The sequence below is a fragment of the Fibrobacter sp. UWB12 genome (genome assembly GCF_900142485.1).
In the GTDB taxonomy this organism is placed as follows: domain Bacteria; phylum Fibrobacterota; class Fibrobacteria; order Fibrobacterales; family Fibrobacteraceae; genus Fibrobacter.
Map to the genome: position 1 here is coordinate 115,343 of NZ_FRAZ01000004.1, position 230,686 is coordinate 346,028.

The window sequence follows — 230,686 nt, forward strand, 5'->3', positions numbered from 1 at the left end:
AGCCGCTGACGCCAGAGGCGTCAACTCCGAGCTGGGGCCCCGCCCGCATGCGGTGCGGGTAGCATTACTCAAAGAATTCCCAAATTTGTAATTAAAATTACTTAACAAAACGGAACTCCTTTGTAGCTTTTTGAGCTACTGGGAAGCCACGTAACTGCGCCGGGGAGAACTTCCACTGGCGAATAGCTTTGAGCGCTTCGACATCAAAGCCATAACCTGCCGGATCCTGCGTAAGCACCTGAGCCTGAGCCACGTCACCGTTTACATCAATCACAATAAATACTTTCACGTACCCCGAGACGCCCATTTTCTTTGCGCGTTCCGGGAACTTCGGCTGGATTTCACGCAACACTTGCGCCTGTTCATCCACTTCACCAGCCTCATAAATTACGTTTTCCATCGAGCCAGCATCTACGGCAACGCCATCGCCAGCAGCACCGCGAGCAAGTGACAAATCCATCTGGAAATTCTGGCTGCGAGAAACGCCCATGTGCGCCGAAACCTTGAACGGATTCGGATTCGTTACCGTACGGATAACCTTCTGCTTGACTTCTTGCTTCTTTTCGCTCACCAAAACTTCAACTTCGGTTACCGTTTCCAAAGGCTTTTCCGTCTTGACTCCCTTGTCAAAGAACAGCACGTTGATTACCGGAATAGCAAGGAAGAACACCGCGCCCACGACAAACGAGAGCACGAACGCCACCGGGAATCGGAAATATTTCGCACAAAAGTCAAGCATGAGAGCGAGAGCTACTCCTCCTTATTCGCGGAGATGGAGACTTTTCTCACCTTCGCCAAATTACATTCATCGAGGATGTCAACAACAACTCCGTTGGGGGCATCGCGGTCGCTCACAATAATCACCGGGCGGTCCGGCGCTTCGGCCATCATCTGGCGGAGCACGGTCTGGAGCGTCGACAGGTTCACCTGGGTTTCGTTGATGTGGATGGTCCCCTGGCGGGTCACGCCAATCAAAATGCTTTCCTTGGCGAGTTCCTTTGCGGTACTTGCCTTCGGCTTCGTCACATCCACGCCCGTTTCGCGGGTAAACGTAGAAGTCACGATAAAGAAGATCAAAAGGATGAACACCATGTCGAGCATCGGCGACACATCAATGCCACCACCGCTTCTCGAACGTTTGCGTATAAAACTCATTCAACCTCCTTGGCAAAGCAGCGTTCTTCGTACTTGAGCGCTTCGCCCCAGGCATAATCACCAATAGAATCTACTCGGCTTTCGAGATAGTTGTAAACAAGCATCAGCGGGAATGCCACCAGAAGCCCAGCCTGCGTCGTGAGGAGAGCTTCGGAGATGCCATCCGCGAGCAAAACCGGGTTACCAAAACCGAACTTTTGAATCGTTTCGAACGTATGCACCATGCCAGATACAGTTCCCAAAAGTCCAAGCAAGGGAGCTATCGAAGCACAAGTTGCAATAGTCTTGAGCGATTTCGAAAGGCTTACATCCAAATTATGGCGCGTTGCAAGCATGGCATTACGCACGGCAACCGGCCCATCTTTGCGGTACTCACGCACGTTTTCGACAAGCGCAAGGAAATACCCAAAGCGACGCTTTTTTAATCGGGCAAAAGCAGCCTCCTCGCCCACAGCATCTAAATCCTTGAAGAACGCCGAAGCCGAACGCCCTTTAAGCATCAAATAATAGCCGTAACGTTCAAACATCAAAAACCAACCAAGCCACCCGATGAGGAACAACGGGAGCAACACCCAGCCGCCGCGCAGCAGGATGCTCATGGTCGCTTCGATGACGGAATATTCGTCCATTACTTTTCCTTAATCCAAATGGCGTTAAGAACAGCAAGGCCAGTCTTTTCCATACGGGTACGGACAGAATCGGCAATGTTCACGAGAAGCGTGTGCAAAAGCTGCAGCGGAATAGCCACAATAAGGCCAGCTTCCGTCGTCACGAGAGCAATGGAAATACCGCCTGCCAAAAGCTTCGGGTCGCTCGTGCCATGCATGGTAATCACGTTAAAGAGTTCGATCATACCCATAACGGTACCCAAGAGACCAAGGAGCGGAGCCGTTGCCGCAAACACGGAAATCCAGCTGAGACCCATTTCGAGTTTTGGCACTTCGCCTGCGAACAAGACTTCGAGGGACTTTTCTGCACTTGCGCGGTCCTTGAAATTCTTGCCGAGTACAGAACGCAACACCTTGCCCACTTCGCCGCGAGTCTTCACGGATTCAGCCGTAGCAAGTTTCACATCGCCAACAGCAAGCGCCTTTGTTGCAGCTCGAGCGCTACGACCACCAAAGCCAAGCACAATGAGCCACACTAAACGCACGAGGAATATGATAATACCGAGAATAAAGAGCGTTGCAATCGGGTACATCAAGATACCGCCATTATGGAAGAATTCTGCAAAGTCTTCTTTCCACGTTGTTTCCTGATGGTTTGCAAGTTCGCTCGAAAGTTCTGTACTGAGGAGCACATCGACCGGCACCATCACGAATGCGGAATCGTTTGCACCGGCGAAAGCCTTAGCCACATCCTTGCGCATTTCGGGCGTGAGATTTTCTTGCCAGCTATAAATGCGCTTCTTTTCACCTGCGACCGGGAGCATCAAAGCCGACGGGTGGAATCCGTTCACGTCGGTAACTTTAGCCATCTGCATGGCAAAGAGACCTCCCAAACGCATACGGTCGCCTTCGGCAACAGAACTACCGAACATGAGGTCAGCTTTTTCAACACGAGCTTCGCGAGTGAACTTCATTTCTTTCTTCGCGACATCAAGCATCGCCTGCGCAATGCGGAGCGGATTATCCCTGTACAGGGACATTTCCTTTTTGACCTTGTTCTGCGCTTCGACACGTTCAGCCATCTTGAACGGCACGCCCTGTTCCTGGAACTTGGCAAGCATTTCCAAGCGTTCCGGGCCCGGAGCAAGCGTGAGGTATTCAGCACGAGCCTTTTCGGCCTGCAACTTGACCTGAGCCAAGTCTTCGCGAGCCACGCGCACATCTTCGAGCAAGCGAGTGCGTTCAGACATCAAGGCGTCCACGCGTTCCTTGCCGAGCTGATACTTTTCATTAAACAGTTCACGTTCCTTGTTGAACGTTTCGCGGTCCTTCCAGCGGGCAGCCACAGCCATATCACGCTTGCGGCGTGCTTCTTCGAGGTCAGCCTTTGCGCTATTGAGTTCGGCACGCTTCTTGACGGCATCGACAGTCACGTTCTGCTGAGCGTAAGAAGCCGGTGCGAGAATGGCAAATGCTGCGATTAGCAAAGGCAACAAGAAAAACGTCCTGGATCCTTCGACTTCGCTCAGGATGACACAACCATTCTCTCGTCTCTCGTCTCTCGTCTTTCGTCTAAAAAGCATTAGTTAGCCTCCTTCGGGAAAGAGACCGGTATAGTTACAAGTCTTGGAGCTGTTTTGCCTTCGGCAACCTTCATCACGTCCTTGAGAATTGTACGCATCGTGAGGTCTTCGGAAACGTTCTTCCATGCGTAGCCGGAGCCGTTTCTGGTAAGGAACAAGACATCATTACCATCGTTACCAACGAAAATCGAAGCGACTGCACCGTAACGCAAATACGTTCCCGCCACGTTGCGAGTATCCACCTGCAAAAAGCCCTTCCAAACTTCGGTGGTGTAACCCAGGCGGATGCGGTCGTAGAAAACCTCCATCGTACGGTTCAAAGCATCGTCCGTTTCGATAAGTCCCTTATGAAGCAAACTTGCAATTTCTTGAATGCTCTTGACCGCTTCGTCCGTGCGGTACGGAAAATCCGATTCAAAGAACGGTACAAGAGAATCGATAACGGTAGCAAGCGAGTCTGCGTACTTCGTCTTGCGGCCCTCAAAATAGCGAATCGAGCCATTTGTTTTGGCGCGTGCATTCGAAATTTTCTTGAGTTCGACCTTGAGCGAATCGATTTCTGCCTTTAGAGATTTATTCTGCGCCGAGAGGTTCTGCACTTTTTTGCGACCGACTTCGACGAATTCGGCATGACGCTTTTTTTCGGCATCGTGCATTGATTTTTCGCGGGCCGTTTCGGCTTCAACAGCCTTAATTTGGCGGCGAACGCTTTCGACCGTTTCTTGGGCCTGGGCAATTACGCCTGTAAGTCCAAGACACAACAATACTTTAGGAAGGAATGAAAAATTCATGTGCAATAAGATACAAAGAAGTGCGCCAAAAATTCACGCACTGATTCAATTTTTATGTAAAAACGGCGCAAAAAACGCATTTTTTCGCGTTTTTGCGTTATTCTGCGAGGAGTTTTGCCATATCAGCAGGGTACGCGTGGCTTTCGAATGTACGGGGTTCGTTCCAATACGGGAGTTGGAGTTCGACCTTATACGCAAAAAGCATTTGGTTATGGGCTCCAAGCACCTTGATATCGTCATCTGTGAGTTCACCACCCTGCGCAAGTTTCTGGTAATACTCGCCATCACGATAGTACAAGCGGTCACCCACAATCGGGTAACCCATCTCAGCAAGATGAGCACGAATCTGGTGCTTACGTCCCGTGATGAGTTCCGCCTCGACTAGCGAAAGTTCCGGGGCAATTTCGGGGCAATTTAAATGGCGCACGAGCTTAAAGCGCGTAAAACATTCCTTACCATCTGCACGGTGATGCATGCGCAAGCGAATCGGGTCTTCCGGGTCTTCGCGCAACGGAATTTTGCACTCGAATTCACCTTCGGGGAACTTACCTCGCACCACGGCAAGATAGAACTTGCGGAGCAAAATGCGGTCGAGATTTTTTTGGAAACGCGCAGCCGTTTCACCATATCTTGCAAACAAGATAAGTCCACCGGTATCACGGTCCAATCGGTGCATCGGCGTTGCCGTTTCAGAATCAAATTCACGACGGATAATTGCTGCAAACGTGTTGTAGAAAATGCGGCCCGTATGGTGCACAGGAACACCCGCAGGCTTTGCAACTAGAATAAATTCATCATCTTCAAAGACGGTCTCGAAATCCGTCGGAACTTCGGGCTCGCTATAATTTTCAACGTGGTACACGACCTTGTCGCCGCGATGCGCAATCGTTTCCACGTTCGCCACCACCCCGTTAATCGTCACAAGACCACGCGTCAAACGGTCAATCCAATCTTCGCGGCTGTGGTACGTAAAGCGGTCACTGAGGGAATCGAGCAAAAGGCGACCTTCGTATTCCGGGCGCACTTCGCTCTCGAAGAACATATCAGAAGGAGCTTTGCCCATTTTATTCCCTGTACAAATCGTGCTTGATAATGTAATCGTAAACCGAGGGTTCCAGTCCTTGCGGACAAACGCTACGATTCAGCAAAAGTTCCCTACGAATAGCGGTACTCGAATAAACGCCGTTAAAACCTTGTTCCGGACCAAGCCAATAAAGCGGAGCATAGCCTTTACGATTATGTTGTTCCATATCCGGTTGCGGATAGCCATTGCGAGCAAACACAATCAGTTCAATATCGCGAAGCAGTAAATGTCCGTTGTAGTTCGTTCCGTAAAAATTCAAGGGATCGCGCCAATGCGGAATACCTTCGTAGGTATCGGCACCGGTCAGCAAGCGGAAATTGATATCCGGGAATTTTTCCCTGAGACTCATCAAAAAAACGTAAGAACCACGGTAATCGCCTTGCTGAATTTCCAAGTCCGAAAGCACCAAGCGCTTATCGCCCGAAAAAGCAAGTTCAAGCATAGCAAAGCGGTCTTCGGGGCTTGCATTCAGCTTCTTGTCCCAACGATCGGGACTCGGCATAAACCAAACTTCATCACAAAATCCACGATCCAGACAAGTTCTAGCCACACGCATGTGATCTTTATGGACCGGATCAAAAGCACCACCTAAAACAGCAACATTCTTCATCAATCAACTCATTAAAACTTTTACAAACTAATAAACAAAGACTGCAAAGCCTATATTCATTTGCATGCGTCCGCCCGAAACATCTCTATCAACAAACGGGTCATAATGCTTTCGAACCCAGTGATAACCGAAATCTAGCGTCAGCAAAGTACGTGAGAAAACAAACCAGAATGTGCCAAAACCTACGCTCCATTCATTCCATGCAATATCGCCATTTGCACTCAACGCACTCACGCGAGAATAAGAGCCCGTCAAGTAAAACTCGCTAAAAAGATGGGTGCCCAAATCAACGCTAAAGCTCGACGTTTCAACTTCATTCTTCTTATCGTCATCCTGTTCTTCGTAACTCGAAAAGCCATAACCCAAGCGCAAGAATGCTATTCCCGGAATCCACGCACCAATCATCGGTCGGACACTGCAAAGGCCAACATCGCTACCATTGCCAACACCAGCCCCAGAGCCAATGCCAAAGGAACCGCCAACAATCAACGGAAGGCGCATACCCATTCCAGCACCCCCTGCAGACGATTGACCAAGCGGATTAAACACGCCCGAAGAAGTAGCCCCGCCCTGAGCAAAAGACGATGTAGCAGTGGCAAGAGCAAACGCAATGACAACCATTACGCGCATAAACATTTTCGAGAAAACAGCGTTCATTTTTTTCATCTTAGAGTACCAATATTACAGCGAAAGCAAAGCCCATAACAGCATTAAACAACGCATCAAATTTCAGGACGAGATAGCCCTTTTTGGATAGGCATCCATCACGCAAAACTTGAATTAAAAACTTATCCGAGACAAACAACGTCAAAAGCAATTTAACAACAACCAACGCTACAATCCAAAAGACAATATCCGAGAAATAAACGAGAACAACATAGCCGATGGACAACAAGCAAGAAGATAAAATATTGGTTAAACGCAAAACGGAATCCGAAGCCGAATTTTCTTTCGCTATATTCAGGAATTCACCGATTTTATCGCTCACCGTCTTGAAGCTGGCGGAAAACTCAGAAATGTTATACCCCATCAATACAATCGATGCGATAAGGGCTATTTTAACTACAACGTCAGACATGAATTACTTTCCTGAATTTAAAATTCGCACATAACTAGCATACCGAGCTTCGGACAATTTACCCGATTCAACAGCAGCACGTACCGCGCATCCCGGTTCCTTGAGATGTTTGCAGTTACTAAACTTGCAAGTAAAATGGTCGTCGTCAAAAAAGCCCGGGAAAATTTTGGCAAGCGTTTCCGGTTCCAAGTCCATGAGGCCAATGCTTCGGATACCCGGCGTGTCGATAACATAGCCGCCACCGGGGAAATCGAACAGGCTTGAAGAAGTCGTCGTATGCCTTCCCTTGCCATCACGTTCACGGACATCTCCCGTACGCAGTTCGGCATGCGGAACAAGCTCATTGATAAGCGTCGACTTGCCGACCCCGCTCATACCACTAAAGACCGATGACTTTCCGACCAGTTCGTTGCGCAAGACCTCGAGGCCTTCACCACTTTTAACACTCACGGGAATCACCTTGTCGACTATTTTCAAGAAATCGCGGATATCGCTTGAGAGGTCAGCTTCGCCATTCGGGAGCAAGTCCATCTTGGTGAGCACAAGAACAAACGGCAGATCATTCAAGTTCGCGGCAAGCAAAAAACGGTCCATGAAGCCGTAATTGAAGTCCGGCTGCGTCACGCTAGCCACAATGACAACCTGGTCGATATTTGCGGCAAGCGTCTGCTGCTTGTAAAAGCTATCGCGCGGGCCCGGGCGCTTGAGTTCGCTCTTTCGCGGAAGTACGCGGACAACACAATACTTTTGTGAACCAACACCATCGCCCTCGTCATCGCCGTCATTCACAAGACCAAGCAAAACACGGTCCCCAACAGCTGGGAATTCCCCGAGCGTCTTGGAGGTTGTAGCGCGATACATGGCAGTAACAGTGGTATTCGGAATTTGGGATTCAGAATTAGGAAGGTTGTCATGCCCGCCTTGAGCGGGCACCTCCTTCTCGTCTAAGCGCACTTCACAGGTACGGCGATGCACTTCGAGCACAAGGCCTTCTACACAATTTTCTTCACCAATATTTTCGACCGGATTCTTGATGCGCTTGATTTTCGCCTTTTTAAATTCGCGGCTAAAGCGCTCCTTTATAGGCCGTTCATCCACCACACCCGATTCTAATTCTCGCATCACGTCAATACGGCGACTTCTGTGTTCTCGCCTCGACGTACGAACACTCTTCAACGGAGCATCTTCATTTTCGACAGAATCAAAATCGTTATTTCGCATTTTTAGTCAATTTAGAAAGTTTTTCGTCTTCGAGCTCTCTAGATTCTTCCAGTTCCTCTTCAGTTACCGGACGTCCGCGCCTAATAGATTCCATCAAAAAATGAATTGCTTTCAACCGGCCATTGCACTTTTCAATGCAATTATCGTAAAAACCCTTCGTTTTCCAGTCACTTTCGGGAATATGTTCAGCGGCATACAGAAAATGTTCAACACAAATAGAAAGCTGGTCCGCTTCCTTTCTTAGATCTTCCAGATTACTTTTGGTGAAAAAAGCCATGATATAAAGATAGTATTTTAGTGAATATCAGGAATTTTTGATTGATATATTGCTCTAAGTTCTATTTTCTGCGCTCAAATTGCATTTTTTTGTAAACTTTTGAAACTTTTATATATATTAAAAAACATGAAATCGACACTATACACGCTTTTCAAGATGGTACGTCCAGCAAATATCGTGATTGCAATAATCACGCTATTAATCGGCTATGGGTTACTAGAGCACTACCCACCCATTTACGTTCTGCTTTTGCAGATTCTCGGGTTTGCATCTGCACTCGGGTTTGCAAACATCCATAACGATATTATCGACAAGAAAAGCGACAAGCTGAACCGTCCAGAACGTCCGCTCGTGACTGGCAAGGTCACCATCAAATCCGCCAAAAAGGCGTGGATAGCTCTTGCAATACTCGCAATTCTCTGCGGACTTGGCGATACTATTATACAATGCGTGAAGTTCATGAACGTCGTCAAAGACTGGGAACATGCAGCGGCATTTGGCATAGAAGGTGCTATCATCCTGACATTCCCTTTGTGGTTTTTCGTTCTTCTTATCGCACTGCTCACGGCATATAACCGCAGAATAAAGCACACCCCGCTCGTCAAGAACATAACAGTCGCATTTCTCTGCACAACTCCTTTGCTATATGCGGTGCAGCACTACTTTAACTTTGCAAATTACGAAAGCCCCGTAAATGAAACGTGGGCAATCATCCCAGCCATTCCACTTACATTTTTGATTACAACCGCTCGTGAAATTTACAAGGACCTCCAAGACGAAACAGGTGACCTTAAGGTCGGTATCAAGACATTCCCGCTTATCGCAGGTGCAAAGGCCGCACGAGTCCTCGCCGGTATAATTATTGGCATTACCTGGTTATTGCTCCCCGTCCCTGTATTCTTCATGGAAGAAGCCTATAACAATAATTATCCGCCGCTGTTCCTTATCATTACAGGAATAACACTCACTCCCTGCTTTATCTACACTCTTATCAAAGCATGGCGACATAAATACCATCTAGCACAGAACGTCTTAAAAGTTGCAATGGTCATAGGTTTACTTGCACTATTCATCAGCAAGTATGCCGCCAACTAAAAATGAAAAGAGCCGCTTTCAAAAGCGGCTTTTTATATGGCATCGTATTTTATACGATTAAGTTTTATTAAGCGTTTTCAAAGGTCCAGCGGATGTGTTCGTCCAAGAAGTCATGGGCATCAAACACAAGTCCAAAGGTGTCCTTGATTTTTTGAACATCATAGAGCATCGGTTCATCGCCCCAGCCCATGTCGGTTTCCACGATTTTAGAAGTGCAATCAGGCTTAAGAGCAATCATCTTTTCAGCAATTTCTTTCCAGCTGATCCATTCGGAACCGAGACCGAGGAAGATTTCTTCATTGAGGTCCGATTCAAGCAACTTCATATAAATCTGAGCCTGCTGGGAAGCATGAATAAACTGCGTTCCGTCATTCTTGATAATATGAATATCGCGGTTTTCCTTGACGGCGTAAGCCATTTCAAAGAAGCGGCGGTCCGGCTGCGAGCATCCATCGGGGAATGCCGGATTGCCAAACGTATAACCCGGACGGATGATATTGCGCTTCATCTTGACTTCAGGAAACTGGCTCCCGTAACCATGGCTAAAACCAAGCACGTAGGCTTCGCCAGCAGCTTTGGTCGCACCATACAAATCGATAGGCATGCTGCTAGTCGTCTCTCGCATTTCGGAACGGACACGGCCCATAGCAGAGGTGCTGCTCGTCATGATAAACTTTTCGCATCCTGCACGAGCGGACATTTCCAAAAGAGCAACAGTTGCACGGGTATCGTTCATGAGCATGGCGCTCGGGGTATCACCCCAGCCAAGAGCTACATGAATACAAGCGTCACAGCCAATCAGGCCCTCACCCATTTTTTCGAAATCTGTCAAAGCTGCTTCGACAAAAGAAACATTCGGATTCGACCTTAAGGTTGGCACCTTGTTCGGATGGCGTGTAGCAACGACTACTTCATGCCCTTTTTCCAAAAGAGCCTTAACTACATAATGGCCAATAAACCCAGTTCCACCCGTTACAAAAACTCTCATACGACTTCCTTTTTGACACCTATCTTTTTTAATATAGATTATGTCGGTTCAATCCGGCAAGATTTATAGGCGTATATTTATTGTTTTTAGAGCTTTTTCACGTAAAAACAGACTTATTTAGTTTTTCCCCAGTTTCTTAAAAATTTTGATACGGCACATTCAAGCAACAACACATTCTAATAACTAGTAACTATCAACTAATTTACTAGATTAAATCGCAAAGATTTTTAGTGAGGTTTTTATGTCCCGTTTACGCGTTTTGGTTTTGATGGGCGGTCCATCTACAGAACATGATGTTTCAGTCGTCAGCGGCACCGGCGTCGTGCGTGCCATGGATCCGGAAAAGTATAACATACACCCGGTGCTCATAGACAAAGACGGCACCTGGCACTGGTCTTCCCGCGAACTTTCTCCGTACCAAAAAGCAAACTTCTCTGCAAACTATTTCTATAGCCTCGAAGGCTCGGCCGCAAACAAGAAAAAGTCTCCGGCCCTTTCGGAACTTCCGTCTGCCGACATCGCATTCCTTGCCCTCCACGGCAAATGGGGCGAAGACGGACACATCCAGGCATTGCTTGAAAACTGGAACATCCCGTACACGGGCTGCGGCCTTTTGGCATCGGCTCTTGCCATGGACAAAATCAAGTCCAAAGAAATTTATCGAGCAAACAACATCCCGACACCGCCCTACCGCGTCATCTGGAAGCACGACTTCACCGGTGACACGCTCGTGAGCGTTGCCGACGAACTTGGATTCCCGCTCGTCATCAAAGACCCGCTGGGAGGTTCTTCCATCGGCATTGGCATAGCAAAGGATCTTGACGAAGCCGGCAAGATTGCCCAGGACTTGTTCAAGGACTCCAACCGTTTGCTCTGCGAAAAGTTCATCGCCGGTGGCGAAGCCAGCTGCGGTTACATCGAAGGCGAAAAGCCCTTGCCGCCAACTGAAATGCGTATGACCACTCGCGAATACTTCGACTACGAAGCCAAGTACAATGGCGAATGTAAGGAAGTGACGCCGGCCGAATTCGCACCGGAACTCACCGCTCGCATCCAGGAACTTGTAAAGAACGCTCACTACGCTTTGGGTGGCGCAGGCTACAGCCGTACGGACGTCCGCATTACAAAGGATGGCGAACTTTTCGCCATCGAAACGAACACCCTCCCAGGCATGACGCCAACGTCTCTACTGCCGCAACAGGCCGCATGCAATGGCATCACATACAGCCAGCTAATCGACCTCATCATCGACAAGAGCTTGGAGATCAAGCGCTAACTAACGGCTATTGACCAATGACTAACTACGACTTAATAGTAGATACATCCCGCAAGGGAATTTCGATGGCGCTGTATGCAGGCTCGATTTACGAAGAAATCGTAGACCCGGCTGGCAAAGGCGAAGTCTTGAGTGCAAGCCTCGATTCTCTGCTTGCGAAAGTCGGCGCTACGCTCGATGACGTGAAGCGGGTCATGGTGACAGTTGGACCTGGTTCGTTCAGCGGACTGCGCACGGGCGTCGCATTCTGCCAAGGGCTTTGCTTTAGCGGCAAACGCAATTTGTACGGCGTGACGACATTGCAGGCTCTCGCCTGCTTTGCTGGCGTCCCCGGTGAATCTGTTGCAGTCGTAATTCGCGCACGCAATGGGTTCTGGTACTTGCGATTGAACAACGAAGAAAGCTTTATCGAAACCGAAGAAGTCATAGCACGACTCAAGGGGAGCTCTGTTAAGACAGCCGTTGTCGATGCCGCTGCACTTGCAGACGAAGCGCTTTCGACTGTTTTTGCAGAACAAGGTATTTCAACAACACTCGATACAGGCAAGCCACTTAGCATGTGGTCTCCGCTTTTTGAAACGGTAAAGCCTTCACTTATTCAAGAAGCCAACTACATCCAGCCCTCGTACTTCGAGAAGTTGAAGGTGTAATCGCCATGCAACTGCGCGAAATGACCGAAAATGATTTGCCTCCAGTTCTCGAATTGCAACGGGAACTGGCATTTCAGGACTGGAATGAAAAGCAATTTCTGTCGGAAATCCGCGCAAGTTATGCGTACTGCGTTGTTTGCGAGGATGATGGCGGCAGTCCAAATGGCGACACAAGCCGCGCACTCTTAGGTTATGCCATATTCCATTTGCTCGGTTCCGATTCCGAACTGTTGAGTATTGCCACCCGCACTTCAGAACAGCGCAAGGGCATCGGCAGCCAACTTTTGAAAGCCGGTTTAAATAAACTAACCGAAAGCGAAGACCAATGTTTTTTGGAAGTCCGCAAAGGGAACGTCAAGGCCCGCGCCTTTTACGAAAAGCATGGTTTTAAGCAATACAACGTCCGCAAAAATTACTATTCCGATGGCGAAGATGCTATTTTGTATGTTTTCAAGAACGCGCCCACAGCATAACAGGCAAGACAATCTAAGCAGGTAATTACTTTGTCAAATATTCTAAAGTCCGATAAAAACGATCGTAAGAAAAAAAATTTCAGCGTAGGAATTGCGCTGCTTGTTTTGCTTGCCATAGCCATCATCATCTATATTACCTTTGAAAAAAGCGGTCATTGGCTTGTTCAAGACGATAATTTCGAGCACGTTAAATGGGTTACCATACTCGACGGGCAAACAGCGGACTTAGAACGCAACGATTTTGCAGCAGAACTCGTAAGAGAAGGCAAAGCGGATTCCGTGCTGATTCTTGGCCGTCGAATTTACCGCGATCGTAGCAATGCAGAATTTTACGCCGAAGATTTCATGAAACTCGGTGACTTCGACAAAAACGCAGTTTTTCTCGTTCCACACAACGACCCCTCCACCATCAGCGAAGCCTATTCACTCATTCCTTGGTTAAAAAAGCACAACGCAGACACGGTTCTTCTTATCACTGATGCTGCATCGACATACCGCGTCAAAAGGATTTTCCAAAAGCTATCTGGAAACAGCCCTGTTTACTTGACCAAAGATATCAAGCACGTCACATATAACCCTTCTTGCTGGTACAGCAATAGAGAATCACGCAAAAACTGGCTCCGCAGTTGGGCCGCTTTATTCGCATCGTATTTCGATTTATTCAATACCGATACGCTCGAAGCTGTTGATTCGTCTTATTACAAGCCTATCAAATCTTACGCCGAATACAAGCGCGAAATCAGCTCGAATGTCAACTTGCAAAAGCTCCTACCGAAAATTGAAGACAAGATAAAAGCGGAATCGGAAAAAGAAGCGGCCAAAGATTCTATAAAGGCGTCTGAAAAAGTTCAAGTCAAAGAAACTAAAGAATCGCCGAAAGAGCAGTCCAAAACGCAAACGAAGGACCAACCGAAAGAAAAAGCCAAAGAAAAGGCTTCCGAAAAGAAGGCTGACGTTAAGAAACGAAAATAACGAAACACTATTACGTCATTCTGATGGCGAAGCCCCAACCTCTTTGGCTCGGTTATATCCATGCAAGCATGGCTGCAACGCTCGCCTTCTGAGGTTGTTTTCGCTTCGCTCAGGATGACGGAGATGCAGAGCATTTCACTAAAGCAACAATTAAGCACTCAGCAATAACAGTGCAGCAGTCAAAGGCGCGCTCCAGTTAATTGCAACTTCGTTACTTGCAAACGAGCACTGTTCATCTGCATAGGACATTCCCGGAGCATCCCCAAGATAATGAGGATTGCGGTGAGCATCCTGACGGTCCACGTTGATTCCCCCGACAACAAGTCCAGGCACTGGTTTCACAACACCATCGGAATGGCTAATGCGATGATGCGGGAATTTCGGAGAATTCCATGAAGAACCCGTTACAAAACTCACGTCCACGGGATTCCTGCCATAGATAAACTCAATTTGTTCCATTGCAGCCTTGCAATATTTCGGTTCTTTAAACCATTCATACGCCAAATACAAAGTAAGCGCATGGTTTGCAATATCACCATTACTGCCCCAAATAAACTTGCGGATCGATAAGCTATACGGGTCTTCATTTTGCAACTTGAGGATTTCTTCAGCCGTGTACATAAAAGCCTTTCGAGCTTTTTCAGTCCACTTGCAATCCATTGTGGCAAGCGCAAACCAAGCCAAGTTCTGCGTCGAGCGCCATTGCAAACCATATGTCGGCAAAAACGCTTCCATATCCGCAGGGAGTTGCTTTTCAATCCGTTCAATCAATTCCGCGGCAACACCGCCAACAATTTTATCTGCATTTTCTGCAACAAGTGCGCGGTAAAGCATTGCACGCGCCCAGAAAAAGTCATCGCCTAAATCCGGGTCCCCATATCCGCCACTGCCTTCCGTATTATGCGGCCAATCGACTTCGGGATTTTGTTCAGCCCACAAATAAGCACGGACGCTAGCCTTTAAACACTCAGCCGCAAAGTCAGCATCGACATCCGTATATAAGCAATACGCTTGCGCCAAGGCGCCCACAAAGTTCAATGTAGACGAAGTCGACTTTCCAAGAATGTAACGCTTTTGCGAAGCATCCGATTCCGCCGGAGTTACAAAGCCATCCCAACGGTAAGGAGTCACCTTGAAGAAAACGCCGCCATCATCATCTTGCATGCGCAAGAAAAATTCAAGTTCAAAACGGATTTCATCGAGTAGGCTCACCGGCTGTTCAAAGGATTCTTTAAAAGCGGCACCGCCCACAAATTCCGATGTCTTTCGCAGTTCACAAGCGAGCATCAACGTTGCAACACTCACGCCACCATTCACAATATACTTGCCATAATCGCCGGCATCATACCAGCCCCCATGAGCATTCCAAACCCCGGAACGATTCATGGTCGGGTGAAATTCCAACGCAGAGTCCAAATGCGCCGCAGGGCGAGCCCACGCCCCAGCAAATTTTGCAGGCAATTCCACGCCGCTCCGCTGATAATAGAACGACTTGATATTCGCACGAGTCTCGCGAGCAAGCCATTCTCCAGAAATCTGAAATTCATGCGAAGTTACATTCAAGCCTTCAAGAACAATTCGATACAGCCCCAAAGCCGTTACCGAAGAGAAGTCCCCTTTGTAAAGGAACTCGCCCGTATAATCGCAACGGCCCAATTTTTCGGCAACGCCCTCAAATACGCAATTTGACGAGGTGTTCAAAATTTTGAACTTGACCGACGCCAAAGAAACATCCTCCGAAAAGGCAATCAGGAAAGTCTTGGAAGATGAAGGGGCGTAACCCGGTTCACAATAATGTAATTTCGCATTCATACCCTAAGAATAACTTTTTTAGTCTAGGATATTTAAAAAAAAGCCTCTTTATTGTTTATTACAGTAAACAACAGACGGTAACATATAGCAAGATGCCAAAAAATACAATTTTGCTATTTTATTTTATGTTGAAAAATTAACCTGGCTTTGAACGCCAAGGGGATTACAACTATGAAATTGAAAAAGCCCGTCAAAATCACCCTCATCGTATTGGGATCACTCGTCGTACTCTACTTCGTTGCGCTCCTCGTGGCCCCCAAAATCGCCCGCAGCTACATCGAAGAACATTCCAAGGAGATGATTGGTCGAAGCATCACCATCAAGGACATCAGCCTGAACCCGTTCACGTACGTTCTCGATGTCGATACGCTCGCCATCCTGGAAGCTGACGACAAGACCAAATTCGTCGCATTCGACAAGTTCAGCATGAACATCAACCCGCTGAAGCTCATCACGAGAACATTGGATATCAGCGACATCTACATGAAAGCCCTCTACGTTCGCACCACGCAGCACGGAGAGCGCTTCAACTTCAGCGACATTCTTGAATTCTTGGCGCAAAAAGACAGCATCTACTACGCCGAACATCCTGAAGAAAAGAAAGCCCAAGATAACGAAAGCAAGAGCGCTGCAGAAATCGCAGCCGGCCTTCCGGTCAAACTCAGCCTTAGGAACATCGTCTTTGAAAAGGGTAACATCATTTACCAAGACATCAAAGTCGGTTCCAAATTCCATCTCAAGGATTTCTCCATCAACATTCCGGCAATCTACCTCGAAGACAATGCTACAGGTGTTGATGTAAGTCTCAAGTTTGCAGATGGTGGTGACCTGAGCGTTAAAGTCGATGCCAACATGGCCACGTACGATTTCAATATTTATTTGAACCTGCATAGATTCGCACTCGCCTGCATCAAGCCGTACCTGAACGATTCCATCACGTACAAGGACTTCTCGGGCTTTCTCTCGGCAAATATCACCATCAGCGGCAACATCAACAGCATACTTTCTTCCAACGTCAAGGGCAAAGTCATACTCGACAAAATTGACCTCACCGAAAAGAGCGGAAGCAAGATGGGTGCAGAAAACGTTACAGTCGGAATTGGCAAGGCAAACCTGACCGACAACGAATACCTCATCGACTCCGTCATTGTGGATGGCGCATTTGCACATATCGATTTGTACAAGGACGGCAAGACAAACTTTGACGTGCTCCTCACCCCGATGAACAAGGGTGCCGCAAAGGTAACGGATTCTACCGCAACTACCGATTCGACAGTCACAGCAGAAGCAGCTCCAAAGGCTGAACCTAAACCCGAACCGAAAGCTGAACCTAAGGCTGAACCCGTTGCAGACACAACAAGCAAAGCCACAAGCGACACAACAAGTGTAGCCAAAGCTGCAGACCAGAAGCCCGCCAAGGCAAAGAAGCTCAAGGCAAAAATCAACAAGCTTCTCGTTAAGAATACTTATATCACGATTACAGACCACACGATTATTCGTCCGTTCAACTACAAGGTGAGTGCAATTACGGTAACAGGCCAGAACATCAATTACGACACGCCTTGCAACGTGAATGTCGCCGCATCGTTCCCGGAAGGCGGAAGCCTCTCGCTCAAGTACCACGGTGCCCTCAGCAACCTCAACACAATGGACATCTACATCAGTGTCAAGAACCTTGTGCTCAAGCATTTCTCGAACTACTCGTTGCACTACACCGCCTACCCCATCAAGGCCGGTACACTTGCATTCGCTAGCGAAAACAAGATCGTGGAACGCAACCTCGATAGCAAGAACACCATCGACATTTATAACATCACCGTAGGGAACAAGGTCGACGACATCGACCCGGAATACACCGTCCCGATGAAAATCGGTCTCTACATTTTGAAGGACAAGGACGACAAGATTCAATTCGACGTACCGGTTAAAGGTAACCTCGATGACCCGGAATTCTCTTACGGAAAGATTATTTGGAAGACCGTTGTAAACCTGCTCGTGAAGGTCGCCGTGTCGCCGTTTAGACTCGTTGGAAACCTCGCTATGGCAGGCGCCAGCGCCCTCGGCTTTGACCTCGGCAAGAACGATGAAGTGCTGATTGATGCCAACACCGAAACATTCACTAGCGAACAGTACGCCAAGGCCATCAAGATGACAGAAATGATCCAAAAAGACCCGAACCTCATGCTGACATTCACGCAGTACTACAACCCGAGAAAGACAGCCAAGGAATACAAGGTCAAGCAGCTCAAAATTGATTTCTACAAACAAAAGAACAACAAGACCGAATTGAACGAGCTCGACTACAGAGCCATCGAAGAAATCAAGGATAAGGACAAGGAATTCCAAGCCTACGTCAAGGAACATTCTGCCGAAATCGACAAGAACTACATGATGAAGGTACTCCCGCAAATGGCATCAAAACGCAACGCCGACTTGCTCAAGGTTTTGCGTGCACAGCCAGGCATCACCAAGAAGAACCTCAAAGTCATCACGGCCCCGAGAGATGCGCTCCGCAACTACAAGGACAAGCCGATGTACAAGGTCACTGTAGACGTGCAATAGCGCCGGAGGCACAGTTACTAGTTACGGAGTTAATAGTTACTAGAGAAAAAGGGCATCGCTAAGCGATGTCCTTTTTTTAATTGCAAAATGAGCGAGCCGCGTAATCCAGCGCGATGCTCTTTCAAAAATTATTCGTGAATTACAGTACCCGCAACTTTCTGGTTCGCAACCTTCACACCATCCCAAAGAATGGCATTGCTGACTTCAGAATTTTCGATGACGCAATTATCCCCAACCGACACATCAGGACCGACCTTGGAATTCTTGATAACTACGTTCTTGCCGATGTGGCACGGTTCGATAATTTCAGACCCTTCGAACTGCGGAATCTTTTCTGCACTACGCTTAAGAATGTGCGCATTCGTAGAAAGCAAGGTTTCAACAAGGCCACAATCCAGCCACTTTTGAACCGGAGCGGTACGGAACTTGCAGCCGCCCTCAATCATGCGTTCAAGCGCATCCGTCAACTGGAATTCGCCCTTGGTGCGGATATCATTCTGCATGAGGTATCCCAAAGCTTCCTTGAGCGCCTTGACATCCTTGATGTAATAAATTCCAACTATAGCTTCGTCCGAAACGAATTCCTGCGGCTTTTCCACAAGGCGTTCAATAAGCCCGTCTCCATTCGTTACGGCGACTCCAAAACGCTTAGGATCTTCGACCTTGAACGTATAGAGAATATTTTCCGTCGCCTTTTCGAGAATAGACAAGTCAGCCTCGAAAAGCGTATCACCAAGAATAATCAAAAGAGGTTCATCGTCATTCACATACGGAAGCGCAAGGCTGATAGCTTCACCCAAGCCCTGAGGATTGGATTGAATCACCGTACGAACAGCACCCCATGAGGTTTTCTGCTTCAAAAATTCATCAACAACCGGAGCTTTATATCCCGTTATAAAAATCGTTTCGGATGGCTTTAAAAAAAGAGTATCATCGACAATCCAATCCAAGATTGTCTTACCAGCTACAGGAAGCAAGCACTTTGGAAGATTTTCCGTATATGGGCGAAGGCGAACGCCATTGCCAGCAACAGGAAGAACAATTTTCATTCAAAAAACCTTTTTTTTCTAGTGTATTCAAACACCCTTACTTAAAAGCAAAAGATAAAAAAAACGTAAAAAAAAAACACGATTCACATCATTTTAGACAAACAATCAGCCGTTTTTATTACAAAATTCGTTCTATGGCAAAAACACAGCTTCCAGTTTCATTTTTAAACATCCATATCTTGTAAAACCAATCCCGTTTCAAAAATAGACACTTCAATGAGAATCTCACCCACGAATACCCCTAATATATATGATTTGGATTTTGGCACGGAAATTGCTTTAAAAGGGTCGAAACAAAAATATGGTCCAATTTGGAACAACTCCAACATTAAAGTGGACCAAGCCATTTAACTGGGCATTGCCCAAAAGAGGATAAAAAAGATGATCAAGCCTTTAGCAGATCGAATCGTTGTCAAGCCGGCTGAAGCCGAACAGAAGACCTCCTCCGGTCTCTTCATTCCGGATAATGCAAAGGAAAAGCCGATGCAGGGTAAGGTCGTGGCCGTAGGTCCGGGTCGCAAGAACGACAAGGGCGAAGTCGTTGCCATGGAAGTCAAGGTTGGCGACGTGGTGCTTTATGGCAAGTACAGTGGTACTGAAGTCACCGTCGACGGAGAAAACTTCCTCATCGTTAAGGAATCCGACGTTATCGCTACTCTGTAGTAGCTAGTCAATGGTCAATAGTCGCTAGTTTCAGTTAGGCGGCAAAGCCGCGATTACAAGGTCCGATGACCAATGACTAATGACCAACAACCAAAGAATTTTAAAAAGGAATAACAAAAATGGCAAAGCAATTGAAGTTTGATGTAGCAGCTCGCGAATCCCTCATGAAGGGCGTTGACAAGCTCGCCAATGCAGTTAAGGTTACTCTCGGTCCTAAGGGCCGTAACGTCATGATCGCACGTTCCTTCGGTGCTCCGAACGTCACTAAGGACGGTGTTTCTGTCGCTAAGGAAGTCGAACTCGAAGACGCATACGAAAATCTCGGCGCACAGATGGCCAAGGAAGTTGCCAACAAGACTTCTGACGCTGCAGGTGACGGTACCACGACTGCAACCGTTCTTGCTCAGGCAATCACTCGTGAAGGCTTGAAGAACGTCGCTGCAGGAGCAAACCCGATGGACATCAAGCGCGGTATGGACGCTGCTGTCGAAGCTGTGATCAAGGAAGTCGGCAAGATGGCCGTCAAGATCAACGGCAAGGAACACATCGCCCAGGTTGCAACGATTTCTGCTAACAACGACCCGGAAATTGGCGAACTCCTCGCCAACGCAATGGAAAAGGTCGGCAACGATGGCGTCATCACCATCGAAGAATCCAAGACTGCTGAAACCGTCCTCGACGTTGTCGAAGGTATGCAGTTCGACCGTGGCTACCTCTCTCCGTACTTCGTCACGAACACGGACAGCATGGAAGTCGCTCTCGAAAATCCGTACATTCTCCTGTACGACAAGAAGATTTCTACCATGAAGGATTTGCTCCCGATGCTCGAACACGTTGCAAAGCAGGGCAAGTCTCTCCTCATCATCGCCGAAGACGTCGATGGCGAAGCTCTCGCAACGCTCGTTGTGAACAAGATGCGCGGCACCTTGAAGGTTGCTGCCGTTAAGGCTCCGGGCTTTGGCGACCGTCGTAAGGCCATGCTCGAAGATATCGCAATCCTCACTGGCGGTATGCTCGTCTCCGAAGACACGGGTGCTAAGCTCGAAGATGCTCCGGTTACCGTTCTCGGTAAGGCAAAGTCCATCACCATCACGAAGGACAACACCACGATCGTCGAAGGTGCTGGCGACGCCGCTTCTATCAAGGGCCGTATCGCTCAGATCAAAAAGCAGATCGAAGCTACCACGAGCGACTATGACCGTGAAAAGCTCCAGGAACGCTTGGCAAAGCTCGCCGGTGGCGTTGCTGTGATCAAGGTCGGTGCTGCTACCGAAGTTGAAATGAAGGAAAAGAAGGACCGCGTCGACGACGCTATGCACGCAACTCGTGCTGCTGTCGAAGAAGGTATCGTTCCGGGTGGTGGCGTTGCTCTCATCCGCGCTGAAAAGGCTATCGACGCTCTCACGTTCGACAATGCCGACCAGAAGACTGGTGCTGCAATCATCCGCCGCGCTATCGAAGAACCGCTCCGCCAGATCGTCCAGAACGCTGGCCTCGAAGGCTCTGTCGTGGTGAACAAGGTCAAGGAAGGCAAGGACGGCTTTGGCTATAACGCTAAGACCGACACTTACGAAGACCTCATCAAGGCTGGCGTCATTGACCCGGCTAAGGTGACCCGCACGGCTCTCAAGAACGCCTCCTCCATCGCTTCGATGATCCTTACGACTGACTGCGTGATTACCGAAAAGAAGGAACCGAAGGCTCCGGCAGCTCCGGCTATGGATCCGTCCATGGGCATGGGTGGCATGATGTAATCCGCTAGAATTTCATATTCTAACTCCACTAAAATCCCGACTCTAACGAGCTCGGGATTTTTTGTGTAGATTGACGCCATCGATTCCCTCCCCTCTCGTCTTTCCGAACGAAGTGAGGAATCCAGTCATTTCTCGTTTCGCAATACAAGACTTTACTGGGTCCTTCACTTTGGTTCAGGACGATACAAAAAAGGAGCCGCACAGGCTCCTTCAAATCTTGACTAGTAACTAGCAACTAATAACTAGTAACTCAATTAGAACATCTTTCTTGTATTGCGCTTGGGCTGCGGCTCAGGTTCCTTCTTGCCCTTCTTTTTCTTGGGCTGCGGAGCTTCGTAGCGGTTGTTTTCGACAACACCCTTGTTGCTGAACAAAGTAGCGTTATCAGCAGACTTTGTCTGAGAACTGAAGTGGTTACCATCGCAACGTTCCGTCGGACCATACCCCGCCGTATAAAGGCAGTAAGACTTTTCAGAGCAGAACTCGCCCGCAACAAGACCCGTATGGTTACAAATGCCACGGCTAATCACGCCAGGCGGGACCGGGAATGGGAGCTTCGGCAAATCCTTGTGTAACCTAGCCATCGTAGCCATCCAAATCGGGAGAGCGTCTTCGGTACCCGTATGACCGGCACCCATGGTCCCCGGAGTATCGGACCCCACCCAGACACCCATCGTGTACTGTTTGGTAAAGCCGATGTACCAAGTATCCGTGTAGTCGTTGGTCGTACCGGTCTTACCTCCGCTCGGATGGCGGAAACCAGAAGCCCAGACACGGCCAGCCGTACCACGAACGTTCACGTCCTTAAGCATATCGACCATCAAGTAAGCCGATGCCGGGCGCAACACTTCGTGTTCAACCTTTGAATTCTTTTCGAGAATTTCACCATTGCGGTCCACGATAGATTCAATCATGTACGGTTCAATGCGATTACCGCCGTTCGGGAACACCGTGTAAGCAGAAGTCATTTCCATGAGCGTTGCACCCACAGAACCGAGAGCCAAGCTCGGGACAGCCTGCAACGGAGCACGCTTGATGCCGAACTTGCGGGCATAGTTCACCACGTTGCTGAGACCATACTTCATGCCGGTCAAAATGGCAGGCAAGTTCTTGGACTTGTAGAGAGCGCGGCGGAGCGTCATCATGCCTTCGAAGTCATGTTCGAAGTTACCCGGGCGCCAAACCTTGTTCGGGTTCTTGTCATCCGGATCCGGGATTGTCACCGGCTGGTCATTCACGGAGTCGCACGGGCTTGCGCCATTGTCCATGGCGGTCGAGTAAACAATCGGCTTGAACGAAGAACCCGGCTGGCGCAAAGACTGCACAGCGCGGTTCCACTTGGACTTGTTAAAGTCACTTCCGCCCACCATGGCTCGAATTGCACCAGTCTCGTTTTCAATGATAATAGCAGCAACTTCTGCATGATGATAACGGATACTGTCCGGGAAGCGGGTAAACTGACCACGTCTATTCTTCACCGTATCCGCAGAAAGGTATTCCTTCTTGAAGAGGGTATAGACACTATCGAAATGAGCGACAACGCTATCTTCGGGCATGCCATACTTCTTAGTAAGTTGGAGCCTGCGGGTAGCGCGGTACTTGATACGGCGACGGACCCTTTCAACCTGAGCATAGGCTACGCTATCGAGGAATGCCTGGATATCCGGATCAATCGTACTGTAGACGGACACACCATCAGCATAGAGCGAGTTTTCGCCGTACTTCTTCTCCATATACTTGCGTATTTCTTCGAAGAAATAAAGACCATTCCCGGTAACTTCTTCCTTCTTGGCAAGTTCAATCGGAGTACTCACATACTTGTGGTATTCATCGCGAGTGATATAGCCTGCATCGTACATGGCGAAAAGAACAGTGTTACGACGACGGAGAGAATTCTTTGGATGACGGTCCGGACGGTACGTTTCAGGGCGCTGCAACATACCGGCGAGCACAGCATATTCCGGGATAGAAAGACTATCAAGCGGCTTGCCGAAGTAGTATTTGCCTGCAGCCTGAAAACCGTAATTACCGCCTGCGAGGTAAACTTCGTTCATGTAGAACTCGAGAATTTCTTCCTTCGTGTAGGTCTGTTCAATTCGAATAGCCGTCATCATTTCCTTGATCTTACGGGAAAGGGAACGTTCCGGCGTGAGGAACAGAAGCTTGGTGAGCTGCTGCGTCAAGGTCGATGCACCGCGAAGTTTATTGCCAGACACGGCACTTTCGATAATTGCCGAAGGAATCGCCCAAACGTTCATGCCCCAATGCTTATAGAAAGCGCGGTCTTCGGTCGCCATCACGGCTTGGATTGCCTTTTGCGGAATCGAATCAATTGAAGTCCATTCACGGCGTTCCACGAAATATTCGTGAGCAATTTGACCATCCTTATCATAGATATTCGTCACAAGGCGCGGATTGATCTGTTCCAACTGCGAGAGCGACGGCAGTTCCGGCGAGTAATGGATATAGACGATAAGAGCTGCAATGAAGGCCAAAATAATTGGGCACATCAGAATAAAGAACCAGCGGAAAACCTTGTTTGCGAACGCAATTTTCAATACGTTCCAAATTTTCTGCCAAGCGATGGAACCATACTTCTTGATGGCCGAGCCTAAAATTTTCATGAAAGCTTTGAACTTATTCATTTTCATCAACACTAAAAAAGTTTGGGGACAAAAATAGCTAAAGAACGAAATCTATTCAATTATAGGGGATCGCAATTAGGGGTTAAATAGGGGGTATAAGCAATTGCGAATGGTCAAAACGAGAATGCAAACGGTCAAAATAGGAATGCGCGAAACTTTTTTCAAAAAAATTCATTTTTTTTGCCCTTTACCCTTGACATTATTTTTGATTAATCTATATTTGTGCCCGTCAACGAGAGAAGACAACAAAACGCGGATGTAGCCCAACTGGATAGAGCGTTTGGCTACGAACCAAAAGGCTCCAGGTTCGAGTCCTGGCACCCGCAGAAGAAAAGGTCAGTCGCAAGACTGGCCTTTTCTGTTTTTGTTTTTACGAGAAACAGGAGCCTGCGTGAGCCATAAGCGACCGGTATCAACCGGTCGTGTTGGCGAGAGGACGAGCCATGACTTTTTTATCGCGATGTGGGCTCGTCCGGTCTTCATACCGCTCCAGGTTCGAGTCCTGGCACCCGCAGAAGAAAAGGTCAGTCGCAAGACTGGCCTTTTCTGCTTTTTGTACGCCGCAGGAAAACACGCTGAGAACGCGAAGAATGCGCCGGGAATGCTAGGGGGAATGCAAGAACTGCACCTATTACAATGTCATTCCGGCCGGAGCCCGTCCTGAGCGAAAGTCGAAGGATGCCGGAATCACCTGTTTTTGTATGTTCTTTTCATAAATGATTGTAAACGCCAAGTTCTCTCAAGAAGGTGACCCCGGAATAAAAGCTACCAAGGCGAATGCTGCGAAAATGCTTGCATTTTCATAGCTGAGCCGAAGTGCTTTGTACCTGTACAAATCCGGGGAGACAGTAAGCAGGCCAAGGTGACAGCGTCAGAATGACGTAATGGGTACACCCCTCAGAATGACGCAATAGAAAACGCTACAAGTTTTTGGGATGGAAGCTTTTGCGGTGAGCAGGAGTAAAGCCTTGACGGCGGATGGCGTCGAGGTGAGCTTTGGTGCCGTAACCGGCGTGTTTGTCAAAACCGTACCCCGGATAAAGTTCTTCTAATTTATCCATATAGCGGTCACGGAATACTTTGGCAAGAATCGAGGCAGCCGATATGCTTGCAATGCGGCCATCACCTTTGACGATGGGCATCTGGTTGTCTTGCGGCATTTTGTCGATTTTAAGATTGCCATCGACGGCGATTAAGATTTTAGGACAAGATGGCGACCCCGGAATAAATCCGGGGTGACAAGTCTGCGCAGCTTCAGCAAAAGAGCCTTTGACTTCGACAGGGATTTCAGGAGCAGATTCGTTCAAACCCGGAAATCCAAGAGCTTGCAAAGCACGGCGCATTGCCAAAAAGTCCGCTTCGAGAATGTTGATTTCGTCAATTTCTTCGACACTCGCGCTAGCAATCGCATAGCATGCACAAGCATCCTTTACCGCATCAAACATCGCTTCGCGTTTTGGGCGAGAAAGTTTCTTGGAATCGTTCAAAGTCAAAAGCGCATCGGGCGACTTGAGCACAGCGGCACAAGCAACAACAGGACCAGCAAGCGGTCCACGCCCCACTTCGTCAATGCCCACGACAATCGCGGAATTTTCCGACGCACATCCAGAACTCGCGCCATTCGCACCCGCAGAAAACAAATCCAAATCACCGCCAAAAGCGAGTGGATTAGCAGCGAACTTGCGCAGCGCCACCTCCCCTTCTACCGGGGATTCAATGTTTTCTAAAAATGCGGGCAGTTTGAATTTCATAGACCAAGCGAGGCCGCGTATTCTTTAATAGTCTTCCAATACAAGGCATGTTCTTGCACGAGGACGCGAGCGGCAAGCGTGTCAGGCGTATCGTCCGGCATCACAGGAACTTTAGTCTGCGCCAAGATGCGACCGCGATCGATTTCTTCACTTACGAGATGCACCGTCGGGCCAGATTCCGTTTCATGAGCGGCAAGCACAGCTTCGTGAACGTGATGTCCAAAGAAGCCCTTACCGCCAAATTTCGGCAACAGAGACGGGTGAATATTCAAAATGCGGTCCGGCATACGCTGGAGCATGCAAAGCGGGAGCGCCTTCATGTACCCCGCCAAAATCAAAAGGTCCACATCGTACTTGTCGAGAACTTCAAGCATAGCAGCTTCGTACGCAGCCTGATCGGGATGAGTCTTACCCGAAATATGATGCACCGGGATTCCGAATTCTTCGGCATGATGCACAGCACCACAACCCGCGTTGTTCGTAATCAAAAACTTGCACTGGGCTTCGAGGTCACCCTCGCCAATGCGATCAATAATCGCTTTGAAGTTGCTTCCACCGCCGGAAGCCATGACGCCAATTTTAAACATGCGCCCAAATATAGATTATTCACTCTCTATGGTCTATTCCAGGTGGAGTGCGGAGGTAATAAATAAGGCACGGCACCACAATGCATACAATCCAAACAAAGAAATTGACGTAGACGAACCACGATTCAAAGGTCACGTGAGCAGGGATTACGTATGCTTTCAACAGGGAAAACACCACAACGAGGAAAACACCGGGAAACAAGTGAGCAATCAACTTAGTCATACCCTAAAAATAAATCAATCAGAAGCAATTAATGTAAATAGTTTGAAAAAATGACGCATTTCTAATTACTATCTTTCCCCCCGTATAAACCTTTAAAATATCGGACCTCATTATGAGCATTAAAGAATATCTTGCCGGTGCAAAAATGTCCGGCTCCGTCCAAAAGCTGATGACCCCGGGTCTCGCTGTGGAATTCATTCAGCCGTGGTACACCCCGCTTTCAACAACTCCTTCCACCACGGGTATTGCCGTGGGCGGTATCGGTTCTACGTTTACCGCAACGCCTGCAGGCACGACTCCCGTGATGAACGTGATGCCGGGCGTCCAGGTTCGCACCGAAAAGGCTTCTGACCTCCGCTTCAACAACTTCTTCTTCAAGGAAGCAGTCCTCAGCGCAAAGGCTGCGCTCGTGATTGGCAACTTCGCCGCATTCGGCATTTACAACAACAACTTCCCGCTCCTCGACGAGAGCGGCGCACGCGTTTTCGGCGACGCCGACATGAAGGACCAGAAGAAGGCCGAAGCCAAGCTCAACAAGGTTCTAGCCGACAAGACTTTCTTCGAAACGAACAAGGCCGCTTTTGAACGCTGGCACATCCAGTTTAGCGACCGCACCCAGGCTTTGATCGCTGCAGGTAAGGACACAGCCGCCATCAACCGCGCCGTACTCATCGACTTCTTCGACGGCATGGTTGGCGAAAAGGCCGCCCGCGAAGGCGCCCTCACCGCCGCTTGGACAAACGACAGCGAATTCCTCGGCCAGCCGGGTTATGACGCCGCCAAGATGAAGTACACCGCCCTCTATCCGGTCAGCGAAACCGTTTACGAAGGCAAGGGTGTCGCCATCACCAAGACGCAGTCCAGCTACGTGACTCCGGGCGACGAACGCCTCTCCAGCCTCCCGGTGAACGCTACCGTCTTTACGCTCGAAAACAACACCAAGGAAACCCGCGAAGTGACGATCGTCCAGATTCAGGACAGCATCACGGGCTACATGGCAAAGAAGGACCGCCAAGGAGTTCAAGACTCCAGCTTTGTTCTCGTTCCGGTCGCACGTTTTCCGAAGGGTGTGCAGTTCGACAAGGAACTCGAAGATGGCCGCTCCGTTCGCGGTATCGAATTTTATAACGAAAAGGCTCTCGCCGAAAGCGACTTCAACGGTTGCATGGGCGTGAGCGTGGCTTGGAACAAGAAGGACAACCTCAATGTTTCCGTGAAGCCGATGTTCTACCAGGACGACGCCAAGTCCGTCTTGAAGGCAGCACTCCAGAGCGGTCGCGTTGCAAACTCCTGGGTCAAGAACGTCTACAGCGGACGTGAAACGATTGCCGGCGCCATCGCCGTTACCGCAGTCCTCAAGCCGAAGCAGAAGGTCAGTTTCCAGTTCAACATGGTGCTCGATTTCCCGGAAATCAAGCTGAACAAGCTCACCTCCGCCAAGAAGTACACCGCATTCTACCCGGAAGCATACGGCCGTGTGGTCGCCCTCCTTACGGAAGCTCTCGCCGCCGACAAGACTTTTGACGATCGCCTCAAGGCATTTGAAAACCTTGTTCCGAAGAAGCCGGTTGCAAAGCTCTACAAGACCGCCGCCAAGCAGGCTGAATTCAAGAGCCTCGCCATCAACACGCTCAGCTTCCTCGCCGAAGCCACCGTGTGGGACAAGGAAGACCGTTTCCTCGTCCGCGAATGCGCCGACTATCCGTTCTTCAACTCTCTCGACGTTTACTTCTACGGCAGCTTTAGCTTGCTCGCCCTCATGCCGCGCCTCGATGGCGTTGTGATGAAGCGCTTTGGCGATGCCATTCTCGCCGTGAACAACAACCGTCGCCGTCACCACGAATTTGTGAACCTCCCCTACGCCGACCTCCCGGATCCGAAGCTCGAAGGCCCGCGCGCTGTGCGTGGCGCTGTGATTCACGACCTCGGTAGCCCCTTCGACGCCGAACCGGATGCCTACGACTGGCACAATGTTAAGGAATGGAAGGACCTCGCTCCGAAATACGTACTCATGGTCTACCGTCACTACCACAAGACGAAGGACATGCAGTGCCTCGCCGATTGCAAGGAAGCCGTTTACGCCGCCATGGAATACCTCGAAAAGATGGTGAACCCGGGCGAAAACTTCCCGCTCACGCACGGTACGGACGACACGTTCGACAACCTCTGCAGCTACGGCATCTCCGTTTACTGCGGTTCCCTCTGGATTGCAGGCCTCCGCGCTGCCGCAAAGATTGCAGAGCTCCTCGGCGATAACGATCAGGCCGCCAAGTGGAACGAAAAGTCCGAAGCAGCCAACAAGGAATTCACGGAATCTCTGTGGGACGAAAACGAAGGCTACTTCCGCTTCTTCGTGACCCCGATGGAAATGAAGGACTTGAATGTCGAAAAGTACGCCGAACTCCGCGAAGCCGTGAAGGTATCGCTCGAACTCCCGGAAGATCCGAACGCAGGCGTGAAGGCCATCAACGAATGGCTCTGCGCAGGCGAAATCCCGGACGGCGAAGACCTCTCCAAGAACGAACTCCGCGGCCTCAAGAAGGCTTGGATTACGGCTCAGTGCAAGGAAGCCTTCACCAAGAGCTGGGAAGCAAAGATTGCAAACGACTGCGACGACGTGTTCGCCGATACGATGCTTGCCGATACCTACCTCCGCTTGCTCGACCTCGAACCGATTACCGACAGCGTGAAGGCCAAGTCTAACTTGCTCAGAATTTTCAATACGAACTATAAGGCCAACAGCCCGCTCATCGGTGCCGCAAACCTTGTCCGTAAAGACGGTTCTCCGCTCGACGAATTCAACTTCCAGGCTCACGACGTTTGGATTGGCATTCAGTACAGCATCATGACCGCCATGATGTTCCACGGTTTGGAAAAGGAAGCCTCCGTGCTCGCCGATTCCATGATCGGAAACCTCTATGACGAAGCACGCGTTCCGTTTGCTGCACCGGAAGGATTCAACGGTTCTTGCCGCCTCCACCCGGAAGCTCTCGTTGCAAAGTTCGGGCTCAGCGCAACTGCCGCCGACAAGATGCACAAGGAACTCCTGAAGAAGGGCGCTCTCCTCGCCGATTCCCGCATCAGCCCGAAGCTCCCGCGCAATCTCGCCGCCTTCACAAAGGCTTTCGGCGCCATTGCCAAGAGCAACAAGGTCGATGTGAACGAGCTCTTCACGCTGCTCCACAGCACGGCACTCAAGTACACCGCTGGTAAGTACTTCCGTCCGGGCATGGTGTTCGCTCTGCTTTACTAAGAAGACCGCTCGGCTCTATCGCAATATAGAACCTCCGTCTTCGCCTCGCTCTCGCAACAACGCCCGGTTAATACCGGGCGTTTTTTTGCTCACAACAAGTAAGGAAAACGTCTAGGCTTCGGTCTACAAATTGCACGCGAACAAGACCTTGGTCTTTGACCAACGATTGTTCGCTTAGCAATTTGCCAAAACAAATTTGCGCAGGTCAAATGGCCTGCGCTTTTTTCATATTACATTATAAACGGCTATGGAGGAAACTCGTAATAATCGATCTAATTTTACTTAAGCCATTTTTCACAAGCGCTCGTTCTTCTTTAAATACACAAACCACGCCTGTATAAATTAAAACACCCACAAAAATATACACGAAACTCAAAAAATAGCTTTCGTTCTTAGGTAAAAAGTAAATTATAAGACTCATTACGATTGAAGAAAAAAATGCTGGAAAAACATTAAAAAGCATCTTTTGAGGACTGATTTTTATAAAGAAAAGCATTAGAAGCATATTAACTAAAATGAGTTCAAATCGAACTAATGAACGGGCCATGCACAACACATCAAAATCATGGTGAACAAAGACCAAAACAACGGGCAATAAAACAGCAATATGTAAACACTGCGCAAAAACCGATAATTTGGGTTTTCCTTTTGCTCGATATACTTCACTACTATAATGAGATAAAATAATAGTTATAGAGCTCATCAACCCCCAAAGTCCAACAAAAAGAATTGCATCGTGCCATTGATTTCCTAAAAGAACTTTAACCACCAAATCCTTAAAAAGAAAAATTCCAAAACCTAAAGGGATTACCAATAACCCCACAATTTTTTGGAATGAAAAAAAGACTTTCTTGAATTCCTCATCATCATTTTGTAAACGAGATAAAGACGAATATAAAATCGGAGTTGTTGCGGATGTAATTAATCCCATTATTTGACCGACTGTCGTCATAGAGGTCCTATACACCCCCAAAAAATGTTGATTCAAAACAGAGCCAACAATAAAAATATCGATATATCCAGTCAACCAAATACTTACAGATTCAAACATGGACCACATGCTAAAAGAAAACATTTCCTTTAAGCAAGTCATATTAAAATACAATTTGGGTTTCCATGGTGATTTTATTGTCAAAATCAAAGCATTAGAGAAACTCTGAGCAATCATTCCAATAATTAAAGCCCAATAGCTACGAGTAAAAAACGCTAATGGTATAGTTATAACTAAAGGAATCAATGTTCCAACAAAGCGGACAATAAATAAAGTTTTAAAATCAAAATGTCTTTTAAATATCGCCGACTGTATACTGAAAAAGGACGATATAGGAATACAAATACAAGAAACAATAACAACTAATTCTTTTCCTGGGCATCCCACTAATAAAGAAATTTTCTTTGAAAAAAGACAAATTAATCCCCATATCACAAGAGACAATAAAAGATTGCAAACAAAAGCAACAGAAACAGCCTTGTATTTTTCTTCATCTGAAGGAAATTCATGTTGAATCAAATATTTATGAAAACCAGCATCAGAGAATATTTCGGCAAAAGAAATTATCATTGTTGCTGTTACAAGAATGCCAAAAGCTTCAGGCGTCAACAATCGAGCAAGAACAACAGTTGATATAGGAACGACTAATTTCGAAACAATTTCAGCAATTGTAGACCATTTAACAGCCGTTATCATTTGTTTTTTTAAATCTTGAGCCATAATTATTTTTTCAATAAGCCTTCTATCCAAAGCTCTCGATGAGCTTCACATTCAATGAAATTTCGAAGTGCGAGCAACTCGTCTTTACTATACGCACTTGTCAATTTTTTTACAATCCTACCATGTGTTAGGCGATTCAATATTCTACATATTATTCTATGTCTAAAACCAGAGCAAACAATCAAATAATTTTGCAACATGGATGGAGCGAATTTTGCAAATTCTTTTAGAATAAAACCGTCTTCTTTTATTTGTTCGCTACGAATTTTGAACGCATCAATAATTTTCTCAGCATCATCACCAGTAGCAAGGCGAACACCATTTTCAAATTTAACTAAAGGCAAATAATTTATAGAAAAATCATCTTCTATCTTTATTAAAAGACTGTGTTCTGCAAATGGGTTGACACAATCATCGAATAAAAAATTTCCTTGTCCATACACGATTGTGCCTTCAGCATACTTTTCTTCACAACCTATACAGTGACTATGCTGGCAAACAACCAAATCGGCACCTTTTTCAACAAACTTACGACAGACCTTCTGCAACATCGGCGATGGATATTGATAATACTCTTTTCCGCCATGATAAAGGACAACTACAAAATCACATTCAGCCTTTAAAGCAACAACATGGTCAAAAGACTCTAATGCATCAAATGGATTGCCCCCAGCATTATTTTCACTTGCAATAGAAAACTCATGTTCCGCACAAGCATAAAAGCCGATGCGTTTCCCTTTTATATTTTTTACAAAAGGCTTTCGAGCTTGTTCTAAATTTTCGCCGGCACCTAAATATGAGATTTCATTCTTTTTCAGCAAGTCAATCGTCGAAGTAAGCCCAGTTTCGCCTTGATCCATTATGTGATTATTCGCCAAGGTAAAAAGATCAACGCCTAGCTTTTTAATTCCCAATATAGTAGAACAATCTGCTCGTAAAGCAGGGCCACACTTGTCTATTGGAGCAACATCATTCGTCAACGGAGTTTCAAGATTAAAAACGCGATAATCAGTATCTTTAAAAATTTGGATAAGATCACTTCCAACAAGATACTCTATATTTTCTTTTTCAAAATAAGAACTATTTCTTTCCGTAGGAACAATGTCAGCGCCAATAATAATAGACATTATTAAACCTTTTCTATTTATCGATTTTGATATTTAACAATTTCCTGATCAATAATTGCACCATTTTCAAAAATCATGGAATCTTTCAAAACCTTACCAATATTTCCACTCATTAATTCCTCAATATAAGGATAAATAATCTTGGAATTATTATACGAAAAAGTTTTGTAGAATAACGATGGAGTGTGGTCAACGGCATAATGAACTACTCCATCTACAACATACGTAGGTTTCTCAATTGTAGTCGGCACACTTGTTTCAATTCCGCCATGTCTATCACAACTTACGTCAATAATCATGGATCCACGTTTCATCCGATTAAGATCGTTTTTCGAAACAACGTGATCCTTGCGATTTACATCCCAAAGAATACAGTTCACAACGACATCATAATTGCCGATTTCATCACGCAACAATTGTTCAGTCTTACGTCCATATTGCATAACATGAGCACCAAGCATATTCAAAACGCGAACTGCACCTCTTGCGGTATTACCATTACCAATAACAGCAACCTTCAAACCGAAAGGTAAGCGACCATAGCATTGGAACGCATGAATAACAGCGGATTCTCCAGCAAGTTCATTATTGAACCAAAAAGTATGCCGTCCATTTTCAAACATGTGTTCCCAAGCAAAAGCAGTTAATCCCGAAGCAATAATTTTATCAGTAATATCACGATTTTGTGTTGCATGGACCCAACCAAATATCGTTTGCCCTTTATTTAGTTTTTCAAGATAATCGGCGTCACCAATTTTAGGGTCACAAATAATATCAGCCTTAAGAACTTCTTCATGTGATACGATCTGACAACCTATAGACTTAAAATCAGAATCAGTCAATCCAAGAACATCACCAAAACCAGATTCAATATAAATCAACTCAGGATGAGCCATTTTTTTCAAATCTTCGGGAACTATGGCACGGCGTTTTTCGTTTTCCTTGTGGCTAATCGGGAAACCAACAGTTTTCATTTTCTATCTCCTTGTAATTTTACTTAAATCTATCTTCTGACCGAAATACACATCTGTTTCTGGCAAAAGGTTTGCGTCAAATCCGCTGTCGGGATAAAAAGTCATCTCACCAAAATAAATTTTTCCATCACATTCAAATAAATCAACACGAACAAACGGAATATCTTTAGATAGTTTTGCTGCAATCTCGAACATTTCATCCATACAGGGGGGTTTTGGTATGGTAAAATCATCAGGTGCATTTTTTCCGCGGACATTTAACCGTTTTAAATTCCAATCTTTATCGAAAAAGTAAAATTTAACATCATTCAGATGACGATCAAGGCAAACCATCACACAATCAACGACCCCATTGAAACAAGAGAATTTATAATCAACAAAAGCACCATTGCGATCTTCCATATATTGTTCAGCAATGATGCGAGGATGTACATTTTTATAGGGCCATTCTCGACCACTATAGAAAAAATTCCGTTTTAACGCCTTGGTGAATCTCTTTTGAGCCTCGATCTTATCCAATTTTGATTTATCTTTGCAAATGAAATAACTACCAGAATCATGGGTACATTTTAACACAAATTGATTTGGTAATTTTTCAAAATCAATTTCCTCGAATTTATCCCATACGCCTAAAGTCGGTATAATATACGAATCGCCAATTTGTCTAGCAGCCCAATTTTTTACAGCATATTTATCTACGAGTGTTGTGTAAAGAGGATTCCTATTATGAAGTTTTAACCATTGCAATTTTTCATTGAATGTTTTAGGAGTTCTTAAATTCAAATTTTTTCCCATTATCTTCTTATATGCATTTTTCAAATATATAGAATCTGGTATTAATTTGAGAAGTTCATGTTTAATGTTCATAATAGACTCAACCCCTTTTTTCGAAATAAAACTCATATGGGAAAGCACCATGATTATTCAAATACATGTAATTAATGTAATAAAACAAAGCACAAATCAAAATAACAATCACTTTCATATAATTAGGAACATTTTGCTTCCTTAGCAAAACCCCATATAACATAAGGACAGCCAATTCTGGGTAGTAAAGCATTCTATACAAAAAATAGCTCATATATCCACAAAGTCTAAATACAGGCACAAATAGTCCAAATAAAAAAATCGTTCTTTCATGATGTGTTGTGCAATACTTATGAAGAAAGATCATAGGAATAATAATCATTGAATCAAGAACCAATCCAAACCCTACGCTTTCTTGATTAAGACGCGTTGTAAAATATTGAGAGTAATTTATAGGGACTATATTTATTAAAAAATCTAAGAATGAAGAACTTGTAAAAAATAAAATCAATACAACTATAACAAAGCCAAAAAAAATCAAAGCCTTCGGATTAAGGGTAAAGCCCATAGAATTTTCTTTTGAAAATTGAACTCTAACATTTCCAAATTCACTTTTCTCTATCAACCCACAAACTAAATACACTAAGGCAACGACAAGAACAGTCGAATGAGTAAAAGTTCCAATGATTACATATAATATTCCTCTTATTCTTTTTTCATTAGAAAAATATGCAATGGCCATTAAAAACAACGAACATCCTAACAACTGACGAAATTGGTCTGTTATACATAATCCAAAAATCAAGCAATAACTTAAAACATAAACAGCCCTACTATTATTTGTATTAAATTTTTCAATTGCATAAAAGGCAAAGAATACTGTTGCATATGAAAAAAACAGAAGCATTATTGTATAATTATCAGACCCAAACATTCTATTTAGTAAAACCATCGATTGCGAAAATAGAAATTCTGTTTTGGGCAAAGCTTCTAGTTTACCAAAGAAATAATGCGAATACATGTAGGTATCATAACCAACAGATATTGATCTAAGTCCTAATACAATAGACATAGGACTTGCTATAAGAAAAGACTTAAATATCTGAGCTATTTTTATTTTATTAGGAGTTAGCTTCTGGAAAAAATAAGCCACTAAAAAACTTCCTAATATACCTACTAAATATAGGACATTTGAATACACATTTGAAGCATCGCTAATCATACAATATCACTAGTATTAGTTGTGTTTGCCAACGGATATTTTAACATTCTTCCAAACATTCGATCCCAATGTTGCAACACTATCGAAATTTATGTTGTTTTTCCATAAAACATACGGCCAAATAATCTGATCTCTTCCGCCTTCTGTCTTCAACAACAAATCCCAACATTGATGCAACAAAGATATTGCTTTGGAATTTTTAAGATCACAGATATAAAAATTTCCTTCTATCAACCCGAAATCATCAGGCAAGCCTTCTTTTTTAAAGAGTTCTATTTGAGATTTTAATCTATTTGGATTACCCTTGTGTTGATTTATGCAAGCTATATATTCTTCTGATAATTTATTTCTCGAGCAATGTTTATGGAAGGCCAATCCAATATCCTTATCAATCAACTCCGTTAACACAGACAAATCTGAGACCGGTGTAATATTACCGTCTAAATATATGGCATAGTCATATGATTTCGAAAAAAATTCATCAGGATGAAATTTAACATATCGATTTGCCAAAGAAGCGCCATACTTAGTTATCAATTCTTTGTCAATATCAAGCAATTTCCATCCATTTGGTTTTACACAATCAGAAACTATATAGTATTCACAATTGGGAAAATGAACATAAGGCGATTTGGGAGAATCATAATTCCCTGTAATACATGTATAAACAGCGACTTTTAAAGACGGGTCCCCTAGTTTTGCCAAAGAATACTCTTTTTCTTTTGGCATATTACAATTTGACGGAGCAACTGAAATTTTAGGCCTTAATCGTACCGCAATATGTGATATCAATTTATTAATCTGAAAATGTCTTATCTCATTTAACAACCTTGACTTTCTTTCATTTTCTACCGTTGTAGAATCATTTATCAAAGATATCTTTTCTCTATTTAAATCTTCAATGGCTCTAATCATTTCAATTTGATTTATATCACCCATTAGCAAAACCTCTCTAAGAGTTTTTTAATTCACCATGGATGTCGTTTACAAAATCTTTTACACCACGAATAATGTAATTCAGACGTTTCTTTTTTTCATCATAGCATGTCACGTGAATAAAACTTCTCAGAGTCAACATAGCTAAAAAACGCACCTTAAACTTCAATGGTGTATACTTTTTTCTCATCAAATATAGGCAATCTCTTATTTCATAATATTCTCTTATCGGTGCACCAACTCTCATCCTAATAAAACCTAATTTTTTTTCGCCAGTACCAACAGCATGCAAAAGAGAAACTCTTGAAGTCATACAGCATTTGTACCCTTTTTGCATAAATCGCCAACATAAATCCCAGTCAGCCATATCTAAAAAAATTTCTTCGTTCCAAAAACCAATTTCTTGCAAATCCTTATATTTACACATCATAGATGAAGTAATAATACTTTTTACTTCATAAACATTAGATGTTATCTCTTTTTTATCACGTGGAATTTCAACAGTGTTATTACTTGAGTTGTAAAAAAAGGGACCAATACAACCAACTTTGCAATTATTCGTAACACAATCTTCGTAAGATTCAATAAGTTTCCTTACATGATTTTCAACAATTCTGGAATCCTGATCAAAAAAAATGATCATATCATCAGGGGTCCATTTATATTTTTCGTCTTTTAAGACTCTGTTAAAAGCAGCCGACAATCCAAGATTTTTGCGAACCGATGTATAAACACACTCACTAGGAACAAAACTAGAATTATCATTAGGACTATTATCACAAATTATAACCTTATCCACCTGCGGCAACAAAGCTCTAAGATTATCGATGTGAGCTGCTTTGGGATAATACAATGTCACTAACGCACAAATCATGTTCAAAATCCTTATGAAATAGTCGAAATTATCATTTTAAACAATTAAAATACTGCTAATATTGAAAAATATGTCTTTTTTCACGTTCTTAAAAATTTTTTACTTAATTTAGTTGTTATACACGAAGGAGCTATATACATCATTAGCTGCCCAAATACTACATAAGCCAAATCAGCTAATCCAATTTGTTTCTTTTTAAAGAAAGCATACATAACCTCAATATATTCCTTGCAATTTACCCAAGTTTTTCTGCGTTTTTGATTTTCCACACTAGTTCTATAAAAAAGTAACGATTCATCAAGATTCTCTGAATAATATGCATTATTGACAGCACTAATAAATAAACCTAAATCCTCTTTGCGATTCAATATAGGATATCCACCTAACTTTTCAATAGCCTCTTTTTTATACATTACCGTTGGATGATTAAAAGGGCTTCTCCGACGAGCAAATTTTTTTATTTCTTCAAATGAAGTAGGCACACGCCTTGTTGAAATAACATTTGAAGTATCCCCAACAAATTCTTTTATCTGAGTCCCCAAAATTTTCAAATCAGGATTTTTAGCAAAAGCCTTTAATTGTTTTTCACACCTTTCAGGAACAGAAACATCATCAGCATCCATTCTTGCAACTAAATCATTACGGCAAACCTTTAGCCCATGATTTAAAGCATTTCCCAAACCGCCATTTTTTTCCAATCGAACAATAGAGAAAAGACTTGAATTTTTCTCATATTTACTTACAACATCTTCTATTTCATCACCAACAATTCCATCCTCAACAATCACAAACTGTTCCGGAGGGATGGTTTGGTTCAACATAGATTCTATCGCAACGGTAAGAAAATTCGGGTCATCATTTCTATACACCGACATAAGGACAGAGTATTTATCATTTAAAATACCTGAATTCATCTTACCTTTCCGTCCTTTCAATTGCTTCTTGCAGGCTGAATTTTTGGTAGGGTTCCTTGTACACGCTCATAGTTTGGTCGTATGCAAGGTTACCAAAGGCCTTGTTCACTAGGCCTGTTGCGAGTGCGAGCAGTTTGAGCGCCCAGCCAAGTCCAGGAATAAGCACACAGCGCTTGCCGTGGGCTTTTGCGATTGTTGCGATGACATCGCTGGTATTACTGTACTGGGGGTTCTGCGGCCAGAAGGTGCCTTGTTCACCGTTTTCCACCATGAGGCGCACGAATTCCACGAGGTTACCAATGTAAAGCATGCTGCGACAATTCTTGACTTTCGGGAAAATAGGCAACTTGCGAGCAAGCTTGCTCAACAGCGGGTAGTTGCCCTTGCTCCCCTTGCCAAATATCATGGGAGGACGAAGAATAACAACCTTAAAGGAGTCGCAATCGAGCGGACGGAGGCCGTTTTCGGCCTGTACTTTGCTGTCGCCGTAGCAGTTGGCGGGGTTCACGGGAGTTTCACGAGTAATCAGTTTTTCCTTGCCGATGGGAGCGCTGTCACCATATACAATTGCGCTGCTCATGAAGATGAACTGCTTGACGCCAGCTTCTTTTGCACGCTTGGCACATTCCACCGTAAGGTCGGTGTTCACGGCGTAGTACAACTTGGCGCGTTCTTCGCTGATTTTACCATTGTCGCTATGAGCAATCCCCGCCACGTGATAGACGGCATCGTAGCCGCTAAAATCGTAGCTACGCCATGCGTCACCAATCATGTCGAGAGTATCAACTTGGTACATGCCCGCGAATTCTGGCTGGGCAAGATAGTCAGCAAAAGAGGTGCCGATATAGCTGTTCGCGCCGGTAATTAAAATCTTTTTCATGAGGCCTCCTTGGATCCTTCGACAGACTTCGCTTGCTCGGGATGAGCCTGAGAGGACTGTTCGTGATGACCTTCGGCTTCATGCTTGTGGAGTTCACCAGTGCCACCTTCAACGACACCATCGCTCTTGAGCACACTAATAAAGGTGCCAAAAAAGCACTTGCAGTCAAACGCAAAACTCTGGCGCTTTACGTATTCGCCATCGAGGGCCGCCTTCACGGGAATTTCGAGTTCATCGCGGCCATTAATTTGCGCCCAACCGGTAAGACCAACAGGCACGTCGTTTGCACCATACTTATCGCGTTCGGCAATCAGGTCGTACTGGTTCCAAAGCGCAGGACGCGGACCGATAATGCTCATGGAGCCGCCAAAAATATTGAACATCTGCGGGAGCTCGTCGAGGCTTGTCTTGCGGAGAAAGCCTCCCACACGCGTAATCCACTTTTTAGGGTCACTGAGTTCATGCGTTGGAGCATCCTTCGGAGTATCAGTACGCATAGTGCGGAACTTGTAGATGAAAAAGTGAGTTTTGTGAATGCCCACACGTTTTTGCTTAAAGAACACAGGTCCCTTGCTGTCAAGTTTGATAGCGATAGCAATAACGAGCATCGGGAATGCAAGCACCACAATGCCAATACCAGAAAGAACAATGTCAATTAAACGCTTGAAGAAATGCTTATACACTAGATTTTGCCCTCCAAGGAGCTAGGACCAGCAAGGCCAACCCCCTGAACTTTCTTAAAAACAGAATTGCACTCGACCTTGGTCGCCGCCGGTACAACGGCAGATGATTCCACAACAGCATTGCAATCCACATGGCAAAAATCGCCAACTGAGGCATTATGGCGGATGACAGCGCCACTAGCAACAAAAGCTGCTGTTCCAAGGGTCGCTCCGGTTTGCACGGTTGCATTAGGCTCGACACAACAGCCCTGCTGGAGCTGCGCACTCGGACTCACATAAGCCGTCGGGTGGATTAGGTTCACCGGGACAATACCATTATCGCGAAGCTTTTCTAAAAGCATGCGACGGACATTCGGATTACCAATGGCCACAAAACCGTAATGGAAATCAGGGGCGAATTTTTCAATATCACGAGAGGAACCAATAACGAATGATTCAGCATTCGGATAAGAGTCGTCCACAAATGCAATTTTTTCGAAGGAACCCATAGCCTGCGCAATTTCAAGCGCAACAAGCCCGTATTGGCCAGCACCAATAATCAAAAGGTTGTTGTTCTCTTGCGCCATTTTTGGCTATGACCTCGAGGTTAAATCGTTTTTAAACAGTTTATGTAAATATAAGAAAATATTAACGTAATTACTAGTGTTTCGTCAAAAAACGCCCCGCTACAAGACTCCCGTTGAAGCTATGTATTTTGGGGGAAATTTGTACTCGTAATTCTTAAATTGCGGCCCTGGAAAGCGTTTCTATGACATACTCGCTATACTTAACGTCACCTTTGGCGGCGTTCCGTTTAAGGCCTTCAATGACCCAAACCGGTAATCGAAACGAAGCCATTTTTGTTTCGCTGCGTTTGCGGCGTTCCTTTATCGCTTTGACGGTTTCTTCCCAAGGACCATCAGAAACGATTGCGGATCCATCAGCAAGTCCTTCATGGAGTTCCGAACCATAATCATGCGTTTCAAAATGCTGGAGTTCTTCTCTAGAAACACTGATATCATCAACTATATTATAATCCATAAAGCCTCCTCATCAGGGTGCGCACGTCTCACAGTGATTACCGTATACATATCCGAATCCACCAAAGTTATTTTCATAATTTACAATTTGTAATACATTTCGTCAATACATTTAGTCGGGATTATCAGCACACATAGCATCATTCCCTATTTATTAACACGCTTTTTTTCGAGGTTTGTCCCTGTTTTTTTTTGAAAAAATCGCAAAATTTTCCAACATCAAGGAACACTTCGCACAAAAACCTCTTGACAGCCGCGCAAAACAAATATACATTTGAACAGTAGCACAAAAGAGCAATTCTTGGAGAGTTTATGATAGAACGAATCCGTGGCATTTTGGTACAGAAATCCCCCACTTTCGTAATCGTGGAGTGTGCGGGTGTCGGTTACGGGGTCAACATTTCGGCATACACGGCCGGCAAGCTGCCCGACGAGGGTACGGAGGTCGTTCTACACACGAATCTCGTGGTGCGCGAGGACTCCATGACGCTTTTCGGTTTTGCCGACAAGACTGAAAAAGATACGTTCATCATGCTGCTCGATGTCAACGGCGTGGGGCCTAAGCTGGCTCAACGGATTCTGAGCGGCAGTACACCGGCGGACCTTTTGAACATGATTGCGAGCGATAACAAGGCTGCGCTAGGTAAAATCAAGGGCCTTGGCAAAAAGACTTGCGAGCAGATGACGCTCACGCTCAAGGAAAAGGCCGGGGCTATGTTGCAGGCGCTTGGCGATGTCGAGGACTCCGGAGTCACCGGCATGGGTGCTCCCACAGGTGCAAAGATGGAAGCTGTTTTGGCCTTGCATACGCTTGGCGTAAAAGATCCAGCGGCAGAAAAGGCTGTCGTGAAGGCAGTCGAGGTCCTTGGCGACGCAGCGGACGCGGCGGCACTCATACCGGAGGCTCTAAAGTATCTATAAATGGCGGCCCCGGAAAAAATCCGGGGTGATAACGCAGGTAAAATATGGAAGATCAGCGTATAATTTCTCCGCAAAAATGTTCTTTTGACGAAGGCGATTCTGACCGCAACTTGCGACCGCCTAGCTTGAGTGAATTTACAGGCCAGGACGACATCAAGGAAAGCCTTTCTATCGCCATTGAAGCCGCAAAACAGCGCGGTGATGCGCTTGACCATTGCTTATTTGCTGGTCCTCCGGGACTCGGCAAGACTACGCTTTCAAGCATTATCGCCAAAGAGATGGGCGTGAATATCCATATTACCAGCGGTCCTGTACTCGAAAAAGCCAGTGACCTTGCAGGGCTCCTCACGAGCCTGCAAGAAAACGATATTTTATTTATCGACGAAATTCACCGCCTAAACCGCGTTGTTGAGGAATATCTCTACCCCGCTATGGAAGATTTCAGACTCGACATCATGCTCGATTCTGGCCCGGCAGCACGTAGCGTGAACCTTCCCCTCAAGCATTTTACACTCGTAGGCGCAACAACGCGCAGCGGGCTTTTGACAGGACCTCTCCGCGACCGTTTTGGCCTGCAATACCGTCTGGAACTGTACAACGAAAAAGACATTGTCAAGATTTTAATGCGTAGCGCCCGCATTTTGGGCGTTGAACTTTCAGAAGAGGCGGCCAAGATTCTCGGCGGCCGCTGTCGTGGAACGCCACGCGTGGCAAACCGCGTGCTCAGGCGTTGTAGGGATGTTGCACAAGTTCGCGGCACCGGAATCATCGATGAACGCGCAGCACTCAAGACACTTGAGATGCTCGGCATCGACAGTGAAGGGCTTGACCCGACCGACCGCAAGATTCTCGCCATGATGATAGACAAGTTTGGCGGTGGACCCGTCGGACTCGGTACTATTAGCGCGGCCATGGGCGAAGAACCAGACACTCTTGAAGAAGTCTACGAACCCTATCTGCTCCAAAAGGGGCTTATTTCGAGAACTCCGCGCGGCCGCATCGCCACGCAGAATGCGTACAGGATGCTCCACAAGCCTATCCCAAAGTCCATGTTCAACGAACAAACGGAATTGGAGTTATAAAATTCTTCTCACGACCAACAAAAGTGCCGTCTTTTCGATACAAATCATGTTCACTTTCAGGCATCAGGTCTTCGTGGCCCAAGTCTTCTTGGATGAACGTAAAATCATTTAGGTCAAAACGGTACAAGGCAAAAAAGTTGCCATGCAAATCCTTTACGTCATGAAGCCTATAAACCAGAGCATAGAGTTCGCTACAACGTTTGCCGTCATTAGACTTGCAAAAATGCCTACTCGACATTCCGCCTATGGCAAATTCTTTGATAGTTAAACTCTTTTGGAAGGTGACTGCTATAATTGTATAATTATTTTGTGCCATCGAATCTTTTATACGAGAATAATCATCCTTGGAAAGCGCACAGGGTTTAGCAAAACCGTCTTCGTAGCACATTTCAAAAGGAATGACGGATTCGCGTTCTTCTTTTTTATACCTTCGTTCTATTAATCGTTCATTTGGTGATGTTAAAAAAGAGTCTATTTTAAATTTTTCAACAAAAGATGACTTGTCTATACTCTCCTTGAATAGCTTTGGAGCAGTCCAAACTAAATAATTGCCTCCTTCCGGGAACGGAATATCAGGAAAAAGTTTCTTTGAAACAGCTGCGACAACAAACAGACTATCGCACTTCTGTCCATCTTTTGAAGAACAAATGGACTCCATGGAACCATCCTCGTTCAAGTACATTTTTGAACTTTTTAGATAATCATTTGATTCCGAATACGCAATCAAATCAGGCTTTACTTTGACGCCCTTTAACGAGTCGGCATAGTTGAATTTTCTCACGATATTTACAAGCAGCGAAGAATCCAGAGAACACGGATGCCTGATCATAAAACCATCAACATCGGAATAACAGACCTTATAATAAATCTGCTTACGGATATCCAATATATCAGACGAATAGCGCTTTCCAGACAGACGTTCGATATCATCTAGGACCTTCTGGATTTCCTTGCTAAACATGGTATATTTTTCGTCAAACTCAAAAAATTTTTCGAGATTGGCAGAATCCATTACGCTATAGGTTTTAAACGAAATTGGTGGTTCGGCAGGCGTTTGCACAGGCTTCGTTTTCGTATCAGCCGTCTCGGCTTGTTCGCGACAACCGATCAAAAACATCAATACGACAATACCAGCAAACATTACCCAACTTGAATGTCCTATTTTCACTATCATATCTTTCGTCTCACATCTCTCATCTATCGTCTAAAATTACTATTTTTAACCCGTTCAAATTATAAAACAAGGATTAACAATGAGCAAGAATTACAAGATTGCAGTGCTCCCGGGCGACGGTATCGGTCCGGAAGTCATGAAAGAAGCTGTCCGCGTGTTGGACGTCGTTTCCAAGAAGTTCGGTTTCGACGTGAACGCCGAATGGGCAAACGTCGGTGGTGCAGCATACGACGAAAGCGGTTCTCCGCTTCCGGAAAGCACCCTCAAGCTCGGTGAAGCTTCTGACTGTATTCTTTTCGGTTCTGTCGGTGGCCCGAAGTGGGAACACCTTCCGCCGAACCTCCAGCCGGAACGCGGCGCACTGCTGCCGCTCCGCAAGCACTTCAAGCTTTTCTGCAACCTCCGCCCGGCCCGCGTCTATAAGGAACTCGCTGGCGCATGCCCGCTCCGTGCCGACATCGTTGGCGACGGTTTCAACATCCTCACCGTCCGCGAACTGACGGGTGACGTTTACTTTGGCCAGCCGAAGGGCCGCGAAGGCGTTCCGGGCTCCAAGGAAGAAATCGGCTTTGACACCATGAAGTACAGCCGCTACGAAGTCGAACGCATTGCCCGCTTCGCTTTCGACGCCGCTATGCTCCGCAACAAGAAGGTCGCTTCTATCGATAAGGCCAACGTGCTCACCACGAGCGTTCTCTGGCGCGAAGTCGTGAATGAAGTCATCAAGGACTATCCGGAACTCACTCTCGAACACCTCTACGTGGACAACGCTGCTATGCAGCTCCTCAAGCGCCCGCGTGAATTCGACGTGCTCCTCTGCCCGAACCTTTTCGGCGACATCCTCACCGACGAATGCGCAATGCTCACCGGTTCCATGGGTCTCCTCCCGTCCGCTTCTATCGCCGAAGGCTCCTTCGGTCTCTACGAACCGGCAGGTGGCTCCGCTCCGGACATCGCAGGCAAGGGTATTGCAAACCCGCTCGCACAGATCCTCTCCGTGGCCCTCATGCTCCGCTACACCTTCAAGGAAGAAGAAGCTGCAAAGGCTATCGAAGCTGCTTGCGAAAAGGTCATCGCCCAGGGCTACCGCACTGGTGATATCTATCAGGAAGGCTGCACCAAGGTCGGCACGACTGGTATGGGCGACGCCATCATTAAAGCACTCGCTTAAAGACATTGTCATTCCCCTACGGGGCTTGACTTGTTCGCCTCGGTAATGCGAAAGCAAGCTTTCGCGCTACTCTCGGCTCCTGCGTCATTCCCGGCTTGACCGGGAATCTCCCTTCTTTAAAGGAAAAGCGACCGGATTTCTCCGGCCGCTTTTTTGTATTCCTCCTAACTCCTTCTATTTAATCATTCAAAGACATGCAATAGTTGAAGAGTGAATCTGCAGATGCATTCATTTTTTCTTCAAGCGGTTTTTCAACCTTATCCATATATTCCCCATATTTTTCATAAAACTCAATTGTCACACTTTGAGTTCCATCAGCACACGCAAACGCTAGAGGATGAGGATCGTCACAAGGGGCATAAGGGAAATACCAACTACCCGACATTTCCTGCTTCATATCACGTAAATTATTCAAACTATCAAGGGTGTTTTTTAGACATTCTTTCGTTAAATTCGAAAGTGATGTAATATTTTCTTCCACCCTATTTTTCTTATTCGCAAAAAATGCATTGCTACGAGCAATAGCTTCATAAATAGCTTTTTCTTCCGTGAAATCACAATCACAGTAAGACGTCACTACACCAATCGGTTCACACGTTTCTGCTTCAGGATGAAAGTCCGTCAACGAGACATCAGTCCAATGGAACCAGTCAATACCTATAATACTAAATTCATTATTTAAATCATTATAGAGGGCATCATAATCGAACGTAAAGCGCAACCCTATTACATGAGTGAGTATATATTCATAAGACTCATATGCAATTTCAGGCTTTTTTTGATAAAGCGGAACATATGTATACCATCCCATATCCCCCCACGAGAAGCACATCTTTTTTATTTCAGGCTGAGAATTATCAGGATTCCTCGAATATGGAAGCGTATAAGTCCAAACATAGGAATTACTCAAAACAGCAACTGAATCACTGGTTAAAAGATCTACAGAAATTTTCCCCGAATATTCCACACAAAAACCTTGCATAGCGCGGGCATCAATATATTCGATGTTTCCCAAAGAATCTTTCCCTACAAAATAGAATTCCGCATAAGCTTGTCCATCATCCTCGATATATTTCATTGCAGAATCTATTTTATCTTCATTCGGTTCACGAACAACCTTTCCGCACAAGCTACCACCACATTTATCTATAACATCGGCAAGCGCCATTGAATCATATTGGTCCGTAGCGACACCAGGCCATTCAAACCGAATATTATTATAAACACCCTGATCTACATGCCAAGTCCAAATACCCGAAGTATTCGTGCCATTATCGAGACCAGTGCGTGCACGGTAACCTGATGTGCGATTCCACACTGTAGGCGACCAGATGCAGCCTTTTTCAATAGCATCCAAGGAATCTGTCACGCCAAGCACGCTGCACAGCACAGGTGATTTCGGCATTAAATTATTTTCCATATTCGGGACACTCGTCGATCCTGAAATTGACGAAGCATTGTCGGAGCAAGCCACAAAAAGAAGCGCACCCAAAGCTATCAAGCTGTAAATTCTCTTGTTCATATTATTTGTCCTCATCTTTATTTAATTTCCAAGTTAGCGGGAACAGTTGCATATTCAAATGATAGATTTGATCAGCTTTTTCTGTTTCCGAAGCCATTGCGGCAATTTTTTTCCGGAACGCATCAACTTCTTGCGCTATACGTTCGTAACATTCGCGATTGACCGTAAGGGTCACGCTTGACACGCTACGCTCTTGCGGTTCAAAGCGTTCGATAGATTCACTGGCAAGTCGCAACATTTGGCGTTGCATCGAGTGTACGGCATAGGCCAAGCCTTCCTTTGACGCAGTCACGTTCTTTTCGGTTTGACGGTACGAGCCGTCCGCACCTTTTTTAAGGAACCCCGCTTTTGTCAAGAACTCAAGCGACTTGCTGACTTCGGCTGCAGAGATTTCGTTGCAGCATGTTTTCGCCATCTGCCCTGGGGAGGCCCCCTTCATCATCGGAGCAAGTTCGCGAACGACCTGATTTTTCCAACCATCGAAATACTCGACAGCCTCTTTATCGACAACGCGTACTTTGTATTCAAGCGCAATCTGTCGCATTTCTTTCCAGAACGGCATTTTAGATTCGTCGTCCTTCGCATTGCAGAAATTGACAAGCGCTACGAAATAGTTCGCCTCAAAGCCCGCAAGTCCCATTGCCGAAATCATGCGGTTCATCGACACTCGACTCAAGTTGCTCTTGCCTTCGCTCACAAGTCGCAAGTAAGTCGGTGAAGAAAACCCCGCCAGTTTCGCGAATTCACGCCAGGAAAAGTACGAAGTCCGTTTTTGCGCTTCGTAGAAATCCTTGATCAAGGGATGGTAATCTTTGTATTCAGTTATCGGTTTCATGTTACCAAATATACCCTATTCACGTGCTACTATGACACAAAACACGTATTTTTAGTTAAAATTCAATGTCAAAAATAAAGATTTTTTCTATATGATACACTAGGGGTAAAAAAAGCCCGACTCAAAGGAGCCGGGAGATTGCCTAAAGGTGATTCCCGCTCGGTGGCGGGAATGACAAGTAATTAAGCGTTCTTCGTGAAGTCCACGTATGCCTTGAGCACATCGAGGAAGACTTCGTCCGGAGTGTTGTCGCCAACGATGTGGCTGATGATCTTCGGATCGTACTTTTCGAGAACCTTAGCGGTGGATTCCTTGTAAACCTTGAGACGGTTCTTGATGACGTTTTCGTCAGCGTCATCCTTACGGCCTTCGATCTTGGCGCGGTTGAGGAGGCGAGCAACGATTGTAGCTTCGTCCTTGATATCGAGAACGAAGATGTGCTTCACGTCGACGATCGGCTTGATGAGATCGACCTGAGCAACCGTGCGAGGAATACCATCGAGGAGGAGGGTATCCTTTTCCGGGTTGAGCTTGTTCGTGTTCACGAGACCTTCAACAAAGCGGCCGAAGATTTCAACGGTAGCTTCGTCCGGGACGAGGAGACCCTTGCTGGAGTAAGAAGCAAGGAGCTTGCCGGATTCGCTAGACGGAGCGATGCCACGGAAGATGTCGCCCGTGGAGAGGTGCTTGAGAGCGGTCGTAGCGGCGAGCTTTGCGCCCACAGTGCCCTTGCCAGAACCCGGAGCACCGAAGATAAGAACAGCAGAAATCTGAGACATTTATAACCTCATAGGTTGATTGTTAAAATTCCGAGGCAAATATAGAAAAACTAAGACTTAATCTTTTCGCACTTGAAGGAGAGTTTGCCGTTTTCGACATCCACCGTAATCGTGGAGAAGTCCGTCATCGTCCCGAGCAAAAGTCCTTCGGCGATTTCGTCTTCAACGAGATTCTGGATAGAACGGCGGATGGGGCGTGCTCCAAGGGAAGAATCGTAATTGTGGTTTACGACAAATTCCTTTGCTTCCTGACTCATTTCCAAGAGAATTCCACGATCAGAAAGATTCTTCTGCAAGAATCCCATTTGGATGTCCACAACAGAAATGAGGTCATGCTTAGAGAGCGCACGGAACACAATCTGTTCATCCACGCGGTTCAAAAATTCCGGTGAAAATACACGCTTAACTTCTTCACGAATGGCCGTTTCCATGCGTTCGTAATCGTCTGTCTCGCCCATCTTGGTAAAGCCCATGCCACTGCTATGGCGGACTTCACGAGCACCGGCGTTACTCGTCATGATGATAATCGTATTCTTGAAGTTGATTTTGCGGCCATAGCTATCCGTCAAGATACCATCGTCCAAAATCTGGAGGAGCAAGTTGTAAATGTCCGGATGCGCCTTTTCGATTTCATCCAAAAGTACCACAGAATACGGATGCTTGCGCACCTTTTCACTGAGCTGGCCACCGCCATCTTCAAAGCCCACATATCCCGGAGGAGCGCCAATCAAGCGGCTCACGCTATGTTTTTCCATGTATTCGCTCATGTCGATACGCACAAGCGAATCTTCACTACCGAAAAGTTCCTTGCAAAGCACCTTCGCGAGTTCCGTCTTACCCACACCCGTCGGGCCCAAGAAGAGGAAACTTCCCATCGGGCGCTTGTTGTTGCGGATACCTGCACGACTACGGCGAATAGATTTTACAATCGCATCGACAGCTTGATCCTGACCAATCACGCGCTGTTTGATTTCGTCGCCAAGATGGATGAGCTTCTGAGCTTCTTCGTCACCAAGCCTGCGAACCGGAATTCCCGTCATCTTGCTAATCACGTCACGAATAACGTTATCATCGACAATCGGCGTTTCCGTATTTTCGTTTTGCAATTGCTTTTTGCGTTCTGCAATGCTGTTCTGCAATTCTTCTTCGCGGGCGCGGTATTCCGCCGCAGAGGCGTAATCCTGATTGGCGACAGCTTCTTCTTTCTTCTGGAGGCAATCACCGAGTTCGTCTTCCATGTTCTGCAGGTCTTGCGGAATCTTGATGGAATTCAAACGAACTCGCGCGCCCGCTTCGTCGAGCACGTCAATCGCCTTGTCCGGCAAGAAGCGTTCGCTAATATAGCGTTCACCAAGTTCAACAGCGGCACGCACGGCATCCGGAGTGTAATGAACATTATGATGTTGTTCATACTTCGGGCGGAGACCTTCGAGAATCTGGATAGAATCTTCGACCGTCGGCGGATTCACAATAATCGTCTGGAAGCGACGTTCAAGAGCCGGATCCTTCTCGATGTACTTGCGGTATTCATCAAAAGTCGTAGCGCCAATGCACTGGAGTTCGCCACGAGCAAGAGCGGGCTTAAAGATGTTAGAAGCATCGAGGCTGCCTTCAGAACCGCCGGCGCCCACAATCGTATGGAGTTCATCGATAAAGAGAATCACGGAATTGCCAACGCGCTGAAGTTCCATGATGAGACCCTTCACGCGTTCTTCGAATTGACCACGATACTTTGTACCGGCCACCATTGCAGCAACGTCAAGCGTCACAACACGCTTGTTCGCCAAGAGATCCGGAATCTTGCGCTGCACAATCTTGAGAGCCAACCCTTCGATAATTGCAGTCTTACCCACACCCGGTTCACCGATAAGCGCTGGATTATTCTTTTTGCGACGGCAAAGAATCTGAATCAAGCGTTCAATTTCAGCTTCACGACCGATAATCGGGTCGAGCTTGCCTGCGCGAGCCATAGCCGTCAAATCGCGGCCGAAATGTTCAAGAATCGGAGTCTTGGAACGAGACGGAGAAGCCTGACGAGTTTGCGTATAACGTTCACGCGGTTCATCTTCGGGCTGACCATCATCCATCGGCTGTCCATCGGCCTGGCGCTTGATTTGCATCAGCATTTCCTGGTAATTTTCAAACGTCACGTTGTACGTCGAAAGTGTTGCCGCGGCCGGAGAATCGGTCTGCTGCAAAATTGCAAGCATCAAGTGTTCGGGACCAATGAACTGGACCCCTTCTTCCTTAGCAATTTTTGCCGCATTGTAAAGCACAGCCTTGCACTGTGCTGTAAATGTCAAAAGACCGCCGTGGGCATCGCCACCGACCGTCATAAGGCCGCCATTTGTACTCAACGCACGCTGGATAGTCTCGCTGAGTTCCGTGAGGTTGACCTTCAAAGCCTTGAGCGTTTCCGAGGCAACACCAGAATCCTCGCGAACAAGCCCAAACAAAAGGTGTTCTACTGTTACGCAGTCGCTCCCTAAATTGCGGGCAGCAATACGTGCCGCCTGCAGCGCTGCTTTTGCCTTAGCTGAAAAAATACCGTTAATATCTGCCATAACTTTCCTTCCACCTACTCCGCATTCTGAATAACGCCATTATGCATAATCACACGACGTTTTGCAAACTGCGCAAGTTTTTCATCGTGCGTCACAATCAAAAACGCCTGATGGAACTTTTCGTTGAGTTCGCCAAAGAGTTCGTTCAATTTCGCCGAATTCGCTTCGTCCAAGTTACCGCTCGGTTCATCTGCAAAAACGAGGGACGGGTTGTTCATGAGCGCACGCGCGATTGCAATTCGCTGGCGTTCACCGCCCGAAAGTTCTCGCGGCAAATGCTTGAGGCGTTCCTTAAGTCCGACCGTTTCCAAAAGCATTTCGGCACGTTCGCGACATTCCTTTTCTGGAGTTCCGAGAATGCGTCCCGGCACGCAAACGTTTTCGAGCGCCGTAAATTCCGTAAGCAAATGATGGAACTGAAACACAAATCCCACATGCGAACGGTGGTACATATCGCGTTCTTCGCTATTGAACTTGCTAAGCGGCTTGCCCTTGAACAAAATCTCGCCCGAAGTCGGCGTATCGAGCATTCCAACCAAATTCAAGAACGTCGATTTGCCGGAACCCGATGAACCCGTGAGCGCCACAAGTTCGCCCGCATCCATCGAAAAATTCACGCCCTTGAGAATCTCAAGTTTTTCACCCGTTTCGGAAAAAACTCTGCGAAGGTCGACTGTTTGCAATAAACTACTCATGTCTAATAGCCCCCACAGGATCCAATCGGCTTGCTTTCCATGCCGGCAAAAGCGTCGCGGACACGCACAAGACAATACCAATTACAAAAATCAAAATCACGTCAATCGCATGCACCGAGATCGGGAAATACGGAATCACGTACACATCGCCCGGTAACTTAATGAAGTGGTAAGCCTCTTGCAGTTTGCACAAGATAAGCCCAATCGAGCCACCCACAACGGTACCGCCCACGCCAATGAAACTACCCATCAGCATGAACACGCGCATCACGCCCGCCTTGCTAAAGCCCATGCTACGCAAGATGCCGATTTCCTTTGTCTTGTCAATCACGACCATGATGAGCGAGCTGATGATGTTGAATGCAGCGACCAAGATAATCAAACAAATCACCGCTGCCACAATGAACTTTTCGTAATTCATCCACTTGAGGAGCGTGATGTTCTTGGACTTCCAATCCATCCCGTAGTACGGATAAGATAGCCAAGTCGCCATGCTATCGACCGCCTCGCCCGCTTTCCAGTGATCCTTGATGCGGAACTGGATACCGGTCACGGTGTTCCCCATGCCAAGCAACTTTTGCAAATCCGAGATGCCGACATACGCAAGGTTACCATCGTATTCATAAGTGCCCGTTTCGAAGATGCCGCTCACTACGCACATCATCATCTTCGGGCCACCCGAACTCATAGCCTCGTCTGGACTCTGGAACGTCTGCAACACAAGTTTATCACCAACGACAACGCGCAAGCGCGCCGCAAGCCCAGTCCCGAGAATAATTCCCGGACGACGTTTGCCACCCATGTCTTCCAGACTGTCGACAGAGTAATCTCCCCACTTGATGTATTTATGGATATCCGTCACGCCCTTGGCTGTCGCCGGATCAATGCCGTAAATGACAATGCCATCGTTCACCTTCTTGGAGCTAATGCCCACCTTGTAAACGATAAACGGCGACGAAGCAACAACGTCAGGCACACGAGCGTGAACCTCTTTAGTCAAGCTATCGTACGGACCAATCGGATTGCCATTGTACGCCATCAACTCAAAGTGAGCATCCTTCCCAATCATCTGGGCCGTGACCTCTTCTTCGAAACCGTTGACCGCAGCAAGTGCCACCACCAGCGCAAACACGCCGATGGAAACGCCGAGCATACTGAAAATACCAATAAGCGAAACAAAGAGACTCTTGCGTTGAGCCCCCAAGTAACGCCATGCAATGAGGAGTTCGAGTTTTTGCATTTTAGACGAAAGACGAAAGACGAAAGACGAAAGAAAAAACAGCTAAATTACAGTTTCTTTGCAGCCTTCAGGCCACTCAACATTTTAGCTATTTCCACCGTTTTTACATCTAACAAGTCTAGTTGATCCTTTGTTATATAGTTTAACAATTGTGCAATTTCCATTTGGCTTTGAACTTCCATCAAAGAACCAAAGCTTATTTCCAAAAAATGAGCAACTTCTTTATTCGAAGAACGACTCATTCCCTCCGCTATATTTGATGTTACCGAAACAGCAGCACGACGAACCTGGCTAGTTAGAGCAAAGCGTTCAACATCTGGGAAAAATTTGCAAAGCCTATAAACATCCAAGACCCACAAAAGAGCCTTTTGATAAACATTCAGCTTTCTATATGCAAAAGAAACCATCTTGAATCTTACACCTTACATCCTATCGTCTTTCGTCTATAGCGAACGAAGTGAGCGTTCTTTCGTCTAAGCCATCTAGTTTACTAAACTTCCGGCTTCATGAGCGGGAAGAGCTGCACGTCGCGGATGGTCTGCTGGTTCGTGAGGAGCATGACCATGCGGTCAATGCCGAAACCCACGCCACCCGTCGGCGGCAAGCCGGATTCGATGGCATGCATGAAGTTTTCATCCATTGGGTGCGTTTCACCTTCACCACCGCGGCCACGGCGGACCTGGTCTTCCAAAAGTTCGCGCTGACGGATTGGGTCGTTAAGTTCGGTGTAAGCGTTACCGAGTTCCCAGCCGTTTGCATACGGTTCGAACTGTTCGATAAGGCCTTCAATCGTACGATGCTTCTTGCAAAGCGGAGTGCTTTCAGTCGGCATGTCCTTGATGAACGTCGGCTGGATGAGCTTGTCTTCAACAGTGAGTTCGAAGAGTTCCAAGATGCCACGACCGCGAGAGAATTCGCCGTCGAGGTGGCCACCGAGTTCTTCCATCTTGGCCTTGATTTCGTCATCGCTCATTTCATTGACCTTGAGACCACCGAACTTTTCGATGGCTTCGATCATGCTGTAGCGCGGCCACGGGGCCTTGAAGTCGATTTCCTTGCCCTGGTAATCAATCTTTGTCGTGCCGTTTGCAGCAATGCAAGCACGTTCGTAGATGTTTTCGAAGTGGACCATCATGTCGTTGTAGTCGGCATAAGCTTCGTAGAATTCGAGGCCCGTGAATTCCGGGCTATGCGTGCGGTCCATGCCTTCGTTGCGGAAGTTCTTCGAGAATTCAAAGACCTTTTCCATGCCGCCCACGATGCAGCGCTTGAGGTAAAGTTCCGGAGCGACGCGCAGATAAAGCGTCATGTCGCAAGCGTTGTGGTGCGTGGTGAACGGACGAGCGTTTGCACCACCATAAATCGGCTGGAGCGTCGGAGTTTCGACTTCGATGAATCCCTTTTCGATAAGGTATTCGCGGATAGCCTGCAAAATCTTAAAGCGCTTAATGAACACATCCTTCACGTCATCGTTCAAGGCCATGTCGATATAGCGCTGGCGGTAGCGGGTATCCACGTCAGCAAATTCGTTGAACACAACCTTGTTGCCGTTTTCGTCAATCTTTTCCTTAGCAACCGGAAGCGGGCGCACAGCCTTCGAAAGCATCGTCACCTTTTCGGCACGCACAGAGTATTCACCGCTCTGCGTTTCGAACATTGTACCGTTCACGCCGATGAAGTCACCGAGGTCGGTCATCTTCACGATTTCGTAGTTTGCTTCGCCCACTTCGTCACGAGCAACCACAACCTGCAAACGACCATAGCGGTCCTTGAGGTGCATAAAGCACATCTTGCCCTTGCGATTGAAACGCACCACACGACCGGCAAAAGCAACCGGTTCCTTAGAAGCCATCAAAGCTTCCTTATTTTCCTTCAAAACCTTGGAATCATGGGTTCTGTTAAACTTGTGAGGATAAGCCTCTACACCCATTTCCTTGAACTTGTCGAGCTTTGCCAAGCGAGCCTGCACTTGGTCATTCATATCTTGCATTGCCATATTGTATTACCTCGTGAATATATCACGTCTTAAATTTGAACGAGGTAAATTTAGAAAAATAGAAGTAACAAAAATCCCCACTAGCACCAAGCTAAGGGGGATTTCCGTAAATTTCACAAGCTCTATTTTTTCACATCGCGCAAGTCATGCCAATTGGAGCAGGCATAATTCAGCAAAACATAATCCGCGTTCCGTTTTTCAAGCATAGGGATAAGGAAGCGTACAGTCATCACCTTTTCTGTATTAAGGGAACCCTTTGAAAAAAGATCTCCCGCGCCCCACAAATCGGCAAGAGCGACAGAATCCGTTTTTCCAGCTAAAGACTTTATCTGTACTACATCAGCCGAGTCAACCATATTGCCATTTTCGGAATTTTCATAAGAAATATGATACGTCAGAATGGCATTCTTTGACTTGAACTGAACAACTCCATCGTAATCAACAGCTTTCTTTACAGGGAACAATGTCAAACTTTCGCTAGATGCTACGTTATTCCCAAACGTGAAGATAAACTTTTCAGGAACATTAAATTTATCAAAAGCAATATTCACATTGATCATCTCAATGCAGTTTAACCCACGAGCCTGCAAGCTCACAACACAAAGAAAAAGGAGAAGAAAGTATTTCATAATGCGATTTCCACTTTTACCATTTTTGCTCCCATACAAATAACAGCTACAATATAACAAAAGGCAACTTTGTTTCAAGTTACCTTTTTCAATTCTTATTACAGAAAAGCGCTCCCGGAACGGGGTCCGGGATGACAATGCAAAATTACCCCTGAGAGGTTTCTGCGAAGCTCAAGCGTTCGTAGTTCTTGAGTGCGAGATTCAGGCGATATTCATTCGGGAAGAGGCACACAAGATTGCGTTCCTTATCCATCATGCAGTCGCCGGCATATTCTTCGGCGAACTTGCCCACGTCAGCTTCGGGGCCTTTCACCCAGCGGATGCAATGAGCAGGCACGCGGTCGAGTTGCACATCGGCGCCGTATTCGCTCTGCAAGCGGAACTTGAGCACGTCAAACTGGAGTTCACCCACGACGCCCACAACAGGCACGGCAGACTTGAGCGGTTCATAGAGCTGCGTAGCACCTTCTTCCGAAAGTTCGGCAAGGCCCTTCGCCATCTGCTTGGACTTGAGCGGGTTCAAGAGCGTCACACGTGCAAAGTGTTCCGGAGCAAAGTCCGGGATGCCCGTGAAGTTCATCTTTTCGCCGTCCGTAAGCGTATCGCCAATGCGGAAAAGTCCCGGGTCGTTGATACCCACGATGTCGCCCGCCCAGGCGTGGTCAATGACTTCCTTGTCTTTCGCGAGGAATGCGGTCGGAGCAGCCAAGCGGATGTCACGGCCGGTACGCACATGGAAAACCTTTTCGCCACGGGTAAAGCTACCCGAGCAAATGCGGAGGAAAGCCGTGCGGTCGCGGTGTTTCGGGTCCATGTTGGCCTGAATCTTGAAGACAAATGCGCTGAAAGCGTCTTCGTCCGGTTTGACCGGGCGCTTGTCGGTGTCGCGGATCATCGGCGGCGGAGCAAGTTTTGCAAAAGCGTTCAAAAGCTGACGCACACCGAAGTTGTTCACGGCAGAACCGAAGAACACCGGGCACATTTCGCCCTTCAGGAACTTTTCGTGATCGAACGGATCCATACCGCCCGTGACCATTTCGTATTCTTCCTTAAACTGGTTCACCCAGTTTTCACCGCAGAGTTCAACCAAGCGCGGATCGTCCGGGCCTTCCATTTGGATAATCTCTTGCTTGCCATCGTCCGGGTTGAACGTGTGGAACGTATTTTCGGCGATGGAATAGACGCCCTTGAAAAGCTTACCGACGCCAATCGGGAGCGTAAACGGAGCGGTCTTAATCTGCAAAACGCTTTCAATCTGGTCGAGCAAGTCGAGCACATGGCGACCATCCAAGTCCATCTTGTTGATGAACGTGATAATCGGCGTATGGCGCATGCGGCAGACATTCATCAAGCGAATCGTCTGCTTTTCAACACCGTTCACGCTATCGATAAGCACCAAAGCAGCGTCCACGGCGGTAAGCGCACGGTACGTGTCTTCGCAGAAGTCCTGATGCCCCGGGGTATCGACGAGGTTGAACATGCAACCTTCAAACGGGAAGTTCAACACGGAACTCGAAACAGAAATACCACGCTGCTGTTCAATCTTCATCCAGTCACTAACAGTGTAGCTCTTGTTGGCCTTCGCGCGCACATGACCAGCCTCGCGAATCACATTCCCGTACCACAGGAATTTTTCGGTGATGGTGGTTTTACCGGCGTCAGGGTGGCTGACGATAGCGAAAGTGCGGCGTTTTTCAATTTCTGGATTCATAGATAGGTTACAGGCTATAGGTAAAGGTATTAGGTCGTTCGCCTACGGCTCACTTTGAGCTATGGGGTACGATTTCAAATTTTTACGCGGGCAAATATAGCAATTTTAAGTGGTAAGTTCAATGTTTGAGAGTAGAGGTTGGTGGGTAGACGAGAGGTTAGATATCTTTTTATTTTTAAGGATATGGCAACTAAGAAGACGCAATCCAAAACCGCAAGGAATACGAGAACTCGGGTAACGCATGAGTTTCCCGCACTTTTCGACGATAATTCGGAAGTTCTTTTGCTCGGTTCCATTCCCTCGCCCAAATCGCGCGAACAGGGATTTTACTACGGACATCCGCAAAACCGGTTCTGGAAAGTTTTCGCAAGCGTCTTGAACGAGCCGCTCCCTGCAACGATCGATGAGAAAAAAGCGATGCTTTTGAAGCACCACATCGCCCTTTGGGACGTTCTCGACAGTTGCACCATCATTGGCGCTAGCGACACAAGCATCGAAAACGTTGTGCCTAACGACATCGCCTCGCTCCTCGCGAAAACAAAAATCAAGCACATCTTTTGCACAGGCGCCACCGCCCACAAGCTCTACGAAAAGTACTGCGAAGCTGCAACCGGAATCAAGGCCGTGAAACTCCCCTCCACCTCCCCCGCCAATTGCGCCGTCAAATTCGAGAAGCTCGTGGAAGCGTATAAAATCATTCTTTCCGTTTAATACGAGATAGGCGCCCCCCCCCCGAACAAGTCGGGGTGACAAATGCAAAAACGCCCCGCGGCTTTAACCACGAGGCGTTCTTTATTTTACAAGGAAATTCTTATTTCTTTTTCTTGTTGTTCGAGCTATTGCTGCGGACATCCTTCGGCTTGAACTGGACGCTGATTTCCACGTTCGTCACCTTGGAGCCAAGACCAGACGGGTCAAACACCTTGTACGTAAATTCATCGATTCCAGAGAAGCCCTTGTTCGGGGTATATTCGAAGGAACCATTCTTTTCGTTCAAGACGATTCGACCATTGCGCGGCTTCATCACCGTCTTCACAGCTTCGAGCTTATCGCCATCCGGATCCTTAGCAGCAGACATAAGACCTGTTGCAGCCGGAACCTTGAGCGTTTCGCCTTCGCGAGTCTGGTAAGAGAGCGGCTTGGCTTCAGGAGCATTGTTCACAGCAATCACCGTAAACGTTGCTGTCTTATGAGCGGTACCACCATCCGGGTCGGTCACCGTGAACGTAATGCGTTCCGGCTTGCCCTTCCAGTGAGCATAAGGCATAGACACAATCACAGTCTTCTTGGCCTTGTCGTAGTTCACCTGCAACTGCTTCTGACCCGTGAATTTCCACTTGAGGTCATCGAAGTTGTGGTCCTTATCGCGTGCGAACTGGTCAAGCTTAATCGTAGCAATCACGCCATCGTTCTGATTTTCCCTGATGGTATAGTCAGGAATATCGCGCATGACCGGAGCTGCATTCACATGCTTCACCACGAACTTCACGACAGACTTGTCAGAACCGCCAGCCGGGTCAGTAGCCGTAAAGATAATCGTTTCGTCACCGAACCAGTTATCTCTTCTCGGCTTGATTTCGGCAACATGAGAACCATTGATTCTCACGTCGAGGTTCTTAGCGCCAGAAACGGTCCATCTGATTTCGTTCTTCTTATGGTCTGGGTCAGTGACATATTCATCAAGATTGATAGACTTAAAGGCCTTGCCTTCAAGAGTCTTCTGTCCCGGAATTTCCTTGACAACCGGCAGGTCGTTCACAGACTTCACCGTAAAGCGGATTTCTGTAGAAGCCTTTTCCTTGCTCGGGTCAAACACATTTACAGTCACCGTTTCAGTACCATTCCAGTACTTGTCCGGAATCTCTACAGTGAGAATACCCTTTTCGCTAATATTGTACTTGAGCTCATGCTTACCGAACTTCGGAGCAGGTTCTTCTTCCACATGTTTCTTTTTCTTCTTGTCTTTCTTCTTGTCCTTCTTATGGGACTTTGCCGGAGCAGCAGAAGCAAACGGATTTTCACCATCAATGGACCACTTGAGTTCAGAGAGGGAGTTGTCCGGGTCCGTCACGAACTTGGTCAAGTCGATAGCCGGGAAGGTCTTCTTTTCGTCAATAACCTGCGGCGGAATCGGCTTAAACTTCGGCGGATCGTTCACCGGAATAACTTCGAACGTAGCCTTGGAAGACTGCTTATCGCCAGCCGGGTCCATGACCGTAAACGTGATCGTTTCCTTGCCAAACCAGTTCGGATTCGGCGTAGTCACAGTAGCACGTCCATTCTTGATATCCACAGAAAGTTCGTTATTTCCAGAAACAGACCACTTGAGTTCATTCGGCTTGTTATCCGGATCCTTAACGATCTGGGTCAAGTCAACCATCGTGAATCTTTCCTTTTCCTTGATCTTCTGGCCAGGAATATCCTTCACAATCACAGGCGGATCGTTCACCGGAGTCACACTGAATTCAATCTGCTGAGAAGCTCTTGCTCCTTCCGGGTCCGTCACGTCAAGACGAATCTTTTCCGCACCGTTCCAGTACTTGTCCGGAGTCGAAACAACGAGCTGCTTCTTGCCATTAATCGATGCCTTGAGAGCGCGAGTCGGAGCAATTTCGAACTTGAGAGAGCTCATCGGATGATCCGGGTCAGAGATAAACTTCGTCAAGTCAATCGGTTCAAACTGTTCCTTTTCTCTGATAGTCTGAGCAAGAATCGGCCTAATCACCGGAGCATCGTTCACAGATTCCACAACAAAGTTAACAGTCTTGGAATCCGTTGCACCATCCGGGTCCTTCACCGTGAACACGACATTGCGTTCGCCATGCCAGTACTTGTCGGCAATTTCAATATGAGCGAGGCCACCCTTGTAAATGACAACACTGAACGGATCCTTTACAACCGGTTCGTCATCATCGTCGTCATCCTTCTTGCCCTTCTTACCCTTCTTGCTCTTCTTGGCATGTTCTGCTTCAGGCTTGATAACCTTGACAGACCAAGAAAGTTGTTCCATAGTATTATCCGGGTCACGGACAAGCTTGCTCAAGTCAATATCCTTGAACTGGCCCTTTTCACGAATACGCTGCGGAGGAATATCCCTCAAGACCGGAGGATCGTTCACAGAGGTAATTTCGAACGTAATCGTCTGCGAAGTCTTTGCACCATCCGGGTCGCTGACTTCAAGCATCATCATTTCAGGAGCGCACCAGAAATCCTTGTTCGGAGCAGTAACGGTAAGCACGCGGCTCGGGGAAATTTCAGCCTTGAGCTGCTTTGCACCAGTGATTCTCCAGCGGAGTTCGTTCGGCTTGTTATCCGGGTCCTTCACGAATTCATCAAGCTTGATTTGCTTGAAGGTTTCCTTTTCCTTGATCTTCTGGTCAGGAATACGCTTTACAAATGTCGGAGGATCGTTCACACGAGTCACTTCGAAGACCATCTTGTGGCGAGCATAGGCGCCTTCCGGGTCCGTCACGGCAAACGTCAAGGATTCCTTACCGCTCCACTGCTTATCCGGAACAGAAACAATCACAGTGTTGTCCTTGCGAATATCCACCTTGAGGTCTCTATTGCCAGTCACTTCCCACTTCAAGGAAGAAGCCGGATGATCCGGGTCTTCGGCGAGAGTAGAAAGGTCGATAGTCTTGAAACGGCCACCTTCGAGAATCGTTTCGCCCGTCGGAGCACTTGCAGAAATCACCGGAGCATCGTTGACAGAGCGCACTTCAAAGCGAGCGGTCTTGCTTGCAGAAGCACCTTCCGGGTCAGTTGCCGTAAACGTAATGTTTGCAGCGCCATGCCAGTACTTGTTCGGGATATTGACCGTAGCAACACCAGTCGGATCCACCGTCACGCGAAGGCCAGAAGCGGAAGATTCTTCATCACCGCCCTTCTTCTTAGAGCCCTGGCTAATCGGGCTAACCTTGAACGACCACTTGAGATCGGTAATCTTATGGTCCGGATCCTTGACAAAGTCAGCAAGCTTAATCGGCTGGAACTGCTTCTTTTCGTCAATGGACTGGTCACGCAAATCACGGACAAATTCTGGAGCATCGTTCACAGAGAGAACTGTAAACGTAACTTCCTTGCTATCCGAAGCGCCATCCGGGTCCGTCACAGTAAAGCGAACCTTTTCGGAGCCATTCCAGCTTGCAGACGGAGGCGTAACAGTTACCTTGTGCGTCGGATCCATAGAAACGCGAAGTTCCTTGTTGCCTTCAATCTTCCACTTGAGGCGATTCTTGGCATGGTCAAGGTCTTCAACAAAATTGTCAAGTTCAATCGGCTTGAACGATTCCTTTTCCTTGACAGTCTGGCTTGCAATTTCCTTCATAACCGGCGGGTCATTCACAGAAACTACAGTAAACGTAGCAGTCGTGCGAGCCTTGGCACCAGCAGCATCCGTTACCGTGAACGTCACCTTTTCAGAACCGTTCCACATCTTGTTCGGAGTTTTCACCGTTACCATGCCCGTCTTGGTCATTTCAACCTTGAGGTCCTTATTGCCGGTAAAGTCAACCTTCAAATCTTCAAAACGGTCATCTGGGTCAGAAATGAGTTCAGAAACATTGAACGGCTTAAATTCACCCTTTTCCTGAATGGTCTGGTCTGCAACCTGCTTAATTTCCGGAAGGTCGTTCACAGATTCTACAGTAAAGAGTGCGGTCGAAGTAGCCTTAGCACCTTCCGGGTCCGTTACGGTAAACGTAATTTCTTCGGCACCATTCCAGTACTTGTTCGGAATAACAATCGTTGCAACCTTGTTTGCATCGATATTGACCTTGAGTTCACATTCTCTCTTCTTGGAACCTGCAGCCGGCCTACATGTTGTAGCAAAAGTAAGTTCCGAGAGCTTGTTATCCATGTCCTTCACCATGTCGCCAAGCTTGATCGGCTGGAACTGGCCCTTTTCGCGAATGGACTGCGGAGTCACTTGTCTAATAAACATCGGCACGTCGTTCACAGATTCAACCGTAAAGTTGACTGTACGTTCGTCGCAAGCATTATCCGGGTCGCAAACCTTGAACGTAATCGCTTCGGCACCATGCCACTGCGGGGACGGCGGAGTAATGCGAGCATTATGGCCAGCATCGAGAGCAACCTTGAGTTCCTTGTTGCCCGTAATGGTCCACTTGAGGCGATTCTTGGCGTGGTCAGGGTCTTCGACGTGCTTGTCAAGTTCAACAACATTGAATTCACCCTGTTCCTTGATGGTCTGTTCGCGGATATCCTTCATGACCGGAGGATCGTTAATAGCTTTTACAGTAAACTTTGCAGAAGTCGTTGCACGAGCGCCTTCCGGGTCGGTTGCCGTAAAGGTCAAGGTTTCAGAACCATTCCACTGTTCGTGCGGAATCTTCACGGAAACTTCGTGAGATCTGTTATCGATATTGACCTTAAGATCACGATTGCCCGTCACTTCGATCTTGAGCTTAGAGAAATCATGGTCAGCATCGCTCAAGTAATCGTCCAGGATAAACGAAGAAAATTCGTTCTTTTCATCAATCGTCTGGTCAGCAATCTTCTTGAAGATCGGCGGATCGTTCACAGAGCGAACATTCAAAGCAACATCCTGCTTTGCAGAACCACCTTCCGGGTCCATCACAGTAAAGGTCGCAATCGTGTTACCAAACCAGCTCGGGTCCGGGATTTCAACGGTTGCCACATGCTGTTCGTCGATAGACACATTGAGCGTACCCGTTTCCGGCATTTGCCCCTGATGCTTGACTTCGACATCCCAGGAAAGTTCAGAATTCTTGTGGTCTTCATCCTTAACAAAGTCATCAAGTTTGATTTTGGTGAACTGTTGCTTTTCGTTGATGTTCTGGTTCGGAATCGGGCGGATAATCTTCGGCAAGTCGTTTACAGAGTTGACCGTAAACATGGCTTCTGATTCAGCACAAGCGCCATCAGGGTCGCAAGCTTTGAACTTGATGGATTCAGAACCGTTCCACATTTTGTTCGGAATGCGGATTGTAGCCACACCACCAGAAACAGAAACCTTCAGGTCCTTTGCACCAGAGACAGCCCACTTGAGCATTTCAATGCGGTGGTCCGGGTCCTTCACATACTGGCCAAGCTGAATCGGAGCAAATTCCTGCTTTTCATCAATCGTTTGGTCCGGAATGTTCTGAACAAACTCAGGAGGGTCATTGATAGATTTTACTTTGAACAAAACGTCCTGCTTGGCAGATGCACCAGCAGCGTCAGTCACGGTAAATGTCACACGTTCCTGACCGTTCCAATATTCGTTCGGAATCGTGACAATCGCAGAACCGTACTTATCGAGTTCAATCTTCAAGTCCTTGTTGCCAGTCACAGACCACTTGAGTTTCATGACATCGTCATCGGGATCCGTAACGTAATCGACAAGAGAAATCATGTCAAACTGATTCTTTTCTTCGATAACCTGATCAGGAATCTTCTTAGCAAATACCGGAGGGTCATTAATCGGCGAGACCGTAAATGCAGCAGTCTTGTTATCGCTACCATAATCCGGGTCATTTGCAATAAACTTGATTCGAGCGGCACCATACCAGTGAGCATCCGGAATAACAATCGTAGCTACGCGGTTTCCGTCAATCGTTACAGACAAATCACCATCAGCTTGTGGGCCTCCAGCCGGAACAACTTCAGTATCCCACGTAATTTGGTCTTTCTTGTGGTCCGGGTCATTAACAAAGTCATCCAAGCGAATCTTTGCAAACTGCTTGCCTTCTTCAACAACCTGGCTCGGAATTTGGCTAACTACCGGCGGATTGTTCACGGATTCAACAGTAAAGTTCACCGTTTCAGAAGCAGAAGCACCCTTGGAGTCTGTTGCTGTAAAGGTGATATCTTCGGAACCATTCCAAAGAGGGCTTGGAGTTACAATCTCAACCGTATGGTCCGGAGTAATCGTTACCTTGAGGTTCTTGTTGCCACTGACTTTCCAACGGATCTGCGAGGGTTGGTCCGTGTCATCCGTTACAAAATTATCGAGTTTAATCTTCGAAAAAGCTCCGCCTTCCAAAATGGATTCACCAGGAATACCGCCAATTTGCGGTGCTTCATTTGCAACCGCCGGTGCGGGTTCGGGGGCAGGTTCACTTACAGGAGCAGCTGCAGGGGCCGGCTGAGGAGCTGGAGCCGCAGGTGCCGGATTTTGAGCGAACGAAGCCGTTGCAATCACACTAGCAGAAGCAAGCAAGGTCGTCATGGACCTCTTCAATTTTTTCATTTTCATTCTCCGATACCATACACGCAATCAAAATTTCACAGCGAAATTTCTCATGACGTCCTTAAAAACGTCTATAAATATAACGCTTTTCGTAAATATTTTTCCAAATGGCCCAAATGTTTTCTCTTAACAAAAAATGAGACTTTCGTCTACCCCACCCTTCGATTTTTCGTAACTATTGGACTATCAACGACTTACGTAATAAAAGTCCTAAAAGTCAAAAAAATCTGTTTTTTTCAATATCAAGCGCCATTTTGCGCCAAAAAAGCCCTTTATGGCGTTTCTTTTGTAAATTTTTTGTAAAACTGGGGAAAATTTAGGGGTTCTGCCCCGTCAAAGCCCCTCAAAATATGACAAAATCGGCCAAAAAAAGCTAATTTTGTAAAATAACCCATTAAATCTAACCAGGAAAAACAATGAAATTCGTATTCCTTTGCGACGCCAACTATCTCAAAGGCGACATGGTAAACTTCCAGAACAACTTCCCCACCAATCACGAACTCGTGACGATGACCTCTGAAGATCTTCTCCAGAGCAAGTCCATCATTGAAGGGACGTTTGCAATTTTGGCAGAACGCACCACTTGGCAGAAGAACTTCAGCCTTTTCCGCTACTTCGGCCTTTTGCCGCTCCTTGAAGTGCTCCCGCTCGGCATTGTTAGCCGTGGCCGCCGCAACGAGCCGATCAAGGGCCGCAGCCAGAACAGAAACCAGGAAATTTTCTTCAACCCGGCAGCATCTGCAGAAGAACTTTACCTCCAAGTCGACAAGTTCGTCGCAGCACCTCCTTCTGGCTACTCTTACCCGCGCGGTGCCGCTAAGTAAGGCATGCAGAGAAAGGTCCTAGAAAGCCTTTACAACCAAGGCGGGCTTACACTTTTCGCCATTTCTGACGAAGACGAATTGCCCTTAGAAGCCTTGCAAAAATTCGCACTGGCACTTAACGCCGGTGCGCGTTTTGTTGTAATTGACTTTTCTGGGAAACACCGCTTTGCAGGGAACACTCCCTTCCAAGCCTTGGACCTATCTCAAAGAAACCTCATGGTCGATGACATCGACCAAATTGCGACATCTGCCGATAACATCTTTTTGGCAGGGAAAAAGGCAATTCCTACGTCGGATACAGAATTCCGCACCCTCTACCACAACATCAGAAGCCTCGAAAAGATAGCCCCGCAAGTCCTCGGCATCATTTCGACCGAACAGGTAGAAGACGTAGGCAAACTGGTTTCGATAGCCCGTCTTTTGATGGTACACGTGACCGGAAGATCTGTAAATTCGGCAGCAGCGTTCATCGAAGACGTCAAAGAAGCTCAAAAAACTGAAATTTTGTGGCTTTCGAAGGAACGTCCCAAAAGGCGCGCTTACCCCAAGGCTCGCAAGGCCATCCGCCGAAACGCCAGCGCCACAAAAGAAGCGCTAGCCATAGATTTCGAAAAACAGCCGGAAAAGCTCGCAAAAGTCATCAAAAAGCTCCATAAAGTTTCAATTCTCACAAAGAACCCACTCGACGGATTCCCGAGAATTATCCGCAACCTGTTCCCGCTTTTACTCCTTGCAGTCATTATTGCACCGTTCCTCTTTGTCACAGACATTGACAGGAGCGATTCCAACCTCCGCGACCGCATCCAGGAAAGAAACCAACTTTCCGTCGCCCCCTCGTTTGAGTACACGTTCGACGGCAATGAAAACATGCAACGTATTGCACGCTACGCCATCGGTCGTTTTGACGCCATCATCACCAATGAAAAGATGATCAAGAACTACGTGGCCAAAACGCTAGAAGAAAATGGTTTCGGCGTAACGTCGTGGGAAAAGGGCAATTTGAACATTCCTCCCAAGGGTACAACAATCCGTTTTTCACGCCCAGACGAAATAAAGCGCCCCGCCGCAGCAGACACAATCGGCGCCGCATGGAAATACTGGACATCCGTTATTTCGGACAGCATTGCGTACCTTACAGAATTTTATCATGAAACGGCTACTTCCACACAACGTAAACACAACGGTATCGATGTTGCAAGCCGTCAGGGAGCCCGCATTCTAGCACCGTTCGGCGCTAAGGCTTGGACTAGCCGTGATGAACGCGGCGGCGTCATCATAGCACTTGTTCGTAAAGAAGATGTTATTTTATTCATGCATTGCGACAAGCTACTTTATTTGAACGGTCAGGAGGTCATGCCAGGCGACCCCATCGCTACCGTCGGCACCACAGGACATACGACAGGACCCCACGCCCATATAGTTACAGGACTCGTCAGCAAGAAGGGTAAAAAGCGAATTGGGAACGTCCGCTACGATGTCATCGACCCCATTAAATGGTTTTACAAATTCAAGCCGACCTCGAAATAGGACTTTTCTACCAAAAAGCGGTGTTGTATATCACATTTTACTACAAAAAGCACTAAAAAAGGCCTTTTGTAACAGCAAATTTACACCCTTACTATCGCAAATCTATCCACAATTAAGTAACTTTGGAACACGGGATTGATGTAGTAAAAAAAGCAATGTCAAACAAAAGGATTAGGACATGAAAAATTCCATCATTGGGGTATCCCTCGCCATCGCAGTAGCACTCTTCACCGGTTGCTCTAGCGTCGTTACCCCCAAAGCCGAACTCGCCTACCACCACGACTCGGTTCACAACATTCCCGCCATTGACAGCCTCATCGTTAGCATGAAGCAAGACTACATCAAGCAGTGCTATATGCCTGTTGCAAGCCACATGCCGCCTGAAAATTCCTGCCAGTCCGACTTGTTCCAGATGGTTGAACGCCGTTACCACATGGAATACAACCAGAACCACGTCGCGGCAGCCAGCAACGAACTCTTCTTCAAGGACGTTGTTCCGGAAATTCAGAAGAAGGTCAAAAGAGAACCGGCCCTTCGTGATCCGCTGCGCAAAGCATTCAACAACAACGAAGAAATGCTCGCCTACTACAAGGACAAGTATAAGTTCAATACTCAGATTGAACAGTTCTAATTCAAGTTTTTCTTGTTAAGACTACATTGAACACGGCTCTCAAGGTCGTGTTTTTTGTTTATTCTTTATTCTTTCGTCTTTCGTCTTTCGTCTAAAATTCTATATTTACGCCGCAATAAAACAAACCTAAAAGAGACAAATCTATGGGAAAATCACTCTATCAGAAAATTTTCGAAAGCCACACGGTAGCTAAGCTCCCGAGCGGCCAGTGCCAGCTCTTTATCGGGCTTCACCTCTGCCACGAAGTGACGAGTCCGCAGGCCTTCGCCCAGCTCCGCGAAGAAGGTCAGAAGGTGCTGTTCCCGGAACGCACTTTTGCAACGGTCGACCACATTATTCCGACCACTTTCCCGGAACGCAACCGCCCGCTCCAGGACGGCATTTCCGAAGAGATGTTCTCCCATATTGAAAACAACACCAAGAATAACGGCATCAAGTTCTTTGGCCCCGCTACCGCCGAACAGGGCGTTATCCACATCGTTGGCCCGGAAGAAGGCGTGACGCAGCCGGGTATGACCGTTGCTTGCGGTGACTCTCACACGGCAACGCATGGTGCATTCGGTGCTATCGCATTCGGTATCGGTACAAGCCAGGTGGCAGACGTTCTCGCCACCCAGACGCTCGCCATGAGCCCGCTCAAAACTCGCCGCATCAAGTTCACCGGCAAGCTCAAGCCGGGTGTGACCGCCAAGGACGTTGCCCTTGCTTACATCGCTAAGCTCGGCGTGAACGGTGGCGTTGGCTACGCTTACGAATTTGCAGGTCCGGTCATCGAAGAAATGGGCATGGAAGGCCGTATGACGGTCTGCAACATGGCTATCGAAGGTGGCGCCCGCGTCGGTTACTGCAACCCCGACGAAAAGACTTTTGAATACCTCAAGGGCCGTCCGTACGCCCCGAAGGCTGACAAGTGGGACGAAGCCGTTGCTTACTGGAAGTCTGTGGCTACCGACGCCGACGCTCAGTTTGACGACGAAGTTGAAATCAACTGCGACAACCTCGAACCGATGGTCACCTGGGGTATCACTCCGGCTCAGGCCATCCCGCTCAACGGCAACATGCCGAAGATCGACGAATTCGAAGGCAGCGAAAAGAAGGTCATCTCCGAAGCTTATGAATACATGGGCTGGGAAGAAGGTTCCAAGATGATTGGCCGCCCGATCGACATCGCCTTCGTGGGTAGCTGCACCAACGGCCGCCTCAGCGACCTGCAGGCCGCCGCCGAAATCATCAAGGGCCACAAGGTTGCCCCGACTGTGAAGATGTGGGTCGTTCCGGGTTCCATGAAGATCAAGGTGGAAGCCGAACAGCTCGGTCTCGACAAGATCTTTAAGGAAGCCGGTGCCGAATGGCGCGAAGCAGGCTGCTCGCTCTGCCTCGCCATGAACCCGGATAAGCTCAAGGGTCGCCAGGTCAGCGCAAGCTCCAGCAACCGTAACTTCAAGGGCCGCCAGGGCAGCCCGACGGGCCGCACCATCCTCATGAGCCCCGCCATGGTGGCTGCTGCCGCCATCGAAGGCAAGATCACCGACGTCCGCAAGTACATCAAGTAACGCAAGGAGATTTAAAAAATGAATTCTATCGACATTGTTAAAGGTTCCGGCGTTCCTGTACGCGGTAACGACATCGACACTGACCGTATCATCCCGGCACGCTTCCTCAAGTGCGTGACTTTCGAAGGCCTCGGCGCAAACGCCTTTGCCGACGATATCGCTGGCCTCGCCGCTCAGGGCAAGGTCCACCCGTTCCGCGATCCGGCCTACAAGAACGGTTCCATCCTCGTTTCGAACCAGAACTTCGGTTGCGGTTCCAGCCGTGAACACGCTCCGCAGGCTCTCAAGCGCTGGGGCATCCGCGCCATCATCGCCGAAAGCTACTCCGAAATCTTCTTCGGTAACTGTGTGGCCATTGGCGTGCCTTGCTACAAGGTGAGCCACGAAGTTGCAGACAAGATTCTCGCCTGGATTGAAGCACACCCGAGCGAAGAACTCGTGACGAGCACCGAAAGCCGTACGCTCAAGATGGGTGACGAAACCATTGAGCTCACGCTCGCCGACGGTCCCCGCGGCCAGTTCCTCGACGGCTCCTGGCACGCACGTTCCGCCCTCATGGCCAACGCCGACAAGGTGCAGGAACTCGCCAAAAAGTTGCCGTACATGCAGTTCCTCAAGTAATTGCAAGATGTCATGCCCGCCTCTGAGCGGGCACCCCCCTTTCAAAAACGTCCAGGTTAAAAACCTGGGCGTTTTTTTTGTATTATATTATGTGCACGCAGAACACTTATTCATTAAAACGAGATGAAATTGAATGATTAAGAAACTTTTAATTGCAATATTTTTCATCATCTTGGTGGCTTGCGACAATCCGAACCAACAGAAAGAAGCTAGCAAAAGTTTTACTCCGTCTAAGGACTTACTCCTTGCTGACTATATTGCAGCCGCCGATTCAATGGCTGTTTTTTCTTGCGAATCAGAACCATCTTTCGCATCCCACTTAAAAAAAGACTTTGACGAATTTACCGAAGCGATGGCCTTCAAAGAAAAACAAGAATGTCGTGGTATATGTTGGGACAAGCAATGGGTTTCATATTATGTAGAACTTTATCGTAACGGAACTCCAATTGACACAACCCGTATTTACGCCACATATTCTAGACAAGGGTATAACAAAAACGGATATAACTACTATTTTGCAGACACATCTAAAATAGAAGACTTTTTTAAGTCTCGTAAAATTCCAAGAGTTCCAGGAGGATGTCGGCTAACGCACTGGCCCAAAGAGGACTGCGGTATTCACTGCCGTTCCATAGAAATAACAGATATGCAACTAAAAGACTCCACAGGGCAATCATTATCCGATTCTGTTTATCATGAATTTACGGAAAAAATAAAAAAGAAATATTTGCTTTATTATGCACAATTCAGTGTTCAACAAAAAATCCATTTAGACATAGATTACGAAATAGAAATAAAAGTCAACAACCAGTTTGTCTCGCATTCTTCAATCAAATCCACGCCCAAAGCAAACAGAATTGATAATCGTATTACAGATGATTGGGAAATTATTTGCGATGAATGTAGCAAGGAAATGCGCTCCATAAAATTCAAAATGAAATTTAGAGACCCATTATCCGCAATGAACTAATCTACCAACCAATTAACTATTTCTCTTTCATCGCCCCCAATAAACATTTCAAAAGCTTCTGATGAAAATATCACGAACACCTCTCCTACTTTTACTAACATTTATTTTGTTCTCGTGCTCATCGGAAAAGGAATCCCCCAAACCCATGCTCTCCTCTCCCATCGACAACATCCTCGTAGAAAAGGCTAAGCGCCAGATGCACTTGCGCAATGGCGAGAACGTCGTCAAGACGTACAGGATTTCGCTTGGCAAGAATCCCGTGGGAGCGAAGGTCAAGTCCGGTGACAACAAGACTCCAGAGGGCGACTATACCATCGTGCTTCACAACCCTAAAAGCGTCTTTCATTTATCGCTGAAAGTTTCGTACCCGAACGCGGAGCAAGTCAAGGCTGCGAAAGAAGGCAACTACGAGCCAGGCGGAGACATCATGATCCACGGCTATCCGAACAAAGTTCCTGCATTCCTCTTTAAATATTGGCACAAGTGGAAAGACTGGACAGCCGGTTGCATCGCTGTCACGAACGATGAAATCGAAGAAATCTACGACGCCGTCAAGGACGGAACACCGATAACCATCAAACCTTAGAATTATGTCAAAGAAAAAGTTTATTTGGATTACCGTCTATAGCGCCCTTGCACTAGGCATCTTAGCTTTAATAGTCTTTCACGAAAAAATTTTACACAAACTAGATGACACTGGAATTATATTCGACTCGTTTCATGAATTTAATGACGATGACGAACATAGCTTGGGTATAAATTTAGGAGAACTTAAACTTTGGCCCATGTCCGCAGGGAAATTTTTCTCCATAAGGTATTCGCTTAATGCAGACGACATGGGTGGATACGCTCTCGACTTTACTTGCGAAACACCGGATTTTTCAAAATGCTATAAAACTGTTTCCAATAAAAACAGCCTTGGCGACGATATACAAGAATCCGTCAAGCCGATAGCCCCTCACGAAGCAAAAACCATCTACGATGAATTTATCGCTTTGGATGTTTTCAACTTAAAATCTGTCGAATCTCGACCTTTAGGTGAACACGTAGGCGTTCGACTGGGAATATATTCTTCTATGGTTTTCTCCATTGTCAGCATTTCTGTTGAAGTTTCTGACGACAAGCGCCTAAATCGTTTTTCCATCGTACCCGGCAAACATAAAGACGAGCGCTACATCAAGATTTTCAAAATATTCAAGGATCACGGCTTTTTGCCAGAAGAATCAAAAAAGAGCACAAGTAACGGCACAGACACTAAAGCTATCGAAAAGATCCAAACGTTCTACAGCAAGCATATCTTTGGAAACGAGTTCGCGAACGATTCCGTCATTGCGACGTATTGCACAAAGAGTCTCGCCCAAAAGCTTTCAAAAGCGTACGACAACGAGTTCAGCGATGGTGGCGGCTACGCCGTTTGGAAATTCCGCAGCAGTGCACAAGATGGCCCGGACATCCAGGAAGTCGAGAAAATCGAACCTCTTGGCGATGGCAAATACCTTGTCCATTACAACGACATGGGCAACAAAGGCACACACACCATCACGACCGTTAATCAAGACGGAGAAATATTCTTCGACAAGCTTGATTAAGCTATTTTTGCGGCAACCACAAAGGCAACCAAATGGATATTAAAGTTCTCCGAGCAACAGAAGAATGGCAACGAGCAGGTGCGTACAGCGTGCGCATCCAAGCGATGAATCGCGCATACCACATTTCACTCCGAGACGAATTCGACGAGCACGATTGCGACGGTACAAAGTTTATCGTTTTGCTGGACGACGAATACCCTGTAGCGACATGCAGATTCTACGAAATTGACGCAGATACGGCAACGATTGGGCGCGTAGTCGTGATGCCGGAATACCGCGGTCAAAAGCTTGGCGCTATGGCAGTTCGCGAAGCCGAAAAATGGATTACTGAATGTGGTTACAAACAGATTATCATCGACAGCCGCACTGAAGCCACAGGCTTTTACGAGAAACTTGGGTACAAACTCATTGACGAGAAGCCCATTCTCAGCGGCGTTTTTGAATGCATGCGCATGAAAAAAGTTCTCTAGAACTTAATTGTCACATCGACTCGCGTGGCATCAGGATTTTTCGCTATACGAATCACACCCCAAGTAGAAAAGCCAACAAATCCTACCAGTGACGCCAAGCCCACATGCTTCCAGTTATAGTCTTCATCCAATGCATACGACACGGGGATTTCTACAACCATCGATGTAAGAGCCACAAATATCGCACCATAAAGTCCCGCAAAAATTCCCCAGCCTAGGCTCGTTTCGGTATCTTGATACATGTGGACTGATTTAACTTGTTCAATTTTATCACCAAGGGAATTTTTAAGTTCCTCTTTTTTAAGGGGAATCCATTTGTCCATCGGAGTAATTCTGACTCTAGATTCTTCACAATTTTCCGTCTGATTTCCAAAACAATTCGTTTCGTTTTTGCGAACCACATTCCCCGTAAGAATAGGCTTCCCCGCTTCATCTAAAAATTCGATTTTGCAACGAGGAGAATCATCGCGTTGTGACCAACACCAGTAAAAATTCAAGATAGTCGCTATAGGCGCATTTTCCGCTTGTTCAGCGTCAAGCATAAAAGAAGTCGTTTTCACTGGACGATCAAAATCCAAGAAAGCCTCTTGAGAAGATTGAAATTCATACGTTCTTATCTCACGATTTTCGTCATCCTTAGCAAAAGAAAATGAGGCCGTCAAAAGAAACAAACAACAAATTAAATATCGTAAATTCATCTACCCATTCCTTAATTATTCAGATTTTTACTATCCTCGATACTTTGTATTGTATCCGTGATTTGCCTTGGGGCGCAAATCATTCGGGTACATCACATCGGCATACACATCTTGCTGGAGCTTTTTCACGATGTTGTAGACTTCGATGTAATTGGAAATACTATCGATAGAAATGCCTGCATTCGTAGAAGTCGTCCTTCCGTTCCGCGTTACAGGATTCGCCTGAGCCGAAGTCGTGATAACATCCCCCACGCCAAACCACTGGTCAAAAATGCCGCGGTGCAAATCCACGTGCGAAAGTTCCGCAAACGGTTTTGAATTGTAGTGTTTGCTGAAAACACCTCCAGACGCATATATAGCCTTGTCCGTAACGATATAGTTCGTATTCTGGTAACGCCTAAACGACAAGAGCGCCCCGCCGAGGTAAATCCAAACCGGCATCAGGTGGAGCAACATGAACGGGACCAAGAAAAATCCGATATGTTCATCTTTGGAAGAAAGCGAAGCACCAATAAAACCAAAATCAATAACGCCCCAAATCAATGCAAACGGGAGCAACGGATTAAAAATGCTTTCGAAGATGAAGCACTTTTTGTTGGGCTTGCCAGCGTATATGATTTGCTCGTCTTCGCCAATTAACTGTTTAAGTTCGTTGTCCATAAAAATACTCCTGGATGACGGACCATAATAAATTACAATTTTTATTGGAATTTCGACAAATTACGTTTGTTTTTGTTTACAGTTTTGCCAAAAAATATGATATATTATTGAATATCCTTTTTTAAAATCAACTTTTAGTGTATGGAGACGTATATGGAACAGCAAAACATCCGTCCGGTGGATTTCGAAAAGCAAATGAGAAAGACCGGCATCAAGATAGCGTTCATCATGGCGCTTTTGATGAGCCTTGGACTTTCACTCACCGGGAACCTGATGGCAGAACGCCCACCCGAGATGCCGCTGATGGCATCGGTCATCGGATTTCTCGCTTGTTTTGCATTGAGTTTCGTGATAAGTTTTGCGATTGGGCTTTTAGTACCGATGCCCAAGGTGAATGCAGCCCTCGCCCGCAAATTTAAATTGCAACCGCGCACGCCAAAGGCGCACATCATAGAATCAATCGCCTCGAACTTGATTTACACGCCGCTCATCACGACCGCGATGGTCTCGTTCGTTTACTTCGCGCTGATGCCCGCCGGGCACAAGCCGCCGTTCTTGCCGATGTTCATTCATTCACAAGTCGTCTGCTTTATCGTGGCGCAAGTGCTGATATTTGTGTTTGTGCCGATTATCATCAAGTTTGTGATGCCGAAAGGCGCGCCGGGAATGCAGAAAGAAGCGGAGAAGCCAACAGATGCGCCGTAGGAGTGCGGCGATGCGGGGATGAAGAACGCACCATCGAAGAATGCCGCGAGAAAGCGAGCCATTGCGCAGATTCTTGGGTAAGTGAAGATGATAAAAAGCTTATAAAAAAAAGAAGTGCCCAAAGGACACTTCTTTTTTCAAACCCAGCTATGAAAAAACCTCAACATGAGATTCTTACATGGCGGGGTTCAAACAGCACTGCTCTCGCAGCCATTTCCCGCAACCCCAGTTTTATACTCTTTATGCCTTAAAAAGCAGAGACGAAGCTACAGATCCCTCTCGGGCTCCCCTTCTACTTGATGAACTGAGCCAGTATGTATTTCCAACGTCAGTAAGGCAAGTTTCCCAACCTTTTGGTTATCCACCATCACCGTTCAAAGGATCAACACCGCGATAACGTCACTGCAAGAATGCGTACCCGGAGCTCTATCTTTTGAGCTTTACATGCCATGATTCCGCTTGCGCGTCCATGGAAACTATGTGAAGAAACCCCAAGCCCGGCCGTAGCCGTCAAAGCTCTTGGCATCCCTCTCGGGAGAGCGCTTCAGAATCTCTACATTTTATAATTTAATCTATTTTCATAAATTTGTCAATAACAAAATCACATTTTTCTTATTTTATTCTGTAAAATTAACTTATCCTACATAAAAGCCTTCCTAAACAGGAAGGCTCTTGTTAATTATTATACGAGATTCACTTAAGAAAGAACTTCGCCTTCTTGCTTTGTCCCATCATCTTCTTGGGTTGAAGATTCAATTTCCTTCGGAGTAACGATAGCCTTGCCCGTTGCTTTACTAATAAGCTCATCAAACATCAAGCCGCTATTTGCCTGATACCCGCTAATAATCTGTCGATTACCGACCCAATTATAGCTCTTGCCAAGGAACCATCTAGTACGCTGAGCGGTTTTGACAATTTTTATACCGCAACCTGTAACTTCTTCTTCATTGATATACATCGGTTTAACACGATTGTCATCAAGTTTCTTACAAGCCAAAAGATCTGTAGACGGATCAATCTTGCAATAATTTCGGTTGTAATAAACAGGAACCTTTGCACGTCGTAATGCAATATTTCGGCAATCCCCAGGAATCTGTTCAGGAATAAACGGAATCCAGTTAATCGGAACACGATTTTGAATCAACAAAGAATACGCAGCGCTATTATTGGCCTTTTGGCTTTCTTGAGCTTCATCTTCTTCATTTTGAGTTTCGCTTTCTGGATTAGCCAATCTCAGATTCAATTCATCAACGGCTTCCAAAACACCCTCAGAAAGCATTCGGCCATCCATAGTGCCGCCACACCCATTATCGAACTTCGTTTCGACGCCCCAAACCATATTGGCCATTTCATCTCTCAAGAACTGGACTTCTTCGATTGGAGCACTTTCTTCACATCGTAAGACTGTTGGAGGGAACAACAATCCATCATGAGTCGAGAAGTTCTGTTTCGCATACGCATTCGCGAAACTTGAGCCGAACAAGTTCCAGCGATCCGTATAAGCAACTTCACTATATTCAGGATCATCATCTTTCTTTCCCTTATTATAGTCACACTCGTCTATTTTCTGAGCATTTTGACCAATATAAAAACGGTCGCCAAAAGAGTCCTTAACGACAATGTCAACAACATCAAGAACAGTTCCCGTTTCCGTTTCAAGAGGCATGATCATCCAGTCATTACTGAACATACTCACATACTGCATAATTGCGGCCGTACCGATAAAGCTGTAATCGTTTCCACAATTACCCATGTTAACCTTACGATCTTCAAATTCCCACAAACGGCTCGCTGGCGCACCTGGAATTTTTGCAGGAGTCGGAATATACGAAAGCATTTTAAAAGGCTTTTTTTCTTCGTCACTTTTTTCGGCAGAACAATCAAAAGAATACCAAGAAAGCTTCCCAAAATCGTAATCATCCGCAAAATAAGTATTATTGCCTTGCTTGATTGTTACATCATACCCAAGCTTTTTCTCGTTCCAGCTACTTCTATCATCATTTTCACCACATGGCAAGAACTTATCTTCAAACCATTTGACATACTTGGAAAAGACTTCAAACAACGTTTCTTTATTTTCACTATCAAAAGCGATCTGAGAAGTAAGAGCGTTTTTATATACCTTATAGCCGTCAAACGAACGATTCCGATAGAATTTGTAGAAATCTATCAAGTCTGAATTTTTCAACGTTTTCAAGGCATTGATATTTCCTTCCTGTTCCGCAATTTTAGCTTCTTCAATTTCATCTTTAAGCTTATATTTTTCATCATACAAAAAAGCAAAATCATTTTTCTTAAGCCCTGAAGCAAGAAGCATTTTTTTCAGTTGCATCGCCGATTGAACACGAACATAAGGCGTAATCTTATAATTACGTTTTTCAACATCGTATTCTAAAGGTCTATCCGTAAAATACGACTGATCAACAGTTTTTTCGTCCGAATCCTTAAACTGAATTTTATCAATCGGCATTCTCTTCGTGCGAACTTTAACCATGACTGGAATGCCACAGTCTACAGCCTTAAAGCGTCCATATTGCCATTGACGGCTCAACATCCAAAGCGGATCAAACACTTCAAAAGAAAGAGCCTTTTCATATTTATCATCTCTCGTTCTTGGATCAATTCGTTTTAGCGTTTTGGCAACATTTCCCTTTTTATCCGCATCTTTAAAATCCAGACTTTTTAAATGCGAAGCCAATGCAGTAGAATACCATAGAGTCTGATCAATCATAATACGCTTACCTCTCGTTTTTGAACTCGAATTCAAATTCGGTCCTAGGTGTTAACGGGAATATGTTAGAAAGTACCTTGTCTCCATAAATATGGTCCGGCTCAACAGCTCGATTCATCATCATGAAACGAGTTGTCCTCATAATTTTCAAAAGCGTCGCCAAGTCCCAATATCCATCCAGTTTATTTTTCAAAACAGGAAGTCTTGGATGCCAAGCAACAAGCAACGATTGAGGAGCTTCGTTATCAGGCCAATCATTATGGAAGGCAATACCTGCATCATGCTTTTTGTACGGGATGTATTCAATCCAAGAATCAAACACAAATCCAGAGAAGTCTCCATTCTTATCGGTCGTATGCGCAGACGAATTATACAACACCAAAGAATCGGCATCCCTTAATTTGGATTCAGAATCGACTGCAGCACCGAGCCAATTTTCATAATTCATTTTAAAATCTCTGCAATCAGCACCATCCGGCACAGACGTCTGAAGAATTGCAACAGAATCAAGCTCATGATCCAAAGCTAGCTGAGACATATTCAGCTGGTGCATAAGCTTCATACCTTCACGAACTTCGGAAATTTCATCCTGCCACTGACTAAAGGCAAATTCATCCCCGATATTTTCGTAGAATTCCACACCTTTACTCAAAGGCTCTTTAAACCCGCCCTCAAACAGCGCCGTTTTGAACTTATAGCAGACCTTGAAATTACTCAAAGTAATAGCTTGCAACGCAGAAACATAGCTTTCTACAGAAGTACTAGAAGCAATAGCAGCCTGAGCAGCCTTCACCCTTTCGCACAAATCATTGTATGCATTGTAAACATCTTGGCCAAGATCTTTTTGTGCTCCACAAATTTTTTCGTATTCAAGAACATCGGATGTTTGCGTCACCGAGCCCATAAATGCAGACGAATTATATTCGTTAAAGCAGTTAATCATACCCGATTCGAAGCAATCGCAAAGATACTTATACCCATCAGCAACTAAAGAATCATCAATGGCATTCGTTCGCTTACTTGATTCAACAGCATTGCTGAATACAATATCATACTTCGTTATTCTTAACCAATCTTCAAGATTTTTCTTGAGATATTCGATATTGGCAAGCGATAACGAGAGTCGCTGTTTAAGATCATCAAAGTCAACCAACTGATCTTCTGCAACATCTTCACATTTGGGGCTACACCAGTCAGTAGACTTCATAGCACGTCCACGAGCAACAAGCCCCTTCAAGGATTCAAGACGAAGCTTATTGTCATCGATACTAATCTGCTCACCCTTATATTCATAACCAGCATCAATTGCGCTATCCAAAATCGTTATATCATCCGTATAGCAAGACTTATATTCACGATATCGAGCTTCAAGATATGCATGGAAGGACTTGTCGAAAGCAGATAAGTACATGTATTCGATACCGCTTATGTTCAACTCAGCAAGCGAACACGGAATAACTTCGCGGGACTCCTCTTTACCCTTTTGGACAAAGAAGAGGATACTTTCCATACCGCCCAGCTGACTTTCAATCCAAGCATTCAAGGAAGGTTCTGCATGGCACATGACCTTGTCAGCAGACTCAACATTCTGAGGCAATAGGACTCCAGCCTTGTGTGAAACAACAACACGTTCACTCGGAATATTCAAGATTTCCATGTCCGGAAGACTACCACTACCATTTGCAAGGAAGTTGCTTATCGCATAATAAGAGGACTTATCCCCCATAATCAAACGATGTACGCCTTCCGAAAGCAAAAGGTCATTCAGTGCATCATAAGAATCCATCAACCGTTCAATAATCGTAAAGAAGACGTCTCTTTCTTTGTCTTTTTTAAAGCCTGAGCAAAATTCTAGCAACCAAGACAATACAATTTTATCCGTATGTCCATTTTTACATTCAGTAACATCGTTGATGTAGGTACTTTCCAACCACTTATGCACCGGACAGCTCCAAGCCCACTTATCCATAAAGGAATTAAGCAAGGCTTCGCCATTAATGGTTTGCATATCGTAATCATTCGCGCGCTCATCTTCCGCTTTGATTTGAGTCAATTGAGGGAATTGTTTACGCAAGTCATAAATATACGCATCCATTTCCACGCCATAAACATCATTGGCTTCATGCAAATAGCGTTCAAGATCCGTTCCGAGAATAATACTCAGTGCCATTCCTGACTTTACACCATCCACAAGGCGCAAGGCTTGACGCACTCTTGTAGAAGATAAGTTTACACAGATTTGAGAATCAACCAACTTGTTCTTTACTTTTGCTTTGAGGAAAGAACTTCTTAAAACAGCAGCAGTCATAGCATGCTGAATCGATGGTGCCATAACAAAATGCGCGCTTTCAGGAGCATTAAAGATTAATTCATTTTTCTTCACGCCCTTCAGTTCAAGATCTCTTATTATATCATCACGATTTTCGGCTTGTTTATCCTTCGAATGATCATGTTTTAAGTTAAACGACCAACCAAAAGCACCAACGAAACCCGAATCAACAGTACGAATCTTTTTATGGAACCAGTAATCAATGATACCCAAGAACCAGGCATCAAGGCGATGAGTGAACAAATCAAGGAATTCCGATACATAAATATCAGCATTCTTCTCAATAGCTTCTCTATCTTTTGAAGACAACTGTTCTAAACGCATAGATGGGTACATCTGAAGCCTTAAAGCATCAACAACTTTGTTCGTAACATTTTCTATTTCTTTTGATATAGCAGCTTCATCAGAATCAAAAACATCTGCTATAGGAATCGATTTAAAGAAATCCTCACCCAAGTACTTGATAATACCAAGCTGTCCAATATCAGCGTTTTTGGAATTTCCAATATTCGTCTTGTTAATCTTTAAATTCGAAGGATTAAACAGCGAGTCTATAAAAACTCTTCCAGTACATTCTTCAGAAATGGAGTAAGGGGTCTGCCCAGCCATTTCCAAATATTTTTTCTGGACCTTTGTTCCTACAAGAACTTCAGACCACTGAGCCTTACTGTTTCGAAGTTTACGCCACATATTAGCCAGTCTAATAAGAACCTTGAGAAGGCTTCTCATATTCTTATCAACTGGATTTCGTCTAAAGATTTTGCCGATTTGAACAAAATCGCTCATTGGCAAAATGCCATAAGGCATGTCTTCCACGCGAATCGCGGCCATATTACCACGAGCCCTTACATGGTTAATGAAAAATTCTTTCAAGAAGCTTTTCTTTTCAGCAGCATCCGGAGGCAATATTTTCCATCCGAAGTTTTTCTCAAAATAATCCCATATAGTTCTGTAAGCAACTTTAGTATAGTAGTCCTGCCTTGAATCAGAGCCAACGACTCGAGCCCAGCCATTTAACAAATCACTTTCATAACATGAGCTATTGGTACTGCCCTTCAACAAATACGCAATTTTTCGAGCATCGTAATCTGAAATATCAAAAAAGCGTTCGAACAGAATGTTATACTTATTCTTCGAAGCCAACAGCGAATCGCGAATATCTTTATCCTTGACAGTATTGATACACTTTTCCAAAGTGTTAAATTCTTCAGTATAATCGCCTTTATCCGCTTTTTTAATTTTTCCAATTGTTTCCGCTATAATATTCAAGTTTTCACTTGAGATTGATGCTTTTTTACATTCTTTCAACAAATCATCAAGGCTTGATTTTAATTCAGCATAGTTTTCTTTCTTCTGCGCACGAATTTCCTTGATGGTGGCATAAATTTTGGGGAATTTCTTGTAGTCTTCAACTTCCAATCTGTAACGAGTGTCTTTTAGATAATCCTCTTCATCAACGTATTCCTTTTCAACAAGATTTGTTGATACGCCTGCATTGAGAATACGCATGTTCGAATTAACATAGTTATGCCCATAGAACAATTCCCGCATCGTCGAGGTATCGTGCTTCGCTTGAACGCCAAAGACATAGATATACCTAAGTTCTTCGACATTATCATCAAGATCTACTGTTATAGCCATCCCATTTTTCTCAGCGGCTTCGTAATCGGTAAGCCACTTCATCTTGGGAGGCATCTCAAGTTCACCATTTGCATCGAATGTATCGACACTCTGAGACGAATCAAAAGCCATCTGAATTTCATCAGCCTTAACCAATTTAGATTCAGCAAAGATCATGTCTTTCTTTGCATTGGCTACTTCTGCAACCAAGATAAACTTTTCGGGCAAGCAGCTACAAATCGGCACAATCGGGGAATCTTTTTCACGAATTTCGACTTTTGGGAATTGGATTTTATCCTTTTCCAAATACGAATCAACCATATCCGAAAGACGAGTATATCGGCCTTCTAACGAGGTCAAAAGCTGAGAAACCTTTTGATTCAACGATTCCAAAATCGAATAGTCGGCATCCCACAATTCCAAAGGACGTGCGTTTTTCAAGTAGTCATATTTACTGTAGATTGCATCTATAGCAACCAACTGCTTTTGCAGATACAGCAACGTGTCACGAACCATATCGTACAGATAATCGACAATGGCCTTACATGGCATCAACAGGGATTCTACTTCAAAGATGAACGAATGAATCTGACCGAGACCCGTACGTATATAATTTTCGAACCCAGTTTCTACTAATCGATTTTCACTTTCCGAAACAGTTTCAGTTTCTGGAATATCAAACTTTTCGATATTTCCTCTGATTTCAGAAAGAATTCGATAAATCTCATTGCAGCCATTTTCAATATATTCAAGACCCGACAATTCATTACCATCATTGTCAGAAGTCTTAATTACTTTCTTTTTACCGAAGACTTCATCTACGATCCCGTTACCAAAACTTGCATAAGGACGACGATAGAAGTAATCTTTACCTTCGCGGATTTCTTCAAACTTTACAGGCCTCAGTTCATTGCAAATCCAGGCAGCCTTATATGACGGGTATTTCGTGCACAGAGTTTCCCATGCTTCTTTTTCTCGTTTCTTGCAACCGCTCGCAATAAACCACTGGATCCAGAAGAACTTTCCATCATAAACTTCTTCTTTCGTAAGCTTAGCATTCTTTTTGTAGTTAAGCATGATTTCATCAGGAATAATCCTGACGCGAAGCTGCTTCTGCTTGTGATTATCCGGATCTTTGTACCTGAAGCTCGTATCCAAACGAACCGGGAAGAAAATCAACGGACGCGCAGCCGAGATTCCTCCCAAAATACGATCGTACTCATCAAGAATTGCAAGAGGGATATTGTCATCAAAAGCGTATTTTCCAATAGCTCGAACACTTCCATCCTTCAAAGTTTGCCTTACAATACCATAGCCAAGAACACGACCTTGGTGCCGAATTGTAAAGCCCTGCAGAGCATTCAGAGCAACCGGCTGTACCAGCTTTACATAAATCTTAACACATTTATCCGCATATACGGACTTTACGTCTTGAGAAAGAACAACGGCACCAGTAATTTCGGCATTATTGAGACTGAACTGGACACGATCGCCAGTCACAATAGGATTGTGGCTCCAACCCTCAGCCTTGGTGAGCGTGCAGATATCAGCTTCGAATTCAGAATATGCAGTTGCAGAACCAGGCGCGGCAATAACCATACCTCGCTTGATTTTATCCACATCGGCATTGGAAAGTCCAAAGCTTACATTATCACCCACCTGAGCTTCGGTAATTTTGTTGTTGAACATTTCAATGCCAAAAACAGAATATTTGGCTGTTTCGCCCAAGCCAACACATTCGACCGAATCATTTTCATAAACAACACCACGTTCAATGCATCCAGAAACACAAGTTCCACCATTGACGCTGAAAACATCGTCAACAGACATACGGAAGGGTTTCGAGCGAGCGGCAACAGATGACGGAATGTCGCGGTCACAAGCATCCATAAGTTGCATAATATGTTTCTGGAAACTCGTTTTGCCACCAGCCGCAAGAGCCAAAGAATCCCCTGCAACAAACTGGGTATTTTTAAATCCATATTGAGAAAGAAGGCCGCGTATTTCCTTTTCTGCTTGATCAAGTTCTCTACTGTCTTTAACCCTAGATAATCTATCCAGGAATACGACAATATTTTTCACCCCAATCTTTTGAGCCAGTAAAATTTGTTCCTGAGCATAACCAGCATCAAATTTAGAGGCATCAACATCAATAATCAAACCATCGACAGGCGTTCCTCCCGTGGCGATATACTTAAGATAAGTCCTCCAGTCAGAGCAATAGATATGATGGTAATTACGATTAGCAGTCGAATAAACACTTTTGTTCTTTTCCGCATTCTTGACTAAGGTATATCCCTTTGACTTTACAGTCTTAAAGATTGCAGCAGTCAAAGCGGAATGATCATGATATGAACGAGCGATCGTACCAATTGTACAACTTTGCTTGTTTAATGTATCAACAACCTTACCTGTTGCTATAACTTTTCCCTTTTCACGAATTGTGAATTGGAGACCTTTTTCTATAGCGATTGAATTTACCAATTTAACATCAACAGTCGCAACTTCACCGGGCTTTACCTCGCTACGGCCATCAGGGAATTGAATTAGGCCATTCAAATTGATAGAGCGGAAATAGAACAAAAGTCGACTATTATTTTGATATGGAGCTTCATGTCCAGATGTGCTAGAATCCAAGAAAGAAATATCTGCTCGGAAATCCTTGACAGCCGAAATACTATTGGGAGCAGCAAGAACCATACCTTTCACAAAGTCTTTCTTTTCGGCCCCACGAAGCGTCAAGCTAACCTTGTCGCCAACAACAGCTTCATCAAGAGCCTTATTCTCAACTTCAATCAAGGGAACTACATATTTAGCAGAATCCCCAAAGCCAACGCGCTCAACGGAATCGCTCAAATGAATGGAACCACGTTCAATGCATCCCGAAACACGGACACCGCGTCCAGTAACAGATTCAAAATCATTTACTTCCATTAGGAACGGCTTATCTTCAGCAGTTTCTACATTGGGTTCAACAAAAGGTTCACCAATCAATTCCATTATCGTGCCCGCACCAACGGTACGACCGCCCTCACGAATAGCAAATTGAAGACCTTTTTCCAAAACAATCGGCGAAATCAGTTCAACATCGATAATAACGGTATCACCAGGTAAAGCCTGTTCTACACCTTTCTGCAACTGAATCGTACCAGTTACATCAATGGTACGGAAATAGAATTGAGGACGAAAGCCGCTCAAAAAAGGTGTATGACGCCCACCTTCTTCTTTTTTCAATACGTATATAGCAGCCCTGAATTTTGTATATTCCTGCACGGTTCCCGGAGCAGCAATAATCATACCTCGACGGATATCTTTCTTTTCGATGCCACGAAGCAGCACACCAACGTTATCACCAGCCTGAGCATCATCGAGAAGTTTCCGGAACATTTCGACACCCGTAACAGTGCTCTTCAATCTTATTCCGAAACCAACACATTCAACTCGATCATTTAGACCAACCCTACCTCGTTCAATACGGCCTGTAGCAACGGTACCGCGGCCAGTAATAGTAAAAACGTCTTCAATAGGCATCAAGAACGGCTTATCGACATCACGCTTTGGAAGAGGAATATAGGTGTCGCAAGCCTCCATGAGTTCCATAATCTTGTCTTGAGCTTCCTGTTCACCATTAAGAGCCCTATTTGCAGACCCCCTAATAACAGGAACATCATCCCCTTCATAACCAACCTTGGTTAGAATTTCGCGAACTTCCATCTCAACAAGATCTATAAATTCTTCATCCTTAACCAATTCAACATTATTCAAGAACACTACAATTTTTTTAACACTAACCCAATGAGCAGTTTCAAGCAACTCACGAATTTCTGGCATAATCCCTTTATCAGCAGCAACAACTAGGATTGCACCATCAACTGACGCTGCGCCGGTCACCATGTTCTTAATATAATCAGCTTTACCAGGCACATCATACAAAGAGTAATGGCGATTGGCTGTCGTAAACTCCACATGACTTGCATTTATCGTAATTCCACGTTCTTTCTCTTCAGGAACATCGTCATAAGTCTTTTGTGTAGCGAAACCGCGAGCAGCCAACGTCACAGTAATTGCGGCAGCCAAGGTGGTCTTACCATGATCAGCAAGTCCAATAATACCTATGCTGCAATGTTCTTTAGATCTATCAAAATGTTCTTTTGCCATTTATTCCTCTTCTTTAGCAGAAGCTTTTATCGTTATAAATTTGTTATTGGTTTAAGGTGACGTTACTTACAAAGAATATGTCAAAACATGCTTTGCACTCTTATAAGGTTTAACAATAGCTTCGAACTGTTCCGTAAACCTATTGTATTTGTCCTTATCATTACGTATGGATTCATCCTTACAATCGCCTTCCTCAAAATTAGACAAGTACTCTAAAGAGTTACGGCAGGCCTTATAAATAGGGATTCCGTTATACTCGGCATTTTCGTGAGAGCTTACGTTATACTGGAAATTCAAGTTTTCCATCACCTGTTCAAAGACTAGCATGTAGCCGCGGTTTTTGTCATCCGTTTTATTTTTATACGCAGGATGCCCAAGAGCCGTTTTATACGAAATCTTGAACCCAACGACATAAATATCATCCTTAAAGAAAGCCTGTGCCACGGGTTTAAGAATCAATGGCAAATTTTCATCATTAGAAGACTTAGCAGGCACAAACTGACCATTTACAACATCGGCCTTATGCAAGTAAATCAAAGTATCTGGGAAATTCTTCATCAGTTTACCCTTAATAGCAAACATCAAAAGTTGTGATTTTTCAGGGCTATGGTTACTCCCTAATTTATCATTCCAAGTATGCACAGACTTGACATCAAAGAAACTTCCGTTAAGAATATTTTCAACACTAGTCTCGGTATCCCAGAACTTCTTAAAATATGAGCCGCGTTGGTCTGTCGGATATTCACGCCATAAAAGTTCTCGACCCATTTCTGTATTCATGCCACAAAGGAACGCTTCGACAAAAGCTTCATTACTCATGAACATGGTCACAGAATTATCCTTAAGCTGATCGACACAAGGCAAAATAAATTTATCCGAAAGAAGCTTTAGATAATAGTACGTAGGCTCAGGGAACTGAGGATAAGCCATAATCGGGAATTTGGAGTTCATGCAATCTTCAATAAACTGCTCCCGAATATCATCATTATCACTCAAGAACACACTAAAGTAATCGCTAACAACTTTATTTATTCTATCTTCAGCGACCTTCGTTTTTTCACTAATTTGCGCCTCAAAATTTTTCAATTCATAGTCTTTGGTATCTTTAGTATGTTCAAGATCATCACGATGCTTAAACAAGAGAGTTCTGTAGTCTTCATAAGCTTTAAACGTCTTGATGGCATAATCAATGTCATTTTCAGAAGAGCCTGCATCAATCTTTTCAAGTTCAGAACCAATGTAAGCTTCAACCCATTGATATACGTTTTCAATTGTATGTATTTTATCTCCAAAAACATTTTCTTCAAAAGCTCTTTCACGAATATTGATTATATCAGGTCGTTCTAAATCGCAGGATTCCTTCACATCATCAAACATTCTAAATTCGTCATTAACAACGGAGCCAAGGACTACATAATCCTTTAAAGACTCATCTTTTTCCATTTCGGCCATCAATTTTTCTCTATTTACAAAATAATACACATCTCCCAATGTGGCCGTTTTTTCAAATTTAGTTATAATCGAATTTTCACCAAAAATCAAATTATAATCATTTTCATTAATAGCAAGGATTTCGCCAATGATACAAACTTCCACTTTATCTTCTTTGCAAAGACTACCATAGCTAGGCATTTTGTTTAAACTACCAGTACCACGTACACGAGGAGTCAGCAATCTGTATTGAGTCAAAAAATCATAGCGAGACTTTACAAGCACACGTTCAGGGGGGAATTGATATCTCAAAATCTTTCTAAATTGATCGTATGTAGCAAAGGCGTTTAGTTTTTTTCTAAACTTATAAACTTTATTAGACAGCACATCCAATTGTTTATAATCAAGTTTTTCCCAATTAATATACTGGGGAGCACGCTTATGAATGGAAAGATATTTAAAAATCGGCCACGATTTCATTCCATTCTTTCTTACTTTAAGTTCTAAAGAACGTCTTTTATTTCCTTGATGTTTTAATAACTTGCTAAAATAAAGTCTTGAATGTAAAAGCACTTGGTATGCAAAAAAATCCAAAGAATCCAAAGAGAAGTAACTAAACTCTTTCGGCTTCGGAATCTTGTAAAAATCATTTTTAGAGACATTTTCTATCAACGAAGAAAGATCCATTTCTCCAATCTTTGCGGACAACTGCTGAGTTTTACTCTGAAACATCGGAGTTGTAAAAGTACTTGGAAAATCATGATTTTCTAAAATTTCATCTATAGTTACAAAGTCTTCTTTACCTTGACCATTACCCGATTTAGTTTTTTTCATCGAGTTAAAACTCAGCATCAAGTTTTGGATAAACTTTTCGTTATCTTCTCCACCTTTACCAAGATGTTGCTGTCTAAAAACACCTTTATAGTTCTTATTTTTTATAGATTCATTAACCTTAGAGCCAAGGAGTCTTTGATGAATTTCTCCATTCAAGGCCTTGACTACTTCAACTTGCTTCCACGCGCGGTTGACAAATTGTTCCTGATATTCCTGAATTATCTTTTTGCCCAAACCTGCGGCTGCTCGGTTATGCAAATCTAAATTGATTTCTTTCACCCATTCCTTTGAATTCTCCAAACTAGTAGCCATACTGTGTTTGCCTCCATAAATCGGAGGAACAACCGCAGGATCATCAAGATTTGCATTTTGAGCGAGTTCATCATCACCTATCAAAGCAGCGTTTTCCTGAAATACTGGATTCGAAGCAAGTTTATCCAGTAAACTCGTTCGCAGATCAGATTCATCTTTCCTATCAGGACTCGGAAATGGTTCTTCCTGAACCCATGATGTAAGTTTAGTCGCAGCAGGCATTCCAATAATATTTCGTTCAGGCTTAGATTTCAAAACGTTATAAGACAATCCATCGCCTAGATCCGAAACATCTATATCAATTTTAGAATCCAAATTTTCTTCTACAACATTCGTTGGTTTCAAAGCACGGACAAGATCTTCAAACGTCTCATCACCCGTTTTGAAAGTCCAATTAAAATACACTGGGAACGTAAAAGGGTATATACGTTCTGTTTGTGCTTTGAAAGAATTTTCCCAAGCGACTTTCTGCGCTAACGTTTGTTTCACGTCTTCGTTACAACCCAAAGCACGCAATCTTGTTGTTTCAAATACAGGAATCACAAAAGCGGAGTATTCCTTATTTGCTTTTAATTTATATCTATTGACTCCAATAACTCTGCAGAACTCAGCACTTGACTTACTTGAGCCCTGAGCATGTGCTGATTTCCATAATTCTTTTGTATCGGGGAAAACTGTTCTATACCCACAAAAATCATCATTATTGTCAACTTCGTTATTGTTATCGTCATCATCTACATCAAACGTAACGAAGGTTGCGCCATTGGATTTTTTTTCAATATGGCATCTTGATGATTCACACGTTACAACAGCCAACCACGGGCTCAGTTTGCCATCCTCTTCATCTTTTTCACCCGTAGCCTTTGCTGGAGTATAGCGCCATGCAAAATCAGGTTCCCAAAACTCAACATACGGTTTATATGAAGCAGGGAAATTAGCATGTCCAGAAGGCGGGTAGAAATTCATCACCGCATTCGAATTAACAGAAACGACATCCCCCGGACCAACAATGGAAAATTCCTTCATTTGGTCAATTCTTCGCTGTTCTTCACCCGAAACAGGAGTAGCATCCAATTGCACAGCCAATCGAATAGAAGGACGTTCAACTACAGAACCCTGTTCTCCATCAATCAACTTATCGACTTCTGAAATCTGGTTTGATACGCCTTTTCTGACCCATGAAAATAAATATGATTTTTCGGTGATTTTTGCCATACGTTTTTTCCGCTTAATTTTTAAATTCCATTCGATTAAAGGTTATTTACCGAGAATATCCTCGACTTTTGCTTTCGTTTCAGAATACAGGAATTCATCCCACTGCTTAACAAAACGATTAAAGCCATTTGCATTTCTTCTTCTAGAGCATTTTGAAATCGTACTATAAGCATCATTAGCCTTATCGCTAACTTTTTTTGCTTTAGTAGTTTTCGATTCTTTTTTATACAAAGTATTGAAGTTTATCTGACCCTTATTCAATTCAATTTGTTCTTTATTGAAGTCGTCAACTTCTTTTTGATTCAAATCAGAACCCAAATCAAGATTTTTATTGGAACAAGTTTCCCAAAGATTCATATCAATTTCTTGTTCTACATCTTCATCAACTTCAGGCTCAAATTCTTTTCTGAATCCGTTATTTACTTCACCTAAATCAGTAAACTTAAAGCCACCCTTCATTGGCCAATAAGAATCTTTCTCTAATTTATCCTTTTCGCTAAGTTTTTTGATAAGAGTAGGAGCAAAAGAGGATTCTTCATCCGCCACAGTTTTCTTTTTTTCATCAATGGTTACTTCTGAAATCGTTAACTTTTTGATATCGTTAAGGTCATCTTCACCATAGCAATCCATTTCCTGATCAAGAGGAACTGCATTTTGATTAAACAAAATGGAATCAGAAGGCTGCAGAACCATAATATTTTCATCGAACTTTATAAGGGATACCATATTATCCGTCAAGTCCGAAGAAATAAATTTCCAGTTTTCCTTTCTTTCAAATTCGTTTGTAAATAGGGGCAATACATCAATACGGCTTCTGTTACTTGCAATCTGATCTTTACCCCAAGACTTATCGAACCCGACACTGATTTTGGCCAACAGGAACCAGAAGCTAGCCTTACCCTTGGCGTGCCACTTGGCAGGTCCGCTAAGTTCAAAGCTCAAGTCGATTGAGCAAATTTTTGCACTGCCAATTTTGACAGCTAAACCAGCAGAAATATCGACCGTGAACCAGAACGGATTGAACTGGAACAAGGCATTAAAGGCAGCGTAACCAACCAAGCCGAATTTATCCCAACCGATGCGAAGATTGAGACTTGTACCGAACTGAACTGTATTGGACGTAATAGCAAAGTATGCCTCCAAAGACATTTTCAGGATACTATAATCCAGTTTCATGCCAATACGTTTTAAATCATACAATTCAAAGCCCGCAGCAGGATTGAACTGAGGATGGAACCCACCAAGGCTAAGTATAAAGCCCTTGGTATCCCCGCCCCAGAATATACGTATGGCCATACTACCATAAAGTTCAATACCGACGATTTTTGAATCGTACAATTCAGCATCGAAAGAGAAACCCTTGTTTACATCAAGACGACCCAAGAAATTGGCATTAATAACAAGTAGTTTTTCAACTTTTTCAGAGACGCTGACCTTAATAATACCGGCAACAATAATCTCCGTTGGCGACGGGAGTTGAATGAAAAGTCCAAAGTCTGCTTTTACAATTGCACCCCATGCTATTCGGCCAAGGAAGCCAAAATAAAGTTGACCTTTTTTAATGGGATAGAACTTGTCGACGTTAGCAAGAATCTTATCCACATTCTTAGCAGCATCCTTAAAGAATAGAGCAGATTCTAAAGTACCATCCTTTACAGCACCAACAAGCTTGCTTGTATCAATCATGCGATTTACGCCAAACGAGCCGCCAATACCTTCAAGGGAAAATCCCATGCCTAATTGAATACCCGGATCAAAGTAAACGCAAAGCGCACCCATTATCGAGAACGGATCAGAGCCATTCCCCGTTGTAAAGACAAGCATGGCGCTCGCCCCAACTTTTTCCATAATGGTAAGTTCAAGAGCACCTGCAAAACGTTCGCGTTCCTTATCCCATTGGACCGCACCACCGCCCTTGACTCCATCGATATTAATGGAAATTCCTAATCCGTTAGGATAGGTAAACTTTGGCGTAAAATCAAAGCCCTTTTGGCCATTAAACGGAAGTTTGCAATCAATCCCAAGCCCCATATCTGTGAATGTCACAGAAACGCCCTTCAAATCAGCAGTAAATGAGGTTGAAACATTTGCTAATAGATCATTTCCATCCAAACCAATATCGAGGCCGATATTACTGAACTTAACAACATCAAGATCGATATCACTATTAATCGGAATCTGAACCTTCAAAGCGTTATCAACCTTGAAACCATCCTTCAAGCTATATTGCAAATCAAGTTTTTGAAGTTCAATCTGAATATCCTTTTTCAAAATTGTATTAAAAAAGCTATTCTGATTTTTCAGCTTAAGAGCCAACTTTAAATTTCTTAATCCACCGCAATAACCGACATCAAAGCCATTATCATACCCAGCAAATACCTTTTGCGGGTAATCATCAAGCGTAAGAGAAGCAATCTTTGTATCAAAGACTGTAATCTTATCCGCCGAATCTATTTTACCATCGGCATTAACTTGACCTCTTTGGAATAAAAGTTCAAGATACGCCTTGATACAGTCCTTATCAGCAAGGCATTTGATTTCCGTCTCAGAAATCTTATCAGAATACTTGACAAAGAATCCTAATTTACCCTTAGTAAGAGAGTCTTTAATCTTTTCGCTTTTTGATTTTTCTTCTTGTTTTTCATTGGTATTCTTTTCAGCTTTGCAATTCAATTCGGAATGAGCCGAGAAATCCATGTAGTGTTTTTTGCCGACATTAAATTTTACGTCGAACTTACCCTTAACGAGAGGCAAAATGAAAATGCCTTCGGACTTTTTCTTGGATTTATCCTCTCCATCCTCGCCCTCAGATTCTTTTCCCTTATTGGCGCCTTCGGAATCATCCTTTTTGTCTTCAGATTCATCTTCGGAATCGCCATCAGGATCTTCACCAATAAACACTAACAACTGAATGCAAAGTTCTGCCTCACCAGCGCCACTCTTATCCTTTTCTTCTGTTTTTTTATCAAACAGCGTTACGGCAAGGAACTTATTCTTCGCATCAAAATCGTATTCCGGCAAGTATTTGGATATTGTTTCAATATCGGGCAGATCGATAATATCCGTGAGATAAGCCTTTACGCCCTTCGGCAAGACTTTATAAACGTTAACAGCAAGCTTTATAACATTTTTCCAAGTGCTCCAGGAATCAGCATCGTGTTCATCCTTTAATTCAAGGATTTCTTTCACAATATTAATCACAGCATCGGAATCAACATCTTCTACATATTTCTTAAGGCTATCAATAACACCATCCGTATTAATCAGAGACGAGGAACCCGAAGAAAAACCTGATGATGAACTAGAATCGCCCGCAGACGGATTTTGAGCACTCGAAGAACTGCCCGAAGGTCCAGAAACACCTCTAATCAAATTCTGGACTTCTTTTAACACATCCTGAAGGATGTCCTTGGCCCAATCATAAATAACATCCTTGATTTCATCGATATACGGTTTAACAACCAATTCAACAAACGTTTCAAGAATCTTATTCCACCAGCTCTGAACAACAGAAACTATAAGTGTATTAAACTTAGTATTGTCCGTCTTGATTTGGTCAATTTGATCACGTATATTTTCGACAAGATCTTTTACAGCATTTTTTACATCGTTCCTAAAGGTCTTAAAATAGCTATAAATATCTAACTTCGGTAATTTCTCTATATTGTCAGCGACAATATGATAATAGGCCATCGGATCGATATCAGAGAACGGATTTTTAACACTCGTCAACCCGTTACTCAAAATATTGTCAAGTTCCAAAAGTCCAAACGACTTTAGCGCACTTATACTCGAAGGAATATTTTTCGTTTGCTTTTGATATTCCGTTTCTATCTCATTTACAACAGAATTATACTTTTCAGTCCAAAGATTTCCGCTAAAGAATCCGTTTATTTCGTTATTGACATTTGTAATAAACGCTGTAGTCTTGTTGAACAAGGCACTAGAAGAACTATTAATTTCAGCCTTAATATTTTCAACAACGGAATTAAGCTTAGATTCGTCACAATACTTCTTTACATTTTCAGAGACTGCATCCGTAAATGTATCAACGAAAATTTTCTTAAAGTTTTCGTCAACATTTATCTTGTTAAGTTCTTTTTGAACATCATTCTTTATTTTAAGGGCGTCTGTTTTCAACTGGTTCGACAGAGTCGAGAACGTTCCTTCAGCACCATTCTTAAACTCATTGAATGCATTACTTAGAGTTTTCTTCGTTTCTATAGCAATGGCTTCGCAGACCTTAAGAACATCCAACAGGAATTTCTTGACCGCATCAAATTGTTCCTTAAGATCTTGAGCTAAAGAACTGCCGGCTTCGGTAACTGCATTATTAATTCGAACAAGCAAATCCCAAACGAATTGCTTGAGGGAATCAAATTGCGGGAAATCTTTATTGAAAGCACGAACCAAGTTCGAAATCTTGATGATAAGATTTTCAAGATCTTGATGATTCTTTACCGGGAATACCGTCTTAAAGTATTCTTTCGGTCCCGTAAATATCTTTTCAAAGATATCCCAATCGAATACCGGAATTTCAACTTCTATAGGATCCAAGCTGATAAAATCATCAAGTGACTTATCCTTTATCTCGACATAGTTGATATAGCTTACTAAGTTAATCTTTTTCTTGCTGATAACACCAAGGAATTCAAATACGGCATAGATTTGATTCAACACCTTCATTGTGGCATTGAACTCAGGAGCTATCTGATTAACAATTTCATCTATTCTTTTGCGCAATACATTCTTGTATGTCTCGAGTTGGTTCTTCGTAAGTCCAACAACATAATCAACCGTATCGTTTACTGCAGCTCTAGCATCATCAATCTTATCATTCAGGGCTTGTTCTACGGCCGTCAGTTGAGTTTTACATTCATCAAAGGCATTTGCCAATTCATTAAATTTACCGTCATCAAATTTATCTACTTTATCTTTAAGAACACCAAGCAAGTCATTTCTTTTATTTTCAAGCAGCCAATTCAAGTCATCGGCAAAGACCTCTCGGGCATATTTCAAGAAGGTTATCAAGACATAGTCAACAATACGTCTTGCAAATTCTTCCGTAAAATAATTATCCCTAATAAATTTGCCAAAGGACTCCCCTTCTTTAGCAATTTCATCCCATTCAATATCAGAGATTTCCTTGAACAAATCAATTACATCTTTGACAAGATCAATTACATCTTTAACACCGCCCAAGTCTCCCTTGCCAGAACTAGCACCCTTAGCAAGATCTTGAACAGCACTTTCAAGTGTTTTCTTTTTGCTTGTCGCCTCTATAATGCCGACAACTTTTTCAGAGATATCTACAGAAGTGCCAATTAATGACACAAACAATTCATAAACCTTTTTACTTTCTGGAGCATTCCCTGAAAGGTCGTAACCAATCTTTTTTACGACCGCATTGACAAACGCTTCAACATCATCCCATGATTCAACGTTTCCGGGAAGACCATCAGAGAGATCCTTGATAATAGCGTCTTTGACGCGGGAAAAAACAATTCCAAGCTTTGTAACAAAGCTTTCCACGGTAGATAAATCTGTTGTACTGCTCATAAAATATTCTTTCCGTAAAGTTTTTATAAGCAATATAAAAAACAAACTTTTTAGGACAGACTAGCACCGCTAGTTTAACTTATTCTTTAAATAATCTTTTATTAAGATTCACTAGTACGAAACAAATAAACGTTACCATTAATAACGAGATAAATTTTATAAAATAAACTCATTTCACCCGATTTGCAAACTGTTTTCTAATTTTTACACCGCAAGAGTGATAAAATATATTTACATTCAACTTTTTCGGGTAAAAAAGTATAGGAGAAAATAAAAAAAAGAGCCCCTCAAAAGAGACTCTTCTGCTATACCCGGTTCGCGAGTCGAACGCGAGTTTAATCCTTAGGAGGGACTCGTTCTATCCATCTGAACTAACCAGGCTAATTAGCGCATGCGAATATAGAAAAAAATTCATGATTCATCAAGCAGAACGGCTGGTTCGAGCAATCAAAAACGCCCGTCACCGTTTTTACGATGGCGGACGAGGAATCAACAAATAACAATCCTCAAAGGATCCATTAAGCGCGAACGCGCCTAATTCTATTACTTGAGGCCTTTTTCAATAGCCTTGAAAGCCTTTGTATATTCGGCTCTAAATTCTTTGTGACGTTCTCTAAAATCAGGCCAAACAGGGATACCGATAATCGGAGCCGGAATATGGAGACCTACTTGAGCAATTCTATCATCAAGCTTTTTCATAAGGGTCTTGATAGCAGCAATTTCTCTTGCAGCCTTGACTTTTTGCTTACGAAGAGCCTCATCAGCCTTTTTCTTCATTTTATCTTCAGCAGCAGTCGAAGCCTTCTTTTTCGGTTTTGTTTTTACATTTTGGATTTTCGGAGCTTTTTTTGTAGCCATTTTATCCTCTTTTGTTTAGGGTTTATGATGTTATAGTAAACTTTCTACTTGAATTTTCTTGCTCAATTTCAAAGCATATTCATCGCAAATTGCACACAAAATTCGTTCGTGAGCACATACTTCATCGGACACGCCTTGCAAACTACCAGTCGTATAGAACGAAGTACAACCACATTCATGCGCCAAGCAGCGATATCGAATAGCGCAGCCATCACATTCCTTTTTGTCTTTCTTTATAAAATCGCTAATTGCTTTGGGAAATTTTCGCTTATACACGCCACTCAGTTCATCAAGAACATTCCCAATAATATAGGGGGCATTCTCCTTACTAGACATAAAGCGAGTGCACGGGAATACATTTCCGTTCGCAGCAACAACGATTGCATCAGACGAAATAAAACACGTATAATCTTTTTGGCGACGATCAATAAGAGCCATAGAAACTTTATCTTGAATCGTACTCAAGTAAAAATTACGACCTTGCAATTTCGAGGTGTACCAGAAACGAGCCAACTTTTCATATTCCAAAGTCAGTGCATCAAAATCTGTGCTCGTCCACTTTCCGTTAAAATCTAGCGACGTTCCGATACTCGTAAAGCCTTGTTTAAATACCCACTTTACCGCATTCGAGAATCTCTTGACATGTCGCGGAGTTACGACCATTAATATCAAGGCATCCATTTCGGCTAAAATCGAGATATATGGAGCAATCGCACTAAAGCTATCCCGCCCATCAATCGTTCGGCGGGCAATATTTTGCTGTTTAGAAGGCCCATCCAACGAAAGGGCTACCGAGAATTTTTCTTTCTGGAGATAGCCAATAATTTCATCAGTAAACAAAGTTCCGTTCGTATTAACAGTAAAATGCAATCTAAAATTTTTCGGCAAGTCGTTCTTGCGCAACTTTTTCACCTTTTTCGCATAAGAAACGGTTTTACGAATAAAATCTATCCGTAAAACAGGCTCCCCGCCAAAAAATGTGACATTCAAAAAAGCATGATTTAGGTCGATAGCTCTTTGAAACGCAAGAGAAACAGCCTTTTCCATAACCTCTTCAGACATTAAAGCCTTACGAGCGGCATGGCTATCTCTGTAATAACAATAATCACACCGAAGATTACACTGCTCTGTTATACTTAATTCTAAATTCACTATCCCTTCCCAATTACTAATAATATAATATCAAATTATTCACAAATTAGTAAAAGTTTAGTTTACAAAGAAATCAAATTCTTTTTACAACAGATAACGTTTTTGAAATTAATAAAAAACGCTCACCACCGAATTAACGATGATGAGCGTTTCATCAACAAATAAGAACTTAAGGAATTAGATTTTTTTAATCACGTCTAAAAATAATATAGATAGGCTTTCCTTTTGTTTTATAGTTTACATCTCCATTATTATAGTCACCTGTACCAGAAGCATACTTCCAATAACGAGTATCTACAGAATCTCCAGAAAAAGCAACATCAAGACCAGTTAAAGGAGCAAACTTAGAATCTCTTGTCACACACAAATACACAAACGACCCTTTCGCTCCTTTATTAAGATCAATATCTATACGCGAGTATTCGGCCGTTTTTCCGTCAATTGTAATAGTTTTCGTATTCCACGTTTGTTTTTGCTTAGTATTATAAATTATAAGATTAGTGACAGGACATCCTGAGTCAGTAAGAGTATACCCCAAATAGATGAAATCGCCTTTCGCCCCCTTATTCAAATCCTTATCTATTAATCTAAAAGGACTTTCAATATGACTCCGAGCCCAATCCTTGGAGGTACAGCTTGTAATTCTAAGACATCCAACAAAATATCGATACGTTCGTCTCACTGTTAAATTACAAGTAGCTTTTCCACTAGCAAACACAGTAGCAGCCGCAACAAAATACTGAGATGCAGTTACATTTTTATAAGCAACAATCGTATATGTACATTTATTGATCAAAGCATTCGTCGAATAATAGCCATTACGATCTGTACGCACAACAACTTTTGCAGCCATATTCAACGATTTGGCAATATCAACGCTCCCTTCATAAATTCGAACTTCAATATTGCTTTCAATAGAATTTGTTTCGTAATTTTTTATCGTTCCTTGCACAAGGGCAAATTTTTCTTCTTTTAGAGTCAGTTCTACATTACCAATATTATATTTTTTATTAGCCCCTAAAGCAGGCAAATTTATATCCGTTGAAAGCGAATTATACGCAGCCGATTCAACATTCAAAGTATATTTTCCAGCCGTTTCAAAAGCTAATTCAAATGTACCTGAGGCATTTGTAACTGTTTTGCCCATCAGGCTCGAGTTTTTCTTTAAAGAAACCATAGCATCAACTATTGAATTTCCAGACTGATTTACAACTTTTCCCGTCAAAACAGTTTTTTTCGAGACTTCATCCTTTTTATAAGTAATACCAACTTCATCAAAAGCTTCAGCAATGACCTTTTCCTTTTCACTTCCTAACCGTAATACTCTTGCAGCCGCCAACAAGGCCGAACGGAAATTCAAGAAATTCGAATCAGCATCAAGATAATGCATGGACAAATAAAAAGCCGTAGGCATTTCAATGCTAAATGTATTCGTAGGCCACCTTTTCTGCATTAAATAAGCCGCGTAGCAAACAATACCACAATTTATATGAACACCATAATGATCATAAGAACCATCAAACTTGTCTTTATAATGCTTTGGACATTTCACCCATTTTTTTATACGGCTATCATAATAGGATGTTTTCGTTGGATCATTAAAATATCTATTCGGCCCACCTTTTAAATCCTCAGCATGTTCATCCAAGACGCCATCCTGAATAAACTCACCCATAATATCTGCAAAAGCTTCATTTAAAGCACCTGATTCGTCATTATATATGGGTTTCCAAATAAAATGTTCTACACCATGAGTATACTCATGACCCATCACATCTAAACACTTAGCATATTCATCCGCTTCACCCACACAGATATTAGTATTTCCATTACAATACCAATGACAAGCACCTCCAGGATACGGTTCGCCCTCCTTTTCATAAAATCCCACAATGACTTTTATAGGCAAACCATTCGCATCAGCCCCCTTATGCCCCAGTTCATACTTATAAAAATCATAGGCTTTAATCATGTTTGTATAAGCTGATATTGCATCTTTTTCAGTCGTCCAGGGAGTCGTTTTTCTCGATATTTTTGCGCCATCACAACTATTTGCTTTCTGACAACGGAGAACTTCAATATTTCGATCCGAATCATAAAGATAACGGGTTCCATTTTCATCTACGGTTACAGGGAAATTAACTGTTTGATCCGACATATTTTTTCCGGAATCTGTAGCAGGGCCAAAATCATAGCGAGTAGTTAAAATTTCAACAAAAGAGCCTTTAGCAGCATCGACAAAATAAACTGAAAAATCTGTCGCAATTTTCCAGCACAATGTAGATTTATCAGCTTTATCAACATAATAGTAAAGGCCCTCAGATGTTATATTCATTACATTTGGAACATCCTTTTTCACCAAGTCTATAGCCTTATCCTCATTAACCACAACATTACTAGTCACAGATACATCAGTATAACGGCCACTCAAAGATTCAACATTTCCATTTTCATCAGTCGAAACAACCAATTGGCGTCCATAAACAGGAATTCCCTGATGATATTGCTGCAATCTATAGAAATTTTTCTTTAAATAAGAATTAAATGAATCTTCCTTATATTCTTGATCAACATTTTTAAATCCCATTGTATGATGCAAAGAATTCAATGCAGATATAGCTTTTTTGAAAGAAGTCACCTTTTCTGTTGTAAACTTACCATCAACAAAAGTCGGTTTTTTCCCTCGACCAATCTGTAAAATATTCAATCGGGCATTGTTAATTTTGTTCAGATTATCTTTTTCAATTGCCTTCGTTGCAAATAAAGGAGTTGGACTTTTAAAAGTAAACTCAGGTTTCTTACGAAGACCTATTTTTCTGATATTTAATTTAGAGTTTCCCCCACGACCAGCCTCTTTAACTCCTTTTAAAAAAACAGAAGCACGCCGTTCAATCATAAACTGATCATATGCCGTTTTCACATTTTTCTTAACGTCTTCAATTGCAGATAAGCATAGTGCAATTGAACCAAATTTGACACTGGTAAGCAAAATCTTTGTACTAGACAAAGCAAAAGTAAAATAATAAGAACGTGTTGCGCCAGCAATTACGAACTTCGGGAAAGCACGTTTTACAACACCTGCAGTCGCTGTATTCATTTCAACTGCAGCGCCAACACAATCATTTTTTAAGGATTCTATAGCATTTAAACACTCTTGTTCTGAAATGTAATTTGCAGAAGATGCTATAACCTTATTATTACCACCCATCCAAACGAAGGAGTAGGTTTTTGATGAATTCATTTTTATGCTAGACATTTTTCTTCCTTTTTTGAAAAAAGCACACTAAATTTCAATCATGCAATCCAGTGTTTTAAGAAAAAATACAGAAAATCATAATAAGCAGAACTTTGTAAAATTTATTTTCGTTCTTTTAATAAAATACTTTATCTATAAGCAATAATAAATTACATAATCTAATACAGATAAAACATTTCTTTATTAAGGCTAGTTATTTTTATGAAATCACTTAACTGCATACAAGATTATTCTTGTTTCACAATCAGAAAAAAAACTTGCAAGTTCAATAATTTAAATAAATTACACTTTTTTTTTAAAACCTGAACAAATTCTTAATTTATTTTTACAAAACAAACTTTATCATATAAATGCTTTATTATTAATACATATACTCAACAAAAAAAGGAAGAATATACATGGACAAGAAAACACAAAAAAAAGCATCAAGCACAAAGAAAGCATCAGCATCAAAAACTAGCACAAAAGCTACTAATCAGAATGTTCCCTACGCAAAATCCAAGAAGCCTTCTAAAAAGCCATTAGATATACGCAAAGAGATTTATACGCTCCCCACCCCCAAATTAGCAGATAACGAAGATGTATCTAAAAGGACTTTTAACAGCCGCACATTAAACTACAACGATGGAACCGGCGTAGTATTGATTAGCAATAAGCCAACTTTAGAAGTAAGCCAACTTTAGAAGTAAGCCAAAACTTAAAAGACAATTTAAACCAAATCGAAGGAATCCGCCCAAATTTCCAGATACGCTTCAACAAACTCGAAACGCAAAACCATATTTTTGAACTTACCGCAAAAAAATCCAAAATAAAGTATTTCTTTGAAGACAAGACTCCGAACAAGAAACAACCGCAGCATAGGCCCTTAACCCTAAAAGGTAAGAACTCCGTATTATGGAAAAACGTCGATAACAAAACAAACATAACCTTTGATGTTTCCGAAGACAGTATTACACAAAACATTAAAATCAAAAAGAAAGCAGAATTATACAACTATTCCATCATTCTAGATACAGAAAATCTGACCCCGCTACTTTCAAATAACAAGAAATTACTTCAGCTTTCCGACGGCGAAAATAACATATTTAACATTGCATCGCCTGTATTAATGGACGCTCAAAAAAACAGGTTCGAAGCAAAATCATTCAATATCAACATCATTGACAAGAACCACCTAGAAGCAAATTTTAGCTTTGACGCAGGCCAAATCAACAGTCAAAATGTTCAATTTCCTATTTCTATAGCCCCATCAATTGTTTCTGATGACATTTCAGCCTTCAGCTATCAGCATTACACCAGAATTGATGAAAATTCGCCCTGGCAAGCAGACATTCAATCATCTTCCCCAATCTTTTTCGAAAATAACGCTTTAGAAAAGAACACCTTGACCATAAATCAAGAAGTAATTTCAGGGCTTCAAGAAAAAAAATTAGCCGGTTTTTTCATTAAACCAAATCCAAATACAATATTCGACAACACAATACACGAATTACAGTTTGGGCATACAACACAAGTCTTTCCAGGGCATGGCCATAGTTTGGGCTTTATAGACGTTACCGAAGATATTATAAGCTCACACGGAAACAAAGTCGAGATAGACATTTTTCCACACGCAGAAAGCGAAGGGAAACAAAGAGAAGCTATAGAGCATTTTCAGAATTCTAGAGGTTCAGAAATCATCCCTGGATCAATCAGAATTCCTCATGAGGGAATAGAGCTCCATCCACAAACACAAGATGAACCAAACGATATCGATGCAGATATCATCATAAAATATTTCATTGATGACGAAACGATGCCGGCAAACGAGTCTTACGCTTTAGCAGGTGGACTCAACGCCAACGTCACCTTAGATACCGGCGAAATGACGGCCACATTTGACGACATTGCATTGATCAAGACTTCCTTACCGTTTAAAATTTCACACACCTATAAACAAAGTGATAACTTTTTTGGTTGCGGTAAGAATTGGCGATTAAACCTGCAACAAACTCTCATTAAGGGAAGTACAACAAATAATGGTAGCGATTTCATTTATACAGATGGCAACGGCTATCAGCATGGTTTTATCGAAACGTATTATTATTTCGATGCCGCAGGCAAAAAAGTACCCATCGAAAAAAAAGAAGTTCAAGTAGATAGTTTAGGAAGAATGTTCTGCGAACTTTCCGAAGGGAAAAAAGAAGTTTTCAAGGACCAGCGAACGTCCAGCGGACTCGAATTAAAATCCAGACTCGAAGGATTCAAGGGGATCGAGTATAACGAACAACGTCAAAGCGACGAAAAACAACTTGAAGAATTGATCTTTTCACTTGATAAGGCTTTACGTGAATACGTTATTGTATCAAAGATCGGCGAAATAAAGAAAGAATTGAAGGATTATTTTGAAAATGATACGATCACTTCGGAAAAAGTAGATAACTTTGTAAATAGTTTAGAACGTGGTCAAAAAATTTTACAAAAACAGGAAGCCATACAATTAAGATCATTGTTTCTCCAAAAAAACGCCTACGTAAAGCAACGAGAAGACAATGAAAAACAAAGAAGTCTTTTAAGAACAGATTCATTAGAGGCCAATTTACATTCGCTAGAATTCCAAGAAAAATCTCTTGCCGCACAAAAAGATAGCATAAAAACATCGTTACGCAGTCTTTGGGAATCTGTAAAAAGAGACGAATTTCAGTTAAAATTGACATATAAGAAGAGCACTAACGACAACTCCTATACAGAAGCTGATAAATATGAAGAAATTAATTTATTAGAAGATGAACTTCGTGAAGGATCAGCAAAGTATAAACAGTATAAAGACATCTATAAACAAGCAAAACTTTTAGGGATGAGTGATCATGAATTAGAAAATACTTTATATTTAAATTATACATTATTATCAACTACTCCCAGCATTGTAATTGAACAAGAATCTTCACCTAGATTATTACATCAAGGTAATTTATTAACCGAACAAAAAAGAGTAACAAATAGGCAAATACAAGATGTAGAAATTCAAAAATCATTACTTTTAAATGACGAATACATCCAAGAACAAATAGTTTTCATCAACAAACAAATCGATTACATCAAAGGACAAAGTGCCACACGAATCATCGAATTAAGAAATACCTATAAAGACTATTACAACTACAGACAAAATCTGATAAACTTGAAGCAATCAATGGCTATTGCCTACCTATCTGACGGAAACTCGTCTCTTTGCTTCAATCAATATGGTAATCTTTGCGCATTAACAGACTCCTTCGGCAATCTGGTTTCTGTCAAATACGACATCAACAATAGAATTTCAAGTTTAAGTGACGATAAGAATTCCATCAACTTTAAATACACCCCCTACGGATTGTTATCGTCCATTACCGACTATAACGGAAACAGAGTTGAATACATCTATTCATCAGCTAGTTGCGACGCACTGTTGCAAAGTGTCAAGCTATCAAATGGCGACACCATTGACTTTACTTATGAAAGAAATTATCTTACAAAGATTTCTTCTGCTCTAGAAAAAAATGCAACTCAATTAAAATACAAATCACCAATCCAGAATAGATCAACAAAGCCGTTAGACTCCATCGTTAACTATACACTTGTAACAAAGATAACCGATACATTAGTAACATGTTCGGATTCTGGCATTTCTGAATCGAACACGCTTTCCAAAACAACCTTCAAGTATGGCACACACGAATGCACCATCGACAACGATGGTAAAGAAAAGCGCTACTTCATGGCCGATTTAGGTTGCTTTATCGGTGGCTATGGCAAAAAAGACGATGGATCTATAGGAGTTTGCTCATATACTTATGTTGACCGAGAAAATAATGAATCTTTCTCCATACACGAAATAGACGATGCCGTATTTGACTCAACACTAATACCATCAACGCCTCTTGCGGGCATTCCTATCATGTTCCAAGATGCTGAGGCGGATAACAACAACGAATACGACCATGTTATCACAGCCGATAAGCTTCCTGAAAATAGCAAAGAATACATGCTCAGCGCTATTATTTCCAAAACATCTAGCAATAATAGCTTAAGATTGATTGGAAATATCAACCACAATTTCACTCAATTAAAATCGACCCAAAGTATTTCCAAAACAGATAAATTTATGGGTCTAAAGGCAAAAGTAACTTATAAAGATCGTTCAAAAGAAATATTCCAGATGCCGGCGCTTTGCAGAGACATCGAAAAACAGCTTTGCGCACTTCCGATATCAATCAAATTAAACGGAGCTGTCGAAAAAATCGAATTTGCAGTATACAATTCCACAAATTTGAGCGTATCCTGTGATATGATGCGTTTAACGCCTGCAGAATGCGAATACAAAAAATTCGACGAATTCAAGAACTTGATTTTGTCTGAATCAGGAAACGACTTCGTTAGCAGCGCAACAGGTACAGACAATCGCTATTTCAGAAAAACAAGCACAGAATACAAGTATAGCGAATCCCATTTGTTATTAGAAAAAAATACAACATACACAGATCGACTCGCATATACAGAAAATCTTTCATTCAAGGATTTTACAGTAAAAGAATTTATCCAAGAACTGGAAGAAGAAACAAAGCTATATCCTGCAGATTTTCAACTTCTTCTTTCTGATGCCACAAGCAGCAAACCACTTTGGACACATTCTGGTTCTCCCACTACAGATTTTGATAATACAAAAAAGTTCATCGAGTTCATGAGCCGAAATGGTCGCACAACAAACAGCATAACAAAATATGCTTATAATGATAAAGGCGCTCAGATACGAGAAGAAACGTACATCAAGGGCGAAGAAGCTACACGTGGAATTATGGTCAGCGAGAAGGTCTTTGACGACAAGGGCAACGTCATCAAAGAAAAAGTGTACAACACACTTGACTCTTCCAGCAAAACGTACCATGAAAAAATATTCAACGAAGACGGCTCTATCCAATGCGAATTTGACGATTTCGGATTGAACAAAACGATTTACGACATCGATCCACAAACAAACCAAATTGCCACAAAGACTTATCCATCCGGAAGTAAATTTGCATATTCTAGAGACTGCCATACAAATAAAATCACAAGTATTTCGCTCAGCACAGAAGATGGAGATTCAAATTCCATCCAAACGCACTATAATTGCGGATTAATCACCAAACATACATGCAGTACAAATTCCATTGAATACGAATACAATGCAAAGCGTGAAAAAACAGCGGTCTATTTCAATGGAGTCAAAAAGGCAGAATATCAGTACGAAAAGAATATCAAACAGGATAACAAGCTTTTAAACAAAACAACCGCAACCCTTTTAGGATTATCTAACGAGCAAATAACAACTGAGGCTTACGTAGATTCGAAAAACAACCTCATTCAATCAACGCTCAATGGCGACACGATATTTACTAACAGCTACTCCAAAACGAACATTCTGCTCAGTAGCGAAGATTTTGTTACAGGAACGGGAATTTCTACAAATTACGATGAAGAAAACCACAGGTTAAATTCCATTTCCAGATCTGCAGGTAGTGAAAAATTTGATTACATGCCTTCGTATAAAGAAGATTTCAAATACAATGCAGACGGAAAACTAAAAGAACACGACATCATGGTGGGCGACGCATCAAGCCCTCTTGTCAATCAAAAATACACGTTCAAATACAACACAAATAAAGCCAAAACTTTAAATTCAACAAGTCTCCCCAACGGTCTGACATACAAACCACAAAAAGACGTTTTGGGACGCAACACCGGCAAGACGCTTTTAAACGCAAATGGAGACAAAATCCTAGGCGAATACATAAGCTACCGCAAAATAGGCGACCACACCTCCAATATGGTCTCTTCGATTAGCTATGGCGAAAAGCGCAACGGACAATTCTCCATTTCTGAAGGAATCCGTTACAAGTATGACTCCAACGGCAATATCATAGAAAAATGGGAAAACGGCAAATTTGCAGTCGCATACGCCTACGATTATTTGAATAGGCTTATCCGTGAAGACAACGCCTACTTCCAAAAGACATGGCTATACTCTTATGACGGAAACGGAAATAGAACAATAAGAACCGAGTTCCCCATTACACGTCAAAAGACAAGTGAAATTATCGATTATACAAAAGCAACAGTCAACAGTTATTCCTACGACGGAGACCTGCTCATATCTGATAACGAGAATACATTCTCCTATGACGGATTCGGTAATCCCGTAACATTCAAAAACAAGAATCTATCTTGGGAAAACGGGAAGCTGATGCAATTTGAAAACATCGAATTCGATTACGATGGATACGGCAAGCGCACCAAGAAAGGCTCTACATATTTCACATACGATACAGACAAGAATCTGATCCTCATGCAAAAGGATGGTGAATCTCTTGAATTCATCTATGATGACGATGGCATTTCTGGAATCAAATATCAGGGCAATCAATACATTTTACGTAAGAACGCTCAAGGCGACGTAACCCACATATACTCCATAGAAGGGACGCTCGAAGCACGTTATGAATACGATGCTTGGGGAAATCACATGGTTCTTGATGCATCCGGAAACGAAATTACCTTTGCGAACCATATCGCAAACATGAATCCATTCCGCTACAGAAGTTACATCTATGACAACGAAACAAATTTGTACTATCTGATAAATCGTTACTACGATCCTGAAATCGGTAGATTTATTTCACAGGACCAAATCGGTTACTTACAGCCCGAAGTCATCAATGGTTTGAACCTGTTCGCTTATTGTTGCAACAATCCCGTAATGCGTACAGATGAAGAAGGATGTTGGAGTTTATGGCGTTCAATAAAACGCGCAGCCAAAAAGATTTACAAAACAGCAAAAAAAACAGTAACGTTCGTCGCAGGCGTAGCCTGCACTGCAGTCGGAGCAGCCATGTATGTTGCTGGGAAAGCTGCGTCAGCATATGTTACTTTTGAAAAATACACCCATTTAGCATCATTCGATATTATGGGATATTCAGCAGCGTCATTACTAGGCTCCCTATCCAAGAAAATCTCTAGTCTTGGTTCAAACATTTGTTCACGTGGCGTCAATCTGCTAGGTTCTTCCATTTCTGTCAATCTGAATTTCAACTTAGAGAAATTCGGGGATAAAGCAATGAATGCAATCTTTGATATTGTTGTAAATTCTAATCCTATACTTAGTACAGCCTATAAGGCGGTTAACATGGGATTAGGATACCTTGAAAAAGGAGAAGCTTTCATCAATAACATAAAACAAGATTGGGGACGCCATATACAACAGGCCGTTCTCTCCCCGATAAACGGCTTCATATCTTTCGGCATGCCTCCTGCCGTAAAATGGTGTTTCACTGAATTTTATAACGAAGCGATAGATATTGCAAGCGATTGGATTGACGATGAATACAGCAATAGTATGAATAATCGCGAGGAATACGGCAAGCAGGCCCTCACCTATTTCTTGCTTGGAGGATATTCGCTCATTTAGTCCCCCCAAAAAACATTAAAACCATATTAAAAGTCCCAAGAATTCATTCTTGGGACTTTCTTTTCAATCGAATGTCACGATAGACAATAAGCGATCATTAATTCTTAACCAATTTATTAAATGTAAAGAGAAAAACTTTTAAATTTTCTTGAAATGCTTGAAATAAAGGTCATCATCTCCCGACCCATTATTATCAATCATAATGGCATGCAACTGCCCAGAAATTCCAGGAGCCTTCTTTCCATCCAAATCCCAATACGTTATACCTTCAGGTTCATTCCTATACCCATCAAATTGGAATCGGAAAGCATGGCATTGGTTCGAGCGAGCCGACACTTTAACAAGAACTGTTCCATTTGGATTCTTGGAAAGAGGCGGAATTTCATATACAGTAATACCACCCTTCTTATTAGCATGATTATGAATACCCGATGTAGTTGGCCCGTTTGTCGGAGCTCCATTTGTCAGGAACAAATGATTTTGATCATCGAAACAACCTCCTTGCATCCAATCACGTTCCACATAATCATCATCTTCTTCGTTACGAAGATTAATTCGAGTATAAAGTGTTAAAAAATCATTTTTTCCAGCACGAATTGCATCAAAATCAATGGAATAAACATATATTGGTTTTTTCTTACCAATCGAGCCATCCGATGTAAACAATAATCCATTTTTAGGATTAATAGCAAGCCATCCCAAACTTTGAGAATAAGAGGATTTATCATCAGGAAGAGTCATAAAATGTCGAGCAACACGTGTATGAATATCATTCGTCGAAAATACAGCGATATAAGGAGTTCCATCATCGGAAACTGGAACAAATAGATATCCATTATAACAATCTATATCTCCCAAATGTGATTTTACTGAAGCATGGCAATCTTTCTCATAAACACATTTATATATTTTTTCAGACTCATTTTCTTTTTTACAAGTATTGTTCAAATCATGTTTAACAGGAAATTTCCAAATAGTTCCCTTTTGCGTAAAATACCAATTATCATCATCATGACAAACACCATTTAATTCTTCACTCCAACCTGGCTCACGATCTTTTGGATACGTATTTATATACTTGTAATGAGGCATATCTTTGCCAACAGGAACCGTTCTTTCAATTTTCCCATCATCATCACTCTCAGAGAGCCAACGGTATACAGGGAAGTTCCATTCCTGATTCGTTTTCATATTTACAATTTTTACACCATCTAAATACCAGCCTCCTTTATTATTATGTCCAATCGTAATTTGCTTTAAATCGCCAAGATCTTTTTCAGAAGCAATAATCAACTGATTTATATCACCAGCTTCAAAATCATCACTATCATTCGGATCATTTACATCAGACAAATAATAAGAGTTCTTGTTCCCCACAATATTCAAATGAACTTTTGCATCCGTACCAGCATTATCCGCTTCGCCTGTATAAATAAAAACCTTGTAATACGTGTATATAGGCACGCTACTCGGAGTCAACGTTATGCTGGGCTTTTTATTTGTCAACCAACGATTAGCAATAAAATCCCACTGTTTATGCGTTGAAGTATTTATAATCGAAACCGAGCACAAATACCATGAATCGTTTTTCTTCGCGCTATAAGTAACAGTCAATTGCTTTATATCGCCTAAATCTTGAGGAATAATCCCCAAAAAAGCGCTTTTCTTATCATATTCATTTATATCACCCCTTTCAAGATCGTCGCTGTCATTAACATCATCAAAATCGTCCCAAGTAATTTTATTTTTTGAGCCCTCAACAACAATCTTCAAGCCAGCATCAGTACCAGCGTCTTTAAAATCTCCTGTTCTAATAATTACTTTATATTTCTCCATAAATTATTTCCTCTTATTTTTTTTGTGAAATTATTACCAAATAAAAGCTTCAACAACATTGCCGAAGCATAACGTAATATAGTTCAAATTGTGTATTGATATAATTTCTTTTGCAAATTTTACACTTATGACAAATTATTACACAACATTCACCAAACAAAATAAAATAAATAAATAAATTAATTTAAATTACATTCAATAAAAAAGCAACTTGCAAATGTTATTTTACAACAGTTAAAATAAATTTTGCAACACAAATCTATTAGATATAGCAAAGGCTGGCGAATGCCAGCCCTTTGCTTACCCAGCGGAATTTTCTGCGTTTCCGTCCATGGCGATGACGGTTCGTTCGTCGTAGAGTTTTCTGGATATGTGCGTAAAAGATTCGACAATTTCGGGGTCGAAGTGCTTGCCAGCACCTTCGGTGATAATCGCCATGGCCTTTTCGTAGCTAAAGCCCTTCTTGTAAATGCGTTCTGCGATTAGCGCGTCGAACACGTCGGCAACGGCCATGATTCGTGCGGAGAGCGGGATTTCTTCGCCCTTGAGGTGGTTCGGATAGCCTGAACCGTCCCACTTTTCGTGATGGTAGCAGGCCATTTCGATGGATTCGTTCAAGTAGTCGGCATCAAACGCGCCTTCCGCATCTTCAACGATTTTCTTGAGGATTTTGCCACCTTCAACAGTGTGGTTCTTCATGATGGCGAATTCTTCGTCGGTGAGTTTACCGCTCTTGTTCAAAATCAAATCCGAAACCGCAATTTTACCGATATCATGGAGCGGGGCTGCGCGTTTAAGCTTATGGATATAGGCATTCGTAAGAACTCGCTTGAACTTTCCATCGGCACGGAGCTGTAGCGCAATGGCTTCGACGTATTCCGCGGTTTTCTTGATATGGTCGCCAGTGCTCTTGTCGCGTGCTTCGACCATCTCGGCAAATTCCATAATGATGATTTCTTGCATGCGCTGGATGCGCTGGCTCTGCACCTGCACTTTCCACATAAAGTTATACGTATCGCGAGACATGGTGCTCACGTCTTCGTACAACTTTCCAATTTCATCGTGATTGCAAATTTTCAGGTTCACCAGTTTGTCAACAGAAGTCTTAATTTTGTCAAGATTCATGTTTTCGTCGTCAAGTTCGCTTGCAAGCATCGTATTTGTCGCAATTCGGAATACGGCTAAAGACATGTCGTTCAAGGGTGCCACGACCCGGCGCTTCACAAGTTCTATCACGACGCATATAATCAAAATCGAGAGTCCAAAGAACAACGACAAGAGCTTGATAAAGAATATAGCCTCGTCCGTCTTAATGGTCGCCATTGCAATATCTACACCGACATACGCAACGGTCTTCCCTGCCCTATTTCGAATCGGCTTGTAGACCATAAAGAGCCAACCATAGATATCATTCGATATAATCGGCTCGATTTCTTCGCCAGCCCACAGTTGGGGCAGATATGGTTCATACGACGGATCGAACTTAATCTTCTTTCCGGGCTCTACACCAGGAATTCCTTCGGCATCCAGATCAAAAACGACCATGACGCTATCTTCCAGGAACTTGTACACATAAAGAAACTTTGTCTGCGAGAAACTTTCACGGATACGTTCGAGTACCCACTTTGTTCTCTCATAGCCTTCGGCCGAATAGCCATGTTCTATAAAATCATCAATTTTCTCGGCATCAACAGCTACGGTCGCCGCCTGCGCCGCGCCAGACGCAATATCGGTAAAGTTACGGATTGATTTTTCGTGATACAGATAAAAGCCGATAGCGCTTGCCAAAGTGCCTAAAAGCACCTCGGTAATAATCATCACGATAACCACTTTTCGCAGCAAGGAATTGCCAACCATCGCGTTTCCAAGGCCACGGCTAGAGGGTGTCTTGCGCATAAAGATTTTGTTCAGTTTATCGCGATAAGACTCAGGTACAAAGCGAAACAAGAAAACCGCCAAAACAACAACTATCGTTTTGTCAAATACATCAATGACAATATCGGCAAGGAACTGTGCCTTGAACAAGCTAAATCCCATAACGTCGTGGAACGCGATTGCAACTGGAGCAGAGATTCCCTCGCCAAAATTAAAACCGAACAGGAAATAAGTAAAAACAGAACCAAGACCGCCACCGATAATCGCAAACGTAAAAATGACAACAAGCAAACGAAAAGCGCTCTTGAAAAATCCTTTTTGATAAAAGAGCGCAGCACCAATAGCAATCAAAATACTCAGGACACCATAGTACGTGGTGACAGGGTCCGAAACCCCGTTAATGGCATTTAACAAGAACCCGACAATAATAGCCGGCAAATAACCGCCAAGCATCGCCGTAAGCACGGTTCCCGTACAATCCAGGAACAACGGCAAGCCAAAGGCAATTGCAAGCTTTGCGGGGATGACGTTCAAAAGAAGCCCGCCCACAAGCAGCAACAAGACGCTCCTGAAGCTGGACTTTTTACCAAAATCAAATTTTCTCATACCAAAGACCCTTCTCACCAACAATAATAAGTAAATTAAACGCTATTCGTATTCATATTTTAAAAATTTTGCATGAATAAACAAATATTTGACCACACTTACCGGAAGAAAGGGTAAAAAAAGCCCCGCCAGCGAACTAGCGGGGACGACAAGCGAATAGAAACGTTATTAGCGGTATTCGAACTTGGCTTTGAACAGATGCTTGCAGTTATTAGTATCGTTACCCCAATGGCTCGATGAACCAGCAAACACATGAACACCGAGATCAGCCGCACCGGCAACAGCACGGTTCATGCCAGCGAGTCTCCATATTCCGCGGAGAATATCGTCGCACTCTTCGCGAGTCATGTTGATGCCATCGATATTGCCCTGGTACATATAAAGTCCATCATGAATGAACGGGGCCGCATTGTAGACATCGTCACCCTTCTTGACATCGGGCACGAACGATTTTGCAAATTCCGGAGCAGACGCGCCATCGGACATAAAGCCCCTCTTGAAAAGGCAGGTCAGCAAGAACGGTCGGCTCTTTTTATCGAGCTTGGTGTAGCGCGAGCCCTTGACATACACGTAACGATCCAGTTTGAAGAAATACATTTTGCCGTTTCCCTCAAACACCAGCGGGAAATCCAACGAGACATCGGTCACGGTAATGGAATTGCGTTCCTTAGGCGGGTTGACACTGTTCTTAACTTTATTCAGAATCGATGTTAAACTCGACATTTTCTACCTTCCTTTGGCGACCGACAAGGCCGCGCAACGTTGTTTTACATGATAAAAGATAATAAAGATGTGGAGAGAAAGGAGGGATTGGATGGAATCTTTTTTCCATTTTTCAAAGCGACAATGAACGTGAACGTTTTTTCGAAAAAGATTGGTTTAATACACCAACTCTTTCAAAATGATAGTTTGCAATATTTCGTATAGTAACTATTGGTAAATCATCAAAATCAATATTCTGGAAAGGACCGTAAATTGTTACACTTCCATTCTGAATGACATATCGAGATCGAACAACTCCGTTCTGATCTCTGAACACAAAAATTTGATCAGGAATATCAAGAACACGAACAATAGTTTGAACAACACCTAAATCATCATACAGAAATTCACCAACCACACCTAGCTTTAATTGTTCTAAAGCAGTTCTCACTTTAAAAGCTTCTTGCGGTGTTAAATGACGTCCCGCAATAGCCTCCGGCAAACAATTATTTTGCATATAAATCGACGAAACAATATCTTCTTTCAAAGGCTTTAATAAAGTTTCATCACAAATAGCACCAACAAACACATCATATAATTTTTTACAATCAGAATATTGATTAGGTTGTATTTGCAATTCATCAAACTTCTGTTTCACCAAGCACTGTATTTTTTTTATATCATTTTCCAAAAAATTCATATCTTTAATATTTTGAATTAAAAAGGAAAGAACATCAGTTTCTACACAAATAAACTCAACAAATTCACGAAAAGATTCATCCACTTTTCCAAATAGCTTTTCTTGATATAGTTCCATAATTTCTTTTTTTAAACATATTAAATTTTCTGTATATATTTTTTTTGTCAAATCAAACTTATACATATCATCTCTCAAATCCATTTCAAATTCGCGATCCGAGCATTCAAGGTTCAAATAATCAGATTCACCATCAAAAAAACACCTTGCATTATTTTGACTTATTACTCGCCATTTACCATCGTCACCTCTCCATAAAATATTAGTCGCAGTCCAATCACTCCTTGAATCTAAACCTGGAATTTTAGGAGTTTGAGCTTTCCCATATTCTCCAGTACCAAACCAATCTGTTACATTTTTTTCACGGCGAAATCTGGAAGAGCATTCTTTATTTAAGCCAGATTTCTCAGGACTCTGAAAATGTCTAACCGTAACAAATCCGGTTTCATCCTCTTTTGTAGCCACCAAAGCACAACCATTCATTCCATCTGTAAAAACAAAATCAGGATTCCATTTATCTCCAGGCTCTTTATTCTTTTTAACACGAGTACTTCCAATATTTTCATCAACAGGAGTTCCTGCTTTATAAGGAACATAATAGGCATCAATGCTGTCACTTTCTTCACTTTGCTTCCAAGCATCCAATAGATTTTTCCGCCGTTCATATCTTTGCAAAGCTTCCTTATATTTTTCAAGACGCACTTCTTTGAATGGTATTTCTAAATTACTTTCTAATTTTTTAATTTCAACGTTGGTGGACGTCTTCTTTTCTTCGAGAACAGCTTTCATTCTGTTTATATGTTTTTTTTCGACAAGAGGTGTCAAAATATAACATTTTTCATACGGAGTTAATACAAATTTAGACACTTTAAATTCAGGATCTCCCGCACGCATTAAATCCATAAATAAATCAACAAGACTTTTCTCCCAACCATTTTTTTTACTTAGCCCCAATTCAAAGTCACAAAGAACTATATGTTTATCCATAAATTCTTTGGGATTTTGTTTAAAATCTGATTCCGGCGTAAATTGAAGTGGCGAATAGAAATTATTCAACAATTTCTTACTTTTACATATACAACCATCACATCCTTTCTTCATTTGTATAGCCTTCGCGCCCATTACATCTGCTTCATGTTCTAGCGCAGCATTGTCATTTACAGGCATGCCGTTCATATTTGTAGTTGGAGAAACGCGACCGGCCATCTGCTGGGCAACATGCCAAGCTTCGTGCGGGAGGCATTTTTCTTGACCGGGGGCAACATGAATATCCGTCCCCTGCGTGTATGCAAGCGCCTGCACGGCAGCTGGCTTAGAGCTATTATAATGCACTCGCACATCATCCATTGAGAATCCGGAAAGGCTTTCAATACCAGATTTCAAATTGTCTGGCATTCCCGTGTTATTCGGTCGCGGATTTTCTGCGCGTTGGGCAGCGTTATTCATCTTGTCTGCTTTACGCTGGAGGGATTCGCCTCGAGAAGATGAATCGAGGACGGAGACGGCTTTCGTATCAGCAACCTTTTGAACGGTAGAAAATTTTTGCGCGTATTTTGAAAACATTTTATACCGTTTCATCAAAAATACTTCTCTCGAACCAATTTGAAAAATAATAAAAGCATTTAGACAATTAGTCGTTATTGAGGTTGATTTATCTCATCAAGATTTATACCAAACAACATACAAGCATTTGCAAGCGCAACGTAATTTTGCCCTTGTTCTTTCTCAGGGCCTTTATTTTCATGAAAATCAGCGCTACGAGCAGCAGATTTTTCTCCACGGAAAAACCATGTATTATTAGCTATTCCATGATCAGAAGTCATAGTAGTCACATATCGCCCTCCAATAATTTCTAAACGTACACCATCATGTATGATCTTTTTCTTTTCAGGATCAGAATCATCCGGTTCAGTTGTTGTATAATCTCCTTTTACTATTTGATATAGCGATCCATGATGAGTTCTTCCAGACGATACCGCAGTTGTACCATTACAACTAAACACATCACATAAATAAGAACAATCTTCATATAAACATTCATATTTAGCATTAGATTTAGGTTTCCAATCACCACCTTGTAAAATACCCGCATATTTATCTAATTTAGAAACGCTTTCTATTTTTAGATGATTGTCTTTTATTGTTCTACAATTTCCAAAAAAACTTCCCAAATTAACAACTCTATAACTATTTTCATCTCCTTGCGTTTCCCCACCCATTTCATAAAAGCAATCAAAGCAGGGTATTTTGGTACCACCAACTCGAACAACTCTTTTGACGTCGACATTTGCATTCAATTCTTTCCATTGGTTTATAATTTTATCAACATCGGCATCAGATATTTTTTTATCCTTCATTTTTTTTCTCATTTCTTCTTCTTTTTTTTCATCTTTTTTCCAATTGGGAGACGATGTTGTCAAGCCATTCAATATTTGCATTTCGGCATGAACACGCTTAGTTTTGTCTTTTGTAGTAGGATTCGATACAATTTGAATATTTTCCGTTCTAGACACATTCTCGGCATTTGTGCTATCTTCGTCAACTTGTATTTTTTTTCCTCTAGAAACAGCCCATCTTAATGCGATATAAACAGCCTCTGCTCTTACATTATCATCGACACTCTCCTCGCCCACGGATTTAATCTCGTCATCAGATTTTTTCTCACCATCAACATTTCCCTCGCCCATAGTTTTAATCTCGTCATCAGATTTTTTCTCGTCATCAACATTTCCCTCGCCCATAGTTTTAATCTCGCCATCAACTTTTTTCTCACCATCAACATTTCCCTCGCCCATAGTTTTAATCTCGCCATCAACTTTTTCCTCGTCATCGGGGCTTACTTTAGTTTCTTCAAATTTTTTCCAATAAGTTTCCAATTTTCCAAACACCTGTTCCGCAAAACGTTTTATAATATCATCTTCTATTTTTGCGTCACTATTCACAGATATATACCATACACCGCCTGTTATCACAACAGAGATATGCGGACCACAGTCAAGATTCTGTTTAATATTCTTGTTACACAATTCGTTTATTTTTTTACTCAATACTTTTATTTGTTTTTCCAAATTCTCTATTCTATTTTTCAACGAATCTTCATCCCAATTCAAAACAGTTTCTTCAGGCAATTTTTCTTCCTTTTGTTTTTTAGGATTAGCAACTTTCGGTGCCGTCGTTTTTTTCTGCGGAGCATTCTTTATCCTTAAATTTTCAAAGACTGCTTTTTGTACACCAATTCTTTTTTCTAAAGCAACAAGTTTTTTTCCTAACTCATTATAACCTTCTTTTCGTTCTTCAAATTCTTCTTTTCGTTCTTCAAATTCTTTTTTTCGTTCTTCAAATTCTTTTTTTAATTCATCAAAATCACAACGACATTTCACAAAAGGGGCATTATGAGTCTTTATTTTTTCATTTTCATTTTTTACACATTCTTCTATTTTTTTAGCAATATAAGTCAACATCTCTTTTTTATATTGATCGACTAATGATGGCAAAACACCTTTTCGTTCGCCTATACCATGCCACGGAGTTCCTTTACTTTCCCACTGCAATGTACTATCAGCAAGTGGTTTAGCGGCAAAGCTCATTCGTTGCAAAGCCATGCAACCATTTTTTTTTGCAACAGTAGAGCTATATCCTTTCCTACACTGCATGGCCTTTTCCCCCATCACATCAGCTTCATGCTCTAACGCAGCATTGTCATTGACGGGCATTCCATTGACATTTGTGGTTGGAGAAACACGGCCTGCCATTTGCTGAGCAACATGCCACGCTTCGTGCGGGAGATGTTTTTCTTGGCCGGGAGCAACATGAATATCGGTCCCTTGCGTGTAGGCAAGCGCCTGTACTGTGGCCGGTTTAGAACTGTTGTAATGCACACGCACATCATCCATCGAGAATCCAGAAAGGCTTTCGATACCAGCTTTTAGGTTATCAGGCATGCCCGTATTATTCGGTCGCGGAGCCTCCGCACGCTGGGTTGCGTTATTAGCCATGTCCGCTTTACGCTGGAGGGATTCACTTTGCGAGGATGAATCGAGAACGGAGGCTGCAGAGGAGGCTTCCTTCTTTTGCGCGGTGGTTTGGCTTTTTGCGTACGTGGTGGACATGGGGGATTCCTTAGGAATGGTGATACCGGAACGGAGTCCGGTATGACATGCGAAGAACAGATAATGACATTGTCAGGGGGCGGGTGGATGGGGCCCTATTATGCGAGTTCTTCCTCGTCGGGGATGGCTTCGCGTTGGATGAACTTACCCTGCGCGGGGATTTCCTCATCTTCAAGGCCTTGGCATTGAATTGCACCACCCATCATGTCGGCTTTGCGCTGGAGGCTTGCGCCTTGTGCAGAGGAGTCCATGATGCTTGCGGCATTGTGGGAGGCCATGCGCTGGAGGGCATCGGATTTTTGTGTGTATGTAGAGGTCATAGTTTTTTCCTTTTTTGTTTAAAACGAGAGGGAGATTCCCGCTCGGAGGCGGGAATGACAATTCAATTGCTGTTGGTTTTATTTTTTTCGGCGTTTGGGGAGATCGTTTTTCCTGTAGACTTGCAGCAAGATGATGGCAATCACCGTCACAAGCAAGAGTAGTATGGGGATAAGCCCGAAGGTGCCGCGGTAGGCCGCAACGGAGGGGTCGAGGCGGGAGATTATCGTCATCATCACGGCGGAAGGAGCAACGACTATGCCGAGCAAGAGCGCCAAGTTGCTGTTGAAGAAATCCGAGACGCGGAACGAGGTAAAGTAAGCCACGAGAACCGCAATCGCGATGAGGAACGTGATAATGTTCAAGAAGCGGAACACCCAGCGGTGCGTGCAGAAGAACGACGCGATAGCGCCCTGGCGCAAGCCATCACCATCTTCATTCTCAAAATGCTTGAGCATACAGGCACCCAAATTGCCTGAAGTGGCGCAGGTTTCTTCGGCATTGAGATCAGTTGCATACGGTCCAACACCCAAGTTGTAATACGTGTCGTTATAATACAGGGCATCCTTGCTAAACTGGCTCCACCCGACATTGTCAAACCAAACGACAGGAACCAAAGAATGCAACATGTTGCGGCGATTAAGGCTATCCAGCTGCAAATTCAAATCGTTCAAGAGAATTTGCTTATTTCGTGAAGCAGGTTCGTCCAGCACAACAAACAAGTAATTTTTCACTTCTTCACGGATTTGCTTTCGGCTAACCTTCCTATCATGATAATGCCCCTTAAGCAAAGTCAAAAAATTGTTGTAGCTATAAATACCGCTATGGGATTCCTGTATCACGCTATCAGCAAACAACTGATTTTTGTCAATGGCCAAATCAGAGCGATCCATCATCAAGTTTACATGCACATACTCATTTTTTTGAGCAAGCCTATTTTTCAGACTATCAAAGAAATCATTGAACAACGATGTACTACTTTCATCTTTTGGAAAATTTTTAAAATATAAAGTCACGCCATCGCCCCGATTTTCATATTCATCGGTATAGAATGTAAAGGCATTCACGAAGCGCTGGAAATAGGAGTTCGTCTTTGTATTCAAAAGAGAATCAATTTCAACAATCAAATTGTCAAAAAAGTTCTTTAATATGACGCCCTTCCATTCATCCTTAGAAACAATCCAATCCAGCTTTACATTATGGCGATGTACATCATTGACAAATTCATAATTTTCTTCTTTATCAAAATGCATCAGTGCAGATTTTCCCGATGGCGTCGCAAGAGAGCCGTCACCATTAACCTTCAGGCCATAATAGGCCAGTCGCGTAACACCTTCAAAGTCGACCCACTTGGTCGTATCACCGGCATACCAATACGGATAAAAACCGATGACTTCACCATTCAACTCTTCCTTGTGGCTGCATCCGCACGATTTACCGTTCATATCAACAGGATGATTATCATCAAATCCAACTGTTTCTACAAGCGCAGAATCTACGACTTCCGAAAGATGTAGCGAATAAAGAAGATCAAGTCCACTAAAAGCATTTTTCCATAAATCATCAGAACAAATTCTTCCACTATATCTCTTTAAAAACTTTTCTTCTCTTTCGATTTCCGGAACTATCGATTTTTCAATTTTTCTTTTGATGAGATTCAAACTAAATGACTTTTCAATACATTCATCATAATCCTTAATCTTACTATTTTCACACTTTACACTAGCGGCATTTTTCAAAGAATCTACAATATGTTTTTTCTTACCCCTAAAAAAATCTTCATCCGTAATTTTTTTATTTAAGCCAGCACTCTCTAAGTCCACAGAACGTTCACAAAGTCCATAGGAACGAGCCAAGAGATTTTTTGCGTAGCGATGTGCAAGCTGCTTATCCGGGAAATCAATACCTTCCATCTGCTGGATAATTTTATACGCCTTTTCAGAAAACACCATTTGGCTCTCTAAATCATCCACTATATACCACTTCAAAGAATCAACACCAAGTTTTCCAATCATATAGAGAACATCAGGCATATCCAAAGCATCTAAGCTTTCTTTGGTGCGAATCATGTGCGAAGCTCTAATAAAGTTATTTACAATTTTGTGATATTTGGGATAATCCTTCAACTTTGCAATAATACTGTCAGCCATTTCAATTTTTGAATCATAATATCGAGCTTTACACGAATCAAGTTTCTTAAACACTTCGACGGTATCCAAAAGCAGGTTCTGCTGAGCGTACGCAGTCACCTTTTCAGTCGAGACCGTATAATACGCAAGTTGTTCACTTTTCGCAAACGAAAAGACGCTAAGCAAACATGCAATAACGCTTATAAGGAGGTATTTTATCTTCATAGAATTTTTCCTTCTTTGTGTAATTCCTTGGCCAAGGCCCTAACGATGTCTTCATTACAAATTTTCTTGCGATTCTGTTGAGCTGCGCAAAGCGCTGCATAACGTGCAACGTTTGTTAGCGCTCCCCCCGCGAGTTCATATTTTTCTGCAAATTTGTTCAAATCGACATCGTCTTCAAGTATAGCTTTTTTCGAGAAGATGTTAGACCAAAGTCTCATACGTTCTTCGGGTTCCGGGAGCGGGAAGTAAATGGCGTTCTGGAAACGGCGCGAAAAAGCCTCGTCAATGTTCGATTTTAAGTTACTTGCAAGGATGACGATACCCGGAAAATCTTCGACACGTTGTAAGATATACGAGATTTCCTGGTTCGCGGCACGGTCATTCGAGCTATTCGTCTGTGTGCGGGCACCAAATAGCGAGTCCGCCTCGTCAAAAAAGAGAATCCAGTTGCGGTGTTCTGCCTGATCAAAGATGTTCGAGAGATTTTTCTCGGTTTCGCCGATGTACTTCGAAATCACCTGCGACAAGTCTACACGATACACGTCCATGCCAACTTTAGAGCCAATGAGTGTTGCGGTGAGCGTCTTGCCGGTTCCCGGAGGGCCGTAAAACAGCGCACGGTAACCGCGTTTGAGGTTCTTGCGGAGTCCAAAATCGTCGAGCACGACTTCGCTTTTTTCAATCCATGCCAAAAGTTGGTTGATATCATCAAGCGTCTCTTCGCTAAGCACGAGGTCTTCCCACTGCAAATTCGTCGTGATGAGCTTTGCCGAGAAATGCATGCTAAAATCGGGCTTGTTTTTAACGCCGGTCGTAAAGTACTGCAAGTATTCCGAAGACACACGGAGCGCCGCCGAATTCGCGGGTTCACCGGGTTCGCCGTATTCGAGCTGCAAAATGCGTTCTGCAAAAAGCGTAGAAGAAGTATCGAACAGCGCCATCATCTGCAGGCGCTTTTCAATATCGTTCCCCGCAAGCAAAAAGAGCGCCGTTTCGCACGTGGGCAAGAATCCCGAATGGCTCTTGCTGCGCCAGCCGCCAAATTCCGTGTACGGGCGGCCAAGCGTACGGTTGTTCAACAAGAACGAATCAAGCGCCTGTGGACAAAGGTGCGGGAGTAGCGCAAGCGCAATAATCAAGCGTTCGTAAAAACCAAATTCAAAAACGGAGACAACTTGCCCATACGGGGAGTTTTCATCGAGTTCGGGCGGCGGGAGCATTTCAATCTGGAGCTTTTTATCTTCTGAATCATCTGCCGAAAAATACTGCGAGAAACGCAGGTCAATCACCGACTTGCACCATTCAATTTCGTTTGTCAAATCTAAGTTCATTACAATTCTTTACCTTCTAGGAGATTCCCGCTCGAAGGCGGGAATGACATGTTATCATCTCCACTTTACATTTAAGACCTTCGGCATCCATGCGTGCTTTATCATGGAATAGCCCCACGGGAGCTTATCAAGTAAGATGTCGAACGTTTTCGTTTCGACCGTTAGCATATCCGTTGCACCAGCGGTTTCGAGAGTTCCGTTTCGCACAAAGTACGTACCGCGCAACCCGTCGGGCGACATATGCCCCACCGCCTTCCAGTTTGCAATCACTGCATTGAGGAGCGAATCAATAAGTTCTTTTTCGCTATCCGAGACTTTCGGGAGCTCATCAGCATAGAGCACGGGCGACACGGGCAAATTGCAAATGAGGTTCATCAAGGCGGCGTCTTTGGGCGGTTCCGCATAGTTGCCATAAGCGGCGTACTTGAGTACCGCAAGGGCCTTGCGCTGAGATTCTTCGTTTGCAAAAACGCCTTTTTCGATGCAACCCGTGCGTTCGAAAAGAGCAGGCAAGTACGGAGCAAGCAGCACTAGGCCAGAATCCATAATTTCGTAGGCCGTTTTTGCAGAATCCTGTTCGGAATTGCGCGGATTTTTATCGGGAGTGCGCGCCGATTTTGCGTTTTTCATTTGCAAAATACGCTGGTAAACCACGTACGCAATCTGCTGGATATCCATTTGCGGGTTTTCTGCCTGCATTTTCTTGATTACAGATTCCGAGAACGCTAGCGGATTGAACTTTTGGCCCTGATGTTCCGCTTCCCAGCTTTCGGCAAGCGCATCAAAGCGATGTTCGAGAACACTCGATTTATCAATCGGCATATGCTGGCGGTAAACATCGGCGAGCATCGTCGTCACGGGCTTGCTCTGCGCCTTGAATACAGCCGAGCCGAGTTTCGATTTCAGCGCATCACGCAACGCATCTGCAATTTGGCGAAATACGTCACCTTGGGCATCGACGTTCAAATCAATCGTCAAAGAATCAAGCGTTACATCACCGTCCACATTCACTTCGGCAAGCGATTTGTCAAGCGTTTCAATCAACGCGCCATGCGCAAAGCTGTACAATTCACGCTCCGTAGCAACCGGCAAAGAGGAATCTTCGACGGAAATGTTCAAGTTCAAATTTTCAACGATGTTCAGCGATTCACTCATAGCCAAACCTTCTTTGAAATGAACTGTTTATGCGCCAGGAGCCAATCCACCATGCGCGGCGACATCGTAAGTTTCATCGGACCATCGAATTTCCAGTCCTTATAGAGTTCTGCAAAGGCGTGGCTTTCGCGCTTGGGCACCAAGTAAATCACGGGGAGCAAATGGGCAGGGATTTCATTGCAAATAAATTGTTCAACATCGTCAAGCGTTTCACGCGTCAAATCATCATCTGCAAACATCACAATGTGAACGCGACCGACCTTTTCGTCTACGAGCAAGCCATCGACATTGAAAATTTCAATTTTGTCTAGGCGGTCACGAAGAATCCCGAGCATCAGCTCCACACGGCGACGCCATGCATAGCCAACGCGGTGCAACAAGAGTTCCGGGAGATTCCGCAAGAACGCGACCTTGCAACTCACGAGGCGCGGTAACGCAATAAAGCTAAACTTCGGGAAATGCACGCCGTACATGGCAAGCATCTGGTCGAGCGCACGATTGTAGCGTTCCAAATTTTCAATGATTTTTGCCGAGCGTTCCCCGCGAATCGAGAAAAGTTCCGGGAAATGGTCCAAAACATCCAAGAACTTTTTAAATACAAACTCAATCGGAGCAAGATAATTCTTTAGCGGTTCCGCCCCCTCCCCTTCCCTATAAATCGTCGGGAAAAGTTCGATTATTGGCGCAAAATCAGTCACATCGTGATGCGTTCCGGTCGGCAGAATTTCACCAAGTTCATCATCTCCGGCGTCAACAGAGCGAACGTTTGCACGGACACCATAGTCCACAAATTCAGGCTCTCCGCCCATCCACTTGATGCGCAAATCCGAGACGTAATCGCCCAAGCAGCGCCACTTGCGCCAGAGTCGCCAGAAACGTTCAAAGATTTCACCGCTCACCCAGTCATTGGCGCTACCCGCCATATAAATTTCAACTCGATAGCATCCGTTTTCGTCCATTGCAAAACGAATTTTTTGCGGAAAACAGCGCAATTTGGTGATACGTCTTTCGCAGTAAATACGCGACTTGAAGAATGATGCATATTCATCCAAAGTGACCGGAAATTCCTGCATCACAAGCGCAGGCGCATAAAGAGCCTGCGATTCATAATCGATATTCCCGTCAAACGAAGCAAGGTAATCTTCGACATCGAAACCCGTCTTGTAGCCGAGTTCCGTAAGCGCAAAGACCATCTGTTCCAAAATTGTAACGCCCGGATCGTGGACGTTATAGTCGGTCCAGATTTTTCCGCTCAATTTCTGTGCAAGCCCTATGGCCTCTTGCCGCAGGGTCGCATAATCGAACGTTCGAACCTCTTGACGAGATATCGTTATGGAGTTGAATTCACTCATTTAGTAATCGATCCAATCATTTGCGTATCGTACCAGAGCTTGGTAATGCGGTAACGCACCTTGATTTTCCCTTCGTCATCGTACTTGTGGTGCACACGCATCTGGAGCGTGAAATCAAACTTGTTCGCAGCAGTTTTCCAGCGGAAATCGATTTTGGAGCCTCGCCCTCCGCTATACGACTGCGTCAAATTGATAGACGGTTTTTTATTGAACGTATTGACTGCAATCGCATGCGCAAGAGCAAACTTGCCATCGCCTTCGTTGCCGCCCACGCCCGCAACAATTTCAAAGCACTGGCAACCGGTCAAAACCTCGGTCACATCGTGCCATTCGCCATCGGCAACGACTTCGAGATTTTCATTTTCATAACCGAGACGGCCCTTCGATGCAATCGCACCATCAACGTCAAGTTCACATTGCGGCGCGACACAGCCAACGCCCATGCGAACTTCAGAACCGCCATCAGGATTTTCGGCCGAGCGTTTACCCAAGAGAGTCACGGCAGTCTCATTTTCTTTCATTTCGGGCGTCTTGATATTTAAACTCGTCTCGCCTTGTTCACTGTTCTTGCGGACACTTGCAAACCACTCCGGCTTGCGTTCTGCCAAATTCGCAAAAAAGCTCGCCAAGCGGCTGTTATCTCTTCTCTGCTTAATTTCGAGGCCATTTTCTTCGGAGACCCTAAAGCCATCGTCCACAGCGTTCACCATGGAATCGATTAGACTCATAAAGTCTTCTTCTGTCGGCATGCGCCCGGCCGTAAAGCGATATTTCAACTCGTTTCGGTTAAGCCCGATGTATTCCATTACTTTCTCCTTATGATAAATGTTTGACCAATTTCAAGGCCTCCATATCCGTTGTTAACACGGCGTGAACCCAAATTATTCGCAGAATCAATATCGTTAATGAAGTGCTTGCGCATTGGCACCGCAATACTCCATGGGAATGAGCCATGCAACAAGCGCTCTTCAGACTGCTCAAATAAATTCACCAAGAATCTTTGTTCGTCCGTAGAAGCAATTTTCATGATGGTGAAATCGTCCATCACCTGATCCACGTAATCAAGGCTTTCGATATAGGACTTGAGTTCCATTTTATCGAGTTTCCAGCCAAAATGCTTGGTAATTCCGCCCACCTGCGGGAACCACGGCGACAAATAGCGATTGATTTTTTCGTTCAAGTCCAAAAGGATTTCACCTTCGTTTTCGCGATGCTTTAGTTTGACATTGCAACGGACTTGCAACTTATCGAAGAACGGGTTCACCACCTGCACTTTTGCAATGCGAGAGACTTTACTTTGCAAGTAATCTCGGATATTCAAAAGCACCGAGCCGCTCACGCACGGATCCCACTGGAATGTTCCATCGCAGAACATCGGCGAAACCGGCACGACAAGCAAGTGGCCCGGGCAAGCGCAATCATAACGGCCCGTAGATTCATCAATGCGCACATGCGGGAAGCACTTGACTTTAAGCACTTCAGGGAAATGTTCGAGAATCAACCGCTCATAATCTTCCGTGCAAACGCCACGATTCCTGTGGTACAGATACTCTGCCACGCGCATACGCATCTTGTTATCGGTTTCGCGCACCTTGCCGCCAAACGATTCTTCGAACTGGTAAACGCTCGAAATACCGGCAACGCTCTTCGTGAGTTCCTTAATGCTTTTCGGTTTGCAATGATCCTGAATAAGGCCATCTTCAAAACCACAAACGCGCTTGACTTCGAGCGATTGCGTAAAGACCGTCAAAAGTCTTGAACATTCACGCCAGAAATCACCCTTCGGGCTTATGCGAATCCAATAATAGCCACTCGGCATCAATTCACTTTCGCTCGAAATATCACACGGCAAATCAAGCGTTACAAGGCCTGACGATGTAAAATGCGATGTCGTATCGGCCAGTCGATTTTCATCGGGCAAATTTTTCCAGCCAAGCGGTCCCATATAAGACCAATTGCACTTTCCTTTTTCAAGGCTACGCGCTGCCGAGTCGCGATTGAGTACAAAATAGAGGTTTACTTTTTTCGGCTTACCCGCAAATTGGAGCCCTAAGAAAAGCTCACCATTACGCACAAAATACGGTTCTTTTTCGCTAAAGCCAAACGGGTGCACAAATACAATGTTTTCTGACTTATGCGAATCATTCGTCGAAAGCGTCACTTCGGCAAACGACGTGTAATTGACGTACAAGTCTTCAATACTAGGCGTGTACGGCTGATTCGGCATTTCTTCGGCAGTCTTTTTCTTGAGAACCTGCGTCAAGAAAGAATTGCAGACTGCACGCGACATTTCCTGATGCATAAAAGCCTTGGAAGGCGCAATGAGTTTCACTTTGAAGAACCCATCCTTCATCATCGGCGAATACATGAAGTTTTCGTCATCAGGAATCATTTCGCTTATACGCGAACAGACGATATTGCTGAACGACATTTTAAATTCATCGTTCATCGCATTAAACAGCGGGCTTGTCACGCGATTTTCATCGGACGGGAGCCAAGTTCCGCCATACAGGCCGCTCAACGATACCGTAAAATCAGACGTTTTAGGAGGATTGTCGTATTGCGAATACCATTCCGAAAAATCCTTACAGTTCGGGAGGCCGCACCATTTGCCATGAACATCAAAAGAGTCCAGTTTTTTGCCGCAAATTTCCTTACAGCCCACAATGAACGAACTCCCGACACTCGGGACGGCGCCAAATGGCTGCACTGGGAGCATTGTCGATGCTGGGCCATATTCATTCGAAACCGCAATATCGTGACACTTCGAGACATTGACCGCAATGCGCACGCGCTGTAAATGCATCCTCATCAAAGCAAACCAGAGCGCACGCGACTTGCGGGGAGAGACCAAAAGCCGAAGCACCGGATTTTTCGAACGATAGCGTTCACCATGAATTTCAGGATTGTAATTGACAATCGCTGGGTCCGTATCCTTCAGCGTAAATTCTAAAGAAAGCTCATTTTCAGGGCATTCCGAATTCAGAATGTTACAACCGATTTTGTAATCGTCAATATCAAGCCAGCCATTTTCTGTGGTAAGCGAAAGATTGAACGCATTCAAGAACGCCGCCGAAAATTCGCTTGCCGAACCATGGTTGATATCAGCCACCGTGCGGCGCAAAGAATCACGTGTAAAAACAAAATTCAGTTTGACGTTTCGCACGCCACTCGACATGTAAAAAATGCGATTCGAAACGCAAAGTCCCACCTGCGAGAAAGCCGTCCCTTCGGGCACTTCATTTGATCGAGTCAGTCCAAATAACGGATATGGTTGCATTTTCTGTTCACTAGCTTCCTTGGGCGTGTAAACAGGAATTTCTGCCTGCGCAATCGGGTAACCCTTCACGCACGAAACCGTCAATATTTTGGCAACCTTTACATTGTTAATCGGCGAATCACAAACAGATTCAAACTCGATATTTTCACCCTTGCTATTTTCGCCAGCGCTAAAGCGGGTCCCCTTCGGGAGCATATACGAGACATCGTCATTATCGACATCTACGGTGACAAATGCGCGGTCGCCCTCGGCTTCGCGATTTTTTTGCTTGAGGATTTTGCGATAATAAAAATCAATGCGCTTGTCAGGGAATGTGTTGAGCGATTGCTGCACGTGCCCCATGAGTTTTGCGCAAACGGCATAAAGAGCGGCTGCCGGGTCCGTTTTTCCGTCGGCTTCGCCCTCCATCATCGTCACTACTTTCGATAAATTTATATCATCGAAGAAATGCGGATTGCCATGTTCCCTGGCGTATTCCTTCATCAAACGCAAAATGGATTCTGTAGACGTAGAATCTACAGCAAAAAAGCCCGTCGCAAGTTCCGGGAACTCGCGAGCGCGTTGGCTCAATCCATCTTGTATTTGAAACCTATCCGCCATAAACCTAGTCAATCACCTATACGCTAGCATCCGTCGCTTCATTCAAGTAGAACGGGAAAACAATGTTCCTACGGCTATTCGTCGAGCGTACAACATAAACGATGTTGATTCTCAGGACGCCCACTTTTTCGGTCTGTTCAACGACAATCGCCTCAACATCTACACGCGGCTCATTCAGCAAAATAGACTTGCGAATTTCGGCCTTGATAAGCGTTTCCGTCCTTAAAGAAAACGATTCAAAACAATAGTCCCTCAAGCGCGTGCCAAATTCCGGTTGCATCGTACGCTCGCCAGGATACGTATTCAAGAGAATGCGCAAGCTTTCTTCGATATCATCTTCGTGTTCCGACATTTTGGCATGTCCAGATTTCGAAAAAGAGACCGGAAACGACCAACCGCGACCTAAAAAAGAAGTACCCAGCACGCTAGCCTCCAATCATCACCGTCGGGCATCCCAAAACAATCGAGCCGCCATGAGCAGTAGAATCGCCCATGCGCGCCGCCGGTTTTCCGCAAATCATGACCGTTGCAGATCCTTTAATAATGGAATCCGGAGGGCCAACGCATACACAAGAATCCCCCATCACAGCAGCAGGCAGCCCGCCAATCAAAACCGTCGGCGCGCCCGGCCCCACAATGGGGCCACCCACATGTGGGATGGGCGATGGCCATGCAGGAGTCTGCATGGGGCATGTATGCATATCAGTAAGTCTTGCAGCACACGGCATAAAAACTCCTAGTTGATCATCACCATAGCGCCCTTGATGACCGTCTGCCCTGAAGCAGAAACTTCGGCCTTGGCACTCCCTTTACCAGTGAATCCCACCTTACCATTAAATTCCACGTTCATCCCCTCGCCCTTGAGGTCTCCCTTTGAGGTCAAGGCAATTCCACCCACAGACGAGACATTAAACTTGCCCTTGGTATCGAAAGTAATGTCCTTTTTCGATTCCACCTTGATACCGCTATCGGACATTTCGAGCTTATTGCCTGACGGGTCTTCGACCGTGATCTTTTTGCCATCATCATCCAGCACAAACTTGCGCTTGCCCGGAGTCGTCACCGTGATGGACTTCTTTTCTTCATTGAATTCGACGCTCAGTTTTTCGCGCGTCAGAATCTGCTTGATGTTATTTTTTTGTTCAAGCGCCTGCGGGGTTGCATGCTTGCCGCTATAAAGGCTTCCGAGAATCACGGGGCTCGACGGGTCTCCGCCAAAGAATCCGAGAATCACCTCGTCGCCCACTTCCGGGAAAAACATACAACCAAATTTATTCGAAGCGTAAACGCCACCGAGACGCGCCCAGACATCTTCTTTTTCGTTCTGCATCAGCGGAATTTTCACTTTAACACGATTCAGCTTTTCCGGGTCTTCGTGAATTTGCATCACGACACCCGTCATGAGCCCGTGTACACCGCAGTTGATTCCCGACGCAATCGGCGAAGAGACTTCAAACTTTTCCGAGAACCATTCCTTGGACATGCCAAACGTGAATTCCGTTGTCCACAGCCCATCGCTAATATGATGGTGGATTCCAGAAACAAGCGCCCCGCCCTTAAATCGGTCGCCAACATTTTTTAGGCCCACAAGTCCGCCGAGTTTTGCCTTTGTTGTGCCCAAGCAAACGACAGAGCCACAAATTCTCGAAAGTTCATTTTTCAACTGTTCCGCTTCGGCCCAAGATGTAAGCATTCCCTTAGAAACTTGAGAGTTACTCTGCAACGTGTTCGAAGAAACTTTCAAAACGCCCTGAAGCTTACTATTGCCAAGATTCGTTTGGCCGCCAAGCGATTTCATTCCAGATTTTCCTGAAATCACCTGCTGCTTTGTGATGTCCCAAGATTTCGCCTCGACATTCTTGACTTGGAAAAGCGCATTTGCCTCAGCCTTGAATTCGATAATGTCCGTGCCCCAAGTGAGCTCCACCTCGGCACTACCTTTAGCAGCAATTTTTTCGATAAACATTCCCTTGTCATCGGCAATGAGCCAGCAGCCATTCGCCTCGGCACGAGTCATGATAAAGTCCCAATCGGTGCAATAATACTGCAAAATTTCCTTATGCGCTTCGCCGCCCATGCTAGACTTTATCGAGACTCCATAATTGCCCGCCAACTTCTTGACGATGGCATCATCCGTCTTTTCCAGATAATTCGCATTCTTGCGAGCACAAGTCATCGCAATCGCCTTGTCGCGGCACTCGATTTTAACGCAGCTACGCCCACGCTTTGAAATCGAAACGCCATGGCGAACCACCACGCCCTTGAAAATCGGTGAAGAATTTGCGGCATAACCCGCCTTGATTGTCACTTCAGAACCGGGCTCCAATTCCGAGCCATCACTCAGCGGGAACTTGCCTTTGTTCATTTCGCCATCTTCAATCACGACCACCGCTTTCGGGATCGTGTTGATGCCGTAATAAACGTCGACAGAAACAATCGGGAGAACAGACGAGAGTGCTTTTCCGTTCCCCTGAATAACGCATTCTAACGGGCCTTCATCTTTGAATATGGGCGACTTATCTGACATTCAAGCCTCAATCGACAAGTGGCGGGAACACAAGACGCGTCCCCGGCTTTAAGCGACAAAAACTGGAGAGACCGTTAATTCGGGCCACCTGCATGTAATACGACGGATCGTTATAAACTTTGTTGCAAAGGTTCGGGAGCGTATCGCCGGATTTGACTTCGATAATGTGCGTGAGGTCCGGAGAGCGCTTATTTGCCTTTGCCTCAATTTCTTTGAGTGTCAAGAACTCGGAAAACTCAAGTTCAATTTCAGCTCGGAGTGGTGCACCATGAACATCGAATAAAGTATATTTCGAGTTCATCTTATTTAGGCGTACATCGCCCACATAAGAACCCCAACTTAACGTTACAATTGGAGGTTCATGCTTATTACCATCAAATGTGTAAACAACCTTTCTTAGCTGTTCCACCATATTCTCTATGGTCCCATCCATTGGCCATAGATCTTTAGGGATAGCCCCCGTCGTATCCAAGATAATCTTTGGAAGACTGATTACTTTTCTTTCATATTGATTAAATTTTAGGTTTTTCTTACTGCGAGTTAAAGAATAATTAATACCATCCGTTTGAGAAAACGATTCTGGATTCAGCATGACAGCAAATTCGCCACCACTCGATTTCAATTTAAGCTTTTCTAATCCCATTTACCGTTCTCTCATTTTTTCAACAGATTCACTAATCATCTCTCGACATTCATCCAATATTTCAGAACGAAGAGCCTCCAAGTCTTCTTTTTTTCCCTCTTTAGAAGATCCTGTCACGTGGATATTTACAACAAAATTTTTTATTTCCAGCGACATTCTACCCCTGCTGAATAAAGAAAGAATTGTATTTTATATAAACTGTTTCTACGACAACTTCATTTTTCATGGCACCAAAATCACTCAAGCTCCACTTTACAGGATACGCTTGTTTAAAAATCCAAGTTTTTATCGGTTGACCATTTTCATCTAGTAATGCAACAAGTAGATTTTTCAACTTTATGTAATCCTTTTTGGGCGGACTACTAAGTGTTTCATTACACCATTTAAAAAATTCATCACCCGTTTTTAGGATTCCACGAGATAAAACTAAATCGTTATATTTTTTCCCTTTCGGAAGATAATACTTTGCAAAACTGTCGCCTCCTGAACTTACAGGATCCGTTTCCAGCTCAAAATCAATCCCTTTAACTTCGCTAAAGGAAACCGATTTTTTTTCAATCGTTACAGAAAAGTGAAACGCAACAGGAATAGCCCATTCTACCGGATCAGGAGGCGCCATGATTCTACCTACTAGCCGTTCGTGATTTCGAGACCTTCGTGAACAACAACGATTGTCTCAATAGCGACTTCATTACCTTCAGACTTGAGATCTGTTGCGGTAACCTTGGAAGGCCAAGCATTCTTGAGCGTCCAAGTCATCGTCGGATTGTCCGTTTCATCAAGAAGGCTAATCGTAACGGTAATACGTTCGATAGTATTCATCTTGATTTTCTTGAACCAGTCCCAGAACTTGTTGTCGCCCTTGAACACGCCCTTCTTCATCGTCACATCACCGTACTTGACAATGCCAGGCATTTTCACAGAAGAGAAGATGCTGCTATCACCAGAGCGGTACGAAATAGGGTCCGTAGAAGCTTCCATACCAGAAACTTCCTGGAAGGACATCTGAACATCGCCCCACTTCACGAGGAAGTGGAATTTCGGCATGGGCCAAATGCTTGCACTTTGTGCTGCGCCATTTTCATCAGCCATATTGTTTTACCTCCTATTACGACTTCTGCTGTTGCTGCTGGAATGTGAGTTCGATAAATTCTGCCGGGCGAATCAAAGCCACCTTCACGGTCACTCTCAAAATGCCTTCAAGAATATCTTCCGGAGTCATGGTATCGCCAAGGCCCACATGCACTTCGTAAGCATCTTCCGGAGTCGTGCCTGCAAGGCCACCGCGCTTCCAGACGCTATTGAGGAAGTTGCCAATCATGTTCTTCATCGTAAGCCAAGTCGTAGACGTGTTAGCGTCGAACACATAAGCCTTAGATGCCTGCTTGATAGATTCTTCGAGCATGATCATCGTGCGGCGAACGTTCACATAGCGCCAATCGAGACTGTTACCGTCGAGCGTACGTGCGCCCCAGACCTTGATGCCATCGCCAACAAAGTAGCGGATAGCGTTCACGGCCTTACCGTTCAGCGGAACGTTCAAGTCTTCCTGTTCGTCATTCGTGAGGTTCACAGCCGGGGAGACAACGCCATTCACGCCCACGTTAGCCGGAGCCTTCCACACGCCTTCGTTATTATCAACGCGAGTGTAAATGCCGGCCATAGTTGCAGAAGGCGGCATCAAGTTGAGCTTTTCGCTCATGGTGTTCATCAAAGCGGCATACTTCGGGCAGACAACCGTAAGCGTGTTGTGCAAAGCGGTTGCATCGTCCTTCTTGGCGTCGAAATCACGCAAGCTCTTGAAGAAGCTGACGAGTTCCAATTCGCGCTTGGAATGCGTTTCAGGATCAACGTTGTCGAGGTCTTCGACATCCGGCACCACAGACTTTGCAAGGTCAAGTGCGAGAGTCTTGTAACCACCTTCAGCTTCCGGCTCAATATTCGTAAACGAGACTTCACTCGAAGCGACAACACTCGTATTGATCCACGGATAGTAAGCGGCACCATACTTGAGGAAATCCGTCACCTTTTCGCGGAAGGTGTTGATGCATTCCAGCGGTTCCTTGTAGCCATCGAAAACATCGAGGATGGCGAAACGGTTCTGCATCTTGTTGCAATGAGCAAGCAATTCATTCTGGATATCGGCACATTCCTGAGCATCGCCAAGCGAAACAGCATCCGGAACGAGCATAATCGTCGGTTCCTGTTCCTTCACGAACGGAGCAATGCCATTGAACAACGGAGCCTTTTCAATCTTCTTGTCGTAACCGCCCACAGAGCAGATATAGCAAGCGGCACCGCCATTCTGGAAGTAGATACGCATAGAATCGTAGAGACGGAACATCGGCTTCGTCTGGAGAACAGCCTTCTGTTCACCGTTCTTTGCGTCAGCGGATTCTTCTGCATTTTCGGAATCTTCCGAGGCAGCCGGAGCCTCAGCAGATGCAACTCCGTATGTAAAGCGCACGGTCGGAGCACCGCCGAAAATGTTCAGATACTCAGCAAAGGAAGTGATGCGGAAGGGCTTATTCGTCAAGTCCTTTCCATTGTATTCTGCCTTTTCGGTGTAACCGATAAATGCAGGAATAGCAGTTGCAACTTCCACCACCGAGCCCGGGAAAGCGTCTTTCTCAACGAGATAGACGCCTGGGGTTTTGTATGATGTAGGCATTTATGATTCTCCTATGTTTATGGATTAATAAAACATTCAGCGACAATGGCTCGCGTGCCATCATCAAGACTCGCCTTGGCAATGTACTTTGCATTTGCATTCGGAAGGTTTTTCATCAAAACCTTCGACGTTGCAGAATCCATCAGCTGAAAACGTGAAGGCGCCCCGCTCACAATCGGAATTTCACTCCGAGAAACATAAAGCGAGAACCTTGGCGTTTTTTCCACGCAGTCAAACTGCACTGGATTATCAGCGTCCAACGAGTCATTTATTCGCAAATCGCGTTCGGCATAAACGCCAGAAACGCAATAACACCACCTCAATTTTTTTGTCGGTACTTTTACAGTACACACAAGCGGCTTTTTCGGAGTCAAGTGGAGTTCCAGCGCAAAAATTACGCCAAACATCCGCTGTAGTTCGGGAAGCGCATTCTTTTGTCGTCCCTCAAAATAAGCGCCTTTATCATTTGATACAACCGCTACCGGGAATTCGTCATGGACAATTCCATCGAAATTTGTCACATTCCAAATTTCGGCAATAGACGCCTTTACATAAAAGAAGAGTGTCGTCTCTTCTGCAAAAGCAGTCATTGGCGCCATAAGGCGCACTTTTCCATCGTAGATACGGCACAGAGCATCCTCTTTTTTCAAGATTTCAGCCGTTTCTATCGACGGTATCACTTTAAAACCGCAAGAACTACCATTGTAGTACTCATGGCAAAGAGATACATCAACAAGTTTTGTGTATTCCATTAGAGGACCCCCAATTCCGAATTTTCTGGAAGTCGGACAACATAAGGTTGATAATACGAGTAATTGCCTCCAAGCGCAACCGTTTTTAGGCGATAAAGTACCGAAGGTACATATTTAGCGCCAATCGTCCCCCACAAATTATTCATTTCTTGCATATTCATATTTTCCATGTCTATAGCAAGCTTTTCGATACCTTGCGGCATGTCGGGCGAAGTCGTACGCTCAAAAAATGAATGATCCAAAAAAAAACCTATCGCTTTCGACAGGTAGCGTAACGAATCCACATAATTTCCGCCCTTAAAATTCGCAGCAAGAACAAAATACAAGTTCAAATAAACAACTTTAGATGGCACAACCGCTCGGTCGCCATGATACTCAGGAACGGCATGATTTTTCACCATGCTGTCGCGTTCCATATTAACGAGGAAAAGATTCAGCTTATTTATAGCGCCTTCGTACTCTTTCCCATCATTTTCAACCATTCTAGACACAACAACAACATCTTCACGAATCGACATAGTACGCCTTAAGTGAAGATTCAGTTGCATTGCTAGAAATTGTAGAGAAGCCCCTATCATACTTCGAACAATCTCTCACACATTGTATATTTTATTCTTACATTTTTCTTTGTTTGTAATATTTATTCATTACAAGGCGCAATATAATCAATTATTCTTAGTTTTGGGAATCGTAAAATTTATTTTTCAATAAACTCATGTTTTCTTGTTCGTAAAATTAGGAGTTTGTATAGATTTACGCAATTTTATCTATATATATAGAACAAAAGAGCATTACATTATTTATCAAACTAACGTATCTATATATATGTTATTCTATATATATAGGCTATACAAACAGCCTATCAAGCGTTCAACAGCAAGCATTTTCCCTGTTTTTGTTCAAAAATTCCGTTTTTTAGCGTAAAACAAGCACTTTTAGACCTTTTACAGAATAATTCCTATAGGTTAAAAAATTAAATTTGGCACATGTTTGAGAATAAAAAAATGCAAGAGTTGACTCCGCGGCAAAGAGAGATTTTGACTTTACTTCGTAAAGGGCTTACGAATAACGAAATTTGCAAGACATTAAACATTTCAGCAAATACAGTCAAAGTACACCTCGCCAACATATACAAAATACTCGAAGTCACCAACAGGACCGAAGCCGTTTCCGCAGGACTAGAGGTCAAAGACAACGACGAAAAAGAAAGCAGTCCTAAAGATCTAGTCATAACATTCCAAACAAAGGGTACTTTTCCCGAACATAGCAACGCCTATAGCCTTTATCTGTCAATTGTCGAAGCTTTACACCAATACCACCTTTTCCGGATCATCGATGAGTCCGAAACAAACGTCAATCCCAGTTTTCTGATTGAAGTTTCTGCATCCGAGAGCGGCGAAGAAATTTTGTACATATCCGTAAAAATCGGCAATTCTCACGAAATTCTTTGGACAACCTCAATTAAAATCAATTCAGACACTTTACAGACACTCGCTCAGAAGTCTACGATCCTGTTGTTCAGAAGCATCGTACTCGCTTCGGCCAAGTTAAAGCACACCGAAAACAGCCCCATTCCTTACTGGTGGTACGCAGCGACCTATTGTTACGCCAAGCTCGAAAACCGCAGCCAAGAATCCTTCGAAATCTGCAAAAAGAAGCTCGGTCCGCTTGTCAAGGACGAGTCCTTCAATGATTTTGCCCTCTACATTCTAGCCTCAGCTTATTATTTCGCTACGCTGGAAAACTGGGGTAACGCAATCGAGAACGCCAAAACGCTAGGAGATTTAGCACGCAAGGCCATGTACAACGCGCCTTATTCCATTTATTCACAAATGATTATGGCGTTCTACAACATCACCATCGGAAACAAAGCCGAAGCCATTGCATATCTCAAACAAGTTATCGAAGCAAATCCGCAAGCGATTATGCCTCGAACAATTCTTTCCCAGATTTACCTGCTGACCGGACAAGAAAAACTCGCCACGGAACTTATTGACGACTGCATAAAGCATGTTCCGGAATCGGCCCTCCAGCATACGCACCAAGCAAAGACATTCCTTTTGCTATTGCAAGGCAAAATCGAAGAATGCAAGAACCTCGCTAACCAAGTTTTGCTTTTTACGCCCAAAGCGATGGCTATCCGCTTGATTATTATCGCCTGTTGCAACATTTTGGGAGAAACCGACGAAAGCAAGAGCCATGCCAAAAAGCTTTTGGAATACTATCCGAACTTGACAAAAGGCGACGTAGAGCAACTTTTAAAAGGCGTGACCGAATCCAAGAAGAACTACTTCTTGCAATGTGTTCAGAGCATTTTTGCCAACAAATAGGCGTTTCCACTCATTTTTTAATGAAAAATAACCCAAATGGGTTATTGCAAAACAGGTGTTGTTCAAGCTATTTTTATTTCCATCTAGACGGAGATGGAATGTAGCATGGCTCAACGGAACAACATCGTAGCTGAGGGGGCAAGTCCTTCTTTAGACCTTGTATCGCTCGCGATGATACTTGTATTCAAGGACGTTTCGCACGTAAGCCTCAAGCAAGCAGAAGTAATCAGTTTGCTGCTTACAGCCGCAACAGAGCTAAAAAACAATCCAAATCTAAAAATTGATATTCCTAGCAGCGATGCAGCATCCAACATAACGGCGGGCAAAACAACAACGCTCCTCGATCTTTACGCCGAGCACGCCGCCGAATACAACTGCACTAAAAGTTTTGCGACGGAATCAGAAGATTCCGTTCATGAATCTGTTCAAAAAATTATAGATAATCTAATCGACACAGAAAACGAGAAGCATATTCATTTGTTAAAAAGCAACGCTTTGAGCAATGCTATTGAACGTTTTTTGAGAAATCTTTTGAAAGCCAGCGGAATCGCATTCAAGGACATCAAGGACTTGATAGAAAATGCGAAAAGAAAGCAAGCTCAGTTTGTCATTCCGAACAACTTGCATTTTCCACCGAAAATTTGCGCGGCTTTGGGAATTTTACACTAACATTACACCTCAAACATAATGCTGCAAGAGCTGACGGACGTCCCCAAAAGTTCTTGCAGCATTTCTTATTGTATAACAAGAGTCGAAAAGACCATGTTTACGCAAGACAAGATGGCGATCCCGTGACAAGCACGGGATGACATGTAAAGGCGAGATGTGCGCATTTCAAGATGCGCACGAGCGGCTAAGCGCTTACGCTAAGTTCGCTAATGGCAAGAGCAGGCACCTTGTAGCTTGCAAACGGGTCGCGGTATTCATTACCGACCGCCACAATGTTCTCGATGATGTCAAAGAAGTTCCCGCTGAGCGTAACGCCATCGACCGGGTGCTGGATAGCCCCGTTTTCGCACCAGAAGCCGTGAGCACCAATACTCAGTTCGCCACTCACGGAATTGCAACCGGAATTGCCTTCCAAGCGCACAACAAGCAAGCACTTCGGGAAAAGTTTGAGGAGTTCTGCAGTTGTCATCGTTCCTGGCGGAACAAGCAAATTGTAGAAGCTGGTGGACATTTTGCTGCCAAAGCTACGCGCACCACTTCCTGTCGTCTCGCACTTTGCCTTGGATGCGGTTTCAAGGTTATAAAGAGCAGAATTGAAAATGCCGTTTTCGACAACCTTGACACGCTTGGTCACACAGCCTTCGGAGTCAAAGTAGAACTTGTGTTCAAACATTTCACCGACCGGATCGTTCCACAGAGAGAACACGTCGCTTGCAATTTTTTCACCTTCCTTGCCGTCGAGGCGAGACTGCCCTTTCTGCATGGTTTCGGCAAAAAACGGTTGGTTGTACATACCAAGGAACCGCGCGGAGATGCGTTCCGAAAGGATTACCGGAATCTTGCCGCTTTCGATTTTCTGGGCGCCAAAGAGTTCTGTAGCGTATTCGGCTGTCTTGCTTGCGATTTCTTCGACTGAAAATTCGTTCCAGTCACGGCCATTTTTCACAAAATTTCCAAGCTTCTTGATGCCATCGCGACTTGCAACCGCGCCTGCACCCGCAGAAGCACAGTTCGAGCGGGCTTCATAAAAAAGACCCGTATTATTTGCAACAATGGAATAATCATGTTCGATATCACCGCCGAGGTACGGGATGTTTTCGATTTCCTTGGACTTTGCAAACGTCTCTTTTTCGAGTTTAATGCAAAAATCCTTCATGGTCGCAAGGTCAAGCGATTCAAGCGCGGGATTGTAGTTCGGTTCGCCCTTCGGGAGTTCTACCGCCTGAGGGAGCGTAATATCGATTTTTTCGGTCCACTGCGTGTGGCAAAGAGCGTCCTTGAGCGTTTGGCGGAGAGCTTCGTCCGTCAAGCGTTCCGTGTGAGCATACCCTGGACGGCCATCCTTAATGACACGAACGCCAAGTCCAACGGAATCAGAAATTTCCGTATTCTGCACTTGTCCCTGAAAAACCGAAAGGCCTTCGGAATGGGAGTTAGAAGCAATCACATCAAACTGGTCGGCTTCGCCCTTGGCGAGGTCACACATAAAAGAAACGGCATCTTTAATATTCATATCGCAAGTATAATTAAATTCAAGAAGGAGATTCCCGGTCAAGCCGGGAATGACATTCGCTTTATCGAGAAGTGCGGCTTATCGAGAAGAGCGGCTTTTGCGTTCGAGCATTTTCCAGTAGGCAGCGGGGCTTCCCGTTACCGATTCAAGCGCATTCGCCATTTCGGTCGAGATGCTGATTTCACCCGCAATCAGCTGGTCCAAAATTTCAACCGAAACGCCCACCCTACGGGCAAATTCCGGCTTGTCGATTTTAAGCCATTCAATACCTTCGAGAATCGCCTGTCCCGGCGTCGGGGTTCCATGTCTTGGCATATTTTGCGCCTCCAGCGCAGTTGGCTGAACTTAGAAAATCTAAGTTCTAAGCTCTAAGTTCTAAAAATTTACATCCTTCCAGCCTTCAGCGCCAAAGCGAAGGTCACGTTCCACGAATTCCCAGATGAGGAGTTTTTTGCCCTTGAGCACACTTGCTTTGCGAGCGAGCTTTTCACGGACGAGTGTCGAGGCGCCGCCGTCGCTTACGATGGATGCAACCGGGCGGTTCATGTTCTTCGCGAAGTGCGCGATCCATCCGGCGTTCACAGGGGAATCGGTCTGGTAAATGCGGCTGAAGCTGTCGCCGAGAATCAGGATTTCGGACTTGCGGAAATCGTCTTTGAACGGAGTGATTGTGGTGTCGTAATAAAGCGAATCATTTTCCTCGCATGGATTCAATCTAGTATAATAGCAAGAATCAAAAGCACTCCCCTTAGGACAACTTTTCGTCAAAGCCCGTACACAAGCCATATCTTCTTCATCACACGGATTTCTTTTTACTCTAAAACAAGAATCATCTCCTTTAGGGCATTCTCTCTTTAACGAATCCAAACAATTAGCACTACTCTGAGCCATATCAATTCTTTCTTCTATATTCTGCTGCATTACGACATGGCCTGTCACTTTCTGAACCTTGAACACGCCGAATTTGTTGAGGCCACTCATCTCGCCCACATCGCCCATGCGGTCTGCAAGGGAATCCTTTGTTACAAAACTCAAAGGATAACTACCATCCTCATGCTTCTGGAGTTTTTTCAACTTAATTTTACCCTCGGATTCCAAACGATTTACGGCAGCCGCGATTTCAGCCGCCGCAATTTCCGCCCCGCGCGGGGTCCAGTGCGTATCGTCGTTCAGGTAAAGCGGACCTTCTTCGGAATCGCGAGACTTTGCAGCCAACAGCGGTGTATATAAATCTACAGTGTTAAAGCCAGCACGCGTGAGCGAATCCAAAATATTCTTGCCGTGCGACTGAAGCCCGGCGGCATTCCCGACTGCGGCAGCATTTCCAGCACCAGCGGCACCTGCGACTCGAGAATCGCGACCCGTCAAACGTTCGGTATAGATGCTCGGCTTGCCCGGAGTAATCACCACCAAGAGTTCCACGCCCTTCGCCTTGAGCTGATCACGGAACTTTTCAATCGCCTTCACCGGATTGTCGAGCTTTGCACTGCGCACATCAAGCGGAGACGACTGCACCAGGAATTCCACATCCTGGCGGTAAAAAAGCCACTTGTCTTCGGGCTTGGCCTCTTCCCTGCCGCACGACTTGCCGATGCAATCGCCAGCAGCGCCAAGAACGACCTTCTCGCCCGGATCGCTAAAGAGGTTCCACACCGCAAGTTGGTACTTGGGGCGCAACGCCAACACAATAGCGCTCTCGTCATCAATCTTATTTTCAAAAGCACGCAAATAGCGGCTCGTCCACACGCCGTAATGCTTCACGTCCAAGAACGCACGCCAAAACGACACATGCCCAAGGTCAGCCACGAGCGACTTGATGCAAGAATCCGCCTGCGGGAACGATTCCGGTTCGTCCTCCAACTTCGAGAGGAGCGTATCCGCCAACTTGAGGCTCTTGTAACGAGCTTCAGATGTATCAAGTTCGGCATACGTATTCACCGAAAGCACCGCCGCTTCCAAATCCGAAAGCGAAGACATCACAGGCTCCAACGCTTCAGCGACCTCTGCACCCGCAGCAATCGCCTCGCGCGCCGCACGCCATTTTGCATCGAGTGAGTCCGCAGCCGCAGCGACCTTTTTCTCGCGCACAATCGGAGTGTAAACCACGTCCTTGAAAATGTCAAACGGCTGGAAGCGCTTTTCGCCACGCAGGTCGGCAACCGCTTGCACGCCAAACGGGACCAGCAAAAGGACAGAAAATACAATAACGGATATTAAATATTTCTTATTCACGAGAGATAAGATAGTATTTTGTGAAATCGTTACTAGTTAATAGCTAGTAGTTACTAGTGATTATAGCATGGTGAATAGGAAATTGCGCAAGCTCAATAAAGAAAAGCACTATTCTTGGGAATTAGACTTGACTTCGGTCCATTTGGCATTATTACCGATGTTGCGGATTAGGCGGAAGCCGCCTGAACGACCATCATAATAATTAGGGGAGATATAATCATAGCTGATATACCTCCAATCGGAATGAACACCACCCCCTTTCAGACAAGAGGGACAAACGTCATTGTCAGCGCACCTGACTAAAGAAAAATTCATCATGGCAGGTCCATCTGTTAAAACACCCGGTTCATCTTTCATCATATTATGTTTTTCATATACAACGTGTTCTTCAACAAGTCCAAACATGTCGTAAAGACCGTAGCCATTAGGTTTCAGTTCGCCTACAGGACCTGATTCATTTCCATTGCGACAAAAATGAAAAGGAATGAAAAAAATCTCTGTGAAATCAAGGTTATCCCATGAAATTTTTCTTATGTCGATACACAATTTTGCATACTTAGTGGATTCCGCAAAAGTATCAAAGTATCCCCATTGAGAATGAATTTTTTTATTTCCACCATGAGCTAGCATAACCCATTCGTCGTAATACGGGAGCCTATAACCATCAGAAGTTGTATCAATATCGACGGTTATGCTTTCAATTTCGTGTTTTATAAAATCATAATAGCCTATAAAATATTTGTGCCCTGAGAAGTCGTAGAAACTTTTAAATTCGCGCAGATCCTTTTTCTTCCTGATTTTATAGCGCATAGAGTTTTTTTCCTCTAGGTTTTCTTTTGGAAAAATAAAAGTATAATACGGTTTTAATCCTTCACGAATGCTACGGATATTTGCATATTTCATTGCTTGGTACAAAGATATTGAATTTGCTGCAGAGTCGTGCTTATTGCAATTTTTGTTACGTACCGCTATTTTTTTCCTTTGCGCCCAATCTCTTTCAAACCAATTATCATTTGAATCTAAAGGAATATCATCCCACAGTAACTGCGTGATTTCGCAATTGGTTACCGGATATTTATCGACTAAATATGTTCCTGAAATGAATATCGATTTATCCCAAAATTCCCATTTTTGGCGTAAGTCGTGTTCGAAAAAAACGTCCTCATTCTTGAAATCAAGATACTTCATGCCGACAGCTAAATTGATTTTATAGGCACTGTCATTATCGAAAAATTTCACATTGATTGTACTAACACCAATAAGCGTTGGTATTTGAACTTTTAAGCAAGAATCGTTTAGAATTTCAGTATCTAGCGAAGTCTCCCACGTGCGGACTTTTGAATCGATGCAAATTTTTACTGTTTCGTTCTTTTCAACTTCTAGCCAAGTTTCCGCGCCTAAAGATTCACGATTGAGATTAAATTTTTTCGCAATCAACAAATACGGAACGACATGAACCGACCAAATAACAACAAAAAAAGCTATAACGAATATTAAATATTTTTTATTCATCGTAGATAAAATAGATTTTTTTATTTAATCACTAATTTTCATCAACGGTTTTAATTTCTGTCCATTTGGCGTTATTGCCGATGTTGCGGACGAGGCGGAAACCGCCAATACCTTCTCGTGAATAAGACCCATAATTAACATCTTGCCACCTATCACGAATGTCTCCTCCTTTCAAATAAGATGGACATGTTGCTTTGCAACCGACAGCTAAGGGGCGGTCACGTACCATCCTCCATTTACGTTTGAACTTTTCTGGGCGTTCCAAAAGGACATGTTCTTCAACCAAGCCAAACATATCATACAAGCCATATTCATTTGCAAGCCGTAAGCCCACATTCCCTGTTTTTAAACGTTCGTTTTTTTCATAAACTTCCTTTACTTCAAATTTTGCGTACTTCAAAACATCTTCAAGCGTTGCCGAATCCCCCCAAGGAGCATCTTTCGTTTTATCGCCGGCCCTAGCAAACATCATCCATTCATCATAATAGGGAAGTCGGTAGCCATCCGAAGAGGAATCAATCGAAACCTCAGCTCGAGTTTCTTTAGGATAATCCAAATTTTCATACTCTATAATATAATGACCTTCTGATAATATTTGAGCCTTTCTTTTGTCTGTTTGAGAAAACACATAATATGGCTTTAAACCATCACGAATGCTGCGTGCATTTGCATATTTCAAAGCTTGGTATAAATAAGCTCTTGTTGCATAATCATGAGCATTACATTTCCAATCGCTTTCGGTATGTTCGTTTTTTTGTTTTCTTTTTTCATCATTCATTACCGAGCTCGAAGAAAGTTCTTCCCGAAAAAAATATGCCATTTCGCAATTAGTAACAGGATATTTATCAACTAAATATGTTGCCGTCACCGATACGAGTTTTTCTTCATCAACGTAGTCTCCTTGAGGAATGCGAAACCCAAGCAGTACTTCCTCTTTTTTGAAATCAAGATACTTCATTCCGACAGCTAAATTGATTTTGTGTAAACTATCTGAATCTGGAAATTTAACATTAATTACACTTGTCCCGATAATCATCGGGGTCTGAAATTTCAGACAATAATCGTTTGTTTTTTTAGTGTTCAGCGAAGTTTTCCATTCTAGGACTTTTGAATCAATACAAATTTTTACCGTTTCGTTCTTTTCAACTTCTAGCCAAGTTTCCGCGCCTAAAGATTCACGATTGAGATTAAATTTTTTCGCAATCAACAAATACGGAACGACATGAACCGACCAAATAACAACAAAAAAAGCTATAACGAATATTAAATATTTTTTATTCATCGTAGATAAAATAGATTTTTTTATTTAATCACTAATTTTCATCAACGGTTTTAATTTCGCTCCATTTGGCATTATTGCCGATGTTGCGGATGAGGCGGAAACCTTCGGCTCTGCCTCCAGTATAATTAGGTGCCGAATAACCATAGTTAATGATTTTCCAATATGGTTCATATGTTACTTCTAGCGTTGGTTCTAGCAAAGCTCTATTGTTCCCTCCTTTTAAACATGATGGACTCCCTCTTTGTACAGAAAATGGATTATCTTCTTCGAAAAGGACGTGTTCCCATACGAGCCCAAATATGTCATATAATCCATAGCCGTTTGGTTTTAATTGTCCCACAGGCTGTGTATATCCGTTCCCTATGCCGAAATTTGCGTACATCTGGGCTTGCTGTAAAGATGATGAATAGTTACCCCAAATAGCTCTTTTTTTCTTATCTCCGCCACGAGCAAACATCATCCATTCGTCATAATATGGGAGTCTGTACCCATCTGATGATTCATCAACAGATACCTGAATATAAACGTCATTTGGATTGTTGAAGTCAAGGTAACTAATGATGTATTTTTTTCTTGATATAATTGCTTGATTGTCTTTTGTTGTTTTGGAAAAAACATAATATGGCTTTAATCCTTCACGTTTGCTCCGCTCATTTGCGTATTTTATTGCTTGAAACAAGAAAATTGAACTTGCTGCAGTGTCATGGACTGGGCAATTTTCGTAGCGAACACTTGCTTTTTTTCTTAGAATCCATAGTTCAGCAAGATCTTTAAAAAAGCCACCCGGATAGGTTGGTTGAAGTGGAATACTATCCCACATTGTTTGAATGATTTCACAATTAGTTACTGGATATTTGTCGATTAAGTATGTTCCTGTGATTGAAACTAGCCTTTCAGGATCCTCATTGATGTGCTGAAACATCCTTATGTCTTGCTCTGTATAATTGTTAAAACCAAGTAAAACCTCTTCATTTTTTAAGTCCAGATACTTCATACCAACCGCTAGATTGATTTTACAGGCACTGTCTGAATCGTAAAATTTTACATTGATTGGATAGACGCCGATAAGCGTCGGAATTTGAATTTTTAGGCACGAATCGTTTAAGACTCCATTATCCAAAGAGGTTTCCCATGCGCGGACTTTTGAATCTAAGCAAATTTTGACGGATTCATTCTTTTCGACTTCAAGCCACATTTCAGAGCCTAAAGAATCTCGATTCAAATCAAATGTTCTTTGGAAATGCATTACATTGTCGATTCCATTAGCATCGTCAATTTGACACATTAAAGCGATACTTGCAATTGCAAATCCAACGCAAATGGCTACTAAAAGTCGTTTCTTTTTCATACAACCGAATATACAAAAATGATTACTCATTTATGAAATCAGGCTCGATTTCCTTAAAAATATTTTACATAAAAATTTCCGGACAAATCCCTAAAAAAAGCGTGTTAATGTAAAGGAGGGCGAACTCAGCAAACTTGCCTTCCAAGATTTACACATGATAAAGCAGGAGAACTATGTCAGAAAAACAAAACACGCTCGAATTTTCAATCACAACTTCTCGCGAATACTGGGAAGAAAAGACCTACGAAGAAATCAAAAAAGCGACCTATGTCAATCCTCTCTACGATCCGGGTTTTAAAGCTTTTCTTGGCGAAGAACAGGCGCTTAAGAGCTTTTTGAATGGAGCGCTTCATCTTAGCAAAGAACACCAAATTAAATCAGTGACCATAAAGAACATCGAAATCAATATTGTTTTCCCGACAACAAAGACCTTCCGGCTTGATATCCGCGCAACCACCGCTGATGGGCGCTGTGTCGATGTGGAGATGCAGAAAGCTAAGCCCGCGCACTTTATCGAACGAGTTCTTTTGCAACACAGCGCTTTTTTGCTCCAAAGCAAATATGAACAGGACAAGGATTTCCTAGACAATTTTCCGGAAAATCCTACTGATGCAGAACGTAAAGAACGAGATGATCGATTTTACAAGATTCCGCCTACAATTGCCATTTGGGTTTGCGACTTCCATGTGGAAAATCAGGTTGGATATCGCGGTTCTTGGACGGTCAAGAATGAAAGGGGCTTGCCAGTGACCGACAAAATTGAATATATTATGTATGATTTGACTCAGTTTTCGATACCGAAGGATAAAATTCGAACTGATGAAGAACGTTGGCTGTATCTGTTAAAAACTGCAGGAACCTCCGACAATCTTCCTGATTTCGATGACCGAGTAATCGCAAATGCAATCAAACGTCTTTTGGTTAAAACAGCTTCGGAAAAACTCCTCAGGGAACAGGCTAAGAATATGGTAATGACAGAAGAAGAACTCGACTATCTCGCATCGCTGAAAGTCCGTGCCCATGATGAAGGACTAGCTGAAGGCGAAGCGAACGAACGTGCTAAAAATGCCGCTCGCGACAAGAAAATTGCCGAGTATCTTCGTTCGTTAGGTGTTTCGGAAGACAGCGTTGCCAAGGCGCTTTCTATCAAATAACAGCTCAATCCACCCCTGAAGTGCATATAAAAAGAGGTCTGCAGGCCTCTTTTTGTTTTGCGCGGTCCCTCACGACAATCTGCACACGCGAGCAACTACCTAAAATCCGCCAAATTGCACGTTTTATCGCCATAAACGCAAAATATCATTTTCAAATAATGAAAAAAAACTAAATTTGGCTTCACTATGAATACTTCTATGAACGATTTATGGGTGGGTGTCGACGTAGGCTCCACCACTGTGAAAATTGCTGTAGTCGATCCCGAGACATCTAAGCTTTTACACTATACATATCAGCGTCATAACGCCATGCAGGCGAAAAAGGTCCACGAGGTCCTGCGCGAAGCCCATGCCCTTTTCCCGGGCAAGAACTTCAGGGTCACGTTCTGCGGTAGCGGCGGTCAGCCGTTCGCCGAGGCCACTCATGCCTTCTTTGTGCAAGAAGTAGTCGCAAACGCACTTGCGGTGCGTGCCACCTACCCCGATTCCAGGGTCGCCATCGAACTCGGCGGTCAGGATGCCAAGGTTGTGTTCTTCGAAAAGGACAAGACCACCGGTAAGCTCATCGCCTCCGACATGCGCATGAACGGCGTGTGCGCCGGCGGTACGGGTGCATTTATCGACCAGGTCGCGGAACTCCTCCGCATCAAGACAGAAGTATTCGAAAGCTACGCCAAGCGTGGCCAAAAAGTTTATGAAATCTCGGGCCGTTGTGGCGTGTTCGCCAAGACGGACATCCAGCCGATGCTCAACAACGGCATCGCCAAGGAAGATATCGCCCTTTCGAGTTTCCACGCCATCGCGAAGCAGACCATCGGTGGCCTCGCCCAGGGTATGGAAATCAAGCCGCCTGTCATTTTTGAAGGTGGCCCGCTCACGTTCAACCCGACTCTCGTGAAGGCTTTCAAGGAACGCTTGGGCATTTCCGACGAACAGGCGATTGTCCCGGAACATTCCGAAGTGCTCGTCGCCATGGGCGCCGCTCTCGCAAACGGCTCCATGTTCGCAAACCAGGAATGCATGTACCGCGAAGAGGGTTCACTCGACGCGCTCGTTCACTTTAACGAAATCCGCCAGGCCGAGAACAAGGCCAAGGCAGCCTCCGACCTCTTCTTCCAGAGCGAAGCTGAATACAAGCTGTTCCTCGAAGAACACAAGATGGCGGACAACCATTACCCGCAGCCGCCTTCCGGCACGACCATCAACGCCTACTTGGGCATTGACGCAGGTTCTACCACCACGAAGTTCGTGCTCATCGACGAAAACGAAAAGGTCATCGACGGATTCTACGCCAGTAACGACGGTGAACCGCTCGCCGTCTTGAAGCGCGCCATGGTGGACCTCGCCGACCGCTACGAAGAATACGGCGTGAAGCTCAACATCTTGGGCGTGGGTACAACCGGTTACGGCGAACAGCTATTTGCAAAGGCCGTCCACGCGGACTACCACACTGTGGAAACCGTCGCCCACGCAAACGCGGCCCAGCGCCTCTGCCCCGACGTCTCGTTCATCTTGGACATCGGCGGTCAGGACATGAAGGCAATCTCCGTGCAAGACGGAGTCGTCACGGGCATCATCCTCAACGAAGCCTGCTCCTCGGGTTGCGGTTCATTCATCGAAACGTACGCCCGCAGCCTCGGCATCCCGATGGAAAAGATTGCCGACATGGCATTCAACTCCAAGAGCCCGTCTCAGCTCGGCAGCCGCTGCACCGTGTTCATGAACAGTTCCATCATCACGGAACAGCGCGACGGCAAGCAGCCCGAAGACATCATCGCGGGCATCTGCCGCTCCATCATCAACAACGTTTTCACGAAGGTCATCCGTATCCGCAACCTCAACACGCTCGGTAAGAAGGTTGTGGTACAGGGCGGTACATTCAAGAACAACGCCGTTCTCCGTGCATTCGAACAGTACACGGGCCTCAAGGCCATCCGTCCGGAACGTCCGGGCGAAATGGGCGCTATCGGTATCGCACTTTTGACCAAGAAGTTCATGGAAGAAAAGCGTGCCGCCGACCCGAACGTGCAAAGTAAGTTTATCGGGCTTGAAGCCATGCGCACCTTTAGCTGGCACAACCAGCCAGGTCAGCTCTGCCAGTACTGCACCAACCACTGCTCCCGCACCATCGTGACCTTTAGCGATGGCCAGAGCTTTGTGACGGGCAACCGTTGCGAACGCGGCGAAGTCACCGCCGACCCGAACGATCCGGCAACGAAGAAGCTCATCGCCGAAATCAACAAGAAGATGCAGGCCGTGCCGGACATGATCAAGCGCACGAACCAGCTCCTAGTCAAGGACTACGCTCCGCAGATTCTCTTGCCGCAAAACGGAAAGACCATCGGTATCCCGCGCGTGCTCGAATTCTGGAACAGCCTCCCCTACTGGAAAGCATTCTTCACCGCCCTCGGTTACACCGTTGTCGTAAGCCGCCAGAGCGACTACAAGATGTTCGAAGCGGGCCTCCACAGCGTGCCCAGCGACACGGTCTGCTTCCCCGCCAAGCTCGTCCACGGTCACGTGCTCAGCCTCATCGAAAAGAAGGTCGACCGCATCTTCTTCCCGATGATGATTTCGCTCCCGAGTGACCACACCAAGTTTAACGCCACAACGGTCTGCCCGGTCGTGCAAGGCTACCCGAACATCTGCCAGAACACGGACGAACCCGAAAAGAATTACGGCATCCCGATGGACCAGCCGATTTTCCACTGGGCAAACACGAAGCTCCGCAGAAGCCAGACCATCGACTGGTTCCACGACAACTGGAACATCGACAAGAAGATTTTGGACAAGGCCGTCACGGAAGGCGAAAAGGCACTCAACAATTACCGCACCACGCTCCTCGAAGAAGGCCAGAAGATTCTCGACGACGTGAAGGCAAACGACAGCTTTGCCGTGGTCATTGCTGGACGCCCCTACCATGCCGACTTGCTCATCAATCACAACATTGCAAGCCACTTTACCGCAATGGGCATTCCGGTGCTCACCACCGAATCGCTCCCGGGCGTTTACGATCAGGACGTTCCGAGCCATACCCGCGTGGAAATCAAGAACACGTTCCACTTGCGCATGCTCGGTGCAACAATGATTGCTTCGAGAGACCCGCATGTTGAACTTGCCCAGATCGTGAGCTTCGGTTGCGGACATGACTCCGTGTTGACCGACGAAATGATGCGCATGATGCACCGCGATTCCAACAAGGAAATGCTCATGCTCAAACTCGACGAAGGCGACGCCCGCGGCCCGGTCGGCATCCGTATCAAGAGCTTTATCGAAACCGTGAAGGCCCGCCGTGCGGCGAACCTCCCGGAAAAGCCGATTTCGAACGAACCGCAGTTCCACACGCCGTACGTGGCAAGCGACAAGAACAAGCGTATCATCTTGACGCCGAACCTCTCGCCAGCATTTGCCATCCTCGCCAGTTCCTACATCCAGGGCAAGGGTTACCTCTCGGATTACCTCCCGGTTGCAGACAAACGCGCTATTGAACTCGGCAAGAAGTACGTGCACAACGACATCTGCTTCCCCTGCCAAATCAACATCGGCGAATGCCTCAAGTGGCTCGAAGAACACCCGAACGTTCCGCAAACAGAAGTTTCAATGTGCCTTGCCAAGAACTGCGAAAACTGCCGCGCTGTGCAGTACTCCGTGCTTGGCCGTAAAGCTCTTGACGAAGCGGGTTACAAGGACGTTTCCATCATCACGACCGGCATCGACTATAAAGGCATGCATCCGGGTTTCCAGCTCGGTCTTGACTTCCGCCTCCACACGCTTTGGGGCCTTGCATTCATGGACGCCATCGAAACGGCTTACCGTGCACTCCGCCCCTACGAAATCCACAAGGGTGATTCCAAGAAAATTTACAGCAAGTGGATGCCGGAACTGATGAAAACCGCCGCCACCCTCAAGAAGACGGAACTCGGCTCAGCGAAGCGCCTTGTCGAAATGCTCCGTCAGTGCATCGACGAATTCAACAAGGTCGAAATCACGGAAGCACGCCAGAAAGGCATCCGCAAGCCGCGCGTTGCCGTGCTCGGCGAAATCCTCATGAACTACCACCCGAGCGCAAACGGACATGTCGAAGACTACCTCATGGACAACGGCATGGAAGTTTACCTCCCGGGCATGATGGACTTCTTCCGCGTTGACGAAGTGGTACGCGCCGAAAAGATCAAGCGCGGATTCTCGGCCAACCCGATTGCAGACCGCCTCGAAGGTGGTGTCACCGCAAAGCTCTTTGCACACGCTGCAGAAACCGCCAAGAAGGTCATGCAATCGTTCAAGCTCTACGAACACCATGCAGACTGCTTCGAACTCGTGAACTACATCGACGGCATTATCGACCCGACGTACAACACGGGCGAAGGCTGGCTCATCCCGGCAGAAATCCTTTACAACTCGAAGCACGGCATCAACAGCTTCATCATTGTGCAGCCGTTCGCCTGCCTCGCGAACCACATCAGTGGCCGTGGCCTCACGAAGGCTGTGAAGGAACGTTGCCCGCACGTGCAAATTCTGAGCCTCGACTACGATCCGGATACCAGCTTTGCTAACATCGAGAACCGCTTGCAGATGCTCATCATCAACGCTCGCGAACTCGAACGAGCAAATAAGGTGAACGTTAGTCACTAGTCATTAATCGTCAGTTATTAAAAGAAGCTCGCCGCAGGGCGAGCTTCTTTACATATCATGAAATTTTCAAAAAAATTTAAGGAATTTACAGTTTTTTCCCGTCTTTCAATTCTTTGGAAGGCTTTTGAGCATTTTTGCCAGAGGTACTCTTGACATAATTTATACCTTTGGTTTTGTCTGCAGCCATAGATACTTGTAGCTTTACCAGTTCCATCATGATTGCTTCGAGTTTTGCCATGAGTTCTGTTGCAGTACACCCGAAAGCATCGGCTAGGTCACAGAAAGATTTAAGGGAAAAATTGCGTTTGCCTTTGGCGATAAGTCCAAGATGCTGGCGGCTAATACCACTATCTAAAGACAACCTCTTCTTGGTTAAAGAAGTCGCTCCCTGCATCTGTGCTAAAAGTTCTTTTTCAGCTTTTTGGATGACATCAATGTCATATCGCATTTTCCAATTTTATGAATATGTCTAAAAAATAGTGCAAACTATAGTTTCCATATTTTGCGATTTTTTTTTAAGGAATTTCAGCTTTTTAAAAGGCTATAAAACAAAAAAGGCGCCCCACAACGGGCGCCCAGAATTGCATAGACTAAAAGATTTAGCACAGCGAAGCTACAATCTTCCATCCTCAAGGAAGGACGGTCATCAACACAATTCGTTTCGGAACAAAACTCGGCTCAAAAGCCCTCGCTTCAATCCTAAAAAGAAATGTAATAAAAATTTAAGAAAGCGGCAAGATATTTAATAGTACAAATTGGAATGGTTTTAACGCCTATTCCAAGCCTAATTGCCTAAAACCGCTTTTTTTAGTAAATTTACGGCCATGAAATCAGTACCTATAACGCTCCTCACCGGTTACCTGGGAGCCGGCAAAACCACCCTCCTCAACTACGTTCTCAACAACCAGCAAGGTTATCACGTTGCCGTTATCGTAAACGACATTGGCGAAGTGAATATCGACCAGACCTTGATTGAAAAGGGCGGAAACATCACTAAGGAAGATTCGGGCAAGGTCGTCCCGCTTTCGAATGGCTGCATTTGCTGCTCTCTCAAGACCGACTTGATCGAACAAATTGCCGAGCTTTTGGAAATGGGCAAGTTCGACTACATACTCATCGAAGCGAGCGGCATTTGCGAACCGATTCCTATAGCACAAACGATTAGCTTTGCTGGAAGCCAGCTCCGTAGCAAAGACGGAAGACCCCTCCCCTGCCATTTGGACAACATCGTGGCAGTCGTGGACGTGCTCCGCCTCGCTGACGAATTTGCCGGTGGCGAAAAGCTTCTCGATGAAGACCTCGAAGAAGAAGATATTGCAAACTTGCTCATCCAGCAGATTGAATTCTGCAACACGATTATTTTGAACAAAGTCGATGCTCTGAGCAAGCACGACTTGGAACACGTGAAGGCCGTCGTGAAGGCATTGCAGCCGACCGCCAAGATGATTGAAACGAACTACGGCAAGGTCGAAATGAAGGATATTCTCGACACGAAGCAGTTCGACTTCAACAAGGTCGCCGAATCTAGCACGTGGGCAATCAAGCTCAACGAAGAAGGTCACGACAACGACGACGATGATGATGACGATCATGACGAACATGAACATCACCACCACGACCATGACGATGACCACGATGAGCACGAGCACCATCATCACGAACATCATCATGACCACGACGATGAAGACCATAGCCATTGCGACCATGAACACGGCGTTTGCCACTGCGGCCACCACCACGACAAGGATCATCCGCATGGTGACGAATACGGCATCAGCACGTTCGTTTACGAAGACCACCGTCCGCTGAATCGCGAAAAGTTCGAAGCGTTCCTCGACGACTATCCAACGAGCATCATCCGCACAAAGGGTCTCCTCTGGTTCAGTGACGAACGCAGCGAAAGCTACTTGTTCGAACAAGCTGGCAAGCAGGCCTCCGCCCAGAATTTTGGACGTTGGTTCGCCGCCGAAAGCGAAGCCGAACAGAAGCGTATCCTCGCCGAAAATCCGCAGCTCCAAAAAATCTGGGACGAAAAGTACGGCGACCGCATCATCCGTTTGGTGTTCATTGGCCAGCACATGGACAAGAAGAAGATCATCCAGGTCATGAACGACTGCTTGGACGACTAATTATTGGTCAATAGTCATTGGTCATTAGTTATTAGAATGTAAGACGAGAATCCCCGCGACCGAACGATCGCGGGGATTTTTTTCAAAAATTTTGAACTTACCCCTTGCCATGTGAAAAAATGATTGATATTTTTGTGTCATGATGAATTTCGTAACAAGTGCAACTATGAATCGTCGTTGGTGGCGCGGACTCTAACATAGAGCCCGGTATTTGTTACAAATCACCCAAGATTTTTAGGCAAAGGCTTCCGGACTCACGGAGGCCTTCCTTTTTACCGAAAATTGACGAAATCCTCCGGGACCTAAAGCTTTTGCGAAAGCAAACGAGTTTTAAAACTAGAGGATTAAAATGACTAAGATTACTCACATCACCGAACGCCCGGGTTACGCTCCGCGTACTGACAGCATTTACGTTGCACTCCCCGGTGAACGTTACACCCCGTTTTCACTCGCCAAGAAGCTCGGCGCAAAGGCCATCTTCGAATCGGCAAGTTTCGACCACGGTCGCAGCCGCTATTCGACCTTGATGGTGGACGAAGGTTTCCGCCTGCGCCAGAACGACAAGAACGTGAGCATTGTCGTGGATGACAAGGAAAGCGAATTTTTGGCTGAAGGTGATGGCGATATTCTCGACGCCTTGCTCAAGATTTCTGCCGAAAATACGGTGCCGCCTAACCAGATTCCTATTCCGTCTTCGGGCGTGGGCTACCTCGGCTACGAATTCTGCGCCCGCTGCGATACGATTCGCTTGGCCCCGCAGGTGGATGAGCTCAACATTCCCGAAGCTGAATTTTTGGTCGGCCACATTTACATTGTGTTTGACCACTTCACCGAAAAGCTTCACTTGTTCGCCCTGAACTACGAAGAACACCAGATTGACCTGAAAGCCGCTATTGAAAAGGTGAAGGCACGCCTTGCAGACCTTGACTTCAGCTACCTCGCTCCGGAAAAGCAGTACGGCAAGGGCATCACGATGACCGACCTCGAACAGTCCCGCAAGGAATACGTGGAAAAGGTCGCCGCTTTGCAGAAGCACATCGTGGCAGGCAACATTGTTCAGGCAGTGCCGTCCCGCCGCATCCAGTTCGCAAGCGATATCGAAGCCCTCGACATTTACCGCCGCCTCCGCACAGTGAACCCGTCTCCGTACATGTTCTTCTTGGATTACGGAACGCACCAGTTCATCGGCGCATCTCCGGAAAGCTTGATCCGCGTGCGTGAAGGCATCGCCACCATCCACCCGATTGCAGGTACCCGCCGCCGCGGTAAGGACGACGCAGAAGACGAAGCATTGATGAAGAATTTGAAGGGTGACCCGAAGGAACGCGCAGAACACTTGATGCTCGTAGACCTCGCCCGTAACGACCTTGGTCGCGTTTGCGATGCCGGTACGGTCGAAACGACCAAGTACATGGAATGCGAAAAGTTCAGCCACGTGATCCATTTGGTCTCTGACGTGCAAGGTAAAGTTTCCAAGAACAAGAAGGCAATTGAAGTGCTGCGTTCCAGCTTCCCGGCAGGTACGGTGAGCGGTGCTCCGAAAATCAGCGCCATAGAAATTCTTTCTGGTCTCGAAAAAATCAAGCGTCGCTTCTACGCTGGCGCCGTGGGTTACATTGAATCGGACGGTGACTTGGATTTCTGCATCGCCATCCGTTGCTGCCTCAAGCAGGGCAAGACCATCAGCCTGCAGGCCGGTGGTGGCATCGTGGCAGCATCGAACGCTGACCGCGAATTTGAAGAAACGAACGAAAAGCTCGGAGCAATCAGGGCTGTACTGGAGGGTGACAACTAGATTGCTTCGGCTTTCAGCCTCGCAATGACGTAACACCCCAAAACTTTAAAAAAGAGATTACAACCATGATTATCATTATCGACAACTACGATTCTTTTACTTACAACGTTTATCAGGCTTTGGCCAAGATTACCACCGAAGAAATCCGCGTGCTCCGTAGCCGCGAATGCACCATTGCAGACATTGAAAAGTTGAACCCGAGCCGCCTCATCGTGAGCCCGGGTCCGGGCCGCCCCGAAGATGCCGGCATTTCCGTCGAAGCCATCAAGTACTTCGCAGGCAAGCTCCCGATTTTGGGAGTGTGCCTCGGCCACCAGGCTATCGGCTACGCCTTTGGCGCAAAGATTGTTCAAGCCAAGTTCATCAAGCACGGCATCGCCGAAGAAATCGACCTCGACGGCAAGGGACTTTTCCGCACCATCGGCAAGAAGAACATCTTCACGCGTTACCACAGCTTGGTCATCGACGAATCTACGCTCCCGGGCGATTTCGAAGTGACCGCTCGCGCAACAGACGGCGACATCATGGGTATTCGCCACAAGACGCTCCCGATTGAAGGCGTACAGTTCCACCCGGAATCCATCGCTAGCGGCCGCGCCGACGAATTCTTCAAGGCTTTCCTCAACTACCGTCGCGAACCGCTCGATATCCGCGGAATCCTGAACACGCTTACTGCAGGCAAGGATTTGACTCGCGAAACCGCCGAAATGTTCATGGAAGACTTGACAGACGGTATCATGGACGAACGCCAGATGGCAGCTATCCTTACCGCACTATCCAGCAAGGGCCCCGTGACCGAAGAAATTGCAGGCTGCGCCAAGGTTTTGAGTAGCAAGAAGCGCAAGTTCCCGTACAGCGGCGACGAACTCACCGATATCGTGGGTACCGGTGGCGACGGCAAGGGAAGCTTCAACGTGAGCTCTCTCTCCGGCCTTATCGCAGCAAGCTGTGGCGCCAAGATTGCCAAGCACGGCAACCGCGCGGTTTCGAGCAAGTCCGGTGCCGCTGACTTCTATACCGCAGCCGGCTTCAAGCTCGACATGACTCCGAAAAAAGCAGCAAGCGTCATCGACAAGACGAACTTCGTGTTCCTCATGGCTCCGGTCTACCACAGCGCTATGCGTTTTGCTGGCCCGGTTCGTGGCGCACTCGGCGTGAAGACCATCATGAATTTGCTCGGACCTCTCACAAACCCGGCAGAAGCCAAGTACCTCATGCTCGGCGTTTATAGCAAGTCGATTTTGGAACCGTTCACCAAGGCCGCAAAGTCCCTCGGTGCCAAGCGCGTGATGGTCGCTATCTCTGATGACGGCTACGACGAAATTTCTCCATGCGTCCCGACGACCATTGCCGAAATCTTGGAAGACGGTCAGTATCGCGAATACCGCATTGACCCGAAGGAATTCGGCGTCCCGGCTGTGGACCCGGAAGACCTCGCCGGCGGTACGGGCGTAGACAACTTCAACCTCGCTCTCGATGTTTTGAACGGCAAGGGCCGCCCGGGCATCAAGTACGCTTGCGCCTTGAACGCAGGTGCTGCGCTCTACATCAGCAATAAGGCTGCTAGCATCAAGGAAGGCTTCGACAAGGCGATTAAGGCTATGGAAGACGGCTCCGTCTTGAAGAAGATCGAAGAAGTGAAGGTCGCAACCAACTCCTAACGTTATTCTGAGAACACTGCAGGGGGACGAAGAATCCAGACCTGGATCCTTCACCCTGACGGGTTTAGGATGACATAACGCAAAAACGCTCCGAGGATTCGGAGCGTTTTTAGTTTATTGATAGAACAAGTCCGGGGTGACATTGCAAAAATATTACTATCATTTTTTTTAAGAAGGAATTTCACTATGAATCAGCATTTTTTCAAGACGGTTTTTGCGGTGGCGCTAGTGGCGGGCTCAAGTTGTTTTTATGGTTGCTCTTCGGAGAAAACTCCCGAGGTCGAGAACAACACGCTTGTCAATGTGTCTTACGATCCGACGCGTGAGTTCTATTCCAATTACAACCATATTTTCATGAAGCATTGGAAAGAGGCGACCGGCAAAGATGTGAAGATTACGCAGTTCCATGGCGGTTCGGGCAAGCAGGCGCTTGAGGTGGTGAACGGGCTCGAAGCCGACGTGGTGACGCTCGCGCTGGAATACGACGTTAACATTGTTCGCAACGCGGGTCTCATTGAAGACGGCTGGGTCAAGGAATTTCCGCACAACAGCGCTCCTTACACTTCGACTATCGTGTTCCTCGTCCGCAAGGGCAATCCCAAGAAAATCATGGATTGGGGCGATCTCGCAAAAGACGGCGTCGGTATCATCACGCCGAACCCGAAGTCTTCGGGAGGTGCACGCTGGAACTATCTCGCGGCTTGGGCGTACGCAGAGAAGCAGTACAACGGCGATGAGGGACAAATTAAGGATTTCATGAAGAAGCTCTATCACAACGTTCTTGATCTCGCTTCGGGAGCTCGTAGTTCTACGAACACGTTCATTGAAGATCGCAAGGGCGATGTGTTGCTTTCTTGGGAAAACGAGGCATTCCTTTCGCTCAAGGATTACCCTAAGGAATACGAAATCGTAATGCCTAGCGTGAGTGTTTTGGCAGAGCCTTCTGTCGCGATTGTAGATAAAATTGTAGACAAGCGCAATACGCGCAAACTCGCAACGGAATACCTGAATTATCTCTACTCCGACGAAGCGCAGCGTGTTGCGGCAAAGCATCATTACCGCCCGACGAACAAAGCTATTCTTGACGAGTACAAGGAATTTGACCAAAATGTCAACCTAATTGCAATTGAACATTTTGGTGGTTGGGACAAGGCGCAAGCCAAGCACTTCGCCGATGGCGCCATTTTTGACCAGATTTACGAAAAGAAGTAACGGATTCTACCGTATTACGGTCTAAATGTTTTCAACGCTGCAATCGTGCGGGAAATCAAATCGTTCAGTTCCCAGCCCAACAAGTTTGCACCGCGTTCAATGACTTCGCGAGAGCAACCGGTGGCAAATTTCGGGGACTTATACTTTTTCAGCACCGATTTTAGTTCCAAATCTTGTACGCTTTTTGACGGGCGCATCAACACGACAGCGCCAATCAATCCCGTCAATTCGTCAACGGCATAAAGGACTTTTTCCATTTCGTGTTCGGGCTTCACGTCAACAGTTATAGACCAGCCGTGACTTGTCGTAGCGTGAATGATTTCTTCGGAAAGACCCGCTTCTTGCATGAGTTCACGTTCCTTGATGCAGTGCTGTTCGGGCCACTGTTCAAAATCAAGGTCGTGCAAAAGGCCGACAATTCCCCAGAATTCCTCGTCCTCGCCGTAACCGAGTTCGCGTGCAAAATAGCGCATGGTATTCTCGACGATTTCGCCATGTTCGAGGTGGAAGGGATCCGAATTGTACTTTTTGAGGAGTTTCAGGGCTCCTTCGCGTGTAATATTTGCTGATAATGCCATGTGCCAAAATATAACATTTTCCTATTTGCGATGGTCACGATTTTCTAATACAATTTTTTTATCAATGGCGATATGAATTAAGTATTGGACACTTGAAAAGTCGCGTTCTATATTTGCTGCACTTGAAAATGCGGAGGCGCTGTGAAGATAGAACGAATAAATACAGACTTATTGATTATTGGCGGTGGGACAGCAGGCTGTTACGCCGCAATTACAGCGAAAGAATCAAGCAACGCTGCTGACCTCAAAATTCTTATCGTCGAAAAAGCAAATATCAAACGCAGTGGCTGCCTTGCAGCTGGCGTAAACGCTTTAAACGCCTACATCACCGAAGGCCGTGAACCCAAAGATTATGTAGAATACGCAAAGAAAGACGCCGACGGAATCGTCCGCGAAGATTTACTTTATTCTATATCAGAAAGATTTAACGAAATCACAGCGCACTTGGAAAAACTCGGACTTGTCATCTTAAAGGATAAAGACGGGAAATACGTTACACGCGGAAATCGCAACATCAAAATTAATGGCGAAAACATCAAGCCGATTTTAGCCAATGCTGTCAAGAAGCTCCCCAATGTGACCGTTTTAAATCATGTCAACATCTTCGACTTTTCAGTTCACGACAATAAAATCGATGGCGCATACGGTTTTGGAATCGAGAACGATACATTTTACGCGATTGAAGCCAAAGCCGTCATTATCGCAACAGGCGGAGCAGCCGGGCTTTACCGCCCGAATAATCCAGGATTTTCAAGGCATAAAATGTGGTACCCGCCATTCAACACGGGAGCCGGATACGCCATGGGAATTCGCCACGGCGCCGAAATGACAACATTCGAAATGCGATTCATTGCACTCCGTTGCAAGGATACAATCGCACCGACTGGAACGCTCGCGCAAGGCGTGGGCGCCAAACAGGTCAATTCGCTCGGAGAAGTTTACGAAACGAAATACGGCATTTCTACTTCGGAACGCGTTTACGGAACCGTCGCCGAAAATCTGGAAGGTCGTGGGCCATGCTACTTGAAAACTGAAGGGATTTCGGCGGAACAAGAAGAATCGCTTTTGAAGGCGTACCTGAACATGGCTCCTTCGCAAACTATTCGTTGGCTTGAAAACGAAACGCCCTCCAAAGCAAATGTGGAAATCGAAGGTACGGAGCCTTACATTGTAGGCGGCCACACAGCAAGCGGTTACTGGGTCGACACCAAGCGCGCCACAACCATCGAAGGGCTTTACGCCGCAGGCGATGTGGCCGGAGGTTGCCCGCAAAAATATGTGACGGGCGCACTTGCCGAAGGCGAAATTGCAGCAAAGTCGGCTGTGGAATACATTAACGCAACGGTGGATTGCCACGCCCCCTTACAGGGGTCTCGCAATGACGTAGAAACCGAAGCAACCATCAAAGAAGCCGAAATCGCAAGCCACGTCGCAGAAATCGAAACATATCTATCACAGAAAAATTCGCTGTACACGACAGAGCAACTTGAAGAAGCCATGCAAATCGCCATGGACGAATATGCAGGCGGAATCACGACAGGCTACGGCTATACCGAAAAGCAGCTCAATATCGCCAAAGAAAAAATTGACGAAATCGAAAGCCTTACGGGCAAGCTTAGCGCCACCGATTTGCAAGAAGTCATGTATATCTACGAGCTGAAGGAACGCCTCACGATTTGCAAGAGCGTGATTGCGCACTTGGCCGCTCGTCACGAAACGCGCTGGCACTGCTTTGCCGAAAACACCGACTATCCCGAAAAAGACAACATTCACTGGCGAAAGTATGTGAATTCCCGCTTAGTCAACGGCGAAATCAAGACTTTCACACGCGAACTTACCGCAGAAGGGCAAAAGAATTATGAGCATCAACATTGATCCAAACATTTGCATCGGCTGCGGGAGATGTCACGACGTTTGTCCCGGCACGCTGATCAAGATTAACGAACAGAAAAAAGCCTATATCAAGTACCCCAAAGATTGCTGGGGTTGCACTTCGTGTATCAAGGAGTGCCCCGTTCACGCCATCCGATTCTTCCTCGGCGAAGACATTGGCGGCAAGGGCAGCAAAGTACATACCGAAAAAGTCAATGGGCTTATCCGCTGGATTGTGGAATTTCCCGACGGGAGCATAAAGCACATTGACATTGACCCAAAAGAATCCAACAAATACTAGGAGTTTCACAGTGAGCGAATTTTCACACCTCGACGAGCTGGAAGCCGAAGCCATCTACATCATCCGCGAAGTCGCTGCCGAATGCGAAAAGCCGGTGATGCTGTATTCGATTGGCAAGGACAGTTCCGTCATGCTACATTTGGCTCTCAAGGCATTCTACCCCGAGAAGCCGCCCTTCCCGTTCTTGCATGTGAACACCACATGGAAGTTCCGCGAAATGATTGAGTTCCGCGACAACATCGCGAAAAAGCTCGGCATCGAAATGCTGGAATACATCAACCAAGATGGTGTCAAGCAAGGCATCAACCCATTCGATCATGGTTCGGCTTACACCGACATCATGAAGACGCAAGCCTTGAAGCAAGCGCTGAACAAGTACGGCTTTACAGCTGCATTTGGCGGTGGACGCCGCGATGAAGAAAAATCCCGCGCCAAGGAACGCATATTCTCGTTCCGCAATTCGGCCCACGCTTGGGACCCCAAGAACCAACGCCCGGAAATGTGGAAACTCTACAACACAAAAATCAATAAAGGTGAAAGCATCCGCGTTTTCCCAATTTCGAACTGGACCGAAAAAGATATTTGGCAGTACATCAAGCGCGAAAACATTGATATCGTTCCGCTGTACTTTGCTGCCCCGCGCCCAGTCGTAGTACGCGATGGCAACATCATCATGGTCGATGACGAACGATTCCCATTGCGTGAAGGCGAAACACCCGAAATCAAGTCGGTGCGTTTCCGTACGCTCGGTTGCTATCCGCTCACGGGTGGCGTTGAATCAACAGCCACGACGCTTGACGAAATCATTGACGAAACATTAAGCGCCGTCTCTTCGGAAAGAACTTCACGTGTGATTGACAACGAAGCTGCCGGCAGCATGGAACGCCGCAAGAGGGAGGGCTATTTCTAATGAAAGGTTTATTGAAGTTTATTACTTGCGGTAGCGTTGACGACGGAAAATCAACCCTTATCGGTCACATTCTTTACGATTCCAAATTGCTTTACACCGACCAAGAAAAGGCCTTGGAATTGGACAGCAAAGTCGGCAGCCGCAGCGGTAAAATCGACTATTCACTTTTGCTCGACGGTCTTATGGCTGAACGCGAACAGGGCATTACCATCGATGTTGCATACCGCTATTTCACTACAGATCACCGCAGCTTTATCGTTGCCGACACTCCGGGGCATGAAGAATACACGCGCAACATGGCCGTGGGCGCATCTTTTGCCGACCTCGCAGTGATTCTCGTAGATGCATCGCAAGGCGTTCTCGTACAGACGCGTAGACACGCCCGCATTTGCAGGCTGATGGGTATTCGCCACTTTGTCTTTGCCGTGAACAAGATGGATCTTGTGGGCTACAGCGAAGATGTATTCAACAAAATCAAGGTACAAATCGCAGAACTTGCACAGACTCATTCCCTGAGCAACATACAAGTTATTCCGCTTTCGGCAACAGAAGGCGACAACGTTACCATCAAATCGAAAAACATTGCATGGTATCAAGGTCCTGCATTACTTGAATACCTTGAAAATGTCGATACATCAAGCTCTGCACTAGAAAAGGGATTTTACATGCCCGTGCAGCGCGTAAGCCGCCCCGACCGTACATTCCGCGGATTCCAAGGACAAATTGAATCTGGAACGATTCGCGTCGGAGACGTCATCAAATCCCTCCCGAGTTACGAGAAAGCATCCGTCAAAAGCATTCTCTACACAAACAGGAATGTCGAAGAAGCCCACGCTGGCGAACCGGTCACCATTACGCTAGACCGTGAAGTTGACGTATCGAGAGGTTGCGTGCTCGCTAGAGATGCAAGCATCGGTAGCTACAAGAAAATCAAGGCGTCACTTTTGTGGATGGATGACGAGCCGCTTTCGCTAGGCAAAGACTACCTCGTCAAAATCGGGACAAAGATTATTCCTGGAACACTCACGAAAATCGACTATGCCATTGACGTGAACACAGGCGCACACTTAGAAACTGAAAGCATTTCCAAAAACGGGATTGCCGTCTGCGAACTTGTTTTCGCCGAAGCCATTGTCGTTGATCTTTTTGAAAAGCACAAAACGCTTGGCGAGCTCATTCTCATTGACATCGTAACGCATGCAACAGCCGCTTGCGGCGTTGTTGAAGGGCTCTACGAAAAGCAACTTCAATCCAACGAAAAGGCAGCCTTTGTGCAAGGCGAGCGCCATGGTCGAGGAGAAATTTTTGAAGAATTTTTCTACGATACAGCAACGCTCTCTGTCATAAAACAGCAACCCGTAAAGCAACACTACACGGTTGGCGATGAAATTCCCACCACAGGCGAAAGCTACCACTACCCCGATGATTTTGATATCATCATTTTGCGAGACAGTATCGCCGTCAAGGTTCGTGGCAAGCGCATCGCGGAAATCACCACGGCAGAGGAATACCACTACGGAAACGTTCCCGTCATCAATGGACGCGGCTTTGAAATCAAGGTCCATTCCGATGAAGACGTGAAGCAGTTGCTCAACGAATACGAAAAAGCAGGTATCGCAGGTCGCGAAGAATTCTTCCGCAAGTGGGCTTCATTTAATACATATCGCAAAGTCGTATTGCATTAACATTTTTGCATATAGTACCTAACGCCATTCTTTGGTTACACTCCTCAGAATGGCGTTTCTTTTTCGCGCACGTAATTTACTTTATATTTATTTTAACAAACAAATTCTAATTAATTTACAATAATAACAAAAATCAATAACTCCGCATAAAAATTTAGTATTGGACAAACAGAAAAACGCGTTCTATATTTTGCCGCACAAAAACAACAACAACGAACCATACAACAACAAAAACAATAACAAGGAGTCACGAATGAACCAGACAATATCCAAGATCTTGATTACTACAGCACTGGTATCATCCATTTGCTCTGCTGAAGAAGCTGCTAAGGAAAGTACATTTAAGCTGACAGGAAACGTTCAGGCACAAGCCATCAAATCACTTTATGACAACGATGCAGACAACACGCTCGACAATTCTTTCTTGCGAGCAAACATTGGTGCAAAGTACGACTCCGACCGTCTCAGCGCAGTGATTAACTTGCGCATTTTCAGTCCGGCTTTCGGCAACACGATTGATGGAAAGAACTACGACAAGATTTCCGCAGATACCTACTATGCCAACTACAAGTGGGATACCGAATACGGCAAGTTCAATCTTCAATTCGGTCGTTTCCGTACTGACTGGAGCGTTGGCGGCAACTTCGGTACTTATGTCGACGTAGCCCTCAACAAGCGTGGATTCCTCTCCCGCGATTACCAACATGATGCAGTCGCATTCGGTTATGAAAACGGGATTTCAACATTCAACGCCTTGCTCGGTACTTATGACGCCAAATTCAACACGGGTTATATCCGTTTTGAAGAGACACTCAAATTTGGCGATGCCAAAGTGAGCGCCGCATATCGCGTGAACGCACTTGACCCGATCCAGCATACAGCTCAGGTGACACACCGTGTTGCAGGTCGCGCAAGTTACTACTTCCAAAAGAACTTCGGCCTTTATGGTGAAGTCGCTTTAATCGCGACCGGCGATAGCGAAAATCTTAAGGTTGCAAATGCCATCAAGCCAGAATACGCACAAGATTCACGATACATTCCATTCTTCGTCGGTTTGGAAATTCCGACCGCAGGATTCTTGAGCAATCTGTATGCCGAATTGGAATATCTCTCTAACCGAGACGAATTGCAGGCTGGTGCCGACGGAATCGCATGGACAGTAAGCTTCATCAAGAAAATCAATGATTTCTCTAAAATCCAGGTGAACGTCTATAGTGAAAAGAAAGCATCCGACGTCGCTCTTGCAGCAAGATTCACAGCATCTCTCAAATAACACTTAGCACATCCCCGAGCGCCCTCAGCGCAGCATAACAGCTTCTTTGATCCATTTCGCTGAGGGCGTTTCTCTAAAAAAACAAATCACAACATTTAAAATAAAAAGAGGTTTATAACATGAATTTCAAAAAAATTACCATTGCATCCATCGCCCTTCTCTCCCTTGCCTTCACAGCCTGCTCTTCTTCTGAAGAAAAGCACGAACACGGCAAGCAGACTCTCACCAACGTGTCGTACGACCCGACTCGTGAACTCTACGCCAACTACAATGTGGCTTTCGCCAAGCATTGGAAGGAAAAGACCGGTAAGGACGTTGAAATCACGCAGTCTCATGGCGGTTCCGGCAAGCAGGCTTTGGAAGTAGCCAACGGCCTCGAAGCAGACGTGGTGACGCTCGCTCTCGAATTTGACGTGAACGCCGTTCGCGACGCCGGACTCATTGAACCGGGTTGGGTCAAGGAATTCCCGCTCAACAGCTCTCCCTACACCTCCACCATCGTGTTCTTGGTTCGCAAGGGCAACCCGAAAAATCTCAAGGACTGGGGCGATCTCGTGAAGGACGGCATCGGTGTCATCACTCCGAACCCGAAAACTTCTGGTGGCGCTCGCTGGAACTACCTCGCCGCCTGGGCATGGGCCGAAAAGCAGTACAACGGCAACGAAGCCAAGGTCAAGGAATTCGTGAAGAAACTCTACAAGAACGTACTCGTGCTCGCTTCTGGCGCTCGCGGCTCCACGACGACATTCATCGAAAACGGCCAGGGTGACGTTTTGCTCGCTTGGGAAAACGAAGCATTCCTCTCGCTCAAGGACTACCCCAAGGACTACGAAATCGTCATCCCCAGCGTGAGCATTTTGGCTGAACCGTCTGTCGCAATTGTAGACAAGGTTGTTGACAAGCGCGGCACCCGCGAACTTGCCACCGAATACCTGAACTTCCTCTACAGCGACGAAGGCCAGCACATTGCAGCTAAGAACCACTACCGTCCTTCCAACAAGGCCATTCTTGACCAGTACAAGGAATTTGACCAAAACGTGAACCTGATTGACATCAGCTACTTCGGCGGTTGGGACAAGGCTCAAAAAACGCACTTCTCCAACGGTGGCATTTTCGACCAGATTTACGAAAAGAAGTAATCCGATCTAAACAAATCTTCTTGTATAAACCGAGCGTTCCCAACTTTCGCGAAAGCAATGGTTGGGGACGTTTCCGTTTTTTTGACAATTTAACATAATCATACTATCTTTGCGTTTCAAAACCTACTATTTTTATAGGTATGTTATGATTTTTCCGCTTGACGACAATATTTCAATAACGAAAAGTGAAGCCCTAGCAATACTAGATTTACGGAACGAAGCTCTCAGCGAACTCATCGAAGCCGCATACAAGTTAAGAACGAAATACAAAGGCAATCGGGTAAATATCCAGTTGCTCACAAATGTCCGTAGCGGTAACTGCACACAAAACTGTGCTTACTGCGCTCAATCCCGCGATTCCGAAGCGCCTATCGAAAAATACCGCTATGTCGAAGATAAAAAGCTTTACGGCGACAACAACCTCGTCGATGAGTTTCATCTTTCCAGACATTGCATTGGGCTTAGCGGAATTCGCTTTGCCGATAGCGATATCGAAAGCCTTGCCGAGCGCATCCGCAAAATGAAAAAGAACGATACGCAAATTTGCTGCTCCATCGGATTCTTGACCGAACATCAAGCTCAAATTCTTAAAGACGCGGGATTAAACAGAATCAATCACAACTTGAATAGCAGCCGTCGTTTTTATCCAAGCATTTGCACCACGCACACATACCAAGAACGAATCGACAACTTAAAGATGTTGAAGCGCATCGGCTTTGAAATCTGCTCTGGCGGCATTATCGGTATGGGCGAAATAAAAGAAGACGTTGTGGACATGCTTTTTGAATTGAAAGAAATCAATCCCGAATCCGTCCCCATAAATTTTTTACTTCCAGTCAAGGGAACGCGACTTGCCGAACGCGACATTTCGGCACTGACTCCGGAATACTGCATCAAGGTTCTTTGCCTCGCGCGTTTGATGCTACCAAAATCGGACATCCGTTGCGCAGCCGGCCGAGAAGTCTATTTCAAGGGTCACGAAAAGACTTTGTTTAAAATTGCAGATTCCATTTTTGCATCCGGTTACTTGACCGAGGGCGGCCAAAGTCTCGAAGCCACATTCCGCACAATTGAAGAAGCGGGCTTTACGTGGCAAGTGGAAAGCGCTTAAATAAAATACGTCAAATCAGATTTTTCGGTGGAGCCGAGCATCGTTGCAACGCCGCCCAGTTCTACCCCATCGATCAATTCCTCATGGGAGATTCCCATGAGTTCCATCGACATTTGGCACGCGACAAACTTGACACCTTTTTGTTGTGCGCTTTGGATTAATTCTTCCAGCGAAGACACGCCATTCTTTTTCATGACGGCACGGATCATCTTGGCGCCAATACCGCCAAAGTTCATACGAGAAAGGCCTAGCTTTTTAGAGCCTCGCGGCAGCATCAAGCTGAACATTTTTCCGATGAGCGATTTTTTCACACGGACTTTTTCGGGTCTGCGCAAAAGGCTTACGCCCCAAAAAGTAAAGAACATCGTCACCGGGCGTCCCATCGCGGCAGCACCATTCGCCATGATGAACGAAGCAATCGCCTTATCCAAATCGCCACTGAACACGACAAAAGTTTTGCCGTGTTCAAATTCTTTTTTTTCGGGTACAGGTGATTCTTTTTTCACGATGGACGCGTAAATAATTCCGTCTTTTTCGGTGAGTGATTTCAATTGATTTCCGGTACGCTGGCACCATACCTCGACATCCGAGAGAAACGCTTTTTCATCCGCTTCGACTTGGATTTCGTCACCAACAAAAGCCTTTTTGACGGTTTCATCAACCTTTACGATTGGCCCCGGACATTTCAATCCCTTGGCATCGACATAAAGCGCTTTCGGAGCCACGTCAAGACCTCCCTCGATGTTATACACATCAAAATCCCTATCCGCAAGAATTTCTGCGACTTGTTCAGAGCGATCACCCGTAGAGCAAAAAACATAAACAGGTTTGTCCTTGGGGATGGAATCAATCTTTTTCGAAAGTTCAAAGAAAGGAATCTGAATCGCACCGTCCACAGGATGAACGATGACTTCGCCGGGTTCTCGTACATCAAGAAGCGTCGAATTATCTACATCAATCTTATGGAAATCTTTTGCGGAAAAGTTCTTGACTTCGGACATTACAACACCTGCTTTTTCATCTTCTAAAAATAATTTGTCGCAAATATAAAACCGCATTCTGCAAGTGTCCAATACATTTTTCTAATCGCATGCTATCAAAATTTTTAATAACCATTTTGCATAACTGGTTTTGTAGATTAAAGATCAAAGAAGGGGCCTGTCAAACACAACAACAAAAAAAGGATACAATATGTACTCTACCCATTATATGGATTTGCTGATGCAAAACTCTCCCTGGAACCTCATCATCTTTATGGCAATTCCTGTCATTCTTGCAGAAACGATAGCCATAACAGATTTGTTCTTGTTGCGGTCACCGGGCGCACATCCGACGCTTTCAAAAATCAACCGCATTGCCGGAATCCTTGCCGGGATTTCATTCGTTGGCATCATAGCCTACTTCATTCCGAATGTCGTTATTCCGCTTGCATCCGCAGGAGAATTCAGAACATGGATTGATGTTGTGGCGATTGGCTCTTACATCCTTGCAGGCATTCCGATGATTTTGCTTGCTTTGTTGAACTTGAAACTTTTACTCCGTAAAGCAGGCGAAGATAAACGTTCGAATTGCGCCATTCTTTTGCTTGCCGCATTCCTCGTTCTCTCGCACATTGCGATGATCTTTGGTATGGTGGATCCAGGCATTGCCGGGTACTCTCCGAAGGCGGCAACAACAATAGAAATGCAGCATCACCACCATCATCATTGATAATTACTTTATTCTAATATAAAAATTTTATAAAAAGCGATACATATTTAGTATTGGACATAACGAATGACGCGTTCTATATTTGCCTTCACTTATGAAGAGAACAAATAGAAGTGTCATTCCTGGCTTCGGCCTTACTACCGGCATCACGCTCACCATCTTAAGTGTCGTGGTGCTAATTCCGCTTGCGTCGCTCGTGGTGTTTTCGGCGCAAATGAGTTTCAGTGAAATCATCGAAACGATTACACGCGACAGAGTCTTGTCGAGTTTTAGAGTGAGTTTCGTGACGGCGTTCGTCGCCTCGCTTATTAACGCCGTAATGGGCATCATCCTTGCGTGGGTTCTCGTGAAGTACACATTCCCGCTAAAGCGCTTGGTTGACGGAATGATCGAACTCCCGTTCGCTTTGCCGACGGCTGTGGCAGGCATCGCATTGACCGCACTTACCGCAGACACGGGGCTAATCGGCGGCTTTTTCGCCAAGTTCGGCGTGAAGATAGCCTTTACGCAAATTGGCATTACCGTTGCGCTTGTGTTTATCGGCATCCCGTTTGTCGTCCGCGCAGTACAACCGGTGCTTGAAAAGCTCGACCCCGCTTACGAAGAAGCCGCAGGCGTCTTGGGTGCTTCACGCAGCCGCATTTTCTGGAAGATTATTTTCCCCGAAATCATTCCGGCCGCGTTGACAGGATTCGGGCTCGCATTCGGGCGTTGCCTAGGCGAATATGGCAGCGTTGTATTCATTGCTGGCAACAAACCGTTCGAAACAGAAATCGCCCCGCTCATCATCATGTCGGAATTGCAGGAATACGATTACGCAAGCGCCACAACAATTGCGCTCGTAATGCTCGTCGCCTCATTCGTGACACTCTTCCTCGTGAACTTAATCCAGACGAGAAACACCAAAATTTTGAAGGGAGGAAATTAATGAACAAAGAGACAACTTCCTCAAAAGTCGTCAAGTGGACTTTAATCAGTATCAGCATCATTTTCGTGGTGCTAATGCTTTTGCTCCCGCTGATTACGGTGATTACAGAAGCATTCAAGCAAGGTTTTGCCGTGTACGAAAAAGCTGTGACCGACAATTACACCGTCAAGGCCATTTGGCTCACGTTAGAAGCAACGCTACTTGCCGTGCTCATCAATACCGTTTTCGGATTGAGTGCCGCTTGGTCCCTTACCAAATTCCAATTCAAAGGGAAAAAGATTCTCACGACGCTGATTGACTTGCCGGTGACCGTTTCACCGATTATCGCAGGCCTCATTTTCTTACTCACATTCGGACGCCAAAGCCCGTTATACCCGCTATTGCAAGATTGGGACATCAAAATCGTATTTGCAGTTCCGGGCATTGTTCTTGCTACAATTTTCGTGACATTCCCGTTCATTTCGCGCGAACTGATTCCCGTCTTGGAAGCACGCGGTAACGACGAAGAAGAAGCGGCGGCGCTGATGGGCGCAAAAGGCTGGACGATATTCAGCAAAATCACATTTCCGCATATCAAATGGGCTTTTTTGTACGGCGTGGTGCTTTGCGCAGCCCGTGCGATGGGTGAATTCGGCGCAGTTTCGGTGATTTCGGGTCATTTGCGCGGAAAGACGAACACGCTTCCGTTGCATGTAGAAATTCTATTTAACGAATTCCAGTATGTGCCCGCATTTGCCGTGGCATCAATTCTCGTTATGCTAGCCATCCTCATCTTGATTGCAAGAAGTTTAATAGAATACCGAGGTAAAAAAAGAATAAAGGAATAGGACTCGTCTTTTGTCATTCCCGCGAAAGCGGGAATCTCCTATCCCGCAAAAATAAATGGTTAAGAAGAAAGGAGATGCCCGATTAAATCGGGCATGACAGCAAAGCCGAAGGCATTATAAATCAGGAGATTATATGTACGTAGAACTAAAACACATCAACAAACATTTTGGAAATTTCAAGGCATCCGACGATGTTTCCTTCGGTATCGAAAAGGGTAAACTCATTGGCCTTTTGGGCCCGAGCGGTTCGGGTAAGACAACGATTCTCCGCATGATTGCTGGGCTCGAAACGCCCGACAACGGTGACATCATCATTGACGGAAAGGTCATCAACAATGTGCCCGCCAGCAAGCGCGGCATCGGATTTGTGTTCCAGAGTTACGCTCTGTTCCGCTACATGACTGTTTTCGAGAATATCGCTTTCGGACTCCGCGTTCTGAAGAAACCCGAAAACGAAATCAAGGAACGCGTCGCGGAACTCGTCAAGTTGATTGGGCTAGAAGGTCTCGAAAAACGCTACCCGAGCCAGCTTTCGGGTGGCCAGAGGCAGCGAGTGGCCTTTGCACGTGCGCTTGCACCAAATCCGCAGTTGCTTTTGCTCGATGAACCATTTGCCGCCATTGACGCAAAGGTGCGTCAAGAACTCCGTCACTGGCTCAAAGAAATGATTGCAAAGCTCGGCGTCACAAGCATTTTCGTCACCCACGACCAAGACGAAGCCATCGAAGTCGCCGACGAAATCATCATCATGAACAAGGGCCGCATCGATCAAATCGGCAAACCGCTTGATGTGTACAGCACGCCCAAAACTTCTTTTGTAGCTTCCTTCTTCGGCCAGCCTTCCATTTTCAAGGATTACAGCAAGTTCAATAGCTTTGAAGCAATTGATGGCGCAGAACAAGCCATCGTGCGTCCCGAATTTGTCAAGGTCACCAAAAAAGACGAAACGCAAAAATACGGAAAATCCGCTCAAGAAGGTGTCGTAACCAACGTAGCTTTCCGCGGAAGCGGCATCGAATTGACCGTTTTGGTAAACGGAGAAACACTTACGGCAAGACGCAGCTTTGACGAGCCAAGCGTTTCTGTCGGTGAAAAAGTCGATGTATTCGTCTACCGCATTTTCGTAACCGCAGGCGACAACGCCTATTTACTTGAGAACAAGTCGTTCCGAGATCCTGTTATCGTGATTTAGTAATTTCGTATAAAGTTTTACTATCAACCACGATAAAAATTAAGTATTGGACGAATGTAAAAGCGCGTTCTATATTTGCCCTTAAACCTATGGAGAGTCTAAAACATGGCAGCAGATTACGCAACACTTAAAAAAGGCGGCTGGATGCGCCAAAAGCAGAAGAACAACTTCTCGCTGCGCGTACGAGTCGTTGGCGGCAACCTGACCGCAACACAACTTGCAAAAATAGCCGAAGTCGCCGAAAAATATGGCGAAGGCTACGCACATTTGACCTCGAGACAGAGTGTCGAAATTCCGTTCATTAAACTCGAAAATGTTGACGACGTAAAGTCAGCCCTTGCCGAAGGCGGCGTAGAACCTGGTGTTTGCGGCCCTCGCGTGAGAACGATTACCGCATGCCAGGGCGAAGCGGTTTGCCCTAGCGGCTGTATCGACACTTACGCCATCGCAAAAGAACTGGACGATCGCTACTTCGCTCGAGAACTTCCGCATAAGTTCAAATTTGGCGTGACCGGTTGTCAGAACAACTGTCTCAAGGCCGAAGAAAATGACGTGGGCATCAAGGGCGCCATCAAGGTAAAATGGCTCGAAAGCGCCTGCATCGGCTGTGGCGTTTGCGCCAAAGCTTGCCGCAGAAACGCCATCCGCATCGAAAACAAAAAAGTCATCTTTGATGAATCCCAGTGCAACTTCTGCGGACGTTGCTACAAGTCCTGCCCCACAGATGCCTGGGAAGCAACACACGGCTACATTGTTTCTTTCGGCGGTCTTTTTGGCAATTCCATCAACAAGGGTGAAACAATCATTCCGTTCGTAGAAGACAAGCAAAAGCTGCTTGAAATTTGTGATGCAGCCATTTCGTTCTTTGCCGAAAACGCAAATCCGGGCGAACGATTCAAATTCACCATCGACCGCATTGGTCATGATGTCTTTGCTCAAAAAATCAAGGACGCCTACAACAGCGCTCCTTAAGCGTAAAACCTTACACACACAAGGAGCCCGTTTGTTCTAGACGGGCTTTTTTAGTGCATTTTTATAAAAATTTCCTATAAGAAGCAAAATTAGTTCTTTACTAAATACCAAACCATAAACCCTTAATTTGACAAGGCTTAACCCTATATTTATTATAGGATTTGACTATAAAACGCCATATAAATTTAGTATTGGACAATTACTAAACCTCGTTCTATATTTGCCTACGAAAATTATAGGAATATGTACGGAGAACCTAATGGATTTTAATACTACTTTATTGCATCATAATTTTGGAAGTGAACGAAGTACCGGCTCTACGCTTACCCCTATTTATCAAGTCAGTGCATTTTCGCAAGAATCCGCAGAGAAACTCGAAGCTGTTTTTAACAATAGGGCTCCGGGTTTTGCATATACGCGCATTGGAAACCCCACGACAGATTCTTTCGAAAGGCGCATTGCATCTCTTGAAAAGGGCATTGGCGCCATAGCCTGCTCGTCGGGCATGGCAGCCGTGACGATGTCGCTCTTGAACATTTTGCAGTCCGGCGACGAAGTCATTGCAAGTACGGCGCTGTTTGGCGGCACGATTGACTTGTTCCACGACTTGGAAGCATTCGGCATTAAAACCCGTTACGTCACTGAAGTCACCGCAGAAAGTGTCCGTTCACAACTGAACGAAAAGACGAAAGCTGTATTCACAGAACTTATCGGTAACCCGAAACTGAACGTTGTCGATTTGCAGAGCGTCGCTGACGCAGCCCACGAAGCGGGCGTCCCGTTCATTGTAGATAGCACGACAGCAACTCCTTACCTTGTTCATCCTTTTGATTTTGGCGCAGACATCGTTGTCCATTCCTCCTCCAAGTACATCAACGGAAATGGCAGTGCCATCAGCGGCATTATCGTCGATAGTGGCAAGTTCAAGTGGGATTACGCCAAACACAAGGGTTTAGAAGAATACAAGCGCTTTAGCAAGTTTGCTTACCTCGCGAAACTCCGCAATGGTGTATGGCGCAATATCGGTTGTTGTATCGCCCCCGCTACCGCATTCCTCAACTCGCTCGGGCTTGAAACTCTCGGGCTCCGCATGGAACGCCTTTGTGATAACGCCTTGCAACTCGCTGAATTTTTGCAGGGTTTCGAAGGCATCACCGTCAACTATCCCGGCTTAAAAAACAGCCCTTACTACGATCTCGTTCAAAAGCAGTTTAACGGCAAGGGCGGTGCCATCATTTCAATTGACGCTGGCACCAAGGAAAAAGCGTTCAAGCTCATCAACAACTTGAAATACGCTACGATTGCCACGAACATTGGCGACTTGCGCACGCTCGTCATCCACCCGGAAAGTACGATTTTCACGCATGCCACCAAAGAGCAAAAGGAAAACGCAGGCGTATTCGAAGGCTCTATCCGCATTAGCGTAGGCATCGAAGATATTGCTGACCTCAAGGAAGATTTCGAACAAGCTATAAAGCAAATTTCGTAGCTATTAACCAATGACCATTGACTAATAACTAACGACCATATAGAAAATTTCAATAACTCAGCATAAAAATTAAGTATTGGACAAGTTAAAAAACGCGTTCTATATTTAGCATCAAAATTAAAGTACGGAGATAAAAATGTCAGAAGAATTTAAAATAGACGATACCGTTGACGTTACCGACGTCAAATGCCCCACTACATTTGTCAAGGCTAAAGTCGCTATCGAAGAACTTGACGAAGGTCAGATTCTCGCAATCCGCCTGAACGACGGCGAACCGGTGCAGAATGTGCCGCGCAGCCTCAAGGAAGAAGGCCACGAAATCCTCAAGCTCAACGACAACCAAGATGGAACCTTTACGCTGTTTGTAAAAAAGGTCGGGGACTAAGTAAAAAAGGCGATCCCGGAACACGTCCGGGATGACAGCAAAAACATTTAACAAAAAAAGGAATTTCAAACATGTTTATTACTGTTGCAGGAAACAAGAAAGAAGTTAAAGACGGCCTCACCGTCGCAGAACTCATTGAACAAGAAAAAGTGGAAACTCCGCAATACGTGACGGTTTCCCTGAACGATGAATTTGTCGAAAACGGCAATTTCGCAACGACCGCTCTCAAGGACGGCGACAACGTCGAATTCCTCTACTTCATGGGAGGTGGTCAGTAATGGCTTTTACTAACGAACAACTCGAACGCTATTCCCGCCACATCATCCTCAAGGAAGTGGGCGCAAAGGGCCAGAAGAAGCTTTTGAACGCCAAGGTGCTCGTCATTGGTGCAGGTGGCCTCGGTGCTCCTGTCGCTATGTACCTCGCCGCCGCAGGCGTTGGCACCATCGGCATTGCCGATGCAGACGTCGTTGACCTTTCCAATTTGCAGCGCCAGATAATACACGCTACAAAGGACGTGGGCAAGCCCAAGGTGCAGTCCGCCAAGGAAACGATGGAAGCGATGAATCCGGATGTCAAGGTGATTACGTACCACACGTTCGTCACTAGCGAAAACATCATGGACCTCATCAAGGATTACGATTTTATCATTGATGGAACCGACAACTTCCCGGCAAAGTTTCTCATCAACGACGCATGCGTCATGGCCAAGAAGCCGTTCTCTCACGCGGGCATCATCCGCTTCCAGGGTCAGCTCATGACGTACGTTCCGGGCCAGGGCCCGTGCTATCGCTGCGTTTTCAAGGAACCCCCTCCGAAAGATGCCGTGCCGACTTGCAAACAGGCAGGCGTGATCGGCGCTATGGGCGGTGTTATCGGTAGCCTCCAGGCGATGGAAGCCGTCAAGTACATTCTCGGTGTCGGCAATCTGCTCACGGGCTACTTGCTCACCTACAATGCGCTCACGATGGAATTCCGCAAGATCAAGCTCCCGACTCACACGAAGGATTGCGCAGTCTGCGGTGACCACCCGACGATTGACCATCTGATCGACTACGAACAGGCCGTCTGCGAGATGAAGCACTAGGCGAGTCGGAAGTAGGAAGTGTCATGCCCGATTTAATCGGGCATCTCCCCCATCAAAAAGGAGATTCCCACCTAAAGGTGGCCATGCGCACTATGGAACAAAGTTCCAAGTGCTGTCCGCCCGGTCGGAGCCGGGAATGACAAACAAAAAAAGGAATTTCAATGATAACATTACCAAAAGCTGAATATCAAAAGATATTGGAGCATGCCGAAAAGAACCTGCCCGAAGAAGCTTGCGGGCTGATTGCAGGGCGTATCGATGGCGAAAATAAGCACATCGAAAAGGTTTACTTGCTCACGAATATCGACCATTCCAACGAGCACTTTTCGCTTGACCCCAAGGAACACTTAGCCGCCATCAAGGACATGCGCCAAAATGGCCTATCCCCACTTGGCAATTGGCATTCTCACCCTGAATCCCCGTCGCGCCCGTCGCAAGAAGACAAGCGCCTCGCTTTCGACAGCAAGGCAAGCTACTTGATTCTTTCGCTGATGGATCGTGAAAATCCGGTGCTCAATTCGTTCCATATCGAAGGCGACAACGCCACAAACGAAGGCTTGGTGATTGAGTAATTAAAAAGCGCTCCGCTCAATAGCGAAGGCGCTCTTTTTGAATCTCCGTACAATGGTGTCCCCGGGATCCTTGTGAAATTCCGATTCCGGGGGCACTTCTCTTTAGGCGAAAATTTTGACAACCAAATTTAGTAAAATAGTTTCAGAACAAATGGCTTTAGCCGCAAAAAAAGCATACCCAAGTGAATGCTGCGGCATTTTGGTTGGAAAAAAGTCTGAAAAAGGCGAAATCGAAGTCACCGATATTCGCGAAGCCCCAAACCAGTTTCATGGGCAAAAATCTGTCCATTTTCAAGTAGACCCGCTATTTATCTACCACTTGGAGCAAGAAATCGAAGCCAGCGGTCTTGAGATTGTCGGCGTTTACCATTCACACCCCGACTGCCCCGCCGTCCTCTCCAAAGAAGATGAAAATTACATGGTACCCGGCCTCGAATACGTCATCATGTCTGTAAAAAACGGCGAAGTCGTAGATGTGAAAAGCTATCAGCGGGATTTGCAATGAGTTATAGCCTAACGTTTCAAAACGAGTTTGGCTATAAATAAAATCAATATCTCAGCATAAAAATTAAGTATTGGACAAACGCGTTTTTCCGTTCTATATTTCGGCTTGTAAAAAATCCTACAAGTATTGTGGGAAAATTTGTACGGAAACAACACTTTTTAGGGAACCTCTACTTGAGCGGCCCAATGTACGGAGAAAAAAAGTGAAAATATACATATCAGCAACACTCAGGAATTTCTTTGGGAAGAACTCCCAAGTAGAAGCCCCTGCCGATACGGTCAGAAAGGCTCTCGCATTTTTAACGACGACTTACCCAGAAGGAGAAAAGGTTCTTTACGACGACAATAAAAAGGTCAGGGACTTCATCCAGATTTACGTCAACAACAAAAAATTGACCGTTGAAACGATTTGGGACGCCGCTCTTCCAGAAGATACCGAAATTCTACTTTTGCCCGCCATCGCTGGCGGTGCACCGACCGACGCTCCCGTAGAGAGCCTAATTTCGGACGAAAGGCGCAAGGCCGTTTCATTTGATGATTCTGAAATCGAACGTTTTGGCAAGCACCTGATGCTCCGCGATATCGGCGTCAAGGGTCAAAAGCGCATCAAGGCCGCAAAAGTGGTCGTCGTAGGCGCAGGAGCCCTCGGTTCCCCAGTCATCCAATACCTCGCCGCTGCAGGCGTTGGCACCATCAAGGTCATCGATTTCGACGAAGTCTCGCTTGAAAATTTGCAGAGCCAAGTCATTCACGGCACACGTGATGTCAAGCGTCCAAAAGTCGCCTCCGCAAGGGACAAAGTAAAAAACATCAACAAGACAATAGTCTTCGAAGCCGTCAAGGAACAGCTCGACGCATCGAACATCGAAGCTGAAATTGAAGGCTACGATTTAGTCGTCGATTGCACAGACAATTACAAGGCTCGCTACTTGATCAACGATGCATGCGCACTGCACGGCATTCCAGTTGTATTCGGCGCCATTTACCAGTTCGAAGGCCAAGTCGGCGTATTCAATCTGGATGGCGGTCCGTGCTTGCGTTGCCAATACCCATCTCCTCCGCCGGCAGGGCTCATCCCCTCTTGCGCAGAAGGCGGTGCCATCAGCCCGCTCCCAGGCATCATCGGTAGCATCCAAGCGAATGAAGCGCTCAAGCTCATCTTGGGAATCGGCGAACACCTGAACGGCAAAATTCTCCATGTCGATAGCTTGTACTTGTCATCGAGAATTCTCAAAGTCGAACACAATTGCCATTGCCCGATTTGCGGGAACAACCCGACAATCACGAGCGTTGAAGAAATCGACTACGAAGAACTTTGCGGCTTGAAGACCACAAACGAAACACCTGTGGAAGGTTTCACGCCCGAAGAACTTGCCAAGCGCATCGACAACGGCGACGACATGACCATCGTGGATGTCCGCGAACCGCACGAACGCGCAATTCTGCGATTCCCGAACGCCATCGTGATTCCGATTGGACAGCTCGTCCGCAGGCAAAAGGAACTCGACCCGAACAAGGATACAATCTTCGTCTGCAAGCAGGGCAAACGCAGCGAACTCGCCATCAACACCTTGCGCGAAGCGGGTTACACCGGTCCTCTGTACAACTTGAAGGGCGGTATCGACGCAATGAAGGACATCATGTTCTCGCACGAAGGTGCTTGGTTATAACAGAGGGTTTTGAATAGGGAAAAGCTATGTCAAAAAAATTTTTCGACAAAGTGAGTTTCTCGTAACAACAAGATAAGCTTATTATTTTCTAATATTCACACTTAAACACTAGGAAAATAGTTTTAAACACAACTAACAATAAGAGGTAAACCATTATGGCAAATGAAGCAGAAAAGAACACGGGCATTAATGCCCTCGGCGCCAAGGCCGCATACAACCTGGCGAACGTCACCAAGACCAAGCCGCAATTTGGCGCGCTCACGCCCAAGTGGCTCACCAAGTTCCTTGAATTCAAGGGTCTCGAAACAGGTCTTTTCCGCGTGAACAAGGTCGTCGAAGGCCAGACACCGCTCGACATTCTCTGCAGCGCAACCAAGAAGTCTGACATTATCCCGGAAGGCTACGTCGAATACGAAACCGAACCGCGTGAATACAAGCTCAACTCCATTTCCACGATCATCAACGTCAACACCGCTATCGAAGACGTTTACAGCTCTCCGTATGATCAGGTTCAGGAACAGCTCGGTCTCGCTATCGAATCTCTCCGCGAACGTCAGGAAAGCCAGCTCATCAACAATGACGACTACGGTCTCTTGAAGAACATCGCTGACTCCCAGCGCATCCAGCCGCTCCGCGACGATGGCCGCCCGACTCCGGACGATCTCGATGAACTCATCTCCAAGGTTTGGAAGGAACCGTCCTTCTTCCTCGCCCACCCGCGTGCTATTGCAGCTTTCGAACGCGAATGCACCCGCCGTGGCGTGCCGCCTGTCGTCGTTGACATCGCCGGTGGCAAGTTCCTCACCTGGCGCGGCATTCCTCTCGTCCCGACCGACAAGCTCCTTGTCGATGGCGTGAAGAATCCGAAGTCCAAGGGTGGCAAGACCAACATCTTGCTCGTCCGTACTGGCGAAGCAAAGCGCGGTGTTATCGGTCTCTTCCAGGCTGGCCTCAAGAACGAACACTCTCGCGGCCTCTCCGTGCGTTTCCGCGGTATCGACAACAAGGGTGTCGCATCTTACCTCCTGTCGCTCTACTGCTCTGCAGCAATCCTTTCCGACGACGCTATCGCAGTCCTTGAAGACGTAGAGGTTGGCGAATACTATGACTACGAATAATCCAGAAACCAGATCGCTGGAAGAACTCGCCGGAGTTCCCAATGCGGCTGAACTGGAGCAATTGGCAAATGCGTATTTTCCGGATTTGACGGATAGCGCATATGCAGCAACCCCCGCCGCTCCCGAAGCGCAGAATGCATCTGCCGCTCAAGGCGTAAGTGCAGCACAGGGTGCCGCAGCCATTAGCCAAACTCCAGCCTTCGACTGGGAACATCCCTTTGCGACTTATGGCGACCAGCCGACATCTTCGGCTCCGTTTGCCTACGGCGGAAGTTCTACAGACACCTGGCTCAACACGGTCGAAGCCCCTGCGGTTCCCGAATCGCAGTTCGCATCGCAGCTGAGCGATATTCCGACAGCCCCCGCACCGGCTCAGGGTTACTCCCCGAAAGTCGTGTCCAAGACGCAGGCTGCCGAAGCTAATCGCCAGATCGACGCTCCGACATCTCTCGGTGGCGACTCCGTGAAGACGGGTTCTGCAAACAGCGGCGCAAATTCTCGCAACGATTCCATCCGCATCGGTTCCAAGACGCTTGCCCAGATCCGTTCTGACTTCCCGATTCTTTCGAAGCAGATCAACGGTCATCCACTCGTTTGGCTCGATAACGGTGCAACGACGCAGCGCCCGCAGGTAGTCATTGACCGCCTCAAGTACTACTACGAAAACGAAAACTCCAACGTTCACCGTGGCGCACACACGCTCGCGGCAGCATCGACAGACGCATACGAAAACGCACGCAACATTGTTCGTGACTTTATCGGTGCTCCGTCTTCTCAGGAAGTCGTTTTTGTTCGCGGTACGACCGAAGCTATTAACTTGGTTGCAAACGCTTACGTAAAGCCGACGCTCCAGCCGGGTGACGAGATCATCGTTTCCATCCTGGAACATCACGCCAACATCGTTCCTTGGCAGCTCATTGCCGAAGAAACAGGTGCCGTGATTAAGGTAATTCCGTGCGATTCTACCGGTCAGCTCAAGCTCCACGATTACGAAGCTTTATTCACGAAGCGCACCAAGTTCGTTTCCGTGACGCATGTTTCGAACGTGCTCGGCACTGTGACCCCGATTGAAGAACTCATCGCCATCGCTCATAGACACGGCGTGAGAATCCTCATTGACGGCGCTCAGTCCATCGCTCACATTCCGGTGAATGTTGCAGCCCTCGACGCAGACTTCTTCGTGTTCTCTGGACACAAGGTGTTTGCTCCGACCGGTATCGGCGTTGTCTATGGCAAGAAGGAATTGCTCGAAGCAGCAAGACCTTACCATGGCGGCGGTAACATGATTGCGGACGTGACGTTCGAACGCACCATTTACAACGGAATTCCGAACAAGTTCGAAGCAGGAACGGGAAGCATCGCCGACGCTGTTGGCCTTGGTGCTGCACTCCAGTACCTCTCCGAAATCGGAATGCCCTGCGTATTCCGTTGGGAACATGAACTGTTGCAGTATGGCCTCAAGGAATTGAAGACCGTCAAGGGAATTCACCTTGTAGGAACCGCACTCAACAAGGCATCTGCGCTTGCCTTCAAGCTCGACGGTTATTCCGACGAAGAAGTTGGCAAGAGACTCGATGCTTACGGCGTTGCCGTTCGCACCGGTCATCACTGCGCACAGCCTGTCTTACGCCATTTCGGATACGAAAGTACCGTGCGACCCACTCTCGCACTCTACAACTCGCCCGATGACATCGATGCACTCGTAAGAGCGTTGAAGACGTTCGCGTAAGTTAGATAACAGGTGATTGGTTTTAGGAGAGTCATCCTGAGCAGAGTGCGTAGCACGAAGTCGATATACGATACTTGGCAACTTGTTGCCTTAGTAGAGTTAGGTTCGAAGTCGAAGTATTCAGGGCTTTTTAACTGGATACTTCGCCTTTCAGACTCAGTATGACGCCTAAAGCTTATCACTTTAATTTTTTACTTTCTACTCAAACTATGCACGAACTTATCCAAGAATCTGAAGTTGAAAAAGCCGTACAAATTATTTTCGACGATTACAATCGCGGCAAGCATATCGACAATATCGATATTTACAATCGACCCGACCAGGCCGAGATCCAGACGATTTTGCAGAATTTGATTCGAGTCGTTTATCCTGGACACTTCAGAGATCGTACGCATAAGATTTACAATCCGAAAAACAGCTTTGCAGTTCTTATCGAAGATATCTTCTACCATCTCCACAAACAGGTGGCAATTGCTTTGGATTACTGTAAGCTTCGTGGCACTATGACTTCCGATGAACGCAAAATCGAAAGTTATAGAATTTGTAAGGAATTTTTCGCCAAGATTCCGCAAATCCGTGAATTCCTAGAAACAGACTTGCACGCAGCCTATGACGGCGACCCGGCTGCCGGCTGCCTTGACGAAATCATCCTCGCCTACCCCGGCCTCATGGCAACGACAATCTACCGCATAGCCCATGAGCTCTACCTTTTGCACGTTCCGGTTCTCCCGCGACTCATGACCGAATACGCACACTCTAAAACGGGTATCGATATTCACCCGGGTGCAACCATCGGCAAATACTTCTTTATCGATCACGGTACCGGCATTGTAATTGGCGAAACAGCAGTCATCGGCAAGAATGTGAAGATTTATCAAGGCGTTACGCTGGGAGCACTTTCCACACGAGGCGGCCAAAGACTCTCCGGCAAAAAGCGCCACCCGACAATTCAGGATAACGTCACTATTTATGCAGGCGCATCCATTCTCGGCGGTGATACGGTCGTAGGTGAAAATGCGGTCATCGGCGGCAACGCATTCATTACACGTTCCATCGATGCCAACACCCGCGTCAGCATCAAGAATTTGGAACTCGACTACACCACAACCGATAGCAAAAAACACAAAACCACAGAAATCACGCAAAGTGACGATTGGTACTACATTATTTAGTGATTAGTAAACAGTAGATAGTAGGCTGTAGACGGCAAGAAGTGTCATGCCCCGCTCGACGGGGCATCTCCTTTTTAAAGTCAAATATCAAGTCAGTCATTTTACTACAATTGCACTAGGAAATATACGGAGATTTTATGAACTACCTGATTGTACCTGGTTTAAATAATTCAGACGAAAAACATTGGCAAACTTTTTGGGAAAAGAGCTTGCCCAATACGCTTCGCGTGCAACAACATAGTTGGGACAATCCGCAAAAAAACGATTGGATTGCAACTCTCGGCGATACAATTCAAAAATTGAATCAGGATACAATTATCGTAGCGCATAGTCTTGGCGTGGCAACAACAGTCATGTACCTCACGCAAAATCAAGGTAAAATTCCGGCACACATCAAAGGAGCTTTCCTAGTTTCTCCGAGCGATGTGGACAACATCGAAGTCATCAAATCTTTTGCACCAATGCCATTAGAAAAATTACCTGTTCCCGCATGCGTTGTCGCCAGCGAAAACGATCCGTTCGTCTCTATGGAACGTGCTGAATTTTTCGCATCCGCTTGGGGCGTAAAGTTATTCAACGCCGGTAAACTCGGGCATATCAATTCTGCAACAGACTTACGCGAATGGGAACAAGGCCGAGCATTTCTTGCCGCATTTGAAGAAAGCCTTTAAGCCGATCTATCCACAAATAAAACATTCAGTAGTTACCAATAAATTAAATCTATAATACACGATATTAATTTAGTATTGGACAAAGCTATAACTGCGTTCTATATTTTCAAAAAAAATATAGCCACTCGGAGGCTTTTAAATGTCCAAACTAAATTCAAAAAAAGATATCAATACAGCAAATATCGCTGATTCAAACAATTGGAATTTTGCAACAAAATGTCTACAAGCCGGCTGGAAGCCCAAGATTGGTGAGCCGCGCGTTCTCCCAATTTTCCAATCAACTACTTACAAGTACGAAGATGTAGACGAAGTCGAAAGACTTTTCGCACTGAAGCAATCCGGCAATAAATACACCCGCACCGGAAACCCAACCGTTGCTGCGTTCGAAAGCAAAATTACGGAACTCGAAGGCGGCGTAGGCGCAGTAGCCACAGCATCAGGGCAATCCGCCGTGTTGTTGGCCATTTCGAATCTCGTAAAAGCAGGCGACCACATTGTTGCAAGCAAACACATTTATGGCGGCAGTTACACGCTGCTTAGCGTAAGACTTTCAAAACTCGGCATTGAGACCACATTCATCAATCCCGAAGATTCCATTGCAGAACTTCGCAAGGCATTCCGCCCGAACACCAAGCTCATTTTCGGAGAAACGATCGGAAATCCTGCCTTGGGTATTCTGGATTTCGATAAATTTTCGAAACTCGCCAAAGAATTTGACGTTCCCTTCCTTGTCGACAACACGCTCGCCACACCATTCCTTGTAAAGCCCTTACAGCATGGCGCAAACGTGGTCATTCATTCCGCAACAAAGTATATCGACGGCCACGCAATTGCTCTTGGCGGTGTCGTGATTGACGGCGGCAACTATAATTGGGAAAACGGAAAATTTCCAGACCTCGTAGAACCCGATGCACAATACGCCAACACTTCCTATACTAAAAAATTTGGACGAGCCGCATTTATCGCAAAGGCACGCGCTCAACATTTGCGTGATTTCGGCGCAGCATTAAGCCCGTTCAACGCATTCCTTTTGAATCTCGGTCTCGAAACGCTCCACTTGCGCATGCCGCAACACAGCAACAACGCTTTAGCATTAGCTGAATTCCTTTCCAAAAATCCAGCTGTCAACTGGGTTAGCTATCCGGGACTCAAATCTAGCCCAAATTTCAAGCGCATCCGCAAATACTTCGACTATCAAGGCGGTAGCGGTGTGCTCACATTCGGTCTCAAGGGCGGCAAAACAGCTATTCGTTCATTTGTCAAGGCTTTGAAGGTCGCAGCCCTCGTGGTGCATGTAGGTGATGCACGTACAAGCGTTTTGCATCCGGCAACAAGTACACATTCGCAGCTTTCTCCTAAAGATAGGCTCGCCGCAGGCATCCCCGACGATATGATTCGTGTATCCGTCGGTATCGAAGATCCACGCGATATTATTGCAGACTTCGAACAAGCTATTAATACAAGTATCAAAGGCGGTAAGTAATTGAGTATCATTGTTGATGTTAATAAATACCTTTCCTTAGATAGCGCTCCAAAACACATCAAGGATTACCTATCAATTGAAGTTGCTGATCACGCTTACTTGCCTAAAACAGAAGACATCAAAAGCGACTGGGTCGCCTATATTGCAGCCCCTGCATTCAAGCTCATCCGCGAAAAATTAGGCAAAGACATCGAAGCCTTCGCCTCTATTGGCACCGGTTCTGGAATTGATGTTTTGACAGGCATCGAGCTCTTGGGAGCAAAACGAGTCGGCTTCACAGATTTGCAAAAAAGCGTCGTTGCAGCAGCCGCACAAAACGTCAGGAACAATGTAAAAGACTTCAAATCCATTGAGTTTGAATTTGGCAATGGAGATCTTCTACAGCCGCTCCAAAACGGCAAACGAAAATTCGATGTCATTTACGAGAACCTCCCCAACGTTCCACTTGCAAGCAATACAAAGATTGAAGACAAACGCAACAGCGGCCATTACTTGGAAAAACGCGTAGAACCCATTCCCGAATTCGTACACGAGCAAATGCTAGACTTGCATTACCTCGCACTCAAGCAAGCCAAAGAATTCTTGGCAGAAAACGGGGCGGTCTATTCTACGCTCGGCGGGCGCGTTCCATTAAACGCATTTATCAAGCTTGGCGAATTAGCAGGGCTCAATTCCGAAATTTTCACATACTCCTGGAAAGTTCAGGCAGAACCAGAAGACGTGATTTCGGGATACGCCGCACAAGAAAAGGCCGGACTCGGACCATTCCGTTTCTACCGCGCAAGCGACTTGCAAAAAGCATTCGCATCCGTCACGGTCAAGGAATCCGGAAGCCGCGCTTTCGAAATCGAAAAGTCACTGGACTCCGTAAAACTTTCCGCTAACGCCGCATACGAAGCATACAAACAAGGCGAAATCATAGGCCACACCGTTGCTGTATTAAAATCAAGTACAAGATAAATAATTTATGGAACAAATCGTTATAAACAATTTAATCGAAGAATCCCAAAATTTTCTTTTCAAAAGGGCCAAGATAGACGACAAAATCGGACTGGAAGCCGCCAAGTTTGCCGTACACGATATTCCCAAACCTTTGGGCAAATTCGAAAAAAGCAAATCACCCTTAATCCACTGGATTAAGGATGCAGTCAAGCATGGCAACTCCGAAACGAACGACTTTTTAAAAGCAATTGAGCCGGCACTTCCCTATTTGCCTTGGAAATACAATTACGAGCCTCGCCCCGATATGGCCGGTATCGAAAATCAACTGGGATGGGGAGAAATTCTCGGCCCAGAAGCGCCGTATCGTGACGAGCAATTTTGTTTTGGATTTACGCTCCTTGGGAAAAATACCTTTTACCCATCACACCAGCACCCCGCTACAGAGCTTTACGTTGTACTTTCTGGGCACGCCATTTGGACTCTCGACGGACATTCCCAAATACGAGGCCCAGGGGATTTCATTCTGCATCCATCAAACCACATCCATTCCATGCAAACCGAGAACGAACCCATGCTCGCCCTTTACACCTGGAGCGGCAAAGACGTCAAAACGCTCTCGAAATATGTGTAATATTGCACTTTCATTTTTACTTTACGCATTCGTCTCGGGGATTACCCCAGGGCCCGCGAATCTCTGTTCTCTCTCGGTAGCGATGGGGAGCGGGAAAAGCGTAGCGATAAAGCAATGGTACGGCATTTTTACAGGTTACACAATAGTCTCGCTAGTATCCGTTTTTATCGTTTATTTTATCAGTAGCGTCTTTGAAAATTTCATCAAGGTATTCTCATTCGTTGGCGCAACCTACATTGCATATTTGGCAATCAGCCTTATAATTCAAGCGTTCAAGCCCCTTAAAGAAATCCGTAACAACAGCATAACCGGCAGTTTCCGCACCGGGCTCTTTGTGCAACTCACAAACGTCAAAATCATGGTGTTCTGCCTCACGGCAATCACGACCTACATGCTCCCCTACCACCAAGATTTCCCGCATTTATTCTTTCTCGGCTTACTTTTGCCGCTTACAGGCCCCATTTGCAATTTGGCATGGCTTTTCGCAGGCGTTCTATTGCAAGGGCTTTTCAAAAAGCACCACAGAATTTTCTACACGCTTATGGGATTCTCGCTACTGTATTGCGCCATTGGGATTGTGAAATAGTAGTCTGATATAGCATTTCCTTTTTGAAGTAACAAATTATTGACAATAAAATACTACAATCATTCTCAGCAAGAAGGAATTTCACTATAAATCTGCATTTTTTCAAGACAGTTTTTACGGTGGCGTTGGTGGCGGGCGCGGGTTGTTTTTTTCGGTTGCTCTTCGAAGAGGGCTCCCGAGGTTGAGAACAACACGCTTGTCAATGTGTCTTACGATCCAACGCGTGAATTCTATTCCAATTACAATCATATTTTCATGAAGCATTGGAAAGAGACGACCGGCAAAGATGTGAAGATTACGCAGTTTCATGGCGGTTCGGGCAAGCAGGCGCTTGAGGTGGTGAACGGGCTTGAGGCGGATGTGGTCACGCTCGCGCTGGAATACGATGTGAACATTGTCCGTGACGCAGGGCTTATTGAAAACGGCTAGGTCAAGGAATTTCCGCGCAACAGCGCTCCTTACACTTCGACGATAGTGTTTCTCGTGCGCAAGGGGAATCCCAAGAAAATCAAGGACTGGAACGATCTCGTCAAGGATGGCATCGGCATCATGCCGACGGCGCCATTTTTGACCAGATTTACGAGAAAACTACCGCACGATAACGCGACGCGCTTCGTTACCAACTCGCAAGAGGTACATGCCCGCACGAGGAACTGTAATCGAGTTTTCGCTACCCAAAGACTGAACTTTTGTAATCAGCCTTCCCTGAGCATCCAGGAGATACGCCGCCTGCGTAGCACCTTGTACGGTAAGCACTCGACCGTCGACAGAGACATTGAAATGCGGAGCAACCGTAGCGACATCCAACGAAGTCGTGCCCTGCTCCATATTTTCACCAACAACCGTAATCGTTCCGTTCTTGGTTGCATTTGTCGTAGCTCCGGTTGTCGTCACGGTAAAGTTGTACGCCCCCACTTCAGCATTTTGAGCGACCGTACCTGAGATATAAAAATCACTACCCTTCATTGTCCCCACAATACCATCGGGGAGTCCCGTAACAGTCGCACCCGTGGCGCCAGCAACGGTAAAGTAAAATTCTTCGATAGATTCACCTTGCTTGACTTGTTGCTTAGCGCTACCCGAGCCGTGCTTAGTAAGCGTCGCCGTTCCAGAAACAACCTCCCCCTGCGAGGAACTAGATACAGCCTGCGAGGAGCTGGACTGCGCGACACTGCTACTGGATTTCGCAACACTTGAACTAGACACAGCCACGCTGGAACTAGACGCTGCTTCGCTAGAAGATGATGCGGGCGTTACCGTCTGAGTTTTTCCCGGATCAGGGAGTGTTGCGCCAGCATACAACTTAATGGAATCGCGCAAAGCGTAAGCTTTTGCCTGCGTACTCACATCAGTCAAGCTCATAGAATAAGGTGGCGTAAATGCGGTTCCCATACCCGCCTGTTGCTTTTTCACATTTTCTTCGTAGTTGCTAATCATTTGCGCCGCCGTAATGGCTCCATCGCTCGTGTACAAGTCAAGCGCCTTCTGCACGCCAATGAACACGTTCCTTTCGATGCGGATGTCCGCCTCGACTGCTGCACGCACGCAATAGCTCGCATTCTTGCTATCGAAGAGGTTGTTCGCCACATGTACCTTGCCAAAACGCACACGCGGCATGCGTTCCACCACGCCGTCAGCCCACCACGTATGGTGAATCGTGACATTTAGGTGCCCACGGTCGCTCGTCTTTGTCTTGCTGTTGCCAATCAGGTTGCTGAACTGATGACCACTGGATGCCGAAGTGTAGCTGAACTTGGTCCACGAAATCGTCACAAAGTCCGAGGCGTTAGTAATATCCAAGTTGCCGTCGTGACCGTCATACACGTCGACATGGTCAATCCACACGTTCTTGGATTCGTGATTCACTTGGAGGCAATCTTCATCATCGTCATCGTGCGCACCCACACCCTTGAATTTCAGGTTGCGGATGATGACGTTCTTCGAACCGCTCAGTTTCATGGCACTGCCCGAAGTAGGCTGCGCGATAATGGCGCCCTGGTAACCGTAAATCGTCACGTTGCTACCGACTTCCACCGGGCCCATGTAAGTCCCCGGCTTCACGTAGATAATCTTATTGCCCGCCTTGGCATGAGTTTTGAGGTCGTTCACGTTGTCGACCGTGACCTCGGAATACCCCTTGCCGCCCGTAGTGCCGCCATTCTGCGTGGCAAAACCCGCCATCGGAAAATCAGGCGATGTCACAGCAAACGCAGGAATCGCAGCCGTTGCCACAGCCATAGCCGCAAATGTTGCTACAGCACCAATCGATTTAGAGAACAAATAATTCATAAAACATCCCTTTTTTCCATTAATTTAAGCCGAAGTACTGAGAAAAAATCCAAAAAAGAGAACCTCACAACTCAAAGTGTCCTCTATAGACAACTCCAAAACTCCTACTAAAACAGTATTTTATTGGAACGCGCCTTAAATTTTTCTACAATTGGCGTAGAGGAATTATGAGCGAAGACATTTTGCAAAAAATCGTGCGCATGCGCCGCGAGGACATCGACAGACTCGGATTGAATTTCAATATTGATATTCCCAAGGCTCGTCGCGTTGGTCATACAGAATTTTTGGGGAACGCAGGTGCCATCCTTGAGGTCAAGAGGGCTTCGCCATCCAAGGGAGACATCGCGCCGGACCTGAATCCGGTGGAACTCGCCACGACTTATGCCGAAGCTCACGCTCAAGCGGTCTCCGTGCTGACCGAAATGAACTTTTTCAAGGGTTCGCTCCGAGACCTGATTGCCGTCGCGGACTTGATGGAACGCCGCCGTCAGCAGGGCTTGCACACTTGCGCTGTTCTCCGCAAAGATTTCCTTTTATTTGAAGACGAAATTGACATCGCTTATCGCTGCGGTGCCGATGCAGTACTTTTGATTGCAAGAATTTTAGATGACGCACAGCTCGTAAAGATGGCACAGCGCGCACAGAAGTTCGGCATCCAGGCTTTCGTTGAAGTCCGTGAAGCTGACGATTTCCGCAAGCTCTCCGTTGTGACGGACGCTCTCGGTGTTGCAGCCGCCAAGACGATTGTCGCAGGAGTGAATTCGCGCGACCTCGCCACGTTCCATACGGACCCGCTGATTCCCGCAAGCGTCCGCAGCAAGCTCCCCGCCAAAGCCGTTTTTGAATCAGGCATTTTGAGTGCCGCCGATGCGACATACGCCCGCAATCTCGGATTCACGGGAATTCTCGTCGGGGAAGCCGTTGCCAAGAATCCGCCGCTCGCCAAAGACGTGGTCAGCGCCTTCGAAAGCGGATGCGAAAACGCCCGCGGGCAGTTCTGGAAAAAGTTCGCTGAACGCAAGTTTGCCAATAACGAGACTCGCGCAACCTCATCACAAGAAGCGCGCCGTCCCATGGTCAAAATCTGCGGCATCACCCGCGAAGAAGACTGCCTCCTCGCCGCCGAACTCGGCGCAGACATGCTCGGTTTCGTGTTCAGCACCACCAAGAGACTCACCACCGAAGAATTCGTGCGCAGATTCCATAGATTGCTTCGCTCCGCTCGCAATGACGTAGCTCCACTTCTCGTTGGCGTGATTACCGACCCCAATTCCGTCGAAGGCAAAACCGCTATCAAGCTTGCCCAAGAAGGCGTGCTCGACGCCGTACAGTTCCACGGCGTTGATCCGCACAAATCCATCGACGATGCATCCAGTAATGCCCTCCCCTACTACTGCGCAGCACGCGTAGGCGCCCCCGAAGACTTCGATTACGTCGCAGGCCTCCGCAAGAACGGCGAACCCCGCATTTTGCTGGACGCCAAAGTCGAAGGCATCCCAGGTGGCACCGGCAAGACCATCCCCGAATCGCTCCTCCGCGAAAAAGCAAGCGGTTCCCCACTCTGGCTCGCTGGCGGCATCACCCCTGAAAACGTAGCCACCCTCTGCGATAAATTCCACCCCGAACTCATCGACGTTTCAAGCGGCATCGAAGACGCCCCCGGCATCAAGAATCACGACAAGATGAAAGCGCTGTTTGCAGCAATCGCCGCAAAATAACATTCAAAAAAAATGCGATTAAAACAAAACGCCTATCCACAAAGATAGGCTTTTTCTATACAGCACCAAAATCGTACCAAAAATTTACAAAAAAGTTATCGTAACCTATTGACAATCAACGAATTACAGTGTATATTGATATACGTAAAGGTGAAATCGGTAATCCACTCAGACCGCTTGCGGGAGGGGTTCCCGTAAAACGGAACGGATCTGCTGGTTTCATCAAGTGTTTGATAAAATGGCTTCCGAGCGTTATCGGAAGCCTATTTTTATATCAAATTTTTTCCTATTCCCTTGCCAAATTTATCGTGGCTTCCTAAATTTTATGACATGAAGATGAATGCAGTAATCCGTTTCAACCGTTGGTGGTGGGGCTCTACGAAATAGAGTCCGGTTTGCTGATTTCATCAAGTGTTTGTAAAAGGCTTTCGGGACTCTCCGGAAGCCGATTTTTTTTGGTTTCTGGACTCGAAGGTTTTTCAACAAGCATAGAGACTTTAACCCTTAACTAGATCCTTCGACTTCGGGCTCCGCCCATCGCTCAGGATGACAGAACAACAATGACCTCTACAACTTCTAACAACGGTTTCTTTGACAAGTTCGGCGGCAAGTACGTTGCCGAAATCATCCGCCGCCCGCTCGACGACCTCGAAGCGGCATTCAACAAGTACATCCACGATCCGGAATTTCTCGAAGAGCTCCGCATCATCCAGCGCGACTACATCGGTCGTGAAACGCCGCTGTACTTTGCCCCGACGGCAACCAAGCTTTTGGGCGGTGCGCAGATTTACATCAAGCTCGAAGGTCTCGCCAACACAGGCGCCCACAAGATTAACAACGCTATCGGTCAGTGCCTTTTGGCCAAGAAGATGGGCAAGACCCGCATCATCGCCGAAACGGGTGCCGGTCAGCACGGCCTCGCCACTGCAGCCGCTTGCGCAAAGCTCGGCCTCGAATGCGTGGTGTACATGGGTGAAGTGGACGTCCGTCGTCAGCAGCCGAACGTGGCCACCATGGAAATGTACGGAGCAAAGGTCGTACCGGTCACAAGCGGTAGCCGCACGCTCAAGGACGCCGTAAACGAAGCCATGCGCGACTGGGCAACAAACTTCCAGAACACGCACTATGTGCTCGGTTCCGCACTCGGCCCTGCCCCGTTCCCGGATATCGTTCGCACGTTCCAGTCCATCATCGGTGAAGAAGTCAAGCGCCAAGCCGCAGAACGCAACATCGACATCGCAGCCGTTGTCGCTTGCGTGGGTGGCGGTAGCAACTCCATCGGCGTGTTCACGCCGTTTATCGAAGACAAGAATGTACGATTGATCGGTGCAGAAGCTGGTGGCGTCGGCCCGAACGTCGGCGAAAACGCAGCCCGCATGACGGGTAACGCTAGCCGCGAAGGCATCGTACAGGGTTACAAGAGCCGCTTCCTCATTGACGAAGACGGTCAATCCATGCCGACGCGCTCCATTTCGGCAGGTCTCGACTACATGGGCATTGGTCCGCAACTCGCCGCTCTCGGTGAATCTGGTCGCGTGGAATTCACGGCTATTCTCGACAAGGAAGCTCTTGAAGCCGTCAAGTTCTTCGCTAGGAACGAAGGCATTTTGTTCGCACTCGAAAGCGCTCACGCCGGTGCAGCAGCCATGAAGATTGCGAAGGAACTCCCGAAGGACAAGGCTCTCGTTATCAACATGAGTGGCCGTGGCGACAAGGACATCTTTATCACAAGCCCGGTGTTCCGCCCCGAAAAGTGGAAGGAATTCCTCAAGGCCGAACTTGTTCGCCTCGAAAATAACGAAGACATCCACGACGCCGAAATTATGACAAGGAAGTAATCACCATGAATTTAATGTCTCATCTTATTGCGGGTTTTCCTGACGCTGAAACTTCTATCGCCATTGCCGACGCACTTGTGAAGGGTGGCGCGAACATTCTTGAAATCCAGCTGGCCTTCAGCGACCCGAGCGCAGACGGTCCGGCCATCCAGACGGCCTCCACCATCGCTCTCGAAAAGGGCTATTCCACTAAGCAGGGCCTCGCCATCGTGAAGCAGATTCACGAACGCCACCCCGAAACGCCGATCTACATCATGACTTACGGCTCCCTCGCCTTTACTCCGGGCGTCGAAAACTTCGTCAAGATGTGCAAGGACGCAGGCGTTTCTGCTTGCATCATTCCGGACCTTCCGTTCGACCATGACGAAGGCCTCACCGAAGCTTGCAAGAAGCACGGTCTCGAAAACATTCCGGTTGCCGCACCGAGCATGACCAAGGAACGCCTCGAAACGATGGCTTCCGCAGGCTTCAAGTACATCTACGCAGCACTCCGCGCGGGCACAACTGGCAGCGAAACGACGATTGACCAGGCGACGCTCGACTTTATCGACACAGTCGGTAAGCATGGTGCCAAGGTTCTCGGCGGCTTCGGCATCCGCAATGGCGAACAGTCCAAGGTGCTCTCTAAGCATGTGTACGCCGTAGTCGCGGGTTCCGTGTTCGTGAATATAGTGCTCAGCAACGCAGACACCGCCGAAGGCCGCGCAAAAGCCATCGCCGAAATCGAAGCCAAGGCCAAGGAAATCGCCGGGAAGTAACCTGCACGCATTTTCGTGTACATTCCGCGAGCATCCTGGAATGCGCTTTTTTAGCATTTCGCAAAAAGAGGTCGTTTTTCACCGGCCTCTTTTTTCGTACAAACTTTTTTCACAATTTGCAACTTATTTTCACTATTTGTAAGGGGGCGTTGCGGGGGTGTCCCCCGCAGTGAGGGTAGTGTAAGACTTGCCCTAGACCCATTCGACTCCGTGCTTTGCACTTCGCTCAGGGTGACACAATGTACGCACGGAATGACACAGGGCAAGGCTGGAGCGAGGGGGAGCCCTCCCCCCTTTTTATGCTAAAATTTCTATCTTTACGCTCGAAAATTTCACGAGGTAACTATGCTTTTTAATTTCGACATGATCCAGGCCACATACGCCCGCATTCCTGCACGCGTTGCTGTTGCCCGCAAGCAGCTTGGCCGCCCGCTCACTCTCGCCGAGAAGATTCTCTACAGCCACCTGATCGATGGCGCAGAAAACAGAACTTACAAGCGCGGTGCTGATTTTGCCGAATTTCACCCGGACCGCGTTGCCATGCAAGACGCAACCGCCCAGATGGCCCTCCTCCAGTTCACGACTGCAGGCAAGTCCCGCGTGGCAGTACCCAGCTCCGTGCACTGCGACCACTTGATTATCGCTCGCGAAGGTGTCGAAAAGGACCTTCCGCGCGCCAAGGAAGAAAGCAAAGAAGTGTACGACTTCTTGCAGTCCGTCTCTGCCAAGTACGGCATTGACTGCTGGCTCCCGGGTGCAGGCATCATCCACCAGGTGGTACTCGAAAACTATGCTTTCCCGGGCGGAATGATGATTGGTACCGACTCCCACACCGTGAACGCTGGCGGTCTCGGCATGCTCGCGATTGGCGTGGGCGGTGCAGACGCCGTGGACGCCATGGTCGGTCTCCCGTGGGAACTCAAGTACCCGAAGATGATCGGCGTGAAGCTCACTGGCAAGCTCCAGGGCTTCGCAACGGCTAAGGACATCATCCTCAAGCTCGCAGGCATCCTCACTGTTAAGGGTGGCACGAACGCTATTATCGAATACTTTGGCGAAGGCGCACGCAGCCTCTCCGCTACTGGCAAGGCAACGATTGCCAACATGGGTGCCGAAGTGGGCGCCACCTGCTCCACCTTCAGCTACGACGATTCCATGAGCCGTTACCTCCGCGCTACTGGCCGTGCCGACGTCGCTGACGCAGCCGACAAGATTGCTGCCGACCTCAAGGCAGACCCGGAAGTTGAAGCCGAACCGGAAAAGTATTTTGACCGCGTTGTAGAAATCGACCTCAACACGCTCATCCCGCATTACAACGGCCCGTTCAGCCCGGACCGTGCATTCGCCGTGACCGACATGGCAGAATCCCTCAAGGCTACCGAAACGAAGCCGGAATCTACGCCGGTCGTGAGCGCCGCCCTCATCGGTTCTTGCACGAACTCCAGCTACGAAGACCTCTTCATGGCAGCCAACATGATTAAGCAGGCTCTCGCCAAGGGTCTCACCCCGAAGTGCCCGCTCCTCATCAACCCGGGTTCCGAACAAGTTCGCTACACTGCTGAACGCGATGGCCTCATTGACTTGTTCAAGCAGTTCGGTGCAACGATCATGACAAACGCTTGCGGTCCTTGCATTGGCCGCTGGGACCGTGCCGGCGCCGACAAGAAGGAACTCAACACCATCGTCCACAGCTTTAACCGCAACTTTGCAAAGCGCGCCGATGGCAACCCGAACACGCACGCCTTCGTGGCTTCCCCGCTCATGGCCGTGATTGCCGCCCTCTCTGGCGACATCCGCTTCAACCCGATGACCGACACCCTCGTCAATAACGAAGGCAAGGCCGTGAAGCTCGACCCGCCGGAACAGTGCGAACTCCCGCCGAAGGGCTTCGAAGTCAAGGACGCTGGCTACCAGGCTCCGGCAGAAGACGGTTCCAACATCACCGTTTCCATCAACCCGGAAAGCAAGCGCCTCCAGGCTCTCGCTCCGTTCGATGCATGGGACGGCAAGGACATCGCCGGTGCCCCGCTCCTCATCAAGGCCAAGGGCAAGTGCACCACCGACCACATTTCTATGGCTGGTCCGTGGCTCAACTACCGCGGTCATCTCGAAAACATTTCGAACAACATGCTCATCGGCGCCGTAAACGCTTTCAACGGCGAAACGAACAAGGTCCTCTGCCAGTGCGGTGAATACAAGGAAGTCCCCGAACTTGCGAAGATTTACAAGGCCAAGGGCACGGGCTCCATCGTCATCGGTGACGAAAACTACGGTGAAGGCTCCAGCCGCGAACATGCCGCCATGGAACCGCGCTTCCTCGGCGTGAAGGCCGTGATCGTGAAGAGCTTCGCCCGCATTCACGAAACGAACCTCAAGAAGCAGGGCATGCTCGCCCTCACCTTCAAGAACGCCGCCGACTACGACAAGATCCAGGAACAGGATGTGTTCGATATCACAGGTCTCACCAAGTTCGCCCCGGGTTCCGAGTTCACGCTCGTCGCCCACCACAAAGACGGCTCAGTCGATAACATCGCCCTCAGCCACACCTACAACGAACAGCAGTGGGCATGGTTCAAGGCCGGTTCCGCCCTCAACTTGATCCGCGCCAACAACAAATAACATACACTCGACAAGTCCGCAACTTGCGCTAGGCAAGGCGAATTTCTCAAAAAAGTCCTCACGCGAGTGAGGGCTTTTTTTGCTTTTTTTCAAAAAAAGTCTATATTTTCCTCATAAGGAGCAATGTATGAAGAATCGCAATAAGCCTATTCATAAAAGCCTTATTGTCGGAAGCGCTGTCTTTGTCGCATTTTTGTGTTTTATACTTTCAATCCAATCCTATCTTACTTACTCCAAGTCACTCTACAAACGTTATGACGACAAACTTGACAATATTCTGAATTACATTACAAACCAGATTGACATGGACGACCTTTACCAGTGTACCCTCACTGGGCAAAAAAGCGAAAAATATGAAAAGGTCCAAACATTGCTCAACGGCATGGTCGATGATTTCGAATTGTTCTACCTGTACTCTTTATTCGTCCGCAACGATTCCATGTACAACATTTGCTCTGCCACGAGCAACGAGGAACGCGCCCGTGGCGAAGAGGATATGAAGCTCCTAGAAACAACCGATGCCTACCAACCAGCTGAAATTCAAAAATTCGCTAGAGCCATTAAAGAAGAAAAAACTTCTTACTTTGAAGAAGATTCCGACTGGGGAGCAGCCTACACCGCATGCAAACCTTACGTGAATTCCGTCGGAGTCCATTTCGGTGTCATTTGCGCCGACATTTCTATTGCAGAACTGCACAAGACCGTCAATCACTATGTTATTTATAACGTTCTTTTAACGCTGTGCTTGGGAATCCTTTTTGGCCTTATCCTGATTATTTGGCTACGTCATAACGTTACAGGCCCCATCCTTGCACTCGAAAGAAGCGCACGCCATTTCGCAGAAAAAAGCCGCGAAAACAAGACCCCCGAAGAACTCGTTTTCGATGATCCCGATATCCATACGAACAACGAAGTCGAATCTTTGGCAAATGCGATTTCACAAATGTCACAAGACATGCGCAACTATGTCCGGGGACTTTTAACAGCCGAAGCCAAAGCCCGTTCTGCCCAGGAACAGGCTCAAGGCATGACAATTCTCGCTTTCAAAGACGCCTTGACTCATGTCAATAGTAAAATCGCTTACGACAAGATGAAGGATACACTTCAAGAACAAATCAACAGCGGTTCAGCCACATTCGCAATAGTCATGATCGACATCAACGACCTCAAGAATGTGAACGACACTTATGGTCATGATTGCGGGGACAAGTACATTTCCGGATCATGCAATATCATTTGTACAACATACAAACATTCCCCCGTTTACAGAATCGGAGGCGATGAATTCGTAGTCATATTGCGCAACACCGATTACGAAAACAGAAACAAGTTACTCAAAGAAACCGAAAAAGAATTCAAGAAAAGCATGAGCAACACAGAAGGCCTGCCTTGGGAACGCTATTCAGCCGCAGTCGGCATGTCCGAATATCAAAGCGGAGATAGCGTCGAAGATGTTTTCAAGCGCGCCGACGAATCCATGTACGAAAAGAAAGCGAAAATAAAAAAAGGACAAAAGTAAAAGCCCCTAGCGTAACATTTTTCAAAGTTGCCATATTTCGAGTAATAACTAAATTTAATGCGATAACAATAAAAAACGGATTCATTTAAATTCTAGGAAAATAGAAATGGCAAACAATCGTGAAAACTGGGGTTCCAAACTCGGGGTTATCCTCGCAGTCGCCGGTTCCGCAGTCGGTCTTGGCAATTTCCTTCGATTCCCTGTGCAAGCAGCTACAAACGGCGGCGGCGCATTCATCATCCCTTACCTCATTGCGTTTGTGTTCCTCGGAATTCCGCTCGCCTGGATTGAATGGACGCTTGGCCGTTACGCAGGCTACCACAATTACGGCACCTCCCCAAGTACCTACCATATCATTTTCCAGAAAAAGAAGAAGTGGGCAAAGTACCTGGGTTCGCTCGGACTTCTCCCCCCGATTTTCATCATTTTCTATTACGGATTTATCCAGTCCTGGATTTTGGCATTCGCGTTCTACTCCGCAACCGGTACGTTGATGGAAGTAGTCGCGCAGGGTCCTGCAAAGATGACGGAATTCTTTAGCAACTACATTATGCTCAAGACTTGCGTCGGCGGCATCCCGGTCGCCATCATCTTCTTCCTCATTACGTTCATCGCGAACATGATTGTGCTTTCGTTCGGCGTGCGCAAGGGCATTGAACGCGCGAACAAAATTTGCATGCCGATCCTCTTGATTTTAGGCCTCGTGCTTGTGGTCCGCGTGCTCACGCTCCCGGGCATCGGCAAGGGTCTCGCATTCATGTGGAATCCAGATTTCTCGGAACTCGCTAGTCCGAAGGTGTGGATGGCCGCTGCAGGCCAGGTGTTCTTCACGATGAGCCTTGGCATGGCAATTATTTTCTGCTACGCAAGCTACCTCAAGCCGAAAGAGGACCTCGTGCTTTCTTCGCTCACGGCAAGTGCAACGAACGGCTTCGCCGAGGTGATTATTGGTGGTACGGTTGTGATTCCGATGGCCGTGCTTATCGCAGGCGCAAACATCGAAGAATGTGCCAAGCTCGGTACGTTCGGTCTTGGATTCCAGACCATGCCTTACGTTTTCGGCACGCTCCCGTTCGGTGGAGTGCTTCAAACAGTTTGGTTCACGATGCTCTTCTTTGCAGGCATTACAAGCGCTATTTCCATCATCCAGCCGCTCATCAGTTTCTGCGAAGACGACCTCAAGTTTACGCGTAAAAAGTCTGTTACGACGGTCAGCACGATTACCTTTATCGGTAGCCTCACCGCTATTTTCGGCCTCGCCGCAGGCACGGTTGATGAACTCGACTTCTGGGGCGGTATGTACCTCATCGTGTTCGTGGGCATGATCCAGGCCGTACTCTTTAGCCTCGTGCTCGGACGCCGCAAGGCCAAGGAAGCCCAGGCAAATGGAGACCTCCCTGCCGAAGTTGTTGTGGAACCGGGCGAAAACGAAGCTTTTGCCACCATGAACGACGGCTCACTCCTCAAGCTTCCGCGCTTCCTCCGCCCGATAATTCTTTACGTGTGCCCGATTTACCTGATAGTGCTTCTGATTTCGTTCACGGCAACAGACGGTCTCCCGTTCATCACGCTCAGCAACGTGGACCCGAATGCAACAGTCGAATTTCTCGGCCACACATTCCCAAAAATCGGATTCACATGGGCATTCCGCGGATTCTTATTGGTTCTGTTCTTGCTCTTGAACCTCGCCATCGCCTACGCCTGGCGCAAGGGTGGCCCCGCTGAAAAAGGGCGCAGCAAGAGCATCAAGAAGATGGAAATCGGTAACTCTGACGAAAATATGGAGGGCTAAAAATGGACGCTGAATTCACAACTGGCGGACTCGTATTCATGATTTGCTCTTGGAGCGCCATTACGGGCCTCTGCGCATTCTGCTTCTACAAAGTGTTCAAGAAGTAGGTGTTAGTCAATAGTCTTTAGTCAATGGTCATCAGCCATTGGTCGTTAGTATCATGCCCGCCACCGCGCGGGCATTTCCTTTTTTATCCCCACCAATCATTACTATATTTACCTCACATTTTTAAACAATTTTTCATACCTAACAACGATTATATGAAACGCACAACCTGTCCTGGCGAAGTTCCCTATTACATTGCTGTATTTTTTAGTTCATTCATGCAACTGGGGTTATTCATCCATTTTCAACGCTGGATAACCTTCAACTCCGAAGGCACACGATTCTTCTGGTTAAGCCTACTGCTCCAGTTCGCCATGTTCTCGCCGAGCATCATCATGATGCATGTGGCAAGCTATTTTGCCGGACGTTTCCCCAAAAGCAAGGTCATGGGTTGGAGTTCCGCTGGCATGGCCTTATCCGTGTTGCTCATCGCATTTTTCTTTGGCGACAGGCTCGACTTTGGCGCATTTGCATTGCTCTTCTTGTACGGCATTTTCCTCGCGATTTTCAGCCCCGCTAAAATCGGTCTCATGAAAGAAATCACCGACGGGAACGACCTGGTGAAGATCAACGCCAAGCACTTGATTTTCATGGCGCTCGGCATCACGATTATATCCTTCCTCACGTTTGACTACAGTCCGAACGACAGCTCGACCATTAGCTACACACTCCTCCCCTTTATCCTTTCTGCTGTAGGTCTCGTCTCTGCCATTTCTTCATTCTGCATCCGCATCAGCAAACAGAATAAGTTCGTCAAGCTCCGCTCCCCCATGCGCAATTTCTCTTCGACCTGGTCAAACCCGATGCTCAAGCTCTCGATGCTCGGCATTGCAGCCTTCTGGAGCGTAACGCAGTTCCTCATCATGATTTCGCAGAACATGACGGGTACGCAAAGCACAACGCTTTTCCAGTGGACATTCATCTTCACCGGAATCGGCTACATCATTGGCGCCATCAGTGCCGCAAAGTCTTCCAAGAACTTCGTGGAAACAGGCCTTATCCCGCTTGCCGCCATTGCGTCTTCCATCACGATGATTATAACGCCATTCATCAATAACCAGTACGTCCTTGCGTTCCTCTACGCATTCATCGCCTTCTGGGCAGGCTCCGCATTCGTCATCCTCCGCACGGTCATCCAAAACGTCACACGCCCAGACACATCTGGCCGCATCCACGCCGTTTCGTTCATGATCCAGATGAGCTTCTTGTTCATCTTACTTGGCTTCCAGGTCATCCTCTTCCTCATGACCGAACTCAGCCTCCACAAACAGCTATTCTTCCTCGCTGTGATCCTCGCCCTCACGTTCGTGTTCACGCTCAAACGCACCCCGATGACGCTCCTCCGCGCTGGGCTCCGCTTTGCATTCTCATACGTGTTCCGCTACAAGGTCAAGGTCCACGGCATCCAGAATATGCCCGAATCTGGTCCGCTCCTTTTGGTCGGTCCGCACTACAGCTTTATTGACTGGGCTGTGCTCCAGATGGCAAGCCCGCGCCCGCTTCTCATCGCAAGCAACCGCAACACCTTTGCCGACTGGTATTTGCGCTGGTTCGCACACGGCAAGTCCGTCATCGACATCAACCGCCGCGACCCAAGTGAAGCGATGGAAAAAATCCACGAAGCGCTCCTCAAAGGCGAGGCAGTCGTGATTTTCCCCGAAGGCGAAGTATCAAAGACTCCATTTGTATCCAAGTTCTCGCTCGATTACACAAAGGCTATTGAAGGCACCGAAGCCCAAATCGTCCCGTTCTACATACAAGGTCTTTGGGGCAGCCGCTACAGCCACGCCTCCGAATGCGTAAACCGCCCGCAGTATTTCAACCGAGTCATCAGCGTAGGTTTCGGCAAGGCTCTCCCCGCCACCACGCCCGAAAACGTGATCCGCAAGGACTTGCAGAACCTGGGAACCGACATCTGGAACATGGCGATGGACCATTCCGCAAGCATCATTCCGCTTTGGTACCGCGCCATGCGCAAGCGCCGTTCCCGCCCAATCTTGATTGACCCTGCCGGCCGCCACGTGAATGGTTACGAGATGATCCGCCTCTGCCACCACTTCAGCAAGAAAATCAAATCGCTCACCAAGAACGACCAGAACGTAGGCTTCATGCTCCCCACGAGCCGCGACGCCGCTCTCGGCATTATGTCTATTCTCGGCTGCGGAAAGACGACCGTCAACCTGAACTACACCTCGCCTGTAGACACGCTCATTGGTTGCATCGACAAGGCTGAACTTTCGACAATTGTCACGTCCCGAGCCTTCTTTGACAAGCTCTGCGGCAAGAACTCCGACTTCAAACAGCTTGCCGAAAAATGCCAGATGTTCTACATCGACGAAGAAGAACAGAAAATCAGCACATTCTGCCGTCTGCTCGAATCGTTCATCGTCTTAACGTTCCCCAAGAAACTTTTGAGAGACCTCTGGTTCACGACCGCAAAGCTGAGCGACGATGCTGTTATCTTGTTCAGCTCCGGTTCAGAAGGCACGCCGAAGGGTGTGGAACTCACGCACAAAAACGTCATTTCGAACGCCCAGCAAGGAGATCACGTCATCAGGCTTTGCCGCACCGACGTGATGACATCGCTCCTCCCGCTGTTCCATTCGTTTGGCTTTACGATGACGTTCATGATGCCGCTCCTCGACGGCGTGCCGATGGTGCTCTGCCCCGATCCCACCGACATCAAGACTCTTGCCCGTGTATGCGCCGAATACAAAGCAACCATCCTCATGGGCACTCCGACGTTCCTCCGCGCCATCGCCATCAACCGCTGGGTACACCCCATGTGCCTCGACTCTTTGCGCTACGTGATTGCCGGTGCCGAAAAGCTCCGCCCCGAAATGCGCGAGACCTTCAAGCTCAAGTTCGGCAAGGACATTTACGAAGGTTACGGTTGCACGGAACTCACGCCGCTTGCCACGCTCAACGCCCCGAACGTATTGCTCGACGACTTCTTGACGATGGAAAAGTGCTGCGACCACTCAAGCATCGGCATGGTTGTCCCAGGTTCAACAGGCGCAATCATCAACCCCGAAACAAACGAATTCCTCGCGCCGGGTGAAGAAGGCATGCTCGTCATCACAGGCCCGCAAGTCATGAAGGGCTACCTCCGCGATGAAGCTAAAACTGATGCCGTCATTTTTGAAGTCGATGGGCGTCGCTGGTACAAGACCGGAGACAAGTGTACCATCACCGAAGACGGCTTCGTCAAGATTCTCGGCCGCTACAGCCGCTTTGCAAAGCTCGGCGGCGAAATGATTTCGCTTACCGCCGTGGAACTCCGCATTGCAGAAACAGGCATCATGGGCGAACACGAATTCGCCATTACCGCCGTTCCGGATTCCGTCAAGGGCGAACGCATCGTGCTCCTTGTCAAGGGCGACGAAACGCTCGACACCGAAGAAATCTCGAGAAGCCTCCGCAAATCGGGCATTCCGCCGCTTATGCAGCCGGGTTCCGTGTTCTGCGTCGAAGCCATCCCGAAGCTCGGCAGTGGCAAGTGGGACTTCAACGGAATGAAGAAACTCGCCACGGAATTAGTCGAAAAGAAGTAATCGCCAACAATAGCCTTAAAATATACCCGCACGCAAAAACGTGCGGGCATTTTAAATTGCTGGCCATAAACGCCCCAAATGCATCTCAATTATTGTATATTAATGGCGAAAAAACAAGGAGATTACATGAGTCAAATTGTCTCTAAATTCCAAGAACTTGGGCTGACGCTCCCCGCCTGCCCCGCACCGGTTGCCGCTTATGTTCCGGCAACGCGCTTTGGCGATACGATCATTGTTTCTGGGCAGTTGCCGTCTGTGAAGGGAGACTTTTCCGCCTTTACCGGTATTGTTCCGAACCAGATTTCTGTGGAAAAAGCTAAGGAAGCGGCACAGATTTGCTTCTTGAACAACATTGCCGCAGCCCTCACGCAGTTGAAAGCCGGCGAAACACTCCGCCTCGTTCAGATCCAGGGTTTTGTGCAGTCCGCAAACGATTTCCACGACCAGCCGATTGTACTGAATGGCGCAAGCGAACTTGCTGTACAGATTCTCGGAGAAAACGGGAAGCACGCCCGTACGGCTGTTGGCGTTTCAACGCTCCCGAAGAACGTCGCTGTCGAAATCAGCTGCACGTTCCAGGCGATCGCAGAGTAAGTACAAGAAATAATGGATCCTATCGCCTTTGGCTCCAGGATGACGGATTAAAGCACCAATTTGCGGATCCACTCGCGCATGTGGAATACGGAATAGCCCGAAGTCAGCGACTTCTGGGCTATTTTTGCACCCCATTCCGTCGCCATCTTTTGGGGATTCAGCGGGAACCCAACACGGCCCAAATCCAAACGGTCCGCATCAAAGCACGTGTCTATCGTAACAATTCCCGTACGCGGCTGAATCGTGTGGAGGCGGCACGCATCATAGAGCCAGCCAAAGCGTTCATCGTCCAATTCAAAAAGCTTTTCCTCGCGGCAACGCTTTGCAAATTCTGCGCCGCGTGCACCATGTTCACGGTCGTATGCATCATCCAAACGCTGCGAGTCGTGGAAAATCGCAAACAAGCGCACTACGTCAATGTCGGCGCCAGTCTTTTTCGCCAGGAGGAGCCCATTGTACTCCACCTGATGCCAATGCTCAATGCCATGAACCTCGGACTCATAGAGCCGATTCTCAAAAGCAAAGTTCATTAAAGCCGCGAAATCGATCATTATTTCCCGTAATTTTCCTTCAGGTCCATGAGGCGTTGCAGCGCTTGCATCGGAGTCATTTCCTCGGGCTTGAGCCTGCGAATTTCATCCTTGAGCAAAAGCGTGTTTTCGTCTGGCGGTGCAAACAAGTCCATCTGCGGCTGCGCCTTGATTTTCTTGTTTTGCGCCTCGTCGCTCGGGTCAATCTTCTGCTTTTCCAAACGGAGCAAAATCTTGCGAGCTCGGCGCACCACGTTAGGTGGGAGCCCCGCCATCTCGGCCACGTGAATACCATAGCTCGAATCGCAAGCGCCTTCGAGAATCTTATGCAAGAACGTGAGCTTGTCGCCCTTTTCCTGCACGGCCACTTGGAAGTTTCCGGCATGTTCCAGCGATTCCACAAGCCCCGTCAATTCGTGATAGTGCGTTGCGAAAAGCGTGAGCGCCATGCGGGCAGGCTCGCTGTGGAGAGTCTCGACAATGGCCCATGCAATCGAGAGGCCGTCAAACGTACTCGTACCGCGACCAATTTCATCGAGCAGCACAAGGCTATGCGGCGTCGCATTGCGGAGGATATTCGCCGTTTCGATCATCTCGACCATGAACGTACTGAGACCACGGCTCAAGCGGTCGCTTGCGCCCACACGCGTAAAGATGCGGTCCACCACACCAATGCGCGCACTTTCGGCAGGCACAAAGCAGCCAATCTGCGCCATGAGCACAATGAGCCCCGTCTGGCGCAAGTACGTCGATTTACCGGCCATGTTCGGGCCGGTGATGAGCATCAGTCGCGTACCGTCCGGCGAGAGCGTCACATCGTTCGGGACAAAGTTCAAATCAGGATTCACCGCGACAATCACCGGATGGAAACCGCCGCGAATTTCAATACCCGTCCCTTCAAAAACTTCAGGGCAAACGTAATTGTACTTGCGGGCCGCACGAGCAAAGCTGTACAAGCTATCGACTCGGGCAATCGCATCGGCAATGCCCTGGAGCTCGGCGCGCCAGCTGTTCACGCGTTCGCGGAGTTCGCAGAAAATCTTGTATTCCAACGCATGGATGTTGACTTCGGCATTGCTGATGACGGATTCACATTCCTTCATCTCGGGCGTGATATAGCGTTCGCCGTTCACCGTCGTCTGCTTGCGGATATACTCGTCCGGAATCGGCTGCGTGGCCTTTGCCATCTGCGCCTTCGTGATTTCGATGTAGTAACCGAACACGCGGTTGTAACCGACCTTCAATGACGGGATTCCGAGGCGTTCGCGTTCACGTCCTTCCAACGAAGCAATCCATTCGCGGCGTTCCTTGATGTCCTCGTTCATCGCATCGAGTTCAGCACTTGCACCCGGGCGGATCATTCCACCTTCGCGCACGGTCATCGGCAAGTCATCATTGAAGTACTTGAGCAAGTCTTCGCCACGGCCCTTTGCCGCGTTCAGCGTTTCACGTAGACCTTCAAAAAGCGGCGCATGCAAGCCTTCCAAAACGTCAGCGACCTTTGATGCCTGCGAAAGGGAACGTCCCATTCCCGCGAGGTCACGCGCATTTGCACGACCGCTACCGACACGGCCCATCAAGCGCTCCATATCGAGAATCGACGTGAGCGATTCCTTGAGTTCATCAAGCGCCACAGGATTCTGGACAAGCTCGCCCACCGCTTCTTCGCGTTCGCGGATGCGGTCCACAGCAATCAACGGATGGCTCACCCAGTCCTTGAGCGTACGCCCACCCATCGCCGTCACCGTAAAATCGAGCACCGAGCAAAGCGTGCTGGAATAATCGTCAGCATTCAGCGGACGCACGAGTTCCAAGTTGCGCAGCGTGCTCGGGTCGAGCGTCATGTAATCGTCCAGATTCAAGATCTCGAGCGTCGTAAAGTGCGACAGTTCGGACTTTTTCTGGTTGATCAAATACTGGAGCAATGCGCCCGTCACGGACGTTTCAAAAACGCGACCATCCAAGCCAAGGCCATCGAGCGCTTCGACCTTGAAGTGCGTAAACAGCACATCCTTTGCCTGGTCTTCTGCAAACAAAATCGCCGGAAGTTCGGTGACCAAGACGTTTTCCGCCTTGATCAAGTCCATAATCGCAGCTGGGATTGTCGTCCCTTCGGGAATCATGATTTCCTTGGGCATGCGGCGGCTAAACTCGCATTCGAAAGCCTGAACACTGCTACGGCACGTGGCCAAGTAACCCGTCGTCACATCAGCAATCGCAAACGCAGCCACATCCCCATTTCCGCCCTTTCCATCATCGCTTGTCGCGGGGACATAAGCGCAAAGGTAGTTTGCCTCTTTTGCATTGAGGTTTTCTTCGTTCATCGCCGTGCCGGCGCTGATGATTTCAACAATATCGCGCTTGACAATGCCCTTTGCAAGTTTCGGGTCTTCGACCTGTTCGCAAATGGCGATGCGGTAGCCTGCGGCCACCATCTTGGGCACATAGCGTTCAGCTGCGTGGTGCGGGAACCCGCACAAAGGCGTTGCACCGGAGGCGCCGTTATTGCGGCTCGTGAGCGTTAAACCTAAAATTTTCGAGGCGATTACAGCGTCATCTTCAAAAAGTTCAAAGAAGTCGCCCATGCGGAAAAACAAAATGCAGCCAGGATTTTCTTTCTTGATTTCGTAATATTGCTGCATCAACGGAGTAACGGCCATTAAGCATCTCCCATAGACAATTCAATCTGGTCAGTCGATTCTTCGAGCGGAGTCGGTTCTTCCGGAGCGTTATCAGGCTTGGAGTACTGCGGCACCAAAGCGCCCGCTTCCAAAAGTTCACTGAATTCGCGCAAACGCGGCAAATCTTCCGGAATGCGATTGATACCAAAGTATTTCAAAAATTCTTGCGTAGTCACGTAAGTATAGGGGTTACCGACCGTTTCCGCTCTTGCGCCCAAAGTAATAAAGCCCTTGTCAAGCAAGTTACGGATCGGACCATCCGCAGACGAAACGCCACGAACCTGTTCGATGGCAGCCTTCGTAATCGGCTGCTGGTACGCAATCACGGCAAGCGTTTCAAGAGCTGCCTGCGAAAGGCGTCTTGCATTTGCTTCCGGGAAGAGCTTGCGCACCCACGGATAATACTTTGCACGTGTTCTAAAGCGGTAACCGCCCGCCTGTTCCACAATTTCAAACGGAGACTGAATCTTGTTCAAAGAATCGTTCGCTGTAATGAGCGCATCCGCCACAGAACGAGCGTCCAAAAAGTCACCGAGAATTTCGCGAAGCTTCTTGAGCGTCACGACATCCGGAGACGCAAAGACGAGCGCCTGTATAATACGAGCCAGGTCTTCCCTACTTTCAACTTTCGGGAGTTCCGCCGATTCTTCGGCCAGTTCTTCGACATTCTGATCTTCAGCCATACGTTTGATCCTTTTGTCTAAAGCGGTCTAAAGTCACCTAGTTAGAATACAACCAAGTCGTTCTTGTGGATAAGTTCATCAGGAACATTCTTGCCCAAGATTTCGTGCACTTGGGCAGTCTTCTTGCGAAGCACAAGTTTGAGCGTTTCGCTATCAAAACCAGCAACACCGCGAGCCACAGGATTCTTCTTTTCGTCCTGGACTTCAATCAAGTCGCCCTTGTCAAAATGCTTCTGTACCGCAATCACGCCAACCGGCAACAAGCTCGAATGATTTTCACGCAAAGCCTTCACGCCGCCTTCATCGACAATCACGCTTCCACGCGGCGTCGTAATGAAGCTCAGCCAGCGCTGACGGCTATTGAGCTTTTTCTTGGAACCTGCAAACAACGTACCTGTTGCATTTTCAAAGAACACCTGATGCGGGAGCACCTTCATACCGCTAGCGAGGAACGCATTCGCGCCACTCTTCGTCACATTGCGAATGGCTTCGAGCTTGCTCCTCATGCCGCCGGTACTGACGGCGGACCCGGCCTCGCCGGGCTTTCCGGCGAGTGCCAAAATCGCAGGCGTGATTTCAGGAACAAAGTTCAACAAGCGGGCGTTCGGATTCTTCTTCGGATTGTCATCAAACAAGCCGTCTTCATCCGTAAAGATGAGGAGCAAGTCTGCATCAAGGAAGAGCGCCACATCGCTCGAGAGCTTGTCGTTATCGCCTACCTTGATTTCGGCAACGGCCAAAGAGTCGTTCTCGTTAATAATCGGAACAATCTTACGAGCAAGCATTGCCTTGATGGTGTTTTGCAAATTCTTGTAACGTGCACGGTCACGGAAGTCTTCTGCAGACAAAAGAATCTGACCGACGGAGAGTTGCACCCAGCGGAACATTTCGCGATAAGCGTACATGAGGTCAATCTGACCCACGGCAGCGCAAGCCTGCTTTTCGGCAAGCACGGTCGGCTTTTGGGCATAACCCAGTTCAGCCATGCCCGTACCCACAGCGCCACTCGTGACAATGACGACTTCCTTGCCGGCATCCATCAAGCGAGCCACGGAATCCGCGAGCTTCTGGATGTATCGCGTACGAACGCCACCACGCTCGGAATCCACGAGAATGCGAGAACCAATCTTCACCACCACGCGGCGAGCTTCATCTAAAATGTTCTTTCTTAATTCACTCATTTTTCAGTCGTTAGTTATTAGTCAATAGTTTACTTGCACACCACCAGGCGAATGGCATCGAGGCGGAGTTGCGGGTTAGCCACAATCTTCTTGCGTTCCTGCACGTTCTTGCGGAGCTGCTTCAAAGCTTCGCTCGTACCCGCCTTGCCACGCATCGAGAGCAAATGGTTCATGCGCTGGTATTCCTGTTCCGAACGAGCTTCCACGGCATTTGCCGCTTCTTCGGCATACTTCTTAGCCTGTTCAGAAACAATCAAGCGAGCCTTCGCAAGGCCATCCTTAGCAAAGTAACGGAGCGTCATATCGACAGCGGCATTGCCCTGCGGAACGCCAACGTCCTTGAGCGCAGCATTCGAAAGAGCATCGAAATGTCCAGACATGTTTTCGCCCTTCGCATTCACGAGCACCTTGAAATACTTCGGCCCTGCGATATCGGCACAGCCCCATTCTTCGGACACCGGAAGTTCCACAGCAAAGTTGTACTGCATCATGAGTCCGCGCAAACCAGAGTTCGGCCAAATCGCGCAAGACACCGTTCCGCGACCCATGCCCGTTTCGTAATCGAACACGCCTTGAGCAAGCGGATGATCCAAGCTGATAAATTCAATATCGTCGTGCGTCATCGCGACATCGCGATCGAACGTGACAGTCATGCAGGTGCCGCCATTCGTACGGCCATCGCCTTCCGAATCGCCGCCACCTTCGCCACACAAATCCGTCTGGCTGTTCACGCGGCCTCCTCCAGCGCTATACACGCCAGAAGCAAGTTCCGGCATGCCTGGCACGGAGCCCGCTTCGACTTGCGGTCCCATCGTGATAAGGAAACAACCCGACACAGAGCTCTTTTCGACATCAAGTCCGCGGTTCGTCAAAGAATCAAACACAAGATTCTTGAGTTCCGGTTCGGCATCAAGTTCACGAATTTCATCCGTGATTTCCTTTGCCTTTTCAGGATTGCGGGAGTTAAATTCCAGCAAGCGGTCACGGCCGTTTTCGATATGCTTACGCATCTGCTCACAGTCTTTCTTGACCTGCGGGATGACGTTCTTCACAAAGTTTTCAAGGCTAGCGCGCGGCGTTGCCAAAGCTTCAATCAAGGATTCCGTGTACTTGAGGAAGAGTTCACCACCGCTCATGAGCGGAGCGCCAAACGAATTCAAACCTTCGTTATACCAGCGGAACATCACTTCCTGGCCAGAGCCCTTCACGTACGGCACGTGGATGATGATGTCCTTGTCCTGACCAATGCGGTCCAAGCGGCCAATACGCTGTTCCACAAGAGCGGCATCAAGCGGCAAGTCGAACAAGACCAAGTGATGAGAGAACTGGAAGTTACGGCCTTCGGAACCAATTTCAGAAGCGATGAGCAAGTTAGCACCATCAGGCTTGCTGAAGTTTGCCGCAGCCTTGTCGCGCGCCATGATGCTCATATCTTCGTGGAACATCACAAACGCACCTTCGCCCAAAAATTCAAGGAGCAAAGTTTCAAGCGCCTGCACCACCTGAATCGATTCGCAAATCAACAAGACCTTTTCGTTCTTGTATTCCTTGAGGAATCCCTTAAGCCATTCAAAGCGTTCATCCAAATGCCAAGCATCCGAGAACCTTGTGCAAAGGAGACCATTCTCTTGAATGTCAGTCGATGCTTCGAGGTCACGATCGGCAGCCACTTCAACCATTTCGCGGTAAGCCGGATTCGGTTCGAGCGGAATTTCATCGAGCACACGCTTCGGGAAACCGCCCACGCCCTTACGCGTATTGCGGAACACCACAGAACCCGTGCCCATGCCATCGACAATGCGGCGCATCCATTCACCCGCCGTCATGGATTTTGAATTTTCCTGTTCAAGCCACGGACGAATTTGCGAGTTCTTCGGGACACATTCGTACAAGTCATCCCAGCTCATGTGGTGGTTCGGATCGGTCGGAAGCTTATTCAAATCTCGCACAAGCTTGAGGTATGCTTCCTGGTCCTTGATAAAATCGTTATAGTCTGCAAAACGCACCGGATCGAGCATCTTGAGTCGGTTGAACTGCGATTCCGGATGGAGCTGGAGCGGAGTACCCGTCAAAAGCAACACACCCTTCGAACGTGCAATCACTCTGTTCGCAAGCATGTACTCGTGGCTCGTGAAACCATCCTCGCACACCAGATGGTGGGCTTCGTCGATGATGGTCATGTCCCAGCTCGTCTTCAAGAGGTCTTCGATCAATGCAGGCTGCGCCATCAAAAAGTCAATGGACACGATGATGTCGTTACTCTGCATGAACGGGTTCGGCTTCGTTTCGTCTTTCGCAACCCCCACAAAAAGCCCGCGGATATAGCCTTCGTCCACCAGCGTAAAGAGCTGGTTAAAACGACGTTTCATTTCAATCATCCACTGGTGCTTCAGCGTTTCCGGGACAATCACGAGCGTACGCTGGATGCGGCCCCTCGACTTGAGCGCATGCCAAATCATGCCCGCTTCAATCGTCTTACCCAAACCCACTTCGTCCGAAAGCATAAGCCTCGGGAGCGTCGAACTTGAGCATGCGCGGTAGCAAAGGTAATACTGGTGCGGAATCATGTTCACACGCGGACCAATCATGCCACGAACCGGCGAAGACGTCCACTTGTAAAACATTTCCATCGCATCTTCATGACGTAAAAAATCGCGTGACGAGCAAACTTCGTCATCGGCCAAAGCCCTAAACAGCACAGCCGGTCGAGCCGTCGAAAGTTTCGAACTCAGCTCGGATTCCTTCATCTCCTTGCCGTTTCGTCCGACATAAACCATGATACCCGAATCTTCGCGAACAGAGTCCACCACAAAAGAGACTCCCTTTTCGCTCTTGACAGTCTCACCCACTTGCAACACAAAACGTTCAATAGGAGCTTCTTCGGTTCTGTAAATTCGAGCTTGACCGATTGAAGGGAACAAAATCTTGACAGTACGTCCCTGGACTTCGGAAACAATACCAAGTCCCAGGGTGGGCTCGGCTTGGCTAACGTAACGCTGACCAATTTTAAACATCATCATAACCCCTAAATTTACAATTTTTTCAAAAATTCGGCTTGCGAACTTTTTACTAAATTATTCCACAACATGAAATGGTTTTACATTGACACTTCAATCACCGACGGGGACAGGCGCCAAGGCCCTTTCTCTATCGACGAAATCAGGAATTTTGTCAACGAAGGCAAAATAAAAGATGAAACTCTTGTTTGGCATAGCGGTGAAACAAATTGGAAAGCTTGGAAGGACTATCCCGAAGCAACCGAGGCACCGGAACCTACAGAAGAAGAACTCCTGAAACAGACTATCGAGACGCTTCTCCAAAGCAAACTGAGTCGCAAACGTTTTGCAGGATTTTTTGTACGCGCCAACGCATTTGTTATAGACAACATAATTCTTTCTGTTGTCGGTGCAATTTTCCTTTATTTGTTAAGTCTCACGGGTTTTATCGATTTGAATGCCGTTACCGAAGTAGCAAGGCAATATATTGAAGACCCGACTTCTTCCGACATCGTCGCCAAAGCGCTCGAACTTCCCGGAATGTCTACATTCTTTACCATTTGGAGCATTGTCCAAGCGGCTTACTTTATCGTATTCCATGCCATTTGGGGAGCAACCCCCGGCAAAAAGCTATTCCACATTCACGTAGAAATGGCTGGCGGTGAAAAGCTCTCGTGGGCATTCTCGATTTTCCGCTTTATCGCAAGCATCGTAACGCAAGCGACTATTATCTTTTATGGTCTAGGCTACCTTATCGTCCTCATCGACCCGCAAAAAAGGGCTTTGCACGACTTTATCGCAAGAACACGAGTAGTCCATGACCCGATAGAACAAAAGTTTAATAAAGAGGTTTAATTTATATGGATCAGTTTATCGTTCCTCAAGTAAAAGCACCAGTCAATGGTGAAGTTGAAATTTCTGGTGCAAAGAACGCAGTACTTGCCGTCATGGCCGCAGCCCTCCTCGCCGATGGAGTTTCCGAAATCACGAACGTTCCGCACTTGAAAGACATGAAGACCATGTCCGATGTGCTCCGCGTTATCGGTTGCCACATCAACGGCGGAAGCCATGTTTTGAAAATCGACACTCATGGCGTAGACCACTTGGAAGCCCCATACGAACTCGTGAAAACCATGCGTGCCAGTTTCTACGTGCTCGGCCCACTCGTCGCAAGATTCGGTCGCTGCCGCGTATCGCTCCCCGGCGGATGCGCCTGGGGCCCGCGTCCCGTTGACCTGCACCTCAAAGGTCTCGAAGCTCTCGGTGCAAAGATTACCGTTACGCACGGCTACGTCGAAGCGACATGCGAAGGCCGCCTCCCCGGCGGAAACTTCAACTTCCCGATTTCTAGCGTCGGTGCAACGGTCAACGTATTGATGGCGGCGACACTCGCCAAGGGCGTAAGCGTCCTGCAAAACGCCGCTCTCGAACCCGAAATTGATAACCTCATCGACTTCCTCACCAGCATGGGCGCAAAAATCCAGGGCCGCGGAACGCGCACCCTCACCGTCCAGGGTGTGGAATCCCTCCGCCCGGGTACAGGCGTCACCATCCCGGACCGCATTGAAGCAGGCACGTTCCTCTGTGCCGCCGCCATCACGCGCGGCCGCGTCAAGGTCACGCGAATCATCCCGGAACACATCGCCTCTACGCTCGATGCGTTCCGCGAAATTGGCTGCAAGGTCAACGTTGGCGCCGACTGGGCCGAAGTTGATGCACGTCAGCAGGAACTCAAGCCGATGAGCCTTGTGACCCTCCCGTTCCCAGGATTCCCGACCGATATGCAGGCCCCGTTCATGGCAACACTCCTCTCGATTCCGGGCAACAGCCTTGTGCAAGATACCGTCTATAACGACCGTTTTAAGCATGTCGCTGAACTCGAACGTTTGGGAGCCTCCATCCAGCTGAACGGCAACACAGCAACAATCAAGGGCGGCCTCCCGCTCGAAGGTGCCGACATCATGGGTTCCGACCTCCGCGCAAGTGCAGCTCTCGTGCTCGCAGGCCTCATTGCAGAAGGCGAAACGACCATCAGCCGTATTTACCACCTTGACCGTGGCTACGAAGATTTCGAAGCCAAGATGGCTAAGATTGGCGCCACCGTCAAGCGTTTCAACCCCGACGCCCGCGACGAATAAAAAATCATGCCCGCCACCAAGCGAGCAAAAATCTCTTTATATGAAATCGGCAGGCGCATTCGCCTGCCATTTTTTTACGTCACCCTGAGACCATTTCTCACCTCGTCATCCTGAGGCGAAGCCGAAGGATCCTGTTATATTCCGTAATGCGCAATTATCGCATCTGTTCGCGGCAAACTTGTTCTGCCGAGCGCCCGTCCGTAGACTTAAATTCTAGCATAGACTGTAATTGCAAGGCAGCCTGTTCCTGTTCCGTTGTCGAAGCACAAGTATTGTTTGAAAGAATCTTCTGCAAGTACTGCTTTTGACGTTCCAAATCACATTCCTTGCCGAAAAGCGATGCAAGTTTGAACATGCTAGCACAAGCCTTCAATCCTTGCGGGTATGTCTCCACGAGATTTGTCAATATCGTCTTGGCTTTTGCCACCTGATTCACTTCAATCAAGCAAAGAGACATCCAATAAAGAGCGCCTTCAGCCATTTCGCCCTTTTTCACAAGCTCATAGACCTGCTTAAAACCATTGTACGCAAGTTTGTATTCACCACGATGGTAATCTGAATGAGCCGCATTGAACATCGTCTCCGCTTCCACCATTTTTTCGGCGTTAGCATCCGATTCCATCACAGCGCTTGCCGCACCATTGCTTACCACAACCTTTTTGGCTAAAATCTTATCGGACTTTCCGATGAGCATATCCAAACGATATTTAATTTCTTCTTGGCGCGTATCACGGCGCACCGATTCTTCACTCATGCGTTTTGTAAGAAGAGACACTTCGGCCTGCAAGCGCTTCTGCGCCACGGCAGCAGCATCGAGCTGAGCTTTAATGCTATCGAGTTCAACCTTAAGCGCATTATTTTCAGCCGAAAGAGCCTTATAGGCAGAATCATTTTTTACCATAATTTCATCGCCTACAGCCTTCATTTCTTTTGTACGCAGTATAGTAATGCTACTGCATCCCGAAAGCATAAACGATGCCAAAACAACACCTAAAGAAATCGCTTTAAAATTCATAATTCGCCCCCTACTCGTTATTTGCAATGGATACGCGGAAATGGGCTCTGCGGTTCTTGGAATATGCGCTTTCGTCAGAACCCTGAACCTTCGGGCGTTCCTTTCCGTAACTTACAGACATCAACCTGTTTCCATCCACACCATATGCAATCAAGAAATCCCTCACGACACTCGAACGACGAGCTCCTAAAGAAAGATTATAATCTTCGGTACCGCGAGCATCCGTATGCCCTTCAACCGTAACAAGGAAGCGGGTTTCATTTACCAAAATTTCTGCCACTTGTGCAAGCAGACGCTTTGCATTTTCAGTCAGTTCGGAGCGGTCATAATCGAAGTAAACGTCTTCGAGCATAATGCGGTTGATCATTTCTTCCAAGCGAGCACGATCGGCTTCAAGGCGTTCTGCTTCCAAGCGAGCCAAGGAATCGGCACTCAACGTGTCCGCAATAAGAGCATCGAGATTGAGCGAGGAATCCGCAGGTGCTTCCGGCGCAGTTTGCGGTTGAGGATCCGTCTCCGGTTTTTCCTTGCTGCAGCCCCAAGCAAACAAGGCTACAGCCATTCCCATCAACGTGAGTTTAAATATCTTACCCATATTTTACGCTCCTCTATTTATTTTTTCTCGTCAAAAAACCAAGACCATGTGGGCGACATATTTTCGGCACCATTCGTAATGCGAGTCACGCCGCTTCCATCTTTACGCATAATATAAATTTGATAATTGCCGCCACGGTCACTGGCAAACGCAATCAGCTTGCCATCCGGCGACCAAGTCGGGTGTTCATTGTTCCCTGCGTTCGATGTGAGCTGGATAATATCCGTTCCATCCAAAGCGCACGTATAAATATTCATTTTGCCATCGTCCATCGATGTATAGACAATGCGGTCACCATCCGGAGACCAGCTCGCACGTTCATTGTAATGGCCCATATATGTAATGCGCCTTACATCCGAGCCATCTTTACCAACAGCATAAACCTGCGGAGAACCGCCGCGGTCACTTGTAAAAAGCACTTCACTTGCAAACGGGCTCCAAGAAGGGCTCACCTGATTCGATTGCAAATGCAAGAATTTCTGAGCAGAGCCAGTCTTCATATCACCGCGATAAATTTCAGTTTTCGCCCCATCCATCACCGCGAAAAGGAGTTCACCGGTCTTTGGGTTCACTGCAGGGCTAAACGTCTGCTTGTACTGCGTAAAGAGCGGAGTTTCTTTACCGCCAAACGTGATGGCATAGAGGTTCGGGTGCTGTTTGCGGAAGTTCACATAAACTAAGCCCTTATTGCCTTTTTGCCAAACGGGCATCGTATTAATCGAAGAATCACGCGTAATCTGGCGGCGGGAAAATCCATCGTAATCGGAAATAACCACCTGCTTCATACCATCGATTTTCGAGACATAAGCAAGCTTTGTCGAAGCGACACCACGTTCACCGAACAAGCGATAAACGACCTTGTCAAAGAACGAATGAACCGCCTGACGCACGTCATAAGGCTTCACGGTATAGCTTTCGCCGAGCAAGACATCCTTTGTTTCAGCGGCATACAAATAACAATCGAGCTTGATTTTTCCGTCAGAAAGTTTCGTGGCGGTACCGGTCACATACTGGCGTGCGCGCTTCTTGCTAAAAAGCACCAAGTCAAACTTATCCGAAGGAACGGCTTCAAAACGCCCGGAGAGATTCGCATCACGCGTCAGAATCTTATGCGGAGCTTCGCTCGTCCACTTAATTTGTCCATTTTCTTCAAAAGGCACAACACCTATCGGCATCGTCTGGAAAACAGAAATACCCACATCCACAGCAATCGTATCAATCGCCGCAAACGAAGGCACCGCAAGCGCCATCGCAACAAACACAAAAAGCAATTTTATTTTTTTCATAGTTATTTTCTAGTTCGGCGTAAAGTTAAACTGCAACACAAGACTTGCGCCTTTGTACGTCGGCGGAAGTTCCGGCAACTTCGAGATTTTCACGGCACGCATTGACAAGTGGTCCCAAGCAGTATTCGAAGAAGAACGCTTGAGGAATACGCTCGTAATCATGCCCGAACGTTCCACCGTAAACTGCACCGTAGTCTTTGCATCTCGATCAATCGTAAGCCCGTTCGGCGGATTGAAATTGCTCATGATTTTTGCCTTAGCGCGTTCCAGGAACACCTGCATCAGCGGGTCCATATCAATCGGGTTCACCGCCTTGAGGCTAGGCATTTCAAACGACTTCTGCAAATTCAAATCGTCGATATTGAAGTCATCGTCATCCTTCGGCTTTTTCGCAGGCTTTTTCTCGACTTTTTTCTTCTCGACAGTTTTCTTTGCAATCTTTTCCACCGGCTTTTCAACAGGCTTCTCGACGGGCTTCGGCTTTTCGACCTTTTCTTCCGGTTTCTTTTCTTCGGCCTTGGGTTCCGGCACAGGCACGGGTTCCGGCGTATCCGGCTTCACTTCGGGAGCGGGTTCTTCGGGCACCTGCGGAGCCTCCGGCTCGAGCGTCTTTTCTGGAGTCGGTTCCGGAACAGGCTCCGGTTCAGGAGTCGTTTCGGGCACAGGTTCTGGAGGAGCCGGTGGCGGAGGTTCTTCCTTCGGAGCTTCTTGCGGTTCAGGTTCCGGCAAAGCCGCCTTAGCCACAGGTTGCTGAACAGGCTCATCGACCTGCACCATTTCGAACACGGGAATTTCTTCTGCAGGCTTGCTCAAATCAATATTATTGAGGCCAATCAAAGTCCCGACAACCGCCAAATGAAACACGACAGCACACACGATGATATTGAACAAAGATCCATCGTTTTCCGTCTCGAAATATTGGATATGGTCCCTATTTCTTTTCATTTACCAATTCGTCTTTTGGGGTCATCGTCAAAAAACCGAGTTTCGTCACACCAAGTTTTTGCACTTGAGTCACAACCTTCATCACAAAGCCATAGCTTACCGCTTCGTCCGAGTTGATGACCACCGCCATTTCGCCATTCCACAGCGACTTGAAAATGCTTTCGAAACTTTCCATATCCACCTGCATATCGGCAATGAATATTTCAAGATTCTTGGTGATAGAAACCTTTAAAAGTTTTTGCTGTTCCATCGTCGGAGCCTTTACCTGCGGGAGATTTACCTTGACTCCCTGACTCATCAATGGCGCACACAAAATAAACACAATCAAGATAGCGAACACGATATCGATCATGTTCGTGAGGTTCAGTTCTTGCTTTAAGTCCTTACGGCGGCTGCGTTTCACGCTTCCTCCTCGGCAACTCCTTCAACAGCAAGCATGTCCCCTCTTTTGAACAAACTTAAAACTTGAGAGCCAAAGTTATAGTACGAAGTTTCGTTGCTTCCATTTTTCGAAGTAAAGTAATTGTACCCGGCAGAAGCAGGGATTGCAACCACAAGGCCCGCAACCGTAGTGATAAGCGCCATGGCAATACCCGGAGCAACAACAGTCAAGTCAGCAGAGCCATGATGACCAATCTGGAAGAACGCAATCATGATTCCCCAAACGGTACCAAGCAAGCCAAAGAACGGAGCCAAGTTAGAACTTGTCGCCAAGAAAGTCAGGTAACGGTCTTCGTCCATGCGAATACCTTCAATAGAGCGCTGGATAGCATCTTCAAGCAAAGAGGCTCGATGCTGAAGGGATTCGTAACTCACTTTTCCCTTGAACTTGGATACTTCGTTCAAGACTTCAACGCTCAGCAAACGCAATGCGCTATCGTTAGAAACTGTACAAAGCTTTTGCAGTTCCGAAAAATGTCTCAGCTTGCCGAACTCTTTAAAGAACTTTGCATTGGCACGCAAATTCGACTTGTGCTTAAAGAACTTCACGATGATGATTCCCCAGGAGCCAAGCGACATAAAGGCGAGAATTCCAAGAATAATCATCGTCACAATATCGGACTGCGTAATCATTTGCCATACAGGTACAGTATTGTTCAAGACAACCTCCAAAAAATATTTACAAAAATATACATGCTATATTATAATACAAAAAAGCACTTAAAAAAGAAAACACAAAGCAATAATCAACACTTTTTTTGACAAATGCAGCGAAACTACATTTTTACATGATATTTTTTGTATATTAAAATCACAAAACAATATTAATGGATTTTTATTCCAAGGAGAAAACAATGAAAAAACTCATCGCATGTCTCGCTCTTGCAGCAATGTTCGTAGGTTGCTCTAGCAATCCTCCGCAGACTCCGCAAGAAAAGCAAGCAAGCCTTCTCATCGAAATGCAGATGCAGAAGAAGAGCTACCTCAAGCAGCACATCCCGGCCGGTATCGGTATCGGTGAATCCGCTGACGAACAGATTGCTTACGAAAAGGCCGACCAGAATGCACGCGTAGACCTCGCCAAGTCTATCGATGCACAGACCAAGGCTTTGATCAAGAACTTCAAGGAAGATGTGAGCGATGAAATTGCCGAACACTTCCAGAGCACGTCCAAGACTTCTGTTAGCCAGCGCCTCAACGGTGCAACGCTTTCTGACGTCAAGGTCGAAACGACTGCAGATGGCAAGTTCAAGGTTTATGGCGTTATGACGCTCGACTCTGACCTCGTCTCCGAATACATCAAGATGCTCGAACAGCAGGAAAAGAAGGAAGAAGCTGAAAAGATTCGCGCCGCTGCTGAAAAGGCTTACGCAGAACTTGACGAAATGGACGACTAATCCAACTTAAGTTTCAAGCAAAAAGACATTGGCTTAGCCAATGTCTTTTTTTTATATAATCGCACACACGCGCCAATTAACGGTGTTCGTTCGTCGTGGGCTCCATGCCACGGAAGAACGCAAGCCCGTCAAAATCATCCTTGAGCGCCTGCACAGTCGCACCAATCATATAAAGGCTACCGGTAATAAGAACCGGCGAGCCATCCGTAACATTAGCGCAGACGTCATTGAGATATTCACGAGAAAACTCGCCCGCACTAGCAACGTTCAATCCAAGTTTTTCAAGTTCGCCCTGCAAGTCTTCCAGTTCACGAAATCGCGGATACGGAGTACGCGTAATATGCCAATGACTTACATGCGGAGCCATGAGCTTGAGCATTTCGCCCACATCCTTATCGCGGAGTGCACCAAATACGCAATGGAACTTTTGATTTGGGTAATACTTGTCCAACGCTTCGACCAAACGACGAACCGCATGAGAATTATGAGCGCCATCTAGAACAAACTTCGTTATGCCGTTTGCATCGATTAGCTTTTGCATGCGGCCCGCCCAAGAGCGTGTCGTAAGAGTCTTGAGCGCAAGCGCTTCATCAAAATTCTTCAAGAACAGTTCCGCCGCCTTGAGCGAAAGGCTTGCATTTTCAATATAATGTTGTCCTAAATTCGGAAGTTCAATATCATTACGAATTGTAGGAACGACACACGAACATCCGTGCGAAGCCGCATAAATTTTGGCTTCTGCAATCAGCGAATCACTCAGGCCACCAAGCACAAACACCTTGCTATGGCCATTAGAAAGAATATTTTGTGCAGAACCGGCAACGCCCATTTTTTCTTTGAGAATTGCGCTTTCCGTGCTTCCAAGAACTTCAGTGTGCTCCAGCCCGATACTCGTGAGCACAATCAATTCACCATCGGCAACAGCAGTGCTATCCAAGCGACCGCCCATGCCAGCTTCAAGAACGGCAACATCGATATTTTGTTCTGCATAATAGAGGAACGCGACAATAGTCAACACTTCAAAGAACGTCGGTTCGACTTGAGCTTCTTCGGCAGCCGCCTTGACTTTCAAAAGCAAACGTCCAAGAGATTCTTCATCAATCGGCAAATCGTTTACGCGGATGCGCTCGCGCAAGTTCACCAAGTGCGGACTCGTATAAAGTCCCGTCTTGAGGCCATGCGCCTGCAAAATTCCAGAAAGATAATAGCTCGAAGAACCCTTACCGTTCGTACCAACAACATGAATCGTCTTGAACTTTTTTTGAGGATTTCCAAGGACTTCGCAAAGTTTACGCGTAGAAGCAAGCCCAGGCATCATCCCGAAAATGAGCCGGGAATTCAAATATTCTAATCCGTCTTGAAGCATATTGTAAATATAAAAAAAACAGAAGCTAGGTAATAGGTATTAGGAATTAGGGGTTAGGTAAATAAACACGGCAAAGCCGTCTAATTAAACGAGCGAAGCTAGTGATACTTATCCTAAAACCTATAACCTAACACCTACATAATTGATTACATTTATCTTGTTCACTTTTAAAATCAAGGGTTATTTATATGAAAGTTTCAGCAAAAGCTGTCGCTTTGCTTTTCTGCGTTTTTGCAGCAACATCATTCGCCAAGGTCAATCCTTTGGCTGCACCACAACATTACAATTACCGCGATGCAGGCAAGCAGATGCGACGCATCTACTATGGTGAACTCCAGGAAACGCTCTACTGCGGATGCCGCTATCTCGACAAAAAGAAAGTCGATTTCAGCACCTGCAATTACAAGCCGCGTGAAAACCCGAACCGCAAGAGCTACAAGCGCACCGAACGCATCGAATGGGAACACATCGTCACCGCCCATAACATGGGCCAACACCTCCCCTGCTGGCGCGACGGCGGTCGCAAGAACTGCAGCGCGAACGACACCACATTCAAGATTATGGAAGGCGACCTTCACAACCTCTATCCCGCCATCGGTGAAGTCAACGGAGACCGCAGCAACTTCATGTTCAGCCAGTGGACCAACACTCCGGAACCCATGTACGGGCAGTGCGAAACCATCGTCGATTTCAAGGACAAGAAGGTCCAACCCCGCAAAGAAGTCCGAGGCCTGATTGCCCGCGTACACTTCTACATGGAAAAGACCTACAACATCAACCTTTCCAAGCAAGACCGCAAGCTTTTCGAAGCTTGGGACAGGGCATACCCCGTCACAGAACGCGAATGTGAGCGCGACCGCCGCATTTTCAAGGTCCAGGGCGACCACAACCCGTTTGTCTTCGAAAAATGCCAAGAACCAGCCGCACCGGTCGAGCCTGTTGACAGCCTAAAAGCAAATAACTAAATTTGGGACTCCAAATCTCGCATGTCGTGCCAAGCTCTGCCAACATGCGAGCGTAACCAAAGAGCTTCCTCAAAGAGGTAAATATGTCCTCCTTCCGCGGACCTAAAGGTAAAGTAGCACGCTCTCTCGGCGTTGCCGTTTCTCAGAAGACTCAAAAGGCTCTCGACCGCCGCAACTTCGCACCTGGCCAGCATGGTCAGACCCGCAAGAAGTCTGCTTCCGTTTACAAGCAGCAGTTGGTCGAAAAGCAGCGTCTTCGTTTCACCTACAACATTTCCGAAGCTCAGCTTGCCAAGGCATACAAGGAAGCTAACCGTCGTGAAGGTTCTGCAGGTGACAACCTGATGATCTTGCTCGAAACTCGTCTTGACGCAGTCGTCTACCGCATGGGTTTTGCCCGTACGATCTTCGCTGCTCGTCAGTACGTTGCACACGGTCACTTCACTGTGAACGGTGTTCGTAGCTTCTCTCCGAGCCGCCTCATCAAGGCTGGCGACGTGGTTGCCGTTCGTGAACAGTCTAAGGAACACGTGCAGATCAAGGAAGCAATCGCTTCTGCAGCTGCCGCTCCGGAATACTTGTCTGTCGATCTCGGCAAGATGCAGGGTACTCTCGTGAAGCTTCCGCTCCGCGACCAGATCCCGGTCAAGCTCGAAGAACAGCTCGTCGTGGAATACTACTCCAGGTAGTAAACCGCTTAGAGTTGCAAAGACTCAAGCTTTTAAAGACGCTCGCAGAAATGCGGGCGTTTTTATTTGTTTAGGCTACATCCTCACAAAGTGTTGCTAGACGAGCTTTGTCCACAATCTACGCAAAAACCCGATTTTTTGAGGTTCATGACGAGATTGGCAATCGGTAGACGGTTGTTCAATGGGAACGGATTCTTGCACTTCGGGGACTGGTACTGCAACGGGGTCAACTTATTTTTGCTCAACGGCAGTAGGTTGTTTGCCCATTGCGGTCGCATCCATTACACGCCACATATCGGCAAGTTTTTTGAAGTAGTTTGCGGCATACACACCATCACGTCTTACTCCATCGTTATATAGTTTCATCCAGCTTTCTGCATTAGCTTCGCATTGTTTAACCATTTCGTCGCAATGACTTTTGCTAAATATGCGTTTAGGAGCAGCAGGAATATCATAGTAGGAGTACGGCTCGACAATACCATGCGCCCGCTTACCGATATATTTCTTGATTAGCTGCATAAATTCAGCAAATTCTTTTTCCGGCAATATCCGCGAAATGTAGTTAGACATGCTATACATAGCATCAGCAAAAATATATGTTTTTTCTGTTGCACGATATGGAAATTTTGACTCGATTCTTCCTTGCCAATCATAGCACAAATGACATATACCAGTATCGGAAAAACCGGCATAGGTGCTTTGGTCGTCTGCATTAGTAGCGATAGACATAACGCGACCATTAGTCAATGAACGAACTACCCAAATGCTAGGATGTCCCTCTATCTGAATATCCAAACAATTACCGAAATGGTCATAAGTATAATGTTCCTTCCCATGGTCTCGGATTTGGGTTATCCAGGCCCCAGTACGATCAGTATGGATAATCGCATCTTGATAGAAAGAACACCCGCTCGGTATTGTCGGTGGGCATAACTCATATTGCTTGTATCTACGCTTAACCCCTTTATTCTCCTCGGCAAAGCCGAGCATTTCATTAAATAAAGGATGACTCTTCATAATACGCTTGGAGAACATGTTTACAAAAGCGTATAGTTGAGAGTCGGTAAAAATATTGTTCGGGTGCTTGATGCAACGGGCCAAATAATAGTGGGCTAGTATATGATTGCGTTTAGAAAGGCGAACGATGTTTTCCGGTATCATATCTAGCGATGATACAAGCCTTGTCTTTTCACAACCTAATACATATTTGTAAAATGCAGCCGGAACAATGTGGTGTCCTTCCAGATCATTTCCGGCATCTGCTGTGGATATAAGTTCGATGTACTTATTGGCGTATGGATTGTACAAATCAATGCAGTCGCGCAAATGTGGTATCATTTCAATATCCATTAGTTGTTCTTCTGGGGGTTATGGTCAATCAGCAACATTTGGGGTGGACATAGCCTTTCGTTCATAAAGAAACTAACGATTTACAATAAAATGCGCTTTTTCTTCAAAAGACAAATCGTTGATAGACTTCCCCACTTTTTTTGCATACTCCACAAGAGCCCGATGATCGTATTTACAAGCAGGCGGATTGCGGTATGGATCAGGAAATCCCAAATACTCGCACTGAACATCTGATAAATTCATAGTCTTTTTATCAGTTCCACTCATATGTATAATTCTCCAAAAGCCTTTGAGCAGTATTAGTTTCAATCAAAAAATGATACGGATGAAGGATTCCCACAAAGAAACACCCTAGAGCATTAATATAATGATTTAAAAGGTCTTTGTTAAGGGCGAAGCCATAAACAAATCCATCATACCCCCATTAAAAAGACATATCTACGGCAATCGCAAAAAGATGTCCCCCAACCCCATTATATTTCTTTTTTCCATACAAATGGACATTATTTTGGGGAGCTGTACTTGCCCAATGCAGTTTATTCAATCGTTCCTGTTTCTAGATTCTTGAGGCAAGGAACCATTTCATCAAGCCATATATCAACACAGCCTTTTATTATTCTATTCATTTTTTCTCCAATCGTTACAAACAAAAAAAAAACGACTTTAAAAGTTTCACGAGATTAACATAACTACTTTAAATGTCATAATCTGGCATTTATCATTTTTTTTCGAAAAAAACATCATTTTTCTTAAAGCAGTTCAAAACACATCAAACAGTTTTTGCATTTTCCACACGCAAAGTAATCTCGCAGTCCAATACATTTCTATTTTACTTGTCATGAGAAACATTTTTGAAGAAATTGGTAAGACTCCCGCCGAAATCGAGACAAAACTCAACAAGGCTTTCGCACAGCTCTTTGAGGGCGACCGCGAAAACGAACGCATTTGCTTTGACAAGGGCAACGACATGGCCTACATCGTGGATATCGGCCACAACGACATCCGCTCCGAAGGTATGAGCTACGGCATGACTGTTGCCGCACTTCTCGGCAAGCAAGACCTTTTTAACAAGCTCTGGAAATTCGCCAAGACGCATATGAAGAATACCGAAGGCGACCTCGCCGGTTATTACTCCTGGCAAGTTTCAACCGCCGATTTCACGATGATGGACCCGGGTGCAGCCCCAGATGGCGAAGAATATTTTGCCGCAGCTCTCCTTTATGCCGCCAAGGTTTTCAATAGCGAAGAATACAAACGTGACGCCATCGAGCTCATCAACGATATGGCGCACAAGCCGCAAGCTGGCGATGTGTACACGATGATGGACGTGAATGCCGGCCTCGTGCGATTCTCGCCCATGAAAGGTAACGATTACACCGACCCGAGCTACAACACGGTCGCCTTCTACAGAATGTACGGTGAAGCAAGCGGTGATGCAATTTGGAACAAGATTGCAGACAACAGCGTTGCCTATTTGAAAAAGGCTTGCCACCCGGTCACGGGACTTGCCGCCGACTACAGCGAATTTGACGGAACGCCGAAGAAAACACCATGGCATCCGGAAAGCGATTGCTTCTGCGGTGATGCTTGGCGCGTCGTGTGGAACATCGGACTTGATGCCGCCACATTGCAAGACAAAGGCGAACGCGCAGACGTGAGCGAATGGGAAGTTTCTGCGGTCAAGAAAATTCTCGGCTACCTCAACAGCCGGCGCCCGTATCTCGCCGACATGCGTGTCGACGGGAGCGCGTTCCCGCGCGAGGCAAGGCCTGCTACGGGCGGCCTGATTGCCATGAACGCAGCATCGACAGTAGCACTCCCCGCAGGCGATCCGCTCATCAAGCCATTTGCAGAAGACTTGTGGAATATGGAAATCCCGACCGGACTCTGGCGCTACTACGACGGACTCCTGTATATGCTCGGACTCCTCGCCTGCTCCGGGAAATTTAACGTTTAAAACCTAGTGTTTCTCGACCACTCTACCCAGCGGCGTCTGCATTTGGCGCCGCTGTTCTGCATATATAGTCGGCGCCACAATGTGATAAATCGCTTCTTTCACCATCGTCCCGACATTGAAAGCAAACGAGTCAAACACATAGCGATAGCTTTCGATAGTATCATCAAAACCAACCACGTACGGCGCAGGCAATTTTTTCGCCTTGAAATAATCAATCAACGAAGCCGCCACCCAATCGTTTGAACAGACAAACTTATCTAGTGTTGCCGACTTCAAAAGTTCGCCAAGAACGTTATCCAAAAATTTCTGACTATCGATGCCTGAATTTTTCGCCACATCCATCAAGTCGAACGGAGACGCAAAACGTTCGTCCACAAGTGGCACGACTTCTGCCCCTGCTTCGATAAGCCCTTGCAACCTAGCCTTGGACCAAAAACTCGCATGGTACGGCGAAAGATAATGAACCGGCCCCATATTTTTATTCTTGAGGTAACGCCCAACAATCACGCCTGCTTCTTTGCCAAATGCCACGTTGTAGAACGCCCATTTTTTGCGGTTTCGGGCACTGACCGGCACCATGTCCGGCGCGTATTCCCACCAGACCGAAATCGGATTTTTGAACATGGCAAAATGCGCAAACAGTTTTGAAGCATCATTGACAAGCCAAGTCGAGAGAAACACGCCCAAGCAATGCGTATCGTTCTTTATCGAAAACGTGCTACCATCCGACACAAAGAATTGATTCGACGCTTCGTGATACCCGATAAACTTCACCGCAATTTTCTGCTCTGCGGCAATCTGCGCAAACGTGCGAAAAACATCGGATTCGCGTTCCGATTCGATTTTTAAACGACCAAATTCATCTGAACGGTGCACAAACAAAACGTAATTTGATTTTCCGACCGTACGTTCTTCGCTGAAAAAGAACCTGTGCCCAACATGGCGCAAAATTCCCTGCGAACTTTTCTGCATCAAGAACTTTTTTACAATGTACGGAGAAACACCATAACGGTTCGAAAGTTCCTTGCACGAAGGAAGTTCATCAAAAGCATTGAGGACTCCGCTATCCAAATCATTCTGAAATAGACGTTCAACGACAGAATAGACACTTTCTTCGGGTTTCACCTCAAACGATGGTGCAGAACCCCAAAAGCAACCCTTACCGTGAACTAGCTGGATACGGCCATCGGCAGATAAAAGTTTGTATGCCCTATGAACCGTATTGACGGAAAGTCCAAGCCTTTCTGCCATTTTACGCACAGAAGGCATTTTTTCACCGTCTTGAAAACCAGCATTTACAATAGATTTTTTTACGTCTTCAATCAGCAACTTTCAAAACCTCGTCATTTTATAAAATAAAAAAATTTCCTGAAAATAAAATTTGTAAATTTCCCTCTATGAGAATTGGTTTAGTATTTATGCTTTTGGCGGCATGCATCACCGTCGCCGCCCCCGCAAAAAAGGCTTCCGCGAAAAAGTTCAAGGATCCACGTGACGGACACACTTACAAGATTGTCAAAATCGGTAACCACAACTGGCTAGCCGAGAACCTCACGTACAAGACAACAAAAGGCAGCTACTGCTATAACGACGACAAGACGAACTGTCACAAGTACGGACGACTTTACACATGGAAGGCTGCAATGAAAGCCTGCCCTACCGGCTGGAGACTCCCCGACCGCAAAGACTGGAATTTCCTGAGCAAGTATCTCGGTTCTAGCAAGAAGAACGGATTCAGAGTCAAGCAAGCGGGCCAGCGCATCTGCTTCGGCAACAACGATATGTGGAGTCCTTACTGCGAAGAAACCAAATCATCATTCAACGCGTCTGGCAAAAGCGACACGCATTTCGCTTACGAAGACATGGAAAAATCCGCATTCTTCTGGACCGCAACCGAAGAAACGACTTACATTGCAAACTTCGTGACCATCGGCGGTTACAACGAACGTTATGCGGAACGCGCCATCGAAGAGAACAACGCTTTCTCCGTCCGTTGCATCGAGAAATAACTAGCAGCAGTTAGCAAGTAGAAAATCCAGACTTTATAGAAAAGGCCCTGTCCGATGGACAGAGCCTTTTTTCCAAGGAGTTGCTATCATTTTTTTATTTTGTTTTATACAACGGAATAGAGCCCCCGTTATCAAAGACAACATAATCAACATCAGTAAAACGAGAATCCTTTTCTATCTGAAGTGAAATGCGAGACGGACAAATACAATTGGTCGCATACAAGCTTCCTGTATTTTTCGAATTTACATACAAAACACCTTCGTACGCAACAACTTCAAATTCAGCATTTTTCACACCACATCCCAACTGAATATTTTCAAGACGAAGAGTAACAAAGCCGTCACCATCATCAACCATATAGGCTGTCGACCGATTCGAGGCCGTATCCATAGCCACGTCTTGAACATCGGACAATACAGCATTGGACGAGCCCAATAAATCAGCAGTACGTCTATCATTTTTGCAAACAACAACAACATTCTTCGCTTCTTGACGTGGTTTGGTTTCATCAATCGTAATCACATCCATGTCGTAAATATCCATTTTGTTCTGTAAATTTATACTGGAACCATCATCCAAAACAAGCCAACGAGCATGCCAAAACCCTGGATCGTTATCTACAGCAAAACTCACCTTCGACTCACAGAGACAACGTTTCGCATTATCATAATTCATTTTGGCATTCACATAAACAGTTTCGCCAATCACATAAACATCCAAGGTGTCGATGGTGACATCACAAGCAAATGAAATATTTTCTATGCTAAAGCTTGTGCGTTCCGTACCTGCATAACGCAAGGCAACCGGCGGAAGTGCATAATCTTCATCTTTGGGCCTAATTGCTTGGACTGGAGTCGCGCCATCTAGCCAGGGATCATCAACAACGCGGCTTTTGGCACTGCACTGAGCAGTAGCATCTGTAATTATATGGTGAGTCGGGACCGGTGGCGCGACAGAAGACGAACTTTCAACATGAACCGAGGATGACGAGAAAACCGGAACGACAAACGAAGAATAAGCGGGCGTCGAGGACGAAGAAGATTCCACAACCGCGCTCGACAACGCAATTTCGCTTGAAGACGAGACTACTGTTGCACTCGAAGAACTCCTTACAGGGAGCGGTTCAGTCACGACTTCATAAACAGTGCGTTGATACACGAAATACTTGATGTCGGCGTCAAGCGGATCAATATCGAACCATTCATCAGTAAGGCACATGCAATCTGTCGGACTACCATCAAATTGGACTTTTAGCGTATCGAGCACACGCTGGTTATTGAACACAACACTTGCATAGCCGCAAGCATCCGTAATATTTAGAATCACCACATGATATCCAGCTTCATCGACAACCAGATAAGCCTTCGGATTGTCCGCTGCAGTTTTCATCAAGGCATCATACGGATGACCGTAACAGCCCTTTAAATTGAGAGACATGTTGCGCGTGGAATCCAACACGGTTCCGCCACCTTGGCCGTTCCCCCCTGCAGGCGGAATAGCACCCGTCACCGGATCATCGCTACAAGCAGCAAACATAAACGCAGCTAACGCAGAGCAAGCAAAAAACGAAAACTTTTTCATAAGAACCTCCTTTATCTTTTCACACTTCCAATATAACCATTATTTTTTGCAAAATCAATACTTTATGCAACAAAAATTTAGATTTTTGATTAAAAATACAGATTTTTACAGATTTTTATACAAAAATATTCTATATGCAACATCGTGTTGTATATGGGAAAAAAGTCACACACATTGTTCATGCATCCTTAATTTTTCGTATTTTGTATAAAAACTTTTGGAGGGATCATGAAACAGATCGCATTACTTTTAGCAACTATTGCAACATCTTTGATTTTTGAAGCATGCGCGAGTTCCGACCCGCGAGGTTATCAACCTATAGAAATTGGGAACACCGCAAACGAAAAGCAGCTAGTCCGCGAGGGCCGCGATACTCAAACGTATATGAATACAAAAATGCCCACACCCCAAAATGCCGAAAGCACCTATATGGGAGAAATGCCCGAGGCCAAGCTTCATTACGAAGAAAAAGAAGACATCAAAGTCGATGATAAAATTGATTTTGGAAAGATTTAGACTAGCTACAAACAGCTACTTTTTCTACATTTGCTTGCACTATGAGCTTAAAATTTGATACTCCCATTACCGAAGTTCCGCTGTTCCACCAAGGTAAAGTACGTGACATGTACGACCTCGGAGACAGCTTCCTGATGGTCGCTAGCGACCGTCTTTCCGCTTTTGACGTGGTGCTCCCCACCCCGATTCCTGGTAAGGGCAAAATCCTCAACCAGCTTTCGCTGTTCTGGTTCCAGCACCTAGGCATGAAGAACCACCTCATTACCGCCGACGTGAACGAATACCCGGCTGTGCTCAAGAAGCACGCCGACTACCTCCGCGGTCGCTCCATGATCGTGAAGAAGGCTCACCGCCACTCCGTCGAATGCATCGTGCGCGGTTACATCGTGGGTTCTGGCTGGAAGGACTACCAGAAGACCGGTAAAATCTGCGGCCATGTTCTCCCGGAAGGCCTGCAGCTCTGCCAGAAGCTCGAAAAGCCGCTCTACACGCCGAGCACCAAGCCGGACGTAGGCCACGACGAAAACATCAGCTTCGAACAGACTTTCGATATCGTTGGCGAAAAGGTCGCAACGACTCTCCGTGACATGTCCCTCGACATCTACACGAAGGCCCGCGACTACGCAGCCTCCAAGGGCATCATCCTCGCCGACACCAAGTTCGAATTCGGTGAAATCGACGGTGAAACAATCCTCAT

General features: G+C 45.9%; 174 protein-coding genes, 2 tRNA genes and 4 pseudogenes (1 of these 180 only partly in view). 79 read left to right on the forward strand and 101 right to left on the reverse strand.

Annotated elements, in window-relative coordinates:
• Window positions 1–97 precede the first annotated feature (97 nt).
• The 11 genes from BUA34_RS07390 to BUA34_RS07440 form a co-directional block, all read right to left on the reverse strand.
• Window positions 98–739: an energy transducer TonB gene (locus tag BUA34_RS07390; protein WP_072828097.1), complete on the reverse strand. Its 642-nt coding sequence runs from the start codon at window positions 737–739 to the stop codon at window positions 98–100.
• Window positions 740–750: 11 nt separating this feature from the next.
• Window positions 751–1,155, reverse strand: a complete 405-nt coding sequence (locus BUA34_RS07395; RefSeq protein WP_012819885.1) for an ExbD/TolR family protein — start codon at window positions 1,153–1,155, stop codon at window positions 751–753.
• A complete protein-coding gene (locus BUA34_RS07400; RefSeq protein ID WP_072828098.1) occupies window positions 1,152–1,784 on the reverse strand; it encodes a MotA/TolQ/ExbB proton channel family protein in 633 nt (210 codons plus the stop codon). Before BUA34_RS07400 ends, BUA34_RS07395 begins: the two co-directional genes overlap by 4 nt.
• A complete protein-coding gene (locus tag BUA34_RS07405) occupies window positions 1,784–3,346 on the reverse strand; it encodes a MotA/TolQ/ExbB proton channel family protein (protein ID WP_072828099.1) in 1,563 nt (520 codons plus the stop codon). Before BUA34_RS07405 ends, BUA34_RS07400 begins: the two co-directional genes overlap by 1 nt.
• On the reverse strand, window positions 3,346–4,137 hold the full coding sequence (locus BUA34_RS07410; protein WP_254794377.1) for a DUF3450 family protein: 792 nt from the start codon (window positions 4,135–4,137) through the stop codon (window positions 3,346–3,348). Before BUA34_RS07410 ends, BUA34_RS07405 begins: the two co-directional genes overlap by 1 nt.
• A gap of 97 nt (window positions 4,138–4,234) precedes the next feature.
• Window positions 4,235–5,200 carry an RluA family pseudouridine synthase gene (locus BUA34_RS07415; RefSeq protein WP_072828100.1) on the reverse strand — a complete coding sequence of 322 codons (966 nt, stop codon included), beginning with the start codon at window positions 5,198–5,200 and terminating at the stop codon, window positions 4,235–4,237.
• A gap of 1 nt (window position 5,201) precedes the next feature.
• Window positions 5,202–5,831 carry a nicotinate-nicotinamide nucleotide adenylyltransferase gene (locus BUA34_RS07420; RefSeq protein ID WP_072828101.1) on the reverse strand — a complete coding sequence of 210 codons (630 nt, stop codon included), beginning with the start codon at window positions 5,829–5,831 and terminating at the stop codon, window positions 5,202–5,204.
• Window positions 5,832–5,858: 27 nt separating this feature from the next.
• The gene (locus tag BUA34_RS07425; RefSeq protein WP_254794378.1) at window positions 5,859–6,488 is read right to left on the reverse strand and encodes a hypothetical protein; all 630 of its coding nucleotides are present in this window, start codon (window positions 6,486–6,488) and stop codon (window positions 5,859–5,861) included.
• Between the two features lie 10 nt (window positions 6,489–6,498).
• Window positions 6,499–6,909 carry a hypothetical protein gene (locus BUA34_RS07430; RefSeq protein ID WP_072828103.1) on the reverse strand — a complete coding sequence of 137 codons (411 nt, stop codon included), beginning with the start codon at window positions 6,907–6,909 and terminating at the stop codon, window positions 6,499–6,501.
• 3 nt (window positions 6,910–6,912) lie between these two features.
• A complete protein-coding gene (rsgA, locus tag BUA34_RS07435; protein ID WP_072828104.1) occupies window positions 6,913–8,130 on the reverse strand; it encodes a ribosome small subunit-dependent GTPase A in 1,218 nt (405 codons plus the stop codon).
• The gene (locus BUA34_RS07440; RefSeq protein WP_072828105.1) at window positions 8,120–8,407 is read right to left on the reverse strand and encodes a hypothetical protein; all 288 of its coding nucleotides are present in this window, start codon (window positions 8,405–8,407) and stop codon (window positions 8,120–8,122) included. Before BUA34_RS07440 ends, rsgA begins: the two co-directional genes overlap by 11 nt.
• Window positions 8,408–8,533: 126 nt before the next feature.
• Here BUA34_RS07440 and BUA34_RS07445 point away from each other — a divergent pair, with 126 nt between their 5' ends.
• A complete protein-coding gene (locus BUA34_RS07445) occupies window positions 8,534–9,502 on the forward strand; it encodes a geranylgeranylglycerol-phosphate geranylgeranyltransferase (RefSeq protein WP_072828106.1) in 969 nt (322 codons plus the stop codon).
• 67 nt (window positions 9,503–9,569) lie between these two features.
• Here the strand turns inward: BUA34_RS07445 and BUA34_RS07450 are convergent, their stop codons facing one another.
• A complete protein-coding gene (locus BUA34_RS07450) occupies window positions 9,570–10,490 on the reverse strand; it encodes an NAD-dependent epimerase/dehydratase family protein (protein ID WP_072828107.1) in 921 nt (306 codons plus the stop codon).
• 241 nt (window positions 10,491–10,731) lie between these two features.
• Here BUA34_RS07450 and BUA34_RS07455 point away from each other — a divergent pair, with 241 nt between their 5' ends.
• Genes BUA34_RS07455 through BUA34_RS07470 form a run of 4 tightly spaced genes read left to right on the forward strand, consistent with a single transcriptional unit; the run spans window position 10,732 to window position 13,861 of the window.
• Window positions 10,732–11,766 carry a D-alanine--D-alanine ligase family protein gene (locus BUA34_RS07455; RefSeq protein ID WP_072828108.1) on the forward strand — a complete coding sequence of 345 codons (1,035 nt, stop codon included), beginning with the start codon at window positions 10,732–10,734 and terminating at the stop codon, window positions 11,764–11,766.
• Between the two features lie 17 nt (window positions 11,767–11,783).
• The gene (tsaB, locus tag BUA34_RS07460) at window positions 11,784–12,416 is read left to right on the forward strand and encodes a tRNA (adenosine(37)-N6)-threonylcarbamoyltransferase complex dimerization subunit type 1 TsaB (protein WP_072828109.1); all 633 of its coding nucleotides are present in this window, start codon (window positions 11,784–11,786) and stop codon (window positions 12,414–12,416) included.
• Between the two features lie 5 nt (window positions 12,417–12,421).
• Window positions 12,422–12,889 (forward strand): ribosomal protein S18-alanine N-acetyltransferase, encoded by a 468-nt coding sequence (gene rimI / locus BUA34_RS07465; RefSeq protein ID WP_072828110.1) that lies wholly within the window; start codon window positions 12,422–12,424, stop codon window positions 12,887–12,889.
• A gap of 30 nt (window positions 12,890–12,919) precedes the next feature.
• Window positions 12,920–13,861 (forward strand): YdcF family protein, encoded by a 942-nt coding sequence (locus BUA34_RS07470; protein WP_072828111.1) that lies wholly within the window; start codon window positions 12,920–12,922, stop codon window positions 13,859–13,861.
• Window positions 13,862–14,011: 150 nt separating this feature from the next.
• Here BUA34_RS07470 and BUA34_RS07475 read toward each other — a convergent pair whose 3' ends face one another.
• Window positions 14,012–15,673: a glycoside hydrolase family 9 protein gene (locus tag BUA34_RS07475; RefSeq protein ID WP_072828112.1), complete on the reverse strand. Its 1,662-nt coding sequence runs from the start codon at window positions 15,671–15,673 to the stop codon at window positions 14,012–14,014.
• Between the two features lie 171 nt (window positions 15,674–15,844).
• Here BUA34_RS07475 and BUA34_RS07480 point away from each other — a divergent pair, with 171 nt between their 5' ends.
• Entirely contained in the window at window positions 15,845–18,235 is a 2,391-nt protein-coding gene (locus BUA34_RS07480) for a DUF748 domain-containing protein (protein ID WP_254794379.1), read from the forward strand.
• Window positions 18,236–18,363: 128 nt separating this feature from the next.
• Here the strand turns inward: BUA34_RS07480 and BUA34_RS07485 are convergent, their stop codons facing one another.
• Window positions 18,364–19,284, reverse strand: coding sequence for a sugar phosphate nucleotidyltransferase (locus BUA34_RS07485; RefSeq protein ID WP_072828113.1), 921 nt, complete (start codon window positions 19,282–19,284; stop codon window positions 18,364–18,366).
• Between the two features lie 381 nt (window positions 19,285–19,665).
• Between BUA34_RS07485 and groES the strand changes: the two genes are divergently transcribed.
• Entirely contained in the window at window positions 19,666–19,947 is a 282-nt protein-coding gene (gene groES, locus BUA34_RS07490; RefSeq protein ID WP_012819905.1) for a co-chaperone GroES, read from the forward strand.
• 119 nt (window positions 19,948–20,066) lie between these two features.
• Window positions 20,067–21,701, forward strand: a complete 1,635-nt coding sequence (groL, locus tag BUA34_RS07495) for a chaperonin GroEL (protein ID WP_072828114.1) — start codon at window positions 20,067–20,069, stop codon at window positions 21,699–21,701.
• Window positions 21,702–21,955: 254 nt separating this feature from the next.
• Here groL and BUA34_RS07500 read toward each other — a convergent pair whose 3' ends face one another.
• A complete protein-coding gene (locus BUA34_RS07500; RefSeq protein WP_072828115.1) occupies window positions 21,956–24,346 on the reverse strand; it encodes a penicillin-binding protein 1A in 2,391 nt (796 codons plus the stop codon).
• A gap of 252 nt (window positions 24,347–24,598) precedes the next feature.
• Between BUA34_RS07500 and BUA34_RS07505 the strand changes: the two genes are divergently transcribed.
• Window positions 24,599–24,672 (forward strand) — tRNA-Arg (locus BUA34_RS07505).
• 594 nt (window positions 24,673–25,266) lie between these two features.
• Here the strand turns inward: BUA34_RS07505 and BUA34_RS07515 are convergent.
• Genes BUA34_RS07515 through BUA34_RS07525 form a run of 3 tightly spaced genes read right to left on the reverse strand, consistent with a single transcriptional unit; the run spans window position 25,267 to window position 26,907 of the window.
• Window positions 25,267–26,097, reverse strand: a complete 831-nt coding sequence (locus BUA34_RS07515; RefSeq protein ID WP_072828117.1) for a ribonuclease HII — start codon at window positions 26,095–26,097, stop codon at window positions 25,267–25,269.
• The gene (gene purN, locus BUA34_RS07520; RefSeq protein ID WP_072828118.1) at window positions 26,094–26,684 is read right to left on the reverse strand and encodes a phosphoribosylglycinamide formyltransferase; all 591 of its coding nucleotides are present in this window, start codon (window positions 26,682–26,684) and stop codon (window positions 26,094–26,096) included. Before purN ends, BUA34_RS07515 begins: the two co-directional genes overlap by 4 nt.
• A 19-nt stretch (window positions 26,685–26,703) precedes the next feature.
• Window positions 26,704–26,907 (reverse strand): hypothetical protein, encoded by a 204-nt coding sequence (locus BUA34_RS07525; protein WP_072828119.1) that lies wholly within the window; start codon window positions 26,905–26,907, stop codon window positions 26,704–26,706.
• Window positions 26,908–27,019: 112 nt separating this feature from the next.
• On the opposite strand from BUA34_RS07525, the gene BUA34_RS07530 reads away from it, so the two are divergent.
• Window positions 27,020–30,160 carry a GH116 family glycosyl hydrolase gene (locus tag BUA34_RS07530; protein WP_072828120.1) on the forward strand — a complete coding sequence of 1,047 codons (3,141 nt, stop codon included), beginning with the start codon at window positions 27,020–27,022 and terminating at the stop codon, window positions 30,158–30,160.
• Between the two features lie 235 nt (window positions 30,161–30,395).
• On the opposite strand, the gene BUA34_RS07535 is transcribed toward BUA34_RS07530, so the two are convergent.
• The 12 genes from BUA34_RS07535 to BUA34_RS07590 all read right to left on the reverse strand — a co-directional run bounded on the left by BUA34_RS07535 (window position 30,396) and on the right by BUA34_RS07590 (window position 41,308).
• Window positions 30,396–31,901: a lipopolysaccharide biosynthesis protein gene (locus tag BUA34_RS07535; RefSeq protein WP_217650182.1), complete on the reverse strand. Its 1,506-nt coding sequence runs from the start codon at window positions 31,899–31,901 to the stop codon at window positions 30,396–30,398.
• The gene (locus BUA34_RS07540; RefSeq protein WP_072828122.1) at window positions 31,874–32,998 is read right to left on the reverse strand and encodes a CapA family protein; all 1,125 of its coding nucleotides are present in this window, start codon (window positions 32,996–32,998) and stop codon (window positions 31,874–31,876) included. The genes BUA34_RS07535 and BUA34_RS07540 overlap by 28 nt, the downstream gene beginning before the upstream one ends.
• Window positions 32,999–33,015: 17 nt before the next feature.
• On the reverse strand, window positions 33,016–33,972 hold the full coding sequence (locus BUA34_RS07545) for a N(5)-(carboxyethyl)ornithine synthase (protein ID WP_072828123.1): 957 nt from the start codon (window positions 33,970–33,972) through the stop codon (window positions 33,016–33,018).
• Between the two features lie 3 nt (window positions 33,973–33,975).
• Window positions 33,976–34,839, reverse strand: a complete 864-nt coding sequence (locus tag BUA34_RS07550; protein ID WP_072828124.1) for an ATP-grasp fold amidoligase family protein — start codon at window positions 34,837–34,839, stop codon at window positions 33,976–33,978.
• Between the two features lie 7 nt (window positions 34,840–34,846).
• Window positions 34,847–36,001: an EpsG family protein gene (locus BUA34_RS07555; RefSeq protein WP_072828125.1), complete on the reverse strand. Its 1,155-nt coding sequence runs from the start codon at window positions 35,999–36,001 to the stop codon at window positions 34,847–34,849.
• 15 nt (window positions 36,002–36,016) lie between these two features.
• Window positions 36,017–36,940: a glycosyltransferase domain-containing protein gene (locus BUA34_RS07560; protein WP_072828126.1), complete on the reverse strand. Its 924-nt coding sequence runs from the start codon at window positions 36,938–36,940 to the stop codon at window positions 36,017–36,019.
• A gap of 13 nt (window positions 36,941–36,953) precedes the next feature.
• A complete protein-coding gene (locus tag BUA34_RS07565; protein ID WP_072828127.1) occupies window positions 36,954–37,811 on the reverse strand; it encodes a glycosyltransferase family protein in 858 nt (285 codons plus the stop codon).
• Window positions 37,812–37,891: 80 nt separating this feature from the next.
• Window positions 37,892–38,725, reverse strand: a complete 834-nt coding sequence (locus tag BUA34_RS07570) for a glycosyltransferase (RefSeq protein ID WP_072828128.1) — start codon at window positions 38,723–38,725, stop codon at window positions 37,892–37,894.
• Window position 38,726: 1 nt separating this feature from the next.
• A complete protein-coding gene (locus BUA34_RS07575) occupies window positions 38,727–39,605 on the reverse strand; it encodes an NAD-dependent epimerase/dehydratase family protein (protein ID WP_072828129.1) in 879 nt (292 codons plus the stop codon).
• Complete coding sequence (locus tag BUA34_RS07580) at window positions 39,602–40,288, reverse strand: sugar transferase (RefSeq protein WP_072828130.1); 687 nt, start codon at window positions 40,286–40,288, stop codon at window positions 39,602–39,604. The genes BUA34_RS07575 and BUA34_RS07580 overlap by 4 nt, the downstream gene beginning before the upstream one ends.
• The gene (locus BUA34_RS07585; RefSeq protein WP_072828131.1) at window positions 40,288–40,854 is read right to left on the reverse strand and encodes a PglD-related sugar-binding protein; all 567 of its coding nucleotides are present in this window, start codon (window positions 40,852–40,854) and stop codon (window positions 40,288–40,290) included. The genes BUA34_RS07580 and BUA34_RS07585 overlap by 1 nt, the downstream gene beginning before the upstream one ends.
• 154 nt (window positions 40,855–41,008) lie before the next feature.
• Complete coding sequence (locus BUA34_RS07590) at window positions 41,009–41,308, reverse strand: hypothetical protein (RefSeq protein WP_072828132.1); 300 nt, start codon at window positions 41,306–41,308, stop codon at window positions 41,009–41,011.
• Between the two features lie 311 nt (window positions 41,309–41,619).
• Between BUA34_RS07590 and ruvA the strand changes: the two genes are divergently transcribed.
• Window positions 41,620–42,228 (forward strand): Holliday junction branch migration protein RuvA, encoded by a 609-nt coding sequence (gene ruvA / locus BUA34_RS07595; protein WP_072828133.1) that lies wholly within the window; start codon window positions 41,620–41,622, stop codon window positions 42,226–42,228.
• 44 nt (window positions 42,229–42,272) lie between these two features.
• Entirely contained in the window at window positions 42,273–43,310 is a 1,038-nt protein-coding gene (ruvB, locus tag BUA34_RS07600) for a Holliday junction branch migration DNA helicase RuvB (protein WP_072828134.1), read from the forward strand.
• On the opposite strand, the gene BUA34_RS07605 is transcribed toward ruvB, so the two are convergent.
• On the reverse strand, window positions 43,282–44,484 hold the full coding sequence (locus BUA34_RS07605) for a hypothetical protein (protein WP_139255899.1): 1,203 nt from the start codon (window positions 44,482–44,484) through the stop codon (window positions 43,282–43,284). The two genes, ruvB and BUA34_RS07605, sit on opposite strands and share 29 nt — an antisense overlap.
• Before the next feature lie 79 nt (window positions 44,485–44,563).
• Here BUA34_RS07605 and leuB point away from each other — a divergent pair, with 79 nt between their 5' ends.
• The gene (gene leuB, locus BUA34_RS07610) at window positions 44,564–45,655 is read left to right on the forward strand and encodes a 3-isopropylmalate dehydrogenase (RefSeq protein ID WP_014547244.1); all 1,092 of its coding nucleotides are present in this window, start codon (window positions 44,564–44,566) and stop codon (window positions 45,653–45,655) included.
• Between the two features lie 178 nt (window positions 45,656–45,833).
• Here leuB and BUA34_RS07615 read toward each other — a convergent pair whose 3' ends face one another.
• The 10 genes from BUA34_RS07615 to BUA34_RS07660 all read right to left on the reverse strand — a co-directional run bounded on the left by BUA34_RS07615 (window position 45,834) and on the right by BUA34_RS07660 (window position 57,626).
• Window positions 45,834–47,177 (reverse strand): hypothetical protein, encoded by a 1,344-nt coding sequence (locus BUA34_RS07615; RefSeq protein ID WP_072828136.1) that lies wholly within the window; start codon window positions 47,175–47,177, stop codon window positions 45,834–45,836.
• 1 nt (window position 47,178) lies between these two features.
• Window positions 47,179–48,012 carry a TIGR02147 family protein gene (locus tag BUA34_RS07620; RefSeq protein ID WP_072828137.1) on the reverse strand — a complete coding sequence of 278 codons (834 nt, stop codon included), beginning with the start codon at window positions 48,010–48,012 and terminating at the stop codon, window positions 47,179–47,181.
• 182 nt (window positions 48,013–48,194) lie between these two features.
• Window positions 48,195–48,791, reverse strand: a complete 597-nt coding sequence (locus BUA34_RS07625; RefSeq protein ID WP_014547240.1) for an adenylate kinase family protein — start codon at window positions 48,789–48,791, stop codon at window positions 48,195–48,197.
• 50 nt (window positions 48,792–48,841) lie between these two features.
• Window positions 48,842–51,355: an ATP-dependent Clp protease ATP-binding subunit gene (locus BUA34_RS07630; RefSeq protein ID WP_072828138.1), complete on the reverse strand. Its 2,514-nt coding sequence runs from the start codon at window positions 51,353–51,355 to the stop codon at window positions 48,842–48,844.
• A 14-nt stretch (window positions 51,356–51,369) separates the two neighbouring features.
• Window positions 51,370–52,050, reverse strand: a complete 681-nt coding sequence (locus BUA34_RS07635; RefSeq protein ID WP_072828139.1) for an ABC transporter ATP-binding protein — start codon at window positions 52,048–52,050, stop codon at window positions 51,370–51,372.
• The gene (locus BUA34_RS07640) at window positions 52,043–53,290 is read right to left on the reverse strand and encodes an FtsX-like permease family protein (protein WP_072828140.1); all 1,248 of its coding nucleotides are present in this window, start codon (window positions 53,288–53,290) and stop codon (window positions 52,043–52,045) included. The genes BUA34_RS07635 and BUA34_RS07640 overlap by 8 nt, the downstream gene beginning before the upstream one ends.
• Window positions 53,291–53,337: 47 nt before the next feature.
• Complete coding sequence (locus BUA34_RS07645) at window positions 53,338–53,697, reverse strand: four helix bundle protein (RefSeq protein ID WP_072828141.1); 360 nt, start codon at window positions 53,695–53,697, stop codon at window positions 53,338–53,340.
• Between the two features lie 83 nt (window positions 53,698–53,780).
• Window positions 53,781–55,286, reverse strand: coding sequence for a lysine--tRNA ligase (gene lysS / locus BUA34_RS07650; RefSeq protein ID WP_072828142.1), 1,506 nt, complete (start codon window positions 55,284–55,286; stop codon window positions 53,781–53,783).
• A 122-nt stretch (window positions 55,287–55,408) separates the two neighbouring features.
• Window positions 55,409–55,915: a hypothetical protein gene (locus BUA34_RS07655; RefSeq protein WP_072828143.1), complete on the reverse strand. Its 507-nt coding sequence runs from the start codon at window positions 55,913–55,915 to the stop codon at window positions 55,409–55,411.
• A gap of 145 nt (window positions 55,916–56,060) precedes the next feature.
• Window positions 56,061–57,626, reverse strand: a complete 1,566-nt coding sequence (locus tag BUA34_RS07660; protein ID WP_014547303.1) for a peptide chain release factor 3 — start codon at window positions 57,624–57,626, stop codon at window positions 56,061–56,063.
• Between the two features lie 183 nt (window positions 57,627–57,809).
• Between BUA34_RS07660 and BUA34_RS07665 the strand changes: the two genes are divergently transcribed.
• Window positions 57,810–58,337 (forward strand): DNA-deoxyinosine glycosylase, encoded by a 528-nt coding sequence (locus tag BUA34_RS07665; protein WP_072828144.1) that lies wholly within the window; start codon window positions 57,810–57,812, stop codon window positions 58,335–58,337.
• Between the two features lie 100 nt (window positions 58,338–58,437).
• On the opposite strand, the gene BUA34_RS07670 is transcribed toward BUA34_RS07665, so the two are convergent.
• Window positions 58,438–64,842, reverse strand: a complete 6,405-nt coding sequence (locus tag BUA34_RS07670) for an Ig-like domain-containing protein (protein WP_072828145.1) — start codon at window positions 64,840–64,842, stop codon at window positions 58,438–58,440.
• A 416-nt stretch (window positions 64,843–65,258) separates the two neighbouring features.
• Between BUA34_RS07670 and BUA34_RS07675 the strand changes: the two genes are divergently transcribed.
• From BUA34_RS07675 to BUA34_RS07715, 9 genes are all read left to right on the forward strand, one after another.
• Complete coding sequence (locus tag BUA34_RS07675) at window positions 65,259–65,666, forward strand: hypothetical protein (RefSeq protein ID WP_072828146.1); 408 nt, start codon at window positions 65,259–65,261, stop codon at window positions 65,664–65,666.
• Window positions 65,667–65,669: 3 nt separating this feature from the next.
• On the forward strand, window positions 65,670–67,193 hold the full coding sequence (locus tag BUA34_RS07680) for a M23 family metallopeptidase (RefSeq protein ID WP_072828147.1): 1,524 nt from the start codon (window positions 65,670–65,672) through the stop codon (window positions 67,191–67,193).
• Window positions 67,194–67,371: 178 nt separating this feature from the next.
• On the forward strand, window positions 67,372–67,824 hold the full coding sequence (locus tag BUA34_RS07685) for a hypothetical protein (RefSeq protein WP_072828148.1): 453 nt from the start codon (window positions 67,372–67,374) through the stop codon (window positions 67,822–67,824).
• A 143-nt stretch (window positions 67,825–67,967) separates the two neighbouring features.
• Complete coding sequence (gene leuC, locus BUA34_RS07690; protein WP_072828149.1) at window positions 67,968–69,377, forward strand: 3-isopropylmalate dehydratase large subunit; 1,410 nt, start codon at window positions 67,968–67,970, stop codon at window positions 69,375–69,377.
• A gap of 18 nt (window positions 69,378–69,395) precedes the next feature.
• Window positions 69,396–69,998 (forward strand): 3-isopropylmalate dehydratase small subunit, encoded by a 603-nt coding sequence (locus tag BUA34_RS07695; protein ID WP_072828150.1) that lies wholly within the window; start codon window positions 69,396–69,398, stop codon window positions 69,996–69,998.
• 133 nt (window positions 69,999–70,131) lie between these two features.
• Window positions 70,132–70,968: a hypothetical protein gene (locus BUA34_RS07700; RefSeq protein WP_072828151.1), complete on the forward strand. Its 837-nt coding sequence runs from the start codon at window positions 70,132–70,134 to the stop codon at window positions 70,966–70,968.
• A 145-nt stretch (window positions 70,969–71,113) separates the two neighbouring features.
• A complete protein-coding gene (locus BUA34_RS07705) occupies window positions 71,114–71,554 on the forward strand; it encodes a L,D-transpeptidase family protein (RefSeq protein ID WP_254794380.1) in 441 nt (146 codons plus the stop codon).
• A 199-nt stretch (window positions 71,555–71,753) separates the two neighbouring features.
• Complete coding sequence (locus BUA34_RS16075; RefSeq protein WP_254794381.1) at window positions 71,754–72,557, forward strand: hypothetical protein; 804 nt, start codon at window positions 71,754–71,756, stop codon at window positions 72,555–72,557.
• A gap of 32 nt (window positions 72,558–72,589) precedes the next feature.
• Window positions 72,590–73,027 carry a GNAT family N-acetyltransferase gene (locus BUA34_RS07715; protein WP_072828153.1) on the forward strand — a complete coding sequence of 146 codons (438 nt, stop codon included), beginning with the start codon at window positions 72,590–72,592 and terminating at the stop codon, window positions 73,025–73,027.
• On the opposite strand, the gene BUA34_RS07720 is transcribed toward BUA34_RS07715, so the two are convergent.
• Window positions 73,024–73,725: a hypothetical protein gene (locus tag BUA34_RS07720; RefSeq protein ID WP_072828154.1), complete on the reverse strand. Its 702-nt coding sequence runs from the start codon at window positions 73,723–73,725 to the stop codon at window positions 73,024–73,026. The genes BUA34_RS07715 and BUA34_RS07720 overlap by 4 nt on opposite strands.
• A 30-nt stretch (window positions 73,726–73,755) precedes the next feature.
• Window positions 73,756–74,385, reverse strand: a complete 630-nt coding sequence (locus BUA34_RS07725) for a PH domain-containing protein (RefSeq protein ID WP_072828155.1) — start codon at window positions 74,383–74,385, stop codon at window positions 73,756–73,758.
• A 153-nt stretch (window positions 74,386–74,538) separates the two neighbouring features.
• On the opposite strand from BUA34_RS07725, the gene BUA34_RS07730 reads away from it, so the two are divergent.
• Window positions 74,539–75,090, forward strand: a complete 552-nt coding sequence (locus BUA34_RS07730; protein ID WP_072828156.1) for a hypothetical protein — start codon at window positions 74,539–74,541, stop codon at window positions 75,088–75,090.
• 697 nt (window positions 75,091–75,787) lie between these two features.
• Here the strand turns inward: BUA34_RS07730 and BUA34_RS07735 are convergent.
• From BUA34_RS07735 to BUA34_RS07770, 9 genes and pseudogenes are all read right to left on the reverse strand, one after another.
• Complete coding sequence (locus BUA34_RS07735) at window positions 75,788–77,821, reverse strand: hypothetical protein (protein WP_072828157.1); 2,034 nt, start codon at window positions 77,819–77,821, stop codon at window positions 75,788–75,790.
• 7 nt (window positions 77,822–77,828) lie between these two features.
• On the reverse strand, window positions 77,829–84,770 hold the full coding sequence (locus BUA34_RS07740; RefSeq protein ID WP_371555706.1) for an EF-Tu C-terminal domain-related protein: 6,942 nt from the start codon (window positions 84,768–84,770) through the stop codon (window positions 77,829–77,831).
• Window positions 84,756–85,928 (reverse strand): annotated as a pseudogene (gene tuf / locus BUA34_RS16080) (elongation factor Tu); the annotation flags it as partial. The gene BUA34_RS07740 and the pseudogene tuf, both read right to left, overlap by 15 nt.
• A 66-nt stretch (window positions 85,929–85,994) precedes the next feature.
• Window positions 85,995–89,720: a hypothetical protein gene (locus tag BUA34_RS07745; RefSeq protein ID WP_072828159.1), complete on the reverse strand. Its 3,726-nt coding sequence runs from the start codon at window positions 89,718–89,720 to the stop codon at window positions 85,995–85,997.
• A 42-nt stretch (window positions 89,721–89,762) separates the two neighbouring features.
• Complete coding sequence (locus BUA34_RS07750) at window positions 89,763–95,279, reverse strand: DUF6603 domain-containing protein (protein ID WP_072828160.1); 5,517 nt, start codon at window positions 95,277–95,279, stop codon at window positions 89,763–89,765.
• Between the two features lie 308 nt (window positions 95,280–95,587).
• Window positions 95,588–95,660: transfer RNA gene (locus BUA34_RS07755), tRNA-Arg, on the reverse strand.
• A 162-nt stretch (window positions 95,661–95,822) separates the two neighbouring features.
• On the reverse strand, window positions 95,823–96,137 hold the full coding sequence (locus BUA34_RS07760) for a hypothetical protein (protein WP_072828161.1): 315 nt from the start codon (window positions 96,135–96,137) through the stop codon (window positions 95,823–95,825).
• A gap of 30 nt (window positions 96,138–96,167) precedes the next feature.
• Entirely contained in the window at window positions 96,168–97,289 is a 1,122-nt protein-coding gene (locus BUA34_RS07765; protein ID WP_072828162.1) for a radical SAM/SPASM domain-containing protein, read from the reverse strand.
• Between the two features lie 187 nt (window positions 97,290–97,476).
• The gene (locus BUA34_RS07770; RefSeq protein WP_072828163.1) at window positions 97,477–100,545 is read right to left on the reverse strand and encodes a M4 family metallopeptidase; all 3,069 of its coding nucleotides are present in this window, start codon (window positions 100,543–100,545) and stop codon (window positions 97,477–97,479) included.
• Between the two features lie 398 nt (window positions 100,546–100,943).
• Here BUA34_RS07770 and BUA34_RS07775 point away from each other — a divergent pair, with 398 nt between their 5' ends.
• Complete coding sequence (locus BUA34_RS07775; protein ID WP_072828164.1) at window positions 100,944–101,228, forward strand: hypothetical protein; 285 nt, start codon at window positions 100,944–100,946, stop codon at window positions 101,226–101,228.
• Window positions 101,229–101,653: 425 nt separating this feature from the next.
• Complete coding sequence (locus BUA34_RS07780) at window positions 101,654–108,007, forward strand: RHS repeat-associated core domain-containing protein (RefSeq protein ID WP_083579755.1); 6,354 nt, start codon at window positions 101,654–101,656, stop codon at window positions 108,005–108,007.
• A gap of 138 nt (window positions 108,008–108,145) precedes the next feature.
• Here BUA34_RS07780 and BUA34_RS07785 read toward each other — a convergent pair whose 3' ends face one another.
• The 22 genes and pseudogenes from BUA34_RS07785 to BUA34_RS07885 all read right to left on the reverse strand — a co-directional run bounded on the left by BUA34_RS07785 (window position 108,146) and on the right by BUA34_RS07885 (window position 135,453).
• Complete coding sequence (locus BUA34_RS07785; RefSeq protein WP_072828166.1) at window positions 108,146–109,843, reverse strand: PLAT/LH2 domain-containing protein; 1,698 nt, start codon at window positions 109,841–109,843, stop codon at window positions 108,146–108,148.
• 300 nt (window positions 109,844–110,143) lie between these two features.
• The gene (locus BUA34_RS07790; protein WP_072828167.1) at window positions 110,144–112,324 is read right to left on the reverse strand and encodes an HD-GYP domain-containing protein; all 2,181 of its coding nucleotides are present in this window, start codon (window positions 112,322–112,324) and stop codon (window positions 110,144–110,146) included.
• A gap of 168 nt (window positions 112,325–112,492) precedes the next feature.
• The gene (locus BUA34_RS07795; RefSeq protein ID WP_072828168.1) at window positions 112,493–113,047 is read right to left on the reverse strand and encodes a DUF1353 domain-containing protein; all 555 of its coding nucleotides are present in this window, start codon (window positions 113,045–113,047) and stop codon (window positions 112,493–112,495) included.
• 1,843 nt (window positions 113,048–114,890) lie between these two features.
• Window positions 114,891–115,196, reverse strand: a pseudogene (locus BUA34_RS16265) (DUF4157 domain-containing protein); the annotation flags it as partial.
• A gap of 2,240 nt (window positions 115,197–117,436) precedes the next feature.
• Window positions 117,437–117,892 (reverse strand): annotated as a pseudogene (locus BUA34_RS16270) (DUF4157 domain-containing protein); the annotation flags it as partial.
• A gap of 98 nt (window positions 117,893–117,990) precedes the next feature.
• Entirely contained in the window at window positions 117,991–118,212 is a 222-nt protein-coding gene (locus BUA34_RS07810) for a hypothetical protein (protein ID WP_072828169.1), read from the reverse strand.
• A 78-nt stretch (window positions 118,213–118,290) separates the two neighbouring features.
• Window positions 118,291–120,564, reverse strand: a complete 2,274-nt coding sequence (locus BUA34_RS07815; protein ID WP_072828170.1) for a hypothetical protein — start codon at window positions 120,562–120,564, stop codon at window positions 118,291–118,293.
• Window positions 120,561–121,895 (reverse strand): ATP-binding protein, encoded by a 1,335-nt coding sequence (locus BUA34_RS07820; RefSeq protein ID WP_072828171.1) that lies wholly within the window; start codon window positions 121,893–121,895, stop codon window positions 120,561–120,563. Before BUA34_RS07820 ends, BUA34_RS07815 begins: the two co-directional genes overlap by 4 nt.
• Before the next feature lie 54 nt (window positions 121,896–121,949).
• On the reverse strand, window positions 121,950–123,050 hold the full coding sequence (locus BUA34_RS07825; protein ID WP_072828172.1) for a contractile injection system tape measure protein: 1,101 nt from the start codon (window positions 123,048–123,050) through the stop codon (window positions 121,950–121,952).
• Window positions 123,047–124,402, reverse strand: a complete 1,356-nt coding sequence (locus tag BUA34_RS07830; protein WP_139255900.1) for a hypothetical protein — start codon at window positions 124,400–124,402, stop codon at window positions 123,047–123,049. Before BUA34_RS07830 ends, BUA34_RS07825 begins: the two co-directional genes overlap by 4 nt.
• The gene (locus BUA34_RS07835; RefSeq protein ID WP_072828174.1) at window positions 124,399–125,208 is read right to left on the reverse strand and encodes a hypothetical protein; all 810 of its coding nucleotides are present in this window, start codon (window positions 125,206–125,208) and stop codon (window positions 124,399–124,401) included. Before BUA34_RS07835 ends, BUA34_RS07830 begins: the two co-directional genes overlap by 4 nt.
• Window positions 125,208–128,282: a baseplate J/gp47 family protein gene (locus tag BUA34_RS07840; protein WP_139255901.1), complete on the reverse strand. Its 3,075-nt coding sequence runs from the start codon at window positions 128,280–128,282 to the stop codon at window positions 125,208–125,210. The genes BUA34_RS07835 and BUA34_RS07840 overlap by 1 nt, the downstream gene beginning before the upstream one ends.
• 16 nt (window positions 128,283–128,298) lie before the next feature.
• A complete protein-coding gene (locus BUA34_RS07845) occupies window positions 128,299–128,706 on the reverse strand; it encodes a GPW/gp25 family protein (RefSeq protein ID WP_217650185.1) in 408 nt (135 codons plus the stop codon).
• A 1-nt stretch (window position 128,707) separates the two neighbouring features.
• Window positions 128,708–129,010: a PAAR domain-containing protein gene (locus tag BUA34_RS07850; RefSeq protein ID WP_072828177.1), complete on the reverse strand. Its 303-nt coding sequence runs from the start codon at window positions 129,008–129,010 to the stop codon at window positions 128,708–128,710.
• Between the two features lie 8 nt (window positions 129,011–129,018).
• Window positions 129,019–130,809, reverse strand: a complete 1,791-nt coding sequence (gene vgrG, locus BUA34_RS07855) for a type VI secretion system tip protein VgrG (RefSeq protein WP_072828178.1) — start codon at window positions 130,807–130,809, stop codon at window positions 129,019–129,021.
• A gap of 7 nt (window positions 130,810–130,816) precedes the next feature.
• Window positions 130,817–131,452, reverse strand: a complete 636-nt coding sequence (locus BUA34_RS07860; protein ID WP_072828179.1) for a CIS tube protein — start codon at window positions 131,450–131,452, stop codon at window positions 130,817–130,819.
• A complete protein-coding gene (locus BUA34_RS15880) occupies window positions 131,453–131,608 on the reverse strand; it encodes a DUF5908 family protein (protein ID WP_158212953.1) in 156 nt (51 codons plus the stop codon).
• Between the two features lies 1 nt (window position 131,609).
• A complete protein-coding gene (locus tag BUA34_RS07865) occupies window positions 131,610–132,071 on the reverse strand; it encodes a phage tail protein (RefSeq protein WP_072828180.1) in 462 nt (153 codons plus the stop codon).
• An 11-nt stretch (window positions 132,072–132,082) separates the two neighbouring features.
• Window positions 132,083–132,544, reverse strand: a complete 462-nt coding sequence (locus BUA34_RS07870; RefSeq protein WP_072828181.1) for a phage tail protein — start codon at window positions 132,542–132,544, stop codon at window positions 132,083–132,085.
• Window positions 132,545–132,560: 16 nt separating this feature from the next.
• Entirely contained in the window at window positions 132,561–134,123 is a 1,563-nt protein-coding gene (locus BUA34_RS07875) for a phage tail sheath family protein (protein ID WP_072828182.1), read from the reverse strand.
• Between the two features lie 17 nt (window positions 134,124–134,140).
• Window positions 134,141–134,875, reverse strand: a complete 735-nt coding sequence (locus tag BUA34_RS07880) for a hypothetical protein (protein ID WP_072828183.1) — start codon at window positions 134,873–134,875, stop codon at window positions 134,141–134,143.
• Window positions 134,875–135,453, reverse strand: a complete 579-nt coding sequence (locus BUA34_RS07885) for a Pvc16 family protein (protein ID WP_072828184.1) — start codon at window positions 135,451–135,453, stop codon at window positions 134,875–134,877. The genes BUA34_RS07880 and BUA34_RS07885 overlap by 1 nt, the downstream gene beginning before the upstream one ends.
• A 426-nt stretch (window positions 135,454–135,879) precedes the next feature.
• On the opposite strand from BUA34_RS07885, the gene BUA34_RS07890 reads away from it, so the two are divergent.
• Together BUA34_RS07890 and BUA34_RS07895 are read left to right on the forward strand one after the other, a co-directional pair.
• Window positions 135,880–137,205: a LuxR C-terminal-related transcriptional regulator gene (locus BUA34_RS07890; RefSeq protein WP_256375021.1), complete on the forward strand. Its 1,326-nt coding sequence runs from the start codon at window positions 135,880–135,882 to the stop codon at window positions 137,203–137,205.
• Window positions 137,206–137,310: 105 nt separating this feature from the next.
• Complete coding sequence (locus tag BUA34_RS07895) at window positions 137,311–137,874, forward strand: hypothetical protein (RefSeq protein WP_072828186.1); 564 nt, start codon at window positions 137,311–137,313, stop codon at window positions 137,872–137,874.
• A 184-nt stretch (window positions 137,875–138,058) separates the two neighbouring features.
• On the opposite strand, the gene BUA34_RS07900 is transcribed toward BUA34_RS07895, so the two are convergent.
• The 6 genes from BUA34_RS07900 to BUA34_RS07925 all read right to left on the reverse strand — a co-directional run bounded on the left by BUA34_RS07900 (window position 138,059) and on the right by BUA34_RS07925 (window position 145,761).
• Entirely contained in the window at window positions 138,059–139,387 is a 1,329-nt protein-coding gene (locus tag BUA34_RS07900; protein ID WP_072828298.1) for a TldD/PmbA family protein, read from the reverse strand.
• Window positions 139,388–139,465: 78 nt separating this feature from the next.
• Window positions 139,466–139,702 carry a helix-turn-helix transcriptional regulator gene (locus tag BUA34_RS07905; RefSeq protein WP_072828187.1) on the reverse strand — a complete coding sequence of 79 codons (237 nt, stop codon included), beginning with the start codon at window positions 139,700–139,702 and terminating at the stop codon, window positions 139,466–139,468.
• Between the two features lie 60 nt (window positions 139,703–139,762).
• On the reverse strand, window positions 139,763–141,619 hold the full coding sequence (locus BUA34_RS07910; RefSeq protein ID WP_072828188.1) for an alginate O-acetyltransferase AlgX-related protein: 1,857 nt from the start codon (window positions 141,617–141,619) through the stop codon (window positions 139,763–139,765).
• 108 nt (window positions 141,620–141,727) lie between these two features.
• Window positions 141,728–143,131, reverse strand: a complete 1,404-nt coding sequence (locus tag BUA34_RS07915; protein ID WP_072828189.1) for an SUMF1/EgtB/PvdO family nonheme iron enzyme — start codon at window positions 143,129–143,131, stop codon at window positions 141,728–141,730.
• A gap of 31 nt (window positions 143,132–143,162) precedes the next feature.
• Window positions 143,163–144,413 carry a formylglycine-generating enzyme family protein gene (locus BUA34_RS07920; protein WP_072828190.1) on the reverse strand — a complete coding sequence of 417 codons (1,251 nt, stop codon included), beginning with the start codon at window positions 144,411–144,413 and terminating at the stop codon, window positions 143,163–143,165.
• Between the two features lie 31 nt (window positions 144,414–144,444).
• Entirely contained in the window at window positions 144,445–145,761 is a 1,317-nt protein-coding gene (locus BUA34_RS07925; RefSeq protein ID WP_072828299.1) for a formylglycine-generating enzyme family protein, read from the reverse strand.
• A 173-nt stretch (window positions 145,762–145,934) separates the two neighbouring features.
• Here BUA34_RS07925 and BUA34_RS07930 point away from each other — a divergent pair, with 173 nt between their 5' ends.
• Together BUA34_RS07930 and BUA34_RS07935 are read left to right on the forward strand one after the other, a co-directional pair.
• Window positions 145,935–146,915 carry a PD-(D/E)XK nuclease family transposase gene (locus BUA34_RS07930; RefSeq protein WP_072828191.1) on the forward strand — a complete coding sequence of 327 codons (981 nt, stop codon included), beginning with the start codon at window positions 145,935–145,937 and terminating at the stop codon, window positions 146,913–146,915.
• Window positions 146,916–147,101: 186 nt separating this feature from the next.
• Entirely contained in the window at window positions 147,102–151,547 is a 4,446-nt protein-coding gene (locus tag BUA34_RS07935; RefSeq protein ID WP_072828192.1) for an acyl-CoA dehydratase activase, read from the forward strand.
• Between the two features lie 85 nt (window positions 151,548–151,632).
• Here BUA34_RS07935 and BUA34_RS07940 read toward each other — a convergent pair whose 3' ends face one another.
• The gene (locus BUA34_RS07940; protein WP_072828193.1) at window positions 151,633–151,995 is read right to left on the reverse strand and encodes a helix-turn-helix domain-containing protein; all 363 of its coding nucleotides are present in this window, start codon (window positions 151,993–151,995) and stop codon (window positions 151,633–151,635) included.
• A gap of 376 nt (window positions 151,996–152,371) precedes the next feature.
• Here BUA34_RS07940 and BUA34_RS07945 point away from each other — a divergent pair, with 376 nt between their 5' ends.
• The 4 genes from BUA34_RS07945 (at window position 152,372) to BUA34_RS07960 (ending at window position 158,344) form a co-directional block, all read left to right on the forward strand.
• A complete protein-coding gene (locus tag BUA34_RS07945) occupies window positions 152,372–153,676 on the forward strand; it encodes a CobW family GTP-binding protein (RefSeq protein ID WP_072828194.1) in 1,305 nt (434 codons plus the stop codon).
• A 349-nt stretch (window positions 153,677–154,025) separates the two neighbouring features.
• On the forward strand, window positions 154,026–155,471 hold the full coding sequence (locus tag BUA34_RS07950; protein ID WP_072828195.1) for an anthranilate synthase component I family protein: 1,446 nt from the start codon (window positions 154,026–154,028) through the stop codon (window positions 155,469–155,471).
• 65 nt (window positions 155,472–155,536) lie between these two features.
• Window positions 155,537–157,132 carry a bifunctional anthranilate synthase component II/anthranilate phosphoribosyltransferase gene (locus tag BUA34_RS07955; protein ID WP_072828196.1) on the forward strand — a complete coding sequence of 532 codons (1,596 nt, stop codon included), beginning with the start codon at window positions 155,537–155,539 and terminating at the stop codon, window positions 157,130–157,132.
• 186 nt (window positions 157,133–157,318) lie between these two features.
• The gene (locus BUA34_RS07960; protein ID WP_072828197.1) at window positions 157,319–158,344 is read left to right on the forward strand and encodes a sulfate ABC transporter substrate-binding protein; all 1,026 of its coding nucleotides are present in this window, start codon (window positions 157,319–157,321) and stop codon (window positions 158,342–158,344) included.
• Window positions 158,345–158,358: 14 nt separating this feature from the next.
• Here the strand turns inward: BUA34_RS07960 and BUA34_RS07965 are convergent, their stop codons facing one another.
• Complete coding sequence (locus tag BUA34_RS07965) at window positions 158,359–158,922, reverse strand: hydrolase (RefSeq protein ID WP_072828198.1); 564 nt, start codon at window positions 158,920–158,922, stop codon at window positions 158,359–158,361.
• Window positions 158,923–159,063: 141 nt separating this feature from the next.
• Here BUA34_RS07965 and BUA34_RS07970 point away from each other — a divergent pair, with 141 nt between their 5' ends.
• The 7 genes from BUA34_RS07970 to bioB all read left to right on the forward strand — a co-directional run bounded on the left by BUA34_RS07970 (window position 159,064) and on the right by bioB (window position 167,213).
• Entirely contained in the window at window positions 159,064–160,797 is a 1,734-nt protein-coding gene (locus tag BUA34_RS07970) for an adenylyl-sulfate reductase subunit alpha (protein ID WP_072828199.1), read from the forward strand.
• Window positions 160,781–161,095 carry a 4Fe-4S dicluster domain-containing protein gene (locus tag BUA34_RS07975; RefSeq protein WP_072828200.1) on the forward strand — a complete coding sequence of 105 codons (315 nt, stop codon included), beginning with the start codon at window positions 160,781–160,783 and terminating at the stop codon, window positions 161,093–161,095. Before BUA34_RS07970 ends, BUA34_RS07975 begins: the two co-directional genes overlap by 17 nt.
• A gap of 10 nt (window positions 161,096–161,105) precedes the next feature.
• Window positions 161,106–162,005 (forward strand): sulfate adenylyltransferase subunit CysD, encoded by a 900-nt coding sequence (gene cysD, locus BUA34_RS07980; protein WP_254794383.1) that lies wholly within the window; start codon window positions 161,106–161,108, stop codon window positions 162,003–162,005.
• Window positions 162,005–163,690, forward strand: coding sequence for a sulfate adenylyltransferase subunit 1 (locus tag BUA34_RS07985; RefSeq protein ID WP_072828202.1), 1,686 nt, complete (start codon window positions 162,005–162,007; stop codon window positions 163,688–163,690). Before cysD ends, BUA34_RS07985 begins: the two co-directional genes overlap by 1 nt.
• A gap of 253 nt (window positions 163,691–163,943) precedes the next feature.
• Window positions 163,944–164,963 carry a hypothetical protein gene (locus BUA34_RS07990; RefSeq protein ID WP_072828300.1) on the forward strand — a complete coding sequence of 340 codons (1,020 nt, stop codon included), beginning with the start codon at window positions 163,944–163,946 and terminating at the stop codon, window positions 164,961–164,963.
• Window positions 164,964–165,082: 119 nt separating this feature from the next.
• On the forward strand, window positions 165,083–166,102 hold the full coding sequence (locus BUA34_RS07995; RefSeq protein WP_072828203.1) for a sulfate ABC transporter substrate-binding protein: 1,020 nt from the start codon (window positions 165,083–165,085) through the stop codon (window positions 166,100–166,102).
• Window positions 166,103–166,247: 145 nt separating this feature from the next.
• Window positions 166,248–167,213 (forward strand): biotin synthase BioB, encoded by a 966-nt coding sequence (gene bioB, locus BUA34_RS08000; RefSeq protein WP_072828204.1) that lies wholly within the window; start codon window positions 166,248–166,250, stop codon window positions 167,211–167,213.
• Here bioB and BUA34_RS08005 read toward each other — a convergent pair.
• Window positions 167,210–168,271 (reverse strand): DsrE/DsrF/DrsH-like family protein, encoded by a 1,062-nt coding sequence (locus BUA34_RS08005; RefSeq protein WP_072828205.1) that lies wholly within the window; start codon window positions 168,269–168,271, stop codon window positions 167,210–167,212. The two genes, bioB and BUA34_RS08005, sit on opposite strands and share 4 nt — an antisense overlap.
• 133 nt (window positions 168,272–168,404) lie before the next feature.
• Here BUA34_RS08005 and BUA34_RS08010 point away from each other — a divergent pair, with 133 nt between their 5' ends.
• From BUA34_RS08010 to BUA34_RS16275, 21 genes and pseudogenes are all read left to right on the forward strand, one after another.
• Window positions 168,405–168,923 (forward strand): DUF6803 family protein, encoded by a 519-nt coding sequence (locus tag BUA34_RS08010; protein WP_072828206.1) that lies wholly within the window; start codon window positions 168,405–168,407, stop codon window positions 168,921–168,923.
• Between the two features lie 94 nt (window positions 168,924–169,017).
• Window positions 169,018–169,851, forward strand: a complete 834-nt coding sequence (gene cysT / locus BUA34_RS08015) for a sulfate ABC transporter permease subunit CysT (protein ID WP_072828207.1) — start codon at window positions 169,018–169,020, stop codon at window positions 169,849–169,851.
• Window positions 169,851–170,678: a sulfate ABC transporter permease subunit CysW gene (cysW, locus tag BUA34_RS08020; protein ID WP_072828208.1), complete on the forward strand. Its 828-nt coding sequence runs from the start codon at window positions 169,851–169,853 to the stop codon at window positions 170,676–170,678. The genes cysT and cysW overlap by 1 nt, the downstream gene beginning before the upstream one ends.
• Window positions 170,679–170,811: 133 nt before the next feature.
• Window positions 170,812–171,870 (forward strand): sulfate/molybdate ABC transporter ATP-binding protein, encoded by a 1,059-nt coding sequence (locus BUA34_RS08025; protein WP_072828209.1) that lies wholly within the window; start codon window positions 170,812–170,814, stop codon window positions 171,868–171,870.
• 105 nt (window positions 171,871–171,975) lie between these two features.
• Entirely contained in the window at window positions 171,976–172,842 is an 867-nt protein-coding gene (locus BUA34_RS08030) for a 4Fe-4S binding protein (RefSeq protein WP_072828210.1), read from the forward strand.
• Window positions 172,843–173,101: 259 nt separating this feature from the next.
• On the forward strand, window positions 173,102–174,331 hold the full coding sequence (locus tag BUA34_RS08035) for an O-acetylhomoserine aminocarboxypropyltransferase/cysteine synthase family protein (protein ID WP_072828211.1): 1,230 nt from the start codon (window positions 173,102–173,104) through the stop codon (window positions 174,329–174,331).
• A gap of 136 nt (window positions 174,332–174,467) precedes the next feature.
• Window positions 174,468–174,716 carry a sulfurtransferase TusA family protein gene (locus tag BUA34_RS08040; RefSeq protein WP_072828212.1) on the forward strand — a complete coding sequence of 83 codons (249 nt, stop codon included), beginning with the start codon at window positions 174,468–174,470 and terminating at the stop codon, window positions 174,714–174,716.
• 71 nt (window positions 174,717–174,787) lie between these two features.
• On the forward strand, window positions 174,788–174,994 hold the full coding sequence (gene thiS / locus BUA34_RS08045; protein ID WP_072828213.1) for a sulfur carrier protein ThiS: 207 nt from the start codon (window positions 174,788–174,790) through the stop codon (window positions 174,992–174,994).
• Window positions 174,994–175,803, forward strand: coding sequence for a thiazole biosynthesis adenylyltransferase ThiF (gene thiF / locus BUA34_RS08050; RefSeq protein WP_072828214.1), 810 nt, complete (start codon window positions 174,994–174,996; stop codon window positions 175,801–175,803). Before thiS ends, thiF (BUA34_RS08050) begins: the two co-directional genes overlap by 1 nt.
• A 161-nt stretch (window positions 175,804–175,964) precedes the next feature.
• Entirely contained in the window at window positions 175,965–176,375 is a 411-nt protein-coding gene (locus BUA34_RS08055) for a M67 family metallopeptidase (RefSeq protein WP_072828215.1), read from the forward strand.
• 151 nt (window positions 176,376–176,526) lie between these two features.
• Window positions 176,527–176,880, forward strand: a complete 354-nt coding sequence (locus BUA34_RS08060) for a M67 family metallopeptidase (RefSeq protein WP_072828216.1) — start codon at window positions 176,527–176,529, stop codon at window positions 176,878–176,880.
• A 202-nt stretch (window positions 176,881–177,082) separates the two neighbouring features.
• Window positions 177,083–178,549: a thiazole biosynthesis adenylyltransferase ThiF gene (thiF, locus tag BUA34_RS08065; protein ID WP_072828217.1), complete on the forward strand. Its 1,467-nt coding sequence runs from the start codon at window positions 177,083–177,085 to the stop codon at window positions 178,547–178,549.
• 155 nt (window positions 178,550–178,704) lie between these two features.
• Entirely contained in the window at window positions 178,705–179,667 is a 963-nt protein-coding gene (locus BUA34_RS08070; RefSeq protein ID WP_072828218.1) for a family 2A encapsulin nanocompartment shell protein, read from the forward strand.
• The gene (locus tag BUA34_RS08075) at window positions 179,654–181,396 is read left to right on the forward strand and encodes a SufS family cysteine desulfurase (protein ID WP_072828219.1); all 1,743 of its coding nucleotides are present in this window, start codon (window positions 179,654–179,656) and stop codon (window positions 181,394–181,396) included. Before BUA34_RS08070 ends, BUA34_RS08075 begins: the two co-directional genes overlap by 14 nt.
• A 209-nt stretch (window positions 181,397–181,605) precedes the next feature.
• Window positions 181,606–182,568: a serine O-acetyltransferase EpsC gene (gene epsC / locus BUA34_RS08080; RefSeq protein ID WP_072828220.1), complete on the forward strand. Its 963-nt coding sequence runs from the start codon at window positions 181,606–181,608 to the stop codon at window positions 182,566–182,568.
• A gap of 137 nt (window positions 182,569–182,705) precedes the next feature.
• On the forward strand, window positions 182,706–183,239 hold the full coding sequence (locus BUA34_RS08085) for an RBBP9/YdeN family alpha/beta hydrolase (protein WP_072828221.1): 534 nt from the start codon (window positions 182,706–182,708) through the stop codon (window positions 183,237–183,239).
• Between the two features lie 139 nt (window positions 183,240–183,378).
• The gene (locus tag BUA34_RS08090; RefSeq protein WP_072828222.1) at window positions 183,379–184,722 is read left to right on the forward strand and encodes an O-acetylhomoserine aminocarboxypropyltransferase/cysteine synthase family protein; all 1,344 of its coding nucleotides are present in this window, start codon (window positions 183,379–183,381) and stop codon (window positions 184,720–184,722) included.
• Window positions 184,723–185,682: a 50S ribosomal protein L11 methyltransferase gene (locus BUA34_RS08095; protein ID WP_072828223.1), complete on the forward strand. Its 960-nt coding sequence runs from the start codon at window positions 184,723–184,725 to the stop codon at window positions 185,680–185,682. It begins immediately after the preceding gene.
• 7 nt (window positions 185,683–185,689) lie between these two features.
• On the forward strand, window positions 185,690–186,295 hold the full coding sequence (locus BUA34_RS08100) for a dimethylsulfonioproprionate lyase family protein (protein ID WP_072828224.1): 606 nt from the start codon (window positions 185,690–185,692) through the stop codon (window positions 186,293–186,295).
• Entirely contained in the window at window positions 186,288–186,881 is a 594-nt protein-coding gene (locus tag BUA34_RS08105; protein WP_072828225.1) for a LysE family transporter, read from the forward strand. The genes BUA34_RS08100 and BUA34_RS08105 overlap by 8 nt, the downstream gene beginning before the upstream one ends.
• A gap of 96 nt (window positions 186,882–186,977) precedes the next feature.
• Window positions 186,978–187,445: pseudogene (locus BUA34_RS16275) on the forward strand (sulfate ABC transporter substrate-binding protein); the annotation flags it as partial.
• A 24-nt stretch (window positions 187,446–187,469) separates the two neighbouring features.
• On the opposite strand, the gene BUA34_RS08115 reads toward BUA34_RS16275, so the two are convergent.
• Entirely contained in the window at window positions 187,470–189,170 is a 1,701-nt protein-coding gene (locus tag BUA34_RS08115; RefSeq protein ID WP_072828226.1) for a pectate lyase family protein, read from the reverse strand.
• Window positions 189,171–189,337: 167 nt separating this feature from the next.
• On the opposite strand from BUA34_RS08115, the gene BUA34_RS08120 reads away from it, so the two are divergent.
• The 8 genes from BUA34_RS08120 to BUA34_RS08155 all read left to right on the forward strand — a co-directional run bounded on the left by BUA34_RS08120 (window position 189,338) and on the right by BUA34_RS08155 (window position 203,667).
• Entirely contained in the window at window positions 189,338–190,888 is a 1,551-nt protein-coding gene (locus tag BUA34_RS08120) for a bifunctional indole-3-glycerol phosphate synthase/phosphoribosylanthranilate isomerase (RefSeq protein ID WP_072828227.1), read from the forward strand.
• A 560-nt stretch (window positions 190,889–191,448) separates the two neighbouring features.
• Window positions 191,449–192,726, forward strand: a complete 1,278-nt coding sequence (gene trpB, locus BUA34_RS08125) for a tryptophan synthase subunit beta (RefSeq protein ID WP_012820023.1) — start codon at window positions 191,449–191,451, stop codon at window positions 192,724–192,726.
• A gap of 5 nt (window positions 192,727–192,731) precedes the next feature.
• Window positions 192,732–193,484 carry a tryptophan synthase subunit alpha gene (trpA, locus tag BUA34_RS08130; RefSeq protein WP_072828228.1) on the forward strand — a complete coding sequence of 251 codons (753 nt, stop codon included), beginning with the start codon at window positions 192,732–192,734 and terminating at the stop codon, window positions 193,482–193,484.
• Between the two features lie 345 nt (window positions 193,485–193,829).
• Window positions 193,830–196,103, forward strand: coding sequence for an aconitate hydratase (locus BUA34_RS08135; RefSeq protein WP_072828229.1), 2,274 nt, complete (start codon window positions 193,830–193,832; stop codon window positions 196,101–196,103).
• Window positions 196,104–196,230: 127 nt separating this feature from the next.
• Window positions 196,231–197,622, forward strand: coding sequence for a GGDEF domain-containing protein (locus BUA34_RS08140; protein ID WP_072828230.1), 1,392 nt, complete (start codon window positions 196,231–196,233; stop codon window positions 197,620–197,622).
• A 106-nt stretch (window positions 197,623–197,728) separates the two neighbouring features.
• On the forward strand, window positions 197,729–199,414 hold the full coding sequence (locus tag BUA34_RS08145) for a sodium-dependent transporter (protein ID WP_072828231.1): 1,686 nt from the start codon (window positions 197,729–197,731) through the stop codon (window positions 199,412–199,414).
• Window positions 199,415–199,674: 260 nt separating this feature from the next.
• Window positions 199,675–203,073 (forward strand): MFS transporter, encoded by a 3,399-nt coding sequence (locus tag BUA34_RS08150; protein WP_072828232.1) that lies wholly within the window; start codon window positions 199,675–199,677, stop codon window positions 203,071–203,073.
• Window positions 203,074–203,199: 126 nt separating this feature from the next.
• Window positions 203,200–203,667: a RidA family protein gene (locus BUA34_RS08155; RefSeq protein ID WP_072828233.1), complete on the forward strand. Its 468-nt coding sequence runs from the start codon at window positions 203,200–203,202 to the stop codon at window positions 203,665–203,667.
• Between the two features lie 47 nt (window positions 203,668–203,714).
• Here BUA34_RS08155 and BUA34_RS08160 read toward each other — a convergent pair whose 3' ends face one another.
• The 5 genes from BUA34_RS08160 to rapA are packed head-to-tail and all read right to left on the reverse strand — an operon-like array spanning window position 203,715 to window position 211,762.
• The gene (locus BUA34_RS08160) at window positions 203,715–204,197 is read right to left on the reverse strand and encodes an HD domain-containing protein (RefSeq protein ID WP_254794385.1); all 483 of its coding nucleotides are present in this window, start codon (window positions 204,195–204,197) and stop codon (window positions 203,715–203,717) included.
• 20 nt (window positions 204,198–204,217) lie between these two features.
• Entirely contained in the window at window positions 204,218–206,857 is a 2,640-nt protein-coding gene (gene mutS / locus BUA34_RS08165; protein ID WP_072828235.1) for a DNA mismatch repair protein MutS, read from the reverse strand.
• Window positions 206,857–207,561: an SMC-Scp complex subunit ScpB gene (gene scpB, locus BUA34_RS08170; protein ID WP_012820032.1), complete on the reverse strand. Its 705-nt coding sequence runs from the start codon at window positions 207,559–207,561 to the stop codon at window positions 206,857–206,859. The genes mutS and scpB overlap by 1 nt, the downstream gene beginning before the upstream one ends.
• Window positions 207,562–207,602: 41 nt before the next feature.
• A complete protein-coding gene (proB, locus tag BUA34_RS08175) occupies window positions 207,603–208,742 on the reverse strand; it encodes a glutamate 5-kinase (protein ID WP_012820033.1) in 1,140 nt (379 codons plus the stop codon).
• Between the two features lie 29 nt (window positions 208,743–208,771).
• On the reverse strand, window positions 208,772–211,762 hold the full coding sequence (rapA, locus tag BUA34_RS08180) for an RNA polymerase-associated protein RapA (RefSeq protein WP_072828236.1): 2,991 nt from the start codon (window positions 211,760–211,762) through the stop codon (window positions 208,772–208,774).
• 66 nt (window positions 211,763–211,828) lie between these two features.
• Here rapA and BUA34_RS08185 point away from each other — a divergent pair, with 66 nt between their 5' ends.
• Entirely contained in the window at window positions 211,829–212,593 is a 765-nt protein-coding gene (locus BUA34_RS08185) for an RDD family protein (protein ID WP_072828237.1), read from the forward strand.
• 5 nt (window positions 212,594–212,598) lie between these two features.
• Window positions 212,599–213,876, forward strand: a complete 1,278-nt coding sequence (gene murA, locus BUA34_RS08190; RefSeq protein ID WP_072828238.1) for a UDP-N-acetylglucosamine 1-carboxyvinyltransferase — start codon at window positions 212,599–212,601, stop codon at window positions 213,874–213,876.
• A gap of 154 nt (window positions 213,877–214,030) precedes the next feature.
• Here the strand turns inward: murA and BUA34_RS08195 are convergent, their stop codons facing one another.
• From BUA34_RS08195 to BUA34_RS08220, 6 genes are read right to left on the reverse strand one after another with little or no spacing between them, the layout of a single operon-like run.
• Complete coding sequence (locus tag BUA34_RS08195) at window positions 214,031–214,891, reverse strand: tetratricopeptide repeat protein (RefSeq protein WP_072828239.1); 861 nt, start codon at window positions 214,889–214,891, stop codon at window positions 214,031–214,033.
• 10 nt (window positions 214,892–214,901) lie between these two features.
• Window positions 214,902–215,486: an OmpA family protein gene (locus tag BUA34_RS08200; RefSeq protein ID WP_072828240.1), complete on the reverse strand. Its 585-nt coding sequence runs from the start codon at window positions 215,484–215,486 to the stop codon at window positions 214,902–214,904.
• A 17-nt stretch (window positions 215,487–215,503) separates the two neighbouring features.
• Window positions 215,504–216,772 (reverse strand): PD40 domain-containing protein, encoded by a 1,269-nt coding sequence (locus tag BUA34_RS08205; RefSeq protein WP_072828241.1) that lies wholly within the window; start codon window positions 216,770–216,772, stop codon window positions 215,504–215,506.
• A gap of 9 nt (window positions 216,773–216,781) precedes the next feature.
• A complete protein-coding gene (locus BUA34_RS08210) occupies window positions 216,782–217,717 on the reverse strand; it encodes an energy transducer TonB (protein WP_072828242.1) in 936 nt (311 codons plus the stop codon).
• A complete protein-coding gene (locus BUA34_RS08215; RefSeq protein ID WP_072828243.1) occupies window positions 217,704–218,120 on the reverse strand; it encodes an ExbD/TolR family protein in 417 nt (138 codons plus the stop codon). Before BUA34_RS08215 ends, BUA34_RS08210 begins: the two co-directional genes overlap by 14 nt.
• Entirely contained in the window at window positions 218,117–218,818 is a 702-nt protein-coding gene (locus BUA34_RS08220) for a MotA/TolQ/ExbB proton channel family protein (RefSeq protein ID WP_139255903.1), read from the reverse strand. The genes BUA34_RS08215 and BUA34_RS08220 overlap by 4 nt, the downstream gene beginning before the upstream one ends.
• A 194-nt stretch (window positions 218,819–219,012) precedes the next feature.
• On the opposite strand from BUA34_RS08220, the gene BUA34_RS08225 reads away from it, so the two are divergent.
• Complete coding sequence (locus tag BUA34_RS08225; RefSeq protein WP_072828245.1) at window positions 219,013–219,555, forward strand: putative periplasmic lipoprotein; 543 nt, start codon at window positions 219,013–219,015, stop codon at window positions 219,553–219,555.
• A 76-nt stretch (window positions 219,556–219,631) separates the two neighbouring features.
• Here the strand turns inward: BUA34_RS08225 and BUA34_RS08230 are convergent, their stop codons facing one another.
• Complete coding sequence (locus BUA34_RS08230) at window positions 219,632–220,897, reverse strand: bifunctional folylpolyglutamate synthase/dihydrofolate synthase (protein WP_254794386.1); 1,266 nt, start codon at window positions 220,895–220,897, stop codon at window positions 219,632–219,634.
• A gap of 212 nt (window positions 220,898–221,109) precedes the next feature.
• Between BUA34_RS08230 and BUA34_RS08235 the strand changes: the two genes are divergently transcribed.
• Together BUA34_RS08235 and rpsD are read left to right on the forward strand one after the other, a co-directional pair.
• Window positions 221,110–221,886: an endonuclease gene (locus tag BUA34_RS08235; protein ID WP_072828247.1), complete on the forward strand. Its 777-nt coding sequence runs from the start codon at window positions 221,110–221,112 to the stop codon at window positions 221,884–221,886.
• Between the two features lie 83 nt (window positions 221,887–221,969).
• Entirely contained in the window at window positions 221,970–222,575 is a 606-nt protein-coding gene (gene rpsD / locus BUA34_RS08240) for a 30S ribosomal protein S4 (protein WP_072828248.1), read from the forward strand.
• A 231-nt stretch (window positions 222,576–222,806) separates the two neighbouring features.
• On the opposite strand, the gene BUA34_RS08245 is transcribed toward rpsD, so the two are convergent.
• Together BUA34_RS08245 and BUA34_RS08250 are read right to left on the reverse strand one after the other, a co-directional pair.
• A complete protein-coding gene (locus BUA34_RS08245) occupies window positions 222,807–223,925 on the reverse strand; it encodes a hypothetical protein (protein WP_072828249.1) in 1,119 nt (372 codons plus the stop codon).
• A 72-nt stretch (window positions 223,926–223,997) separates the two neighbouring features.
• Complete coding sequence (locus BUA34_RS08250; protein ID WP_072828250.1) at window positions 223,998–224,192, reverse strand: hypothetical protein; 195 nt, start codon at window positions 224,190–224,192, stop codon at window positions 223,998–224,000.
• A 571-nt stretch (window positions 224,193–224,763) separates the two neighbouring features.
• Here BUA34_RS08250 and BUA34_RS08260 point away from each other — a divergent pair.
• Window positions 224,764–225,882 carry a glycosyl hydrolase family 8 gene (locus BUA34_RS08260; protein WP_072828251.1) on the forward strand — a complete coding sequence of 373 codons (1,119 nt, stop codon included), beginning with the start codon at window positions 224,764–224,766 and terminating at the stop codon, window positions 225,880–225,882.
• 3 nt (window positions 225,883–225,885) lie between these two features.
• Here the strand turns inward: BUA34_RS08260 and BUA34_RS08265 are convergent, their stop codons facing one another.
• A complete protein-coding gene (locus BUA34_RS08265; RefSeq protein WP_072828252.1) occupies window positions 225,886–227,211 on the reverse strand; it encodes a GntR family transcriptional regulator in 1,326 nt (441 codons plus the stop codon).
• Window positions 227,212–227,279: 68 nt separating this feature from the next.
• Between BUA34_RS08265 and BUA34_RS08270 the strand changes: the two genes are divergently transcribed.
• The gene (locus tag BUA34_RS08270) at window positions 227,280–227,891 is read left to right on the forward strand and encodes an FISUMP domain-containing protein (RefSeq protein ID WP_083579756.1); all 612 of its coding nucleotides are present in this window, start codon (window positions 227,280–227,282) and stop codon (window positions 227,889–227,891) included.
• 94 nt (window positions 227,892–227,985) lie between these two features.
• Here the strand turns inward: BUA34_RS08270 and BUA34_RS08275 are convergent, their stop codons facing one another.
• On the reverse strand, window positions 227,986–229,473 hold the full coding sequence (locus BUA34_RS08275; RefSeq protein ID WP_072828254.1) for a hypothetical protein: 1,488 nt from the start codon (window positions 229,471–229,473) through the stop codon (window positions 227,986–227,988).
• Between the two features lie 228 nt (window positions 229,474–229,701).
• Here BUA34_RS08275 and BUA34_RS08280 point away from each other — a divergent pair, with 228 nt between their 5' ends.
• Both BUA34_RS08280 and BUA34_RS08285 read left to right on the forward strand, forming a co-directional pair.
• Window positions 229,702–229,989, forward strand: a complete 288-nt coding sequence (locus tag BUA34_RS08280; RefSeq protein WP_072828255.1) for a hypothetical protein — start codon at window positions 229,702–229,704, stop codon at window positions 229,987–229,989.
• A 41-nt stretch (window positions 229,990–230,030) separates the two neighbouring features.
• Window positions 230,031–230,686, forward strand: the 5' portion of a protein-coding gene (locus BUA34_RS08285; RefSeq protein ID WP_072828256.1) for a phosphoribosylaminoimidazolesuccinocarboxamide synthase. 229 nt of this gene lie beyond the right edge of the window; the window shows 656 of its 885 coding nt (coding positions 1–656); its start codon is at window positions 230,031–230,033; its stop codon lies off the right edge, out of view.

Excerpts from the sequence above, each read along its gene's own strand:
- BUA34_RS07390 (WP_072828097.1), bottom strand. The coding sequence starts at position 739 with ATGCTTGACTTTTGTGCGAAATATTTCCGATTCCCGGTGGCGTTCGTG.
- BUA34_RS07395 (WP_012819885.1), bottom strand. The coding sequence starts at position 1,155 with ATGAGTTTTATACGCAAACGTTCGAGAAGCGGTGGTGGCATTGATGTG.
- BUA34_RS07400 (WP_072828098.1), bottom strand. The coding sequence starts at position 1,784 with ATGGACGAATATTCCGTCATCGAAGCGACCATGAGCATCCTGCTGCGC.
- BUA34_RS07405 (WP_072828099.1), bottom strand. The coding sequence starts at position 3,346 with ATGCTTTTTAGACGAAAGACGAGAGACGAGAGACGAGAGAATGGTTGT.
- BUA34_RS07410 (WP_254794377.1), bottom strand. The coding sequence starts at position 4,137 with ATGAATTTTTCATTCCTTCCTAAAGTATTGTTGTGTCTTGGACTTACA.
- BUA34_RS07415 (WP_072828100.1), bottom strand. The coding sequence starts at position 5,200 with ATGGGCAAAGCTCCTTCTGATATGTTCTTCGAGAGCGAAGTGCGCCCG.
- BUA34_RS07420 (WP_072828101.1), bottom strand. The coding sequence starts at position 5,831 with ATGAAGAATGTTGCTGTTTTAGGTGGTGCTTTTGATCCGGTCCATAAA.
- BUA34_RS07425 (WP_254794378.1), bottom strand. The coding sequence starts at position 6,488 with ATGAACGCTGTTTTCTCGAAAATGTTTATGCGCGTAATGGTTGTCATT.
- BUA34_RS07430 (WP_072828103.1), bottom strand. The coding sequence starts at position 6,909 with ATGTCTGACGTTGTAGTTAAAATAGCCCTTATCGCATCGATTGTATTG.
- rsgA (WP_072828104.1), bottom strand. The coding sequence starts at position 8,130 with ATGCGAAATAACGATTTTGATTCTGTCGAAAATGAAGATGCTCCGTTG.
- BUA34_RS07440 (WP_072828105.1), bottom strand. The coding sequence starts at position 8,407 with ATGGCTTTTTTCACCAAAAGTAATCTGGAAGATCTAAGAAAGGAAGCG.
- BUA34_RS07445 (WP_072828106.1), top strand. The coding sequence starts at position 8,534 with ATGAAATCGACACTATACACGCTTTTCAAGATGGTACGTCCAGCAAAT.
- BUA34_RS07450 (WP_072828107.1), bottom strand. The coding sequence starts at position 10,490 with ATGAGAGTTTTTGTAACGGGTGGAACTGGGTTTATTGGCCATTATGTA.
- BUA34_RS07455 (WP_072828108.1), top strand. The coding sequence starts at position 10,732 with ATGTCCCGTTTACGCGTTTTGGTTTTGATGGGCGGTCCATCTACAGAA.
- tsaB (WP_072828109.1), top strand. The coding sequence starts at position 11,784 with ATGACTAACTACGACTTAATAGTAGATACATCCCGCAAGGGAATTTCG.
- rimI (WP_072828110.1), top strand. The coding sequence starts at position 12,422 with ATGCAACTGCGCGAAATGACCGAAAATGATTTGCCTCCAGTTCTCGAA.
- BUA34_RS07475 (WP_072828112.1), bottom strand. The coding sequence starts at position 15,673 with ATGAATGCGAAATTACATTATTGTGAACCGGGTTACGCCCCTTCATCT.
- BUA34_RS07480 (WP_254794379.1), top strand. The coding sequence starts at position 15,845 with ATGAAATTGAAAAAGCCCGTCAAAATCACCCTCATCGTATTGGGATCA.
- BUA34_RS07485 (WP_072828113.1), bottom strand. The coding sequence starts at position 19,284 with ATGAAAATTGTTCTTCCTGTTGCTGGCAATGGCGTTCGCCTTCGCCCA.
- groES (WP_012819905.1), top strand. The coding sequence starts at position 19,666 with ATGATCAAGCCTTTAGCAGATCGAATCGTTGTCAAGCCGGCTGAAGCC.
- groL (WP_072828114.1), top strand. The coding sequence starts at position 20,067 with ATGGCAAAGCAATTGAAGTTTGATGTAGCAGCTCGCGAATCCCTCATG.
- BUA34_RS07500 (WP_072828115.1), bottom strand. The coding sequence starts at position 24,346 with ATGAATAAGTTCAAAGCTTTCATGAAAATTTTAGGCTCGGCCATCAAG.
- BUA34_RS07515 (WP_072828117.1), bottom strand. The coding sequence starts at position 26,097 with ATGAAATTCAAACTGCCCGCATTTTTAGAAAACATTGAATCCCCGGTA.
- purN (WP_072828118.1), bottom strand. The coding sequence starts at position 26,684 with ATGTTTAAAATTGGCGTCATGGCTTCCGGCGGTGGAAGCAACTTCAAA.
- BUA34_RS07525 (WP_072828119.1), bottom strand. The coding sequence starts at position 26,907 with ATGACTAAGTTGATTGCTCACTTGTTTCCCGGTGTTTTCCTCGTTGTG.
- BUA34_RS07530 (WP_072828120.1), top strand. The coding sequence starts at position 27,020 with ATGAGCATTAAAGAATATCTTGCCGGTGCAAAAATGTCCGGCTCCGTC.
- BUA34_RS07540 (WP_072828122.1), bottom strand. The coding sequence starts at position 32,998 with ATGTCTATTATTATTGGCGCTGACATTGTTCCTACGGAAAGAAATAGT.
- BUA34_RS07545 (WP_072828123.1), bottom strand. The coding sequence starts at position 33,972 with ATGAAAACTGTTGGTTTCCCGATTAGCCACAAGGAAAACGAAAAACGC.
- BUA34_RS07550 (WP_072828124.1), bottom strand. The coding sequence starts at position 34,839 with ATGAACATTAAACATGAACTTCTCAAATTAATACCAGATTCTATATAT.
- BUA34_RS07555 (WP_072828125.1), bottom strand. The coding sequence starts at position 36,001 with ATGATTAGCGATGCTTCAAATGTGTATTCAAATGTCCTATATTTAGTA.
- BUA34_RS07560 (WP_072828126.1), bottom strand. The coding sequence starts at position 36,940 with ATGGGTGATATAAATCAAATTGAAATGATTAGAGCCATTGAAGATTTA.
- BUA34_RS07565 (WP_072828127.1), bottom strand. The coding sequence starts at position 37,811 with ATGATTTGTGCGTTAGTGACATTGTATTATCCCAAAGCAGCTCACATC.
- BUA34_RS07570 (WP_072828128.1), bottom strand. The coding sequence starts at position 38,725 with ATGAATTCAGGTATTTTAAATGATAAATACTCTGTCCTTATGTCGGTG.
- BUA34_RS07575 (WP_072828129.1), bottom strand. The coding sequence starts at position 39,605 with ATGAAAAAGATTTTAATTACCGGCGCGAACAGCTATATCGGCACCTCT.
- BUA34_RS07585 (WP_072828131.1), bottom strand. The coding sequence starts at position 40,854 with ATGGCGCAAGAGAACAACAACCTTTTGATTATTGGTGCTGGCCAATAC.
- BUA34_RS07590 (WP_072828132.1), bottom strand. The coding sequence starts at position 41,308 with ATGGATTATAATATAGTTGATGATATCAGTGTTTCTAGAGAAGAACTC.
- ruvA (WP_072828133.1), top strand. The coding sequence starts at position 41,620 with ATGATAGAACGAATCCGTGGCATTTTGGTACAGAAATCCCCCACTTTC.
- ruvB (WP_072828134.1), top strand. The coding sequence starts at position 42,273 with ATGGAAGATCAGCGTATAATTTCTCCGCAAAAATGTTCTTTTGACGAA.
- BUA34_RS07605 (WP_139255899.1), bottom strand. The coding sequence starts at position 44,484 with ATGATAGTGAAAATAGGACATTCAAGTTGGGTAATGTTTGCTGGTATT.
- leuB (WP_014547244.1), top strand. The coding sequence starts at position 44,564 with ATGAGCAAGAATTACAAGATTGCAGTGCTCCCGGGCGACGGTATCGGT.
- BUA34_RS07615 (WP_072828136.1), bottom strand. The coding sequence starts at position 47,177 with ATGAACAAGAGAATTTACAGCTTGATAGCTTTGGGTGCGCTTCTTTTT.
- BUA34_RS07620 (WP_072828137.1), bottom strand. The coding sequence starts at position 48,012 with ATGAAACCGATAACTGAATACAAAGATTACCATCCCTTGATCAAGGAT.
- BUA34_RS07625 (WP_014547240.1), bottom strand. The coding sequence starts at position 48,791 with ATGTCTCAGATTTCTGCTGTTCTTATCTTCGGTGCTCCGGGTTCTGGC.
- BUA34_RS07630 (WP_072828138.1), bottom strand. The coding sequence starts at position 51,355 with ATGGCAGATATTAACGGTATTTTTTCAGCTAAGGCAAAAGCAGCGCTG.
- BUA34_RS07635 (WP_072828139.1), bottom strand. The coding sequence starts at position 52,050 with ATGAGTAGTTTATTGCAAACAGTCGACCTTCGCAGAGTTTTTTCCGAA.
- BUA34_RS07640 (WP_072828140.1), bottom strand. The coding sequence starts at position 53,290 with ATGCAAAAACTCGAACTCCTCATTGCATGGCGTTACTTGGGGGCTCAA.
- BUA34_RS07645 (WP_072828141.1), bottom strand. The coding sequence starts at position 53,697 with ATGGTTTCTTTTGCATATAGAAAGCTGAATGTTTATCAAAAGGCTCTT.
- lysS (WP_072828142.1), bottom strand. The coding sequence starts at position 55,286 with ATGGCAATGCAAGATATGAATGACCAAGTGCAGGCTCGCTTGGCAAAG.
- BUA34_RS07655 (WP_072828143.1), bottom strand. The coding sequence starts at position 55,915 with ATGAAATACTTTCTTCTCCTTTTTCTTTGTGTTGTGAGCTTGCAGGCT.
- BUA34_RS07660 (WP_014547303.1), bottom strand. The coding sequence starts at position 57,626 with ATGAATCCAGAAATTGAAAAACGCCGCACTTTCGCTATCGTCAGCCAC.
- BUA34_RS07665 (WP_072828144.1), top strand. The coding sequence starts at position 57,810 with ATGGCAACTAAGAAGACGCAATCCAAAACCGCAAGGAATACGAGAACT.
- BUA34_RS07670 (WP_072828145.1), bottom strand. The coding sequence starts at position 64,842 with ATGAAAAAATTGAAGAGGTCCATGACGACCTTGCTTGCTTCTGCTAGT.
- BUA34_RS07675 (WP_072828146.1), top strand. The coding sequence starts at position 65,259 with ATGAAATTCGTATTCCTTTGCGACGCCAACTATCTCAAAGGCGACATG.
- BUA34_RS07680 (WP_072828147.1), top strand. The coding sequence starts at position 65,670 with ATGCAGAGAAAGGTCCTAGAAAGCCTTTACAACCAAGGCGGGCTTACA.
- BUA34_RS07685 (WP_072828148.1), top strand. The coding sequence starts at position 67,372 with ATGAAAAATTCCATCATTGGGGTATCCCTCGCCATCGCAGTAGCACTC.
- leuC (WP_072828149.1), top strand. The coding sequence starts at position 67,968 with ATGGGAAAATCACTCTATCAGAAAATTTTCGAAAGCCACACGGTAGCT.
- BUA34_RS07695 (WP_072828150.1), top strand. The coding sequence starts at position 69,396 with ATGAATTCTATCGACATTGTTAAAGGTTCCGGCGTTCCTGTACGCGGT.
- BUA34_RS07700 (WP_072828151.1), top strand. The coding sequence starts at position 70,132 with ATGATTAAGAAACTTTTAATTGCAATATTTTTCATCATCTTGGTGGCT.
- BUA34_RS07705 (WP_254794380.1), top strand. The coding sequence starts at position 71,114 with ATGCTCTCCTCTCCCATCGACAACATCCTCGTAGAAAAGGCTAAGCGC.
- BUA34_RS16075 (WP_254794381.1), top strand. The coding sequence starts at position 71,754 with ATGTCCGCAGGGAAATTTTTCTCCATAAGGTATTCGCTTAATGCAGAC.
- BUA34_RS07715 (WP_072828153.1), top strand. The coding sequence starts at position 72,590 with ATGGATATTAAAGTTCTCCGAGCAACAGAAGAATGGCAACGAGCAGGT.
- BUA34_RS07720 (WP_072828154.1), bottom strand. The coding sequence starts at position 73,725 with ATGAATTTACGATATTTAATTTGTTGTTTGTTTCTTTTGACGGCCTCA.
- BUA34_RS07725 (WP_072828155.1), bottom strand. The coding sequence starts at position 74,385 with ATGGACAACGAACTTAAACAGTTAATTGGCGAAGACGAGCAAATCATA.
- BUA34_RS07730 (WP_072828156.1), top strand. The coding sequence starts at position 74,539 with ATGGAACAGCAAAACATCCGTCCGGTGGATTTCGAAAAGCAAATGAGA.
- BUA34_RS07735 (WP_072828157.1), bottom strand. The coding sequence starts at position 77,821 with ATGATTGATCAGACTCTATGGTATTCTACTGCATTGGCTTCGCATTTA.
- BUA34_RS07740 (WP_371555706.1), bottom strand. The coding sequence starts at position 84,770 with ATGGAATTGATTGGTGAACCTTTTGTTGAACCCAATGTAGAAACTGCT.
- BUA34_RS07745 (WP_072828159.1), bottom strand. The coding sequence starts at position 89,720 with ATGGCAAAAATCACCGAAAAATCATATTTATTTTCATGGGTCAGAAAA.
- BUA34_RS07750 (WP_072828160.1), bottom strand. The coding sequence starts at position 95,279 with ATGAGCAGTACAACAGATTTATCTACCGTGGAAAGCTTTGTTACAAAG.
- BUA34_RS07760 (WP_072828161.1), bottom strand. The coding sequence starts at position 96,137 with ATGGCTACAAAAAAAGCTCCGAAAATCCAAAATGTAAAAACAAAACCG.
- BUA34_RS07770 (WP_072828163.1), bottom strand. The coding sequence starts at position 100,545 with ATGTCTAGCATAAAAATGAATTCATCAAAAACCTACTCCTTCGTTTGG.
- BUA34_RS07775 (WP_072828164.1), top strand. The coding sequence starts at position 100,944 with ATGGACAAGAAAACACAAAAAAAAGCATCAAGCACAAAGAAAGCATCA.
- BUA34_RS07780 (WP_083579755.1), top strand. The coding sequence starts at position 101,654 with ATGGACGCTCAAAAAAACAGGTTCGAAGCAAAATCATTCAATATCAAC.
- BUA34_RS07785 (WP_072828166.1), bottom strand. The coding sequence starts at position 109,843 with ATGGAGAAATATAAAGTAATTATTAGAACAGGAGATTTTAAAGACGCT.
- BUA34_RS07790 (WP_072828167.1), bottom strand. The coding sequence starts at position 112,324 with ATGAGAAAATTTGATTTTGGTAAAAAGTCCAGCTTCAGGAGCGTCTTG.
- BUA34_RS07795 (WP_072828168.1), bottom strand. The coding sequence starts at position 113,047 with ATGTCGAGTTTAACATCGATTCTGAATAAAGTTAAGAACAGTGTCAAC.
- BUA34_RS07810 (WP_072828169.1), bottom strand. The coding sequence starts at position 118,212 with ATGACCTCTACATACACACAAAAATCCGATGCCCTCCAGCGCATGGCC.
- BUA34_RS07815 (WP_072828170.1), bottom strand. The coding sequence starts at position 120,564 with ATGAAGATAAAATACCTCCTTATAAGCGTTATTGCATGTTTGCTTAGC.
- BUA34_RS07820 (WP_072828171.1), bottom strand. The coding sequence starts at position 121,895 with ATGAACTTAGATTTGACAAACGAAATTGAATGGTGCAAGTCGGTGATT.
- BUA34_RS07825 (WP_072828172.1), bottom strand. The coding sequence starts at position 123,050 with ATGAGTGAATCGCTGAACATCGTTGAAAATTTGAACTTGAACATTTCC.
- BUA34_RS07830 (WP_139255900.1), bottom strand. The coding sequence starts at position 124,402 with ATGAGTGAATTCAACTCCATAACGATATCTCGTCAAGAGGTTCGAACG.
- BUA34_RS07835 (WP_072828174.1), bottom strand. The coding sequence starts at position 125,208 with ATGGAATACATCGGGCTTAACCGAAACGAGTTGAAATATCGCTTTACG.
- BUA34_RS07840 (WP_139255901.1), bottom strand. The coding sequence starts at position 128,282 with ATGGCGGATAGGTTTCAAATACAAGATGGATTGAGCCAACGCGCTCGC.
- BUA34_RS07850 (WP_072828177.1), bottom strand. The coding sequence starts at position 129,010 with ATGCCGTGTGCTGCAAGACTTACTGATATGCATACATGCCCCATGCAG.
- vgrG (WP_072828178.1), bottom strand. The coding sequence starts at position 130,809 with ATGTCAGATAAGTCGCCCATATTCAAAGATGAAGGCCCGTTAGAATGC.
- BUA34_RS07860 (WP_072828179.1), bottom strand. The coding sequence starts at position 131,452 with ATGGGATTAGAAAAGCTTAAATTGAAATCGAGTGGTGGCGAATTTGCT.
- BUA34_RS15880 (WP_158212953.1), bottom strand. The coding sequence starts at position 131,608 with ATGTCGCTGGAAATAAAAAATTTTGTTGTAAATATCCACGTGACAGGA.
- BUA34_RS07865 (WP_072828180.1), bottom strand. The coding sequence starts at position 132,071 with ATGGCGCCTCCTGATCCGGTAGAATGGGCTATTCCTGTTGCGTTTCAC.
- BUA34_RS07870 (WP_072828181.1), bottom strand. The coding sequence starts at position 132,544 with ATGGCTGATGAAAATGGCGCAGCACAAAGTGCAAGCATTTGGCCCATG.
- BUA34_RS07875 (WP_072828182.1), bottom strand. The coding sequence starts at position 134,123 with ATGCCTACATCATACAAAACCCCAGGCGTCTATCTCGTTGAGAAAGAC.
- BUA34_RS07880 (WP_072828183.1), bottom strand. The coding sequence starts at position 134,875 with ATGGAATACACAAAACTTGTTGATGTATCTCTTTGCCATGAGTACTAC.
- BUA34_RS07885 (WP_072828184.1), bottom strand. The coding sequence starts at position 135,453 with ATGATAGGGGCTTCTCTACAATTTCTAGCAATGCAACTGAATCTTCAC.
- BUA34_RS07890 (WP_256375021.1), top strand. The coding sequence starts at position 135,880 with ATGCAAGAGTTGACTCCGCGGCAAAGAGAGATTTTGACTTTACTTCGT.
- BUA34_RS07895 (WP_072828186.1), top strand. The coding sequence starts at position 137,311 with ATGGCTCAACGGAACAACATCGTAGCTGAGGGGGCAAGTCCTTCTTTA.
- BUA34_RS07900 (WP_072828298.1), bottom strand. The coding sequence starts at position 139,387 with ATGAATATTAAAGATGCCGTTTCTTTTATGTGTGACCTCGCCAAGGGC.
- BUA34_RS07905 (WP_072828187.1), bottom strand. The coding sequence starts at position 139,702 with ATGCCAAGACATGGAACCCCGACGCCGGGACAGGCGATTCTCGAAGGT.
- BUA34_RS07915 (WP_072828189.1), bottom strand. The coding sequence starts at position 143,131 with ATGAATAAAAAATATTTAATATTCGTTATAGCTTTTTTTGTTGTTATT.
- BUA34_RS07920 (WP_072828190.1), bottom strand. The coding sequence starts at position 144,413 with ATGAATAAAAAATATTTAATATTCGTTATAGCTTTTTTTGTTGTTATT.
- BUA34_RS07925 (WP_072828299.1), bottom strand. The coding sequence starts at position 145,761 with ATGAAAAAGAAACGACTTTTAGTAGCCATTTGCGTTGGATTTGCAATT.
- BUA34_RS07930 (WP_072828191.1), top strand. The coding sequence starts at position 145,935 with ATGTCAGAAAAACAAAACACGCTCGAATTTTCAATCACAACTTCTCGC.
- BUA34_RS07935 (WP_072828192.1), top strand. The coding sequence starts at position 147,102 with ATGAATACTTCTATGAACGATTTATGGGTGGGTGTCGACGTAGGCTCC.
- BUA34_RS07940 (WP_072828193.1), bottom strand. The coding sequence starts at position 151,995 with ATGCGATATGACATTGATGTCATCCAAAAAGCTGAAAAAGAACTTTTA.
- BUA34_RS07945 (WP_072828194.1), top strand. The coding sequence starts at position 152,372 with ATGAAATCAGTACCTATAACGCTCCTCACCGGTTACCTGGGAGCCGGC.
- BUA34_RS07950 (WP_072828195.1), top strand. The coding sequence starts at position 154,026 with ATGACTAAGATTACTCACATCACCGAACGCCCGGGTTACGCTCCGCGT.
- BUA34_RS07955 (WP_072828196.1), top strand. The coding sequence starts at position 155,537 with ATGATTATCATTATCGACAACTACGATTCTTTTACTTACAACGTTTAT.
- BUA34_RS07960 (WP_072828197.1), top strand. The coding sequence starts at position 157,319 with ATGAATCAGCATTTTTTCAAGACGGTTTTTGCGGTGGCGCTAGTGGCG.
- BUA34_RS07965 (WP_072828198.1), bottom strand. The coding sequence starts at position 158,922 with ATGGCATTATCAGCAAATATTACACGCGAAGGAGCCCTGAAACTCCTC.
- BUA34_RS07975 (WP_072828200.1), top strand. The coding sequence starts at position 160,781 with ATGAGCATCAACATTGATCCAAACATTTGCATCGGCTGCGGGAGATGT.
- BUA34_RS07985 (WP_072828202.1), top strand. The coding sequence starts at position 162,005 with ATGAAAGGTTTATTGAAGTTTATTACTTGCGGTAGCGTTGACGACGGA.
- BUA34_RS07990 (WP_072828300.1), top strand. The coding sequence starts at position 163,944 with ATGAACCAGACAATATCCAAGATCTTGATTACTACAGCACTGGTATCA.
- BUA34_RS07995 (WP_072828203.1), top strand. The coding sequence starts at position 165,083 with ATGAATTTCAAAAAAATTACCATTGCATCCATCGCCCTTCTCTCCCTT.
- bioB (WP_072828204.1), top strand. The coding sequence starts at position 166,248 with ATGATTTTTCCGCTTGACGACAATATTTCAATAACGAAAAGTGAAGCC.
- BUA34_RS08005 (WP_072828205.1), bottom strand. The coding sequence starts at position 168,271 with ATGCGGTTTTATATTTGCGACAAATTATTTTTAGAAGATGAAAAAGCA.
- BUA34_RS08010 (WP_072828206.1), top strand. The coding sequence starts at position 168,405 with ATGTACTCTACCCATTATATGGATTTGCTGATGCAAAACTCTCCCTGG.
- cysT (WP_072828207.1), top strand. The coding sequence starts at position 169,018 with ATGAAGAGAACAAATAGAAGTGTCATTCCTGGCTTCGGCCTTACTACC.
- cysW (WP_072828208.1), top strand. The coding sequence starts at position 169,851 with ATGAACAAAGAGACAACTTCCTCAAAAGTCGTCAAGTGGACTTTAATC.
- BUA34_RS08025 (WP_072828209.1), top strand. The coding sequence starts at position 170,812 with ATGTACGTAGAACTAAAACACATCAACAAACATTTTGGAAATTTCAAG.
- BUA34_RS08030 (WP_072828210.1), top strand. The coding sequence starts at position 171,976 with ATGGCAGCAGATTACGCAACACTTAAAAAAGGCGGCTGGATGCGCCAA.
- BUA34_RS08035 (WP_072828211.1), top strand. The coding sequence starts at position 173,102 with ATGGATTTTAATACTACTTTATTGCATCATAATTTTGGAAGTGAACGA.
- BUA34_RS08040 (WP_072828212.1), top strand. The coding sequence starts at position 174,468 with ATGTCAGAAGAATTTAAAATAGACGATACCGTTGACGTTACCGACGTC.
- thiS (WP_072828213.1), top strand. The coding sequence starts at position 174,788 with ATGTTTATTACTGTTGCAGGAAACAAGAAAGAAGTTAAAGACGGCCTC.
- thiF (WP_072828214.1), top strand. The coding sequence starts at position 174,994 with ATGGCTTTTACTAACGAACAACTCGAACGCTATTCCCGCCACATCATC.
- BUA34_RS08055 (WP_072828215.1), top strand. The coding sequence starts at position 175,965 with ATGATAACATTACCAAAAGCTGAATATCAAAAGATATTGGAGCATGCC.
- BUA34_RS08060 (WP_072828216.1), top strand. The coding sequence starts at position 176,527 with ATGGCTTTAGCCGCAAAAAAAGCATACCCAAGTGAATGCTGCGGCATT.
- BUA34_RS08070 (WP_072828218.1), top strand. The coding sequence starts at position 178,705 with ATGGCAAATGAAGCAGAAAAGAACACGGGCATTAATGCCCTCGGCGCC.
- BUA34_RS08075 (WP_072828219.1), top strand. The coding sequence starts at position 179,654 with ATGACTACGAATAATCCAGAAACCAGATCGCTGGAAGAACTCGCCGGA.
- epsC (WP_072828220.1), top strand. The coding sequence starts at position 181,606 with ATGCACGAACTTATCCAAGAATCTGAAGTTGAAAAAGCCGTACAAATT.
- BUA34_RS08085 (WP_072828221.1), top strand. The coding sequence starts at position 182,706 with ATGAACTACCTGATTGTACCTGGTTTAAATAATTCAGACGAAAAACAT.
- BUA34_RS08090 (WP_072828222.1), top strand. The coding sequence starts at position 183,379 with ATGTCCAAACTAAATTCAAAAAAAGATATCAATACAGCAAATATCGCT.
- BUA34_RS08100 (WP_072828224.1), top strand. The coding sequence starts at position 185,690 with ATGGAACAAATCGTTATAAACAATTTAATCGAAGAATCCCAAAATTTT.
- BUA34_RS08105 (WP_072828225.1), top strand. The coding sequence starts at position 186,288 with ATGTGTAATATTGCACTTTCATTTTTACTTTACGCATTCGTCTCGGGG.
- BUA34_RS08115 (WP_072828226.1), bottom strand. The coding sequence starts at position 189,170 with ATGAATTATTTGTTCTCTAAATCGATTGGTGCTGTAGCAACATTTGCG.
- BUA34_RS08120 (WP_072828227.1), top strand. The coding sequence starts at position 189,338 with ATGAGCGAAGACATTTTGCAAAAAATCGTGCGCATGCGCCGCGAGGAC.
- trpB (WP_012820023.1), top strand. The coding sequence starts at position 191,449 with ATGACCTCTACAACTTCTAACAACGGTTTCTTTGACAAGTTCGGCGGC.
- trpA (WP_072828228.1), top strand. The coding sequence starts at position 192,732 with ATGAATTTAATGTCTCATCTTATTGCGGGTTTTCCTGACGCTGAAACT.
- BUA34_RS08135 (WP_072828229.1), top strand. The coding sequence starts at position 193,830 with ATGCTTTTTAATTTCGACATGATCCAGGCCACATACGCCCGCATTCCT.
- BUA34_RS08140 (WP_072828230.1), top strand. The coding sequence starts at position 196,231 with ATGAAGAATCGCAATAAGCCTATTCATAAAAGCCTTATTGTCGGAAGC.
- BUA34_RS08145 (WP_072828231.1), top strand. The coding sequence starts at position 197,729 with ATGGCAAACAATCGTGAAAACTGGGGTTCCAAACTCGGGGTTATCCTC.
- BUA34_RS08150 (WP_072828232.1), top strand. The coding sequence starts at position 199,675 with ATGAAACGCACAACCTGTCCTGGCGAAGTTCCCTATTACATTGCTGTA.
- BUA34_RS08155 (WP_072828233.1), top strand. The coding sequence starts at position 203,200 with ATGAGTCAAATTGTCTCTAAATTCCAAGAACTTGGGCTGACGCTCCCC.
- BUA34_RS08160 (WP_254794385.1), bottom strand. The coding sequence starts at position 204,197 with ATGAACTTTGCTTTTGAGAATCGGCTCTATGAGTCCGAGGTTCATGGC.
- mutS (WP_072828235.1), bottom strand. The coding sequence starts at position 206,857 with ATGGCCGTTACTCCGTTGATGCAGCAATATTACGAAATCAAGAAAGAA.
- scpB (WP_012820032.1), bottom strand. The coding sequence starts at position 207,561 with ATGGCTGAAGATCAGAATGTCGAAGAACTGGCCGAAGAATCGGCGGAA.
- proB (WP_012820033.1), bottom strand. The coding sequence starts at position 208,742 with ATGAGTGAATTAAGAAAGAACATTTTAGATGAAGCTCGCCGCGTGGTG.
- rapA (WP_072828236.1), bottom strand. The coding sequence starts at position 211,762 with ATGATGATGTTTAAAATTGGTCAGCGTTACGTTAGCCAAGCCGAGCCC.
- BUA34_RS08185 (WP_072828237.1), top strand. The coding sequence starts at position 211,829 with ATGAAATGGTTTTACATTGACACTTCAATCACCGACGGGGACAGGCGC.
- murA (WP_072828238.1), top strand. The coding sequence starts at position 212,599 with ATGGATCAGTTTATCGTTCCTCAAGTAAAAGCACCAGTCAATGGTGAA.
- BUA34_RS08195 (WP_072828239.1), bottom strand. The coding sequence starts at position 214,891 with ATGAATTTTAAAGCGATTTCTTTAGGTGTTGTTTTGGCATCGTTTATG.
- BUA34_RS08200 (WP_072828240.1), bottom strand. The coding sequence starts at position 215,486 with ATGGGTAAGATATTTAAACTCACGTTGATGGGAATGGCTGTAGCCTTG.
- BUA34_RS08205 (WP_072828241.1), bottom strand. The coding sequence starts at position 216,772 with ATGAAAAAAATAAAATTGCTTTTTGTGTTTGTTGCGATGGCGCTTGCG.
- BUA34_RS08210 (WP_072828242.1), bottom strand. The coding sequence starts at position 217,717 with ATGAAAAGAAATAGGGACCATATCCAATATTTCGAGACGGAAAACGAT.
- BUA34_RS08225 (WP_072828245.1), top strand. The coding sequence starts at position 219,013 with ATGAAAAAACTCATCGCATGTCTCGCTCTTGCAGCAATGTTCGTAGGT.
- BUA34_RS08235 (WP_072828247.1), top strand. The coding sequence starts at position 221,110 with ATGAAAGTTTCAGCAAAAGCTGTCGCTTTGCTTTTCTGCGTTTTTGCA.
- rpsD (WP_072828248.1), top strand. The coding sequence starts at position 221,970 with ATGTCCTCCTTCCGCGGACCTAAAGGTAAAGTAGCACGCTCTCTCGGC.
- BUA34_RS08245 (WP_072828249.1), bottom strand. The coding sequence starts at position 223,925 with ATGGATATTGAAATGATACCACATTTGCGCGACTGCATTGATTTGTAC.
- BUA34_RS08250 (WP_072828250.1), bottom strand. The coding sequence starts at position 224,192 with ATGAGTGGAACTGATAAAAAGACTATGAATTTATCAGATGTTCAGTGC.
- BUA34_RS08260 (WP_072828251.1), top strand. The coding sequence starts at position 224,764 with ATGAGAAACATTTTTGAAGAAATTGGTAAGACTCCCGCCGAAATCGAG.
- BUA34_RS08270 (WP_083579756.1), top strand. The coding sequence starts at position 227,280 with ATGAGAATTGGTTTAGTATTTATGCTTTTGGCGGCATGCATCACCGTC.
- BUA34_RS08275 (WP_072828254.1), bottom strand. The coding sequence starts at position 229,473 with ATGAAAAAGTTTTCGTTTTTTGCTTGCTCTGCGTTAGCTGCGTTTATG.
- BUA34_RS08280 (WP_072828255.1), top strand. The coding sequence starts at position 229,702 with ATGAAACAGATCGCATTACTTTTAGCAACTATTGCAACATCTTTGATT.